The 230,686-nt window shown below is 69.4% G+C and carries 195 protein-coding genes and 1 riboswitch (2 of these 196 running past the window's edge); of the genes, 132 read left to right on the forward strand and 63 right to left on the reverse strand.

The window, feature by feature from the left end; translation table 11 throughout:
• The 6 genes in view from FHR56_RS05270 to FHR56_RS05295 are tightly spaced (at most 5 nt apart) and all read right to left on the reverse strand, a layout consistent with a single transcriptional unit that may run on beyond the window.
• Nucleotides 1-683, reverse strand: partial view of an O-antigen translocase gene (locus tag FHR56_RS05270; RefSeq protein ID WP_160947233.1) — the 5' portion only. It extends 571 nt beyond the left edge of the window; 683 of the gene's 1,254 nt are visible here — the first part of the coding sequence; the start codon lies at nucleotides 681-683; its stop codon lies off the left edge, out of view.
• Nucleotides 680-1,810 carry a DegT/DnrJ/EryC1/StrS family aminotransferase gene (locus tag FHR56_RS05275; protein ID WP_160947232.1) on the reverse strand — a complete coding sequence of 377 codons (1,131 nt, stop codon included), beginning with the start codon at nucleotides 1,808-1,810 and terminating at the stop codon, nucleotides 680-682. Before FHR56_RS05275 ends, FHR56_RS05270 begins: the two co-directional genes overlap by 4 nt.
• Nucleotides 1,807-2,742, reverse strand: a complete 936-nt coding sequence (locus FHR56_RS05280) for a GNAT family N-acetyltransferase (protein ID WP_160947231.1) — start codon at nucleotides 2,740-2,742, stop codon at nucleotides 1,807-1,809. The genes FHR56_RS05275 and FHR56_RS05280 overlap by 4 nt, the downstream gene beginning before the upstream one ends.
• Complete coding sequence (locus FHR56_RS05285) at nucleotides 2,729-3,688, reverse strand: hypothetical protein (protein WP_160947230.1); 960 nt, start codon at nucleotides 3,686-3,688, stop codon at nucleotides 2,729-2,731. Before FHR56_RS05285 ends, FHR56_RS05280 begins: the two co-directional genes overlap by 14 nt.
• A gap of 5 nt (nucleotides 3,689-3,693) precedes the next feature.
• Complete coding sequence (locus tag FHR56_RS05290; RefSeq protein WP_160947229.1) at nucleotides 3,694-4,359, reverse strand: acetyltransferase; 666 nt, start codon at nucleotides 4,357-4,359, stop codon at nucleotides 3,694-3,696.
• A 3-nt stretch (nucleotides 4,360-4,362) separates the two neighbouring features.
• Nucleotides 4,363-4,779: an FdtA/QdtA family cupin domain-containing protein gene (locus FHR56_RS05295; RefSeq protein ID WP_019798041.1), complete on the reverse strand. Its 417-nt coding sequence runs from the start codon at nucleotides 4,777-4,779 to the stop codon at nucleotides 4,363-4,365.
• 278 nt (nucleotides 4,780-5,057) lie between these two features.
• Here FHR56_RS05295 and FHR56_RS05300 point away from each other — a divergent pair, with 278 nt between their 5' ends.
• From FHR56_RS05300 to FHR56_RS05380, 17 genes are all read left to right on the forward strand, one after another.
• Nucleotides 5,058-5,570: a cytochrome b/b6 domain-containing protein gene (locus tag FHR56_RS05300; RefSeq protein ID WP_160947296.1), complete on the forward strand. Its 513-nt coding sequence runs from the start codon at nucleotides 5,058-5,060 to the stop codon at nucleotides 5,568-5,570.
• A gap of 62 nt (nucleotides 5,571-5,632) precedes the next feature.
• Nucleotides 5,633-6,997, forward strand: a complete 1,365-nt coding sequence (locus FHR56_RS05305) for a cytochrome C (protein ID WP_160947228.1) — start codon at nucleotides 5,633-5,635, stop codon at nucleotides 6,995-6,997.
• Nucleotides 6,998-7,020: 23 nt separating this feature from the next.
• On the forward strand, nucleotides 7,021-7,416 hold the full coding sequence (locus FHR56_RS05310) for a c-type cytochrome (protein WP_160947227.1): 396 nt from the start codon (nucleotides 7,021-7,023) through the stop codon (nucleotides 7,414-7,416).
• A gap of 240 nt (nucleotides 7,417-7,656) precedes the next feature.
• Nucleotides 7,657-8,346, forward strand: a complete 690-nt coding sequence (locus tag FHR56_RS05315; RefSeq protein WP_263393000.1) for a hypothetical protein — start codon at nucleotides 7,657-7,659, stop codon at nucleotides 8,344-8,346.
• 63 nt (nucleotides 8,347-8,409) lie between these two features.
• A complete protein-coding gene (locus FHR56_RS05320; protein WP_160947226.1) occupies nucleotides 8,410-8,991 on the forward strand; it encodes a sigma-70 family RNA polymerase sigma factor in 582 nt (193 codons plus the stop codon).
• Nucleotides 8,991-9,632, forward strand: coding sequence for a zf-HC2 domain-containing protein (locus FHR56_RS05325; protein ID WP_160947225.1), 642 nt, complete (start codon nucleotides 8,991-8,993; stop codon nucleotides 9,630-9,632). The genes FHR56_RS05320 and FHR56_RS05325 overlap by 1 nt, the downstream gene beginning before the upstream one ends.
• Complete coding sequence (locus tag FHR56_RS05330; RefSeq protein ID WP_160947224.1) at nucleotides 9,629-10,954, forward strand: S8 family serine peptidase; 1,326 nt, start codon at nucleotides 9,629-9,631, stop codon at nucleotides 10,952-10,954. The genes FHR56_RS05325 and FHR56_RS05330 overlap by 4 nt, the downstream gene beginning before the upstream one ends.
• Before the next feature lie 9 nt (nucleotides 10,955-10,963).
• The gene (locus FHR56_RS05335; RefSeq protein WP_160947223.1) at nucleotides 10,964-11,764 is read left to right on the forward strand and encodes a heme ABC transporter permease; all 801 of its coding nucleotides are present in this window, start codon (nucleotides 10,964-10,966) and stop codon (nucleotides 11,762-11,764) included.
• A complete protein-coding gene (gene ccmD, locus FHR56_RS05340; RefSeq protein ID WP_160947222.1) occupies nucleotides 11,761-11,973 on the forward strand; it encodes a heme exporter protein CcmD in 213 nt (70 codons plus the stop codon). Before FHR56_RS05335 ends, ccmD begins: the two co-directional genes overlap by 4 nt.
• Nucleotides 11,957-12,421, forward strand: coding sequence for a cytochrome c maturation protein CcmE (gene ccmE, locus FHR56_RS05345; protein WP_160947221.1), 465 nt, complete (start codon nucleotides 11,957-11,959; stop codon nucleotides 12,419-12,421). The genes ccmD and ccmE overlap by 17 nt, the downstream gene beginning before the upstream one ends.
• A 37-nt stretch (nucleotides 12,422-12,458) precedes the next feature.
• Nucleotides 12,459-14,429 (forward strand): heme lyase CcmF/NrfE family subunit, encoded by a 1,971-nt coding sequence (locus FHR56_RS05350; RefSeq protein ID WP_160947220.1) that lies wholly within the window; start codon nucleotides 12,459-12,461, stop codon nucleotides 14,427-14,429.
• Nucleotides 14,426-14,968, forward strand: coding sequence for a DsbE family thiol:disulfide interchange protein (locus tag FHR56_RS05355; protein ID WP_160947219.1), 543 nt, complete (start codon nucleotides 14,426-14,428; stop codon nucleotides 14,966-14,968). Before FHR56_RS05350 ends, FHR56_RS05355 begins: the two co-directional genes overlap by 4 nt.
• Nucleotides 14,965-15,441: a cytochrome c-type biogenesis protein gene (locus FHR56_RS05360; protein WP_160947218.1), complete on the forward strand. Its 477-nt coding sequence runs from the start codon at nucleotides 14,965-14,967 to the stop codon at nucleotides 15,439-15,441. Before FHR56_RS05355 ends, FHR56_RS05360 begins: the two co-directional genes overlap by 4 nt.
• Nucleotides 15,438-16,088 carry a tetratricopeptide repeat protein gene (locus tag FHR56_RS05365; RefSeq protein ID WP_160947217.1) on the forward strand — a complete coding sequence of 217 codons (651 nt, stop codon included), beginning with the start codon at nucleotides 15,438-15,440 and terminating at the stop codon, nucleotides 16,086-16,088. The genes FHR56_RS05360 and FHR56_RS05365 overlap by 4 nt, the downstream gene beginning before the upstream one ends.
• A 339-nt stretch (nucleotides 16,089-16,427) precedes the next feature.
• Nucleotides 16,428-16,703 (forward strand): DUF3649 domain-containing protein, encoded by a 276-nt coding sequence (locus tag FHR56_RS05370; RefSeq protein WP_160947216.1) that lies wholly within the window; start codon nucleotides 16,428-16,430, stop codon nucleotides 16,701-16,703.
• Nucleotides 16,700-18,316 (forward strand): PepSY-associated TM helix domain-containing protein, encoded by a 1,617-nt coding sequence (locus tag FHR56_RS05375; RefSeq protein WP_160947215.1) that lies wholly within the window; start codon nucleotides 16,700-16,702, stop codon nucleotides 18,314-18,316. The genes FHR56_RS05370 and FHR56_RS05375 overlap by 4 nt, the downstream gene beginning before the upstream one ends.
• A complete protein-coding gene (locus tag FHR56_RS05380; RefSeq protein WP_160947214.1) occupies nucleotides 18,313-18,645 on the forward strand; it encodes a DUF3325 domain-containing protein in 333 nt (110 codons plus the stop codon). Before FHR56_RS05375 ends, FHR56_RS05380 begins: the two co-directional genes overlap by 4 nt.
• Before the next feature lie 46 nt (nucleotides 18,646-18,691).
• Here the strand turns inward: FHR56_RS05380 and crcB are convergent, their stop codons facing one another.
• Together crcB and FHR56_RS05390 are read right to left on the reverse strand one after the other, a co-directional pair.
• The gene (gene crcB / locus FHR56_RS05385; protein WP_160947213.1) at nucleotides 18,692-19,111 is read right to left on the reverse strand and encodes a fluoride efflux transporter CrcB; all 420 of its coding nucleotides are present in this window, start codon (nucleotides 19,109-19,111) and stop codon (nucleotides 18,692-18,694) included.
• A 110-nt stretch (nucleotides 19,112-19,221) separates the two neighbouring features.
• A riboswitch (Fluoride riboswitch) is annotated at nucleotides 19,222-19,291 on the reverse strand.
• Between the two features lies 1 nt (nucleotide 19,292).
• Nucleotides 19,293-20,666, reverse strand: coding sequence for a replication-associated recombination protein A (locus FHR56_RS05390; protein WP_184502430.1), 1,374 nt, complete (start codon nucleotides 20,664-20,666; stop codon nucleotides 19,293-19,295).
• Between the two features lie 141 nt (nucleotides 20,667-20,807).
• On the opposite strand from FHR56_RS05390, the gene dmeF reads away from it, so the two are divergent.
• The gene (gene dmeF / locus FHR56_RS05395; protein ID WP_160947211.1) at nucleotides 20,808-21,935 is read left to right on the forward strand and encodes a CDF family Co(II)/Ni(II) efflux transporter DmeF; all 1,128 of its coding nucleotides are present in this window, start codon (nucleotides 20,808-20,810) and stop codon (nucleotides 21,933-21,935) included.
• Nucleotides 21,936-21,981: 46 nt separating this feature from the next.
• Here dmeF and lolA read toward each other — a convergent pair whose 3' ends face one another.
• The 3 genes from lolA to FHR56_RS05410 form a co-directional block, all read right to left on the reverse strand.
• Nucleotides 21,982-22,608, reverse strand: a complete 627-nt coding sequence (gene lolA, locus FHR56_RS05400; RefSeq protein ID WP_010341718.1) for an outer membrane lipoprotein chaperone LolA — start codon at nucleotides 22,606-22,608, stop codon at nucleotides 21,982-21,984.
• A gap of 85 nt (nucleotides 22,609-22,693) precedes the next feature.
• Nucleotides 22,694-24,634 (reverse strand): DUF3857 domain-containing protein, encoded by a 1,941-nt coding sequence (locus FHR56_RS05405; RefSeq protein ID WP_184502589.1) that lies wholly within the window; start codon nucleotides 24,632-24,634, stop codon nucleotides 22,694-22,696.
• Between the two features lie 53 nt (nucleotides 24,635-24,687).
• Nucleotides 24,688-27,045 carry a DNA translocase FtsK gene (locus FHR56_RS05410; protein ID WP_017909556.1) on the reverse strand — a complete coding sequence of 786 codons (2,358 nt, stop codon included), beginning with the start codon at nucleotides 27,043-27,045 and terminating at the stop codon, nucleotides 24,688-24,690.
• 287 nt (nucleotides 27,046-27,332) lie between these two features.
• Here FHR56_RS05410 and trxB point away from each other — a divergent pair, with 287 nt between their 5' ends.
• From trxB to infA, 4 genes are all read left to right on the forward strand, one after another.
• Nucleotides 27,333-28,301 (forward strand): thioredoxin-disulfide reductase, encoded by a 969-nt coding sequence (gene trxB / locus FHR56_RS05415; RefSeq protein ID WP_010341722.1) that lies wholly within the window; start codon nucleotides 27,333-27,335, stop codon nucleotides 28,299-28,301.
• A 114-nt stretch (nucleotides 28,302-28,415) separates the two neighbouring features.
• Nucleotides 28,416-29,540, forward strand: coding sequence for a GNAT family N-acetyltransferase (locus FHR56_RS05420; RefSeq protein ID WP_160947210.1), 1,125 nt, complete (start codon nucleotides 28,416-28,418; stop codon nucleotides 29,538-29,540).
• Nucleotides 29,541-29,562: 22 nt separating this feature from the next.
• The gene (gene aat / locus FHR56_RS05425; RefSeq protein ID WP_160947209.1) at nucleotides 29,563-30,300 is read left to right on the forward strand and encodes a leucyl/phenylalanyl-tRNA--protein transferase; all 738 of its coding nucleotides are present in this window, start codon (nucleotides 29,563-29,565) and stop codon (nucleotides 30,298-30,300) included.
• A gap of 92 nt (nucleotides 30,301-30,392) precedes the next feature.
• The gene (gene infA / locus FHR56_RS05430) at nucleotides 30,393-30,611 is read left to right on the forward strand and encodes a translation initiation factor IF-1 (RefSeq protein WP_004425677.1); all 219 of its coding nucleotides are present in this window, start codon (nucleotides 30,393-30,395) and stop codon (nucleotides 30,609-30,611) included.
• Nucleotides 30,612-30,737: 126 nt separating this feature from the next.
• Here the strand turns inward: infA and clpA are convergent, their stop codons facing one another.
• Both clpA and clpS read right to left on the reverse strand, forming a co-directional pair.
• The gene (clpA, locus tag FHR56_RS05435; protein ID WP_160947208.1) at nucleotides 30,738-33,020 is read right to left on the reverse strand and encodes an ATP-dependent Clp protease ATP-binding subunit ClpA; all 2,283 of its coding nucleotides are present in this window, start codon (nucleotides 33,018-33,020) and stop codon (nucleotides 30,738-30,740) included.
• Between the two features lie 124 nt (nucleotides 33,021-33,144).
• Nucleotides 33,145-33,465, reverse strand: a complete 321-nt coding sequence (gene clpS / locus FHR56_RS05440; protein ID WP_019796528.1) for an ATP-dependent Clp protease adapter ClpS — start codon at nucleotides 33,463-33,465, stop codon at nucleotides 33,145-33,147.
• A 77-nt stretch (nucleotides 33,466-33,542) separates the two neighbouring features.
• Between clpS and FHR56_RS05445 the strand changes: the two genes are divergently transcribed.
• From FHR56_RS05445 to FHR56_RS05470, 6 genes are all read left to right on the forward strand, one after another.
• Nucleotides 33,543-34,046 (forward strand): hypothetical protein, encoded by a 504-nt coding sequence (locus tag FHR56_RS05445; RefSeq protein WP_160947207.1) that lies wholly within the window; start codon nucleotides 33,543-33,545, stop codon nucleotides 34,044-34,046.
• Nucleotides 34,046-34,504 (forward strand): NUDIX hydrolase, encoded by a 459-nt coding sequence (locus FHR56_RS05450; RefSeq protein WP_160947206.1) that lies wholly within the window; start codon nucleotides 34,046-34,048, stop codon nucleotides 34,502-34,504. Before FHR56_RS05445 ends, FHR56_RS05450 begins: the two co-directional genes overlap by 1 nt.
• Entirely contained in the window at nucleotides 34,501-35,643 is a 1,143-nt protein-coding gene (mnmA, locus tag FHR56_RS05455; RefSeq protein ID WP_160947205.1) for a tRNA 2-thiouridine(34) synthase MnmA, read from the forward strand. The genes FHR56_RS05450 and mnmA overlap by 4 nt, the downstream gene beginning before the upstream one ends.
• Nucleotides 35,640-36,254 carry a high frequency lysogenization protein HflD gene (gene hflD, locus FHR56_RS05460; protein WP_160947204.1) on the forward strand — a complete coding sequence of 205 codons (615 nt, stop codon included), beginning with the start codon at nucleotides 35,640-35,642 and terminating at the stop codon, nucleotides 36,252-36,254. The genes mnmA and hflD overlap by 4 nt, the downstream gene beginning before the upstream one ends.
• 162 nt (nucleotides 36,255-36,416) lie before the next feature.
• Complete coding sequence (locus FHR56_RS05465; RefSeq protein ID WP_160947203.1) at nucleotides 36,417-37,607, forward strand: methyl-accepting chemotaxis protein; 1,191 nt, start codon at nucleotides 36,417-36,419, stop codon at nucleotides 37,605-37,607.
• Between the two features lie 131 nt (nucleotides 37,608-37,738).
• Nucleotides 37,739-38,038, forward strand: a complete 300-nt coding sequence (locus FHR56_RS05470) for a hypothetical protein (RefSeq protein ID WP_160947202.1) — start codon at nucleotides 37,739-37,741, stop codon at nucleotides 38,036-38,038.
• A gap of 1,005 nt (nucleotides 38,039-39,043) precedes the next feature.
• Here FHR56_RS05470 and FHR56_RS05475 read toward each other — a convergent pair.
• From FHR56_RS05475 to FHR56_RS05485, 3 genes are all read right to left on the reverse strand, one after another.
• Nucleotides 39,044-40,363 carry a nitrate/sulfonate/bicarbonate ABC transporter ATP-binding protein gene (locus tag FHR56_RS05475; RefSeq protein ID WP_160947201.1) on the reverse strand — a complete coding sequence of 440 codons (1,320 nt, stop codon included), beginning with the start codon at nucleotides 40,361-40,363 and terminating at the stop codon, nucleotides 39,044-39,046.
• Between the two features lie 16 nt (nucleotides 40,364-40,379).
• Nucleotides 40,380-42,137, reverse strand: a complete 1,758-nt coding sequence (locus FHR56_RS05480; protein WP_160947200.1) for an ABC transporter permease subunit — start codon at nucleotides 42,135-42,137, stop codon at nucleotides 40,380-40,382.
• Between the two features lie 519 nt (nucleotides 42,138-42,656).
• Nucleotides 42,657-45,446 (reverse strand): bifunctional diguanylate cyclase/phosphodiesterase, encoded by a 2,790-nt coding sequence (locus tag FHR56_RS05485; protein WP_160947199.1) that lies wholly within the window; start codon nucleotides 45,444-45,446, stop codon nucleotides 42,657-42,659.
• Between the two features lie 163 nt (nucleotides 45,447-45,609).
• Here FHR56_RS05485 and FHR56_RS05490 point away from each other — a divergent pair, with 163 nt between their 5' ends.
• Nucleotides 45,610-47,712 carry a PAS domain S-box protein gene (locus tag FHR56_RS05490; protein ID WP_237473153.1) on the forward strand — a complete coding sequence of 701 codons (2,103 nt, stop codon included), beginning with the start codon at nucleotides 45,610-45,612 and terminating at the stop codon, nucleotides 47,710-47,712.
• 4 nt (nucleotides 47,713-47,716) lie between these two features.
• Nucleotides 47,717-49,441, forward strand: a complete 1,725-nt coding sequence (locus FHR56_RS05495) for an EAL domain-containing protein (protein WP_160947198.1) — start codon at nucleotides 47,717-47,719, stop codon at nucleotides 49,439-49,441.
• Nucleotides 49,442-49,583: 142 nt separating this feature from the next.
• Here FHR56_RS05495 and FHR56_RS05500 read toward each other — a convergent pair whose 3' ends face one another.
• From FHR56_RS05500 to flgA, 4 genes are all read right to left on the reverse strand, one after another.
• Complete coding sequence (locus tag FHR56_RS05500) at nucleotides 49,584-50,804, reverse strand: ATP-binding protein (RefSeq protein ID WP_160947197.1); 1,221 nt, start codon at nucleotides 50,802-50,804, stop codon at nucleotides 49,584-49,586.
• 84 nt (nucleotides 50,805-50,888) lie between these two features.
• On the reverse strand, nucleotides 50,889-51,233 hold the full coding sequence (locus FHR56_RS05505) for a flagellar protein FlgN (protein ID WP_160947196.1): 345 nt from the start codon (nucleotides 51,231-51,233) through the stop codon (nucleotides 50,889-50,891).
• Complete coding sequence (gene flgM / locus FHR56_RS05510) at nucleotides 51,230-51,547, reverse strand: flagellar biosynthesis anti-sigma factor FlgM (RefSeq protein WP_048489805.1); 318 nt, start codon at nucleotides 51,545-51,547, stop codon at nucleotides 51,230-51,232. Before flgM ends, FHR56_RS05505 begins: the two co-directional genes overlap by 4 nt.
• A 66-nt stretch (nucleotides 51,548-51,613) precedes the next feature.
• Entirely contained in the window at nucleotides 51,614-52,258 is a 645-nt protein-coding gene (gene flgA, locus FHR56_RS05515) for a flagellar basal body P-ring formation chaperone FlgA (protein ID WP_160947195.1), read from the reverse strand.
• 113 nt (nucleotides 52,259-52,371) lie between these two features.
• Here flgA and FHR56_RS05520 point away from each other — a divergent pair, with 113 nt between their 5' ends.
• The 82 genes from FHR56_RS05520 to FHR56_RS05925 all read left to right on the forward strand — a co-directional run bounded on the left by FHR56_RS05520 (nucleotide 52,372) and on the right by FHR56_RS05925 (nucleotide 156,354).
• Nucleotides 52,372-53,322, forward strand: coding sequence for a chemotaxis protein (locus tag FHR56_RS05520; protein WP_160947292.1), 951 nt, complete (start codon nucleotides 52,372-52,374; stop codon nucleotides 53,320-53,322).
• Nucleotides 53,323-53,481: 159 nt separating this feature from the next.
• Nucleotides 53,482-53,880 carry a flagellar basal body rod protein FlgB gene (flgB, locus tag FHR56_RS05525; protein ID WP_160947194.1) on the forward strand — a complete coding sequence of 133 codons (399 nt, stop codon included), beginning with the start codon at nucleotides 53,482-53,484 and terminating at the stop codon, nucleotides 53,878-53,880.
• 3 nt (nucleotides 53,881-53,883) lie between these two features.
• On the forward strand, nucleotides 53,884-54,291 hold the full coding sequence (gene flgC / locus FHR56_RS05530; RefSeq protein ID WP_160947193.1) for a flagellar basal body rod protein FlgC: 408 nt from the start codon (nucleotides 53,884-53,886) through the stop codon (nucleotides 54,289-54,291).
• A gap of 40 nt (nucleotides 54,292-54,331) precedes the next feature.
• Nucleotides 54,332-55,006 (forward strand): flagellar hook capping FlgD N-terminal domain-containing protein, encoded by a 675-nt coding sequence (locus FHR56_RS05535; RefSeq protein ID WP_160947192.1) that lies wholly within the window; start codon nucleotides 54,332-54,334, stop codon nucleotides 55,004-55,006.
• A 30-nt stretch (nucleotides 55,007-55,036) separates the two neighbouring features.
• Nucleotides 55,037-56,260, forward strand: coding sequence for a flagellar hook protein FlgE (gene flgE / locus FHR56_RS05540; protein WP_160947191.1), 1,224 nt, complete (start codon nucleotides 55,037-55,039; stop codon nucleotides 56,258-56,260).
• Nucleotides 56,261-56,408: 148 nt separating this feature from the next.
• Nucleotides 56,409-57,164: a flagellar basal body rod protein FlgF gene (locus tag FHR56_RS05545; protein WP_160947190.1), complete on the forward strand. Its 756-nt coding sequence runs from the start codon at nucleotides 56,409-56,411 to the stop codon at nucleotides 57,162-57,164.
• A 103-nt stretch (nucleotides 57,165-57,267) separates the two neighbouring features.
• The gene (gene flgG / locus FHR56_RS05550) at nucleotides 57,268-58,053 is read left to right on the forward strand and encodes a flagellar basal-body rod protein FlgG (protein WP_019800423.1); all 786 of its coding nucleotides are present in this window, start codon (nucleotides 57,268-57,270) and stop codon (nucleotides 58,051-58,053) included.
• Between the two features lie 23 nt (nucleotides 58,054-58,076).
• Nucleotides 58,077-58,778, forward strand: a complete 702-nt coding sequence (gene flgH / locus FHR56_RS05555; RefSeq protein ID WP_160947189.1) for a flagellar basal body L-ring protein FlgH — start codon at nucleotides 58,077-58,079, stop codon at nucleotides 58,776-58,778.
• An 8-nt stretch (nucleotides 58,779-58,786) separates the two neighbouring features.
• Entirely contained in the window at nucleotides 58,787-59,905 is a 1,119-nt protein-coding gene (locus FHR56_RS05560; protein WP_019796242.1) for a flagellar basal body P-ring protein FlgI, read from the forward strand.
• 1 nt (nucleotide 59,906) lies between these two features.
• Nucleotides 59,907-61,115, forward strand: a complete 1,209-nt coding sequence (gene flgJ / locus FHR56_RS05565) for a flagellar assembly peptidoglycan hydrolase FlgJ (RefSeq protein ID WP_160947188.1) — start codon at nucleotides 59,907-59,909, stop codon at nucleotides 61,113-61,115.
• 11 nt (nucleotides 61,116-61,126) lie between these two features.
• Entirely contained in the window at nucleotides 61,127-63,001 is a 1,875-nt protein-coding gene (gene flgK / locus FHR56_RS05570) for a flagellar hook-associated protein FlgK (RefSeq protein WP_160947187.1), read from the forward strand.
• Complete coding sequence (gene flgL / locus FHR56_RS05575; protein ID WP_160947186.1) at nucleotides 62,998-64,200, forward strand: flagellar hook-associated protein FlgL; 1,203 nt, start codon at nucleotides 62,998-63,000, stop codon at nucleotides 64,198-64,200. Before flgK ends, flgL begins: the two co-directional genes overlap by 4 nt.
• A 336-nt stretch (nucleotides 64,201-64,536) precedes the next feature.
• Nucleotides 64,537-65,724 carry a flagellin gene (locus FHR56_RS05580; protein WP_160947185.1) on the forward strand — a complete coding sequence of 396 codons (1,188 nt, stop codon included), beginning with the start codon at nucleotides 64,537-64,539 and terminating at the stop codon, nucleotides 65,722-65,724.
• 571 nt (nucleotides 65,725-66,295) lie between these two features.
• Entirely contained in the window at nucleotides 66,296-67,483 is a 1,188-nt protein-coding gene (locus FHR56_RS05585) for a flagellin (RefSeq protein ID WP_160947184.1), read from the forward strand.
• A 199-nt stretch (nucleotides 67,484-67,682) separates the two neighbouring features.
• Nucleotides 67,683-69,005: a flagellar filament capping protein FliD gene (gene fliD, locus FHR56_RS05590; protein ID WP_160947183.1), complete on the forward strand. Its 1,323-nt coding sequence runs from the start codon at nucleotides 67,683-67,685 to the stop codon at nucleotides 69,003-69,005.
• 148 nt (nucleotides 69,006-69,153) lie between these two features.
• Nucleotides 69,154-69,573, forward strand: a complete 420-nt coding sequence (fliS, locus tag FHR56_RS05595) for a flagellar export chaperone FliS (protein ID WP_010341674.1) — start codon at nucleotides 69,154-69,156, stop codon at nucleotides 69,571-69,573.
• Nucleotides 69,570-69,869 (forward strand): hypothetical protein, encoded by a 300-nt coding sequence (locus FHR56_RS05600; RefSeq protein ID WP_160947182.1) that lies wholly within the window; start codon nucleotides 69,570-69,572, stop codon nucleotides 69,867-69,869. Before fliS ends, FHR56_RS05600 begins: the two co-directional genes overlap by 4 nt.
• Nucleotides 69,866-70,444 carry a PilZ domain-containing protein gene (locus FHR56_RS05605; protein WP_160947181.1) on the forward strand — a complete coding sequence of 193 codons (579 nt, stop codon included), beginning with the start codon at nucleotides 69,866-69,868 and terminating at the stop codon, nucleotides 70,442-70,444. The genes FHR56_RS05600 and FHR56_RS05605 overlap by 4 nt, the downstream gene beginning before the upstream one ends.
• A gap of 77 nt (nucleotides 70,445-70,521) precedes the next feature.
• Nucleotides 70,522-71,154 carry a response regulator transcription factor gene (locus tag FHR56_RS05610; RefSeq protein WP_017908534.1) on the forward strand — a complete coding sequence of 211 codons (633 nt, stop codon included), beginning with the start codon at nucleotides 70,522-70,524 and terminating at the stop codon, nucleotides 71,152-71,154.
• A 268-nt stretch (nucleotides 71,155-71,422) separates the two neighbouring features.
• The gene (gene rpoN / locus FHR56_RS05615; RefSeq protein WP_160947180.1) at nucleotides 71,423-72,826 is read left to right on the forward strand and encodes an RNA polymerase factor sigma-54; all 1,404 of its coding nucleotides are present in this window, start codon (nucleotides 71,423-71,425) and stop codon (nucleotides 72,824-72,826) included.
• A 15-nt stretch (nucleotides 72,827-72,841) separates the two neighbouring features.
• On the forward strand, nucleotides 72,842-73,225 hold the full coding sequence (locus FHR56_RS05620) for a response regulator transcription factor (RefSeq protein ID WP_010341669.1): 384 nt from the start codon (nucleotides 72,842-72,844) through the stop codon (nucleotides 73,223-73,225).
• Nucleotides 73,222-74,709 carry a sigma-54 dependent transcriptional regulator gene (locus FHR56_RS05625; protein WP_160947179.1) on the forward strand — a complete coding sequence of 496 codons (1,488 nt, stop codon included), beginning with the start codon at nucleotides 73,222-73,224 and terminating at the stop codon, nucleotides 74,707-74,709. Before FHR56_RS05620 ends, FHR56_RS05625 begins: the two co-directional genes overlap by 4 nt.
• Before the next feature lie 264 nt (nucleotides 74,710-74,973).
• The gene (locus FHR56_RS05630; RefSeq protein ID WP_160947178.1) at nucleotides 74,974-76,152 is read left to right on the forward strand and encodes a DegT/DnrJ/EryC1/StrS family aminotransferase; all 1,179 of its coding nucleotides are present in this window, start codon (nucleotides 74,974-74,976) and stop codon (nucleotides 76,150-76,152) included.
• Nucleotides 76,149-76,373, forward strand: coding sequence for an acyl carrier protein (locus FHR56_RS05635; RefSeq protein WP_160947177.1), 225 nt, complete (start codon nucleotides 76,149-76,151; stop codon nucleotides 76,371-76,373). Before FHR56_RS05630 ends, FHR56_RS05635 begins: the two co-directional genes overlap by 4 nt.
• Before the next feature lies 1 nt (nucleotide 76,374).
• On the forward strand, nucleotides 76,375-77,415 hold the full coding sequence (locus tag FHR56_RS05640) for a ketoacyl-ACP synthase III (RefSeq protein ID WP_160947176.1): 1,041 nt from the start codon (nucleotides 76,375-76,377) through the stop codon (nucleotides 77,413-77,415).
• A gap of 2 nt (nucleotides 77,416-77,417) precedes the next feature.
• Nucleotides 77,418-78,179 (forward strand): SDR family oxidoreductase, encoded by a 762-nt coding sequence (locus tag FHR56_RS05645; protein WP_160947175.1) that lies wholly within the window; start codon nucleotides 77,418-77,420, stop codon nucleotides 78,177-78,179.
• 14 nt (nucleotides 78,180-78,193) lie between these two features.
• Nucleotides 78,194-78,955, forward strand: a complete 762-nt coding sequence (locus FHR56_RS05650) for an SDR family oxidoreductase (RefSeq protein ID WP_160947174.1) — start codon at nucleotides 78,194-78,196, stop codon at nucleotides 78,953-78,955.
• Nucleotides 78,952-79,593 (forward strand): NeuD/PglB/VioB family sugar acetyltransferase, encoded by a 642-nt coding sequence (locus tag FHR56_RS05655; RefSeq protein ID WP_160947173.1) that lies wholly within the window; start codon nucleotides 78,952-78,954, stop codon nucleotides 79,591-79,593. Before FHR56_RS05650 ends, FHR56_RS05655 begins: the two co-directional genes overlap by 4 nt.
• A gap of 25 nt (nucleotides 79,594-79,618) precedes the next feature.
• A complete protein-coding gene (locus FHR56_RS05660; protein WP_160947172.1) occupies nucleotides 79,619-80,758 on the forward strand; it encodes an aromatic ring-hydroxylating dioxygenase subunit alpha in 1,140 nt (379 codons plus the stop codon).
• Nucleotides 80,755-81,372, forward strand: a complete 618-nt coding sequence (locus tag FHR56_RS05665) for an acetyltransferase (RefSeq protein ID WP_160947171.1) — start codon at nucleotides 80,755-80,757, stop codon at nucleotides 81,370-81,372. The genes FHR56_RS05660 and FHR56_RS05665 overlap by 4 nt, the downstream gene beginning before the upstream one ends.
• Nucleotides 81,373-81,556: 184 nt before the next feature.
• Nucleotides 81,557-82,798: an FkbM family methyltransferase gene (locus tag FHR56_RS05670; RefSeq protein WP_237473152.1), complete on the forward strand. Its 1,242-nt coding sequence runs from the start codon at nucleotides 81,557-81,559 to the stop codon at nucleotides 82,796-82,798.
• Between the two features lie 264 nt (nucleotides 82,799-83,062).
• Complete coding sequence (locus FHR56_RS05675) at nucleotides 83,063-86,587, forward strand: glycosyltransferase (protein WP_160947170.1); 3,525 nt, start codon at nucleotides 83,063-83,065, stop codon at nucleotides 86,585-86,587.
• 253 nt (nucleotides 86,588-86,840) lie between these two features.
• Nucleotides 86,841-87,203 (forward strand): flagellar hook-basal body complex protein FliE, encoded by a 363-nt coding sequence (gene fliE, locus FHR56_RS05680; RefSeq protein WP_019797186.1) that lies wholly within the window; start codon nucleotides 86,841-86,843, stop codon nucleotides 87,201-87,203.
• A gap of 12 nt (nucleotides 87,204-87,215) precedes the next feature.
• The gene (gene fliF / locus FHR56_RS05685; protein WP_160947169.1) at nucleotides 87,216-88,937 is read left to right on the forward strand and encodes a flagellar basal-body MS-ring/collar protein FliF; all 1,722 of its coding nucleotides are present in this window, start codon (nucleotides 87,216-87,218) and stop codon (nucleotides 88,935-88,937) included.
• Between the two features lie 10 nt (nucleotides 88,938-88,947).
• Entirely contained in the window at nucleotides 88,948-89,937 is a 990-nt protein-coding gene (gene fliG, locus FHR56_RS05690) for a flagellar motor switch protein FliG (RefSeq protein ID WP_019797080.1), read from the forward strand.
• The gene (locus FHR56_RS05695) at nucleotides 89,934-90,557 is read left to right on the forward strand and encodes a FliH/SctL family protein (protein WP_160947168.1); all 624 of its coding nucleotides are present in this window, start codon (nucleotides 89,934-89,936) and stop codon (nucleotides 90,555-90,557) included. Before fliG ends, FHR56_RS05695 begins: the two co-directional genes overlap by 4 nt.
• The gene (locus tag FHR56_RS05700; RefSeq protein ID WP_184502432.1) at nucleotides 90,554-91,930 is read left to right on the forward strand and encodes a FliI/YscN family ATPase; all 1,377 of its coding nucleotides are present in this window, start codon (nucleotides 90,554-90,556) and stop codon (nucleotides 91,928-91,930) included. Before FHR56_RS05695 ends, FHR56_RS05700 begins: the two co-directional genes overlap by 4 nt.
• A gap of 3 nt (nucleotides 91,931-91,933) precedes the next feature.
• Nucleotides 91,934-92,395: a flagellar export protein FliJ gene (gene fliJ, locus FHR56_RS05705; protein ID WP_160947166.1), complete on the forward strand. Its 462-nt coding sequence runs from the start codon at nucleotides 91,934-91,936 to the stop codon at nucleotides 92,393-92,395.
• Nucleotides 92,392-93,696: a flagellar hook-length control protein FliK gene (locus tag FHR56_RS05710; RefSeq protein WP_160947165.1), complete on the forward strand. Its 1,305-nt coding sequence runs from the start codon at nucleotides 92,392-92,394 to the stop codon at nucleotides 93,694-93,696. The genes fliJ and FHR56_RS05710 overlap by 4 nt, the downstream gene beginning before the upstream one ends.
• A 251-nt stretch (nucleotides 93,697-93,947) precedes the next feature.
• Complete coding sequence (locus FHR56_RS05715; RefSeq protein WP_019796143.1) at nucleotides 93,948-94,466, forward strand: flagellar basal body-associated FliL family protein; 519 nt, start codon at nucleotides 93,948-93,950, stop codon at nucleotides 94,464-94,466.
• A 12-nt stretch (nucleotides 94,467-94,478) separates the two neighbouring features.
• Entirely contained in the window at nucleotides 94,479-95,486 is a 1,008-nt protein-coding gene (fliM, locus tag FHR56_RS05720) for a flagellar motor switch protein FliM (RefSeq protein ID WP_019796142.1), read from the forward strand.
• 59 nt (nucleotides 95,487-95,545) lie between these two features.
• On the forward strand, nucleotides 95,546-95,821 hold the full coding sequence (gene fliN / locus FHR56_RS05725) for a flagellar motor switch protein FliN (protein WP_223875781.1): 276 nt from the start codon (nucleotides 95,546-95,548) through the stop codon (nucleotides 95,819-95,821).
• 8 nt (nucleotides 95,822-95,829) lie between these two features.
• Complete coding sequence (fliO, locus tag FHR56_RS05730) at nucleotides 95,830-96,246, forward strand: flagellar biosynthetic protein FliO (RefSeq protein WP_184502590.1); 417 nt, start codon at nucleotides 95,830-95,832, stop codon at nucleotides 96,244-96,246.
• Nucleotides 96,247-96,248: 2 nt separating this feature from the next.
• Complete coding sequence (gene fliP / locus FHR56_RS05735) at nucleotides 96,249-97,079, forward strand: flagellar type III secretion system pore protein FliP (protein ID WP_160947163.1); 831 nt, start codon at nucleotides 96,249-96,251, stop codon at nucleotides 97,077-97,079.
• Between the two features lie 4 nt (nucleotides 97,080-97,083).
• The gene (locus FHR56_RS05740) at nucleotides 97,084-97,353 is read left to right on the forward strand and encodes a flagellar biosynthetic protein FliQ (RefSeq protein ID WP_010343869.1); all 270 of its coding nucleotides are present in this window, start codon (nucleotides 97,084-97,086) and stop codon (nucleotides 97,351-97,353) included.
• 484 nt (nucleotides 97,354-97,837) lie between these two features.
• Nucleotides 97,838-98,629 (forward strand): flagellar biosynthetic protein FliR, encoded by a 792-nt coding sequence (gene fliR, locus FHR56_RS05745; RefSeq protein ID WP_160947162.1) that lies wholly within the window; start codon nucleotides 97,838-97,840, stop codon nucleotides 98,627-98,629.
• A 271-nt stretch (nucleotides 98,630-98,900) separates the two neighbouring features.
• A complete protein-coding gene (locus FHR56_RS05750; protein WP_160947161.1) occupies nucleotides 98,901-101,801 on the forward strand; it encodes a diguanylate cyclase in 2,901 nt (966 codons plus the stop codon).
• Nucleotides 101,802-101,903: 102 nt separating this feature from the next.
• Complete coding sequence (flhB, locus tag FHR56_RS05755) at nucleotides 101,904-103,034, forward strand: flagellar biosynthesis protein FlhB (protein ID WP_019798439.1); 1,131 nt, start codon at nucleotides 101,904-101,906, stop codon at nucleotides 103,032-103,034.
• 17 nt (nucleotides 103,035-103,051) lie between these two features.
• A complete protein-coding gene (gene flhA / locus FHR56_RS05760; protein ID WP_184502592.1) occupies nucleotides 103,052-105,112 on the forward strand; it encodes a flagellar biosynthesis protein FlhA in 2,061 nt (686 codons plus the stop codon).
• A gap of 170 nt (nucleotides 105,113-105,282) precedes the next feature.
• Entirely contained in the window at nucleotides 105,283-106,890 is a 1,608-nt protein-coding gene (gene flhF, locus FHR56_RS05765; RefSeq protein WP_160947159.1) for a flagellar biosynthesis protein FlhF, read from the forward strand.
• A complete protein-coding gene (locus FHR56_RS05770; RefSeq protein WP_010341540.1) occupies nucleotides 106,877-107,761 on the forward strand; it encodes a P-loop NTPase in 885 nt (294 codons plus the stop codon). Before flhF ends, FHR56_RS05770 begins: the two co-directional genes overlap by 14 nt.
• Entirely contained in the window at nucleotides 107,758-108,507 is a 750-nt protein-coding gene (locus FHR56_RS05775; RefSeq protein ID WP_160947158.1) for an RNA polymerase sigma factor FliA, read from the forward strand. The genes FHR56_RS05770 and FHR56_RS05775 overlap by 4 nt, the downstream gene beginning before the upstream one ends.
• A 19-nt stretch (nucleotides 108,508-108,526) precedes the next feature.
• Complete coding sequence (gene cheY / locus FHR56_RS05780) at nucleotides 108,527-108,919, forward strand: chemotaxis response regulator CheY (protein WP_010341542.1); 393 nt, start codon at nucleotides 108,527-108,529, stop codon at nucleotides 108,917-108,919.
• Nucleotides 108,920-109,528, forward strand: a complete 609-nt coding sequence (locus FHR56_RS05785) for a protein phosphatase CheZ (protein WP_160947157.1) — start codon at nucleotides 108,920-108,922, stop codon at nucleotides 109,526-109,528.
• Nucleotides 109,529-109,532: 4 nt separating this feature from the next.
• Nucleotides 109,533-111,281 carry a chemotaxis protein CheA gene (locus FHR56_RS05790; RefSeq protein WP_160947156.1) on the forward strand — a complete coding sequence of 583 codons (1,749 nt, stop codon included), beginning with the start codon at nucleotides 109,533-109,535 and terminating at the stop codon, nucleotides 111,279-111,281.
• A gap of 325 nt (nucleotides 111,282-111,606) precedes the next feature.
• Nucleotides 111,607-112,347 (forward strand): flagellar motor protein, encoded by a 741-nt coding sequence (locus FHR56_RS05795; protein ID WP_010341770.1) that lies wholly within the window; start codon nucleotides 111,607-111,609, stop codon nucleotides 112,345-112,347.
• Nucleotides 112,348-112,354: 7 nt separating this feature from the next.
• Nucleotides 112,355-113,302, forward strand: coding sequence for a flagellar motor protein MotD (motD, locus tag FHR56_RS05800; protein ID WP_160946685.1), 948 nt, complete (start codon nucleotides 112,355-112,357; stop codon nucleotides 113,300-113,302).
• A complete protein-coding gene (locus tag FHR56_RS05805; protein WP_160946684.1) occupies nucleotides 113,302-114,084 on the forward strand; it encodes a ParA family protein in 783 nt (260 codons plus the stop codon). The genes motD and FHR56_RS05805 overlap by 1 nt, the downstream gene beginning before the upstream one ends.
• Nucleotides 114,081-115,457: a chemotaxis protein CheW gene (locus FHR56_RS05810; protein ID WP_184502433.1), complete on the forward strand. Its 1,377-nt coding sequence runs from the start codon at nucleotides 114,081-114,083 to the stop codon at nucleotides 115,455-115,457. The genes FHR56_RS05805 and FHR56_RS05810 overlap by 4 nt, the downstream gene beginning before the upstream one ends.
• A 110-nt stretch (nucleotides 115,458-115,567) precedes the next feature.
• Nucleotides 115,568-115,876 carry an STAS domain-containing protein gene (locus FHR56_RS05815; protein ID WP_010341777.1) on the forward strand — a complete coding sequence of 103 codons (309 nt, stop codon included), beginning with the start codon at nucleotides 115,568-115,570 and terminating at the stop codon, nucleotides 115,874-115,876.
• Entirely contained in the window at nucleotides 115,873-116,238 is a 366-nt protein-coding gene (locus FHR56_RS05820; protein ID WP_010341778.1) for a response regulator, read from the forward strand. The genes FHR56_RS05815 and FHR56_RS05820 overlap by 4 nt, the downstream gene beginning before the upstream one ends.
• Before the next feature lie 30 nt (nucleotides 116,239-116,268).
• On the forward strand, nucleotides 116,269-118,272 hold the full coding sequence (locus tag FHR56_RS05825) for a chemotaxis protein CheA (RefSeq protein WP_160946682.1): 2,004 nt from the start codon (nucleotides 116,269-116,271) through the stop codon (nucleotides 118,270-118,272).
• Between the two features lie 728 nt (nucleotides 118,273-119,000).
• Nucleotides 119,001-121,265: a methyl-accepting chemotaxis protein gene (locus FHR56_RS05830; protein ID WP_160946681.1), complete on the forward strand. Its 2,265-nt coding sequence runs from the start codon at nucleotides 119,001-119,003 to the stop codon at nucleotides 121,263-121,265.
• A 449-nt stretch (nucleotides 121,266-121,714) separates the two neighbouring features.
• Nucleotides 121,715-123,961 carry a methyl-accepting chemotaxis protein gene (locus FHR56_RS05835; RefSeq protein WP_160946680.1) on the forward strand — a complete coding sequence of 749 codons (2,247 nt, stop codon included), beginning with the start codon at nucleotides 121,715-121,717 and terminating at the stop codon, nucleotides 123,959-123,961.
• A gap of 374 nt (nucleotides 123,962-124,335) precedes the next feature.
• Entirely contained in the window at nucleotides 124,336-126,984 is a 2,649-nt protein-coding gene (locus FHR56_RS05840; protein WP_160946679.1) for a methyl-accepting chemotaxis protein, read from the forward strand.
• A 227-nt stretch (nucleotides 126,985-127,211) separates the two neighbouring features.
• A complete protein-coding gene (locus FHR56_RS05845; protein WP_160946678.1) occupies nucleotides 127,212-127,973 on the forward strand; it encodes a transporter in 762 nt (253 codons plus the stop codon).
• A 13-nt stretch (nucleotides 127,974-127,986) separates the two neighbouring features.
• Nucleotides 127,987-130,353, forward strand: coding sequence for a methyl-accepting chemotaxis protein (locus tag FHR56_RS05850; protein WP_184502434.1), 2,367 nt, complete (start codon nucleotides 127,987-127,989; stop codon nucleotides 130,351-130,353).
• Nucleotides 130,354-130,598: 245 nt separating this feature from the next.
• Complete coding sequence (locus FHR56_RS05855) at nucleotides 130,599-132,842, forward strand: methyl-accepting chemotaxis protein (protein ID WP_160946677.1); 2,244 nt, start codon at nucleotides 130,599-130,601, stop codon at nucleotides 132,840-132,842.
• 331 nt (nucleotides 132,843-133,173) lie between these two features.
• Nucleotides 133,174-135,432, forward strand: coding sequence for a methyl-accepting chemotaxis protein (locus FHR56_RS05860; RefSeq protein ID WP_160946676.1), 2,259 nt, complete (start codon nucleotides 133,174-133,176; stop codon nucleotides 135,430-135,432).
• A gap of 666 nt (nucleotides 135,433-136,098) precedes the next feature.
• A complete protein-coding gene (locus FHR56_RS05865) occupies nucleotides 136,099-138,594 on the forward strand; it encodes a methyl-accepting chemotaxis protein (protein ID WP_160946675.1) in 2,496 nt (831 codons plus the stop codon).
• Between the two features lie 276 nt (nucleotides 138,595-138,870).
• Nucleotides 138,871-139,374 (forward strand): hypothetical protein, encoded by a 504-nt coding sequence (locus tag FHR56_RS05870; RefSeq protein ID WP_237473114.1) that lies wholly within the window; start codon nucleotides 138,871-138,873, stop codon nucleotides 139,372-139,374.
• On the forward strand, nucleotides 139,371-141,578 hold the full coding sequence (locus FHR56_RS05875; protein ID WP_160946674.1) for a methyl-accepting chemotaxis protein: 2,208 nt from the start codon (nucleotides 139,371-139,373) through the stop codon (nucleotides 141,576-141,578). Before FHR56_RS05870 ends, FHR56_RS05875 begins: the two co-directional genes overlap by 4 nt.
• Nucleotides 141,579-141,638: 60 nt before the next feature.
• A complete protein-coding gene (locus FHR56_RS05880) occupies nucleotides 141,639-142,421 on the forward strand; it encodes a flagellar brake protein (protein ID WP_184502435.1) in 783 nt (260 codons plus the stop codon).
• A gap of 122 nt (nucleotides 142,422-142,543) precedes the next feature.
• A complete protein-coding gene (locus FHR56_RS05885) occupies nucleotides 142,544-143,038 on the forward strand; it encodes a chemotaxis protein CheW (RefSeq protein ID WP_019796102.1) in 495 nt (164 codons plus the stop codon).
• 194 nt (nucleotides 143,039-143,232) lie between these two features.
• On the forward strand, nucleotides 143,233-143,595 hold the full coding sequence (locus FHR56_RS05890) for a hypothetical protein (RefSeq protein WP_017910574.1): 363 nt from the start codon (nucleotides 143,233-143,235) through the stop codon (nucleotides 143,593-143,595).
• A gap of 103 nt (nucleotides 143,596-143,698) precedes the next feature.
• A complete protein-coding gene (locus FHR56_RS05895) occupies nucleotides 143,699-146,083 on the forward strand; it encodes a methyl-accepting chemotaxis protein (RefSeq protein WP_160946673.1) in 2,385 nt (794 codons plus the stop codon).
• Nucleotides 146,084-146,248: 165 nt separating this feature from the next.
• Entirely contained in the window at nucleotides 146,249-148,474 is a 2,226-nt protein-coding gene (locus tag FHR56_RS05900; RefSeq protein WP_160946672.1) for a methyl-accepting chemotaxis protein, read from the forward strand.
• 405 nt (nucleotides 148,475-148,879) lie between these two features.
• A complete protein-coding gene (locus FHR56_RS05905) occupies nucleotides 148,880-151,108 on the forward strand; it encodes a methyl-accepting chemotaxis protein (protein ID WP_160946671.1) in 2,229 nt (742 codons plus the stop codon).
• A 97-nt stretch (nucleotides 151,109-151,205) separates the two neighbouring features.
• Nucleotides 151,206-152,072: a CheR family methyltransferase gene (locus FHR56_RS05910; RefSeq protein ID WP_160946670.1), complete on the forward strand. Its 867-nt coding sequence runs from the start codon at nucleotides 151,206-151,208 to the stop codon at nucleotides 152,070-152,072.
• Nucleotides 152,069-152,671, forward strand: coding sequence for a chemoreceptor glutamine deamidase CheD (cheD, locus tag FHR56_RS05915; protein WP_048489105.1), 603 nt, complete (start codon nucleotides 152,069-152,071; stop codon nucleotides 152,669-152,671). Before FHR56_RS05910 ends, cheD begins: the two co-directional genes overlap by 4 nt.
• The gene (locus FHR56_RS05920) at nucleotides 152,668-153,741 is read left to right on the forward strand and encodes a chemotaxis response regulator protein-glutamate methylesterase (RefSeq protein ID WP_160946669.1); all 1,074 of its coding nucleotides are present in this window, start codon (nucleotides 152,668-152,670) and stop codon (nucleotides 153,739-153,741) included. Before cheD ends, FHR56_RS05920 begins: the two co-directional genes overlap by 4 nt.
• Before the next feature lie 3 nt (nucleotides 153,742-153,744).
• Nucleotides 153,745-156,354 carry an EAL domain-containing protein gene (locus FHR56_RS05925; protein WP_160946668.1) on the forward strand — a complete coding sequence of 870 codons (2,610 nt, stop codon included), beginning with the start codon at nucleotides 153,745-153,747 and terminating at the stop codon, nucleotides 156,352-156,354.
• Between the two features lie 134 nt (nucleotides 156,355-156,488).
• Here FHR56_RS05925 and acnB read toward each other — a convergent pair whose 3' ends face one another.
• The 8 genes from acnB to FHR56_RS05965 all read right to left on the reverse strand — a co-directional run bounded on the left by acnB (nucleotide 156,489) and on the right by FHR56_RS05965 (nucleotide 165,437).
• On the reverse strand, nucleotides 156,489-159,080 hold the full coding sequence (acnB, locus tag FHR56_RS05930; protein ID WP_160946667.1) for a bifunctional aconitate hydratase 2/2-methylisocitrate dehydratase: 2,592 nt from the start codon (nucleotides 159,078-159,080) through the stop codon (nucleotides 156,489-156,491).
• Between the two features lie 52 nt (nucleotides 159,081-159,132).
• Complete coding sequence (locus FHR56_RS05935) at nucleotides 159,133-159,540, reverse strand: type II toxin-antitoxin system VapC family toxin (RefSeq protein WP_019798091.1); 408 nt, start codon at nucleotides 159,538-159,540, stop codon at nucleotides 159,133-159,135.
• On the reverse strand, nucleotides 159,537-159,800 hold the full coding sequence (locus FHR56_RS05940) for an AbrB/MazE/SpoVT family DNA-binding domain-containing protein (RefSeq protein ID WP_010343322.1): 264 nt from the start codon (nucleotides 159,798-159,800) through the stop codon (nucleotides 159,537-159,539). The genes FHR56_RS05935 and FHR56_RS05940 overlap by 4 nt, the downstream gene beginning before the upstream one ends.
• Before the next feature lie 220 nt (nucleotides 159,801-160,020).
• Nucleotides 160,021-161,469, reverse strand: a complete 1,449-nt coding sequence (locus FHR56_RS05945; protein WP_160946666.1) for a porin — start codon at nucleotides 161,467-161,469, stop codon at nucleotides 160,021-160,023.
• 120 nt (nucleotides 161,470-161,589) lie between these two features.
• A complete protein-coding gene (locus FHR56_RS05950) occupies nucleotides 161,590-162,366 on the reverse strand; it encodes an ABC transporter permease (protein WP_160946665.1) in 777 nt (258 codons plus the stop codon).
• A complete protein-coding gene (locus tag FHR56_RS05955; RefSeq protein ID WP_160946664.1) occupies nucleotides 162,350-163,183 on the reverse strand; it encodes an ABC transporter ATP-binding protein in 834 nt (277 codons plus the stop codon). Before FHR56_RS05955 ends, FHR56_RS05950 begins: the two co-directional genes overlap by 17 nt.
• A gap of 11 nt (nucleotides 163,184-163,194) precedes the next feature.
• A complete protein-coding gene (locus tag FHR56_RS05960) occupies nucleotides 163,195-164,247 on the reverse strand; it encodes an ABC transporter substrate-binding protein (RefSeq protein WP_160946663.1) in 1,053 nt (350 codons plus the stop codon).
• A gap of 83 nt (nucleotides 164,248-164,330) precedes the next feature.
• Nucleotides 164,331-165,437: a 4-oxalomesaconate tautomerase gene (locus FHR56_RS05965; RefSeq protein WP_160946662.1), complete on the reverse strand. Its 1,107-nt coding sequence runs from the start codon at nucleotides 165,435-165,437 to the stop codon at nucleotides 164,331-164,333.
• A 104-nt stretch (nucleotides 165,438-165,541) separates the two neighbouring features.
• Between FHR56_RS05965 and FHR56_RS05970 the strand changes: the two genes are divergently transcribed.
• The 4 genes from FHR56_RS05970 (at nucleotide 165,542) to FHR56_RS05985 (ending at nucleotide 172,999) form a co-directional block, all read left to right on the forward strand.
• Nucleotides 165,542-166,444 carry a LysR family transcriptional regulator gene (locus tag FHR56_RS05970; RefSeq protein ID WP_010343328.1) on the forward strand — a complete coding sequence of 301 codons (903 nt, stop codon included), beginning with the start codon at nucleotides 165,542-165,544 and terminating at the stop codon, nucleotides 166,442-166,444.
• A gap of 169 nt (nucleotides 166,445-166,613) precedes the next feature.
• Nucleotides 166,614-169,373 (forward strand): aconitate hydratase AcnA, encoded by a 2,760-nt coding sequence (gene acnA / locus FHR56_RS05975; RefSeq protein ID WP_160946661.1) that lies wholly within the window; start codon nucleotides 166,614-166,616, stop codon nucleotides 169,371-169,373.
• 918 nt (nucleotides 169,374-170,291) lie between these two features.
• A complete protein-coding gene (locus FHR56_RS05980) occupies nucleotides 170,292-171,977 on the forward strand; it encodes a long-chain fatty acid--CoA ligase (protein ID WP_160946660.1) in 1,686 nt (561 codons plus the stop codon).
• A gap of 149 nt (nucleotides 171,978-172,126) precedes the next feature.
• Nucleotides 172,127-172,999, forward strand: coding sequence for a crotonase/enoyl-CoA hydratase family protein (locus FHR56_RS05985; protein WP_160946659.1), 873 nt, complete (start codon nucleotides 172,127-172,129; stop codon nucleotides 172,997-172,999).
• A gap of 54 nt (nucleotides 173,000-173,053) precedes the next feature.
• Here the strand turns inward: FHR56_RS05985 and FHR56_RS05990 are convergent, their stop codons facing one another.
• The 17 genes from FHR56_RS05990 to FHR56_RS06070 form a co-directional block, all read right to left on the reverse strand.
• Entirely contained in the window at nucleotides 173,054-175,234 is a 2,181-nt protein-coding gene (locus FHR56_RS05990; protein WP_160946658.1) for an ATP-binding protein, read from the reverse strand.
• Between the two features lies 1 nt (nucleotide 175,235).
• A complete protein-coding gene (locus FHR56_RS05995; protein WP_160946657.1) occupies nucleotides 175,236-176,372 on the reverse strand; it encodes a two-component system response regulator in 1,137 nt (378 codons plus the stop codon).
• A gap of 147 nt (nucleotides 176,373-176,519) precedes the next feature.
• Entirely contained in the window at nucleotides 176,520-178,037 is a 1,518-nt protein-coding gene (gene lysS, locus FHR56_RS06000) for a lysine--tRNA ligase (protein ID WP_160946656.1), read from the reverse strand.
• 95 nt (nucleotides 178,038-178,132) lie between these two features.
• Nucleotides 178,133-179,258, reverse strand: a protein-coding gene (gene prfB, locus FHR56_RS06005; protein WP_100224025.1) for a peptide chain release factor 2 whose coding sequence is annotated in 2 segments (ribosomal slippage) — nucleotides 178,133-179,182 and nucleotides 179,184-179,258 — 1,125 coding nt in all. Because the reading frame shifts where the segments join, the coding sequence is not laid out codon by codon here.
• A gap of 61 nt (nucleotides 179,259-179,319) precedes the next feature.
• Nucleotides 179,320-180,216 carry a LytTR family DNA-binding domain-containing protein gene (locus FHR56_RS06010; protein WP_160946655.1) on the reverse strand — a complete coding sequence of 299 codons (897 nt, stop codon included), beginning with the start codon at nucleotides 180,214-180,216 and terminating at the stop codon, nucleotides 179,320-179,322.
• A 545-nt stretch (nucleotides 180,217-180,761) separates the two neighbouring features.
• Nucleotides 180,762-182,495 carry a single-stranded-DNA-specific exonuclease RecJ gene (recJ, locus tag FHR56_RS06015; RefSeq protein WP_160946654.1) on the reverse strand — a complete coding sequence of 578 codons (1,734 nt, stop codon included), beginning with the start codon at nucleotides 182,493-182,495 and terminating at the stop codon, nucleotides 180,762-180,764.
• Nucleotides 182,492-183,412, reverse strand: a complete 921-nt coding sequence (locus FHR56_RS06020; protein WP_160946653.1) for a phosphoglycerate mutase — start codon at nucleotides 183,410-183,412, stop codon at nucleotides 182,492-182,494. The genes recJ and FHR56_RS06020 overlap by 4 nt, the downstream gene beginning before the upstream one ends.
• Nucleotides 183,413-183,416: 4 nt before the next feature.
• A complete protein-coding gene (gene greA / locus FHR56_RS06025) occupies nucleotides 183,417-183,881 on the reverse strand; it encodes a transcription elongation factor GreA (RefSeq protein WP_184502593.1) in 465 nt (154 codons plus the stop codon).
• Nucleotides 183,882-183,889: 8 nt separating this feature from the next.
• Entirely contained in the window at nucleotides 183,890-187,132 is a 3,243-nt protein-coding gene (carB, locus tag FHR56_RS06030) for a carbamoyl-phosphate synthase large subunit (protein WP_160946651.1), read from the reverse strand.
• Between the two features lie 3 nt (nucleotides 187,133-187,135).
• Complete coding sequence (locus tag FHR56_RS06035) at nucleotides 187,136-187,561, reverse strand: four helix bundle protein (RefSeq protein WP_160946650.1); 426 nt, start codon at nucleotides 187,559-187,561, stop codon at nucleotides 187,136-187,138.
• On the reverse strand, nucleotides 187,561-188,715 hold the full coding sequence (gene carA / locus FHR56_RS06040; protein ID WP_160946649.1) for a glutamine-hydrolyzing carbamoyl-phosphate synthase small subunit: 1,155 nt from the start codon (nucleotides 188,713-188,715) through the stop codon (nucleotides 187,561-187,563). Before carA ends, FHR56_RS06035 begins: the two co-directional genes overlap by 1 nt.
• A 162-nt stretch (nucleotides 188,716-188,877) precedes the next feature.
• Nucleotides 188,878-189,594: a 4-hydroxy-tetrahydrodipicolinate reductase gene (dapB, locus tag FHR56_RS06045; protein ID WP_160946648.1), complete on the reverse strand. Its 717-nt coding sequence runs from the start codon at nucleotides 189,592-189,594 to the stop codon at nucleotides 188,878-188,880.
• 527 nt (nucleotides 189,595-190,121) lie between these two features.
• Nucleotides 190,122-190,823, reverse strand: a complete 702-nt coding sequence (locus tag FHR56_RS06050; RefSeq protein WP_160946647.1) for an MOSC domain-containing protein — start codon at nucleotides 190,821-190,823, stop codon at nucleotides 190,122-190,124.
• A 19-nt stretch (nucleotides 190,824-190,842) separates the two neighbouring features.
• Nucleotides 190,843-192,051 (reverse strand): PLP-dependent aminotransferase family protein, encoded by a 1,209-nt coding sequence (locus FHR56_RS06055; protein ID WP_160946646.1) that lies wholly within the window; start codon nucleotides 192,049-192,051, stop codon nucleotides 190,843-190,845.
• A gap of 73 nt (nucleotides 192,052-192,124) precedes the next feature.
• The gene (locus FHR56_RS06060) at nucleotides 192,125-192,379 is read right to left on the reverse strand and encodes a DUF6587 family protein (RefSeq protein ID WP_152238849.1); all 255 of its coding nucleotides are present in this window, start codon (nucleotides 192,377-192,379) and stop codon (nucleotides 192,125-192,127) included.
• Between the two features lies 1 nt (nucleotide 192,380).
• The gene (locus FHR56_RS06065; protein ID WP_160946645.1) at nucleotides 192,381-194,240 is read right to left on the reverse strand and encodes a ferrous iron transporter B; all 1,860 of its coding nucleotides are present in this window, start codon (nucleotides 194,238-194,240) and stop codon (nucleotides 192,381-192,383) included.
• The gene (locus FHR56_RS06070) at nucleotides 194,237-194,488 is read right to left on the reverse strand and encodes a FeoA family protein (protein ID WP_184502436.1); all 252 of its coding nucleotides are present in this window, start codon (nucleotides 194,486-194,488) and stop codon (nucleotides 194,237-194,239) included. Before FHR56_RS06070 ends, FHR56_RS06065 begins: the two co-directional genes overlap by 4 nt.
• 123 nt (nucleotides 194,489-194,611) lie before the next feature.
• Here FHR56_RS06070 and FHR56_RS06075 point away from each other — a divergent pair, with 123 nt between their 5' ends.
• The 6 genes from FHR56_RS06075 to FHR56_RS06100 all read left to right on the forward strand — a co-directional run bounded on the left by FHR56_RS06075 (nucleotide 194,612) and on the right by FHR56_RS06100 (nucleotide 198,846).
• A complete protein-coding gene (locus FHR56_RS06075) occupies nucleotides 194,612-195,400 on the forward strand; it encodes an enoyl-CoA hydratase-related protein (RefSeq protein WP_160946644.1) in 789 nt (262 codons plus the stop codon).
• The gene (locus FHR56_RS06080) at nucleotides 195,397-195,801 is read left to right on the forward strand and encodes a VOC family protein (protein ID WP_160946643.1); all 405 of its coding nucleotides are present in this window, start codon (nucleotides 195,397-195,399) and stop codon (nucleotides 195,799-195,801) included. Before FHR56_RS06075 ends, FHR56_RS06080 begins: the two co-directional genes overlap by 4 nt.
• 145 nt (nucleotides 195,802-195,946) lie before the next feature.
• A complete protein-coding gene (locus FHR56_RS06085) occupies nucleotides 195,947-196,843 on the forward strand; it encodes a hydroxymethylglutaryl-CoA lyase (protein WP_160946642.1) in 897 nt (298 codons plus the stop codon).
• Between the two features lie 108 nt (nucleotides 196,844-196,951).
• A complete protein-coding gene (locus FHR56_RS06090) occupies nucleotides 196,952-197,722 on the forward strand; it encodes an SDR family oxidoreductase (protein ID WP_160946641.1) in 771 nt (256 codons plus the stop codon).
• Nucleotides 197,723-197,852: 130 nt separating this feature from the next.
• Nucleotides 197,853-198,419: an elongation factor P-like protein YeiP gene (gene yeiP, locus FHR56_RS06095; protein ID WP_010343353.1), complete on the forward strand. Its 567-nt coding sequence runs from the start codon at nucleotides 197,853-197,855 to the stop codon at nucleotides 198,417-198,419.
• A gap of 4 nt (nucleotides 198,420-198,423) precedes the next feature.
• A complete protein-coding gene (locus tag FHR56_RS06100; RefSeq protein WP_160946640.1) occupies nucleotides 198,424-198,846 on the forward strand; it encodes a hypothetical protein in 423 nt (140 codons plus the stop codon).
• A gap of 344 nt (nucleotides 198,847-199,190) precedes the next feature.
• Here the strand turns inward: FHR56_RS06100 and FHR56_RS06105 are convergent, their stop codons facing one another.
• The 3 genes from FHR56_RS06105 to FHR56_RS06115 all read right to left on the reverse strand — a co-directional run bounded on the left by FHR56_RS06105 (nucleotide 199,191) and on the right by FHR56_RS06115 (nucleotide 202,923).
• On the reverse strand, nucleotides 199,191-201,053 hold the full coding sequence (locus tag FHR56_RS06105) for a DUF4105 domain-containing protein (RefSeq protein ID WP_343160749.1): 1,863 nt from the start codon (nucleotides 201,051-201,053) through the stop codon (nucleotides 199,191-199,193).
• Nucleotides 201,054-201,100: 47 nt separating this feature from the next.
• The gene (locus FHR56_RS06110; protein WP_160946638.1) at nucleotides 201,101-201,418 is read right to left on the reverse strand and encodes a DUF2388 domain-containing protein; all 318 of its coding nucleotides are present in this window, start codon (nucleotides 201,416-201,418) and stop codon (nucleotides 201,101-201,103) included.
• Nucleotides 201,419-201,534: 116 nt separating this feature from the next.
• Nucleotides 201,535-202,923 (reverse strand): FAD-binding oxidoreductase, encoded by a 1,389-nt coding sequence (locus FHR56_RS06115; RefSeq protein WP_160946637.1) that lies wholly within the window; start codon nucleotides 202,921-202,923, stop codon nucleotides 201,535-201,537.
• A gap of 260 nt (nucleotides 202,924-203,183) precedes the next feature.
• On the opposite strand from FHR56_RS06115, the gene serA reads away from it, so the two are divergent.
• Nucleotides 203,184-204,425: a phosphoglycerate dehydrogenase gene (serA, locus tag FHR56_RS06120; RefSeq protein ID WP_184502437.1), complete on the forward strand. Its 1,242-nt coding sequence runs from the start codon at nucleotides 203,184-203,186 to the stop codon at nucleotides 204,423-204,425.
• A 188-nt stretch (nucleotides 204,426-204,613) separates the two neighbouring features.
• On the opposite strand, the gene FHR56_RS06125 is transcribed toward serA, so the two are convergent.
• The gene (locus tag FHR56_RS06125; protein ID WP_160946635.1) at nucleotides 204,614-205,189 is read right to left on the reverse strand and encodes an NUDIX hydrolase; all 576 of its coding nucleotides are present in this window, start codon (nucleotides 205,187-205,189) and stop codon (nucleotides 204,614-204,616) included.
• A 169-nt stretch (nucleotides 205,190-205,358) separates the two neighbouring features.
• On the opposite strand from FHR56_RS06125, the gene FHR56_RS06130 reads away from it, so the two are divergent.
• The 6 genes from FHR56_RS06130 (at nucleotide 205,359) to FHR56_RS06155 (ending at nucleotide 211,716) form a co-directional block, all read left to right on the forward strand.
• On the forward strand, nucleotides 205,359-206,831 hold the full coding sequence (locus FHR56_RS06130; RefSeq protein WP_160946634.1) for an amino acid permease: 1,473 nt from the start codon (nucleotides 205,359-205,361) through the stop codon (nucleotides 206,829-206,831).
• Nucleotides 206,832-206,916: 85 nt separating this feature from the next.
• Nucleotides 206,917-208,350 carry an amino acid permease gene (locus FHR56_RS06135; RefSeq protein WP_160946633.1) on the forward strand — a complete coding sequence of 478 codons (1,434 nt, stop codon included), beginning with the start codon at nucleotides 206,917-206,919 and terminating at the stop codon, nucleotides 208,348-208,350.
• Between the two features lie 252 nt (nucleotides 208,351-208,602).
• Nucleotides 208,603-209,244 (forward strand): methylthioribulose 1-phosphate dehydratase, encoded by a 642-nt coding sequence (locus FHR56_RS06140; RefSeq protein ID WP_160946632.1) that lies wholly within the window; start codon nucleotides 208,603-208,605, stop codon nucleotides 209,242-209,244.
• 93 nt (nucleotides 209,245-209,337) lie between these two features.
• The gene (locus FHR56_RS06145; RefSeq protein WP_160946631.1) at nucleotides 209,338-209,904 is read left to right on the forward strand and encodes an acireductone dioxygenase; all 567 of its coding nucleotides are present in this window, start codon (nucleotides 209,338-209,340) and stop codon (nucleotides 209,902-209,904) included.
• 3 nt (nucleotides 209,905-209,907) lie between these two features.
• A complete protein-coding gene (gene mtnC / locus FHR56_RS06150; RefSeq protein ID WP_160946630.1) occupies nucleotides 209,908-210,606 on the forward strand; it encodes an acireductone synthase in 699 nt (232 codons plus the stop codon).
• A gap of 6 nt (nucleotides 210,607-210,612) precedes the next feature.
• The gene (locus FHR56_RS06155) at nucleotides 210,613-211,716 is read left to right on the forward strand and encodes a C13 family peptidase (RefSeq protein WP_237473113.1); all 1,104 of its coding nucleotides are present in this window, start codon (nucleotides 210,613-210,615) and stop codon (nucleotides 211,714-211,716) included.
• A 683-nt stretch (nucleotides 211,717-212,399) separates the two neighbouring features.
• On the opposite strand, the gene FHR56_RS06160 is transcribed toward FHR56_RS06155, so the two are convergent.
• The 10 genes from FHR56_RS06160 to FHR56_RS06205 all read right to left on the reverse strand — a co-directional run bounded on the left by FHR56_RS06160 (nucleotide 212,400) and on the right by FHR56_RS06205 (nucleotide 221,515).
• Nucleotides 212,400-213,983, reverse strand: a complete 1,584-nt coding sequence (locus FHR56_RS06160; protein ID WP_184502438.1) for a calcineurin-like phosphoesterase family protein — start codon at nucleotides 213,981-213,983, stop codon at nucleotides 212,400-212,402.
• A 77-nt stretch (nucleotides 213,984-214,060) separates the two neighbouring features.
• Nucleotides 214,061-214,684 (reverse strand): bifunctional phosphoribosyl-AMP cyclohydrolase/phosphoribosyl-ATP diphosphatase HisIE, encoded by a 624-nt coding sequence (gene hisIE, locus FHR56_RS06165; protein ID WP_160946628.1) that lies wholly within the window; start codon nucleotides 214,682-214,684, stop codon nucleotides 214,061-214,063.
• Complete coding sequence (hisF, locus tag FHR56_RS06170) at nucleotides 214,674-215,450, reverse strand: imidazole glycerol phosphate synthase subunit HisF (protein ID WP_160946627.1); 777 nt, start codon at nucleotides 215,448-215,450, stop codon at nucleotides 214,674-214,676. The genes hisIE and hisF overlap by 11 nt, the downstream gene beginning before the upstream one ends.
• The gene (hisA, locus tag FHR56_RS06175; RefSeq protein WP_160946626.1) at nucleotides 215,444-216,178 is read right to left on the reverse strand and encodes a 1-(5-phosphoribosyl)-5-[(5-phosphoribosylamino)methylideneamino]imidazole-4-carboxamide isomerase; all 735 of its coding nucleotides are present in this window, start codon (nucleotides 216,176-216,178) and stop codon (nucleotides 215,444-215,446) included. The genes hisF and hisA overlap by 7 nt, the downstream gene beginning before the upstream one ends.
• Entirely contained in the window at nucleotides 216,175-216,777 is a 603-nt protein-coding gene (gene hisH / locus FHR56_RS06180) for an imidazole glycerol phosphate synthase subunit HisH (RefSeq protein ID WP_160946625.1), read from the reverse strand. Before hisH ends, hisA begins: the two co-directional genes overlap by 4 nt.
• A 28-nt stretch (nucleotides 216,778-216,805) precedes the next feature.
• Entirely contained in the window at nucleotides 216,806-217,879 is a 1,074-nt protein-coding gene (gene hisB / locus FHR56_RS06185) for a bifunctional histidinol-phosphatase/imidazoleglycerol-phosphate dehydratase HisB (protein WP_160946624.1), read from the reverse strand.
• A complete protein-coding gene (gene hisC / locus FHR56_RS06190; protein ID WP_160946623.1) occupies nucleotides 217,876-218,976 on the reverse strand; it encodes a histidinol-phosphate transaminase in 1,101 nt (366 codons plus the stop codon). Before hisC ends, hisB begins: the two co-directional genes overlap by 4 nt.
• The gene (gene hisD / locus FHR56_RS06195) at nucleotides 218,973-220,268 is read right to left on the reverse strand and encodes a histidinol dehydrogenase (protein ID WP_160946622.1); all 1,296 of its coding nucleotides are present in this window, start codon (nucleotides 220,266-220,268) and stop codon (nucleotides 218,973-218,975) included. Before hisD ends, hisC begins: the two co-directional genes overlap by 4 nt.
• Nucleotides 220,265-221,179, reverse strand: a complete 915-nt coding sequence (gene hisG / locus FHR56_RS06200) for an ATP phosphoribosyltransferase (protein WP_010340765.1) — start codon at nucleotides 221,177-221,179, stop codon at nucleotides 220,265-220,267. The genes hisD and hisG overlap by 4 nt, the downstream gene beginning before the upstream one ends.
• A 9-nt stretch (nucleotides 221,180-221,188) precedes the next feature.
• Nucleotides 221,189-221,515: a YerC/YecD family TrpR-related protein gene (locus FHR56_RS06205; protein WP_048489062.1), complete on the reverse strand. Its 327-nt coding sequence runs from the start codon at nucleotides 221,513-221,515 to the stop codon at nucleotides 221,189-221,191.
• Between the two features lie 283 nt (nucleotides 221,516-221,798).
• On the opposite strand from FHR56_RS06205, the gene FHR56_RS06210 reads away from it, so the two are divergent.
• A complete protein-coding gene (locus FHR56_RS06210; protein ID WP_343160748.1) occupies nucleotides 221,799-222,935 on the forward strand; it encodes a hypothetical protein in 1,137 nt (378 codons plus the stop codon).
• A 116-nt stretch (nucleotides 222,936-223,051) separates the two neighbouring features.
• Here the strand turns inward: FHR56_RS06210 and hisS are convergent, their stop codons facing one another.
• Nucleotides 223,052-224,452, reverse strand: coding sequence for a histidine--tRNA ligase (gene hisS / locus FHR56_RS06215; RefSeq protein WP_160946621.1), 1,401 nt, complete (start codon nucleotides 224,450-224,452; stop codon nucleotides 223,052-223,054).
• A gap of 111 nt (nucleotides 224,453-224,563) precedes the next feature.
• Here hisS and FHR56_RS06220 point away from each other — a divergent pair, with 111 nt between their 5' ends.
• Nucleotides 224,564-225,319 (forward strand): helix-turn-helix domain-containing protein, encoded by a 756-nt coding sequence (locus tag FHR56_RS06220; protein WP_160946620.1) that lies wholly within the window; start codon nucleotides 224,564-224,566, stop codon nucleotides 225,317-225,319.
• A 289-nt stretch (nucleotides 225,320-225,608) separates the two neighbouring features.
• Nucleotides 225,609-225,923 carry a hypothetical protein gene (locus FHR56_RS06225; RefSeq protein WP_160946619.1) on the forward strand — a complete coding sequence of 105 codons (315 nt, stop codon included), beginning with the start codon at nucleotides 225,609-225,611 and terminating at the stop codon, nucleotides 225,921-225,923.
• Nucleotides 225,924-225,960: 37 nt separating this feature from the next.
• Here FHR56_RS06225 and thrC read toward each other — a convergent pair whose 3' ends face one another.
• From thrC to thrA, 3 genes are all read right to left on the reverse strand, one after another.
• Nucleotides 225,961-227,262: a threonine synthase gene (thrC, locus tag FHR56_RS06230; protein WP_160946618.1), complete on the reverse strand. Its 1,302-nt coding sequence runs from the start codon at nucleotides 227,260-227,262 to the stop codon at nucleotides 225,961-225,963.
• Nucleotides 227,263-228,175: 913 nt separating this feature from the next.
• The gene (locus FHR56_RS06235; protein WP_160946695.1) at nucleotides 228,176-229,135 is read right to left on the reverse strand and encodes a homoserine kinase; all 960 of its coding nucleotides are present in this window, start codon (nucleotides 229,133-229,135) and stop codon (nucleotides 228,176-228,178) included.
• Between the two features lie 5 nt (nucleotides 229,136-229,140).
• Nucleotides 229,141-230,686, reverse strand: partial view of a bifunctional aspartate kinase/homoserine dehydrogenase I gene (gene thrA / locus FHR56_RS06240; RefSeq protein ID WP_160946617.1) — the 3' portion only. The gene runs 980 nt beyond the window's last position; 1,546 of the gene's 2,526 nt are visible here — the last part of the coding sequence; the start codon falls outside the window, past its right edge — the gene reads right to left on this strand; its stop codon occupies nucleotides 229,141-229,143.

A 230,686-nucleotide genomic window follows, 5' to 3' on the forward strand; every position in this document is an offset into this window, starting at 1 on the left:
GCCGAGGCCAGGGTCATCGTCGAGAAGGCGGCCAGCCGCCGTACCATTGCGGGATCAAAGCGGATGCGCAGCATCTCGCGGCGGAAGTACGGGCTGCGCCGCAGCGCGGGCAACCCGGTGCACAGCCAGGCCACCTGCCCCAGCACCAGGCCGAGCAGCGCGCCAGACAGGCCCATGCCGTGCGCCAGCGCGGCCACCAGCAGCACGCTCAGCACCGCGCCGGCGACCTGGATGAAGGCCAGCCGGCGTACGTCCATGAAGCCGTTGACCACCGCCAGGATGTAGTTGGCCAGGGCGATGCCGAGTTGCGCCACCGCCAGCACGCAGATCAGTGGCTGGTACTGCGCGTCGCCGAGCAGGCGCTCGGCGATCAGGCGGCTGCACACCAGCGCGGCCACACCCATCGCGCAGGCCGCGATGCAGGCATAGCCCAGTGCGCTGCCGAGCAGCCGGGCCAGCGCCGGCGCATCGTCGCGGTACTCGGCCACGTACTTGACCACGCCGGCGCCGATGCCGCCGCCAGCCACGACCGCCAGCAACGACATCAGGCTGGTGAACTGGCCGAGCCGGGCGACCCCGGCCGGGCCGGCGTACACCGCCACCAGTTTGAGCACCAGCAACGCGGCCAGCAGCTTGGCCGCGGTGGCCACGCCGCTGTACACGCCGCTGCGCAGCACGTTCATGCCGCCACGCCGCCGAAACGCTGGCAGGCGTCGATCACCTGCGCCACCGCCGCATCGTCCAGGGTGGGACCGATCGGCAGGCTGAGCACTTCGGCCGCCAACTGCTCGCACAGCGGCAGCTGCAGCGCGGCCAGTTCCGGATAGGCCGACTGCCGGTGCGGCGGTGTCGGGTAATGCACCAGGCAGTGCACGCCGTGCGCCTGCAGGTGCTGTTGCAGCGCATCGCGCTGCGCACAGCGCACCACGAACAGGTGCCAGGCATGCGCGGCCGGGTCGGCCACCTGCGGCAACGCGATCTGCGGATGCGCGATGCCGTCGAGGTAGCGCTGGGCGATCGCGCGGCGCGCGGCGATGTCGGCATCCAGATGGTGCAGCTTGACCCGCAACAACGCCGCTTGCAGTTCGTCCAGGCGCGAGTTCACGCCCTGCAGCAGATGCCGGTACTTGATGTCCGAGCCATAGTTGCGCAGCACCCGGATCTGTGCCGCGAGCGCGTCGTCGTCGGTGGTCACCGCACCGCCGTCGCCGAGCGCGCCCAGGTTCTTGCCGGGAAAGAAGCTGAAGCCGGCGGCATCGCCGAAACTGCCGGCGTGACGGCCGTCGCGACGCGCGCCGTGCGCCTGCGCCGCGTCCTCGAGCAGCAGCAGGTCATGCCGCTCGGCGATGCTGCGCAGCGCGGCCATGTCGGCCAGCTGCCCGTACAGGTGCACCGCCAGGATTGCCTTCGTGCGCGGGCCGATCGCCCGTTCCACCTGCGCCGGGTCCAGGTTGAAGCTGGCCGCCTCCGGTTCCAGCGGCACCGGCCGCAGCCGGTTCTCGCTGATCGCCAGCAAGCTGGCGATGAAGGTGTTGCCCGGCACCAGCACCTCGTCGCCGTCGCGCAGCCGGCCCAGCGCACGGTAGCCGCGCAGGATCAGGGTCAGCGCGTCCATGCCGTTGCCGACGCCGATGGCATGGGCGGTGCCGCAGTAGGCAGCGAACTCGCGCTCGAAGGCCTCCAGTTCCTCGCCCAGCACGTACCAGCCGGAATCGATCACCCGCGCCGCCGCGGCCTTCAGCTCGTCGGCGTAGCGCGCGTTGCTGGCGCGCAGGTCGAGGAACGGCACGCTGGCCGGCGGCAGGCTCATTGCAACTCCCAGCGGTAGAAATCGTGCACCACGGCGCGCGCCCCGAACCGTTCCTTCTGCTCGACCAGGCCGGCGTTGAGCACCTGGCCCTGCTGCTCGGTGGAGATGCCCAGGCTGAGGACGTCGCGCTGCGCGTAGACCTGCTCGATCAATTCGGCCAGCAGCAGGCTCAGCGCATCGGCGCGGCGGCCCTGTTCCGAACAGGCCAGGTATTGGGTGTGGACGACGTGGCCGAAGTCGTACACCAGCGTGCCGGCCAGCAGCTCCTCGCCGTCGCGGACTTCGTAGGGCACGATCTGCGCCGGGAAGCGTGCGCACAGCAGGCGCAGTTCCTCCAGGCTGTGGGTCGGACGCGCATCGTGGCGTTGCAGCACTTCGCCCAGCAGCGCGTGCAGCGGCGCCGGGTCGTCCACGCGCTGCACGCGCAGCCCGGCGCGGCGCGCCTTGGCCACCGACCGCTTGCGCGCGGCAGCCATGCGCGGCGGTTGGCGTAGCGGCACCGCCGAAGACAGGTCGCGGCGCTGCAGGCGCGCGCCGAGCCGGTGCAGCGCGTACAGGTCCTCTTCCGCGGGGCTACGGTGGAACAGATGCGGCACTGCTTTGTACAGCAGCGTGCGCACGCCGGCGTCGCGATAGTGCGCCGCGATGCGCTCGAGTGCCTCCAGCGTCGCCGTCGCGCGCAGCGCATGGGTCGACAGCAGGCCGGCATAGCTGAGACCGGCATGGCTGGCCACGGCATCGCCCTCGCGGTTGGCCGGGAACACCGCCACCGGCGTGCCGGCGTGCTCGACCAGCAAGGAGGCGTCGACGAAGCGTGTCGCGTGGTAATCCATGTAGCCGCGTCGATGCAGCAGATTGCCATTGCGCGAGGCCGCCACCACGGCATCCCACGTCGGCGCATCGGCCGCGGTGTAGGGCCTAACCGACAGCATCGGCGTCCTCCCAGACCATGCCGGCGGGCAGCACCGCTTCGGCCACGCCGAAGCCATCGCGACCCATGTCGTTGCCGTTGTAGAACAGCAGCAGGCGCCCGTCATGGCGGATCAGTGCCGGGTAGCACAGCGTGCGTGCGTCCCAGCCGTTGGCCGACAGCGGCAGGCCCAACGCGGCGTCGCAGCGCTGCCAGTGGCGGCCGTCGTCGCTGACCGCCATCCCCGGCAGATAGGCACCGTCGCGGCTGCCGTGGGTGAAGAGCATCACGTGGCGGCCATCGTACCGGTACACCCGCGGGCGGCCGATGCGGTACTCGTCGCCCTGCGGCTGCAGGCAAAGCGTATCCTGCCGTGGAATCGCCTGCAGGTCGTCGGTCTCCGCGCAGCGGATGTGGTAGCGCGGGTACGGCGTGCCGCCGATCCATTCCCAGTCGTCGCCGACCGCGTACCACAGCCGCCAGCGGCCATCGCGATAACGCGCCGAGTGTACCGCGGCGATGGTGCTGCGGCCGGGCGCGCGGTCCAGCAGCGGCGTGTCCTGGCGGCGCTGGAAGGTGTCGCCGCCGTCGCTGGACACCGCCAGGCCGGTAAAGGCCAGGAACTTGGCCCGCGCCACCCGCTGGAAGCCGACATAGAACAGGTACAGGCCGTCCGGCCCGTGCACCACATCGCCGAGGATCATGCCGTTGTCGTCGAAGCAGCCGGCGCGGCCGATGTCGAGCACCGGTGCGGCGCTGACGCCGAGCACCCGGGTCGGATCGTCGGCGCACACGTCGACATAGCCGATGCGGCTGATCCCGGCATGGTCGCGGAAGCCGGCATAGATGCGCAGGCGCTCGGCATCCAGGCGCAGCGGCGTCGGCGTCAGCGCCGAGTGTCGCATCCAGCCGCCGACGCCGTCGCGTGCGGTGTCGAACACCAGGCCGCGTTTGTGCCAGGCGAACATGGGCCTCACAGGTCCACGTCGAAGCTGGACTTGCCGGCCACCGCCCGCGCCGGCGCACCGACGTAGATGCGTCCGGGCTCGGTGTCGCGGGTCAGCAGCGCACCGGCGCCGATCACGTTGTCGGCGGCGACCTTGACCCGGTCGCTGAGCGTGGCATTGACCCCGACGAAGCTGCTCGCGCCGATCTCGCAGTAGCCCGAAATCACCGCATGCGAAGCCAGGAACACATGGTCGTGGAGGACCGTGCGGTGGCCGACGTGGTTGCCGCTCCACAGGATGCAGTTGGCGCCGATGCGGGTGAACGGCTGCAGCACGTTGTGCTCGAACACGAAGCAGTGCTCGCCCAGTTCCACGTTGCGCCACACGAACGCCTGCGAGCTGACGTAGCTGGCCATGCGGTAGCCGCGACGCTTGGCGTCCAGGTAGAAGCGCGTGCGCAGCCGGTTGAGGCCGCTGGCCGGAATCGCCACGAACACGTCCACCTGCGACGGCGGATAGCGCTGTTCGAGCGCCTCGTAGGCCACCACCGGCAGACCGGCCAGCGTCGGCGTGGACAGGTAGTCGCGCTCCACGCTGAAGGCCAACACTTCGTAGTCGCTGTCGTGGGTGAAGTATTCGCAGGCGATCTGCGCCAGTTCGCCGGCGCCGACGATGACCAGGGGACGCGCCATGGCCTAGGCCTCCTGCCGGCGCACGCCCGCGGCTTCGCGCAGGAACTCGTCGTAGTCGAAGATGTAGTCGGCCGGGTCGTAGGCCTGGTCGGCGAGCACCATCAGCACGCAGTCCTCGCTGAAGTCGTACAGATCGCGCCAGACCATGCTGCCCAGCAGCAGGCCCTGCCGCGGATCGTCCAGCACCACCTGCACCGGGCCGCTGCCGTCGTCGAGCAGGAACGACACCGACCCGTGCAGCGCCACCGCCAGTTGGTTGAGATGGCGGTGCGCATGCTGGCCGCGGTGTACGCCGTTGCGGGTGGCGAACAGGTAGTACACGCGGCGGATGTCGAAAGGCACGTCGCGCTGTTGTTCCAGCGCCACGAGCTGGCCGCGCGCGTCGCCGTGCGTCCGCAACTGGATTCGTTCGATTGCCATCAGAGTGCCCGACCCGGGCTCCGCATCGGAGCGTCCAGGCTGAGTGCCGCGCGTCCGCGGAAAGGTTGCGCAATGGCGACGCGCACCGGCGACGCAACCTTTCGCCGCAGGGCCGGCACCCATCGACGACCACCGCTGCCGCGATGCCGAGCCGCATCGCGCCGCGGGCCCCCGCGTCGCCTCCAAGGACACCGCGTACCGCCATGACCTCGCCCACGCCGGCCGCGCCGACACCGCCCGTTTCCCCCGCTGCCGCGTCGGCGGCGTTGCCGCGGCCGATGGTCTGGCTGCACTGGCTCACCGTGCTGTGCCTGGTGCTGGCGGCGGGGTTGATCCTGCTGCGCGAGGAAGTCGAAGGCCGCATGTGGCGGCAATGGCTGCTGGAAGGCCACCGCCACTTCGGCCTGTTCGTGCTCGGCCTGTTCTGCGTGCGGGTCGTGTTGCGGATGCGCGTGGGCAAGCGCCACGACGCGGACGCCGGCTCGGCGCTGATGCGCTTGCTGGCCGGCGCCACCCACGTGGTGATGTACGCACTGCTGCTGACCCTGCCGGTGCTGGGCTGGGCACTGAGCCAGTCGATGGGCAAGCCGGTGCATCTGTTCGGCGCGACCCTGCCGGAGCTGGTCGCGCCCGATCCCGATCTCGCCGACACCTTGGGCGCCTGGCACGTGGACGCGGCCTGGTTGCTGCTCGCCCTGATCCTGCTGCACATCGGTGCGGCGCTGTGGCACCACCTCGTGCGCCGCGACGCCGTGCTGCAACGGATGCTGCCGTTCCTGCGCCGCCGCTGAGTCGATTCGCCCTTCCCCCGCTTCCGTCCGTCGCCGCACCCACCCGCCAAAGGACTCTCCGCATGCACCAGGCCCCGTCGTCCCCCTCCACCTCCTCCCGCAGCGACAGGACGCGCGGCGCCGAGCAGGCGCTGCTGTGGTCGGCGCTGGGCTCGCTGCTGCTGGTGCTGAGCCCGCGCGCCGCCGCGGTGCCGGCGTTCGCACGGCAGACCGGCTCGTCATGCGCCGACTGCCACATCGGCGCCTACGGCCCGGCGCTGACCCCGTACGGCATGCGCTTCAAGCTCGGCGGCTATACCGACAGCGACGGCAACGGCACCAAGATCCCGGCATCCGCCCAGCTCACCGCCAACCGCAGCGTGCCGGCGCGCGGCGAGAGCCGCACCCGCTTCAGCGAGGCCGACCTGTACCTGGCCGGGCGCATCACCGACAACCTCGGCGGCTACGTCAAGGTCGCCACCAGCAACAACGGCAAGAACGACTACACCACGCGCCTGGACAACGTGGACCTGCGCGCGGTGTTCAAGCGCTTCCAGCTCGGCGGCAAGGACACCCTGCTCGGCGTCAGCGTCAACAACAATCCCGGCAGCCAGGATCCGATCGGCATGCTGCCCAACGCCTCCGGCCTGGGTCCGGCCTCGGCCTATGCCAGTTCGACCACCCTGCTCAACCAGTCGTCGCTGTCCAACCGGGTGATCGGCACCAGCGTCTACGGCCTGTACGACCGCAACTGGTATGGCGAACTCGGCACCTACACCGCGCTGCCGGTGTCGACCCAGGACGATCTGGGCTACGCCATCGGCGGCGATCCGGGCAAGCTCAGCGACACCGGCTACCTGCGCCTGAGCTACATGAAGGACCTCAAGCGGCAGTTCTTCTCCGCCGGCGTAGTCGCGCTGACCACGCGCCGGCAGCTGCCGCGCAGCACCGGTCCGCGCGACGACTTCACCGATCTCGGCTACGACCTCAACTACCAGTTCCTGGGCACCCGCGAGCACATCCTCAAGCTCGGCTACCTCAACATCTACGAGCGCCGCCGCTACGGCAGCGCGCTGATCGACCCGACCAATCCGGCCGTGGCCGGCCCGCGCCGGGCCAACGTGCGCGACCAGTCGATCAGCCTCAACTACACCTACAAGCAGAGCTACAGCCTGCTGTTGGCGCACTTCATCAACACCGGCTCGGACGATCCGTTCCGCTACCGCCCGTACGGCGCGCCGGACACCACCAGCAACCTGATCAGCGCCTCGTGGGCGCCGTTCGGCAAGGACGACAGCGTTTCGTCGATCTCCAACCTGCGCCTGTCCGCGACCTGGTTCCGTTTCAGCAAGTTCAACGGCAGCACCGGCAACGTGTTCGGCGCCACCCCGGTCACCCGCCCGCGCGACCTCAACCAGTTCGCGCTGAGCCTGAGCCTGGCCTTTTGATTCCCCCGCATGGAGCTTCCCTCATGAAACGCACCAATGCCCTGCCCCTGTGCACCCTGCTCGCCGGCCTGCTGCCGCTGGCCGCCGCGGTGGCGCCGTCCGCGCATGCCGCCGGCGGCGCGCCCGGCGCCGGCGTGTTCGCCAGCGAATGCGCCGAATGCCACAGCGCCGCGCCGGCCAAGAACAAGAAAGGCCCGACCCTGTTCGGCGTGGTCGGGCGCCGCGCCGGCAGCGTGCCCGACTACGCCTATTCCGACGCGATGAAGCAGAGCCAGTGGACCTGGAGCGACGACAAGCTGCGCAGCTACCTGTCGCAGCCGGCGTCCAAGGCCCTGCCCGGCGGCAAGATGAAGTACGACGGTCTGGACGATGCCAAGCAGTTGCAGGACCTGATCGCCTACCTGCACAGCCTGCATTGAACTGGCTGCCCGATCCGGTCATATTCGGCGCCCGACGGGCCGGCCATCGCGCCGCGCCCGTCCCCGATTCCTGACCAGCGAGCCTTAAGCCACCGTGCGTTTGCCCTGCCGCCCTCGGCGCGTCGCCCCTGCCTCCCGCCGCCTCCCTGCGCCGCGGAGCGGAGCGGGCCGCGCATGCTGAGCCCCCGCATCGGCGGGGCTGCCGGCGCGGGCCGGCGGTCACCGCGCGCAGGTGCCGGCGTGGCACTGGCGGTGGGCCTGGCGCTCGCCGCGCTGCACGCCCCGGTCGCCACGGCCGGCGATGTCGGCGGCGCCGCCGGGATCAGCTCGCAACTGGTCGACCGCGGCATCGCCGTGACCCGCAGCACCCCGACCCTGCAGGGCGCGCTGTTCTGGTTGCCGGCGCCGGGCTGGTCGCTGAGCGGCGCGGCCAGCGTGGCGCTGGATGCGCCGGGCAAGGTGCTGATGGGCAGCGTCGGCCTGTCGCGCAGCTGGACCCTGTCCGACAGCTGGCAACTGCAGGCCGAGGCGCTGCTGTACCGCTACCCTGGGTCGCGCGCCAACCGCGTGTTCAACCGCGACGAGGTCAGCCTGGGCTGGAGCTATCGCGACCGCCTGAGCCTGTCGCTGGCCGCCTTCCGCATGCCCGACAGCAGCCTGCAGCAGCGCTGGTACGGCGCGCTCGACCTGACCGCGCACCAGCCGCTGGCCGGCCCGCTGTCGCTGTCGGTGGGGGCCGGCGTCAGCCAGGCGCCACCGGCCCTGTACGGACTGGAGTACACCGCGCACTATCGCTACGGCCACGCCGGGCTGATCTGGAACGCCGGGCGCTGGAGCGTGGAGGTGGACCGCGTGTTCAGCAACGCCCGCACCGGCTATGCCGACCGCGGCCTGTGGCCCTGGGTGGCCAGCCTCTCCCGCAGCTTCTGAGTCGAGCGCAACCTTTCCGTGCCGCCCCGGCACATACCGGTGCCCGTTGCCACACCTGCCCCCATGAACGACACCGACCTGCTCGGCGATGCCACCGACCGCATGCTGCTCCGGCGCATGGCGGCCAGCGACCGCGAAGCCCTGGCCTGCCTGTACCGCGCCTACCACGGCCGCCTGTGCCGGTTCCTGTCGCGGCTGACCCGGCGCCCGGACATCATCGAGGAAGCGATCAACGACTGCTTCTGGATCGTCTGGCAGAAGGCCGGCGACTTCCGCGGCGACTCGCAGGTCTCGACCTGGATCATGGGCATCGCCTACCGCTGCGGGCTCAAGGCGATCCGCCACCACAGCGACGATGCGATCGACGACGGGGCGATGGCCGAGGACCACGCCGCGGCCGCCGACCCGGACGAGGATCGCGAGTTGCGCGACTGGCTGGGCAAGGGCCTGGAACGCCTGTCGGCCGACCAGCGCCTGGTGGTGGAACTGGTCTACGGCCTCGGCCACAAGCTGGAAGAGGTCGCCGCGATCATGCAGTGCCCGGTGGGCACCATCAAGGCCCGGCTGTTCCATGCCCGGGTCAAGCTTCGCAACGTGCTGCCGGGATTGGCCGGCGGCGCGTCCACGCTGACGGAGAGCGCGTGATGAAATCGGGCTTCAACGAGCCAGGCAACGAGTGCGCGCACGCCTGGGAACTGATGCCGTGGGTGCTGCAGGACAGCGCCACGGAACAAGAAAACGCGTGGCTGGTGGCGCACCTGGCCAAGTGCCAGCACTGCAGCGCCGAGTTCGCCCAGCAGAGCCGCCTGCGCATGGCCATGACCCTGCCCAGCGACGTGCCGGTGGACGCCGAGGCCGGGCTGCAGCGCCTGCTGCAGCGCCTGGACGCGCCGGTCCCGCAGGCGCCGCCGCAGCGCCGCCGCGCCAGCTGGACCACGCGGGCGCTGGTCGCCGCCGCCCTGCTGCAGGCGATCGGCCTGGGCGTGCTGGGCCTGCGCCTGTCCGCCGAGCACGAGCGCAGCACTGCCTACCGCACCCTCAGCGACGCCGCGCAGCCGCTGGCGGCCGACGCGATCCGGGTGGTGCCGGATGCGCGCATGACCCTGGCCGACTGGGACGCGCTGCTGCGCAAGCTGCAGCTGCGGGTGATCGGCGGCCCCAATGCGGCCGGCGCCTACACCGTGGTGCCGACCCAGGCTGGCGCGGCGGCGCAGCCGCAGCGCAGCGTGCAGCAGTTGCGCGCCACCGCCGGCATCCGCCTGGCGGAGCCGATCGCCGCGCCATGAAGCTGCATCTCGCCAGCCTGCTCGTCGCCTGCCTGGGCCTGGGCCTGGGCGCCTGCGCCCACGCCGCGCCGACGGCGGTCGCCGATCCTGCGGCCGCGGCCAAGGCGCCCGGCCTGGATCCGTCGCCGGCGCTGGACAGCCAGCGCCAGATCGTCCTCGCCGTGGCCAACCCGATGGCCGCGCCCAGCCGCCACGCCGGTTCCAACCTGCTCGGCTACGCCTCGGCGCGCTACTACGGCGCCGGCACCCAGGCGGTGGCCACCCTGGACGCGCTGAACAAGCGCTACGGCCTGCGCCAGGTGGCCGGCTGGCCGATCAAGGCATTGGGGCTGTACTGCGTGGTGCTGGAGCCGGCGCCGGGCAGCGACCGTGCCGCGCTGCTGGCGCAACTGGCCAGGGACGACCGCGTGGCGCTGTCGCAGCCGCTGCAGGACTTCGGCACGTATTCGGCCGACAGCCAGGCCGCCGCGCCGGCGCAGCCGCTGCGCTACAACGACCCCTACGTGGACATGCAGCGCGGCTTCGCCGCCACCAATGCGGCCACCGCGCAGGCGCTGAGCCAGGGCCAGGGCGTGGACGTGGCGATCGTCGACACCGGCGTGGACACCGCCCATCCGGACCTGCGCGGGCGCCTGCGCAACACCCGCGACCTGGTCGCCGCCGATCCGGGCGCGTTCAACCGCGACCACCACGGCACCGAGGTCGCCGGCATCATCGCCGCGGGCAGCAACAACCACCTGGGCATCGTCGGCATCGCACCGAAGGCGATGCTCGACGTCTACAAGGCCTGCTGGTATCCGCAGCGGCCCGGCGCCGGCGCCGGCTGCAATTCCTTCACCCTGGCCAAGGCGCTGGCGGCGATCGGCGACACCCGCACCCGCATCATCAATCTCAGCCTCGGCGGCCCGGCCGATCCGCTGCTGCGCAAGTTGCTGGAACACCTGCTGCGCGATGGCCGCATCGTGGTCGCGGCGATGCCGCCCAACGGCCACCTGGACGGGTTTCCCGACGGCATTCCCGGGGTGATCGTGGTGCGCAGCAGCGCCACCACGCCGGCGCCGCCTGGCGTGCTCAGCGCGCCGGGCGAGGACATCCTCACCACCCAGCCCAACGGCGGCTACGACTTCACCTCCGGCTCGTCGATGGCCACGGCCCACGTCAGCGGCGTGGTCGCGCTGCTGCTGGCGCTGGCGCCGCAACTGGACGCGCGCAGCGTGCACGACCTGCTGCTGCGCACCAGCCGCCAGCGCGACGGCCTGCTGCAGGTGGACGCCGCCGCTGCGGTGCAGGCGCTGCCGCGCAGCGCTCCCCTCGCCCGCTGAAGGCACTCCATGCGTTCCTGGATCCCGCTCTGGTTGCACCGGCTCGGCGCACCGCCGACGGCCTATCGCGTCGCCGGCGCGGTGCGCCCGTGGAGCCTGGCCGCGGCCGTGCTGCTGGGTGCCGTTGCCGGCTACGGCGGGCTGGTGCTGGCGCCGCCGGATTACCAGCAGCACGACGCCTACCGCATCATGTTCGTGCACGTGCCCTGCGCGTGGATGAGCCTGTTCGTCTACGCGACGATGGGCATGTCCGGCCTGGTCGCGCTGGTGTGGCGGGTGAAACTGGCGGAAATCGCCTGCACGGCGTCGGCGCCGATCGGCGCGGCCTTCACCTTCGTCACCCTGTGTACCGGCTCGCTGTGGGGCCGGCCGATGTGGGGCACCTGGTGGACCTGGGACGCGCGGCTGACCTCGGAACTGGTGCTGCTGTTCCTGTACCTGGGCGTGATCGGCCTGCACCGCGCCATCGACGATCCGCGCCAGGGCGCGCGCGCCGCGGCGCTGCTGGCGCTGGTCGGGCTGATCAACCTGCCGATCGTGCATTACTCGGTGGTCTGGTGGAACACGCTGCACCAGGGCTCCACCGTGCGCGTGCTCGGCCCGTCCAAGATGCCGCTGTCGATGCTGTGGCCGCTGCTGACCGGCGTGGTCGCCAGCAAGTTGTATTACGTCGCCAGCCTGTGCGGGCGCATGCGCACCGACTTGCTGGCGCTGGAGCGCGGCAAGGCCTGGGTGCGCGCGCTCGCGCTGCAGGCAGCGCCGGCGGCGACGCCCGTGGACACCGCGCTGCCCGCGGAGCACGCGGCATGAGCGGGTTCTGGGCGATGGGCGGCTACGCCGTCTACGTATGGAGTGCGTACGCGTTGGCCTTGGTCGTGCTGCTCCTGGACAGCCTGCTGCCACGCCGCCGCCAACGTCGCCTGCTCGCGGGGATCCGCGCGCAAGTGGCCCGCGAACAGGCCCGCCGCGCCCGCGGCAACGCCGTCGCCCCTGGAGTTGGCGATGCATCCCACCCGTAGGCGCCGCCTGCTGCTGGTGCTGCTGTTGCTGGGCGCCGCCGCGCTGGCCACCAGCCTGTTCGTGCTGGCCCTGCAGCACAACATCAGCTACCTGTTCACCCCCAGCCAGGTGCAGGCCGGCGCGGCCAGGGACTACCGGGTGTTCCGGCTCGGCGGCATGGTCAAGGCCGGCTCGATCAGGCGCAGCGCCGATGCGCTGCAGGTGCAGTTCACCGTGATCGACAAGGCCGGCGCCACCGCCGTGGCCTACACCGGCATCCTGCCCGACCTGTTCCGCGACAACCAGGCGGTGATCGCCACCGGCTCGATGCAGGGCGCGCGCTTCGTCGCCACCGAAGTGCTGGCCAAGCACGACGAGACCTACATGCCGCAGGAACTGAAGGACGCGATGGCGCAGGCGCACGCCAATCGCGTCGGTACGGGCGCTGCGGCGGCGGTCAAGCCATGACACACGGTGTGATCCGCAGCGCCGCGAGCGTGTCGCCATGAGCGCCGAACTCGGCCAGTGCGCGCTGATCCTGGCCTTGCTGCTGGCGCTGGTGCAGGGCGTGCTGCCGCTGCTCGGCGCCTGGCGCGGCCAGCGCGCCTGGACGGCGGTGGCGCGGCCGGCCGCCTACGCCCAGGCCGGCTTCGCCTGGTTGGCCTTCGCCCTGCTCGCCTACGTGTTGCTGCAGTTGGATTTCTCGGTGCGCTACGTCGCCGCCAACGCCAACCTGGCGCAGCCCTGGTACTACCGGCTGGCCGCGGTGTGGGGCGCGCACGAAGGCTCGCTGCTGCTATGGATCGCCATCCTCAACCTGTGGACGGTGGCGCTGGCGCGCAGCGGCCGGCATCTGCCCGAGGTCTTCGCCGCACGCGTGCTCGGCGTGCTCGGGCTGATCGCCAGCGGCTTCCTGGCGTTCGTGCTGTTCACCTCCAATCCGTTCGCGCGGCTGTCGCCGATGCCGCGCGACGGCAGCGAGCTCAATCCGGTGCTGCAGGACCCGGGCATGGTGCTGCATCCGCCGGTGCTGTACACCGGCTACGTCGGCTTCTCGGTGGCCTTCGCCTTCGCGATCGCCGCCCTGCTCGGTGGCGAGCAGCAGCAGGCCTGGGTGCGCTGGGCGCGGCCGTGGACCAACGTCGCCTGGGGCTTCCTCAGCGCCGGCATCGTCGCCGGCAGCTGGTGGGCCTACGCCGAACTGGGCTGGGGCGGCTGGTGGTTCTGGGATCCGGTGGAAAACGCCAGCTTCATGCCGTGGCTGGTCGGCGCGGCGCTGATCCACACCCAGGCGGTCACCGAGAAACGCGGCGCACTCGGCGCCTGGACCCTGCTGCTGTCGATCTTGGCGTTCTCGCTGTCGTTGCTGGGCACCTTCCTGGTGCGCTCCGGCGTGCTGACCTCGGTGCACGCCTTCGCCGCCGATCCGCGCCGCGGCCTGTACATCCTCGGCTTCCTGGTGCTGGTCGTGGGCGGCTCGTTGCTGCTGTATGCGCTGCGCGCGCCGCGCCTGGCCGCGGGCAAGCCGTTCGCTACGTTGTCGCGGGAGACCGCGATCCTGGTCGGCAACCTGATGCTCAGCGTGGCCGCGGCGATGGTGCTGCTGGGCACGCTGTTCCCGCTGCTCGGCGATGCGCTGCGGCTGGGCAAGCTCTCGGTCGGTCCGCCCTACTTCGGCCTGCTGTTCCCGCTGCTGATGTTGCCGGTGGTGCTGCTGTTGCCGTTCGGTCCCTACCTGCGCTGGGGCCGCACCGAACCCGGCGCACTGCGCGCGGTGGCAGCGCGCGCCGGGCTGGCCGCAGTGGCCTGCGCGTTGCTGGCGTGGCTGCTGAGCGCTGGCACGCTGCGCGCGGTGGCCGGGGTGGCGGCCGCGGCCTGGGTCGGCGTCGGCACCGCGCTGTATGCGCTCACCCGCTGGCGCAGCGCGCCGCGCGGCCGCCGCTTCCCTGCCGAACTGGCTGGCATGCTGCTGGCGCATGCCGGGGTGGCGGTGTTCGTGGCCGGCGTGCTGCTGTCGGAAAGCCTGTCGGTGGAACGCGACGTCCGCCTGGATCCCGGCCAGAGCGCGCAGATCGGCGCCCATGCGTTCCGCTTCGATGGCGTGCGCCTGGTCGACGGCCCCAACTGGAAGGCCGAGCAAGGCACCGTGACCGTGCTGCGCGACGGCGCCGTCGTGGCGGTGCTGCATCCGCAGAAGCGCCTGTACAGCAGCGAGCGCATCCAGACCGAGGCGGCGATCGATGCCGGCGTGCTGCGCGACCTGTACGTCGCGCTGGGCGAGCCGGTCGACGACCAGCACATCGAATACGGCTGGACCCTGCGCCTGTACGACAAGCCGTTCATCCGCTGGATCTGGGCCGGCGGCCTGCTGATGATGCTCGGCGGTTTCGTCAGCGCCGGCGCGCGCCGCTTGCGTGCACAGCCGACCGCGGACAGCGCCGTCACGCCGGCGGCGCTCGCGGGCGCCGCACCATGAGCCGGCTGCTGCCGCTGGCCGGTTTCCTGTTGCTGGCCGCGTTGTTCGGGTTCGGCCTGTGGTGGAGCCGCAACCACGACCCGCGCGACGTACCCTCGCCGCTGCTGGGCAAGCCGGTGCCGGCGTTCGCGCTGCCGCGCCTGGACCGCCCGGACCTGCGCAGCGGCAGCCAGGCGCTGCGCGGCCGCCCGTATCTGCTCAACGTGTTCGCCAGCTGGTGCATGGCCTGCAGCGAGGAGCATCCGCTGCTGATGGCGCAGGCCCGGCAACTGGGCGTGTCCCTGGTCGGCTACGCCTACCGCGACGATCCGCACGACACCGCCGCCTGGCTGGCGCAGCGCGGCAATCCGTACGCGCTGGTGCTGGTCGACAGCGATGGCCAGCGGGCGATCGACCTGGGCGTGTACGGCGCGCCGGAAACCTTCCTGATCGATGCCGACGGCGTAGTCCGCTACAAGCATGTCGGCGTGCTGACGCCGCAGGTGCTCGCCGACGAGCTACGCCCGGCGATCGCGGCGCTCGACGGAGCACGGCGATGAGCACTCCCATCGCACGGACGCGCCGGCGTACGCCGTGGTGGCGGCTGCTGGTGCTGCTGTGGCTGCTGGGCGGTGCAGTGCCGGGGCTGGCCCAGGCGGTGGACCCGCTGCCGTTCAAGGACCGCGCGCAGGAGCAGCGCTTCCAGCACCTGACCGCGCAACTGCGCTGCCTGGTCTGCCAGAACGAGAACCTGGCCGATTCCGACGCGACCCTGGCGCGCGACCTGCGCCACCAGGTATTCGCGCAACTCCAGGCCGGGCGCAGCGATGCGCAGATCAAGCAGTACATGGTCGATCGCTACTCGGCCTTCGTGCTGTACGACCCGCCGCTGGCGCCGGGTACCTGGCTGCTGTGGTTCGGGCCGGCGCTGTTGCTGCTGGGTGGCGCCGGCATGGTCGTGGCGACGCTGCGCCAGCGCCGTCGCGCCATCGGCACCGCGGCAGTGGAGCCTGACGCGGAGGATGCCTGGTGACGCTGGGCTTCCTCCTCACCGCCGCGGCGATGCTCGGCATCGCCCTGTTCGCCGTGCTGCGCCCCCTGCTCGCCCAGCGTCCCGGCGCGCGTCCGCAACGCGGCATCGCCCTGCTGCTGGCGGTGCTGCTGCCGCTGCTCGGCGCCAGCCTGTACTGGCGCATCGGCACGCCGACGGCCCTGGCCGGCGTCCCCCTGCAACCGCTGCCACCGGCTGCACCGGAGCAGACCGCGCAACGGCTGCAAGGCTGGCTGCAGCAGGCCTGGGACGCGCAACAGGCGCAGCGCCCGCACGACGCGCAGCAAGCCTATGCGCAGGCCCTGCGGATCGCCCCGGACAACGTCGAGGCCCTGCTCGGCTGGGCCGAGACCGACATCGCGCAACGCGCCGATCTCGCCGTGGGCAACCCCGCACGCGCCATGCTCGGCCGAGTGCTGGCGCAGCAACCGGACAACCAGCGGGCGCTGTGGATGCGCGGCATCGCCGCCTTCCAGCGGCAGCGCTATGCCGACGCGGCCGACGACTGGCGCCACCTGCTGACCCTGCTGCCCGCCGCGTCGCCGCTGCGCGAGGCGGTGACGCAGAAGATCACCACGGCTGAGGCGATGGCGGCCAATGGCTCGCCGGGGAACGCAGCGCCGCGCTGACGCGGTCGCAGCCATCGCGGCGGCGACGCGAGTTGTTCAAAGAGCCTGCTCGAGCATGCGTTTCAGCGTGTCCGCAGCGACGGCTTGCATGAAGGGATCGCGGAACATGCCATGACGCAGCCCAGCGTGGCGGCAGCGCCAACTACACCAGCGCCCGGTTCATCTCCCCGCATTTGCGCCAAAGATAGGAATGCGTATCATTAACTGACATCTCACCCACCGCCGCCACGCGCTGTCCTCCGCTGCCCAGCCGGTGCTTCCTCCCTACGGGCCTGCATGTCTGCTTCTTCCTCCTCGCTCCACGCCCCTGACGCCCCGGCGACGCCGCGGCGCCGCTCCTTGCCACCGTGGTTGGGCGTGCTGGCGCGCACCCTGGCCGCGATCGTCGGCGGCTATGCGCTGGCCGCGGCCACCGCGGTGCTGCTGCCGCTGCTGTGGCCCTCGGTGCGCGCGCAGGCGGTATTGAGCGGGATGATGCTGGGCATCCTGGTCTGCGCCTGCACCGCGCTGTGGGCGTTCGCCGCGCACAGCGCCGGGCGTGCCTGGCTGGGCATCGCGGCGCTGCTGGCGCCGATGGCGCTGGCTATCGCCTGGCTGCAGCAGCACGCGCCATGAAGCAGGGATTCCGCCAATCGATGGCCTGGCTGCACACCTGGAGCGGCCTGCTGGTGTCCTGGGTGCTGCTGCTGATCTTCATGGCCGGCACCGCCAGCTATTTCCGCAACGAGATCAGCCGCTGGATGCGTCCGGAGCTGCCGGCCGCACAACCGAGCACCGACGTGGTCGCCGCACGCGCGGTGGCGCTGCTGCAGCGCGAGGCGCCGCAGTCGCCGCAGTGGTTCGTGTCGCTGGCCAATCCGCGCGCGCCGTTCACCGACCTGTTCTGGCGCAATCCGCCGCCGGCCGACGGCGCCCGCCAGAGCCGCAAGGAGATGTTCGGCAACGCCCTGCTCGACCCGGTCAGCGGCGAGGCCAGCCAGACCCGCGACACCCGCGGCGGCGACTTCTTCTACCGCCTGCACTTCGACCTGCACTACATCCCGGCGCTGTGGGCGCGCTACATCGTCGGCTTCTGCGCGATGTTCATGCTGGTGGCGATCATCAGCGGCGTGATCACCCACAAGAAGATCTTCAAGGACTTCTTCACCTTCCGTCCGGCCAAGGGCCAGCGCTCGTGGCTGGACTTCCACAATGCCAGCGCGGTGCTCGCCCTGCCCTACCACGCGATGATCACCTACACCGGGCTGGTCACGCTGATGCTGATGTACCTGCCCTGGGGCATCAAGACCGCCTACCCCGACGCCGAGCAGGCGTTCTACGCCGAGGCATTCCAGGAACCGCAGAACCTGCGCGAGGCCAGCGGCACGCCCGGGCGCATGCTGCCGATCGCGCAACTGCTGGACGTGGCGCGCCGCGAATGGGGCGCGCAGGCGCCGATCGCCGGCTTCACCGTGTACAACGCCGGCGACGCGGCCGCGGCCATCCAGATCCGCCAGGGCGACGGCCAGCGCCTGGGTTACACCACGCCATCATTGCTGCTGGACGCGGGCAGCGGCCAGATCCTCGGCCGCAGCGGTGAGCTGGGCGCCGCCGCGGAAACCCGCAGCACCCTGTACGGCCTGCACCTGGCGCACTTCGCCGGCCCCTGGCTGCGCTGGCTGTTCTTCGGCTGCGGCCTGCTCGGCTGCCTGATGGTGGCCAGCGGCGCGATCCTGTGGGCGGTCAAGGAGCGGCCCAAGCACGCCAAGGTCGGACGCATCGGCCTGGGCCTGCGCCTGGTCGACGCGCTCAACATCGGCACCGTGGCCGGGCTGCCGATCGCCTTCGCCGCCTATTTCTGGGGCAACCGGCTGCTGCCGCTGCACCTGGAGGCACGCCCGGAGCGCGAAGCGGCGGTGTTCTTCCTGGCCTGGGCGGCGGCCCTGCTCGCCGCGCAGGTGTGGCCGAAACGCGCCATGTGGGCCTGGCAACTGTATGCGGGGGCGGCGCTGTTCGGCTTGCTGCCGCTGCTCAACGCCGTCACCACCGAGGCGCACCTGGGCGTGAGCCTGCTGGCCGGCGACTGGGCGCTGGCCGGGTTCGATCTGGTCTGCCTGTTCCTCGGCCTGGCCCTGGCGCTGGCTGCGCGACGCATGCAGCGTTGGCAACCGCCGCTGTCGGCGGCCGAACGCCGCGCCCGCGAGCGCGGCGGATCGGGCAAGCCGGTGCTGGCCACGGAGGGCGCATGACCGCGCTCGGCCTGTGCCTGGCCTTCTCCGGCTTCGTTGCGCTGTGCCTGGGCATGGAGAAGCACCAACTCGAACTGTATGGCGCACATCGCGCGTCGGCGCCGCGGATGCGACAACTGCAGGCCGCCGGCTGGCTGCTGCTGGGCGTGGCATTCGCCTGCTGCGTCGCCGCGCGCGGCTGGGGTATCGGCCCAGTGCTGTGGGTGGGCTCGCTCAGCGCCAGTGCGGCGCTGCTGACCCTGGGCCTGCTGCCGTACCGGCCACGGCTGATCGTGCCGCTGGCGCTGCTGGCGCCGCCGCTGGGCGTGGGCGCCGCCCTGTTGGCCTAGGGCGGGCCTGCCACCACTTCTCCGGCCGGCCCTAGGCCCGCCTTACTCAGCGATCGGCGGCCACCGTCGGCGCCCGCAGTTCCGCGGCGGTGCGCGCGCCGGCGAACACCAGCACCAGCCCCGCCGCCAGGGTGATCGCCAGGTACAGCGGGACCATGCCGAGGCGGCCGTTGCGCACGAACACCATGCTTTCCATCATCAGCGAGGAGAACGTGGTCAGTCCGCCGACCAGGCCGACGATCAGCAGCGCCCGCCAGTACGGCGCGCTGGCGCCGCGGCCTTCGATCCACACCAGCAGGAAGCCGCCGACGAAGGCGCCGGCCAGGTTCACCGCCAACGTGCCCCACGGGAAACCGGCGCCGTAGCGTTGCAGCAGCGCGCTGCCGACCGCGAAGCGCAGACCGGAGCCGACCGCGCCGCCGGCCATCGCCAGCAGCAGTTGCTGCCACCACAGGGTCAGGTTCATGCACGCCTCCGCGAGACGAACGCCGGAGCGGCAGCAGAAAAACGAGAAGAAACGGGCATCGGATTCTCCACAAGGACGATGCCGGGGCGCGAACCTGCCACCCCGGCGGGGGTTGGGCAGGCATCATCAGCGCGCAGTGCTGCGGGCGGTTCGAGGAGGAATGCCATCTCCTGTGCACCGATTATGCGGTCGATCGCCCAGCCTTGTCAGCCCGCGCCTGTTCGCGCGCGGCGCGCAGGCGGTCGAGCTTGTCCTTGAGCTTGATCTCCAGGCCGCGTTCCACCGGCCGGTAGTAGACCCGCTCGCCCATCGCATCGGGAAAGCCGGTCTGGTCCAGCGCGATGCCGCCCTCGGCATCGTGGTCGTACTGGTAGTCGGCGCCATAGCCCAGGGTCTTCATCAGCTTGGTCGGCGCGTTGCGCAAGTGCAGCGGCACCTCCTGGGTGCCGGTCTCGCGCACCTCGGCCTTGGCCTGGTTGAACGCGGCATAGCCGGCGTTGGACTTGGCGGTGCTGGCCAGGTACAGCACCAGTTGCGCGAAGGCCAGTTCGCCTTCCGGGCTGCCCAGGCGCTCGTAGATGTCCCAGGCCTCCAGCGCCATCGACTGCGCGCGTGGATCGGCCAGGCCGATGTCCTCGATCGCCATGCGGGTCAGCCGCCGCGCCAGGTAGGCCGGGTCGCAGCCGCCATCGAGCATGCGCGTGAGCCAGTACAGCGCCGCGTCGGGATTGGAACTGCGTACCGACTTGTGCAGCGCCGAGATCTGGTCGTAGAACTGCTCGCCGCCCTTGTCGAAGCGGCGGGTGCGGTCGGCCAGCACCTGCTGCAGGGTCTGCGCGGTGATCTCGCCGCCCTCGTCCTGGGCCAGTTCGGCGGCGATCTCCAGCAGGGTCAGCGCACGCCGCACGTCGCCATCGGCGGCGCCGGCGATCTCCAGCAGCGCCGCGTCGGACACGCGCAACGGCTCGGCGCCGAGCCCGCGCTCGGGATCGTGCAGCGCCCGCTGCAGCGCCTCGGCGATGTCCTGCGGCGACACCGCCTCCAGCACGTGCACGCGGCAGCGCGACAGCAGCGCCGAATTCAGTTCGAACGAGGGATTCTCGGTGGTGGCGCCGACGAACAGGATGGTGCCGCGCTCGATGTGCGGCAGGAACGCGTCCTGCTGCGCCTTGTTGAAGCGGTGCACCTCGTCGACGAACAGCACCGTGCGGCGCCCGTCGGCGAAACGTTGCGCGGCCTCGGCCAGCACCAGCCGCACCTCCGGCAGGCCGGACAGCACCGCCGAGATCGCCTTGAACTCGGCCTCGGCGTATTGCGCCAGCAGCAATGCCAGGGTGGTCTTGCCGCAGCCGGGCGGCCCCCACAGGATCATCGAATGCACGCGACCGGCGGCGACCGCGCGGCGCAGTGCGCTGGTCGGCGCGAGCAGGCGCTTCTGCCCAACCATCTCGTCCAGCGTGCGCGGGCGCATGCGCTCGGCCAGCGGGCGCATGGCCTCGCGGTCGACGCTCAGCAGATCGGGGGTGTCGGAAGCGAAGGGTCTGCGTTTGGCCATGCGCCCATTCTATCGCCGCGGCCCGTGCACGCCTTGCCTCCAGCATGCAGCCCGGCCGCGGCGTGCCTGGCGCCGCAGGCCCGCGTGGCGCCAACGCGAGCGCTAGAATCGCGACGCCTCCCCTGCCCGGCCGCCCCTGCCATGAGCCACCACGACACCCTGGATGCGTTCACCCATCAGCACGATTTCCTCGGCACGCGCCACGAGCGCAATGCGCGTCGCACCTGGTCGGTGGTGGCGCTGACCGCCGCGATGATGCTCGTGGAGATCGTCGCCGGCTGGTGGACCGGCTCGATGGCGCTGCTGGCCGACGGTCTGCACATGGCCACCCACGCCGGCGCGCTGTCGCTGGCCGGCTTCGCCTACTGGTTCGCGCGGCGGCACCGGCACAATCCGCGCTTCACCTTCGGCACCGGCAAGGTCGGCGACCTGGCGGGCTTTTCCAGCGCGCTGATCCTGGCGCTGATCGCGCTGGGCATCGGCGTGGAGTCGGCGCTGCGCCTGGCGCAGCCGGTCCACATCGCCTACGACGAGGCCCTGTGGATCGCGGCGCTGGGCCTGCTGGTGAACCTGCTCAGCGCCTGGATGCTGGGCGCCGACCACCATCATGATCACGGGCACGGGCACGGGCACGGGCACGGGCACGGGCATAGTCACGGCCATCATCACGAACACGGCCATGCCCATGCCAGGCATCGGCATGACTACCATGCGCACGCGCACCACGATGGGCATGACCACGATCATGCGCACGGTCACGACCATCACCACCCGCACGATCACCACGGGCACGCACACGCCCACGTGGCGCCCGCGCAGGCCGCCAGCCACGACCGCCACGCGCACGCCGACCACAACCTGCGCTCGGCCTACATGCACGTGCTGGCCGACGCGCTGACCTCGGTGATGGCGATCGTCGCCCTGCTGCTGGCCAAGTACCTGGACTGGACCTGGACCGATGCGTTGATGGGCATCGTCGGCGCCATCGTCATCGCACGCTGGTCGCTGGCGCTGCTGCGCGACACCGGCGCGGTGCTGCTCGACGCCTCGGCGCCGGCGGCGCTGCAGGCGCAGATTCGCGACCGCCTGCAGCAGGACGACGAGCGCATCGCCGACCTGCACGTGTGGCGGGTCGGCCCCGGCCAGCACGCGGCGATCGTGTCGCTGGTGACCCACCGGCCGCGGCCGGCGGCGTTCTACCACGCGCGCCTGCAGGGCGTGGCCACCCTGGGCCACGTCAGCATCGAAGTGCAGACCTGCCCGGAATGACCGGGAAGACCGCCGCGCACCGAGACGGCGCGCGGCGGCAGCCGGCTCAGCGGTCGCCGACCACGTCCACGTCCTTGTCCGGGACGTAGCGGAAGGTGCCGGTGGCGAAGGCCGGATTGCGCTTCCAGTCGCTGAAGCTGATCTCGGTGCGCTGGCCGACCGGGTCGACCACTTCCATGCGCGCCAGGCCGTTGCGGTCGAAGCCGAGCTTGGCCATCTGGAAGCTGGCCTCGGTGTCCACCTTCGGCGTCATGGTCAGCCACTGCAGCCCGTCGCGGGCCACCGCTTCCTCGCTGACGTCGTACTGGCGGTCGAGCTTGCCCGGATCGATCAGCGCGGTCAGCGGGCTGTTCTGTTCCTCGCTGCCCTGCGCGCGCACCGTGGCCTGCTTCAGGTCCGGGTCGTACACCCAGACCTTGCTGCCGTCGGCGACGATCAGCTGGGTATAGGGCTTGCGGTACTCCCAGCGGAACAGGCGCGGCGCCGACAGGGCGACGCGGCCGCTGGAGCTTTCCTTCAGCGTGCCCTTGCCGTCGTAGACCTTCTGCGCGAACTGGCCGTCCAGGCCCTTCAGCCCGCGGGTGAAGGCAGTGAGGTCCTCGCGGGCGCCGGCGAAGGCGGAGCCGGCCAGCAGCGCGGTGGCGAGGACGGTGTAGCGGAGTGTGCGAAGCATGCGGATGGATTTCCGGATGGAGTGTGGGAAGTGTGACGCGGCACGCCTGAATAGGCGATCAGAGTGATGTGGCGCCGAGCCAGGGCTACGGCCCGGTCTGCATCCGGCTCAGGTCGCCGTACAGGATCTGTCCGCGGAAGCCGCGCCGCACCTGCTGGTACAGCTCGCGGAAGGCGGCGTAATCCTGCGGCTGGCACAGCGCCGCCGGGCCGTGGATCGCGCGCCGGTGCAGCGTGTGCGTGGCGGTGACGGTCTGCCCGTCGCGCACCCAGGTCGCGGCGTATTCGCCGGCGGCATTGCGGAAATGGGTGTCGGCCGGGATCGCGATGATCGGCACGCTGTCGGGGAAGGTCAGCCGGTAGGTCTCGCTGCGCGCGTTGTCGTTGCAGTAGAACGGGGTCAGATTGCGCTCGGCCGAGGCGGTGCTGTAGACCCCGCGCACCGAGTCGGCGCCGGGCATCAGCGGCAGGCTCATGCCGCCGACCACGCCGAAGTCCACGTAGTCGTGGGCGCGGAAGCGGTAGGCGTAGCCGAACGGCCGGCGCAGGTCCTGCGGCGCGCCCTGCAGCAGCAACTCGCCGCTGCCGTCGAAGCCGGAGGCGGCGAGGATCGATTCCTCGATGCGGGTGCGGTTCTGCGCGTTGAGCTGCACGAACATCGTGCGCAGGCCGACCTCGCCGACATCGCCGCTGTCCAGGCGGGTGATGCCGCTCAGGCTGCCGTCGGCGGCGAAGCGATAGTCGGTCTCGACCAGGTAGCGGTTGCGCTTGGCGTCGTCCGGCGGCGTGCGCGCCAGGGTGCCGTCGGCGGTGTGCAGCACCGGCGCGCCGAGGTCGCCGGCCGGCAACTGGCCGAAGCGCGCGTACGGGCTGGTGGAGTCCACGTACAGCTTGAACTCGGGCAGATAGGTGATGGCGTGGTTGAACCGGCCCAGCACCGGCACCTCGGGCAGGGTCGGCCCGCCCTGCGCGCCGATCAGCACCGGCGTGCTGGCGATGCCCTTGGCCGCCAGCAGCGCTTCCAGCACCACGGTGTGGTCCTTGCAGTCGCCGTAGTGGTTGTCGAGGATGCTGTCGGCGCTGTTCGGCTGCAGCCCGCCGTTGCCCAGGTACACCGCCACGTAGCGGATGTTGCGCGCCACCCATTCGTACAGCGCCGCGGCCTGTGCGCGGCGATCGCTGATGCCGGCGGTGATCTGCTCGGCGCGGGCGCGCACCTTGGGCGTGACCTGCGCGGCGGCGGCGCTGCTGTGCTGGTAGGCCTGGGCCATCTGCGCCCAGCGGCGGAAGCTGCTGGCCATGATGGTCGGGCTGAATTCCCAGGTCGCCGCCGACCAGTTCTGGCTCTTCATCGGCTCGCGGCGGCTGTAGTGCCACTCCCAGCGCGCCTGCTCGCCATCGATCCGCGGCGTGTCGCTGCCCTGCACGCCGCGCGTGTACAGGTGCATCTGCAGGCGCCGCGGCGCCACCAGGGTCACCGTGGCGTCGTCGTACTGGGAGAACACGCTGAAGGTCTCCCAGAGGCTGAAGTAGCCAGGGAAGTACGGCACGTTCTGGGTGCGCCGCACCCGGTACACCAGGCGCGCGCCGGGCATCAGGTTGGGAAACACCACCACCTTGACCTTGCGGTCGGCGTACATCGCCGCCGCCGCGCTGGAATAGCTCTCCTGGGTGTAGATCTTGTCGGCCGGCACGTCGTGGCGCAGCCCGTCCGGGGTCAGCGTGTAGGCGGACAGCACCTCCAGCGTCTCCAGCTTCTCGCTGTAGCTCAGGCGCACCTGGCTGAACTGGTCGACGCCGGCCTTGGTCTTGAGCAGCAGCTCGACCTCGTCGGTCTCCACGCTGGTGGCGTCCTCGCGCACCTCGTGGTCGGCGCGGTAGCGCACGTAGCTGTAGTTGTTGCTGACCACCGGTGCGGCCGCGGCCTGCTGGTCGGTGTCGCGCTCCGCGGTCGGCGCCGGTTGCGCCGTGGCGAGGCCGGCCAGCGCCAGCAGCGCCGAGCCGAACAACCATCCCACCGCGCGCAGTGGCGCCGGTCCACGCAGGCGCCGGCCATGGCCGGCGGAGGGCGCGGTGCGGCTCACTTCGGCGGCGGCGGCGCCAGCACGCTGCGGTCGCCGTTGTGTTCGGGCGGGCTGACCACGCCGGCGGCTTCCATTGCCTCGATCAGCCGCGCGGCACGGTTGTAGCCGATCTTCAGCCGCCGCTGCACGCCGGAAATCGAGGCGCGGCGGGTCTCGGTGACGATGCGCAGGGCCTCGTCGTACAGCGGGTCGGACTCGTCGCCGCCACCGCCGCCGGCTTCGGGCAGGCCGGTGGCGCCGATCACGGTGCCGTCGCCCATGGTCTGCACCTCGTCGAGCACGCCCTCGATGTAGTCGGCCGGGCCGCTGGCCTTGAGGTGCTCCACCACGCGGTGCACTTCTTCGTCGCTGACGAAGGCGCCGTGCACGCGGTCCGGCATCGCCGTGCCCGGCGGCAGGTACAGCATGTCGCCGTGGCCCAGCAGGGTCTCGGCGCCGGACTGGTCGAGGATGGTGCGCGAGTCGATCTTGGAACTGACCTGGAAGGCGATGCGGGTCGGGATGTTGGCCTTGATCAGGCCGGTGATCACGTCCACCGAGGGGCGCTGGGTGGCCAGGATCAGGTGGATGCCGGCGGCACGAGCCTTCTGCGCCAGGCGCGCGATCAGTTCTTCGACCTTCTTGCCGACGATCATCATCATGTCGGCGAATTCGTCGATGAAGATGACGATGAACGGCAGCGTGTCCAGCGGCCGCGGCGCCTCGGCCAGGTCCGGGTTGGGCTTGAACAGCGGGTCCATCAGCGGCTGCCCGGCGTCCTGCGCGTCCTTGACCTTCTTGTTGAAGCCGGCCAGGTTGCGCACGCCGACCGCGCTCATCAGCTTGTAGCGGCGCTCCATCTCCGCCACACACCAGCGCAGGCCGTTGGCGGCCTCCTTCATGTCGGTGACCACCGGCGCCAGCAGATGCGGGATGCCCTGGTAGACGCTCAGTTCGAGCATCTTCGGGTCGATCATCAGCATCCGCAGGTCCTTGGCCGAGGCCTTGTACAGCAGGCTCAGCACCATCGCGTTGACCGCCACCGACTTGCCCGAGCCGGTGGTACCGGCGACCAGCAGGTGCGGCATGCGCGCCAGGTCGGCCACGGTCGGACGCCCGGCGATGTCCTTGCCCAGGGCCAGGGTCAGCGGGCTGGCCGACTTGTCGTATTCCTTGGAGCGCAGCAGCTCGCTGAGATAGATCATCTCGCGGCTGACGTTGGGGATCTCCAGGCCGATCACCGACTTGCCCGGGATCACGTCGACCACGCGCACCGACTTCACCGACAGGCCGCGGGCGATGTCCTTGTCCAGCGAGCTGATCTGGCTGACCTTGATGCCCGGCGCCGGCTCGATCTCGAAGCGGGTGATGACCGGACCGGGATAGGCGCCGACCACCTGCGCCTCGATGCGGAAGTCCTTGAGCTTGAACTCGATCTGCCGCGACAGGGTTTCCAGGGTCTCCTCGGAATAGCCCTTGGCCTGCGGCTTGGGGTCGTCCAGCAGCGCCAGCGGCGGCACCCCGGACGGGTCGCTGCCGGTGCCGTGGAACAGCGGGATCTGCTGCTCGCGCTTGGCGCGCTCGCTCTTCTCCACCACCGGCGCCGGCGGCGGCTCGATCTTGACCGGCTCGCGCTTGGCGCGCTGCACCGCGTCGACCTTGCGCACTTCCTCGCGTTCCTCGCGCATGGCGCGGGTCTGCTGCCATTCGTTGGCCTGCTGGGTGCCGCGTCGGGCCAGCGCCGGCAGGGTCATCACCGCCTTGCCGATGCGCTCCATCACCGCAAACCAGGACAGCCCGGTGGCCAGGGTCACCGACACCAGCAGCAGCACCAGCACGAACAGGTTGGCGCCGAGCGCGCCGAAGCCGGCGCCCAGCGAATTGCCGACCAGCTTGCCGAGGATGCCGCCGGCGCCGGCCACGTCGCCGGCGAACAGGCGCAGGTGCAGCAGCCCGGTGGCGGCGATCAGGAATCCGACGATGCCGACCAGGCGCAGCGCCGGGCCGAGGTCGGCCTCGCCGTCGCCGTCCTGGTCCATGCCGAACAGCGCGATCCAGGAGATCGCGCCGATCACCACCGGCAGCAGGAAGGCCACGTAGCCGAACAGTTGCAGCAGCACGTCGGCGATCCAGGCGCCGAACTTGCCGCCCATGTTGTGCACCGGCGCGACCACGCTGCCGGTGTGCGACCAGCCCGGATCGGTGGCCGAATACGTGGCCAGGCTGGCCAGCAGGTACAGCAACAGCGGCGCGATCGCGATCAGCGCCAGATCGCGCCACAGCTTCTGCCGGCGTGGGTTGGGCGCGGCGCCCTGCTTGCGTGCCGCCGCATTGGCGCCCTGGGATTTGCCGCGTTCCGGAACCTGCTTCGCCACGCTATGACCAGACCTTAGAAATGCATCGTTAGTGATTGATAATAAACGACTCGCCCTTGCATTTCAGCAGGCGCTACCTGAATCGTCCGGTCTCGCGCCGCTGTGCCGCGGCGGTGCCTGCTGGCAGCATGCACTGGCGTGCCGCGGAGGCCGTCGGTCGCGGCGGGCCGCAGCGTTTCCGCCACGCGGCTTGATTCGTTCCAGGCCGGCCGCCACTCTATGCGCCTTCGCCGGACCCCGCGCAATGCCGCGTTTCCGCCGCCATTTCACCCTGTTCGCGAGTATACATGAGCCCCTCTGCCGCCAATTCCGCCAAGCATTCGCGCCTGCTGATCCTGGGTTCCGGCCCGGCCGGCTGGACCGCCGCGGTCTACGCCGCGCGCGCCAACCTCAAGCCCGTGGTGATCACCGGCCTGCAGCAGGGCGGCCAGCTGATGACCACCACCGAGGTCGACAACTGGCCCGGCGACCCGCACGGCCTGATGGGCCCGGACCTGATGGCGCGCATGCAGGCGCATGCCGAGCGCTTCGAGACCGAGGTGATCTTCGACCACATCCACACCGCCGACCTGTCGCAGCGCCCGTTCCGGCTCAGCGGCGACAGCGGCGACTACACCTGCGACGCGCTGATCATCGCCACCGGCGCCACCGCCAAGTACCTGGGCATTCCCTCGGAAGAGGCGTTCAAGGGCCGCGGCGTGTCCGCCTGCGCCACCTGCGACGGCTTCTTCTACAAGGACCAGGACGTGGTCGTGGTCGGCGGCGGCAACACCGCCGTGGAAGAGGCGCTGTACCTGTCCAACATCGCCCGCAAGGTCTACCTGGTGCACCGCCGCGACACCTTGCGCGCGGAGAAGATCATGCAGGACAAGCTGTTCGCCAAGGTCGCCGCCGGCAAGATCGAGACCGTCTGGCATCACCAGGTGGACGAAGTGCTGGGCAACGAGGCCGGCGTCACCGGCGTGCGGGTCAAGTCGGTGCAGGACGGCAGCACCCGCGACCTGGAGGCACACGGCTTCTTCGTCGCCATCGGCCATCACCCGAACACCCAGCTGTTCGATGGCCAGTTGGCCATGCACAACGGCTACCTGGAGATCCGCTCCGGCCTGGGCGGCGCGGCCACCGAGACCTCGGTGCCGGGCGTGTTCGCCGCCGGCGACGTGGCCGACCAGCACTACCGCCAGGCGATCACCTCGGCCGGCTTCGGCTGCATGGCCGCGCTGGACGCCGAGCGCTATCTGGACAAGGGTGCCTGAGTCCGCGCACGTTCTGAGCTGCCGACCCCGCGCCGGCAGTTGCCGCGCGCCGGCAAGCGCGCGCGCCGAGGCAACCGGCGGTCGGGTCGCCGTTCTGCTGCGGCGGCCGGGGCGATGAGCCGGATCCGCTGGCTGCGCCGGCTCGACACCGTCGCCGCCGCCGACTGGGACGCGCTGCACGACGGCCGCAATCCGTTCGTCGCCCACGCCTTCCTGGCCGGCCTGGAGCAGCACGGCTGCCTGCGCCCGGACTGGGGTTGGAGCCCGCTGCATCTCAGCCTCTGGGACGGCGAGACGCTGGTCGCGGCCGCGCCCGGGTACCTGAAAAGCAACTCGCACGGCGAATTCGTGTTCGACCACGCCTGGGCGCATGCCTACGCGCGCTACGGCCAGGACTACTTCCCCAAGTGGCTGTGCGCGGTGCCCTACTCGCCGGTGACCGGGCCGCGGCTGCTGGCGCGCGACCCGGCCGCCCGACAGGAGTTGCTGGCGGCCATGCAGGCGCTCGCCGAAAGCACCGGCCTGTCCTCGACCCACGTCAACTTCCACCGCGCCGAGGAGGACGCCGCGTTCGGCGCCGATTGGCTGGAGCGCAACGACGTGCAGTACCAGTGGCACAACGAGGCCGGCTGGGCTGGCTTCGACGACTACCTGGGCGCGATGGACCACAAGCACCGCAAGAACATCCGCCAGGAGCGGGCCAAGGTGCAGCGCGCCGGCGTCGGCTTCCGCGTACTGCACGGCGACGAGGCCAGCGCTGCCGACCTGGAGGCGATGTACGGGTTCTACCTGCGCACCTTCGACGACTACGGCAATTCGCCGGCGCTGACCCTGGACTTCTTCGCGCATCTTGCGCGAACGATGCCGCGCAACCTGCTGATCTTCCTGGCCATGCATGAAGGTGTGCCGGTCGCCGGCGCGTTCTGCCTGCGCGGCGGCGACACCTTGTACGGCCGCTACTGGGGCGGCGAGCCCCTGCCCGGCCTGCACTTCGAGACCTGCTACTACCAGGGCATCGACTATTGCCTGCGCGAGGGCCTGACCCGCTTCGAGCCGGGTGCGCAGGGCCAGCACAAGATCGCCCGCGGCTTCCTGCCGCGGCTGGTGCGCAGCCGTCACTGGATTGCCGACCCCGGCTTCCGCGTGCCCCTGGCCGAGTGGTGCGCGCAGGAGCGTGCCGAGGTCCGCCAGCACGCGGCGGCGCTGCAGCGCCATTCGCCGTTCCGCCACGACGCCTGAGGCATCGGCTAGGCTTCCGGCGATGCGTCGTCTCCCTGCCCTGCTCGCGGCCGATCCCGCCGCCCCGTTCCCGCCGCCGTCCAGCGCCCTGCGCGAACCGGACGGCCTGCTCGCGGTCGGCGGCGACCTGTCGCCGACCCGGCTGCTCGCGGCCTATGCGCAGGGCATCTTCCCCTGGTATTCCGATGGCGAGCCGATCCTGTGGTGGAGCCCGGACCCGCGCACCGTGTTCCGCAGCGACGGGGTGCGCCTGTCCTCGCGCTTCCGCCGCAGCCTGCGGCGCTCGCCGTGGACGGTGCGCGCCGATACCGCCTTCGCCCAGGTCATCGACGCCTGCGCGCAACTCCCGCGCCGCGGCCAGGACGGCACCTGGATCACCGCACCGATGCGCGCGGCCTACCTGGCCCTGCACCAGGCCGGCCACGCGCATTCGGTGGAGGTGTTCGACGGCAGCGATCTGGTCGGCGGCATCTATGGGGTGGCGCGCGGGCACATGTTCTTCGGCGAGAGCATGTTCAGCGCCCGCAGCGGCGGCTCCAAGGTGGCGCTGGCGGCGCTGGCGCGGCGCCTGCACGGCTGGGGCTGGCCGCTGATCGACGCGCAGGTGGAGAACGCCCACCTGCTCAGCCTCGGCGCCGAGCGCTGGCCGCGTGCCCGCTTCCTGGAGGCCATCGCCCCGTTGGCGGCGGCGCCCGCCGAGACCGGGCCGTGGACGTCGCGATTCGGGTCGCTGGCGGCGCTGGAACTGGCCCAGGGCTGAGCGGGATTAACGCAAACTTTGCATGGCGCGGCCCAGGCGAGTAAAATCCTCGCTCTTCAGGCCTTTGGCCGTTCCGAATCGCACAGGATTACATGTCGAAAGACGACTCCATCGAATTCGAAGGCACCGTCAGCGAGACGTTGCCCAATACCACGTTCCGGGTCAAGCTGGAAAACGGGCACGAAATCATCGCCCACATCTCCGGCCGCATGCGCAAGAACTACATCCGCATCCTGACCGGCGACCGGGTGAAGGTCGAAATGACCCCGTACGACCTGACCAAGGGTCGCATCACCTACCGCATGAAGTAATCCGCCACGGGCGGACATGAAGAAGGCGGCCAATGGCCGCCTTTCGCGTCTGCAACGATGGAACGACGGTGACCTCGCCAGGCGGCTGCAGCCTCTGCAGCCGCCTTTCGTCGTGCCTGCCCGGCCTCAGTCCACCGTCGCCGGCAGCAGGCGCTCCGGCTCGGCCTGGGTCTCCACCACCAGCTCGCCGTCGCGCACGTCGATGGTGACGCGGCCGCCGTTGACCAGCTTGCCGAACAGCAACTCGTCGGCCAGCGGGCGCTTGACCTTGTCCTGGATCACCCGCGCCATCGGCCGCGCGCCCATCAGCGGGTCGAAGCCGTGCTGGGCCAGCCAGTCGCGGGCGGTCGGAGTCGCCGACAGCGACACGTGCTTCTCCTGCAGCAACATCTCCAGCTCGATCACGAACTTGTCGACCACGCGCAGGATGTGGCTGAAGGCCAGCGGCTGGAACTGCACCACCGCGTCCAGGCGGTTGCGGAACTCCGGGGTGAAGCTGCGGCGGATGATCTCCATCGCATCGGTGGAGTGGTCCTGCTGGGTGAAGCCGATCGAGCGCCGCGAGGCCTGGGTGGCGCCGGCATTGGTGGTCATCACCAGGATCACGTTCTTGAAGTTCGCCTCGCGTCCGTTGGTATCGGTGAGCACGCCGCGGTCCATGACCTGCAACAGGATGTTGAAGATGTCCGGATGCGCCTTCTCCACCTCGTCCAGCAGCAGCACGCAGTGCGGGGTCTTGACGATCTTCTCGGTCAGCAGGCCGCCCTGGTCGAAGCCGACGTAGCCCGGAGGCGCGCCGATCAGGCGGCTGATCGAATGCGGCTCCATGTATTCGGACATGTCGAAGCGCACCAGTTCGATGCCCAACTGCAGCGCCAGCTGCTTGGTGACCTCGGTCTTGCCCACGCCGGTGGGGCCGGCGAACAGGAAGTTGCCGATCGGCTTCTCCGGATTGGCCAGGCCCGAGCGCGCCAGCTTGATCGACGAGGACAGCGTCTCGATCGCCGGATCCTGGCCGAAGATCACCATCTTCAGGTTGCGCTCCAGGTGCTGCAGCACGTCCTTGTCGGTGGCGCTGACCTGCTTGGCCGGGATCCGCGCCATCTTGGCGACGATGGTCTCGATCTCCTCGATGTCGATCAGTTCCTTGCGCTGACCTTCCGGCAACAGCCGCTGGCGCGCACCGGCCTCGTCGATCACGTCGATCGCCTTGTCCGGCAGCAGCCGGTCGCCGATGTGCTTGACCGACAGGTCCACCGCCGCCTGCAGCGCGTCGTCGGCATAGGTCACGCCGTGGTGCGCCTCGTACTTGGGCTTGAGACCCTGCAGGATCTCGAAGGTCTCGCCCACGGTCGGCTCGACGATGTCGATCTTCTGGAAGCGCCGCGCCAGGGCGCGGTCCTTCTCGAAGATGCCGCGATATTCCTGGAACGTGGTCGAACCGATGCAGCGCAACTCGCCCGAGGACAGCGCCGGCTTGATCAGGTTGGACGCGTCCATGGTGCCGCCGGAGGCGGAGCCGGCGCCGATGATGGTGTGGATTTCGTCGATGAACAGCACCGCGTTGGGCACCTTCTTCAGCGAGGTCAGCACGCCCTTCAGGCGCTTCTCGAAGTCGCCGCGGTACTTGGTGCCGGCGACCAGTGCGCCCAGGTCGAGCGAGAAGATCACCGCATCGGCCAGCACCTGGGGCACGCTGCCCTCGACGATGCGCTTGGCCAGGCCCTCGGCGATGGCGGTCTTGCCGACGCCGGCCTCGCCCACGTACAGCGGGTTGTTCTTGCGGCGGCGGCACAGCACCTGGATGGTGCGCTCGATCTCGTCGCCGCGGCCCACCAGCGGGTCGATGCGGCCGTTGCGGGCCTGCTCGTTCAGGTTGGTGGCGTATTCGGCCAGGGCGTCGCCCTTCGGCTCGCCCTCGCCCGCCTCGCCCTTGGGCTCGCCGTCGGCCGGGGCCGCGTGTTCGCCGTCCTCGCCCATCTTGGCGATGCCGTGGGACAGGTAGTTGACGATGTCCAGGCGGGTGATGTCCTGCTGGTTCAGGAAATACACCGCGTGCGAGTCCTTCTCGCCGAAGATCGCCACCAGCACGTTCGCGCCGCTGACCTCCTTCTTGCCCGAGGACTGCACGTGGTAGACCGCCCGCTGCAGCACCCGCTGGAAGCCCAGGGTGGGCTGGGTGTCGCGGCCGTCGTCGTCGGCCAGGCGCGCCACCGAGGCTTCGATGGCCTGTTCCAGGTCGCTGCGCAGGCGGTCGACATCGGCGCCGCAGGCCTTGAGCACGGCCTGGGCGGAGGGATTGTCGAGCAGCGCCAACAGCAGGTGTTCCACCGTCATGAACTCATGACGGGCTTCCCGGGCGCGCTTGTAGCACTGGCCGATGGTCTGCTCGAGATCTTTGCTGAACATGGTGCACTCCGACGTCTGTTGCCAACGATATGTGGCTTGAGCTGCGAGATTTCCACAACCCTATCGGATCAGTGTGTTCAGACCGCGTTAGTCCGGGCAGACCGGGAGCCGACGCCTCCCACTATCAGGCTTTTTCCATCGTGCACAACAGGGGGTGCTGGTTCATCCGCGAGAACTCGTTCACCTGAGCCACCTTGGATTCAGCCACCTCGCGGGTATACACCCCGCAGACGCCGCGGCCGCGGGTATGTACGTGCAGCATTACCTGGGTGGCGCGCTCCAGGTCCAGGGAGAAGAACTGCTGCAGGACGGTCACCACGAAGTCCATCGGGGTGTAGTCATCGTTCAGCAGCAGCACCTGATACATCGGCGGTCGGGCGATTTCCGGCTTGCCGGTCTCCACCATGACGCCATGATCGTGCTCGGGGGAATTCTTGCGGGGCATCTGCCCATTATATACGGGGGGCCGCCTGCCCGGATTGGACGATCGCCGGCCCTGCCCGCACAATTCCCCTCCTTTCGATGGCGCTTCGCATGCATTCGACGATGTTCCCCAAGCTTCCGCTGTTCGCCGCGCTGCTCGCCGCCGCCATGCCGGCGGCCGCCACGCCGCCGGATGCGGCGCTGGGCAAGCGCCTGCAGGCGCTGGGCTACGACGCGCAGGCCGACGAGGACGGCGACTACCAGGTGCTGTTCGGCCTGCGCGAGAACGGCGGCGAGCGCAAGCAGCTCACCTACGTGCGCTCGCCGGTGGAGACCTTCGGTAGCTACCGCATCCGCGAGGTGTGGTCGCCGGCCTACCAGGCGCAGGGCGACAGCCTGCCCGCCAAGGTCGCCAACCGGCTGTTGGAGGACGCGCAGTCCGACATCCTCGGCGGCTGGGTGCGCCAGGGCGGCACCGCGGTGTTCGTGGTCAAGATCCCCGCCGATGCCGACGATGCGGCGCTGCGCGAGGCGCTGGAGGCGGCCGCACGCGGCGCCGACGCGATGGACGCCGAACTCAACGGCGGCAAGGACCTGTTCTGATGACGGCGACCGCCGAACCCTGGCAGCCGGATGTGACCGTGGCCACGGTGGTGGTGCGCGACGGGCGCCTGCTGCAGGTCGAGGAAGCGATCGCCGGTGCGCTGGTGCTGAACCAGCCGGCCGGCCACCTTGAGCCGGACGAGAGCCTGATCGACGCCGCGGTGCGCGAGACGCTGGAGGAAACCGGCTGGCAGGTGCAGCCGACCGCCTTCATCGGCGCCTACCAGTGGAAGGCCGACAACGGCCGCCACTACCTGCGCTTCGCCTTTGCCGCCGACCCGGTCGCGCACGATCCGCAGCGGCCGCTGGACACCGGCATCGTGCGGGCGCTGTGGATGACCCCGGCCGAGCTGGAGGCCGCCGCGCCGCGCTGGCGCAGCCCGCTGGTGTGGCAGGTGGTGGCCGACTACCTGGCCGGGCGCCGCTACCCGCTGGACCTGTTGCGGCAGGTGGCATGAGCGGCGCTGCGGTCATGGTCGGGGTCTCCGGCGGCGTGGATTCGTCGGTGGCGGCCTGGCAACTGGTCCAGCAGGGCGCGGCGGTGTCCGGCCTGTTCATGCAGAACTGGGCCGACGACGGCAGCGGCGACTGCCGCGCCGACGACGACCGCCGCGATGCGGTGGCGGTGTGCGGCCGGCTCGGCATCCCGTTCCATTTTCGTGATTTTTCGCAGGAGTACTGGCAAGGGGTGTTCGCGCACTTCCTGGCCGAGTACGCCGTCGGGCGCACGCCCAACCCGGACGTGCTGTGCAACCGCGAGGTCAAGTTCAAGCATTTCCTGGACGCTGCGCGCGAGCTCGGCGCCGAGCGCATCGCCACCGGCCACTATGCGCGGGTGGACAGCGTCGGTGGCCGCTGGCGGCTGCTGCGCGGGCTGGACCGCAACAAGGACCAGAGCTACTTCCTGCACCAGCTTGGCCAGGCGCAACTGGCCGCGACCCTGTTCCCGGTCGGCGAGCTGCCCAAGGAGCAGGTGCGCCGCATCGCCCGCGAGGCCGGCCTGCCGACCCACGCCAAGAAGGACTCCACCGGCATCTGCTTCATCGGCGAACGGGATTTCCGCGAATTCCTGGGCCGGTACCTGCCGGCGCGGCGCGGCGAGATCCGCGACCCGCACGAGCAGGTCGTGGCCGAGCATCCGGGGGTGTTCTACTTCACCCTGGGCCAGCGCGAGGGCCTGAACATCGGCGGGGTGCGCGGCCGCGCCGCGGCGCCGTGGTACGTGGTCGGCAAGGACGTCGCCCGCAACGTGCTGTACGTCGACCAGGACCGCGACAGCCCCTACCTGATGGCCAACCGGCTGCAGTCCGAGACCGCCCACTGGATCGCCGGCGCGCCGCCGGCACGGCGCTTCGACTGCACCGCACAGACCCGCTACCGCCAGGCCGACGAACCGTGCACGGTCGAGGTCGGCGACGACGGCACCCTGTCGGTCCGCTTCGCACGCCCGCAGCGCGCCGTCACCCCCGGCCAATCGCTGGTGCTGTACCAGAGCGAGGAATGCCTGGGCGGCGCCGTGATCGCCACCACCGATGCCCCGCTGGAGCGCCGCCTGGCGCAGCAGGCCCCCGCCGTACACGAGGACACCATTCGATGACCGATTCCATGGACGCGCGCATGCTGGCGCTGGCGGGCGTGGCCCAGGCCCTGCAGCAGGTGCGGCGCATCGCCGAGACCGGCCAGTCGGAGGCGTCGCTGGTGCGCACCCTGCTCGACAGCGTGTTCCGCATCGATGCGCCCAGCCCCGAAGCGGTCTACGGCCGCCGTGCCGACCTGGCGCCGGGCCTGCGCCTGCTGCACAACTACTTCCGCAACCAGGGCCAGGACGAGGTGCTGCCGCGGCTGGCGCTGGCGGTGATCCAGCTGGAGCGGCGCTTCGCCGGCGATGCCGAGACCGACGCCAAGGTCGACGCCGGCCTCGCCCGGATCGCACCGCTGGTGGAGCGCCATGGCGACAGCACCCACCCGGAGGTGATCGCGGCGCTGGGCCAGCTCTATGCCGACACCATCAGCCACCTGCGCCCGCGGGTGATGGTGCAAGGCAACCCGCATTACCTGGGCCAGGCGGGAGTGGTGGCGGAGATCCGTGCGCTGCTGCTGGCGGCGGTGCGCTCGGCGGTGCTGTGGCGGCAGATGGGCGGCAGCCTGTGGGACTTCCTGCTGGCCAAGCGGCGCATGCGCGAGACCGTGGACCGCGCGCTGCGCTGAGCCCGTTGGGGCGCCGTCGCGAAGTCGGCAGTGCACCGCCCGCGGCCGTTCTGCGACGTCGATCGTACGAATGTCGGCAGGTTTCGATGATCCGCTCACTGCGTTGCTAAAGACCCGGGGGGGACGGCCGATACAGCAATCGTGAATCTGCCGAGAACTTCCATGTACTCACGCCTCCTGATCCGTCTGGCCGCCCCGCTCGCCCTGACGCTGCTGTTCCCCATCGCCGCCGGTTTCGATTGGCCGGCCCCGGTCCGTTGGGCCATCCTCACCACGATGACGCTGAGCTGGCTCGGTTTCGCCGGCTGGACCGCGTACAGCCAGACCCGGCGCTCGCCGGAGCAGGCCAAGGTCATGCGCGAGCAGGACCACCTGCTGACCGAGCTGCGCAGCTTCGTCGGCAACGAGATCGAGGGCTCCCGCTCCGAGATCGAACGTGCCCGCGAACTGATCCGCCAGGCGGTCAGCGGCCTGGGCGGCAGCTTCGAGGCGATGAACCGCAAGTCGCGGCAGCAAAGCGTGGCGCTGGCCCGCATCGTCGACCGCGCCGGCGAAGACGGCGGTGCCGGCGTGGACGTGGCCCGCTTCGCCCAGCATGCCAGCCAGCGCATGGAGCAGCTGGTGGAGGCGCTGGAGCAGGTCAGCGGCCAGAGCAGCACCACGGTGCACTACATCGACGACATGTCCCAGCACCTGGACGGCATCTTCGCCCTGCTGGAGGACGTCAAGTCGATCGCCGACCAGACCAACCTGCTGGCGCTGAACGCGGCGATCGAAGCGGCGCGCGCCGGTGAGGCGGGCCGCGGCTTCGCGGTGGTGGCCGACGAGGTGCGCAACCTCTCCGAGCGCTCGACCACCTTCAACGAGCAGATCCGCAAGCTGGCGCACAGCTCCAAGGACGCCATCGCCAAGGTCCGCGAGACGGTCTCGAACATGGCCTCGCGCGACATGGACCGCTCCCGCGAGGCGCGGGCCGAAGCCGCGGCGATGCTGGACAACGTGGCCGCGATCAACCACTCGCTGGGCGACGGCATGCGCGAGATCTCCGAGTGCGGCCGCGCCATCGACAGCAGCGTCGCCGAAGCGGTGCGCGCCCTGCAGTTCGAGGACATCGCGACCCAGGCCCTGGGCGGCGTGCACACCCACCTGGACCGCCTGACCGCGATCAACCGCGAGGCCGTGGCGCTGCAGGAACTGCTGCACCGCAATGGCGGCGTGTTCGATCACGAACTGATCGACGCCCTGCAGCGGGTCGGCAACCGTCTGCGCGACATGCGCACCGAGTGGGAGCGTCCGCCGCACAAGCCGGTGGCGCAGCAGAGCATGGGCGCCGGCACGGTCGAGCTGTTCTAAAGCCCGCCTTGTCGTCCTCCGTGCCATGAACCGACGAGTCCCCGGCCCCTGCCGGGGCTTGTCGTCTCTGCCCTTCCCGTCCGGCCCCGTCGATGTCGATGCCTCTCCAGTCCCTGTCCCGAGTTGCGGCCATGTCCTGCGATGAAAGCAGCAGCGCCCACGCGCCCTCGTCCGAGCCGGTGGCGGACACTGGCCTCCGGCCGGTGGCCGCGCCGCGCCAACCCGGCCACGCACTGCGGCGGCTGGAGACGCTGGCCCAGGCCGAACTGCGGCAGTTGCTGATCGCGCGCGCCCCGGCACCACAGGACGCGCGCATCGCCGACCCGATCTGGGCCGGCCTGGCCTGGGACATGGGCCTGAACGGCAGCGCGGTGGCGGCCGCCGGCACGCCGGCGCCGCCGGTGCACTTTCCGCTCTACGACGGCGACTGAGCGGGATCGCGGCGGCCGCGCCGGTACCGAGCGAAGCTTGCTGTGGCGGTGGGTTCAGGGCACCGCCAGAGAGGGACCCGGTAGAGCGTGACCCGGCCTCATCTCCCTCGATTTCGTTTGGTGCAGGAGGCCGATCAATCAATGCACACTTCGCGGCCGCAGGAGCGGCTTCAGCCGCGACAGGCGGTATCGGGAACGCCACGTCGCGGCTGAAGCCGCTCCTACGCGGGCACGACGGAACTTGCCGACCGTGGCAAAGGCCGCGATGCGCGGCGCTTTTCAAACGCGACAAGCGAGCGGCACGTGCCCCTGCCGGCCGCATGCAGTCGGGACTGAAGTCCCTCCCACACCTTGCGATCAGATCCCGGCATCGGTGATGCGAGAGCGGATTCGGTGGCGAGATGCGATACATCGACCAGCACGCCATTACGCATCGCAAAAACCAGCAAGCACGGCACCCAGCGCGCCTCTGAGCCATTCCGCGATCAGGAGCGTCCGATCGCTGCAAAGCATCACGGTGGGAGCGACTTCAGTCGCGACGCATGACGCCGTCCAGTGACATTGATGTTCCTGCAGTCGGGACTGAAGTCCCTCCCACACCTTTTGGCAGATCTCGGCATCGATGCGAAGATGCATTCGGTGGCGAGATGCGATACATCGACCAGCACGCCACTACGCATCGCAAAAACCAGCAAGCACGGCACCCAGCGCGCCGCTGAGCCATTCCGCGATCAGGAGCGTCCGATCGCTGCAAAGCATCACGGTGGGAGCGACTTCAGTCGCGACGCATGACGCCGTCCGGTGACTTGATGTTCCTGCCGTCGGGACTGAAGTCCCTCGCACAAGCTCCTTTGCGTGTGGCGACAGCACGCTCTAACGCCGCTCCCTCCGTCGCAGCCCCGGCTGCCGCGGGAATGCCCGGTCGCGGCTGCCACAGCTCCTGCTATGTTCGGCCTCGGGTCGCGGCTGACGCCGCTCCTACGCAACGCCTACACCGCCTCCCGGTCAGCTCGGATTTTCCAGCGAGAACAGATCCGCCTGCTTGTCGTAGGCGAAGTACTCGGCGTAGCGCGCCCAACTGGTGACCGCCTGCACCGTCTCCGCCGCATAGCTCTCGGACATGTGGTCTTCCAACTCGTCGCGGAAACGGCGTGCCGGCGCGTGATGCGCCGGACGTTCGTCGAGCACGCGGCGGATGTGCGCCGCCAGCGGCACGTAGGTGGCCAGGTGCTGGGCGAACAGTTGCTTGCGCGCGTCGGTGCCCAGTTCGGCGAAGCGCTGCCCGGCCGGGGTCAGTTGCAGGTCGCCCTGCTCGAACACGGCGAAGCGCAGCAGTTGCAGGGTCTCGGCGATCGGGAACAGTTCGTCCACTTCCAGCTGCAGCCCGGCCGCCAGCGGCGGCAGGTCGGCACGGCCATGGTACGGCTCGGCCGCCACCGCTTCGATCAGGCCGGCCAGCAGGTTGCTCGAGACGCGCGGCAACACCATGGCGATGCCGCTGCCCGGGAACACGCCTTCGCGGGTCTGCGGCCGCTGCGGGCTGGCGGTCATGCGTGCATAGATGTCGTCCACCAACGCACGGAACGCCGGCGCCAGGCGGTTGCGCGGCTGCGGCAGGGTCACCTCGATCTCGCCGATCACCCGCCCCGGATTGGCGCCGAAGATGACGATGCGGTCGCACATCAGCACCGCTTCCTCGATGTTGTGGGTGACCATCAGGATCGATTCGATCGGCATGCGCCCTTCCGACCACAGGTCCAGCAGGTCGGTGCGCAGGGTCTCGGCGGTCAGCACGTCCAGCGCGGAGAACGGCTCGTCCATCAGCAGCAGCTTCGGCCGCACCACCAGCGCCCGCGCCAGGCCCACGCGCTGGCGCATGCCGCCGGACAGTTCCTTCGGGTAGGCGCCTTCGTAACCGTCCAGGCCGATCAGGTCGATCGCCGCCAGGGCGCGCCGGCGGCGCTCGTCGGCAGCCACCCCGCGCGCCTCCAGGCCCACTTCCACGTTCTGCAGCACGGTCAGCCACGGGAACAGGGCGAAGCTCTGGAACACCATGGCGATGTCGTCGGCCACCTGGCCCGGCGCGGCGTCGCGGAAGGCGATGCTGCCCGCGCTGGGCTGCAGCAGCCCGGCGATGGCGCGCAGCAGGGTCGACTTGCCCGAGCCGGAACGGCCGAGCAGGCCCACGATCTGCCCCGAGTGCAGGGTCAGGTCGACATCCTCCAGCACCACCAGCGGCGTCGCCCCGCCCTTGTCGTAGCTCTTGCGCACGCCCTGCACGCGGACCAGCGGGGCGCGTTCGGGCACGCTTGCGGAATAGCTCATGGTCGGTCTCCAGGAATCAGTCGAAACGCAGGCGGCGTTCGGCGAAGACGTACAGGCGTCGCCAGACCGCGCGGTTGAAGAGGGTCACGAACAGCGACATCACCGCCACGCCGAGCAACACCCGCGGGCCATCGCCGGCGGCCGTGGCACGGGCGATGTAGGCGCCGAGGCCGTAGGCCTGCACCTGGGTGTGGCCCCAGCTGGCCAGTTCGGCGACGATGCTGGCGTTCCAGGAACCGCCGGAGGCGGTCAGCGCGCCGGTGATGTAGTACGGGAAGATGCCGGGCAGGATCACCCGCCGCCACCAGGTCCACGAGCGCAGGTGGTAGATGGTGGCGGCCTCGCGCAGGTCGGTGGGGAACGCGCTGGCGCCGGCGATCACGTTGAACAGGATGTACCACTGGGTGCCGAGGATCATCAGCGGCGACAGCCAGATGTTGGGATCGGCGCCGGTGCTGACGATGGCCAGCACCGCGAACGGGAACAGCACGTTGGCCGGGAACGCGGCCAGGAACTGCGCCAGCGGCTGCACCCGCTGCGCCACCTTCGGGCGCAGCCCGATCCACACCCCGATCGGCACCCACACCACGCTGGCCAGGGCGATCAGCACCACCACGCGCAACAGCGTGGCCAGACCGCCGCCGAAGGCCTCGGCGAGGTCGTGCAGGCCCAGGTGGCGACGGCCATAGTCGTAGGCGAACCAGGCCGCGGCCGCGCCGGCCAGCGCCAGCGCCGCGCTCCACAACCGATCGCCCCACATGCCACTGCGGCCGGGTTCGCGCGTCGTCGCCACGGGCTTCGGCCGGTGCCGTGGCGCCCAGCGCACCAGCATGGCGCGCTGCCAGACCCAGGCCAGCGGCGCGACCAGCCGCTTGGCCAGGCGCGTGCGCCGCAACAAGTCGTACAGCCACGACTGCGGCTTGTCCTGCGAGGCGGTGAGTTCGGCGCGGAACTTGTCCGACCAGGCCACGATCGGGCGGAACAGCAGCTGGTCGTACAGCGCGATCAGCACCGCCATCGCCACCACCGCCCAGCCGACCGCGGCGAAGTTGCGCTGGGCGATCGCCAGCGCCAGGTACGAGCCGATGCCGGGCAGTTCCAGGGTGTGGTCGCCGACGCTGATCGCCTCGGAGGCGACCACGAAGAACCAGCCGCCGGACATCGACATCATCATGTTCCAGATCAGCGAGGGCGTCGCGTACGGCGCCTCCAGCCGCCAGAAGCGTTGCCAGGCGCTGAGGCCGAAACCGCGCGACACCTCGTCCAGGTCGCGCGGCACGTTGCGCAGCGACTGGTAGAACGAGAACGCCATGTTCCAGGCCTGGCTGGTGAAGATGGCGAAGATCGAGGCCAGTTCGGCGCCGATCTGGCGGCCGGGGAACAGGCCCAGGAAGAAGGTCACGGTGAAGGTGAGGAAGCCCAGCACCGGCACCGACTGCAGGATGTCCAGTGCCGGCACGATCACCCGCTCGGCGCGCCGGCTCTTGGCGGCCAGGGTCGCCACCACGAAGGTGAACACCAGCGAGGCGGCCATCGCCGCGAACATGCGCAAGGTGGTGCGCAGGCCGTACTCGGGCAACTGCCACAGATCCAGCGACACCGCGGCGGTGCCGGCTGGCGGCAGCGGCGCACGCATGTCCGATGCGCCGTGCAGCAGCAGCGCGCCCAGGCCCAGCAGCAGCGCGAACACCGCAAGATCGTGCAGGTTGGGCAGCACGCCGGGACGTGCGGCGAGCTGTCCGGGCGCGGAGCGGTCGCGGGCGAATGGCAGCATGGGAAGATCCGGCAGGAGCGGCAGGCGGCGCCGCAGATAAAAGGACGCTGGCGCGGGTCGCGACGCGGACCGCCCAGTGTGACCGGGGAAGATGTACGCCGTGCGTCAACCGCTGCCGGCCGCGCGGGCATGCACCGACGGGATGGCGCACCCACGTCGTCGCCGCGCCACGCAAGCGCACAGCGGCGAACGAATCAGGGACGGTGGCGATGGCAGGCGCATGGGCGGCTCCGACGATGGGAACGCCAGGGGCTACGCTCGGAGTCCTCGCGGATCGCGCTTGCGCATTCTCGGAATCAAGGCCAGCGGCGAGAGGCTGGCGAACGATCCCGTCCTGAGCGGACGGGACCCATCTGGGACGACCCAGACCGTGGCGGTCCTGTCAGCTCTGTCGCTGCAGCGTCGGTCTAGGATGACTGTCCAAGGAAGGTGGCCTCTGGCCGGGAAACGATGGGCGCGCGCAGTATAGCCAGCTGCTGCGGCGCCGCAAGTCCGCGCGGCGCACGCGGCGCCGCGCGTTCACTGCGCAGCCAGCACCAGCCGCGGATGGGTCGCCGGCGCCACCTGGTTGCGCGCGCGCAACCAGGCCGCCAGCTCGCGCGGCGGCAACGGCCGCGAGTGCAGATAACCCTGGATCTCGTCGCAGCCCTGCTCGCGCAACAAGGCCTCTTCCTGCACCGTCTCCACACCCTCGGCCACCACCTGCATGCCCAGCGCGTGGCCGAGTTGCACGATCGCCTGGGTGACCTTGGCGGTGCCGCTGTCGTGCAGCATGTCCTGCACGAAGCTGCGGTCGATCTTCAGCCGCTGCACCGGGAAGCGGTTGAGGTAATGCAGGTTGGAGAAGCCGGTACCGAAATCGTCCACCGCCAGCAGCACGCCTTCCTGCTCGAACAGCTCGAAGCAGCGGCGCAGCGACTCGCTGTCGCGGATCAGCGCCGACTCGGTCAGCTCCAGTTCCAGCCGCTTCGGCGACCAGCCATTGCGCTGGCACAGTTCGATCACCCGCTCGGCAAAGCCGCGGTCGCGTAACTGCATTGCCGAGACGTTCACCGAGACGCGGTCGAAGCTCAGCCCCGCCGCATCCCAGGCCGCGGCCTGGCGGCAGGCCTCGCCGATCACCCAATCGCCCAGGCGCACGATCTCGCCGCATTCCTCGGCGATCGGGATGAACTCGGCCGGGTTGCAGTGGCCGTGGCCGGGGCGATGCCAGCGCAGCAGCGCTTCCACCGCCGGCGCCCGCTCGCCCGCCGCATGCACCAGCGGCTGGTACACCAGCGAGAACTCCTCGCGGTCCAGGGCACCGTGCAGGGCGTGCTCGATCTCCAGGCGCCGCTGCGCGCGCAGCAGCACGTCCTGGCTGTAGTAGTGGCAGGTGTTGCGCCCGGATTCCTTGGCCGCGTACATCGCCGCGTCGGCCGCGCGCAGCAGGCCATCGAAGTCCTGGCGGCCGTCCTCCATCAGCGCGATGCCAATGCTGGCGCCGATCTTGATCACGTTCTCGCCGCTGTGCAGCGGCTCGGCCAGCGCCGCGATCAGCTTGCGCGCCACGTGTCCGGCGTCGCCGGGCTCGGCCAGGTCGCGCAGCACCACCACGAACTCGTCGCCGCTGAAGCGGCCGAACAGGTCGCTGGTGCGCAGTTGCTGGTGCATGCGGGTGGCCGCCAGCTTCAGCAAGGCGTCGCCGGTGGCGTGGCCGAAGGAATCGTTGATGCTCTTGAAGCCGTCCAGGTCGACGAACAGCATCGCCAGCGTGGTGCCGCGCTCCACCGCATCGTGCATCGCCTTCTCGGCCTGCTCGCGCAGCAGTTGCCGGTTCGGCAGGCCGGTCAGCAGGTCGTAGTGGGCCAGCAACTCGATGCGCTCGCTGGCCTCGCGCTCGCGGGTGATGTCGCGGAACAGCACCACGAAGCGCGGCGGCAGGCCGTCGCGCTCGTCCAGTTCGATCAACACCTGCACCCAGATGCGCTGCCCGGACGGGCGGTGGAAGCACAGGTCCAACTGCTCCGGCAGGCCGCCCTCGGCGATACGCACCAGCGCCGACTCGAACGCATCGCGCGAGTCCTGTGTGTACAGCGCCAGCGCGTGGTCCAGGTCGATGGCCTCCTTGCGCAGGCCATGGATGCGGTAGCACTCCTCGGTCCATTGCATGCGCCGGGTGCCGACCTCGATCTCGCAGCCGCCGATCTTGCCCAGCGCCGAAACGCGGTTGAGCAGTTCGGTGCGCCAGCGGATCAGCGCGTCGGTCTGGAGCTGCTCGGTGATGTTCTGCACCTGGCCGAGCACGCGCTGGATGCGGCCATCGGCCTCCACCTGCGGCTGCGCCCACACCCGCAGGTGCAGCGGCGACTCGCTGCCACGCACCAGCTCGACCTCGAAATTGGCCGGCTTGGCCTCGCGCGCCATGCGCCGCCAGATCGAGACCAGCTGCGCCCGCGAATCGCGGCTGAGCAGGCGCAGCCAGCCACGGCTGCTCGGCGCCCGTTGTTCGTCCAGGCCGGTGACGCGCAGGAACTCGCGCGAGCACCACACCCGGTCGCCCAGCGGGTCCCAGGACCAGCTGCCCATGCGGGTCATGCGCTGCGCCTCCCGCAGCAGGGTCTGCTGGTCGCGCAGGCGCTGCTCGAGCAGCTTCTGCTCGTGGATGTCGGTGTGCGTGCCGATCATGCGCAGCGGGCTGCCGTCGGCGGTGCGCGCGACGATGCGGCCACGGTCCAGGATCCAGTGCCACTGCCCGTCCTGCCGGCGCAGGCGGAACTCGCACATGTAGGTTTCGGTGCGGCCCTCGAAATGCGTGCGGATCGCCTGGCGCAGGCGCTCCTGGTCGTCGCCGTGGACCAGCGGCAGCAGCGCGTTCAGGCCGTCGGCCGGGGCGTCGCCGGCATAGCCGAGCATGCGTTTCCAGCGCTCGGAGCGGAAAATGGTGTCGCTGGGGATGTCCCAGTCCCACAGGCCGTGCTCGGCGCTGTCCAGGGCGATCTCCCAGCGGGTGGCGCCGTCGCTGCCGACCGGTTCGGGCACGCTGAGGGTGTAGGCCAGCAGGCCGCCGCTGTCGTCGCGGACCGCGCGCAGCCAGCCGTCCAGGCGTCGCCCGGCGGTGCCCGGCAGCGCGCAGGCCAGCATGGTCTCGCCGCCGAGCAGGCGCTCGCGGGCCGCACGCAACAGCTCGGCGTACGCCTCCACGGTGCGCGGCAACTCCAGTGCCTGCGCTGCCCGGTTCGCCGCCAGCGGCCTGCCATCGGCGTCCAGCAGGACGAGCGCCGAGGTGAGCGGGTGCTGCAGCAAGCTTGCGATGACGCCTTGATCCACGCCGAGATACTCCGTTTCGCCGCCCTGAAGGCCAGCGGTCGAAGGTGATAACGGCACCCGGTGGCATTAATTGAGCGCCCGCGCTGCCCGGCGATGGGCCGCGGCGGCCATCAGCGGCTAAGATGTCCGCCGGACACGGACCACCGCAGCAGGCTGCCGGGGCATGCAACCACAACGCGACAGTTCCCTGCCCATCCAGGCGACCTCCGGCATGCGCCTGGCGCAACGCCTGGATCGCGGCATCTGGCGCGCGGTGCTGCTGTACGTCCTGCTGGGACTGGCGCTGTCGATCGGCAGCGACCTGGTTCTGGCGCATTTCGTAGACGATCCCGGCACGTTGATCGCCTTGCAATTGGTCAACGACGCCCTGTTCCTGGCGTTGACCGCGGTCGCCCTGTATTACCTGCTGCGCCCGCTGGTGCGCGCCGCGGTGCAGGCGCACACCCGGCTGGCGCTGTCCGAGGCCGGCTACCGGCAAATGTTCCATGCTAATCCCAGCCCGATGCTGGTCTACGACCTGGAAACCCTGCGCATCCTCGACGTGAACCCCGCCGCGGTCGCCTTCTTCGGCTGGTCGCACGACGAATTCGTCGGACTGGAACTATCCCGGCTGTGGCCGCCCAGCGTCAGCGCCCGCCTGGCCGAGGTGATCGAGACGATCCGGCAGACCCCGTCCAAGACCTGCGTGGTGGCCGAGCCGTTGCGCCTGCGCGACGACAGCCAATGCATGGCCGAGGCGCGCAGCACCAGCCTGGACTACCACGGCCGGCAGGCGCGGCTGGTGGTGATCAGCGACCGCAGCGCCGAGTACGACGCGCAGCGCCGCCGCGACCAGGCCCTGCGGCATCTGCAGGAGGCGCAGTCGATCGCGCGGCTGGGCTCCTGGCAGCTCGACCGGGCCAGCGGCCTGGGCAGCTATTCCGAGCAGGTCTACCGGATGCTCGGCCGGCGCGTCCCGGACCAGCCGCGCCAGCACCGCCTGGAAGAGCTGCTGGTACCGCCCGACGTGCCGTCGCAGGCGCGCATCCAGCGGGTGATCGAGGACCTGTGCGGCAGCGCGCCGCTGCAACTGGACATGCTGCTGCCGGTGCTGGCCGCCGACGGCCAGGCGCGCATGCTGCACCTGCGCGCCGAATCGGTCGCCGACGACGCGGGCGGCGCCAGCGTGCACGGCACCCTGCAGGACGTGACCGAGCACGAGCGCTCGCGGCGCCTGCTGCACGAGCGCGAGGAGCAGTTCCGCGAGTTGGTGCGGGTGCTGCCTGACGGTGTGGCGATCCTGCACCAGGAACACGTGCTGTACGCCAACGCCGCCTGCGCCGGGCAGTTCGGCTTCGAGGGCGAGAACCTGCTCGGCGAGCCGCTGCAGGGCCTGGTCGACAGCGCCGACCTGGCGTTGGTGCGGCAGCGGATGGGCGCGGCCGGCGCCAAGGGCGAGCGCGGCGCCACCGCGCGCATGTGCCGCCGCGACGGTTCGCTGTTCCACGCCGGGCTGTCGTTCGGCAACGTCCGCTACAGCGGGCGCGACTGCAAGCTGCTGATCGTGCGCGACCTCAGCGAACCGGAACGCATGCGCGATGCGCTGGCGCAGAGCAACCGCGAACTGCAGGCGATGGCGCGGCGCTTGTTCTCGCTGCAGGAAGACGAGCGCCGCGCGATCTCGCGCGACCTGCACGACGACATCGGCCAGGCGATCACCGCGATGAAGCTGTCCGCGCATGCGGCGCTGGACGAGACCGACGCCGAGCGCCGCCGCGAGGACCTGAGCGAGATCGTGAATCTGGCCGACAGCAGCATCACCAAGCTGCGCAACCTCTCCACCCTGCTGCGGCCGCCGCAACTGGACGCGCTCGGCCTGGAAGCGGCGCTGCGCTGGCAGGCCGGCATGCTGTTCCGCGCCTCGCCGGTGCGCCTGCAACTGGACATCGCGCCCCTGCCCGAGCGGCCCAGCGGCGAGGTCGAACAGGCCTGTTTCCGCATCGCCCAGGAGAGCCTGACCAACGTGCTGCGCCATGCCAGCGCCGGCGAGGTGCGGATGACCCTGGGCGACGAGGAACGCCAGCGCCTGCGCCTGGAAGTGGTCGACGATGGCGACGGCTTCGATCCGGCCGGGCCGCGCGGCCTGGGCCTGATCGTGATGCGCGAGCGCGCGCAGAGCGCCGGCGGTACCCTGCAGATCGACACCGCGCCCGGCGCCGGCACCCGGGTGACGCTGTGCCTGCCCTACACCACCGCGGCACCGCCGTCGCCCCCGCCTGGAGCCTGAGCCGATGTGGAATCCCGCCAGCGCCGTACCCGTGGACGACGAATTGCCGTCGCGCCTGGGTGCGGGTCACCCCGCCCTGACCGGCATGATCGCCGAGGCCTTGGCCGGCGGGCCGGGGGTGATGCTGCTGCACATCGACATCGACCACTTCGCCTCGATCAACGAGAACATGAGTCCGGAGGTCGGCGACCAGGCGCTGGCGCTGCTCGCGCACCGGCTGCAGGCGCACCTGCGCGGCCGCGGCCTGCTGTGGCGCCACGGCAGCGACGAATTGGTGATGGCGGTGCCGCGCACCGCCGACGTGCCGCCGCCGGAAGCCTTCGCCGAGGAGATCCGGCAACAGATCGAGCTGCCGCTGTCGGTGCTGCCGTACACCCTGTTCATGACCGGCAAGATCGGCGTGAGCCTGTGCCCCGAGCATTCCACGCGGCTGTCGACCCTGCTCGACTTCGCCGAGGACGCGGTCTACCAGGCCGCGCGCGAAGGCGGCAACCTGGTGCGCCTGTACGCCGCCGACGGCCCGCCGAGCGCGCACAGCGAGAGCATCATCTCGCGGCAGATCGTCGACGCCATTCCCAACGGCGAACTGCGCCTGCGCTACCAGCCGATGGTCAGCGCCCGCGACGGCCGCGTGGTCGGCATGGAATCGCTGCTGCGCTGGCAGTCGCCGACCCTGGGCATCCTGGTGCCGGAGCGCTTCATGCGCACCGCCGAGCGCCTGGGCGTGATCGTGCAGATCGGCACCTGGGTGATGGAAGGCGCGCTGCGCCAGGCGCGGCTATGGCGCGACCAGGGCTTCGACGACTTCACCATCGCGGTCAACGTCTCCACCCTGCAGCTGCTGCGCCCGACCTTCTTCAACGAAGTGATGTCGGCGCTGCAGGTGGCCGGGGTGCCGCCGCAGATGGTGGTGCTGGAGATCAACGAGAGCGCGCTGACCAACAACGTCAACTTCGTCCACGAGACCCTGGCCAACCTGTGCCGCGAAGGCATCAGCCTGAGCCTGGACAACTTCGGCACCGGCGATTCCAGCCTCAGCGCGCTGGTGCGCTACCCGGTGGACAAGCTCAAGATCGACCGCAGCTTCATCAAGAGCGCGCCGGCCGGCAACCGCGAGGCGGCGATCGCGCGCGCGATCATCGCCATGGGCCACCAACTGGGCATGGTGGTGATCGCCAACGGCGTCGAATCGCAGGCGCAACTGGGCTTCCTGCGCCGCAACGACTGCGACATCTTCCAGGGCTACCTGTTCGGCGAACCGATGTCGGCCGAAGCCGCCGGCATGGCCCTGCGCCGGCGCTACCTGCGCCCGGAATCGTTCACCGAGACGCGCCCGGACCGCACCCTGCTGCTGCTCGACGACGAGGAGAACGTGCTGCGCTCACTGGTGCGCCTGTTCCGCCGCGACGGCTACCGCATCCTCGCCGCCGGCAACGTCCGCGACGCCTTCGACCTGCTCGCCACCAACGACGTGCAGGTGATCCTGTCCGACCAGCGCATGTCCGACATGAGCGGCACCGAGTTCCTGGGCCGGGTGAAGATGCTCTACCCCGACACCATCCGCCTGGTCCTGTCCGGCTACACCGACCTGGCCACCGTTACCGACGCGATCAACCGCGGCGCGATCTACCGCTTCCTGACCAAGCCCTGGAACGACGACGAACTCCGCGAACACATCCGCCAGGCCTTCCGCACGCACGACGAACAGCGCCGGGATGCGGGGCCCTGAGAAGCCGGGATTGGGCATTGGGGATTAGGGATTAGGGATTGGCAAAAGCGGCTTGGCGTCTTCTGCTCCCATCCGTGCATGAACATGAAACGCCGACACCGCGCCTTTACGAATCCCCAATCCCCAATCCCGAATTCCCGCCCTATTTCGGCTGTCTCACCGGAATCACGATCCGGAACGTGGAGCCTTCGCCGACGGTGCTGCTGACGTCGATGCGGCCGTGGTGCTTGTTGATGATGCCGTAGGAAATCGACAGGCCCAGGCCGGTGCCGCTGCCGACCGGCTTGGTGGTGAAGAACGGGTCGAAGATGCGCTGCAGCAGGTCCGCCGGAATGCCGGCGCCGGAGTCCTTGAACTCGATCCACACCTCCTCGCCGTCCTGGCCGGTGCTGACCACGATGGTGCCGCGCTCGCCGATCGCCTGGCCGGCGTTGAGCAGCAGGTTCATGTACACCTGGTTGAGCTCGGACGGCAGGCACTCCACCAGCGGCAGGTTGCCGTAGTGGCGCTCCAGGGTGACCTTGTACTTGAGCTCGTTCCAGATGATGTTGATCGTGGATTCCAGGCCCGAGTGCAGGTCCACCAGCTTCCACGATTCCTCACGGCCGGAATACGAGAAGTCCTTGAGGTCGCGGACGATGCGGGTGACCCGCTCGATGCCTTCGCGCGACTCGGCCATCAGTTGCGGCAGGTCGCGGCTGATGAAGTCGATGTCGAAGCGGTTGCGGATGTCGTCGATCTCCGGGATCAGCGCCTTCGGGTCGGGCGCGCGCAGGGCGCGCTCGTAGGCCTCGATCAGGGTGAACAGGCTGCGCAGGTATTCCTGCAGGCTGCCCAGGTTGGAGTGGACGTAGCCGATCGGGTTGTTGATCTCGTGGGCGACGCCGGCGGCGAGCTGGCCGATCGAGGCCATCTTCTCCGACTGCAGCAGTTTTTCCTGGGCGCCGTTGAGGCGCAGATAGGCCTGACGCAGTTCGGCGTGGCGCTGCTGCAGTTCCTGTTCGTAGTCCTGCTGGCCTTCGATGCCCTGGATCAGCATCAGGTAATGGCCGCCGCTCGCGTCGGCATGGAAGTACAGATGCGCCAGCACCACGTGCTGCTCGGTCGGCAGGCTGCCGCTCCAGCGGCCGCTGCTGCGCGCCTGCGACAACGCATCGCTGGGCAGCCACTGCGCCAGGTGCGCAGCCAGGCCGCCGGCGTCGGCGCCGGAAAGATGGCGGCGCGCGGCGCTGTTGGCCAGCAGCAGCTGGCCGTCGGCGCGGAACAGCACCACGCCTTCGTACAACAGTTCGCTCAGGGCGAGCAGTTGCTCGCGCGCAGGCAGGACAAGCGGTTCGGTGGGATTGATTTCGGCGAAATTCACGACAAGCCGCGGGCGATCGATGGATGCCCAATATACGCCGTTGCCGCCGGCGGATGCGCGCCCCGCACAGGGACGCGCTGCGGCTTACGCGATCGCCAGGGGACGCTGGGCGAGCGGCGTGCTGGACTGGCCGTTGGCGTCGTAGGACGACGCGCTCTCGCTGCGGCCGAGGTGGCGCAGCGCCCAATTGACCTCGCGCCTGCGCCGCGACAGCAGCGCGCCGTTGGCGCGGTTGGCGTCGGCCAGTTCGCGCAGGCGCAGTCCGGCCTCGGCGCCGGCGGGCACGTCGGCCTCCAGTGCGCGCAGGGCCGCCAGCTTGGCGCTGGTCGCCTGCATGAGGCCTTCCACGTTGTGATCCAACAACGCCTGGCGCTCGCCGGCGAGCGCGTCGCTGAGCTGCTGCAGGGGGTTGGTCACGGACGTGTTCATGCGCCGAGTTGCCGATCCATGTCGATCATGCGGCTGGCGATCGCGTCGGGGTTGATCTTGTAGCTGCCGTTCTGCAGCGCCGAGCGCACCGCGTCGACGCGGCTGCTGTCCACCGCCGGAGCGGCCGACAGTTGGCGTTGCAGGGTCTGCAGGCCGGAGGCTTCGCCGGTCAGGCGCAGGCTGTCGGTTGCAGCGGCCGCACCGACCGCACGGTCCTTGCCTTCCTCGGACGCGCCGGAGGCGGCCTTGGTCGAGACGGACGACGTGCGAAGGGTGGCCGGGCTCGGCAAACTCCCTTCAATTTTCTGGGTCATGACGGACATCCTGTTACGGGTTCGGTGTAAGTAACGGCACAGCGTCGGAGAACTTTAGCCGGGATCTCATCGCGTCACTAAAACGTCGCCGTTTTGTGACACAGTTCCCTGAACGATGCGTTTGGACGACAGGTTTTCGACGGTCACCCGCTCGTTTTCGCCCGCATCGCCCAGTGCGCGCCCGGACATGCGCACTTCCAGGCCGCCGCTGCGGGCCACCAGCGCCACATTGTCGCCGCGCCGGACCAGCCGCGGTGCGACCAGATCGGTGGCGGACAACAAGGTGCCGGCCGGCAGGGTGCGCCGTACCACCTTGCCGATCGCCGCCTCCGGCTCGGTCATCGCGGCGCCGACGATGCGCGCCGCGTCGCGCTTCTCGGGGACGATATCGGCCGCGCCGATGGTTTCTCCAGCGGACAGGCCGCGCGCCAGCACCAGGACGTGCTGCATGCGCCGCACCTTGACCGGCACGAACAGGCGCCAGCCGGTGTCGCGCGGGCAACTCACTTCCACGGTCGTGGTGCCGGTCGGCTGGGCCTGCAGCGGCACCGGGCACAGCGGCACCCGCACCGACGGGTCCAGGGTCGCCTCGGCATCGGCGTCGGCACCGGCCAGGGACAGCGCCGCAGCGCGGATCGAGTCCACCGACTGGAAGTCCGTGGCCCAGGCCGGCGTGGCCGCCAGCAGGACCAGCAATAGGATCGGGCGCATCGCCGTCTCTCTCGGAAAGGTCGCCGACACGATGCAAAGACCGTGCCGGAAACCGCATGGTCGATCTGCGCGCTGCCCTCAAGTTCCGCCGCGACAGCGCCGATATGAACGCCATGAGTCACGACCTTCTCAACCGAATCGACCAGCGCACCCGCTTGGCGGGCCACAACCGGCTTGCCCTGCTGTTGTTCCGGCTGGGTGGTCGCCAGCTTTTTGGCGTGAACGTCTTCAAGGTGCAGGAAGTGCTGCGCCGGCCGGAGCTGTTCCAGGTGCCGGGGCTGCCGCTGCAGTTCTCCGGCGTCGCCGACGTGCGTGGGCGCTCGGTCCCGGTGCTCGACCTGGGCCTGGCCATCGGCCACCCGGAGCGCGAGCCGAACGCGGACACCGCGCCAGGCTATCTGGTGGTGACCGAGTTCAACCGCTCGGTGCAGGGCTTCCTGGTCAGCGGCGTGGAGCGCATCGTCAACATCGCGGTGGAAGACATCCATCCGCCGCCGGAACTGGGCGCCGAATCCAGCTACCTGACCGCTGTTACCCGCTTCCAGGGCGAACTGATCCAGGTGATCGACGTGGAAAGCGTGCTGGCCGACATCGCCCAGACCCGGGTCGAGGCCAACCTGGACCCGTCGCTGGCGCTCACCGGCCCGCAGTTGCAGGTGCTGGTGGTCGACGACTCGCGCGTGGCGCGGCAGCAGATCCGCAGCGTGCTGGACCAGCTCGGGGTCGCGGCGACCCTGCTCTCCGACGGCCGCCAGGCCTTGGACCATCTCTTGCAGATCCACGCCGCGGGCGAGAATCCGGCCGAGCGCTACGCCATGGTGATCTCGGACATCGAGATGCCGGCGATGGACGGCTATACGCTGACGACGGAAATCCGCCGCCATGCCGGCCTGTCCGGCCTGTACGTGCTGTTGCACACCTCGCTGTCGGGCGTGTTCAACAATGCGATGGTCGAGCGCGTGGGCGCCAACGCCTTCGTGGCCAAGTACAGCCCCAACGAGCTGGCCGAGTACGTGCTGGCGCGGCTGCGGGTCGTGGCCGCGGCCGCGCAGGCGGCCGCCTGACCCGGGCGCCGCGCCTGCCGCGCGGCCTGCCTGACCTTCTATATAGCGCGCGCGGGCGCTCCCCGCCTCCCGCGGCAACCCCCTGATCTCACGGGCCTTGCGCCCGACTTTGGCACGCGCCTTGCCTGTGGTTTCGGCAACGAACCGCGGGATCGTGCCATGTCCAATCCGATCACAGCCTACTTCGGCGTCCACGGCGACGCCCTGCCGCTGCGCGAGCAGCGCATGAAGCTGATCGCCAGCAACCTCAGCAACGTCGACACGCCCGGGTACAAGGCCCAGGACCTGGATTTCGACGCGGCGATGCGCGCCGCGCAGGGACAGCGCGAGGGTACCCAACTCGCGGTCCACGACAGCCGCCACATCGCGGTCGGCGGCGATGGCCTGAACCCGTTCCAGGTCACCCGCGTCGCCAGCCAGCCCAGCCTGGACGGCAACACCGTGGACCCGGATGCCGAACGCGCCGCCTACGGCCGCGCCGCGCTGGAGTACCGCGCCTCGCTGAGCTTCCTCGAATCCAAGGTGCGCAGCATGCTCACCGCGATCACAGGCCAATAAGCCATGAGCAACCTGCCGATCTTCGACGTCGCCGGCTCCGCGCTGCAGGCGCAGTCGGTGCGCATGAGCACCATCGCCAGCAACCTGTCCAACGCCGATTCGGTGGCCGGTTCGGCGGAGGCGGCCTACAAGCCGATCGAGCCGATCTTCCAGGCGGTGCGCAATCCGCACGACAGCAGCCTGACCTCGGTCAACGTCAAGCAAATCGCCACGACCAACGCACCGCCGATCAAGCGCTACGAACCCGGCCATCCGCTCGCCGACGCCGACGGCTACATCTATTCGCCCGATGTGGACCCGGTCTCGCAGATGGTCAACCTGATCTCCGCCTCGCGCAATTACCAGGCCGGCGTGGAGGTCCTCAACACCGCCAAGGAACTGGCGCTGGCTACCTTGACCATGGGCCGCTGATCGCCCTCCCTCCGCCGCGTCACGTTCCAGGACCGCTTCCATGACCAGCGTCACCTCCACCGACACTACCTATTCCAGCCTGGGCCTGAGCGCCTCGGGCAACACCAGCACGACCAAGAACAAGGCGCTGCAGCAGGCCGACTTCCTGAAGCTGATGACCGAGCAGCTGCAGCACCAGGATCCGCTCAAGCCGATGGACAACAGCCAGATGGTCGCGCAGATGGCGCAGCTGTCCACCGTGCAAGGCATCGGCGACCTCAACAAGACCGTGACCGCGCTGTCCTCGTCGATGAGCACCGACCAGGTGCTGCGCGGCGCCAACCTGATCGGGCACAAGGTGCTGGTACCGTCGGCGACGCTGCCGCTGGGTGCCGAGGGCAGCACCGGCGGCCTGGTCGCGGCCAAGGCCGCGGGCGTGGTCGACGTCACCGTCAGCGACGCCAACGGCCAGCCGATCAAGAAGATCAGCCTGACCGCCGACAAGGCCGGCCAGCTCGATTTCGCCTGGGACGGCACCGACGCCAGCGGCAAGCGCATGCCGGCCGGCAGCTACAGCATCACCGCTGGGCAGACCGATGCCCAGGGCAACCAGCTGTCCCTGTCCACCTACGTCCAGGCGCCGGTCGAGAGCGCCATCATCGGATCGGACGGCATCTATCTCGACCTGACCGGGCTCGGCACCACGCCGCTGACCAACGTTCTCCGCGTCAGCTAACGCCACGCCGACCATCCACAGGAGTCCACCATGGGTTTCAATACATCGCTGTCCGGCCTCAGGGCGGCCAATACCGACCTCAACGTCACCGCCAACAACATCGCCAACGCCAACACCACCGGCTTCAAGGGCTCGCGTGCCGAGTTCGCCGACCAGTTCACGCTCAACGGCTACGGCCTGGCGCGCAACGCAGTGGGTTCGGGCGTGCGCGTCAGCAACGTCGCCCAGCAGTTCTCGCAGGGCACCATCGATCCGACCGGGCGCAGCCTGGACCTGGCCATTTCCGGTTCCGGCTTCTTCACCCTGTCCAACAACGGCGCCCGCGTGTACTCGCGCGCCGGCAACTTCCAGACCGACGCCAACGGCTATGTGGTCAATCCGCAGGGCGCGCGGCTGCAGGTGTTCCCGCCGGCAAGCAACGGCAACGGCTTCGCGGCCGGCACCCTGACCGACCTGCAGCTGCTGACCACCGACAGCCCGCCCAAGCAGTCCAGCACGGTCAACCTGACCTTCACCCTGCCCGGCAACACCCAGCCGCCGACGGTGGCCACGTTCGATCCGAACGACGCCAACAGCTACAACAACTCCAGCGGCGGCACCACAGTCTACGATTCGCTGGGCGTGGCCCACGTGCAGACCTCGTACTTCGTCAAGACTTCCACGCCCAACCAATGGACCGTCTACAACTACGTGGACGGCGTGGCCGCCGGCGGCGCCAGCACGCTGCAGTTCTCCAGCAGCGGCGCGCTGGTCAGCCCGGCCGACGGCAAGATCGCGCTGGGTTCCTTCACCCCCGCCACCGGTGCCGGCACCCTGTCGCTGACCCTGAACATGTTCGGGTCGACCCAGTACGGCGAGGCCTTCGCCCTGCGCGGCGCGACCCAGGACGGCTACGCCAGCGGCAAGCTCAACTCGATCAGCATCGACGAGAAAGGCATCGTCTACGCGCGCTACTCCAACAACGCGGACAAGGCGCTGGGCCAGATCGCGGTGACCAACTTCGTCAACCCGCAGGGCCTGAGTTCGCTCGGCGACAACGCCTGGGCGGAAAGCTCGGCCTCGGGCATCGCCCGCACCGGCTCGCCGGCGACCTCGGACTTCGGCAGCGTGCAGTCCGGCGCACTGGAATCCTCGACCGTCGACCTGACCGAGCAGCTGGTCAACATGATCGTGGCCCAGCGTAACTTCCAGGCCAACTCCCAGGTGATCTCGACCCAGGATCAGGTCACGCAGACGATCATCAATATGCGTTAAGGCTGGGATTGGTGATTCGGGATTGGTGATTCGTCACCGCTGGCGCCCTGCCGAACGGGCGTCAGCTTGAGCCACCATTTCCGATCGTCTGCGGCACTGCCGCTTCTTCGAATCCCGAATCCCGTCTCTCCAATCACGGTTCACACCCATGGACAAAGCCCTCTACGTCGCCATGACCGGCGCCCGCGCTTCGCTGCAGGCGCAGGCCACCGTGTCGCACAATCTGGCCAACGTCGAGACCTCCGGGTTCAAGGCGGCGCTGGCCAACACCGAGGCGTATCGGATTCTCGGCGCCGGTTATCCGTCGCGCATCGATGCGCTGCACATCGACCAGGGGTTCAACCGCGATGTCGGCGCGCAGCACCAGACCGGCAATCCGCTGGATCTGTCGCTGGACGCCGACCGCTGGCTGGCGGTGCAGTCCGCCGACGGCAAGGAGGCGTACACGCGCGGCGGCGAATTGGCGCTGACCCCGAACGGCCAGCTGGTGACCGCCAGCGGCCATGCGGTGCTCGACGACCAGGGCAATCCAGTGTCGATCCCGCCGCATCAGTCGCTGGAAATCGGCAACGACGGCACGGTGTCGATCGTGCCGCTGGGCGAAGCCCCCACCGCGATGAGCACCGTCGCCACCCTGAAGGTGGTGCAGGCGCCGGCGGACCAGCTCACCCGCCGTCCCGACGGCCTGATGCGCAACGTCAGCGACGATCCGGCCAAGGCCTTCGCGCCGGCGACCGGCAATTCGCTGCGCACCGGCGTGCTCGAGGGCAGCAACGTCGATGCCGCCGGCGCGCTGGTGCAGATGATCCAGTTGCAGCGCCAGTTCGAAATGCAGGTGAAGGTCATCAAGAACGGCGACGAGAACGCGCAGTCGGCCAACACCCTGCTGCGTCTGAACGGCTAAGGCGCGCCGCGGCGCCTGCAGGCGCCGGTTTGGCACGGCACATGCATCAGTCCCTGCGCCCCCGGCGCGTCGTGCCGGAGCCACCATCAGAGGAATTCGGGTCATGAATCAGGCTTTGTGGGTCGCCAAGACCGGACTGGATGCGCAGCAGACGCGCATGTCGGTCGTCTCCAACAACCTGGCCAACACCAATACCACCGGTTTCAAGCGCGACCGCGCCAACTTCGAGGACCTGCTGTACCAACAGCTGCGGCAGCCCGGCGGCGCCAGCTCCTCGCAGACGCAGCTGCCCTCGGGCCTGCAGGTGGGTACCGGCGTGCGCGTGGTCGCCACTGCCAAGGATTTCGAGCAGGGCAGCCAGCAGCAGACCGACCGCGCCCTGGACGTGATGGTCAACGGCCGCGGCTTCTTCGAAGTGCAGATGCCGGACGGCACCTCGGCCTACACCCGCGACGGCAGCTTCCAGATCGATGCGCAGGGCCAATTGGTCACCAACAGCGGCTACCCGATCCAGCCGGGCATCCAGATCCCGGAAGGCGCGCAGTCGGTGACCATCGGCTCCGACGGCACGGTGAGCGTGCAGGTCGCCGGCACCGCCGCCGCGCTGCAGGTCGGCTCGCTGACCCTCACCGACTTCATCAATCCCTCCGGCCTGCAGGCCCAGGGCCAGAACCTGTACGTGGAAACCGCCGCCTCCGGCCCGGCCACCAACGGTACGCCCGGCCTCAACGGCCTGGGCAAGATCGCGCAGGGCGCCCTGGAAGGCAGCAACGTCAATGTGGTGGAAGAGCTGGTGAGCATGATCGAGACCCAGCGCGCCTACGAGATGAACGCCAAGGCCATCTCCACCACCGACTCCATGCTCGGCTATCTGAACAACAACGTCTGATCCCCTCGCCTCCGGAATCCGCCATGTCGCGCCTGTCCTCTCTCTCCTTCTCCGCCGCGCTGCTGCTGCCGGTGCTGCTCGGCGGTTGCGCCGGCCTGGGCGTCGCCGCCGGCGACGTGCGCCCGTACGCGCCGATGGCGCCGATCACGCCGGTGATGGCGCCGCAGGCGCAACCCACCGCCGGTGCGATCTACGCCGCCGGCCCCGGCCTGCAGCTGTATTCGGACCGCCGTGCCCGCGACGTCGGCGACCTGCTGACCATCACCCTGGTCGAAAGCACCAATGCCAGCAGCACCGCCAACACTAGCATCAGCAAGAAGGATGCGGTGACCATGGCCACGCCGACCCTGCTCGGCGCGCCGCTGACCGTCAACGGCACCAACATCCTCAACAATTCCACCAGCGGCGATCGCAGCTTCGCCGGCAAGGGCAACACCGCGCAGAGCAACACCATGCAGGGCAGCATCACCGTGACCGTGATGCAGCGCCTGCCCAACGGCAACCTGGTGATCCAGGGCCAGAAGAACCTGCGGCTGAACCAAGGCGACGAACTGGTGCAGGTGCAGGGCGTGGTCCGCGCCGCCGACATCGCCCCGGACAACACCATCCCCTCCAGCAAGGTGGCCGAAGCGCGCATCGCCTACGGCGGCCGCGGCGCGGTCGCGCAGTCCAACGCGATGGGCTGGCTGAGCCGCTTCTTCAACTCGCGCATCTCGCCGTACTGAGGCCCGCCATGAATCTCCTGTCCCTGCCCTGCCGCCTGCTCGCCGCCGTCGCCCTGTGCGCGGGCCTGGCCGCGCCGGCCGCGGCCGAACGCATCAAGGACCTGGCCCAGGTCGGCGGCGTGCGCAACAACGCGCTGGTCGGCTATGGCCTGGTGGTCGGCCTGGACGGCAGCGGCGACCGCACCAGCCAGGCGCCCTTCACCGTGCAGAGCCTGAAGAACATGCTCGGCGAGCTGGGCGTCAACGTGCCGGCCAACGTCAACCCGCAGTTGAAGAACGTCGCCGCGGTGGCGATCAGCGCGCAGCTGCCGGCGTTCGCCAAGCCGGGCCAGACCATCGACATCACCGTCTCCTCGATCGGCAACGCCATCTCGCTGCGCGGCGGCACGCTGCTGATGGCGCCGCTGAAGGGCGCCGACGGCCAGGTCTATGCGGTCGCCCAAGGCAACCTGGTGGTCGGCGGCTTCGGCGCGCAGGGCAAGGACGGTTCGCGGATCTCGGTGAACGTGCCCAGCGTCGGCCTGATCCCCAACGGCGCGACGGTGGAACGTGCGCTGCCGGACGTGTTCGGCAACACCGGCGAGATCACCCTGAACCTGCATCAGCCCGATTTCACCACCGTCTCGCGCATGGTCTCGGCGCTGGAAAGCACCTTCGGCCCCGGCAGCGCGCACGCGGTGGACGGTTCCACCGTGGCGGTGCGTTCGCCCACCGACCAGAGCGCGCGCATCGGCCTGCTGGCACGCATCGAGAACGTCGAGCTGTCGCCGGGCGCGGCACCGGCCAAGGTCGTGGTCAATGCCCGCACCGGCACGGTGGTGATCGGCTCGCAGGTCCGGGTCAGCCCGGCGGCGATCTCGCACGGCTCGCTGACGGTGACCATCAGCGAAGGCACCCAGGTCAGCCAGCCGAATGCCCTGAGCGGCGGCCAGACCGTGGCCACGCCCAAGTCCACCATCACCGCCACCAACGAAGGCAGCCGCATGTTCAAGTTCGAGGGCGGCACCTCGCTGGATCAGATCGTACGGGCGGTCAACGAGGTCGGCGCCGCACCTGGCGACCTGATCGCGATTCTGGAAGCGCTCAAGCAGGCCGGTGCCCTGAGCGCGGAGCTGGAGGTGATCTGATATGCGTATCTCGGCCGCTCCCTTCGACCTGCACGCCTCTACCCAGAACGATCCGGCCAAGATCGACAAGGTCTCGCGCCAGCTCGAAGGGCAGTTCGCCAACATGCTGGTCAAGAGCATGCGCCAGGCCAGCTTCGGCAATTCGCTGTTCCCGGGCGAGAACCAGACCTTCCGCGACATGTACGACCAGCAGTTGGCCAAGGGCCTGACCGACGGCAAGGGGCTGGGACTGGCGGCGATGATCGCCAAGCAGCTCGGCGGCGGGCAGCCGGCGGCGACCGGCACCCCGAACACCGCGCTGGATGCGGCCAAGGCGGCCAAGGCCTATTCGCTGGTGTCCGGCCAGTCCGGCAATGGCCCGATGCCGCTGCAGGGCGAGGCCGCGCTCGCCGCCGGTGCCGCAGCCGGCGCCGGCGTCGGCCCGTGGAGCGGCGCCGATGCGGCTGCCTCGCCGCAGCAGCAAGTGCTGGACATGATCGCCGGCCGCGAGAGCAGCGCCATGCATCAGGCCATCGGCAGCAGCCCGGCCGACGGCAGCGCCGGCCTGTCCTGGGCCGGCGCCGACGACCGCTGGTCGAACGTGCAGGCGGCCGCCGACAGCGGCAACGCCATCGATCCCAGCGCCGCCGCGGCCGCCAATGCCGCCGCGGCCAGCCTCGGCGAGCGCACCCCGGAAGGCTTCGTCGCCAAGATCTGGAACCATGCGCAGAAGGCCGCGCAGGAACTGGGCGTGGACGCCCGCGCCCTGGTCGCGCAGGCCGCGCTGGAAACCGGCTGGGGCCGCCGCGGCATCTCCCGCGGCGACGGCGCCAGTTCCAACAACCTGTTCGGGATCAAGGCCACCGGCTGGGACGGCGATCGCGTGACCACCGGCACCCACGAGTACGTGGACGGGGTCAAGCAGTCGCAGACCGCCGATTTCCGGGCCTATTCCTCGCCGGCGGAAAGCTTCGCCGACTACGTGCGCCTGCTGAAGACCAATCCGCGCTACCAGCAGGCGCTGAAGGCCGGTACCGACATCCGCGGCTTCGCCCAGGGCCTGCAGCGCGCCGGCTACGCCACCGACCCGGCCTACGCGGCCAAGATCGCCGCCATCGCCGGCGGCCCGACCATCGGCCGCGCGGTCGCCGCGATCGGCAGCGCCGCCGCCGGCGGCATCGAGCGCGTGCTGGCCAGCACCGTCGATTCGTCCGGCCTCGTGCGCCGCTGAGGTAGCCGCCCATGTCCATCCTCTCTACCGGTACCGGTGCCCTGCTCGCCTTCCAGCGGGCCCTGTCGACGGTCAGCCACAACGTTGCCAACATCAACACAGACGGCTACAGCCGGCAGCGGACGACGTTCGCGACCACGGTCCCCAGCCAGTACGGTAGCGAGTTCATCGGCAACGGCACCCAGATCACCGACGTTTCCCGCGTCGCCGACCAGTTGGCGATCTCGCGCCTGTTCGACAGCACTGGCGAAGTCGCGCGGCTGAAGCAGCTGTCCAGCCTGTCCAGCCGCGTCGACGGGCTGTTCTCAGACAAGGCCACCAGCATCGCCGGGCAGTGGTCGAACTTCTTCGATGCCACCAGCGGCCTGTCCTCCAACGCTTCGGCCAGCGCCAACCGGCAGAACCTGCTGGACGCCGGCAATTCGCTGGTGACCCGCTTCAAGCAGCTCAACGGCCAGCTCGATTCGCTCGGCAGCGAGGTCAACAACGGCCTGCTGGCCGGCACCGCCGAAGCCAACCGCCTGGCCACCGAGATCGCCAAGCTCAACGGCCAGATCGGCTCCAACGCCAATGCCGCCGCGCCGGACCTGCTCGATCGCCGCGACCAGATGATCAGCCAGCTCATCGGCTACACCGGCGGCAGCGTCATCCAGCAGGATGGCGGGATGATGAACGTCTACACCTCCGGCGGCCAGGCGATGGTGGTCGGGACCAACGCCTCGACGCTGGTCGCCAGTCCCGATCCCTACCAGCCGGAGCGGCTGCAGATCGCGGTGAAGACCCAGGGCGGCACGACTCCGCTGAGCGAAAAGGCGCTGGGCGGGCAGATCGGCGGCTTCCTGGAGTTCCGCAGCACCGTCCTGGACCCGACCAAGGCCGAGCTCGGCCGTATCGCCACCGGGCTGGCCAGCAGCTACAACCAGCAGCACCACGCCGGCATGGACCTGTACGGGCAGATGGGCGGCGATTTCTTCAACCTGCCGCCGCCGAGCGTGGACGGCAACAGCGCCAACACCGGCACGGCCGCGTTCACCGCCAGCGTCAGCGACCTGAGCAAGCTCGACGGGCAGAACCTGCTGCTGACCTACAACGGCACGAGCTGGAACGCCAGCCGCGCCGACACCGGCGCCAGCATCCCGATGACCGGGTCCGGCACCAGCGCCGATCCGTTCGTGGTCAACGGCGTGACCCTGCAGGTATCCGGCACCGCCGCCAGCGGCGACAAGTTCCTGCTGCAGCCCACCGCCAACGCCATCAGCAAGCTGTCCGTGGCCATCACCGACCCCTCGCGCATCGCCGCGGCCACGCCGATCCAGGCCAGCGCCACGCTGAGCAACCTGGGGACCGGCAAGGTCAGCAACGTCTCCGCGACCGACGCCAGCAACGCCAATCTGCTGACGCCGGCGAACATCGCCTTCATCGATTCCACCCATTACTCGATCAACGGCGGCGCACCGCAGACCTACACCGCCGGCCAGACCATCAGCGCCAACGGCTGGAGCCTGACCATGGACGGCGTCCCGTCCGCCGGCGACAGCTTCGCGGTGGGCCCGACCGGGGTCGGCTCGAGCAACAACGGCAACGCGCTGCTGCTGTCCAACCTGGACGATTCCAAGGCCTTCAACGGCGGCACCATCACCCTCAACGGCGCGGTGGCCGGCCTGACCACCACGATCGGCTCGTCGGCGCGCCAGGCCAAGTACGCGGCCGATGCGCAGGACGTGATCCAGAGCAGCGCCCAGGACGCGCGCGACTCGCTGTCCGGCGTCAACCTCGACGAGGAAGCGGCGGACATGCTGCGGCTGCAGCAGGCTTACCAGGCGGCCTCGCGCCTGATCTCCACCGCCGACACCCTGTTCCAGTCCATCCTGAGCGCGGTCCGATGAGCAATCGCATCTCCAGCGGCATGATCTTCAATCAGTCGCTCAACACCATGCTCGGCAAGCAGGCGACGATCTCGCACCTGCAGCAGCAGCTCTCCACCGGCCAGCGCATTGTCAGCGCCGCCGACGACCCGGTCGCCGCCGGCACCGCGGTCAGCCTGGATCGCACGGTAGCGGCGCTGGCGCGCTTCGGCGACAACGCCACGAATGTGCAGAACCGCCTCAACCTGCAGGAAAACGCGTTGTCGCAGGCTGGCGACCTGATGGCCCGGGTCAAGGATCTGACGGTCGAAGCCAATAGTTCGGCGCTGGCCACCCCCGACCGCAAGGCCATCGCCGCGGAACTGAAGACCCTGCACGACAGCCTGCTGAGCCTGTCCAACAGCACCGACGGCTCCGGCCGCTACCTGTTCGGCGGCACCGCCGACGACGCCGCGCCGTTCGCCGTGGTCTCCGGCAACGTGGTCTACAGCGGCAACCAGACCCAGCGCAGCGTGGAGATCGCGCCGGATACCAAGGTCTCCGACGCCCTGCCCGGCAGCGAGATCTTCATGCGCGTGCCCACCGGCGACGGCACCGTGGACGCGCACGCGGCCGCCGGCAACACCGGCACCGGCCTGTTGCTGGATTTCAGCCGCGACGGCTCCGGCAGCGCCTGGAACGGCGGCAGCTACAACGTCGTGTTCACCGCCGCCACCACCTACGAGGTACGCGACAGCAGCGGCACCGTGGTCAACACCGGCACGTATACCGCCGGCGAGAGCATTGGCCTGCCCGGGCTGAAGATGCGCGTGGACGGCGCCCCCGCCGCCGGCGACAGCTTCCAGATCGGCCCATCGACCACCAAGGACGTGTTCTCCACGATCAGCAACCTGGTCAACCTGCTCAACACCGATCCCATCACCCCCACCGCCAAGGCCGCGCTGCAGAACGGCCTGCAATCGTCGATGCGCGACATCACCCAGGCCTCATCGAAGATGATCGACGCGCGCGCCGCCGGCGGCGCCCAACTGGCGGCGATCGACAACGCCACCGACCTGCGCGAGGCCAACAACGTCACCCTGAAGACCACCCTGTCCTCGCTGCGCGACCTCGACTACGCCCAGGCGATTTCCCAGTACCAGCTGGAACAGTCGGCGCTGAAAGCGGCACAAACCATCTTTACCCAGATGCAGAAGATGTCGCTGTTCGACCGGCTCTGATCATCATGCGATAAACCCGATATACCAAAAGGCCCGGAGCGCGGCGACGCCTCCGGGCCTTTCGCGTTATACAAAAGATCGCCATCGCTGCTGGATAAGTAGACAACGCGCATGCAGCCCTAAAGTTTGCCGGAATGCGGCCGAGAAAGGCTCTCCGCGGTGTTCCAGATGTTTGGCGCATCGCCGGAACGGCAAATTTTCTGCAGTGAATCGCTAAAGGTTGCGAGCCTGTCGCCGTTACTTATATCACCAGCCGCACTGGCCAATTGATGGCCCCCTGCGGAGACTCCAGGCACCAACCGGTCGCCGGACAAATCGCTAAGAGGAGATATCAAAATGGCACAGGTCATCAATACCAACGTAATGTCGCTGAACGCTCAGCGCAACCTCAACACCACCAGCACCAGCCTGGCGACGACGATCCAGCGTCTGTCCTCCGGCCTGCGCATCAACAGCGCCAAGGACGACGCCGCCGGTCTGGCGATCTCCGAGCGCTTCACCACCCAGATCCGTGGTCTGGACGTGGCCTCGCGCAACGCCAACGACGGCATCTCGCTGGCGCAGACCGCCGAAGGCGCGATGGTCGAAATCGGCAACAACCTGCAGCGTATCCGCGAGCTGTCGGTGCAGTCGGCCAACGCCACCAACTCCACCACCGACCGTGGTGCGCTGAACTCGGAAGTCAAGCAGCTGACCGCGGAAATCGACCGCGTCTCCAAGCAGACCAACTTCAACGGCACCAAGCTGCTGGACGGCTCGTTCTCCGGCGCGCTGTTCCAGGTCGGCGCCGACGCCGGCCAGACCATCGGCATCAACAGCATCGTCAACGCCAGCGCCTCGGCCCTGGGCAAGGCCGGCTTCGCCGCCACCCAGACCGGCTCGGCTGCCCTGGCCTCCGGCACCGCGACCGCCAGCGGCAGCTTCTCCGGCATGGTCATCAACGGCGTCAGCATCGCCTCGGTCGCCGTGGCCAACGGCGACGCCGGTGCCGACGTGGCCAAGAAGATCGCCTCGGCGATCAACGACCAGCTGGCCCAGACCGGCGTGTACGCCTCGATCGACCCGACCAGCAGCGCGCTGAAGCTGGAATCGGTGAAGGGCGGCCAGGACTTCTCGTTCACCGCAGGCTCGGCCACCGGTGCCACCGGCATCACCTTCAGCAACGCCGGCATCGCCGCCAGCGCCACCGCCAACGCCGGTACCACCAATTACCTGCAGGACCTGGACATCTCCACCTTCCAGGGCGCGCAGAAGGCGCTGAGCATCGTCGACAACGCGCTGACCGCGGTGAACTCCTCGCGCGCCGACATGGGTGCGATCCAGAACCGCTTCACCTCCACCATCGCCAACCTGAGCTCCACCTCGGAGAACCTGTCGGCCTCGCGCAGCCGCATCCGCGACACCGACTACGCCAAGGAAACCGCCGAGCTGACCCGTACGCAGATCCTGCAGCAGGCCGGCACCGCGATGCTGGCCCAGGCCAAGCAGGCGCCGCAGAGCGTGCTGAGCCTGCTCCAGGGCTAAGCGCCGCAAGCCGCAGCGTGACACCGGCCCCTCCGCAAGGAGGGGCCTTTTTTATTGCTTCTTCCAGCACCGGGCGCGCATGTTGAAGGCGGCGGCGTCTCCGCCCTCCACCGCTATTCAACGTGTCGGTGCAGCCACACTCGCCGCCGCTCTCCAGGTCGCGTGTTCGGCCTTCGGTCCGGTTGCAGCGGCAGGACTGGCTCGACCTGCGTGGCCCGGTAGTACGCCGCTTGGCACAGCGCGGATGATCTGCGACCTGTTCCGGTCGTGGGCAAGAAGCATTGCCGGGAGACCGTCGAGCCAGCCTTTCTTCAAGCTCCTCCCCCACCTTGCAGCGGATGTGAACGATCGACCTAAAGTTTGTCCGAGCGCGGCCGAAACAAGCTTTTCGCCGCATTCCGGACCCGTTGCAAATCAGCGAATTGCTGTGTTTTTTCGCAGCGAATCGCTAAAGGTTGCGCACCGAGTGCCGTTACTTATACCAGCAGCGGCACTGGCCAATTGATGGCCCCCTGCGGAGGCTCCAGGCACCAACGGGTTGCCGGACAAATCGCTTAGAGGAGATGTCAAAATGGCACAGGTAATCAATACCAACGTAATGTCGCTGAACGCTCAGCGCAACCTCAACACCACCAGCGCCAGCCTGGCGACGACGATCCAGCGTCTGTCCTCCGGCCTGCGCATCAACAGCGCCAAGGACGACGCCGCCGGCCTGGCGATCTCCGAGCGCTTCACCACCCAGATCCGTGGTCTGGACGTGGCCTCGCGCAACGCCAACGACGGCATCTCGCTGGCGCAGACCGCCGAAGGCGCGATGGTCGAAATCGGCAACAACCTGCAGCGTATCCGCGAGCTGTCGGTGCAGTCGGCCAACGCCACCAACTCCACCACCGACCGTGGTGCGCTGAACTCGGAAGTCAAGCAGCTGACCGCGGAAATCGACCGCGTCTCCAAGCAGACCAACTTCAACGGCACCAAGCTGCTGGACGGCTCGTTCTCCGGCGCGCTGTTCCAGGTCGGCGCCGACGCCGGCCAGACCATCGGCATCAACAGCATCGTCAACGCCAGCGCCTCGGCCCTGGGCAAGGCCGGCTTCGCCGCCACCCAGACCGGCTCGGCTGCCCTGGCCTCCGGCACCGCGACCGCCAGCGGCAGCTTCTCCGGCATGGTCATCAACGGCGTCAGCATCGCCTCGGTCGCCGTGGCCAACGGCGACGCCGGTGCCGACGTGGCCAAGAAGATCGCCTCGGCGATCAACGACCAGCTGGCCCAGACCGGCGTGTACGCCTCGATCGATCCGACCAGCAGCGCGCTGAAGCTGGAATCGGTGAAGGGCGGCCAGGACTTCTCGTTCACCGCAGGCTCGGCCACCGGCGCCACCGGCATCACCTTCAGCAACGCCGGCATCGCCGCCAGCGCCACCGCCAACGCCGGTACCACCAACTACCTGCAGGACCTGGACATCTCCACCTTCCAGGGCGCGCAGAAGGCGCTGAGCATCGTCGACAACGCGCTGACCGCGGTGAACTCCTCGCGTGCCGACATGGGTGCGATCCAGAACCGCTTCACCTCCACCATCGCCAACCTGAGCTCCACCTCGGAAAACCTGTCGGCCTCGCGCAGCCGCATCCGCGACACCGACTACGCCAAGGAAACCGCCGAGCTGACCCGCACGCAGATCCTGCAGCAGGCCGGCACCGCGATGCTGGCCCAGGCCAAGCAGGCGCCGCAGAGCGTGCTGAGCCTGCTCCAGGGCTAAGCGTCGCAAGCCGCAGCGTGACACCGGGCCCCTCCGCAAGGAGGGGCCTTTTTTTTGACGCCAGGGACTCGGCACAGGATTTGCATTGCAACGGGAAGCCGTCACGACGCGCAGGCGGCGCTCAAGAAGCTCCTCCGCGCGCCGATACTCCCCTCAGCCGCTGGCGCATCGCGCGCCGGCCACCTCAAGGAACGCGATCATGTCCACCACTGGAATCGGCTCAGGCCTGGACATCCCGACCTTCGTCGCCAAACTGGTGTCGAAGGAACGCCAGCCGCAGGAAGACCGGATCAACCGCGACGGCACCGCCTCCACCGCGCAGCTGTCGTCCTTGAGTACGATCAAGAGCGCGCTGTCCAACCTGCAGACGGCGATGAACACCCTCTCCGACAGCGCCGACAAGGGCGCCTACAAGGCGAACATCGACGACGGCGCGGGCTATACCGCCACGGTCACCTCCAGCGCCAATGCCGGCAAGTACGGCATCGAGGTGGTGAAACTGGCGCAGTCGCAGAAGCTGACCTCGTCGGCCTACGCCAGCGGCGCCGTGGTCGGCGGCGGCACCCTGACGATCGCCTACGGCAGCACTACGCTCAATGTCAACGTCGATGCTGGCAGCAAACTCAGCGACGTGGCCGCCTTCATCAACAAGGCCGCCAACGGCGCCGGCGTGACCGCCAGCGTGGTCACTGCCGACGATGGCGACCACCTGGTGCTCAACGCGGTCAACTCCGGCACCAAGGGCGCGCTGACCATCACCACCTCCGGCGGCGACGGCGGCCTGGCCAATCTCACCTACCCGCCCGGCAACAACGGCGGCCTGACCCAGACCATCGCCGCCGACGACGCGGTGGTGAAGGTGGACGGCTTCCAGCGTACGTCCAGCAGCAACACCATCGCCGACATCGTCCCCGGGGTCGCGATCAATCTGACCAAGGCGGTTGCCGGCACCACCTACAATCTCAATATCACCAGCGACAACAGCCCGCTGAAAGCGAACCTGACCGCGCTGGTCAGCGCCTACAACTCGGCCAACAGCGTCCTGAAGTCCTCCAGCGCCTACGACGCCACCAACAAGAAGGCCTCGCCGATGACCGGCGATGCGATGGTGCGCGGCCTGCAGCAGTCGCTGCGGCGGCTGGTCAGCGACAACGTCAGCGGGCTGATGGCGCTGGGCGTCACCATCGACAAAGACGGTGTGATGAGCCTGGACAGCAGCAAGTTCGATACCGCCGTGGCCGCCGATCCCTCGGCGGCCAAGACCATGCTCGGCAGCGCCGGCACCTTCGGCACCGGGATGAGCACGCTGCTGAAGAGCAACCTGGACACCACCAATGGCACGCTGACCCAGCGGACCGACGCGCTCAACAAGCACATTTCCGATCTGACCGACCAGCTCAACGATCTGGACGCGCGCATGCAGACGCTGAGCGACCAGTACACCGCGCGCTTCACGGCGATGGAAACCCTGGTCACACAGATGCAGGGCGTGAGCGACAGTCTGACCAAGCAATTCAGCTGACGCACGCACGGCCGCGGCTCAAGTCGAAGCGCGTCGCGGCCGATATGAAGAGTATCGACAGTCATTGTGGATCTGCGGCAACAACCGCCCGGCGCCGCCGCCAACCGGCATAGCGCCAGGCCCCGCCAGTCCACCCGAGGAGTTTTCCATGTACGGTTCCAGCCGCCAGTACGCTGAGCAATATCGCAAGATGGGCATTTCCACCAGCGTCACGGATGCCGATCCGCACAAGCTGGTCGCCATGCTGTTCGCCGGTGCCTGCCAGCGCATCCGCCAGGCCCAGGCCTGCCTCGCGCAGGGCGACCAGGCGCGCAAGGGCAAGGCGATCGGCGAGGCCTGCGCCATCGTCGGCCATCTCAACGGCTCGCTCGACCACGAGGCCGGCGGCGAGATCGCCGGCAACCTGTCGGCGCTCTACGACTACGTGATGCACCGGCTCACCGAAGCCAACCTGCACAACGACGACGCCGCGCTGACCGAAGCGCTGGAACTGCTCAGCGAAATCGACGCGGCCTGGGCCGCCATTCCCGCGCAGCAGCGCGAACTGGCCACGGCGAACGCATCGTGAGCATCCAGCTCGCCGACCTGCACAACGACCTGCACGAACTGCGCGAGATCCTGCGCGGCGACGACTATGCCCTGGCCCAGGCGATGGTCACCGACCATGCGCGGCGCCTGCAGGCGTATCTGCAGCAGGACGACGCGGACCGCTCGCGCGAGGCGCTCAAGCCGCTGCTCGCCCTGCAGCAGGCGGTGACCGCGCAGATGCGTATGGAGCGTGACCATGCGGCGGCCTGGCTGCGCAGCAGCCGCCAGTCCAGCCACGCCGCGCGGCTCTATTCGCAGGCCGGACTGCTGGGATGAACGTGGGCCAGGACAGCGCGGCGCAGCATCCGGCCGACGCCGAGCTGTTCCACGACACGCTCAGTTGCGAACTGGCGCTGCCGGCGGATTTCCGCCTGGGCAATGGCGCCGGCCGCCTCGCCGCCGGCGAAGCGCTGCTGCGCAGCCTGGCGCAGATCGAGGATCTGCGCGGCGAGGACGGCAGCGACGAGCGCAGCGACGCCAATGCGCAGACGCAGCGGATGGAGGCCAAGCTCGACCTGATGCTGGTCCTGCTGGGTCGGCTGGCCCGCCAGCACGAGGATGCCCTGCCGTTGCGGCCGCTGTGCTGGTCGCGGCGCGGCGTGCGGCTGGAACTGGGCGCGCGCTCCGGCGCCGGCGCCGGCGCCGCCGGCCTGCTGCGCCTGCAGCCCTCGGACTGGCTGCCGGACCATCTGGAACTGCCGGTGCGGGTGCTGGCCGAGGCCACCACCGCCGGGGTCGTGCAACTTTGGCTACGGTTCGAGACACAGCCGCCCGGCCTGGAAGAGGCTCTGGAACGCCACCTGTTCCGGCTGCACCGCCGGCAGATCGCCGACAGCCGGCGGGCGCGCTGAGCCGGCTCCCGCCGCGCCGAGGTTGGCGGCGGCGAGCGGCTCGGCTAAGGTGCGGATCTGAATAGAAGGACCTCACCGTGCGAGTCATCATCGTCGACGATCACACCCTGGTACGCGCCGGCCTGAGCCGGCTGCTGCAGACGTTTGCGGACGTCGACGTGGTCGCCGAGGCCAGCAACGCGCAGCAAGCGGTGGATTTGGCCACCCTGCACCGCCCCGACCTGGTCCTGATGGACCTGTCCCTGCCGGGACGCAGCGGCCTGGACGCGCTCACCGACGTGCTGCACAGCTCGCCCAAGACCCGGGTGGTGATGATGTCGATGCACGACGATCCGGTGCACGTGCGCGATGCGCTGGACCGCGGCGCCACCGGCTTCGTGGTCAAGGACGCCGCTCCGCTGGAGCTGGAACTGGCGCTGCGTGCGGCCAGCGCCAACCAGGTGTTCCTGAGCCCGCAGATCTCCTCCAAGATGATCGCGCCGATGCTCGGCCGCGAGCGCCCGGTGGGCATTGCCGCCCTGTCGCCGCGACAGCGCGAGATCCTGCGCCAGATCGGCCGCGGCCAGAGCAACAAGGAAATCGCCTCGGACCTGGGCATCAGCGTCAAGACAGTGGAGACGCACCGCGCGCGGATGATGGAATCGCTGGGCTGCCGCCGCGCCAACGATCTGGTCCTGCTGGCCGCACGCCACCAGGGCGAGTTGAGCTGAATTGGGGACGGCATCCCGACACGGAACATTGGCATGGCGCTTGCCTTAATCGGTCAGCAGGCGGCGCCGATCCATCCGATGCCCGCCGGATAAGGCATTGCGCCGTCGACTGTCCGGCGTCCACGACCCGTACGTCGGGAAATTCCTGACAGCCTGTCAGGAATTTGACTACCCTACTCAGGAACCCCCCGATTCTGTTACCGTCGGGCGACAAGCAGTATGCGTTCCACGGGCGCCAGCGTATTGGCGCCGAACCGAGGGAGTCCGCATGAAGCCGACCGTTTCCGCCCAACTGGGCCAGCAACTGCATCTGACCCCGCAACTGCTGCAGTCGATCCGGCTGCTGCAACTCGACGGCATGCAACTGGAACTGGAAATCCGCCGCGCGCTGGAAACCAATCCGCTGCTCGAACTGGAAGAGCCCGAGGGCGTGATCGAGCCGGTGGTCAAGCACGAGGACGCGGCGCTGGAAACCGCGGCGTTCGACGAACTGCCCGAATCCTCGATGTGGGACATCCCGGCCGCGGGCTGGAACGACGGCGAAGACGATCGCATGCAACGCATCGCCGCCGGCGAGTCCACCGACCCGCACCTGCGCGTGCTGCAGCGGCTGGCCCTGGAACTGCCGGCACTGGAACTGGAAGCGGCCGCGTTCTGGCTGGAACACTGCGACGATGCCGGCTACCTGGACGGCCCGCTCGACACCTTGCAGCAGTTGGCCAGCGCACGCCTGGGCCTGCCGCTGGCGCAGGCCGAAGCGGTGCGCCAGCGCCTGCTGCACGGCGACCCGGCCGGCCTGGCCGCCTGCGACCTGCGCGAATGCCTACAGGCGCAGTTGAGCGACCTGCCCGGCCGCGTGCCGGGCCGCCACCTGGCCGCGCGCATCCTCGAGGGCGATCTCAATCTGCTCGCCAGCCACGATTACGCGCTGCTCGGGCGCCAGCTCGATGCCGAGACCGACGACGTGCGCGAGGCGGTGCGGCTGATCCTGTCGCTGCAGCCGCGGCCCGGCGACAGCCTGCAGCCGCAGGACGCCGGCCATGTACTGCCGGACGTGGTCGCCTGGCATGCCGACGGCACCTGGCGGGTGGCGCTCAACCCGGCCACCACCCACCGCGTCACCGTCAACCCGATGCACGAGCGCGCCCTGGCCGAGGCCGGCGACGCCGCGCAGCCGCTGCGCGAGATGCTGCAGGAAGCGCGCTGGCTGACCCGCGGCCTGTCGATGCGTTACGAGACCCTGCTGCGCACCACCCGCGCCATCGTCGAGCGCCAGTCGGCGTTCCTAGTCAAGGGCGAGGAAGCGATGGCGCCGCTGACCCTGAAAGAGGTGGCCGAGGCCATCGGCATGCACGAGTCGACCATCTCGCGGATCACCACCGGCAAGTACCTGCAGACCCCGCGCGGCACGTTCGAACTGAAGCACTTCTTCGCCGTGCGCCTGGAAGGCGCCGCGGTGTCCGGGCAGGCGGTGCGCGCCATGGTCCGGCGCCTGATCGAATCCGAGCCGGCCGGGCGGCCGCTGGCCGACGAGGCCATCGCCGGACTGCTGTCGCGACAGGGCGTGAACGTGGCAAGGCGCACAGTCGCCAAGTATCGTGAACAATTGGACATCGCTCCCGCACGCGAACGCCGCCGCGGCAGCAAACCGCTGCTGGCCCGTGTGGGCTAAGGAAAAACGACGCATATGAACAAATTGTCCGTGCTTCTGGTCGACGACCACGAAGGTTTCATCAACGCCGCCATGCGCCACTTCCGCAAGCTCGACTGGATGGAAGTGATCGGCAGCGCCGCCAATGGCCTGGAAGCCATCGAGCGGTCCGAGTCGTTGCGCCCGCAGGTGGTGCTGATGGACCTGGCCATGCCCGAGATGGGCGGCCTGCAGGCCACGCGCCTGATCAAGACCCAGGACCAGGCGCCGTACATCGTGATCGCCAGCCATTTCGACGACGCCGAGCACCGCGAGCACGCCATGCGCGCCGGCGCCGACAACTTCGTCAGCAAGCTGTCCTATATCCAGGAAGTGATGCCGATCCTGGAGGGGCTTCGGACCGAAGGAGTACCGGCATGAGTGAATCGCGGATCCTGGTGATCGACGACGACGCGGTGCGCGCCGAGCGGACCGTGAGCCTGCTCGAATTCATGGACCTCAACCCGCGCTGGGTCACCGACGTCGCCGACGTGCAGCCCGGCCGGCACCGGCAGACCGAATGGATGGCGATCCTGGTCGGCGGGCTCGACGACCAGGAGCAGGCCGATGCCTTCTTCGGCTGGGTGGCGCGCAGTTCGCTGCCGCCGCCGGTGCTGCTGCTCAATGACGACGCGCAGGCGTTCGCCCAGCGCCACGGCCTGCACGAAGCCAACGTGTGGCAGCTGGAAGCGCCGCTGCGCCACGCGCAACTGGAAACCCTGCTGCGCCGCGCAAGCCTCAAGCGGCTGGACGCCGAGCACCAGGCCGGTGCCGCGCAGGACAACGGCCCGACCGGTACCAGCGCGGCGGTGACCCGCCTGCGCCGCCTGATCGACCAGGTCGCCGCGTTCGATACCACCGTGCTGGTGCTGGGCGAGTCCGGCACCGGCAAGGAAGTGGTGGCGCGGGCGATCCACCAGCAGTCGCCGCGCCGCGACGGCCCGTTCGTGGCGATCAACTGCGGCGCGATCCCGCCGGATCTGCTGGAAAGCGAGCTGTTCGGCCACGAGAAGGGCTCGTTCACCGGCGCGATGAGCGCGCGCAAGGGCCGTTTCGAGATGGCCGAGGGCGGCACCCTGCTGCTCGACGAGATCGGCGACATGAGCCTGCCGATGCAGGTCAAGCTGTTGCGCGTGCTGCAGGAGCGCAGCTTCGAGCGGGTCGGCGGCAACGTCACCATCCGCTGCAACGTGCGGGTGATCGCCGCCACCCACCGCAACCTGGAAGAGCGCATCGCCGGCAACCAGTTCCGCGAGGACCTGTTCTACCGGCTCAACGTGTTCCCGATCGAGATGCCGGCGCTGCGCGAACGCAGCGACGACCTGCCGGCGCTGGTGCACACCATAGCCGCGCAGCTGGCGCGGACCGGGCGCGGCGAAGTGCGCTTCTCCGAAGAGGCCTTGCAGGCGCTGCGCAGCTACGAGTGGCCGGGCAACGTGCGCGAGCTGACCAACCTGGTCGAACGCCTGGCCGTGCTGCATCCCGGCGGCCTGGTGCGGGTGCAGGACCTGCCGGCGCGCTACCGCGGCGACTTCGCCTCGTCCATCGACGTATCGGCGCCGCCGGCGCCGATCGCGGCCGATCCGCGGCGGGTGCCCAACGTGGTCGACCTGCACGCCGGTGGCAAGCCGGCCAGCGCGGATGCCGATGCGCCGACGGCGGCTGCGGCGACGCTGCCGGAAAGCGGCCTGGACCTGCGTGGGCACATGGCCAACATCGAGCTGGCGCTGATCAACGAGGCGCTGGAGCGCACCCAGGGCGTGGTCGCGCATGCAGCGCAATTGCTGGGCCTGCGGCGCACCACCCTGGTCGAGAAGCTGCGCAAGTACGGTATCGACCGCGACCAGACCGAACTGGCCAGCTGAGTCGGCGCACGGCGCCGGGTGCGGCCGCACCCGGCGCGCCCGCCTGGCCGCGGGCTCTTTTCCCTTCCTTCCCGGCTCTCCCCATCCACGCGCGCGAGCGCGCGCAGGCGGCGTGCGTGCGCGATGGCCACGCGGCGTTCGCCGGTCCCGGTCGGCCACGCCGACAGTGGACAGCGGGTTTGGCATGTGGCTTGCTTCACGTTTCCACAGCACCGGGCGGCGTGTTCCGCACCGGGGACTTCCACCCGTCGCCAGGCAGGTCCCATGTCCATCCCCGTCACCAGTCCGCTGCTGCCGCCCCTGGAGGCGTTCGTCCCGTACCTGGAGCAGATCTGGCGCAGCCGCATCCTGACCAACGGCGGCGACATGCACCGGGCGCTGGAGAAGGCCCTGGCCGAGTACCTGGGGGTGAACCACCTGGCGCTGCTGACCAACGGCACCCTGGCACTGCTGACTGCGCTGCAGGCGCTGCGCATCACCGGCGAGGTCATCACTACGCCGTATTCGTTCGTCGCCACCGCGCATTCGCTGTTGTGGCGCGGCATCAAGCCGGTGTTCGTGGACATCGATCCGCAGACCATGAACCTGGATCCGCTGAAGATCGAAGCAGCGATCACCCCGCACACCACCGCGATCATGCCGGTGCACTGCTATGGCACGCCCTGCGACACCACCGCGATCGAACGCATCGCCGACACCTACAACCTCAAGGTGATCTACGACGCCGCGCATGCTTTCGGGGTCAAGGACGAGGGCGGCTCGATCCTGCGCCACGGCGACCTCAGCGTGCTCAGCTTCCACGCCACCAAGGTGTTCAACACCTTCGAGGGCGGCGCCATCGTCTGCCCGGACGCCAAGACCTACCAGCGCATCAGCCGGCTGAAGAACTTCGGTTTCGTCGACGAGACTACCGTGGTGGCGACCGGCATCAACGGCAAGATGAGCGAGATCAACGCCGCCTTCGGGCTGCTGCAACTGCAGCACATCGACGACGCGCTGACGCAGCGCGGCGCGATCGACGCACAATACCGGCAGCGTCTGGCGCAGGTGCCGGGGATCCGCTGCCTGGCGCCGCGGGAACCGGCGCTGTCCAACTACGCCTCGTTCCCGATCCTGGTCGAGGATGACTTCCCGCTGGCGCGCGACGACCTGCACCGGCTGCTGCGCAGCCACGACATCCTGGTGCGCCGCTATTTCTACCCGCTGATCAGCGATTTTCCGATGTACCGCGGCCTGCCCTCCTCGGCGCCGGCCGGCCTGCCGGTGGCGCGGCAGATGGCCGAACGCGTGCTGTGCCTGCCGATCTTTCCCGGACTGGCGGCCGAGCAGGTGGATGCCATCGTCGACCTGATCGCCGCGGCGGGCGGCGTCATGCCCGCGTCCGATTCCCGTTGCACCCTCGTCCCTCCCTCCTTCGCCCAACCCGTGGAACCCGCAGCATGAGCCAAGAGACGTTTATCGAGAATTTCCTGTCCGCGACCGACTTCCAGAATCCGGTCGAGGTGAACATGGACACGGTGTTGCGCGACCTGCCCGAGTGGGATTCGCTGGCCGCGCTGGGCGTGATCGTGATGTTCGACTCGGAGTACGGCAAGACCATCACCGGCGAGCATCTGGCCGCCGTGGTCACCCTGGGCGACCTCTACAAGCTGACCGAGGCGTAGCATGCCGACCTCCACGCTGCACAACGTACGCTTCGCCGGCATGGCGACCTGCGTACCCAAGCGCGTTGTCTCCAATCTGACCGATTGCCGGCCGCAGATCCGCTCCGAGCGCGAGCGGCTGGTGCGCAACATCGGCATCGAGACCCGACGCATGGCCGCGGAATGGCAGTGCTTTTCCGACCTGGCCTTCGACGCGGCGCAGGTGCTGCTGGAGCGCCTGCAATGGCAGCGCGAGGAGGTCGATGCGCTGATCGTGGTCACCCAGTCGCCGGATTATCCGATCCCGGCCACCGCCATCATCCTGCAGGACCGCCTGGGCCTGTCGCATGCCACCGTGGCCTTCGACGTCAACCTGGGCTGCTCGGCCTATCCGTTCGGCATCAATCTGCTTGGTTCCATGATCGCCGCCGGCGGGGTCAAGAAGGGTTTGCTGCTGGTCGGTGACCGCAGTGCCAACCTGGAGGACCCGATCTTTTCCGACTCCGGCACCGCTACCGCGCTGGAATTCAGTGCCGATGCGGCGCCGATGCATTTTGACCTCAACAGCGACGGCAGCGGCTACCGCGCGATCATCCTGCCGGTGGGCGGCCATCGCGAACCGGTCGGGGTGCAGCACCTGATCCCGTACCGGGCCGACGAGCACGACCGTTGGCACCGCGGCGTGGACCTGCAACTGGACGGCGTGGCAGTGCTGAGCTTCTCCACCCAGCGGGTACCGCCGGCGGTGCAGAAGCTGCTCGACTACAGCGGCGTGTCCAAGGACGAGATCGATTACTTCGTGTTCCACCAGGCCAACCGGATGATCAACGAGACCATCCGCAAGAAGCTCGGCCTGCCCCCGGAAAAGGTGCCCTCCACCCTGCACGATTTCGGCAACACCAGCGGCGCCTCGCTGCCGGTGACCATGACCGCGCGGATCAACAAGGAGCTGGAAGAAGGTCGCAAGCGCGTGCTGCTGTGCGGCTTCGGCATCGGCCTGTCCTGGGGCACCTGCCTGGTCGATATCGACGGCGCGGTGTTCCCCGACCTGATCGAGTCCTGACGATGGCGCCTGCCGCACCCACCGACGCCTTCGGGCTGCAGGGCAAGACCATCCTGGTGACCGGTGCTTCCTCGGGCATCGGCGCCGCTGTCGCGACGCTGTGCGCGCGCCTTGGCGCCACCCTGGTGCTCAACGGACGCGATCGCGCGCGGCTGCAGGCGGTCGCCGACGCGCTGCACGGCGCCGGGCATCGGACCATCGATGGCGACCTGACCGAACCGGCCACCCGCACGCGCCTGCTGGAAGCCGCGGAGCACTACCACGGGCTGGCGTCGTGCGCCGGGATCGCGACCCTGGTGCCGTTCCACATGGCCGCCGAACAGCACCTGCAACAGATGCTGGCGGTGAACTATCTGGCGCCGGTCGCACTTACTCAACAGTTGCTGGCCAAACGTCGCCTGGCCTCGGGTGCCTCGCTGGTCTACGTGTCCGCCCTGACCGCACGGGCAGCGCCGCAGGCCAGCGCCGGCTATGCCGGATCCAAGGCCGCGCTGGAGGCCGCGGTACGCACGCTGGCGCTGGAACAGGCCAAACGTGGCATCCGCGCCAACTGCATCGCGCCTGGCTATGTGCATACGCCAATGCTCGACGCCCTCGGCGCCACGGCGAAAATGGAAAACAAGATCAGCCTGACGCCGCTCGGGCGCATCGATGCCGACGATATCGCCAAGGGCACGGTCTATCTGTTGTCCGCCGCCAGCCGCTGGATCACCCGCAGCACCCTGACCATCGATGGCGGCCTCTCACTGCCTATGCGCCTATGAACATGGAAACCCCGATGTCCCTGTTGGACGAACCCTCCGCGCTGCTGCGTGGGTTGTATGGACTGGACGGCAAGGCCGTGCTGGTGACCGGCGCCTCGAAGGGGATCGGCGAGGCGGTCGCGAAGACCTGCGCCGGCGCGGGTGCGCAACTGATCGTGGCTGGACGCGATCAGGCACGTCTGCAGGCCGTGCTGGACGCCTTGCCTGGCAACGGCCATCGCCTGTTCGCCGGCGACCTGAGCGAGGCAGCCACCGTGCAACGGCTCGCCGCCGAGTGCGGCCCGCTCGATGGCGTCGTGCACAGCGCCGGCATCCGTGGCCTGTCGCCGATGAAGCTGGTCAGCGAACCGTTTCTCAACGAAGTGATGGCGATCAACTACATCGCGCCGACGATGCTCACCCGGCATCTGCTGGCGCGGCAGTCGCTGCGCCCCGGCAGTTCGATCGTGTTCCTGTCTTCCATCGCCGCGCTCACCGGCACCGTCGGCGTGGGCCCCTATGCCGGCTCCAAGGCTGCCTTGATCGGCACCTTGCGCCCGCTGGCACTGGAATTGGTGCGGCGTAACATCCGCGCCAACGCCCTGTGCCCGAGTCTGGTCGAAACGCCGCTGACCAGCGAGGACAAGGCCTGGCTCGAGGAGAACCGCGCGCGTTATCCGCTGGGCATCGGCACGCCCCAGGACGTCGCCCTGGCATGCCTGTATTTCCTGTCGCAGGCGAGCAGCAAGGTGACCGGCCAGGCCTTCAGCATGGATGGCGGCGTGGAGTACGTATGACCGTGCCGCAACATGTCCTGATCGTCGGCGCCGGCGGCTTCGGCCGCGGCGTGGCGGCGATGGCATGCGCCGACGATCCGGACTATGGCCAGGCCTGGGACATCAAGGGCTTCCTGGACAGCCGCAGCGCATTGGCGCCCGGCTTGCGCTGGCCGCTGCTCGGCGACCCGGACACCTACCAGCCGGCGCCCGGCGACCTGTTCGTCTGTGCGCTGGGCGATCCGGCCGCGCGCCGCCGCTACAGCCAGCCGCTGCTGGAACGCGGGGCCGACTTCATGGTGCTGCGCCCTCGCCTGCGCGAAGCCTCGGAGACGCCGATCGGGCGCGGCAGCCTGTTCGAGGTCGGTGTGTCGATCGGCGCAGACAGCCGCATCGGCGAGTTCGTCACCATCCTCGCCACCACCATCATCGGCCACGATGTGGTGATCGGCGATTACGTGCAGATCGGCAACTTCGTGTTCGTCGGCGGCGGCGCGCGCATCGGCCACGACGTGGTCATCCACCCCCACGCCACCGTGCTGCCCGGCATCGCGATCGGCGACGGCGCGGTGATCGGTGCCGGCAGCGTGGTGGTCAAGGACGTCCCGCCCAACGTCACCGTCGCCGGGAATCCGGCGCGGACCATCTTCAGCCGTTGACTCCACACTCAGGACGCCGTTCCGCATGACCCGCCACGCCCTCGATGCCGAGCACTACGTCAGCCCGCACAGCCTGCGCCTGGAACAGCAGCGGCTGTTCGGCACGCTGTGGATCTTCGTCGGCTTCGCCTCCATGGTGCGCGAGCGCAACCAGTTCTTCGCGCGCCAGGTGGCCGGGGTGCCGGTGCTGGTGCAGCGCACCGAGGCCGGCATCCGCGCCTTCCTCAACCAGTGCCCGCACCGGCAGTCGGCGATCCAGATCGAATCGCACGGCAAGCGCCCGCTGGTGTGCCCGTACCACGCCTGGTCCTTCGGCGCCGAGGGCGAACTGCGCGGGCTGCCCAATTCCGGCCTGTACCAGTTCACCGCCGAAGAGAAGGCCGGCATCTGCCTGACCAAACTGCATGTGCAGCAGGTCGGCGAACTGTTGTTCGTGAACATGGCCGCGCAGCCGCTGCCGCTGGAGGAACAGTTCGCGCCGGCGTTCCTAGAGACGTTGCGCATGGCGGCATCGCACGTGGATTCGCAGCTGATCTACAGCTGCCACCGGGTGCGCTACAACTGGAAGCTCAACATGGAGAACGTGAAGGATTACAACCATGTCCCGTTCATCCATCCCAAGACCTTCAATCCGCTGATGACCGCGGCGCCCAAGCCGTCGGCGCATATCGAGCGGCCGGCGGACGTACCCTCGGTAGTGGAGCAACTGCTGCAGGAGGCCGAGTGCCCTCCGCTGCATGCGCTGAGCTTTCCGGCCAAGGCCGAGATCGCGGCACAGGACCAGTGGTACCGGCCGCTGTGCGAGCGCTACGGCGAGGACTCGGCGTTCTACAACTGGTTCCTGTATCCGAACGTGAACTTCTACAGCGTGCGTGGCGACTCCTTCGTGCTGCAACAGTACGATCCGGTCTCGCCGCACGAGACCGACTACCACCTGTGGGTGGCGACTGCGCGGCGCAGGAACGAACGCACCGATTTCACCGCCCTGCTGAGCACGCTGATGCGCATCGAGCACCAGGTGATCGCCGAGGATACGGCGGTGCTGGAACGCCTGCAGGCGGGGCTGGGCGCGCATTCGCGTCCCTTCATGCACGGCGACTACGAGACCGAACTGGTGCGCCAGCACCTGTGGTACCGCGCCAACGTGCTGGAGCAACCGGCATGAACACGCTGGTGTTGATCGGCCAGGGCCACGCGCTGGAGCAGGCGCAGCGCACCGCGCAGGCCTGCGGCCTGGCGCACGTCGGCATCGTCCTGGACGCGCAGGACCGCTACAACTTCGACCTGGGCGCCCTGCGTGCCAGCCATGTGCCTGCCACGACCGACGTGTTCGTCGCCATGGACGAACGCGCGGTCAACCAGTCGCGGCACAAGCTGCTCGCCGACGTGCGCCTGGCCGGCTACGGCAGCATCGACCTGGTCTGGCCGCAGGCGCATGTCGACGCCGGCGTGCGCCTGCTCGGCAACGTGCATGTCGGCCCGGGCTGCAACCTGGCGGCCGGCAGCAGCATCGGCGCCGGCAGCTGGCTGGAACGCCAGGTGATCGTCGAACAGGACGTACGCGTCGGCGCCTGCGTCACCCTCCACGCCGGCGTGCACCTGGGCCGCGGCACCCAGATCGGCCAGGGCAGCACACTGGGGGGCGGCAGCATGACCCGCAGCGGCGCCAGAATCGGCAGACACTGCGAATGGCTGCTGCCCGGCACGCTGCCGGACGTATTGCAGGACCGTTGTTTCTACGATGCCCTGATGCCTGGCGGCGCCCGCATCCTGCGTTGATGCCACTGCCGCGCAACGCGCGCGGCAGCCGCAAGGATCGGATCTCGTGCTGCACCGCACCAGCGGCGTGGCAGCGTTCTGTCTTCCGATTCAGCGTAGAGGAGCTCTCTGCACCCGAAGGCGCAAGCCTGGGATGCATGCACGGTGCACGCATCGCGCGCTCCGCTAGGATCAGGCACCTGCATTGATCGCCGCGCGGCCTGACCGCGCTACCGAGCGGCGCGCAGACCACCCCTGTTTTTCCAGTACCCGCGCGCCTGCGAGGCGTGCCCTTTCGAGTGGACCCATGACCGACCCTCTGGCCGCGCTTCAGCGCGAAGCGGACCTGATCGATGCTTGCATGCGCGCCGGTGGCGCGATGTTCCTCGCCCCCAGTTCCTACCTGGGGAACGTCTTCGCCGCCGCTGCGGCCGCTGCACTACGCGCCAGGGCTCCCGGCATCCAGATCGTCGCAGTGGACGACGTGCTGGATGCGCAAGGCACGCCGGTCGCCGGTTTCGATACCGTACTGCCGACGGCGGCCCTGCGGCGCGATTCGCAACTGACGAAGCTCCCGGCAATCAATTGCGGCTATTCGATCCCGACCTGGCTGCACTTTGCGCAGTTGGTGCAACAGGTCGGCGGCCGCCATGTCGATCTGCCGGAGTTGATGTACGCGCTGGACATGACCCTGATCTACCAGACCGGACCGACGACCCGCGCGCAGACACTGGCACATGCCCAGCGGTTCGACGCCGTGCGCGCTCGCCTCGCCGATGCCCTGAGCGTAGGCACGCTCGATGCGGTGTTGCAGATGGCGCTGAATGGCGATCGACAGCCCTTGCTGGAGGTGCTGTGTCCGGGCGAACAGGAATACTTCTCCGTGTTCTCCGGCAACCCGCATCCGATCCGGATCGGCGCGGACGAGCACTATGTGGACATCGGCGCCTACGACGGCGATACCGTGCGCAAGTTCCGCATCGCCGCCCGCAACCGCTATGCGGCCATCCATGCATTCGAACCGGACCCGGCCAACTATGCCGCCCTGCAGCAGGGATTGGCGGAGGATGGCGGCCGCACCACGCTGTACAACGCGGCGGTCGCCGACAGCGCCGGCACCCTGGCATTCGATGCACAGGGCACCATGGGCAGCCGTCTCGACGGCAGCGGCGCGGCGCGTGTGGACTGCCTGCGCCTGGACGACGCTGTCGAGCGTGCCACCTTGCTGAAGATGGACGTGGAAGGGGCCGAGCCGCTGGTACTTCGCGGCGCCACCGAGCTGATCCGGCGCTGCCGCCCGCGCTTGGCCGTCACCTGCTATCACCACGCGCTCGACCTGCTGGACATCGTCGCCGAACTGGACCGGATCCTGCCTGGCGCCAGGCTGCGCCTGCGCAAGTACTCGCTGTACTTCTACGACACCGTGCTCTACGTGGAATGGGATTGATCGCGGAACGTTCCGCCGTGTCGCGCTTCTTGGGGCCAGCACCCATGCCGCGATAGGCATGCCAGGCCGGCCGTCCCGCCGCACATGGGCATGGTGACCGGTCCGGTGCATCTCTCGCCGCCGCACTGCGATCTGCCGGCCGATCTGCTGCCGAGCCCACGGCATCGCCGCGGCAGTTTCCGCGACGCCCGGCATGGTTGTTGCATCAGCGATGGATCGGGCGCAGTGTGCGCCCCGCTCCTCTTCCGACACGGTCCATCGTTCATGCCCCACCCGCCCCTGGTCAGCGTGGTCATGCCGGCCTACAAGCTACGCTACTTCGAGCAGGCGCTCGACAGCGTACTGGCCCAGACCTATCCGGCGCTGGAACTGGTCATCTGCGACGACAACCCCACCGAGGCGATCGCCGAGGTGGTGGAACGCCGCGCCGCCACGGCCCCGTTCCCGATCCGCTACCACCGCAATCCGGAGCGCTACGGCGAACTCGGCAGCACCGCGCGCGGCATCGCCCTCGCCCAGGGCGAGTACGTCAAGTTCCTGCACGACGACGATGTGCTGGCGCCGGACTGCGTGGCCGCGCTGGTCGCGGCGATGCAGAGCGCGCCGGACGTGCTGCTGGCCTCCTCGCGGCGGCAGCGCATCGACAGCCATGGCGCGCCGCTGGAGGACATCCCCGCGACCGCCTTCCCGTTCGCCGGCGACGTGCTGCTGGACGGGCCGGAACTGCTGTCGTTCCTGGCCGACCACACCATCAACTTCGTCGGCGAGCCCAGTTGCGTGCTGTGCCGGCGCAGCGACCTGCTGGAGATCGGCGACGAACTGATGACGCTGGCCGGCAAGGTGATCAACTGGGTCGGCGACCTGGCGCTGTACGCCAAGCTGCTGCACCGCGGCCACCTGGCGCTGCTGGCGAAGCCGCTGACCCGGTTCCGGGTGTCGGAAGAGCAATACAGCCAGGCCGGCCGCGACCAGCCCGGCATCGGCGACCAGGGCCATGCCAATTTCCGCCAGGGCGTGCGTGCGATGGGTTGGTACCGCGGCGATGGCGATGTCCGCCAGGTCACGGTGACGCCGTTGGGCGGCGGGCCGGGCGTGCCGGTGGACCTGCTGCAGGCGATCCAGGACGCCTACGCGCGCGTCTGCGTGCAAGCTACCCTGCGCGACTGGCAGGCGCGGCGGACGGTGACGCCGGCGCAACGCGACCTGCTCGATGCGCGTCTTGCCGCGCTGGGCGGCGCCCCGCGGCTGGCCGTGCTGGTCGACGCGCGCGGCGCCGACCGCGCCGCGCTGGCGGCGACCCTGGACAGCCTGCTGCTGGACGGCGCGCCGTTCGCGCAGGTGCAGGCGCTGGTGCTGGGCGATGCGCCCCTCGCCGCGTGGCCGGACCCGCGAGTCCGGGGCCTGCCGCCGCTGACGCCCGAGGCCGATGCGGCGGCCTTGCATGCCGCCCTGGACGCCGCGCCGTCTAGCGACTGGTGCCTGCGCGTGGCCGCCGGCAGCCGTTTCTGCAAAGGCGGCCTGCTGCGGCTGCTGCTGGAACTGGCGCAGCAGCCGCAATGCAACGCGCTGTACGCGGACGAGTGGCTGGCCGTGGACGCAGACACCCTGGCGCCACTGCTGCGGCCCGATCCGGACCTGGACCTGCTGCTGGGCAATCCGCTGGCCACCGCCGGCCACTGGGTATTCCGCCGCACCGCGGTGCAGGCGTTGGGCGGCTTCGATCCGGCCTACGACGGCGCCAGCGAGCTCGATCTGATCCTGCGCCTGTTCCTGCGTGACGGTGGCGACGGCATCGCCCACCTGCCCGAGCCGCTGCTGGTCGCCGCGCCGGCCAGCGCCGAGGGCGGCAGCCAGGCGCGCCAGCGTGCGATCGCGGCGCACCTGCAGGCCCGCGGCTATCCGCAGGCCACGGTCGAGCCGCTGCACGGCGGCCTGTTCCGCATCGACTACGGCCACCCCGGGCAGCCGCCGGTCTCGATCGTGCTGCTGGCACAGAACAACCTGCCGGCGCTGCAGCGCGCGGTGGTCAGCCTGCTCGAGCAGACCGCCTACCCGGCCTACGAACTGCTGCTGGTGGACAACGCCAGCCAGGCGCCGGAGATCACCGCGTGGATGCAGGCGGTGGCCGAACTGGGCAACGGCCGCATCCGCGTGTTCGCACTGGAACAGCGGGTCTCCCCGGCCGAGGCGCACAACCTTGCCGCCACCCAGGCGCAGGGCGAATACCTGTTGTTCCTGGACGCCGACAGCGCCGCGGTGCAGGACGGCTGGCTGCACGCGCTGATGAACCACGCGCAGCGGCCGGAGGTCGGCATCGTCGGCGCCAAGGGTGTGTCCGCCGATGGCCGCATCACCCATGCCGGCCTGCTGCCAGGCCTGCTGGCCGGCGCCGGCCACGCCTTCGCCGGCGAAGCGATGGCGCAGCCGGGCTACATGGGCCGGCTGCAGGTGGCGCACCGCTACAGCGCGGTGTCGGCACAGTGCCTGCTGGTGCGGCGGGCGCTGTTCGAGCATCTGTCCGGATTCGACGCGGCCGGCTTCGCCGACGGCGGCGCCGACGTGGACCTGTGCCTGCGTGCCGCGGCGGCCGGCGCCTGGACCGTGTGGACGCCGCAGGCGCTGCTGCTGCAGCCGGCCGCGGCCACGCGCAGCGAGGCGGCCGAAGACGCCCTGCTGCAGCGCTGGCTGCCGGCGCTGGCGCAGGATCCGGCGTATTCGCCCAGCCTGGGCCTGGACCAGCCCGGCGGCTTCCAGCTGACCGAGTCCGAGTTCTCCTGGCAGCCGCTGTCGTGGAAGCCGCTGCCCAGGGTCCTGGCGCATCCTGGCGACACCTTCGGCAGCGGCCAGTACCGGGTGATCCAGCCGTTCCAGGCGCTGGCCGCGACCGCGCAGATCGACGGCCTGTACTACGCGCGCCTGCTCGACCCGGTGGAGCTGCAGCGCATCGGCGCCGACGTGGTGGTGCTGCAACGCCGGGTCGGCGATGCGGAACTGGCGCGGATGGAGCGCATGCGCCGTTTCGGCAATGCCTTCATGGTCTACGAACTGGACGATTACCTGCCCAATCTGCCGCTCAAGAGCGCGCACCGCGAGCAGATGCCCAAGGACGTGCTGCGTTCGCTGCGGCGCGCCGCCACGCTGGTGGACCGGATCACCGTCTCCACCCCGGACCTGGCCGAGGCGCTGGCCGGCCTGCACGGCGACATCCGCGTGGTGCGCAACCGGCTGGAACCGCAGCTGTGGGGTGCGCTGCCGGCACCGGCGGCGTCCGCCGCGACCAAGCCGCGGGTGGGCTGGGCCGGCGGGCTCAGCCACACCGGCGACCTGGAGCTGATCGCCGACGTGGTGCAGGCGCTGGCCGGCGAGGTGCACTGGGTGTTCATGGGCCTGTGCCCGGCGCGGCTGCGCCGGTATGTGCATGAGGTGCACGACGGCGTGGACTTCGCCCGCTATCCGCAGGCGCTGGCCGCGCTGGGGCTGGACCTGGCGCTGGCACCGCTGGAAGACAACCTGTTCAACCGCTGCAAGAGCAACCTGCGCCTGCTCGAGTACGGCGCCTGCGGCTATCCGGTGGTGGCCAGCGACCTGCCGCCCTACCGCGACGGCGCGCTGCCGGTCACCCTGGTCAAGAACCGCTTCCGCGACTGGGTGAACGCGATCCGCGCGCACCTGGCCGACGCCGACGCACGGGCCGCGGCCGGCACCGCCCTGCGCACAGCGGTGCAGCGCGACTGGCTGCTGCAGGGCGACAACCTGGAGGAGTGGCGCGCGGCCTGGCTGCCGGACTGACCCAGCCGCTCCGCAACCCAAGAGCGCCGCGCGGCTTTGACGTCAACCGTGACGCCGCGCACAGCGTCAACCCGCCGACACCTCGCCGCACCGCAGCCCGTGCCGGCCACGCTGCCGGCGCCGGGAACCCGTCGCCGCCGCCTGGCCTTCCCGCCCGCACCGTGTTGGTGAGCCGCGCAGCAGGTGAATGCGGTTTCGGCACACCGCTTGCATTGCATACGGGCAAGCCGTCTCCCGGCAGGGATTTCACCGTATGAGCGACTCCATCAGCTCCATTCTTTCGCAGATCCGCAGCTACCAGGGCCAGGTCGGCCAGGCGGCGCAGACGCGGGTGGGCGATGTCGGCCGCAGCAATGCGATCGAAGGCCTGACCGGCAACCAGGGCGTGCAGGGTCCGAGCTTCACCGAGACCCTGCGCAACGCGATCGGCGGCGTGAACGAAGCCCAGCAGAAGTCCGGCGACCTCGCCAAGGCCTTCGAACTGGGCGACCCCAGCGCGGATCTGGCCAAGGTGATGCTGGCCGCGCAACAGTCCCAGGTGGCGTTTCGCGCTACCGTGGAAGTCCGCAACCGACTCGTCCAGGCGTACCAGGACGTGATGAACATGCCGCTGTAAGGGTAGAAGACGATGGCGCTTGCGATCAGCAAAGAGACGTTCAGCAGCGAAAAGGCAGGTGCCTGGTTCGACCGCCTGCAGAGCCTGCAGATCACCCGTCGCATCGGCCTGATGGCGATGATCGCGGTGGCCGTGGCGGCCGGCCTGTTCGTGTTCTTCTGGTCGCAGAAGCCGGCCTACACCCCGCTGTACACCGGCCTGGACGAGAAAGGCACGGCCGAGGCCACCGACCTGCTGCGCACCGCACAGATCCCGTTCAAGCTCGACCCGGCCACCGGCGCAATCACCGTGCCGGAGGACAAGCTGTACGACGCGCGGCTGAAGCTGGCCGGCTCCGGCCTGACCGACAACGGCAACATGGGCTTCGAGGTGATGGAGAAGGATCCCGGCTTCGGGGTCAGCCAGTTCGTGGAGAACGCGCGCTACCAGCACGCCCTGGAAACCGAACTGGCGCGCACCATCTCCAGCCTGCGCCCGGTGCGCGAGGCGCGGGTGCACCTGGCCATCCCCAAGCCGAGCGCGTTCACCCGTCAGCGCGAGGCCGCCAGCGCCTCGGTGGTGCTGGAACTGCGCGGCGGCACCACCCTGGAACGCAACCAGGTCGATGCGATCGTCAACATGGTCGCCTCCAGCATCCCCGACCTGTCGCCGGACCGCGTCACCGTGGTCGACCAGAGCGGGCGCATGCTGACCATCGCCGACCCCAACAGCGACGCCGCGCTCAATGCCGCCCAGTTCGACCAGGTGCGGCGCCAGGAAAGCGCCTACAACCAGCGCATCCGCGAACTGCTGGAGCCGATGACCGGCCCGGGCCGGGTCAATCCGGAAGTGAACGTGGACATGGACTTCTCGGTGGTCGAGGAAGCGCGCGAGCTGTACAACGGCGACCCGCCGAAGCTGCGCAGCGAGCAGGTCAGCGACAGCAGCACCAGCACCGGCGGCCCGCAGGGCGCGCCCGGCGCGACCAGCAACTCGCCGGGCAGCGCGCCGGGCCAGCCGGGCGCGACCGGCGCCCCGCCCGCCCCGGGCACGGCCGGCACCCAGCAGACCGCCGCCGCGACGCCGACCGAGAGCTCCAAGAGCGCCACCCGCAACTACGAGCTGGACCGCACCCTGCAGCACACCCGGCAGCCGGCCGGCCGCATCAAGCGCGTGTCGGTGGCGGTGCTGGTGGACCACGTGATGCGTCCGGGCGCCAAGGGCAAGATGACCGAGCAGGCGCTCAGCGCCGCCGAGCTGACCCGCATCGAAGGCCTGGTCAAGCAGGCGGTGGGCTTCAACGCCGAACGCGGCGACACCGTCTCGGTGATGAACGCCCCGTTCGTCCGCCAGGCCCCGGAAGCGGACGACAAGCCAGGTTGGTGGGAAGATCCGCGGGTGATGAACGGCGCGCGCCTGTTGCTGGGTGCGGCGGTGGTGCTGGCGCTGCTGTTCGGCGTGCTGCGCCCGGCGCTGCGCCAGATCGCCGGCCCGGCGCCGGCCGCGGCCGTGGGCCACGACCGCGACGGCGACGAGCCGCGCGACGCCAAGCTGTCGATGCTCGACGACGACAACCCGCTGCTGCCGTCGCTGGGCGAGGACACCGCCAGCCTCAGCGGCGGCACCGGCGGCAACCCCGCCATCGCCCTGCCCGACGCGTACGAAGAACGGTTGCGCCAGGCCCGCGAAGCGGTCAAACAGGATTCCAAGCGCGTGGCGCAGGTCGTGAAGGGATGGGTCGCCAGTGAAGCCTGATGCGAACGCAATGAATGGCACCCAGCGTGCCGCCGTGCTGCTGCTGTCGCTCGGCGAGGCCGACGCGGCCGAGGTGCTCAAGCACATGGATCCCAAGGAGGTGCAGAAGATCGGCATCGCCATGGCGACGCTGAGCGGCATCTCGCGCGACCAGGTCGAGAAGGTCATGGAGGAGTTCAACGCCGAGCTGGGCAGCAAGACCTCGCTGGGCGTGGGCGCCGACGACTACATCCGCAACGTGCTGGTGCAGGCGCTGGGCGCCGACAAGGCCGGCAGCCTGATCGACCGCATCCTGCTCGGCCGCAACACCACCGGCCTGGACACCCTGAAGTGGATGGATCCGCGCTCCATCGCCGACCTGGTGCGCAACGAGCATCCGCAGATCATCGCCATCGTGATGGCGCACCTGGACAGCGACCAGGCCGCCGAGGCGCTGAAGCTGCTGCCCGAGCGCACCCGCGCCGACGTGCTGATGCGCATCGCCACCCTCGACGGCATCCCGCCGCACGCGCTCAACGAGCTCAACGAGATCATGGAGCGGCAGTTCTCCGGCAACCAGAACCTGAAGTCGTCCAACGTCGGCGGGGTCAAGGTCGCGGCCAATATCCTCAACTTCCTGGACGGCGGTGCCGACCAGGGCGTGCTCTCGGCGATCAGCAAGATCGACGCCGACCTGGGCAGCCGCATCCAGGACCTGATGTTCGTGTTCGACAACCTGGTGGAGCTGGACGACCGCGCCCTGCAGACCATGCTGCGCGAAGTCAGCGGCGACCGCCTCGGCCTGGCCCTGCGCGGCGCCGACATCAAGGTGCGCGACAAGATCACCAAGAACATGTCCCAGCGCGCCGCCGAGATCCTGCTCGAAGACATGGAAGCGCGCGGTCCGGTGCGCCTGTCCGACGTGGAAGCGGCGCAGAAGGAAATCCTGGCGATCGTGCGGCGCCTGGCCGATGAAGGCGTGATCGCCCTGGGCGGCAGCGGTGCGGAGGCCATGGTATGAACGGCAACGTGGTGCGCTGGCTGGCGCCGGAACTCGATGCCCCGCCCCCGCCGGCGGCGCAGCCGTACGAGGAGGCCCTGCCGGACGAGCCGGTGCTGCGTCCGCCGAGCCTGGAGGAGATCCAGGCGATCGAGGCCGCGGCCCAGCACGAAGGCTTCGAGCGCGGCCACGCCGAGGGCCTGGCCCAGGGCCAGGCCGAGATCCGCCGCCTGACCGCGCAGATCGAAGGCATCCTGGACAATTTCTCGCGGCCGCTGGCGCGGCTGGAGAACGAAGTGGTCGGCGCGCTCGGCGAACTGGCCGTGCGCATCGCCGGCAGCCTGGTCGGCCGCGCCTACCAGGCCGACCCGGTGCTGCTGTCGGAGCTGGTCGCCGAGGCGCTGGACGCGGTCGGCGGCGCGCGCCGCGACGTCGAGGTGCGCCTGCACCCGGACGACATCGCCGCGCTGACCCCGCTGCTGACGATGATGGACCAGGGCATCCGGCTGGTGCCGGACCTGAGCCTGAGCCGCGGCGACCTGCGCGTGCACGCCGAATCGGTGCGCATCGACGGCACCCTCGAAGCGCGCCTGCGCGCGGCCCTGGAAACGGTGATGCGCAAGTCCGGAGCCGGCCTGTGAGCGCCCTGTCCGGCACCCATCCCGGCGACTGGCTGGATGCGCGCAACCTGCGCCTGGCCGGCCGCCTGGGCCGGCTCGACCTGGACGCGGCCGCCGGCCGCGGGCTGATCCGCGAAGGCATCCTGCGCCGCGCGGTCGGCCTGACCCTGGAAGCGGTCGGCTGCGAGGCGCCGATGGGCGCCACCTGCAAGGTCGAGGTCGATGGCGGCTGGGTCGATGCCGAAGTGGTCGGCTTCTCCGGCGACCGCACCTCGCTGATGCCAAGCGCCGAAACCCACGGCCTGCTGCCCAACGCACGGGTGGTGCCGCTGCACCGCCGCGGCGGCGTGGAAGTGGGCGAAGGCCTGCTCGGCCGGGTCATCGATTCGGACGGCGTGCCGCTGGACGGCAAGGGCCCGATCCGTGCCGAAGGCTCGGTGGGCATGGCCGGCGTGTCGATCAACCCGCTGGCGCGCGAACCGATCACCACCCCGCTGGACGTGGGCGTGCGCGCGATCAACGCGCTGCTGCCGATCGGCCGCGGCCAGCGCGTGGGCCTGTTCGCCGGCTCCGGCGTCGGCAAGTCGACCCTGCTGGGCATGATGACCCGCTACACGGCCGCCGATGTGATCGTGGTCGGGCTGATCGGCGAACGCGGCCGCGAAGTGCGCGATTTCGTCGAGACCACCCTGGGCGAGGAAGGCCTGCGCCGCGCGGTGGTCGTCGCCGCCCCGGCCGACCGCCCGCCGCTGGCGCGCCTGCACGGCGCCTACCGTGCCACCGCCATCGCCGAGTGGTTCCGCGACCAGGGCCTGAACGTGCTGCTGCTGATGGACTCGCTGACCCGCTTCGCGCAGGCCCAGCGCGAGATCGGCCTGTCGGTGGGCGAGCCGCCGACCACCCGCGGCTATCCGCCGTCGGTGTTCGCCAAGCTGCCGGCGCTGGTCGAACGCGCCGGCAACGGCGCCAAGGGCCGCGGCTCGATCACCGCCTTCTACACCGTGCTCACCGAAGGCGACGACCCGCAGGACCCGATCGCCGATGCCGCCCGCGCCATCCTCGACGGCCACATCCTGCTGTCGCGGCGCGTCGCCGACAGCGGCCTGTACCCGGCGATCGACGTCGAATCCTCGGTCAGCCGCGTGGTCCAGGACATCGCCGACGAGCCGTGGCGCCTGCGCATCCGTTCGCTGAAGCGGCTGGTGGCCGCGTACTCGGCCAACCGCGACCTGATCACCATCGGCGCCTACCAGCGCGGCAACGATCCGGCCGTGGACGAAGCGCTGGAGCGCTGGCCGGAGATCATGGAATTCCTCGGACAGGACGTCGCCAAAGCCGCAGATCTGCCCCACAGCCAGGCCGCCCTGAAGCGGCTGGTCGACCGCGAGAACTAAGCCATGATGCAATCGCAACGTCTCGATCCCCTGCTCCGCCGCGCCCAGCAGCACGAAGACGAGGTCGCCCGCGATCTCGCCGAGCGCCAGCGCGCCCTGGCCACCCACGAGTCGCGGCTGGAGGAATTGCGCCGTTACGCCGAGGAGTACGCCAACAGCCAGATGGCCGCGACCAGCCTGGCACAGCTGGCCAACCGCCGCGCCTTCCTGGACCGGCTGGAGAGCGCGGTGCAGCAGCAATGCCAGACCGTGGACCGCAACCGCGAGAAGGTGGAGATGGAGCGCAGCCGGCTGCTGCTGGCCAGCCGCGACAAGCAGGTGCTGGAACAGCTGGCGGCCAGCTACCGCGCGCAGGAACGCAAGGTCGACGACCGCCGCAGCCAGCGCGAGATGGACGACCTCGGCGCGCGCCGCGCGCGCCTGGCCGCCACCGCCGACGAACACGAGAACGGAGACGGACGATGAACAACGCGCTTTCCGCGCTGGGCGGCAGCGGCCGCGCCAGCCAGATCGGCGGCGGCAACGACAGCCAGGGTGCGGACCGCACCGGCGGCAGGGACAAGGACTTCGCCAAGCTGCTCGGCGGCGGCGGCTCGGCGCGCACCACCGCGCCCAAGCCGGCGGCCCGCGAGACGGCCAAGCCGGCGCAGGGCGCGGACAAGGACCAGGCGGACAAGCGTCCGGCTGCCGCCGACGACGCCGCCAGCGACCCCGCGCGCACCGCGCAGGCCGGCGACAAGGTCGCCCAGGACACCGAGAAGAGCAGCACCGAGACCAAGGCCTCGGGCAAGGACAAGGGCAAGGCCGAGGACAAGCGCGACGACGCCAAGCCCGACGAGAGCGCCTGGCCGCCGGCCGGGCTGGCCGGGATCGGCCTGGGCCTGTTGCCCGCGATCGGCGCGGCGGTGCTGCCGGCGGCCACGGCGACCCCGCTGGGCGCGGCGGCCGGGCTGGCCGTCGGCGTTGCCGGTGCCGTGGCCAGCGGCGCGGCCGCCCTGCTCGGCGGCAGCGATGCCCTGCCGCAGGCCGCCGCCGGCGCCACCGATCCGAACGCGGCCACGGCCGGCACCGCCGGGACCGCCCCGGCGTCCGCCGCCGGCGGCTTCGGCGCGATGCTGCTGGCGCAGGCCGGCGCGGGCGACAAGGCCGGCGGCGCCGAGACCGCGGCTCCGCTGGCCGCACTGGCCGCCATCGCCGCGGCGGCCGGCGGCAAGAGCGGCGACGGCGGTGATGCCGCACCCGCCGCCGATCCCAGCGCGATCGCGCCGACCGCGGCGGCGACCCCGCTGCACGCCGCGACGCGGCTGGCCGATCCGCAGCCGTTCAGCGGCTCGCCGACGCCGACGCCGAACCTGCACGGCAACCAGTTCGACGAGGAACTGGGCGCGCGCATCAGCTGGCTGGCCGACCAGAAGATCGGCCACGCCCACATCAAGCTCAATCCGGCCGAGCTGGGCCCGGTCGAGGTGCGCCTGCACATGACCGGCGACCAGGTCAACGCCAGCTTCAGCAGCAACCAGGCCGATGTGCGCCAGGCCCTGGAGAACAGCTTGCCGCGCCTGCGCGACATGCTCGGCCAGCACGGCTTCCAGCTCGGCCAGGCCGACGTCGGCCAGCAGCAGCCGCAGCAGCAGCAGGCCAATGCGCAGGGCACGCCGCAGGGCGGCAGCCGCAGCGGCGGCGAGCTCGCCGACGACCTCTCCGGCAGCGTCGGGATTCCGGCGATGGTGCTGCGCCAGCGCGGCCTGCTCGACGCCTACGCCTGATCCTGACGGCGCTGCCGCCACCCCGGACGGCATGATGTCCGCCCTTGGGAACCGCTTCCAGCCCCGACGCGCCGCTTGCGAAACGCGTCGGGGCTGACACCGTCCCTGCCCCGATCCCTTCTCCCGCAACGGTCTCGGCCATCGCCCGCGGCACGCGCGGCGGCACCGTCAAACACCCGGCGCGCCAAGCGCCCGGTTTCGGCACGGCGATTGCATCCTCAGGGGCAGACCCCCCCTCAGGAGCCCGTACTGTGTCAGCCGCCGACAAATCCAAGAAAGACGCCAAGGACGCCCCGGAAGGCGGCAAGTCGAAGAAGATGCTGATCATCGTCGTCGCGGCCGTGCTGGTCCTGGGCGGCGGCGGCGCCGGCGCGTTCTTCTTCCTGAAGAAGCCCGAAGGTGGCGGCCACGCCAAGGCCGAGGAGAAGACCGCCGAGATCCCCAAGCCGGCGCAGTACTTCGCGATGGACCCGGCGTTCGTGGTCAACCTCAATGGCGGCGCCGAAGACGGCCCGCACTACCTGCAGCTGGAAGTGCAGCTGATGACCCGCGACCCGGAAGAGTTGAAGCTGATCACCGAGAACGCCCCGGCGATCCGCGCCAACCTGCTGATGCTGTTCTCGCAGGTGCAGGCGACCGACATCGCCAACATCGACGGGCGCAAGAAGCTGCAGGCCGAGGCGCTGGCCACCGCGCAGAAGCTGATGACCGCCGAGACCGGCAAGAAGTGCGTGGAAGAACTGCTGTTCACCAGCTTCGTCACCCAGTAAGGCGCTGCCGCGATGACCGACCTGCTCTCCCAAGACGAGATCGATGCGCTATTGCATGGCGTCGACGCCGGCGTGGTGGACACCGAGCCGGCGCCGGCCGAGCCGGGCGAAGCGCGCAACTACGACTTCTCCAGCCAGGACCGGATCATCCGTGGGCGCATGCCGACCCTGGAGATGGTCAACGAGCGCTTCGCGCGCCTGTGGCGGATCGGCCTGTTCAACCTGATCCGGCGCTCGGCCGACCTGTCGGTGCGCGGCATCGACCTGATCAAGTTCAACGATTACATGCACTCGCTGTACGTGCCGAGCAACCTGAACCTGATCAAGTTCAAGCCGCTGCGCGGCACCGGCCTGATCGTGTTCGAGCCGACCCTGGTGTTCACCGTGGTCGACAACTTCTTCGGCGGCGACGGCCGCTATCCCACCCGCATCGAGGGCCGCGAGTTCACCCCGACCGAGATGCGGGTCATCCAGCTGATGCTCAAGCAGACCTTCGCCGACTTGGCCGAAGCCTGGGCGCCGGTGATGGAAGTGGAGTTCGAGTACCTCAATTCCGAGGTCAACCCGCACTTCGCCAACATCGTCACCCCGCGCGAGTACGTGGTGGTCAGCCGCTTCCACGTGGAGCTGGAAGGCGGCGGCGGCGAGATCCACGTGACCCTGCCGTATTCGATGCTGGAGCCGATCCGCGAACTGCTCGACGCCGGCATCCAGAGCGACCGCGTGGACCGCGACGAGAGCTGGAACATCATGCTGCGCGAGCAGCTGTTCGGCTCGGAGGTCACCATTTCCAGCGTGCTGGCGCAGAAGCAGATGAGCCTGCGCGAGCTGACCCGGCTGAAGATCGGCGACGTGCTGCCGATCGACCTGCCCAAGCAGGTGCCGCTGTGCGTGGAGAACATCCCGGTGTTCACCGGCGAGTTCGGCATTTCGCACGGCCAGAACGCGGTGAAGATCACCGCCACCCATCCCCCCGGCGCGCTGCGCCGCCGCCCCGCTCTTCAGGAAGACCTGCCATGACCCAGACCGATCCCACCCAGCCGGCGCCGGCCCAGTTCGACAGCCTGCAGCCGGACGCCATGGCCGAGTCCAACGACCTGAACCTGGACGTGATCCTGGACGTGCCGGTGACGCTGTCGCTGGAGGTGGGCCGCAGCCGCATCCCGATCCGCAACCTGCTGCAGCTGAACCAGGGCTCGGTGGTGGAACTGGAGCGCGGTGCCGGCGAGCCGCTGGACGTGTACGTCAACGGCACCCTGATCGCGCATGGCGAGGTGGTGACCATCAACGACCGCTTCGGCGTGCGCCTGACCGACGTGGTCAGCCCCAGCGAGCGCATCCGGAGACTGCGGTGAACCTGCTGCTGGCCGTCGCCGCGCAGACCGCAACGCAGACCGCCAAGCACGGCGCGAGCGTCGGCAACGCGGCGCCGTCGGCGCCCAGCCTGCTCGGCGCGGTGTTCGCGCTGCTGCTGGTGCTGGGGCTGATCCTGGCCATGGCCTGGGTGCTCAAGCGCTTGCCCGGCAGCGGCTTCCGCCCGGCCCAGGGCCTGCGCGTGGTCGCCAGCCTGGCGGTCGGCGCCAAGGAGCGGGTGGTGGTGGTCGAGGTCAACGGCGAACAGCTGCTGCTGGGGGTCTCGCCCGGCGGGGTACGCACCTTGCATCAGTTGCCCGAGCCGCTGCCGCAGGCGCCCGCGCCGACCCTGCCCTCGATCAAGCAGTTCAAGCAGCTTCCCGATTTCGCCCAGCTTCTGGCGCAGAAGCTGCGCAAGGACAAATGACCATGCCGTTTTTCTGGAACCGCAACGCCCGCCGCCTGCGCCTGCTGCTGATCCTGCTGACGCTGAGCCTGCTGCCCGCCTTCGCCTGGGCGCAGGCCAACACGGCGCCGGCCGCGACCCCGACCGCGCAGAACCCGCAGAACGCCGCGCCCACCCTGCCCTCGCTGCCCGAGGTCAACGTCGGCAAGATCGGCGCGCAGCCGGTGAGCCTGCCGCTGCAGACCCTGCTGCTGATGACGGCGATCACCCTGCTGCCGTCGATGCTGCTGGTGCTGACCGCCTTCACCCGCATCACCATCGTGCTGGGCCTGCTGCGGCAGGCACTGGGGACCGGCCAGACCCCGTCCAACCAGGTGCTGATGGGCCTGGCGCTGTTCCTGACCGCGCTGGTGATGATGCCGGTGTGGGAAAAGGCCTGGGGCCAGGGCATGAGCCCTTATCTCAACGGCCAGATCGATTTCCAGACGGCGTGGACGCTGACCACGCAGCCGCTGCGCGCCTTCATGCTGGCGCAGGTGCGCGAGACCGACCTGATGACCTTCGCCGGCATGGCCGGCAACGGCACCTACAGCAGTCCGGACGCGGTGCCGTTCCAGGTGCTGGTGGCCTCGTTCGTCACCAGCGAGCTGAAGACGGCGTTCGAGATCGGCTTTCTGATCTTCATTCCGTTCGTGATCATCGATCTGGTGGTGGCCAGCGTGCTGATGTCGATGGGCATGATGATGATGTCGCCGATGCTGATCTCGGCGCCGTTCAAGATCCTGTTGTTCGTGCTGGTCGATGGCTGGGTGCTGACGGTCGGCACGTTGGCCGCCAGTTTCAACGGGGTCTGAGGCGATGAGTCCGGAACTGGCGTTGACGGAGTTGCGCGGTGGGCTGATCACGGTGTTGTGGGTGGCCGGGCCGTTGTTGCTGGCGATGTTGGCGGTGGGTGTGGTGATCGGTGTGTTCCAGGCGGCCACGCAGCTGAATGAGCCGACGATTGCGTTCATCGCGAAGGTGGTGGCGTTGACGGCGATGTTGTTTGCGACGGGGAGTATGTTGCTGGCGCATCTGGTGGAGTACACGACGATGCTGTTTCAGCGTATTCCGCATTTGATTGGGTAGCGGGGATGGCTGCTCTTCGCGTCCTGCTTGTTGCTGGGAAACCTTTCCCTGTTGAAGAGCAAAGGCTTTCGCCTGGCGGCGAGTCACTTTTCTTTGCTTGTGCAAAGAAAAGTAACCAAAAGAAAGCACACCCCGCCGCAGCGCCCGCTACGCGGGTCCGCTCCGCTGACGGGATTTTCGGACGGGGCATCCTGCCCCGGCCGAAAACGGCGCACGTCCTTGTGCGCCGCCCCCCTGCGGGGGGTTTTGCCCGCCAGCTCCGCCGCTGCGGAGGGGACCCGGTGGATCAAGAGCGAAACAACAGCAACCGCAACCGCAAAAGCGGCAGCTGCGGCTATCGCGGCTTTGGCTTTGGCGTCGTTGCCGGTCGTGCGGTGTCCGTGGTTGGTCGGAGGTTGGCCGGAGTGCCGTTGGTAACCGGGTGTTGGCTTCGAGCTGGCGCTGCGGGTCGTTCTTTTGTTGCGGTTTCCGGGGTCTTAGGCTGATGGATGCCGCCACGCAAATGGTCGTCGATGGGTCGCGGGCGTTCGCGATGATCGGGGCGGTGCTGTGGACGATGCTGCGGATCGGCGCGATGTTCACGGTGATGCCGTTGGTGGGAACCAAGGCGGTGCCGGGACGGGTGCGGGTGATCCTGTCGGGGACGCTGGCCATCGCGCTGGCGCCAATGCTGCCGCCGGTGCCGGACTGGGATGGGTTCAATGCGGCGGTGGTGCTGAGCGTGGCGCGGGAGCTGGCGGTGGGGGCCAGCATGGGCTTCATGCTGCGGTTGATCTTCGAGGCCGGGGCGATGGCCGGGGAACTGGTCTCGCAGAGTACCGGCCTGGGCTTCGCGCAGATGGCCGATCCGCTGCGCGGGGTCAATTCCGGGGTGCTCGGCCAGTGGTTCTACCTGGCCTTCGGGCTGATGTTCTTCACCGCCAACGGGCATCTGGCGGTGGTCTCGCTGCTGGTGGACAGCTACAAGGCGCTGCCGATCGGCACCGCGCTGCCCGATGCGCAGGCGATGGCCTCGGTGGCGCCGAACTTCTTCATGAGCATGATGCGCGGTGCGGTCACGCTGGCGCTGCCGGTGATGGTGGCGATGATGGCGGTGAACCTGGCCTTCGGTGCGCTGGCCAAGGCGGCGCCGTCGCTGAATCCGATCCAGCTCGGCCTGCCGGTGGCGGTGGTGCTGGGCCTGGCGCTGCTGGCGCTGCTGGTCGGCGAGATGGGGCCGCCGGTGCAGCGCCTGTTCGACAGCGCCTTCGACGCGGCGCGCGCGCTCACCGCCTAGGGCGTGTCGTCCATCCCCGAGCATGTCGCGCCGGGGAATGGATGACACGCCCTGGCACTCAAGCTGCGCCGGGACCCGGCCGATACCGGCAGAAGGCGAGCAGTGTGACGTCAGGATGAGCGGCGGCAAGGCCGGCTGTCCTTACACTGCCGATCGCCGCCGTCCGCCCTTCCTCCTCCGCCCGCGCACGCCATGCTCCACCACCCGCCAGCGCTCGCTCGTGCCTGCCATCGCCGTGTCCCGCGGCGGCACAGCGGCGGCTGAGCGTCGCATGGGGACGTTCCTGGGCCGATGCCGGCGCTGGCCGCTGTGGCTGCTGCTGGCGGCGCTGACCTGCAGCGGGGCCACGCAGGCGCAGGTGATCCCGTTGCGGCACTACGCGCAGGACCAAGGCCTGCTCGGCCTGGCCGGTACCTGCCTGTTGCAGCGTCGCGACGGCAGCCTGCTCGTGTGCAGCGAAAGCGGCCTGTACGCCTTCAACGGCGATCAGTTCCAGCAGCTGCCGCTGCAGGGCCGCGGCGGCCACTACATCTCCGATGCGGCCGAGGATGCCGCGCAACGCCTGTGGCTGGCCACCTTCGATGCGATCTACGTCGGCGACGGCACCCCGTCGCGCTGGATCCCGCTGCAGCACGACAGCCCGCCGTCGCATCGCCAGCTGAATCGCCCGCGCCTGGCCACGCCCGCCTGGGGCACGGTGGTGCTCGACGACCACCGGATCCTGCGCGCGGTACGCAAGGCCGACGGAACGGGATGGGAGCTGCGGCCCCTGTTCGATGCGGCGACGCTGGCACGGCAACCGGAACTGGCCGATATCCACGATCTGTTCGTGGCCGGCGACACGTTGTGGCTGGGCTGCGCCAAGGCCTTGTGCCGGGTCGAGGCCGATGGCCGCGCGACCCGCTACGACCAGGCCCAGGGCCTGCCGCCCGAGTTATGGCGCAACGCGGTCCGCGACCGCGACGGCACCCTGTGGGTCGTCGGCGGCAGCAAGGTGATGCGGCTGCCGGCCGGCGCGGCGCGCTTCCAGGAACAGACGCCTCCCGGAATGGACGGCCCTGCCCTGGTGACGTGGCGCACGCCGATCCTGCTCGACCCGCAGGGCCGCGTGCTGATGCGCACCAACCAGGGCCTGGCGCGCTGGGAGCAGGACCACTGGCGCAGCTTCGACCGCCGCCACGGCCTGCCCGAGGGCAACATCGTGGCCATGCGCTTCGACCAGGCCGGCGACCTGTGGCTGAGCATGGACGGCGAAGGTGTGTTGCGCTGGAACGGCTATGGCTGGATCGAGAACTGGGACGTGTCGCAGGGCATCGGCCGGGCGCCGACCTGGAGCATCCAGCGCACCGGACAAGGCGAGTTGCTGGCCGGCAACGAGGGCGGCGTCGACCGGCTGCGCGCGGACGGCCGCTTCCAGCGCTGGCCCAGCGACGACGGCACGCAGATGATCGGGCTGCAACGCGGCGCGGAAGGGACGCTGTGGAGCATCGGCTCGGTCGGCGTGCTGCGCCACTACGACGCGCAGGGCCGGCTGCTGCGCGCCTACCCGCCGCTGGACGGCATCGCCAAACAGCTGTTCGTGGACGCACGCGGTCGGGCGTGGATCCTCACCAATCGCGGCATCTACCTGCTGGCGCAGGCCGACGCCGATGCGTTGCCGCAAAAGGTACAGGCGCTGCCGGACGGCGAGTACTCGGACATCCAGCAGCGCCGCGACGGCAGCGTGCTGGTGGTAGGCATGGCCGGCGTCTTCCGCCTGCGCGGCGAGACCTGGACCCCGCTGCGCCTGGTGCTGGAAGGGGCGCCGGCGCACGCGGTGCTCAGCAAGCTGCTGGTACTGGACGATGGCCAGGCCTGGGCCAGCCTGTACGGTCCGGGTGCCTGGCAGGGCCGGCTCGACGGCGACACCCTGCACCTGCAGCCGGCCGACGCGCAATTGCGCGACCTGCAGATCTACAGCCTGCGCCATACCCGCAACGGCTGGATCTGGATCTGCCACAACCAGGGCGTGGACGTGTACGACGGACGCGCCTGGTCGCGGCTGACCCAGGCGCAGGGCCTGCTCTGGAACGACATGTCCGAATCGGCCTTCCTGGAGGACCACGACGGCTCGGTGTGGCTCGGCAGCAGCCGCGGCGTCACCCACCTGCAGGATCCGTCGCGGCTGTTCCCGGCGCGGGCGCCGCGGCTGGCGCTGCAGGATTTCAGCCGCGGCGGCGTCGCCATCGGCGCGGGCGCGCGCCTGCCCTGGAGCGAAGATCCCTTGCACATCGCGGTCGGTTCGCCGGATCTGTACGACGAACGCAGCCGCATCAGCTTCCGCTATCGCTTCGAGGGCGCCCACACCCGCTGGCTGCACACGCCCAACTTCGAGTTCGAGCAACCGCCGTTGGCGCCGGGCCACTACGTGCTGGAGATCCAGTTGCTCGACGCCTACCGGCGCAGCGCCTCGGCACCGCTGCGGGTGGCGTTCTCGGTGGCGCCGGTGTGGTGGCGCAGCCAGCCGATGCTGGCGCTTTACCTGCTGCTCGGCGGCGGCCTGGTGGTGGCGCTGCTGCATTGGCGCGAACGCCGCCTGCACCAGCGCCAGCGCGAGCTGGCCGATCTGGTGGCGCGGCGCACCGAGGAACTGGAGCACGACAAGCGCGAACTGGAGATGGCCCGCGCCGCGCTGGCGGTGAAGGCCTCGCACGACGCCCTCACCGGCCTGCTCAACCGCGCCGGCATCCTCGACGCGCTGGCCGCGCAGATGCGCCGCAGCGAGGCCGAACACACCCCGCTGGCCGTGGCGATGATCGACCTGGACCATTTCAAGCGGATCAACGACGAGCATGGCCACCTGGTCGGCGATGCGGTGCTGATCGAGGTGGCGCGGCGCCTGGGCGCCAACCTGCGCGACGCCGACCTGGTCGGCCGCTACGGCGGCGAGGAATTGCTGGCGGTGCTCCCCGGCTTGCCGCCGAGTTGCGGCGAACGGCTGCAGGCCCTGCGGGCCACCATCGCCGGGCAGCCGCTGCGCATCGGCGAGCGGCAACTGGCCATCACCGCCTCGATCGGCGTGGCCTGGTACCGGCCGGGCGAATCCCTGCAGCAGTTGCTGGCGCGCGCCGATGCGGCGCTGTACCAGGCCAAGCGCCTGGGCCGCGACCGGGTGGAACTGCAGCCGGCCTAGCCGGGGCCTGAAGGCGCGCCGCGGCAGCATCAACGAGCTCGGCCATGGACCGGCACGGTCCTTGCAGTGCGCAGGGTCGATCCTGGCCGAGCGCATCCCCCGATGTCCGAGAGCGAAGAAGGCGCAGAGCGCACAGAACAACCAACAGACAAACGCCTGCGCGAAGCCCGCGAACAGGGCAACATCCCGCATTCGCGGGAACTGGCGACGGCGGCGGTGTTCAGCGCCGGCGTCTTCGCCCTGATGGGCCTGTCCACCTCCATGACCGCCGGTGCGGTGGCCTGGCTGAAGCAGGCGCTGCGCCCGGACCTGTCGATGCGCGCACATCCGGAGGCCATGTTCGGCCATTTCGGCGAGCTGCTGCTGAGCCTGCTCTGGGTGGTGCTGCCGCTGGTCGGCATCTGCTTCGCCGCCAGCTTCGCCGCGCCGGTGCTGATGGGCACCCTGCGCTTCTCCGGCCAGGCGCTGATCCCCAAGTTCGACCGGCTCAACCCGATGGCCGGGCTGAGTCGCATGTACGGCGCCGAGACCATCGCCGAGCTGCTGAAATCGATCCTGCGCATGGGCTTCGTCGGCGGCGCGGCGTTGCTGTGCCTGTGGGGCAGCGTCGACTTCCTGCGCGGGCTGCTGCTGCAGCCGCTGGAGCAGGCCATCGGCCACGGCCTGGGGTTCACCCTGCGGCTGCTGCTGTACACCGCCGGCGCGCTGGCGCTGCTGGCCGCGATCGACGCGCCCTATCAGAAGTGGAATTACATCCGCAAATTGAAGATGACCCGGGAGGAAGTGCGCCGGGAAATGAAGGAAAGCGACGGCAGCCCCGAGGTCAAGGGCCGCATCCGCCAGATGCAGATGCAGATGTCGCAGCGGCGAATGATGGAAGCGGTGCCCAAGGCCGATGTGGTGGTGGTCAACCCCACCCACTACGCGGTGGCGCTGAAGTACGAGAGCGGGCGCATGCGCGCGCCGACCGTGGTCGCCAAGGGCGTGGACGAGATCGCCTTCCGCATCCGCGAGGTCGGCGAGCAGCACCGCGTGGCCGTGATCTCGGCCCCGCCTTTGGCACGCGCCTTGTATAGGGAAGGCGAACTCGGCAAGGAAATTCCCGTGAGACTGTATTCCGCGGTGGCGCAGGTCCTCTCGTACGTCTACCAGCTGCGCGCCTGGCGCAGCGGTCCGATGCCGCCATTGCCGCCGCTGGAAGTCGATGAATTCGCCCCGGGGAGCCAGCCATGAGTCAGCCCGCCGCGCAGATGAACACGCGCAAAGTCATGGACATGATCAAGCACGGGCTCGGCGCCCCGGTGATCGTGTTGCTGATGCTGGCGATGGTGGTGGTGCCGCTGGCCGCCCCGGTGCTGGACGCCCTGTTCACCTTCAACATCGCCATCTCGCTGATGGTGCTGCTGGCGGTGGTGTACGTGAAGCGGCCGCTGGAGTTCAGCATCTTCCCGATCGTGCTGCTGATGACCACGATGCTGCGCCTGGCGCTGAACGTGGCCTCCACCCGCGTGATCCTGATCAATGGCCAGGACGGCCATGGCGCCGCCGGCAAGGTGATCGAGGCCTTCGGCGAATTCGTGATCGGCGGCAACTATGCGGTCGGCATCGTGGTGTTCGCGATCCTGACCATCATCAACTTCGTGGTCATCACCAAGGGCGCCGGGCGCGTGTCGGAAGTGACCGCGCGCTTCATCCTCGACGCCATGCCCGGCAAGCAGATGGCGATCGACGCCGACCTCAACGCCGGCCTGCTGACCCGCGAGGAAGCCAAGGCCCGCCGCGAGGAGGTGCGCGAGGAAGCGGACTTCTACGGCTCGATGGACGGCGCCAGCAAGTTCATCCGCGGCGACGCCATCGCCGGCATCCTGATCCTGTTCATCAACCTGATCGGCGGCATGGCGGTCGGCGTGCTGCAGCATGGCATGCCGGTGGGACAGGCGGCCTCCACCTATACCCTGCTGTCGATCGGCGATGGCCTGGTCGCGCAGCTGCCGGCGCTGCTGGTGTCCTCGGCGGTGGCGATGCTGGTCACCCGCGCCTCGCGTTCGCAGGACATGGGCGCCTCGATGATGGGCCAGGTGTTCGGCCAGCATAAGGCGCTGGCGGTGGCCGCGGCGATCCTGGGCCTGGTCGGCCTGATCCCCGGCATGCCCAATGTCGCTTTCTTGACGCTGGCGCTGATCCTGGGCCTGCTGGCCTGGAAGATGTGGAAGCGCAGCCTGCTGCCGCCGCCGGCCGCCGCCGAGGCGGCGCCGCAGGCCGCCGCTGCGGCCCAGGCCAATGCCGAACTGGGCTGGGACGAACTGCGCCCGATCGACCCGCTGGGCCTGGAGGTCGGCTACCGGCTGATCCCGCTGGTGGACAAGGCCCAGGGCGGCGAACTGATGGCACGCATCAAGGGCGTGCGCCGCAAGCTGACCCAGGACATCGGCTTCCTGGTGCCGCCGGTGCACATCCGCGACAACCTGGAACTGCCGGCCAACGCCTACCGCCTGCTGGTGCACGGGGTGCCGGTGGCCACCGCCGACATCCACCCGGACCGCGAACTGGCGCTGGACCCGGGCGGCGCGCTCGGCAAGATCGACGGCATTCCCGGCAAGGACCCGGCGTTCGGCCTGGATGCGATCTGGATCCAGCCGCACCTGCGCGCCCAGGCCGAGACCATGGGCTACACCGTGGTCGACCCGGCCACGGTGATCGCCACCCACCTCTCGCACCTGATCCGCGAGCACGCCCCGGAACTGCTCGGCCATGAGGAAGTGCAGCAGTTGCTGGCGACCCTGGCCAAGAGCGCGCCCAAGCTGGTCGAGGACCTCACCCCCAAGGCGCTGCCGCTGTCGGTGGTGGTGCGGGTGCTGCAGAACCTGCTGATCGAGAAGATCCCGGTGCGGCAGCTGCGCAAGATCGTCGAGGCCTTGGTCGAGCACGCCCCGCAGAGTCAGGAACCCGGCGCGCTCACCGCCGCCGTGCGCAACGCCCTGGGCCGTTTCATCGTCCAGGAGATCGCCGGCATGGCCCCGGAACTGCCTGTGTTCACCCTGGCCCCGCAATTGGAACGTGTCTTGCAGGACTCTACCCAGGGCAACGGCGCGGCGCTGGAACCCGGACTGGCCGAACGCTTGCACCAAAGTCTGGCGGACTGCGTGAGCAAGCAGGAGGCGCGCAACGAACCGGCGGTGGTGCTGGTGCCGGCGCAGGTCCGCGCCGCCCTCGCCCGCCTGGTCCGCCACAGCGTCCCCGCGCTGTCGGTCCTGTCCTACAGCGAAGTGCCGGAGGACAAGCGGCTGAAGCTGGTGGGCACGATCAGTTGAGATGACGGGAATCGGGAATAGGGAATGGGGAATCGCACCCTTGCCCCGGCAGCGGAGAGAGCAATGAACACGATCACGAAAAACCAGACACGACACCGCGGCCCGCCACGTACCGGCACCGATCACGCATCCATTCCCAATTCCCCATTCACCATTCCCGGCTCCCACCCATGAAGATCAAACGCTTTGTCGCCCCCGACATGCGCACCGCCTTCCGGATGGTGCGCGACGAGCACGGCCCGGATGCGGTGATCCTGTCCAACCGGCGTACCGACGAGGGCATCGAGATCGTCGCCGCCAGCAATTACGACGAGGCCCTGGTGCAGCGGGCGCTGGATGCGGTGCGCCCGGACGAGGCGCCGCGCGCTGCCGCCGCGGCGCAGACACCGGCCGCTCCCGCCCCGCGCGCCGCGCGTGGCGAGAGCGCCGCGGCCAACCCGGCGATGGCGATGATGGCCGCGATCAGCGAACGCCGCGGCGGTGCCGCGCCGGCCGCCCCGGCTGCGCCCGCGGCCCGGCCGCTGACCCAGCCGGCGGCGCTGGCCGCCTCGGCCATGCCCGCCGCGGCGGCCCCGGCCGCCGCAGCGGCCAAGGCCGCGGCCCCGGCACGCGCCGACTTCAGCATCCCCGAGGACGTGTTCCGCAACGCCCCGATCAGCGTGCCGATGCCCAGCCCGTTCGCCGCCACCCCGGCGCCGGCCGTCGACGCCGCGCCGGCCTGGCGCGACGACGTCGCCGCGGTGGCACTGACGCCGGTGGCGAGCCCGGCCCCGGCCGCGTCCAGCGTGGCCAAGCCGGACGCGCCAGCCACTGCCGGAATCCCGGCGGCCGCGACGCTGGCGGCAGTGCCGACCTTCCCCGCCCCGCAGAACGACGAACAATTGACGCAGCTGCGCGACGAACTGGCGCTGATGCGGCAGATGATCGAGCGCGAGATGAACCGCCTCACCGACGAGCGCCTGCGTGGCTCGCCGGTCCGTGCCCAGGCGCTGGAGCTGATGGACGACTACGGCTTCGACAGCGGCATCACCCGCGACGTGGTCATGCAGATCCCCGCCGACCTGGAGCTGCACCGCGGCCGCGGGCTGATGCTGGGCCTGCTCTCCAAGCGCCTGCCGATCGCCCCGCTGGACCCGCTCGAGGAAGGCGGCGTGATCGCCCTGATCGGCCCGACCGGCGCCGGCAAGACCACCACCATCGCCAAGCTGGCCTCGCGCTTCCTGGAGCGCCACGCCGCCCGCGACGTGGCCCTGGTCACCACCGACACCGTCCGCGTCGGCGGCCGCGAACAGCTGCACAGCTACGGCCGCCAGCTCGGCATCGCCGTGCACGAGGCCGACAGCGACGCCGCGCTGCAGCAGCTGCTGGAGCGCCTGGCCGACTACAAGCTGGTGCTGATCGACACCGCCGGCATGGGCCAGCGCGACCGCGCCCTGGCCGCCCAGTTGCACTGGCTGCGCGCCTCGCGCGTGGTCCGATCCTTGCTGGTCCTCCCTGCCAACGCCCATTTCTCCGACCTGGACGAGGTGGTGCGCCGGTTTGCCGGCGCCGACCCACAGGGGGTCATCATGACCAAGTTGGACGAGACCGGGCGGTTCGGCAGTGCCTTGTCGGTGGTCGTGGACCACCGCCTCCCCATCACCTGGGTGACCGATGGACAGCGTGTGCCGGACGACCTGCACCGCGCCAACGCCGCCAGCCTGGTATTGCGCCTTGAAGATTTGCGGCGCGCTGCCGATAAGCCCTGTACTCCGGAGCAGACCCATGCCGTCGCGTGACTACGTCAATCTGACCAATGCCTTCCCCCTGTCGGCGACGCGCAGCGAACCGCTGGGTCCGGTGCGCACCATCGCCGTGACCGGCGGCAAGGGCGGCGTGGGCAAGACCAACATCTCCGTCAACCTGTCCATGGCGCTGGCCGACATGGGCAAGCGCACCCTGCTGCTGGACGCCGACCTCGGCCTGGCCAACGTCGACGTGCTGCTGGGGCTGACCCCCAAGTTCACCGTGGCCGACCTGGTCGCCGGGCGCTGCACCCTGGAAGAGGTGCTGATCGACATGCCCAATGGGCTGATGGTGGTGCCCGCCGCCTCCGGCCGCCGCTACATGGCCGAGCTGCCGCCGGCCCAGCACGTGGGCCTGGTCAACGTGTTCTCCGAGCTGCAGCGCGAGCTGGACGTGATGATCGTCGACACCGCCGCCGGCATCACCGACAGCGTGCTGACCTTCTGCCAGGCCGCGCAGGACGCGGTGGTGGTGGTCTGCGACGAGCCGGCCTCGATCACCGACGCCTACGCCCTGATCAAGGTCCTCTCGCGCGAGCGCGGCGTGGACCGGGTGCAGATCGTCGCCAACATGGTCCGCGACCTCAACGAGGGCCGCCTGCTGTACGACAAGCTCAGCCGGGTCTGCGAGAAGTTCCTCGGCGACGTGTCGCTGAACTACCTGGGCTGCGTGCCGCAGGACGACTGGCTGCGCCTGTCGGTGCAGCGCCAGCAGCCGGTGGTCAAGGCCTACCCGTCCAGCCCGTCGGCGCAGGCGATCTCCGAGATCGCCCGGCGCACCGCGCGCTGGCAGGCGCCGACCGCCCCACGCGGCAACGTCGAGTTCTTCGTCGAACGCATCATCCAGCGCGGGGTGGCCGCATGAACGCCGCCGCCCACTACCGCGCCGTCCAGCGCAACAGCGCCAACGACTACATCGCCCAGCACTCGGACCTGGTCCGGCGCATCGCCCACCACCTGGCGGCGCGGCTGCCGGCCAGCGTGGAGATCGACGACCTGATCCAGGCCGGCATGATCGGCCTGATCGAGGCCTCGCGCAGCTACGACGCCGACCAGGGCGCCTCGTTCGAGACCTACGCCTCGATCCGCATCCGCGGCGCGATGATCGATGAGATCCGCCGCGGCGACTGGGTACCGCGCTCGGTGCACCGCCGCGCCCGCGATGCCGCCTCGGCGATCCGCAAGATCGAGCAGAGCACCGGCCGCGCCGCCGCCGCCAACGAAGTGGCCGCGGCGATGGACATGCCGCTTCCCGAATACCTGCGTTTGATGGAAGATGCCGCCCGCGGCCAGGTGCTGAGCCTGGAGTCGCGCATCGAGGACCATGGCGAGCTGGATACCATCGCCAAGGGCGGACCCAATCCGCAGCAGATGCTCGAGCGCAGCGAATTCGGCCGCGAGCTGGGCAAGGCCATCGCGCAATTGCCCGAACGCGAGCAGTTGGTGCTGTCGCTGTACTACGAGCAGGAATTGAACCTCAAGGAAATCGGCGCGGTGCTCGGGGTCAGCGAGTCGCGCGTGTGTCAGATCCATGGCCAGGCCACGGTACGGTTGCGCGGACGCCTGAAGGCGTTCGAGGTCGCCGATGCCGGCCTGGAAGACGAAGAATAGGAACCCTTAGGAGTCAGTGGTGAACAAGAACATGCGGATTTTGATCGTGGACGATTTCTCGACGATGCGACGCATCGTCAAGAATCTGCTCGGCGATCTGGGCTTCACCAACACCGCCGAGGCCGAAGACGGCAACAGCGCCCTGGCCGCGCTGCGCTCGGCACCGTTCGAGTTCGTGGTCACCGACTGGAACATGCCGGGCATGACCGGCATCGATCTGCTGCGCAACATCCGCGCCGACGACAAGCTCAAGCACCTGCCGGTGCTGATGGTCACCGCCGAGGCCAAGCGCGAGCAGATCATCGAGGCCGCGCAGTGCGGCGTGAACGGCTACATCATCAAGCCGTTCACCGCGCAGACGCTGCAGGAGAAGCTGGGCAAGATCTTCGAACGCCTGGGAGCGACCGCCTAAATGGAAGCCACCGCCGAACGTACCGCCCTGATCGAACGCCTGCAAGGCGCGCTGGACGCGCTGGAGAACGGCGACGAGGCCGGCTGGCGCAGGGAGATCGACACCCTCGCCGCCTGGCGCACGCGGCCGATGATGCAGGGCCTGAGCCGGCTCGCGCGCGATCTGGGCCAGGCGCTCGGCGAACTGCCGGTGGTGCCCAGCGAGGCCGGCGAGCTGGATGACGCCTGCTCGCGCCTGGACCACGTGGTGGAGATGACCGAACAGGCCAGCCACCGTACCCTGGACCTGGCCGAGGAATGCCGCGCGCTGGCCAACCAGCTGGCCGCCGGCGGCCTCAACGGCGACCAGAGCGAGATCCTCGACAAGATCCGCCACAACCTCACCGAAATGGCCCTGGCGCAGAGCTTCCAGGACCTGACCGGACAGATCATCCGCCGCGTCGCCGGCATCGTGCGCCGCGTGCACGAAGGCTTCGGCGCGCTGGGTCTGCCGCCGAAGGAAGAACGCAAGGCCGACGGCAGCCTGGCCGGCCCGGCCCTGCCCGGCCTGGACCGCCACGGCGTGTCGCAGAACGACGCCGACGACCTGCTCTCGGGCCTGGGACTGTAACGCTATGAGCGCCGTACCCGACGACATCGCTGCCGACTTCATCATCGAGGCCCAGGAGATCCTGGACCGGCTCGGCGAGCAGTTGGTGTCGCTGGAGCAGGCGCCCGAGGACAGCGGCCAGCTCAACGCCGTGTTCCGCGGTTTCCACACGCTCAAGGGCGGCGCCGGCTTCCTGGCGATCAACGCCATGGTCGAGCTGTGCCACGCCGCGGAGGAAACCCTGGGCATGGCCCGCGCCGGCCAGGCCACCCTGCAGGCGCGGCACTTCGACGCCGCGCAGCAGTCGCTGGACTACCTGCAGTCGATGCTCGATGCCTTCGGCAGCGGCCAGGAACCGCCACGCGCGCCGGCGGAACTGATCGCGCAGTTCGATGCGCATGGCGACGCCGCCCCGGCCGCAGAGCCAGCGAAGAGCGCCACGCCGGCGCCCGCGCCCCAGGCGGCCGCCGCCGGCGATGCGGACCTGATCAGCGACGACGAATTCGAGGCGCTGCTGGACCAGTTGCACGGCGATGCGCCACCGGCGGCCACGCCGCAGGCGCTGCAGCCGGCGCCGCGCGCGCCCAACCCCGCGCCCAAGGCCGCGGCCGCCCCGGCCAAGGCCGCCGAGCCCGAACATACCGTGCGCGTGGACACCAAGCGCCTGGACGCGATCGTCAACCTGATCGGCGAGCTGGTGCTCTCGCGCAACCGGCTCAAGACCCTGCGCGTGCGCCTGCGCGACGAGGAACTGGACCGCGCGGTCAGCAGCCTGGACATCGCCACCGCGCGCCTGCAGTCGGCGGTGATGCGCACGCGCATGCAGCCGGTCGGCAAGGTGTTCTCGCGCTTCCCCAAGGTGGCGCGCGACGTCGCCCGCTCCCTCAACAAGGAAGTGGAACTGGAACTGATCGGCGCCGACACCGAACTGGACCGCAACCTGGTCGAAGCGCTGGCCGATCCGCTGGTGCACCTGGTGCGCAATGCCATCGACCACGGCATCGAGGCGCCGGCGCTGCGCGAGGCCACCGGCAAGCCGCGCGGCGGCCACGTGCGCCTGTCGGCGCAGCAGGAAGGCGACTACGTCAGCATTGAGGTGCAGGACGACGGCGCCGGCATCGACCCGGAACGGCTGCGCGCCAAGGCACGCGAGAAGGGCCTGATCGACCCCGAGGCCGCCGCCCGCCTGAGCACCGAGGAATGCCTGCACCTGGTGTTCCTGCCCGGCTTCTCGACCAAGTCCGAAGTCACCGACATCTCCGGCCGCGGCGTCGGCATGGACGTGGTGCAGTCGCGCATCCGCGAACTCAGCGGGCAGATCCAGATCCAGTCGGAACTGGGCCGCGGCAGCCGCTTCCTGATCCGCGTGCCGCTGACCCTGGCGATCCTGCCGACCCTGCTGGTGCAGGCCGGCGACACCGTCTACGCGCTGCCGCTGGCGCGCGTGGTCGAAGTGCTGCACGCGCCACGCCGCTCGCTGGGCTGGTTCGACGGCCGCGCCGTGCTCGACCGGCAGTCGCACACCCTGCCGCTGGTGGACCTGCGCCAGTGGCTCAACATCGACGCCCCGCAACTGCCGCTGCTCACCGTGGTGGTGCTGCAGGCCGGCGAATCGCGCATGGGCCTGGTGGTGGACCAGGTCCGCGGCCGCGAGGAAGTGGTGATCAAGCCGCTGCCGCGCTCCCTGCGCGGCCTGCCCGGCTACGCCGGCGCCACCTTGATCGGCGACGGCCGCCTGGCGTTGATCCTGGATGTCGATGGCTTGAAGGCCTGAGGGGCTGGGATTGGGGATTCGGGAGTGGGGATTCGCAACGGCGACTTCCCTGGCGCCTCGTTTTCTCTGATTCCGCCGTAGGAGCGGCTTCAGCCGCGACGCGGTGAGGCTGGGATTGGCGATAGCACGCGCAGCGCAGTGCCAATTGCCGAGACGATCCGAACGATTGTGTTTAGGCAACGCGCCAAGGTCCGCGCGTCGCGGCTGAAGCCGCTCCTACGCCACACCGACCAACCCTCCGCCCTCGCGCTCTTGCCAATCCCAAATCCCGATTCCCGAATCCCGCCCCCATCAAGTCCCCTGGCCCCTGGCCGATACCCCCTGCATGGACAAGCTCAGTCTCATCGGCCTGCTGTTGGCGATTCTGTCGCTCATCGGCGGCAGCATCCTCAAGGGCGCCGGCATTTCGGCGCTGTGGTCGCCGGCTGCGTTCGTGATCGTGATCGTCGGCACCGTCGCCGCGATCCTGGTGCACACCCCGCCCTCCGTGTTCCGCCGTGCGTTCCAGATCGCCAAGTGGATCCTGTGGCCGCCGCCGAGCGATCGCCAGGCGCTGCTCAAGCAGATCGTGGAATGGAGCAACATCGCGCGTCGCCAGGGCCTGCTCGGCCTGGAGAACCAGGTGCCGCAGCAGCAGGATCCGTTCGTGCGTAAGGGCCTGCAGATGCTGGTGGACGGCGTGGAGCCGGAAGCCATCCGGCACATGCTGGAGATCGACCTGGAAGGCCAGGAACATTGCGACCTGGCCGCGGCCAAGGTGTTCGAGGGCATGGGCATCTATGCGCCGACCCTGGGCATCATCGGCGCGGTGCTGGGCCTGATCGCGGTGATGAAGAACCTGGCCGACCCGAGCAAGCTCGGCCACGGCATCGCCGCCGCCTTCACCGCCACCATCTACGGCATCGCCTCGGCCAACCTGCTGTTCCTGCCGATGGCCGCCAAGCTCAAGAGCGTGATCAAGCACAGCTGCGGCGAGCGCGAAATGATCATCGAAGGGTTGATCGCCATCGCCCAGGGCGAGAACCCGCGCAACATCGAATCGAAACTGGCCGGATTCTTGCATTGAGTTCCGAATGGCCCGCAAGCATTCCCACGACGAGCACGCCAACCACGAGGCATGGGCGATCCCCTATGCCGACCTGATGACGTTGCTGCTCGCCTTCTTCGTGGTGATGTACGCGCTGTCCACGATCAACGAAGCCAAGTACCGGGTGATGGCCGACGCGATGAGCGCGGCGTTCGGCGGCACCCCGAAGACGTTGCGCCCGGTGCAGGTCGGCGACCAGGCGCTGCAGGGCCAGGGCGGCGAACGGCCGACCCCGATCAAGTCCAGCCCGGCACTGACCCTGCCCGATCCCAACCGCCTGCCCTCCGGCAACGCGCAGCGCGGCGACGACCTGCGCGACGCGCAACAGCTGCGCCGCGCGCAGCGCCAGCTCGACAGCATCGCCGACCGCCTCGGCGCCGCGCTGGCGCCGCTGATCCAGAAGAAGCTGATCACCGTGCGCCGCGCCGGGCTGTGGATCGAAGTGGAGATCAACAGCGACATCCTGTTCGGCTCCGGCTCGGCCGCTCTCGACCAGAGCGCACGCGCCACCCTGTCGGAACTGGCGCAGGTGCTGGCCGGCGTGCCCAACGGCGTGCGCGTGGAGGGCTACACCGACAACACCCCGATCGCCACCGCGCAGTTCCCGTCCAACTGGGAACTGTCGGCGGCACGCGCGGCCAGCGTGGTCCACCTGTTCGCCGACCAGGGCCTGCAGCCCTCGCGGCTGTCGATGATCGGCTACGGCCAGTTCCGCCCGCGTGCCAGCAACGACACGCCGGCCGGCCGCAACGCCAACCGCCGCGTGGTGCTGGTGATCCTGGCCGATTCCGGCGACAGCACCGATGCGACGCCGTCGGCCTCCGACCGCTTGAGCGCCGGCGCTGCGCCGGCCACCCCGACACCCCCCGCCGCGGCGGCCGCCGGCAGCGCCGGCGGTCCCCGCGCTGTACCTGCCATTGAAGGAGTCAACTGATGCGCATCTGGGCGATCGCCAACCAGAAAGGTGGCGTGGGCAAGACCACCACCACGCTGGCCATGGGCCGTGGGCTGGCCATGCTCGGGCACCGCGTGCTGATGCTCGATCTCGATCCGCACGCCTCGCTGACCCGGGCCTTCGACGTGCCGCAGGAACCGCAGCCGCCAGGCGTGCTCGACCTGTTCGCGTCCCCGCCGGGCGAGCTCGCTGCACTGGCCCGCGACACCGCGGTCGAGCGCCTGAGCTTCGTCTGCGGGCAGACCGCGCTGGCCACGCTGGAACGGCGCAGCGCCAACCAGCCCGGCCTGGGCCTGGCCCTGCAGCAGGCCATGGCCCGCCACGCCGGCCAGCACGACTACATCCTGCTCGACTGCCCGCCGACCCTGGGCCTGCTGATGATCAACGCGCTGGCCGCAGCCGACCGCGTGATCATCCCGACCCAGGCCGAACCGCTGGCCCTGCACGGCCTGGCCAGCATGGTCCGCACCGTGGACATGGTCGAGCGCTCGCGGCGCCGGCCCCTGCCCGCCTCGATCCTGCCGACCCTGTTCGACAAGCGCACCCGTGCCGGCAACGAGACCCTGCGGCAGATGCAGGACAGCTACGGCGAGCGGGTGTGGGAAGACGCCATCCCGGTCGACACCAAGATCTGCAACGTCAAGGCGCTGACCGTGGCCGGCGTGCCCGGCGACTACCCCGGCCGCGGCCTGGCCGCCTACCGCCGCGCGCTGGAATGGCTGCTGGCCAGCGATGCGACACCGATGGAGCAAGCCGCATGAGCACCCCCGGCATCATCGACGATTATCTGGAAGGCCTGCTCCACGACGTGATCGCCGAAGAGCAGAAGACGCCGCCGAGCCCCGCGCCGGTCGCGGTCGCCGACGTGGAAGCGGAAGCCGAGGAGACGGTGCCGGCTCCGGCTGCTGCAGCCGCGGCCGGTCCCACGCCCGAGCAGATCGCTGCCGCGGTCCTGGCCGAGGCCGACTCCGATCCGGCCCTGGCCGGCATCATGTCGCAAGAGGCACTCGCCCCCGCTCCGGCAGGCCCGACACCCGAACAGATCGCCGCCGCGGTCCTGGCCGAAGCCGACTCCGATCCGGCCCTGGCCGGCATCATGTCGCAGCAGGCGCTGGCGCCTGCCCCGGCCGGCCCGACGCCCGAACAGATCGCTGCCGCGGTCCTGGCCGAAGCCGATGCCGATCCGGCCCTGGCCGGCATCATGTCGCAGCAAGCGCTGGCGCCCGCCCCGGCCGGCCCGACGCCCGAACAGATCGCCGCCGCGGTCCTGGCCGAAGCCGATTCCGATCCGGCCCTGGCCGGCATCATGTCGCAGCAAGCGCTGGCGCCTGCTCCGACTGGTCCGACGCCCGAACAGATCGCCGCCGCGGTCCTGGCCGAAGCCGACTCGGATCCGGCCCTGGCCGGCATCATGTCGCAGCAGGCCCCCACCGCCACGCTCACGCCGGCCGAACAGGCCGAGCGCCAGGCCGACCTGGACGTGGTCGCGGCGATGGAGCAGCAGCGTGCCGCCGTGCCACGCGATCTGGCTGCCGAAGACGATGCCGCCGCCGCGCGTGCAGTCCAGCGCCCGCCGATGGCGGTACCGCCGGAACGCCGCGCCGAAGCCAGCCGCGCACAGGCGAGCGGCGCCAAGTTGCCGCCGAATCTGCAGGCCTTCATGGCCCCGAGCGTGCCGCATGGCTCGGCGATCGCGCCCGAGCGCCTGGCCGAGCGCCGCACCCGCTGGCTGCGCCTGCGCTGCGGCGAGCAGGCCTACGCGCTGGAACTGCTGAAGGTACAGGAGGTGGTGCTGCCGGTGCCGCTGCTGGCGCTACGCGGCACGCCGCCGGCCATGCTCGGCATCATGAACCTGCGTGGCCAGGTGGTGCCGGTGCTCGACCTGGGCGTGCACCTGGGCGCGGCGCCGATCGAGATGGACATGCTGACCCGGGTGGTGGTGCTGGAAGAGAACGGCGAGACCCTGGGCCTGCGCGTGTCGGCGGTGGAAGACGTGGCCAGCCTCAGCGACCAGCAGATCGAGCCGCCGGACAACGCCCGCATCTGCCGCATTTCCAACCATCTGTTCCGTGGCGTGGCGCGGCTGGCGCAGCAGCCGATGATCCTGCTCGACGCAGAGCAGCTGCTGCACTGACCCGTGCGGCGGGCGGGCAACTGGGAACGGTGCCGCACTTTCCAACCCGCCGCTAAAGCTTTTCAGGCCACGGCCGTTATCTGCCATAGAACCATTGGTGCGGAGTAATGATGAGCACAGTCCCTCTTGGCGAGGATCTCGGCATCGAGACCAGCGCCGACCTGAAACAACGCCTGACCGCGTTTCTTGCGTCGGACGACGTGCTGCGGCTGGACGCCGGCGAAGTGCGCCGCATCCATACCGCATCCGTACAGGTGCTGTGCGCATTCGTCGATGCCCGTCGCAAGGACGGCAAGCGCACCGAATTCGAGGCCTGCAACGCCACCTTTCGCGACGCGGCACGCCTGCTAGGGGTCAGCGAATCGCTGGGCCTTCCTGCAACCCCTGACAATCTGAAATCTGTGGAGAACGCGGCATGAGCGCACGTATCTTGGTTGTGGACGATTCGGCGTCGATGCGCCAGATGGTCTCCTTCGCCCTCACCTCGGCCGGCTTTGCCGTCGAAGAAGCAGAAGACGGCGCGGTCGCGCTGGGCCGCGCCAAGGGCCAGCGCTTCAACGCGGTGGTCACCGACGTCAACATGCCGAACATGGACGGCATCACCCTGATCCGCGAGCTGCGGCAGCTGCCGGACTACAAGTTCACCCCGATGCTGATGCTGACCACCGAGTCGGCGGCGGAGAAGAAGTCCGAGGGCAAGGCGGCCGGTGCCACCGGCTGGCTGGTCAAGCCGTTCAATCCAGAACAGCTGATCGCCACCGTCCAGAAAGTCCTGGGCTGATCCTCCCCTCCTTTTCCGGACTCCCGCCCCATGAGCATGGACCTGCAGCGTTTCCACGCCACCTTCTTCGAGGAAAGCCGCGAAGGACTGGATGCGATGGAAGCCGGATTGCTGTCGCTGGAAGAAGGCAATCGCGATCCCGAGACCATCAACTCGGTGTTCCGCGCCGCGCACTCGATCAAGGGCGGCGCCGCCACCTTCGGCTTCGAAGCGATGGCCGGCCTCACCCACGTGCTGGAGACGCTGCTCGACGAGCTGCGCGCCGGCAAGCGCGAAGTCGAAGCGCACGCCATCGACGCCATCCTCGGCTCGGTGGACGTGCTGCGTGCCCTGCTGCGCGAAGCCGAACACGGCGTCCCGGCCGATCCGGCCGCGGTCAAGGCTGTGCACGAACGCCTGCAGCACGCGTTGAACGGCGGCCCCGCCGCGCCGGCCGCCGCCACCCCGGCGGCGAACCAGCCGGCCGAGCCGGAAGCCTGGCAGATCGGCTTCACCCCGGCGCCATCGCTGTTCATGAGCGGCAACGACCCGCTGCGCATCATCCGCGAACTCGAACACCTCGGCCCGCTGCAGGTCGCCTGCCGCAGCACGCGCCTGCCCGGCTTCGCCGACCTCGATCCGCTCGAGGCCTACCTGGCCTGGGATCTGGGCCTGGTCGGCAAGATCCCGCGCAGCGCGATCGAAGACACCTTTGCCTGGGTCATCGACGATTGCGAACTGGACATCCGTCCGGTGCCGCCGCCGAGCCTGGCCACCGCGCCGGCACCGGTGCTGACCGCGCCGCCAACCGCCGCCACCGCCGCGCCGGCCGCCGCCGTGGCCGCGAATGCGCCGGCCGGCAATGCCGCCGCCGCGCACGAAGCGGAAAGCTCGATCCGCGTCAGCGTCGACAAGGTCGACGCGCTGATCAATCTGGTCGGCGAACTGGTCATCACCCAGGCCATGCTCAAGCAGGTCTCCACCGGCCTGGACCAGGCCGTGGCCGAGCGCCTGTTCGCCGGTCTGGACCTGCTGGAACGCAACACCCGCGACCTGCAGGAAGCGGTGATCGGCGTGCGCATGCTGCCGGTGGACGCGGTGTTCCGCCGCTTCCCGCGCCTGGTCCGCGACCTGTCCACCCGCCTCGGCAAGCAGGTGCGCCTGCGCACGATTGGTGAGGGCACCGAGCTGGACAAGGGCCTGATCGAAAAGATCGCCGATCCGCTGGTGCACTTGGTGCGCAACTCGATCGACCACGGCCTGGAACTGCCGGAGGCGCGCCGCGCCGCCGGCAAGGACGAGACCGGCACCATCACCCTGGCCGCTTCGCACCAGGGCGGCCACATCGTCATCGAAGTCAGCGACGACGGCGCCGGCCTCAACCGCAACCGCATCCTGGCCAAGGCCGCCGAGCGCGGCATCGCGGTGCCGGACAACCCGAGCGATGCGCAGGTCTGGGACCTGATCTTCGCCCCGGGCTTCTCCACTGCCGATGCGGTCACCGACCTGTCCGGCCGTGGCGTCGGCATGGACGTGGTCCGCCGCAACATCCAGGGCCTGGGTGGCGAAGTGCAGCTGGAAAGCGAATCCGGCCGCGGCACCCGCGTGCTGATCCGCCTGCCGCTGACTCTGGCGATCCTCGACGGCATGACCGTGGCGGTCGCCGGCGAGACCCTGATCCTGCCGCTGGCCTACGTCATCGAGGCGCTGCAGCCCAAGGCCGACGACATCCGCACCATGGCCGGCGAAGGCCGCGTGCTGCGGGTCCGCGGCGAATACCTGCCGATCCTCTCGCTCAGCGACTCCTACGGTTTCGGCCGCATCGAGCAGAGCGAGGAACCGCTGGTGGTGGTGGTCGAAGCCGACGGGCAGAAGCTGGCACTGGAAGTGGATGAGCTGATCGGCCAGCAGCAGGTGGTGGTCAAGAACATCGAGAACAACTACCGGCGCATCAGCGGCATCTCCGGTGCCACCATCCTCGGCGACGGCCGCGTCGCCCTGATCGTGGACATCGGCGGTCTGGTCCGCTCGCTGCGGGTACAGCAGGCCGCCTGACCGCCCGCCCTCCCGCGTCACGCAACACAGAGCCCCGGCAGCGATGCCGGGGCTTTTGCGTTGGGCGCGCATCGCCGGCCGACGCGCCCAGGCATGCCTGTCCTGTCCGTGGCATGCGCGCAATGCCTACATGGGCACCATCGCAATCCGACCCTAAAGAATTCAGCCGCGCTGTCGATACCAGGATGAGCGCACAGTTTTTGTCTACATAGGTGCGTGCCGGCATGGCCTGGGAAGGTTCGCCGGCGCTTCAGAGGGATCGACCTGCATCCACTGCAGATCGCTGAAGTGGAAATGCAACGGGGAAGAATGCAGCCCTGACGACTGTTTTTTGCGCATGCCTTTGGCCATGCGCGTGTTCGACTTGCAGTTTCTTGTCACAACGTTCGTCGGTGTCCACCACTCCCCGGGTCCCCGCGCATGCACTGCGCGTCGTTCCTTCATTCGTTCACGGGGGCCACCATGCATGCGATCTCGCGACATCAAGGACGCATTCACCGAGACGACCTATGGATGCCATCGGCGATTCCAGGTGCAGCTCGGGCATGGCAACGCCATGGCCACCGTCGCGATCTCGGCGCTTTCGTACGTCCTGCCTGCCACGTCGCCAGTCATCACGCCATGTGACTGCCGCCGCAGCCGGCGCAAGCCGTCCGCGCCTTCCCGAGTAAGCCGTCGACGCCGCGTCCCTATGCGCCGGCCTGCCTTTTTGTCTCCTGGAGAGTGAAATGATCCGTTTTCTGCAACGCTACAACGTCGGTGTCCGCCTGTCGGCGGCCTTCGGCCTGCTGATTCTTCTTTCGGTAGTCCTGGTGATCATCGGGCTGTCCGGCATGGCCGAGGCGCGCAAGCACCTGGACATGATCGTGCTGGACCGCATGGCGAAGATCGAATTCAGCAACCAGATGCTCGACGCCAATGCCTCCGTCCTGGTCGCGCTGAGCACCTACACCACCTCCACCGATCCGGCGATCCGCGAGCAGGCGCTGGAGACGTTCACCAAGCAGCGCGAGCGCTACGCCGCCGCGCGCAGCAAGATGGAGACGCTGTCCAGCACTCCCGCCGGTCGCGCCATTCGCGCCGAGATGGATGCCAAGCGCGCCGCCGCCAAGACCGTCAACGATGCCATCGTCGCGCTGGGCGAGAAGGGCGATACCGTCCAGGCGGTGGAGATGCTGAATCGCGAGGCGCTGCCGGCGACCCTGGCGTGGCAGAGCAAGATCCGCGATTTCGCCGACCGGCAGAAATCGCAGGCCGCCGCGGGCTACCAGGCCGCGCTGGATGCGATGCAGCGCGGCCGCATGCTGTTGATCGGCGGCACCGTGCTGGCGCTGGCGCTCAGCGTGCTGCTGGCCCTGACCATCACCCAGAGCCTGACCGCACCGCTGCGCCAGGCCACACGTACCGCCGAAGCCATCGCCAACGGCGACATGGACAATGCCGTGCGCACCGAGGCTCGCGACGAAACCGGCCGCCTGTTGAATGCCATGGGCCGCATGCAGCAGCAATTGCAGGCGGTGCTCGCCGCACAGGCGGAGATGGCCAAGCGCCACGACGCCGGCCAGATCAGCTACCGCATGGACGAGAGCGCCTTCCCCGGCGACTACGGACGCATGGTCCACGACAGCAATGCCCTGGCCGCCGCGCACATCGCCGTGACCGAGCGCCTGGCGCAGATCATGGGCCGTTACGCCATCGGCGACCTGTCCGAGGACATGGATCGGCTGCCCGGCGAGAAAGCCCGGCTCACCGAAACGATGGACACGGTCAAGCACAACCTGACCGCGATGAACACCGAGATCAAGCACCTGGCCGGCGCCGCCGCAGCCGGTGACTTCAGCGTGCGTGGCGACGCCGTGCGCTTCCAGTACGACTTCCGCCTGATGGTCGACAGCCTGAATCAACTGATGGCCACCGCCGACGGCAACCTGCAGGCGCTGTCGTCCTTGCTGCGCGCCATCGCCGCCGGCGACCTGACCGCGCGCATGCATGGCGACTTCCAGGGCGTGTTCGCGACCATGCGCGACGACGCCAACGCCACCACCGAGCAGTTGGCCGCCATCGTCGCGCGCATCCAGACCGCGGCGGTCAGCATCAATGCCGCGGCCAGCGAGATCGCCACCGGCAACGACGACCTGTCGCGCCGCACCGAGCAGCAGGCGGCCAGCCTGGAAGAGACCGCCGCCTCGATGGAGGAGCTGACCTCCACCGTGAAGCAGAACGCTGAACATGCGCGCCAGGCCAACCAGCTCTCCGCCGGCGCGGCGTCCGTGGCCTCGCAAGGCGGCGCAGTGGTCGGCCAGGTCGTCGAGACCATGAGCGGCATCGAAGCGTCCTCGCGCAAGATCGCCGACATCATCTCGGTGATCGATGGCATCGCGTTCCAGACCAACATCCTGGCGCTCAACGCCGCGGTGGAAGCGGCGCGTGCCGGCGAACAAGGCCGTGGTTTCGCCGTGGTCGCCAGCGAAGTACGCGTCCTCGCGCAGCGTTCGGCCAGCGCCGCCAAGGAGATCAAGGACCTGATCGACGACTCGGTCGGCCGCGTCGCCGAAGGTTCGGTGCTTGTCGACCAGGCCGGCAAGACCATGCAGGAGATCGTGACCTCGGTGCAGCGCGTCACCGACATCATGGGCGAGATCGCCGCGGCCTCGCAGGAGCAGTCGGCCGGCATCGAGCAGGTCAACCAGACCGTCACCCAGATGGACGAGACCACCCAGCAGAACGCCGCGCTGGTCGAGGAAGCCACCGCCGCGGCGCGTGCGATGGAGGATCAGGCCGGCCAGCTGAGCCAGGCCGTGGCCCTGTTCAAGATCGACCAGCAGGCGCCAGCAATGACCCGCCACGTGTCCCCCCAGAAGCCGGTGGTCGTTGCCAGTGCCGGCGCACAGCGGCCGGTCAGGGCGCCTGCCCCGCGCACGGCCGCTCCCCGGCCAGCGGCCACGGACAACGCCGCCGTTGCGGCCGGCGCTGCCGATTGGCAGGAGTTCTGATCGCACACGACCGACGCGTCCAGACACCTGCGTGACAGCGAGCCCGGGAGCACCAGTTCCCGGGCTTTTTTTGCCGTGCGCGCTCTGCCGAGGGGGAATTGGCGCCGCCTGCGAACCTTGAAACGAGACCCGTATCCCTGCTTGCGTTAAGCAATCGTGAAAACGAGCTAAATACGTGCCGGGGACGCTTAAAGAACCCAGGCGCCGTGCCGATACGGGAGTTGCGCACACAAATTGTCTACAAATTTGAACAAAATTTGCAGCAATGCCACTAAAGCAAGGTAGCACCAATCGGGGGAGCTTATTTCAATCAGTAAAATCTATTGATTTTAATAAACCTATCAATTTGATGATTTTGATTCACAGCCGAAATAGATAAGGCAGCGCCCAACGCCTCCGGCAAGGGGTACGCCATCCCCAATGCTTCACCCATCAGGACGACTACAACGATGACGCTCAAGAATCTCAGTCTTTCCGCCAGGCTCGCGCTCAGTTTTGCCGTCATCGTGTTGATCACGGTGATCATCGGCTCGATCAGCCTGAGCAGCCTGTCCTCGCTCAACATGGCTGCCGATATGAACGACCACACCTACAAGGTGCTGGCCACCGGCGACAAGATGGGGATCGACGCCTTGAACGTCGAAACCGGCGCACGCGGCTATATGCTCTCGGGCGAGAAGCAACACTTGCAGCCCTTCATCAATGGCCAGGCGAATTTCGACAAGGACTTCGCCGAGGCCAAGCAGCTGACCGCAGACAATCCACGGCAGCAGGCTCGCCTGGAGAAGCTGCACGCCGCATTCGACGATCTGGTCGGCGTGGAGAAGCAGGTGACCGCGCTGCGCGAGCAGTCCAACGATCCGGCGGCACTTGCCTCTGTATTCCGTGAAGCGCGCGACCGCAAGGCGATGCAATCGATCCGCAGCCTGCTCACTGAGTTCCACAACGAGGAAGCCGGACTGCTGGCCAAGCGCAACGAAACCCTGACAACTGTGCGTGCGCAGAACAAGTGGGCCGTGCTGCTGGGCAATCTGCTGGTGATTCTCGCCGCGATCGGCATGGCGATCCTGATCCGCCGACAGTTGCTCAAGCGCCTCGGCACCGCGATCGGCGTGGCCGACGCCATCGCCCGCGGCAAGCTCGACAACGCGATCGACCTGCGCAGCAAGGACGAGGCCGGTGTGCTGTTGCTGAGCATGGACAAGATGCAGAGCCAGTTGCAGGCGGTGCTCGCCGCGCAGGCCGACATGGCCAAGCGCCACGACGGTGGCCAGATGAGCTTCCGCATGGACGAAACCGCGTTCCCCGGCGACTACGGGCGCATGGTCCGCGACAGCAACGCCCTGTCCGCCGCGCACATCGCCGTGACCGAGCGCCTGGCGCAGATCATGGGCCGCTACGCCATCGGCGACCTGTCCGACGACATGGACCGCCTGCCCGGCGAAAAGGCCGTGCTGACCGAGACCATGGACACGGTCAAGCGCAACCTGACCGCCATGAACAGCGAGATCAAGCACCTAGCCGGCGCCGCGGCGGCCGGCGACTTCAGCGTGCGCGGCGACACCGAACGCTTCCAGTACGACTTCCGCTTGATGGTCGACAGCCTCAACCAACTGATGGCCACCGCCGACGGCAACCTGCAGGCCCTGTCCGCCCTGCTGCAGTCCATCTCCGCCGGCGACCTGACCGCGCGCATGCACGGCCAGTTCCAAGGCGTGTTCGCCACCATGCGCGACGACGCCAATGCCACCGCCGAGCAACTGGCGGCGATCGTCGCGCGTATCCAGACCGCCGCGGTCAGCATCAACGGCGCCGCCAGCGAGATTGCCGCCGGCAACGACGACCTGTCGCGTCGCACCGAGCAGCAGGCCGCCAGCCTGGAAGAAACCGCCGCGTCGATGGAGGAACTGACCTCCACCGTGAAGCAGAACGCCGAGCACGCGCGCCAGGCCAACCAGCTCGCCACCGGTGCGGCGGCGGTCGCCTCGCAGGGCGGTGTGGTGGTCGGCCAGGTAGTCGAGACCATGAGCGGGATCGAGGCGTCGTCGAAGAAGATCGCCGACATCATCAGCGTCATCGACGGGATCGCCTTCCAGACCAACATCCTGGCGCTCAACGCCGCGGTCGAAGCGGCCCGTGCGGGTGAACAGGGCCGCGGCTTCGCCGTGGTCGCCAGCGAGGTGCGCACGCTGGCGCAGCGTTCGGCCAATGCCGCCAAGGAGATCAAGGGCCTGATCGACGACTCGGTCGGCCGCGTCGCGCAGGGCTCGGCGCTGGTCGACCAGGCCGGCAAGACCATGCAGGAGATCGTCGCTTCGGTGCAGCGTGTCACCGACATCATGGGCGAGATCTCGTCCGCCTCGCAGGAGCAGTCCGCCGGCATCGAGCAGGTCAACCAGACCGTCACCCAGATGGACGAGACCACCCAGCAGAACGCCGCCTTGGTGGAAGAAGCCACCGCCGCGGCGCGCTCGATGGAAGAACAGGCCGGTCAGCTGAGCCAGGCCGTGGCCGTGTTCAAGATCGATGCGAGCAGCAGCCACGCCGGTCAGTCGGCGGCCGCGCGCGCGCCGAGCGCACCAGTCCGCGCGGTCGCCCGGCCGGCCGCCAAGCCGGTGGTCAAGCCCGCCGCGCGCCCGGCGCGGCCGGCGGCCCGGCCGGTCGCGGCCGGCGACGACAGCTGGCAGGAGTTCTAAGCGCGCCTTAGTGTCACGCGTTGGCACCAATGGCCCCGGGAGCGATCCGCTCCCGGGGCTTTTTTGTTGGGGCCACACATCTTTATTGCGGCCATGCGTCGCCGCCGCGCCGGCGACACAGTGCGTCGTTCGCGCGCCCCCTCGCCGATCGCGGGATGCATAAGGGTCCACCGCGCGGCCGGAGCCCGCAGCGCCATCTACATGGAGGCGGCCCGCACGGCGCGACGGTCCACAAGCACCGACTACATTTCTGGGACGCTGTGCCGATAACCGGCCTATCGCGCATGCTCCCTGCCTGGCTTGTCTGAACGCAAGACGCTTTCCGAGGCGATGACGCGCGCGATCTCTCCATTCCTCTCATCGAGACGACCGCGATGCCCACGACGTCCGCCACACGCCCGAGCAGTGTCGCCACCCGCCTGATGCTGGGCGTGGCCGCGATCGCCCTGCTGTGCTTCGGCATTACCGCCGCCATCATCTACGCGCGCAGCAGTTCCGCCCTGCTCGCCTCCGCCAAGGTCGGCATGACCGACACCGCCCGCCTGGAATCGGAGCGCATCGGCAACACCATCGGCGCATCCGCCGTCTCCAATCAGGCGCTGGCCAATGCCCTGCTCGCCCAGCGCGGCCAGGACAAGGCGCGCGACCTGTTCAGCGACAGCCTGCGCCGCGAGCTGCAGCAGCACCCCGACTGGACCGGCATGGGCACGCTGTGGGAACCGCAGGCGCTGGACGGCAAGGATGCGGACTACGCCAACAGCGCAGGCCACGACGCCAGCGGCCGTTACATGGTGTACTGGTCCTGGCAGAACGGAAAACTTGTGCGCGATCCGCTACGCGACTACGAGGTGGCCGGCGCTGGCGACTGGTATCTGAATCCGCGCAAGCTGCTGCGGCCGACCGTGGCCGAACCCTACGATTACGAGATTGCCGGACAGAAGGTGCTGATGACCACGGTCAGCACGCCGATCCTGGAAGACGGCAAGTTCCTGGGCGTGGTCACCACCGATTTCGGCCTGGCCGCGCTGCAGCAGCGCGTCGCCAAGCTGCGTCCGCTCGGTGCCGGCCGCGTGCGCCTGTTGTCGCCCGGCGGTGCCATCATCGCCGACCGCGATCCCGCACTGGTCGGCAAGAAGCTGCAGGATCCGGCCACCCGCGCCTTGCTGGCCGAGATCGCCCAGGGCAAGACCGTCAGCCGCGACACGGTCGATCCGCAGACCGGCGCCACTGACGTGGAAGTGTATGTGCCACTGCAGATCGGCCAGGCCCAGGAGCGTTTCGCGCTGGGCGTGGCGGTGCCGAAGGCGGTGCTGATGGCGCAGGCGCGCAACCTGTTGTGGACCATCGCGGCGGTCGGCCTGTGCGCCGCGCTGCTGCTCAGCGGCGGCCTCTATCTGCTGCTGCGGCGGCTGGTGGTCAAGCCCTTGGCCAGCGCGGTGGAGGTGTCCAGCGCGGTCGCCGCCGGCCGCCTGGACAGCCGCATCCAGTATGCGCGCAACGACGAACTCGGCCAGTTGCTGGGATCGCTGCAGCGCATGCAGCAGCAGTTGCGCGCGGTGCTCGACGCGCAGAAGGCGATGGCCGAGCGCCACGATGCCGGCCAGATCAGCTATCGCATGGACGAGAGCGCCTTCCCCGGCGACTACGGGCGCATGGTCCGCGACAGCAATGCCCTGGCGGCGGCGCATATCGCGGTGACCGAACGCCTGGCGCAGATCATGGGGCGCTATGCCATCGGCGACCTGTTCGAGGACATGGACCGCCTGCCCGGCGAAAAGGCGGTGCTCACCGAGACGATGGACACGGTCAAGCGCAACCTGACCGCGATGAACAGCGAGATCAAGCATCTGGCCGGCGCCGCCGCGGCTGGCGATTTCAGCGTGCGCGGTGACGCAGAACGCTTCCAACACGACTTCCGCTTGATGGTCGAGAGTCTCAACCAGCTGATGGCCACCGCCGACGGCAACCTGCAGGCGCTGTCCACGCTGCTGAAGGCCATCGCCGCCGGCGACCTGACCGCGCGCATGCATGGCGACTTCCAGGGCGTGTTCGCGACCATGCGCGACGACGCCAATACCACCGCCGAACAGCTGGCGGCCATCGTCGCGCGCATCCAGACCGCCGCGATCAGCATCAACGGCGCCGCGGCCGAGATCGCCGCCGGCAACGACGACCTGTCGCGCCGCACCGAACAACAGGCCGCCAGCCTGGAAGAAACAGCGGCCTCGATGGAAGAGCTGACCTCCACCGTGAAGCAAAACGCCGAGCACGCGCGCCAGGCCAACCAGTTGGCCGCCGGCGCGGCCTCGGTGGCCTCGCAAGGCGGCGCACTGGCCAGCCAGGTCTCGGACAAGATGAACGGTATCGAGGCCTCGTCGCGCAAGATCGCCGACATCATCTCGGTGATCGACGGCATCGCCTTCCAGACCAACATCCTGGCGCTCAATGCCGCAGTGGAAGCCGCACGTGCCGGCGAACAGGGCCGCGGTTTCGCCGTGGTCGCAAGCGAGGTACGCACCCTCGCCCAGCGTTCGTCGAACGCGGCCAAGGAGATCAAGACCTTGATCGACGATTCGGTCGAGCGCGTCGCCGAGGGCGCGACGCTGGTCGAGCAGGCCGGCACCACCATGCAGGAGATCGTCGCTTCGGTGCAGCGCGTCACCGACATCATGGGCGAGATCTCCGCCGCCTCGCAGGAGCAGTCGGCCGGCATCGAGCAGGTCAACCAGACCATCACTCAGATGGACGAGGCCACCCAGCAGAACGCGGCACTGGTCGAGGAAGCCACCGCCGCCGCGCGGTCGATGGAGGACCAGGCCGGCCAGCTCAACCAGGCGGTGGCGCTGTTCAAGCTCGAGACCGCCGCCGCCGTGGCGATCGCCGCCCCGGCGCCGGCGCGCCGTCCCGTGCCGCCCGCTCCCGCGGCAAAGGCGACACCGCCTCGGCGACCGGCTGCGGCCCCGTTGAAGACGGCCCCGCGCGCGACCACGGCGCCGGACGACGGGCAGTGGCAGGAGTTCTGACCCGCGCCTGATCCCCACCACCGCGAGCGCCCTGCGCGCTGCGCGGTCGGCCGCCTGGCGCCGTGGCGGACGCGGAGCGCCTAGCACGTCACGTTCGTAAAGAAACCGCATTCAGGGTCGATATAGAAAGCGGAACTGCCGTGCCAGGGGCCGCACTACGTGCCCCGGCGCCGGCCGCACTGCGCGCGGCCCCACGGTTCCGACCGAACTGCCAATGGGAGCCGCACATGAAGCTACGCGTTATCGCCAGTTGTCTGACCTTGTGCGGCCTCGCCGGCCTGGCGCACGCCGAGGCCGAGCCGATCGCCACCGATCGCCCCGACTTCGTCGAATCCAGCCTCACCGTCGGCGACCGCCGCCTGCAGGTGGAAACCAGCGTGGCCTGGGAACGCGACGGCGATGTCGATGGCTACGCCACGCCGACCCTGTTCCGCTACGGCATCGGACCGGCCTGGGAACTGCGCGTGGAGACCGATGGCTGGCAGACCGTCGACGTCCCGGTTGGCGACGACGTCTCCGGCTTCTCCGACATTTCGCTCGGGCTCAAGCATCACCTGGCCAGCGAGATCGGCGGCGCCTCGCTGGCCTGGCTGTTGCACGTGGACCTGCCCAGCGGCGCACGCAACGTGCGCGGCAGCGGCGCCCGTCCCTCGTTCCGCCTGGTCGCCGAATGGGAGCTCAGCGACAGCGTTTCGCTGGGGATGATGCCCGGCGTGATCCGCGACGAAGGCGACGGCGGGCATCGCTACACCGCCGGCATCTTCGGCGTGGTGCTGGGCAAGGCCTGGACCGAACGCAGCCGCTCGTTCGTGGAGCTGGCCCTGCCGCAGATCGCGCATGCCGACGACGGCGGCACCATCGCCCTGCTCGACGTCGGCTCGGCCTGGCTGCTCAGCCAGGACGTGCAACTGGACGTGGTGTACAGCCGCGGCCTCAACGACCGTTCGCCGGACCACGCGCTCGGCGCGGGCCTGTCCTTCCGTTTCTGATCGGGCCACACCGATGAAAATCATGCATATGCTCGGCGTCCTGGTGCTGGTGGCGGTGCTCGCCCTGCTCGCGCTCGGCGGGGTCGGCTACACCGCGCAGCAAGGCCTGCTGCGCTCGGTCGCGGCCCAGGTCACGTCCTCGGACGCGCTGCGCAACCACATGCAGGCCGACATGATGCACGATGCCTTGCGCGGCGACGTCACCGCCGCGTTGCTGGCAGCGGCGCGGCAGGATGCGGACGGGGTTAAGGCCGCGCGCGCCTCCCTGGGCGAACACGCCGGCGAGTTCCGCAAGGCGCTGGACGACAACCAGAAGCTGCCGCTGGACGGCGCCTTGCGCGCGCAACTGGATGCCGCCGGGCCCGCACTGCAGCGCTACATCGCCGCCGCCGACAAGGTGGTGACGCTGGCCGAAACCCACGGCGACAGCAGCGCCGCCTATGCGGATTTCACCGCGCAGTTCGCGCGGCTGGAGACCGAGATGGATACGATCAGCGACCGCATCCTGGCGCTGAACGAGCAGAGCCGCAAAGCCGCCGAACAGCAGAGCCAGCGCGCCACCTGGCAGCAGGCCGGCGCGGTGCTGGTCGCCGTACTGTGCCTGGCCGCCGCCGCGGCCTGGATCCTGCGTTCAGTCGCGCAATTGCTCGGCGGCGAGCCGCGGGTGGCGATGGACGCAGCCCAGCATATCGCCGAAGGCCGCCTGGACCAGCCCATCCCGGTGGCGGCCAGGCACGGTCGCAGCCTGATGGCCGCGCTGGCGCGCATGCAGCGCGAACTGCGCGAGCGCATCGAACGCGAGCGCAGCGTCGCCGCCGAGAACTTGCGCATCCGCACCGCCCTGGACAACGCGTCCACCGGTATGTACATCGCCGATCCCGACCTGACCATCATCTACGCCAATACCGCATTGCAGACCCTGCTGCAGACCCACGCCGAGGACATCCGCGCCTGCGCGCCCGCATTCGACCGTTCCGCGCCGTTGCTGGGCCAGTCGGTGACGCTGCTGGAAGTCGGCAATGCGCAGGACGCGGAGATCTACCAGCGGCTGGACCGGCAGGGTGCGGCGCAGCGCGAGGTGCGCTATCGCGAGGTCTGCATCGCGCAGGAGATTTCCGCCATCCGCAACGCCGAGGGCGCGCACCTGGGCTTCGTCTGCGAATGGCGCGACCGCACCGCCGAGACGCGGGTGGAGGCGGAAGTGGCCGCAGTGGTGCGCAGCGCCGCCGCCGGCGATCTGTCGCAGCGCATCGACCGCACCGGCAAGCAGGGCTTCTTCCTGATGCTGGCGCAGCAACTCAACGGCCTGCTCGACGCCAACGCGATCAGCATCGCCGAAGTCTCGCGGCTGCTCAGCGCGCTGGCCGACGGCGACCTCGGTGCGCGCATGCACGGCGACTTCCACGGCATCTTCGCCACCATGCGCGACGACGCCAACGGCACCGCCCAGCGCCTGGCCGACATCGTCGGCCGCATCCAGCGCGCCGCCGGCGACATCCACAGCGCCGCCACCGAAATCGCCCAGGGCAACAGCGATCTGTCGCAACGCACCGAGCAGCAGGCCGCCAGCCTGGAAGAGACCGCCGCCTCGATGGAGGAGTTGACCGCCACGGTCAAGCAGAACGCCGAGCATGCGCGCCAGGCCAACCAGCTTGCCGCCGGCGCCGCCGCGGTGGCCTCGCAGGGCGGCGCCGTGGTCGGCCAGGTGGTCGACACCATGAGCGGCATCGAGACCGCATCGAAGAAGATCGCCGACATCATCAGCGTCATCGACGGCATCGCCTTCCAGACCAATATCCTGGCCTTGAACGCCGCGGTGGAAGCGGCGCGCGCCGGCGAACAGGGCCGCGGCTTCGCGGTGGTCGCCAACGAGGTGCGCGTGCTGGCGCAACGCTCGGCCAACGCCGCCAAGGAGATCAAGGGCTTGATCGACGACTCGGTCGAGCGGGTCGCCACCGGCGCGGAGCTGGTGCAGCGTGCCGGCCAGACCATGCAGGAGATCGTCGCCTCGGTGGGCCGGGTCACCGACATCATGGGCGAGATTTCCGCGGCCTCGCAGGAGCAGTCCGCCGGCATCGAGCAGGTCAACCGCACCGTCACCCAGATGGACGAGAGCACCCAGCAGAACGCCGCGCTGGTCGAGGAAGCCACCGCCGCGGCACGGTCGATGGAGGACCAGGCCGCGCAGTTGAGCGATGCAGTGGCGGTGTTCCGGGTGGAACAGCAGGCCGTGCGCAGCGCCGCCCCTGCACCCAGCGCCGTTGCCGCGACCGCGCCCAACCATGCCCCCGCAACGATCGCCGCCGCGCACGCGCCGCAGGCCAATGCCCAGGCCATCGCCGACGCGATCGGCACGCAGTGGCAGCCGCTCACCGCGTAGGGAAATGAATTAGACAGCGTCGGGAATTGTCTTACGACCAACGACCCATCGAGTAATCCGCCGTCACGCCGATATCACATTCGAGCGACGGCGTTGCAGAGTCGAACAGCAAAGGCACTTGGTTTTCTTGCTTCTTTTCTGACCGCCACGCCCCGCCGCTCCACGCGCACACGCGCTGCTGGAGCCCGTCTGGACGCAGTAGGCCCTGGATGCTCCAGGAACATCGTCAACGAAGAGGTCGACCAATGAACTCCTTCCTGCAACGCTACAACGTCGGCCGCCGTCTCGGCGGCGCCTTCGGCCTGCTGATCCTGCTGTCCTGCGCCCTGGTCGCCATCGGCCTGCTGTCCATGGCACGCACGCGCACCGAGCTGGACAACATCGTCAAGGTGAACGTCGAAAAGAGCCGGATCAGCAACGGCATGCTCGACGCCAACTCCAGCATCCTGATCGCGCTCGGCACGCTGGCGATGGAGACGCGCGAAGAACTCAACGATCAGGCGTTGGCGGAAATCAAGGCCAAGCGCCAGCGCTATACCGACCTGCGCAACGAACTGGAGGCATTCCCGCCCGCCAACGCCTATGCGGTGAAGCTGCGTGCCGACATCGATGCCGCCCGCACCGCCGCGCGCGCCATGAACGATGAAGTGATTGCGCTCGCCACCGCACACCGCAACGCCGAGGCGCAGACGGTTCTGAGCGAGCGCTCGCGCCCAGCCACCCTGGCTTGGCAGGCCAAGATCCGCGAGAACGTCACCCTGCAGGAAGCGCAGATGAAGCTCGCCCACGTCAAGGCGACGCAAGCGATGGTCACCGGCCGCAACCTGCTGATCGCCGGTGGGGTGGCGGTCCTGCTGCTCAGCGCCCTGCTGTCGTGGACGATCACCCGCAGCCTGACCGTCCCGCTGAGCCGTGCCACCCGCGCCGCGGAGGCCATCGCCGGCGGGCGCCTGGACAACGACGTCGCCACCGACGCACACGACGAACCCGGCCGCCTGCTGCTGGCCATGGATGCCATGCAACGCCAGTTGCAGCGCTTCTCCGGCGAAACTGCGTTGATGATCGAACTGCATGCCGACAAGGACATCAGTCACCGCATGCCGCAGGATTTCCCGGGCGTGTACGGCGAGCTCAGCAAGGGCATCAACACCATGATGTTCGAGCACCTGGACGCCATCGTCGACGCCATCGGCGTCCTCAACGAATACGCCAACGGCGACCTGCGCCGCGACGCGCGCCGCCTGCCCGGCAGCCGTGCGGTGCTGCACGAATCGATGGACGCGGCCAAGGCCAGCCTGCTGGCGATCAACACCGAGATCAAGCGCCTGGCCGCGGCCGCCGCGGCCGGCGACTTCAGCGCCCGCGGCGACGCCGCGCACTTCCAGCACGACTTCCGCCTGATGGTGCAGGACCTCAACGCGATGATGGAAGTGAGCGACCACAACCTCGGCAAGCTGTCGGCGCTGTTGCAGTCGATCGCCGCCGGCGACCTGACCGCACGCATGGAAGGCGAGTTCCAAGGTGTGTTCGCCACCATGCGCGACGATGCCAACGCCACCGCCGATCAATTGACCGGCATTGTCGGCCGCATCCAGACCGCGGCGGTCAGCATCAGTGCCGCCGCCACCGAGATCGCCGCCGGCAACGACGACCTGTCGCGCCGCACCGAACAGCAGGCCGCGAGCCTGGAAGAGACCGCCGCATCGATGGAAGAACTGACCTCCACCGTCAAGCAGAACGCCGAGCACGCGCGCCAGGCCAACCAGTTGGCGGTGGGCGCGGCCTCGGTCGCCTCGCAAGGCGGCAGCGTGGTCGGCCAGGTGGTCGCGACCATGAGCGGCATCGAGGCGGCATCGAAGAAGATCGCCGACATCATCAGCGTCATCGACGGCATCGCCTTCCAGACCAACATCCTGGCCTTGAACGCCGCGGTGGAAGCGGCCCGCGCCGGCGACCAGGGCCGCGGCTTCGCCGTCGTCGCCAGCGAAGTGCGTACGCTGGCCCAGCGTTCGGCCGGTGCCGCCAAGGAGATCAAGGGCCTGATCGACGATTCGGTCACGCGCGTGGCCGAAGGCTCGGTCCTGGTCGACCAGGCCGGCCGCACCATGAGCGAGATCGTGGCTTCGGTACAGCGCGTCACCGACATCATGGGCGAGATCTCGGCGGCCTCGCAGGAGCAATCCGCCGGCATCGAGCAGGTCAACCAGACCGTGGTGCAGATGGACGAGACCACCCAGCAGAACGCGGCGCTGGTGGAAGAAGCCACCGCAGCGGCACGTTCGATGGAGGAGCAGGCCGGTCAGCTCACCAGCACGGTGGCCTTGTTCAAGATCGACAGCATCGGCGGCACAGCCGCTGGCGTACATCCAGCGCCGGTGCCGTCCGTTGCGGCCAGCGCGCCGCGGGTCGCCAAGGTGGCGGCGCGTCCACAGCGGCAGACCGTCAAGCGCGCCGCGGTTGCGGTCGGCGGCGACTGGCAGGAGTTCTGAGTCGCACGGTCGCCATGCCGCGGGCATGGCGACCGGATTCCGTGCAGGCAGTGCACCATGCGCACATGCACATGCCGGCGATACGCAAGGTATACGCCGGTGCATTACCCGCCAGCGCATGTCGGAACAACGTCGGATTCTGCCCTCTCCGAACGACGCGAGTCGGAAGGCAGACAGCTTCCTAACCGGCTGCCAACAACTCGGTGAGAAATGCTCAACTTCTCACCGACACGTCGATATTGAGGGTGCGACAAGGCATCACCAGGTCGCGTCGCAACCGCTGATTGCCAGCGTTACGACCCGGCTCCCTCTGTCCCCCAAAAGGTCGGCTATGAACGCACTTCTGCAACGCTACAACGTCGGTCGGCGCCTGGGCATGGCGTTCGGCATCCTCATCCTGCTGTCCGGCCTGCTGGTCGCCATGGGTTTGCTGACCATGGCCAGGGCGCATCGCGAGCTGGACAGCATCGTCAACAGGAACATGGAAAAGGTGCGGCTCTCCAACGAGATGCTCGACGCCAATACCAACGTGCAGATCGGGTTGCTGGCCATCACCATCGTCGATGGGGATGCGGCCAACCAGAAGATGATCAACATCGTGCAGAGCAACCGTGCGCGCTACAAGGCCGCGCACGATGCATTGTCGGCGATGCCCACCAGCCCGGTCGAGCGCCAGGCCATGGACACCATCGAGGCCTCGCGCGCGCGCTCGATGCAACTGAACGATCAGGTGCTCGCGCTGGGCGAAAAGGACCAGAATACGCAGGCGCAGGCGCTGTTGCTCGGCGATGCGGCGGTGGCGATGGACAAGCAGCAGGCCGCGATCCGCGCCAATGCCGATCTGCAGCGGCGCCTGAGCAAGGAGGCCTATGCGGTCTCCTCGGCGGCGATGGCGCGTGGCCGCATCGTCCTGATCTCCGGCGGTCTCGCCGTCCTGTTGGTCAGCGGCCTGCTGGGCTGGACCATCACCCGCAGCCTGACCGGGCCGCTGGGCCGCGCCACCCGCGCCGCCGAAGCCATCGCCGACGGGCGCCTGGACAACGACGTGAGTACCACCGCGCGCGACGAACCCGGCCGCCTGCTGATCGCGATGGGCCGCATGCAGACCCAGTTGCAGCGGTTCTCCAGCGAAACCGCCTTGATGATCGAACTGCATGCGGACAAGGACATGAGCCACCGCATGCCGCAGGACTTCCCCGGCGTGTACGGCGACTTGAGCAAGGGCATCAACACCATGATGTTCGAGCACCTGGACGCCATCGTCGACGCCATCGGCGTCCTCAACGAATATGCCAATGGCGACCTGCGCCGCGACGCCCGCCGCCTGCCCGGCAGCCGCGCGGTGCTGCACGAATCGATGGACGCGGCCAAGGCCAGCCTGCTGGCGATCAATACCGAGATCAAGCGCCTGGCGGCGGCGGCCGCGGCCGGCGACTTCAGCGCCCGCGGCGATGCGGCGCACTTCCAGCACGACTTCCGGCTGATGGTGCAGGACCTCAACGCGATGATGGAGGTCAGCGATCGCAATCTCGGCAAGCTGTCGGCGCTGTTGCAGTCGATCGCCGCCGGCGACCTGACCGCCCGCATGGACGGCGAGTTCCACGGCGTGTTCGCCACCATGCGCGACGACGCCAATGCCACCGCCGACCAGTTGACCGACATCGTCGGCCGCATCCAGACCGCTGCGGTGAGCATCAATGCCGCCGCCAGCGAGATCGCCACCGGCAACGACGACCTGTCGCGCCGCACCGAGCAACAGGCCGCCAGCCTGGAAGAAACGGCGGCGTCGATGGAAGAGCTGACTTCCACCGTCAAGCAGAACGCCGAGCATGCGCGCCAGGCCAATCAACTGGCGGTGGGTGCGGCCTCGGTGGCGTCGCAGGGTGGCAGCGTGGTCGGCCAGGTGGTCGAGACGATGAGCGGCATCGAAGCCTCGTCGAAGAGGATCGCCGACATCATCTCGGTCATCGACGGCATCGCCTTCCAGACCAATATCCTGGCGCTCAACGCCGCGGTCGAAGCCGCGCGCGCCGGCGAGCAAGGCCGTGGTTTCGCCGTGGTCGCCAGCGAAGTGCGCACGCTGGCGCAGCGTTCGGCCAACGCTGCCAAGGAGATCAAGGGCCTGATCGACGACTCGGTCGGCCGTGTCGCCACCGGCTCGGCCCTGGTCGACCAGGCCGGCAGGACCATGGCCGAGATCGTGGCCTCGGTGCAGCGCGTCACCGACATCATGGGCGAGATCTCGTCCGCCTCGCAGGAGCAATCCGCCGGCATCGAGCAGGTCAACCAGACCGTCACCCAGATGGACGAGACCACCCAGCAAAACGCGGCCCTGGTGGAAGAAGCCACGGCCGCCGCACGGTCGATGGAAGAACAGGCCGTGCAACTGAGCGATGCGGTCGCGCTGTTCAAGATCGACAATGTCGCCACGATCGCGCGGCCGGCGCCGGCCCGCAGCGCGCCGCCCGCACGGATGGCCAAGCCGGCCATCACAACCGTGGCGAAGGCCAGCGCCGGCCCGCAAGCGCCAACCGCGCGGCGTGCGGCCGCGGCCGCGGCAAGTAATGGCGACACGTGGCAGGAGTTCTAAGCCCACGGTGGCCGGCCGCCCGGCAACCGACGCCGCGAGGATGCATCTGGCAGCCGGTCGACACTGCGATCGGCTGCCGTCCCGCCATGTCCCGAGGCTCGCGCAAATGCCGCCCCGAGCCGGACCGGCTGTGACCACAGCCGCATCCGTCTGACATTCATTTCAATCGCGTCTCTGACATCACCGCGATCCCACGCTGACACACATGCAGCCCCCGCGACCCACGGTCGTAGTCATCGGCGGCGCGATGCCTCGCTCGCATCCGCCCGATCACACAGCAGCCAACGCTGCACTCCGATGTCCGCCAGGCCACACTGACAACGCCCCTGCCCGGCATACATGACGCCTGCGGGCCAAGGCGCGCGAAAAAGCGCACGCATGCTGCATCCGAGCCACGCCTTGCGGCGTATCTCCCGCCTGATGCGTCCCTCTGCCTCGGCCAACCATCAGGGGCGGCGACTTAACCCGGTCATCATGACAGGTTCAACATTTGTCTACGGCGGCCGCTAAAGATCTGCCCGACCCGGTCGAGCGCTGCCGATTCCACCGCATGCGCGCGCCTGGACAGGCGACGCTCGGCGGCCATCCGGTTGCACCCTGCATTCCCATGGCGCGGATCCCAGTGGATCGCCCGCCTTCTTTCGCTCTTCCTCTGAGACCCGCGCAATGACGTCGCATCCCGCGAACCACGCCGCTCCGCCCGCCTCCGAACGCCGCTCCCGTTTACGGGTCTGGCACGACCTTCCCATCGCGCGCAAGCTCAGCCTGATCGGGGTCCTGGCCTTGATCGGGCTGGCCATCCCGCTGCTGCTGTACACGCGCACGCTCAGCGACGGCGTGGAGGTCAGCCGCGCCGAACTGCGCAGCTACGCGCCGCTGCGCGACATGCTGGTCCTGCTCGGGGCGCTGCAGGAAGAACAAGTGGGCAACGCCGCAGACGCGGCGAAGGCGCGCGACACCGCGGACCGGGCGCTGCACGAACTGCAGCGGACCGTCCCGGCCCTGCCCGGCTTCGAGCGCAGCACGGCGGCCCTGGCGCAGTTGCAGCAGACCTTGCAGACCAAGCGCAGCGACGTCGTCGCGGTCGCAGACCAGGCCGACGACGCGCTGGACGCGCTGCGCGACGACAGCCAACTGGTCTATACACCCTACGTGGAAAGCTACCACCTGGTGGTCAGCAGCCTGATCTACGCCCCGGTCACCAGCGAGACGCTGACCCGCCTGGATGCGATGCGCGATCCGTCCCAGGCCGGCGCCGACACGCCGGCGCTACGTGCGCAGATCGCCGAACTCACGCGCGATCAGGCCCGCCTGCAGCATGAACTGAAGAAGGCCCTGGGCCTGCTGGAGCAGCCGGATCCGGCCCTGTCGCGCGCCGTCGCCACCGAAACGGACGTCGCCGCGCGCGCCCTGCCGCAGTTGGCGCAAGCCCTGGACAGCGGCAGCGCCGATGCCGGCCAGCACTGGAACGCGGCCCTGCATGGTTGGGACGAGGCGTTGCACGGCCTCAGCGCCACCGCATTGCAGGCGCTGCAGCGCCAGTCGCAACGGCACCTGGACGCATCGCTGCAGGCGATGTGGACCGCCGTTGCCGGGCTCGGCCTGCTGACCCTGCTGATCGCGGCGGTGTGCGTGCATACCCTGATCATCCTGACCCGCAACGTGCGCCGTGCCGCGGGCGTCGCCGCCGACATCGCCGAGGGCCGCCTGGATGCACGCATCGTGGTCCCCAGCCGCGACGAAAGCGGACGGCTGCTGGCCGACATGCACCGCATGCAGCAACAACTGCGCGAGGTGCTGGCCGCACAGACCGAGATGGCACGCCGCCACGACCTAGGTCAGACCAGCTACCGCATGGACGAAAGCGCCTTCCCCGGCGACTACGGCCGCATGGTCCGCGACAGCAACGCGCTGGCCGCCGCACACATCGCGGTGACCGAGCGTTTGGCGCAGATCATGGGCCGCTATGCGATCGGCGACCTGTCCGAGGATATGGAGCGCCTGCCCGGCGAGAAGGCCCGCCTGACCGCGACGATGGACACGGTCAAGCACAACCTGACCGCGATGAACACCGAGATCAAGCACCTGGCCGGGGCCGCCGCGGCCGGCGACTTCAGCGTGCGTGGCGACGCCGAACGCTTCCAATACGACTTCCGCCTGATGGTCGACAGCCTCAACCAGCTGATGGCCACGTCCGACGGCAATCTGCAGGCGCTGTCGTCGTTGTTGCGCGCCATCGCCGCCGGCGATCTGACCGCGCGCATGCATGGCCAGTTCCAGGGCGTGTTCGCGACCATGCGCGACGACGCCAACGCCACCACCGGGCAACTGGCCGCCATCGTGTCGCGGATCCAGACCGCCGCCGGCAGCATCAATGGTGCCGCGGCCGAGATCGCCACCGGCAACGACGACCTGTCGCGGCGCACCGAGCAACAAGCGGCCAGCCTGGAAGAGACGGCGGCCTCGATGGAGGAACTGACCTCCACCGTGAAACAGAACGCCGAACGCGCGCGCCAGGCCAACCAGTTGGCCGCGGGCGCCGCCTCGGTGGCTGCGCAGGGCGGCGTGCTGGCCAGCCAGGTCTCGGACAAGATGAGCGGCATCGAGGCCGCGTCACGCAAGATCGCCGACATCATCTCGGTGATCGACGGCATCGCCTTCCAGACCAATATCCTGGCCTTGAACGCCGCGGTGGAAGCCGCGCGCGCCGGCGAACAGGGCCGCGGCTTCGCCGTGGTCGCCACCGAAGTGCGGACGCTGGCGCAGCGCTCGGCCAACGCGGCCAAGGAGATCAAGACCCTGATCGACGATTCGGTCGAGCAGGTCGCCGAGGGCGCGGCCCTAGTCGAACAGGCTGGCAGCACCATGCGAGAGATCGTGACCTCGGTGCAGCACGTCACCGACATCATGGGCGAAATCGCCGTCGCCTCGCAGGAACAATCGTCCGGCATCGAGCAGGTCAACCGCACCGTCACCCAGATGGACGAGAGCACCCAGCAGAACGCCGCGCTGGTGGAGGAAGCCACCGCCGCCGCACGCGCGATGGAGGAACAGGCCGGACAGTTGCGCCAGGCCGTGGCGGTGTTCAGGGTGGAGGCCGCGGCATCGACGCGCGCGCCGGCGGTGCTGTCCGCGCACAGGTCGGCGCACGCGTTCGCCTGAGCCGGCACGCGCAGTCGCGCGGGCGCCGTCCTGCCAGCCATCCAACCGGCTCGACGGCGCCACGCCTCGTGCGACGGCAACCCGGAAGACCGATCGGCCGCGGCGCCCTCCGCGGCCGATGGCGTTTCCGGGCCGGCGGGACAGCGCTTGCCGCAAATCGGGAAGTGACATCGTTACCATAGTGTGAAATGTGATGAACACCACCTTAAGGAACCATAGGCGCTGTCGATAACGTGAACAGCCGGTAAGTGCCGGCGCCGTCCTGGCCGGTCCTCCATGCAGATGCGCACCCTCGATGCCGACCGCCCGCGGCGTTTTTTGCGATTGCCGCTGGGCCTGGTGCTGCTGGCGATGTGGAGCGTCTGGGCCGTCGTGCACCTGGTCGCGTCCGCCACCCCGCCATCGGCGGCCAGCGCCGAGGGCATCCGGGCGCGCCTGCTGGCCTTCGCGCCGGCCGCCGCCAACGCCGGCCAGCCCGTCGCGTTCCGCCTGCGCGTGGCCGGCTGCGCGTGCGTCGCACCGGCAACGGCGCCCCTGCCAGGCATTCTCAGCGTCGACCTGCGCGACCGCGCGGCACCGCCGACCCTGCCCTATGCGCTCATCGTCTTCGATGCGCAGGCCCGTCTGGTCTATGCCGGCCCGGCACAACTGGCCGGATGCGGCACGTCCATCGCCGCGGCTGCACTGATCCCACGCTTGCTCGTCACCGGCGGTGCATCGCCGCTGATCTCACCCGCCACGTGCGGATGCCCCAACGACTCCAAGGAATCCCTCGCATGAGCGCGTCGCCTCACCCAGGCAGTCTTCTCATCGGCCACGAGCGCTATGTCTATCTGCAGAGGCTGGCGGCACAGGCCGACCGGTTGTTCGTGGCGGTCGCGGTCCTGGCCACCCTGGCCAGCCTCGCCGCCGCCTGGCATCAGGGCGCGTGGACGTTGTGGTTGACGGTCAGCCTGCCGACGCTGGCGGTCATCGCCCTGCAGGTGAAACTGTACCCGGGCAGCCTGCTGAGCCGCTGCACCGTGGCACTGGGCCTGATGGTGCTGGCGGCCGCGCTGATCCAGCAGGCCGGCGGCATGATCGAGGTGCACTTCGGGGTCATCCTGCTGATCGCCCTGCTGCTGTACTACCGCGACTGGCGTCCGATCGTGGCCGCCGCCGCGGCGATCGCCGTGCACCACGTGCTGTTCTTCTGGCTGCAGCATCGCGGCCTGCCGGTGCGCGTGTTCACCGCCGATGCCGGGCTCGGCATCCTGGCGATCCACGCGCTGTACGTGGCGGTGGAAGCGGCGATCCTGGTGCCAATGGCGGTGCAGATGCGCCGACAACTGCTGGACGTGGGCCACGATCCGCACGACCTGGCGCAGGCCGCACGCGCCATCGCCCAGCAGCAACCGCTGCCGGAGGCGATCCGTGCGCTGACCCTGCCGGAAGGCTCCATCGCCCACACCCTGGTCGCGGCCAATGCGCAACTGCTGCACGGCCGCGAGCAGGACAGCGAGGCCCAGCGCGAAAACCAGCGCATCCGCAGCGCGCTGGACGACGTCACCACCAACGTGATGATCGCCGACGCCGAGCGCCGCATCGTCTACGTCAACCGGCCGCTGCTGCAGATGCTCAGCGACGTGCAGGACGACCTGCGCCGCGACCTGCCGCAGTTCGACGCCAGCGCGCTGCTGGGCAAGACCATCGACGTGTTCCATCGCCATCCCGAACACCAGGCGCGCATGCTCGCCGAGTTGAAGGGCACCCACCGTGCGCAGATCCGCGTCGGCGGCCATACCATGCGCCTGATCGTCAATCCGGTCACCGACGCCGCTGGCCACCGCCTGGGCTTCGTGGTGGAGTGGGCCGACCGGACCGACGAAGTGGCGGTGGAAGAAGAGATCGCCGGCATCGTGCGCGGCGCGGTGGCCGGCGACCTCGGCGGGCGCATCCGCCTGGACGGCAAGCACGGCTTCCTGCTGCAACTGGGCGAACAGATCAACGCCATGCTCGCCGCCAGCGCCTCCGGCCTGGGCCACATCCAGCAGATGCTGCGCGCGCTCGCCGAGGGCGACCTGTCGCGGCGCATCGATGCCGACCTGCAGGGCGTGTACGCCAACATGAAGGACGACGCCAACGCCACCGCCGAGCAGTTGTCGGCGATCGTGCGGCAGATCCAGGGCGCCTCCGATGCGATCAACACCGCGGCCGGCGAGATCGCCGCCGGCAACGACGACCTGTCGCGGCGCACCGAGCAGCAGGCCGCCAGCCTGGAGGAAACCGCCGCTTCGATGGAAGAGCTGACCTCCACGGTCAAGCAGAATGCCGAGCATGCGCACCAGGCCAACCAGTTGGCGGTCGGCGCCGCGGCGGTCGCCTCGCAGGGCGGCAGCGTGGTCGGCCAGGTGGTCACCACCATGAGCGGCATCGAGGCCTCCTCGAAGAAGATCGCCGACATCATCTCGGTGATCGACGGCATCGCCTTCCAGACCAACATCCTGGCGCTCAACGCCGCGGTGGAAGCGGCGCGTGCCGGCGACCAGGGCCGCGGTTTCGCCGTGGTCGCCAGCGAGGTACGCACCCTCGCCCAGCGTTCGTCGAACGCGGCCAAGGAGATCAAGACCCTGATCGACGATTCGGTCGGCCGCGTCGCCCAAGGCTCGGCCCTGGTCGATCAGGCCGGCGGCACCATGCGCGAGATCGTGGCCTCGGTGCAGCGCGTGACCGACATCATGCGCGACATCGCCGCCGCCTCGCAGGAGCAATCGGCCGGCATCGAGCAGGTCAACCAGACCATCGCGCAGATGGACGAGGCCACCCAGCAGAATGCCGCCCTGGTCGAGGAAGCCAGCGCCAGTGCCCGCTCGATGGAACAGGAGGCAGGCGCACTGGCACGCGCCGTGGCATCCTTCACCCTGGAGCAGCGCCCGCGGCTGAGCGCCGTCGCCACTGACGGCAACGCGCAGCCGGGCTACAAAAACGCGGCGCTCAGCCGATAGCATGCGTGGGGCGATCCGACGCGGTGCCGCCCCACCCACCTCCCGTACCCACTGTCCACCATGGCCGAAGGCACTCCCAGCGACTCTCCCGTCCCGTCTTCGCCGCAAGAAGAGGTGGAGGACGACCGCTTCCTGCTGACCAAGCCGCGACAGATCCGCCAGTTGCTGCAGTCGCTGATCCAGCAGCGCTCGCAGGTCAGTGCGCACGTGGGCGGCCGCGATCAGGCCTTCTCCACCGCGCTGCTGGAGCTGGATGAGGACAGCGTGCTGCTGGACCTGAGCGTCAACGAAGCCTCCAATCGCGCCGCCGAGCAGGCCGAGTACCTGCTGTGCTTCGCGCAACTGGACAAGGTGCGGGTGCGTTTCCGCATCGAGCGCCCCCAGCGCACCGATCGCAACGGCCAGTCCGGCTTCCTCGCCGCGTTGCCGGAATCGCTGTACTACCTGCAGCGGCGCGAGCATTTCCGCCTGGAGACCCCGGTCACCGAATCGCCGCTGTGCGTGCTGCGTTTCGAGGACGACGCCGGCCAGGTCGAACTGAAGCTGCGCGTGGTGGACATCAGCGGCGGCGGCCTGGCGGTGGCGCTGGTGCAGGGCCAACCCATGCCGCAGCTGCAGCAGAGCTGCCCGAACTGCATCCTGCAGCTGCCCGATGCCGATGCCATCCGGCTGACCCTGCAGGTCTGCAACATGTATGTCTCCAAGCTCGCCAACGGCCAGGACACCCTGCGGGTAGGCATGCGCTTCCTGGACCTGCCGCGCGGCGCCGACGCGGCGATCCAGCGCTACGTGTTCCGCATCGAGCGCCGGCGCAGCGCCCGCAAGAGCGGCGTGCTTTCCTGAACGCCGGCAACCGTCGGCCGCCCGGGGTCTAAAGTTCGGCGGCGCCGCGCCGATCTAGCATCAGAGTCGCGCTTCCCCACCCACGCCATCATCCGCAATCCCGTGCGCACCAGGAGCACACGATGAACGACAAGACCACCTCCACCTCCGGCGCCACCGGCGGCGAATTCCTCAGCTTCACCCTCGGCGAAGAACACTACGGCGTGGATATCCTCAAGGTGCAGGAAATCCGCGGCTACGACTCGGTCACCCGAGTCCCGGACGCCCCCGAGTACATCAAGGGCGTGATCAACCTTCGCGGCACCATCGTGCCGGTGATCGACCTGCGCCTGAAGCTGCGCCTGAAGGAGGCGCGCTACGACGCCTTCACCGTGATGATCGTGCTCAACGTCGAGAACCGCGTGGTCGGCATCGTCGTGGACAGCGTCTCCGACGTGATCCCGCTGAACGAAGAGCAGATCCGCCCGACCCCCGAGTTCGGCGCCGCGGTCGACACCCGCTTCATCTCCGGGATCGGCACCCAGGACGACAAGATGTTGATTCTGCTGGACATCGAGACCCTGCTGGACAGCGCCGAGTTCGGCCAGCAGCACGCCCACGTCGACGAAGCCGCCTGACGGACGACGGCTCGCCCGGCTGTAGACGAACCCGCCTCACGGCGGGTTTTTTTATTTGAAATGCGAACTGTTTATCAGTTGTGAGAATCAAGTTAACCGTTTTCATGCCGATAGCTGAAGGGTGGCTGGCCATCACACAGCCCTCACTTCATCCCCCGTCCTCAAGGAGTCTTGTCATGAAACCGAGCTTTCCCATGCTGTTGGTCCTGTTGCTCGCCGCCAGCCCCAGCACCTTCGCCCAGTCCCAGCAGATGATCCCGCCGGAGATGGCCACCCGTTTCGTCGGCAAGGACGGCATGGTCTGCGGCAAGGTCGAGAAAGCCAAGTACGCGCAGAATTCCGAAGGCGAGCCGACCTTCCTGTACATGGGCGGCATGTTCCCGCGCCACACCTTCTCCGCCCGCATCGCCGGCGCCGACCGCAGCAAGTTCGGCTTCGCGCCGGAGACCCTGGAAGGCAAGGACGTGTGCGTGATCGGCAAGATCGAGCGCGACAGCTCGCGCGCCGAGATCCAGGTCAGCGCGCCGTCCAGCCTGAAGCTGGCCACCATCAAGTAAGCCTCCGCGCCGCCGCGCTGGACCCGTGCACCCACGGTCCGGCGTGGCGGCGTTTGCCGTTCTTGCCCCTTGTCGCCCCCTCCGAATTACGGGAAACGCGCTCATGCAGTGGATAAAAGATCTCAAGGTGATGCCCAAACTGATGCTGGCGTTCGGCGTCGTGCTGGCGTTGATGCTCATCCAGGGCGTGGCCGCCTATCGCGGTCTGAACTCGCTCAATGGCGTGACCAGTAATGTGTCGTCGCAGGTGGTGCCGAGCGTGCGCACCGGCGGCGAGATGCGCGGCATCCTGGGCGAGTACCGCAACGCGGCCTACCAGAGCCTGATCCGCAGCAGCGATGCGCTGAAGAAGGAATCGGCGGCGCGCGCGATCGCGCTGAAGAAGCAGATGGACAAGATCCTGGCCGACTATCCGCCCAAGATCGGCAGCGCGCAGGAAAAGACGATCTACCAGCGACTGGTCGCCGACTGGAAGAAGGCCAGCGCCTCCTATCAGTCCGTCAACGAAATGCTGCAGCTGGACCTGCACGACGACGCCATCGACACCTTCACCGGCGAGACCCGCACCCTGCACAACAAGGTGGTGGACGACGTCGTCGCCCTGATCGCCGAGAACGACCGCCAGGCCAAGGTCGCGGCCGACGCCGCCAGCGGCACCTACGGCAAGGCCTCGGCGACCCTGCTGGTCTGCCTGTTGATCGGCCTGGGCGCGGCGATCGGCATGGCCTTCCTGTTCGGGCGGATGCTGGCCAACAGCGTGCGCGACGCGGTCAAGGTGGCCAGCGACGTCGCCGGCGGCAAGCTCGACGGGCATATCGACGCCAACGGCAAGGACGAATTCGGCGAGCTGATGCAGGCGCTCAAGCGCATGCAGCAGGACCTGCGCGGGCGCATCGAGCGCGACGCCGCGGTCGCGTCCGAGAACCTGCGCATCCGTACCGCGCTGGACAACTCCTCGATCGGCATGTTCATCGTCGACCTGGACTACAACATCGTCTACGCCAACCCCTCGATGCAGGGCCTCACCGACAAGTACGCCGAGCAGATCCATTCGGTCGCGCCGGCCTTCGATTCCAGCCTGCCGCTGGTCGGCTCGCCGGTGACGGTGCTGGAGTACGGCAACCAGCACGATCCCAAGACCCTGGCGGAGCTGGAGAAGAAGGGCGTGATGGACCGCGAGATGGCCTATGCCGACGCGCGCATCGCCCAGACCATCACCGCCATCCGCGACCAGCACGGCGCCCATATCGGCTTCGTGTGCGAATCGCGCGACCGCACCCTGGAAGCCCAGGTCGAGCAGGAAGTGGCCAAGATCGTGCGCGCGGCCGCCGCCGGCGACCTCAGCGGGCGCGTCGGCCTCGACGGCAAGCACGGCTTCTTCCTGCAGCTGGCACAGCAGCTCAACGGCCTGCTGCAGGCCAACGGCGACAGCATCGGCGAAGTGTCCAAGTTGCTGACCGCGCTGTCGCAGGGCGACCTCACCGCGCGCATGCACGGCGAGTTCCAGGGCGTGTTCGCGACCATGCGCGACGACGCCAACGCCACCGCCGAGCAACTGGCGGCCATCGTCGGCCGTATCCAGCAGGCGGCGAACGCGATCAACGCCGCGGCCGGCGAGATCGCCGCCGGCAACGACGACCTGTCGCGCCGCACCGAACAGCAGGCCGCCAACCTGGAAGAAACCGCAGCCTCGATGGAGGAACTGACCTCCACCGTGAAGCAGAACGCCGAACATGCGCGCCAGGCCAACCAGCTCGCCGCCGGCGCCGCTTCGGTCGCCTCGCAGGGCGGCGATGTGGTCGGCCGCGTGGTCGAGACCATGACCGGCATCGAGGCCTCCTCGAAGAAGATCGGCGACATCATCAGCGTCATCGACGGCATTGCGTTCCAGACCAACATCCTGGCGCTCAACGCCGCCGTCGAAGCGGCGCGCGCCGGCGAACAGGGCCGCGGCTTCGCGGTCGTGGCCAGCGAAGTGCGCACCCTGGCGCAGCGCTCGGCCAACGCCGCCAAGGAGATCAAGGGCCTGATCGACGCCTCGGTGGGCCAGGTGGCCAACGGCTCGACCCTGGTCCGCCAGGCCGGCCAGACCATGACCGAGATCGTGGCCTCGGTGCAGCGCGTCACCGACATCATGGGCGAGATCGCCGCCGCCTCGCAGGAGCAGTCGGCCGGCATCGAGCAGGTCAACCAGACCGTCACCCAGATGGACGAGACCACCCAGCAGAACGCCGCACTGGTGGAAGAAGCCACCGCCGCCGCCCGCTCGATGGAAGAGCAGGCCGGCCAGCTGATCGAGTCCGTGTCGATCTTCCGCGTCGAGCAGTCGGCCCAGTCCGCGGTGGTGCATGCACCGCAGGCCGTGGCCGCGCCGAAGCCGGCACCGGTGGCGAAGAAGCCGACGGCCGTCGCCTCCGCCAAGCCGGCGGCGGTGCGCGCCCGCAAGGTCGAACCCGCGCTGGCCGATTCCGACTGGCAGGAGTTCTGAGCCCGGCCCGGCCTGTCGCTACACCCTCTCCCCGGCCTTCGCGCCGGGGATTTTTTTGATGGCGACGCCGGCGCGCGGATTGTCTACGAATCGGTCGCGCCGCGCGCTCAATTTCATCGTTGCCGGGGCCGTTAAATCCCTGGGAACCTTCCAAGGAACTGGTCGATGTCGTCTCGCTCGTTGCTCACCCGCCTCTCGGATCTGCCGCTGCGCCGCAAGTTCCTGTGGCAGACCGTCTTGCTGGGCGCCGGTATCGTCCTGCTGGCGGTGATCGCCGCGCGGATGCAGTACCTGGACATCCGCAACACGCGCGAGCAGGCGCTGAAGAGCCAGATCGAGCTGGCGCTGGGCGTGGTCCGTGCCTATGCGGCGGAAGTGGACAAGGGCAGCATGCCGCTGGACGAGGCGCAGCGCACCGCCCTGCGCACCCTGGAGTCGATGCGCGCCCGCGACGGCGTGGATTACTTCTACGTGCACGACATGCATCCGACCATGCTGATGCACCCCACCCGCAAGGACCTGATCGGCAAGGACATCGGCCAGGTGCTCAGCGCCGACGGCAAGCCGATCTTCCGCGATTTCGTGAAGGCGGCCGAGGCCGGCGGCGGCTATGTCGACTACCTGTGGCCCAAGCCCGGCAACACCACGCCGGTGGAGAAGGTCTCCTACAACGCCCCTTTCGCGCCCTGGCATTGGGTCATCGGCACCGGCGTCTACATGGACGATGTGCAGGCGCAGGCGCTGATCTTCACCGGGGTCATGACCCTGGCGGGCGGCATCCTGGTGCTGCTCACCTTCGGCATCAACTGGCTGATCGGCAGTTCCGTGCTGCGTCCGGTGTCGCGCAGCCTGGACGCGATCCGCGCCGTGTCGCGCGGGGATCTCAACGTGCGCATCGACAACCCCGGCCGCGACGAGGCCGGCGAGATGCTGCGCGCCACCGGCGAGATGATCCGGATGCTGGAGCGCTTCTCCAGCGAGACCGCGCAGATGGCGGTGCTGCACGCCGACAAGGACATGTCCCACCGCATGCCGGAGGATTTCCCCGGCGTGTACGGCGAACTGGCCACCAGCATCAACCGCATGATGTTCGAGCACCTGGATGCCATCGTCGATGCCATCGCCGTGCTCAACGAATACGCCAACGGCGACCTGCATCGCGACGCGCGCCGCCTGCCCGGCAGCCGCGCGGTGCTGCACGAATCGATGGACGCGGCCAAGGCCAGCCTGCTGGCGATCAATACCGAGATCAAGCGCCTGGCCGCCGCCGCCGCCGCCGGCGACTTCAGCGTGCGCGGCGACGCCGAGCGCTTCCAGCACGACTTCCGGCTGATGGTGCAGGACCTCAATGCGATGATGGAGGTCAGCGACCGCAACCTGGGCAAGCTGTCGACGCTGCTGCAGGCCATCGCCGCCGGCGACCTGAGCGCGCGCATGCACGGCGACTTCCACGGCGTGTTCGCGCGGATGCGCGAGGACGCCAATACCACCGCCGACCAGCTCGCCGACATCGTCGGCCGCATCCAGACCGCGGCACGCAGCATCCACGGTGCCACCACCGAACTGGCCGCCGGCAACGAGGACCTGTCGCGCCGCACCGAACAGCAGGCGGCCAACCTGGAAGAGACCGCCGCCTCGATGGAGGAACTGACCTCCACCGTGAAGCAGAACGCCGAGCACGCGCGCCAGGCCAACCAGTTGGCCGCCGGCGCCGCCTCGGTGGCCTCGCAGGGCGGCGACGTGGTCGGCCGGGTGGTCGAGACCATGAGCGGCATCGAGGCCTCCTCGAAGAAGATCGCCGACATCATCAGCGTCATCGATGGCATCGCCTTCCAGACCAACATCCTGGCCTTGAACGCGGCGGTGGAAGCCGCCCGCGCCGGCGAACAGGGCCGTGGCTTCGCGGTGGTCGCCACCGAAGTGCGGACCCTGGCGCAGCGCTCGGCCAACGCCGCCAAGGAGATCAAGACGCTGATCGACGACTCGGTCGGCCGCGTCAGCGAAGGCTCGGTCCTGGTCGACCAGGCCGGCCGCACCATGCAGGAGATCGTGGCCTCGGTGCAGCGGGTGACCGGCATCATCGGCGAGATCGCCGCGGCCTCGCAGGAGCAGTCGATGGGCATCGAGCAGGTCAGCCGCACCGTGGCGCAGATGGACCAGGCGATCCAGCAGAACGTCGCCGTGGTCGAGGAGGCCAGCGCCTCGGCGCGGGCACTGGAAGACCAGGGCCGCCGGCTCGGCGAGGCCGCGGCGGTGTTCCGGCTGGACGCGGTGTCGGCCCAAGCGGACAGCGCTGCGGCGCGCACGCCTGCCGCAGCGGCGCGGAGCGCGGCGCGGCCGGCGCCGCTGCGGCTGGTACGCGCGCCGGCCCCCGCCATCGAGACCGATTGAGCGGCCGTACCGGTGCGATAGGAACAATCAGGCATCGCGCCGCAACTTGCGCCACGTCACGGTTCAAGCAATCGCCGCGCGAGTCGATATCAGGATCACGCTTCGTGATCCGCGCATGACACCGCCGGGTCACGACGCGACCGTTCAGGGAGCACGTGATGCCTTGCCGTCCACATCCACCATCGTCCAGTCTCCTGCCGCCGCGCCGCGTCGACGCGTGCACGCAGGTCCTGTCCATGGTTTGGCGCCAGCCATCCAGGCACTGGATCCGCGCGCGCATGGCACGCGACGGCCTCGACCGGCGCCGCGCCTGCGCGCCGCCCTCGCCTCGCCCCACCTCCGCCAGCTGACGCCGCGGCCGCCCTCTCCCCCGCTTTCCACCCCGTTACCGCACATGGAATGCCCATGAACGTGCTCCCGCACCTGAAAATCCGCGACAAGCTGATCTGCGCCTTCGCCCTGACCACCCTGCTGACGCTGGTGCTGGGCGCGTTCACCTATTCCCGCACCAACCTGTCGATCTCCGAACTCCAGCACATCGAGCGGGACTGGGTGCCGGCGACCCGGGCCCTGTCCGAGGTGCGCGCGCAACTGGGCGAGTTCCGCACCTACGAACTGGCGCAACTGGCGCGCGCCAACGATCCGAAAGCCCAGGCCGACTATTTCAAGCGCATGCAGAAGGTGCGCAACGAGGTGGCCAAGCACCAGCAGGTCATCGCGGCGATGATGCGCGACCCCAAGCAGGTGCAGATGTACGCCGGTGTCCAGGAAACGCTGACGGCCTATCTGCAGGCCAATACCGAGATGGGCGCCGCCTTGCGCGCCGGCGACGTGGCGGCGGCGCAGAGCATCTCCGATAACCGCTCGCGGGCGCTGCGCCGCACCTTGTTCGAGCGCATCGTGGCGTTGACCGAGTACAACGTCGGCGAACTGAACCGGGAGATGGAGCTCGCCCATCGCCAGATGGCCAATACCAAGACGCTGATCCTGGCACTGCTCGCGCTGGCCGTGCTGTTCGCCGGCGTCACAGCCTGGCTGATCGCGCGCGGCATGGCCCGCCAGCTGCACGCGGCCAAGCGCCTGTCGCAGGCGGTGGCCCGCGGCGAACTGGAGGGCGCCACCTATCCGCACGGCAAGGACGAAATCGGCGAACTGATGGACGACATGCTGGTCATGCGCTCGCGCATCCATGCGGTGATCCGCGCGCAGGACGAGATGGCGCAGCAGCACGCGCGCGGCACCATCAGCTATCGCATGGACGAGACCGCCTTCCCCGGCGAGTACGGGCAGATGGTCAAGGGCACCAACGAGCTGGTCGCCTCGCACATCGCGGTGAAGATGCGCCTGCTGCAGATCATCCACCGCTATGCCATCGGCGACCTGTCCGAGGACATGGACCGCCTGCCCGGCGAAAAGGCCGTGCTCACCGAAACCATGGACATGGCCAAGCAGAACCTGACCGCGATGAGCGACCAGATCAAGCAGCTGGCGGAGGCGGCCGCGGCCGGCGCGTTCGGCACGCGCGGCGATCCGGACCGCTTCCAGTTCGGCTTCCGTGCGATGGTGCAGGACCTCAACGCGATGATGGCGGTCAGCGACCGCAACCTGGGCGAGCTGTCGACGCTGCTGCAGTCCATCGCCGCCGGCGACCTCACCGCGCGCATGCACGGCGAGTACCACGGCGTGTTCGGGCGCATGCGCGACGACGCCAATGCCACCGCCGCGCAACTGGCGGCCATCGTCGGCCGCATCCAGGCCGCCGCCGCCAACATCAATGTCGCCTCGACCGAGATCGCCGCCGGCAACCACGACCTGTCGCGCCGCACCGAGCAGCAAGCGGCCAGCCTGGAGCGCACCGCCGCGTCGATGGAGGAACTGACCTCCACCGTGAAGCAGAACGCCGAGCATGCGCGCCAGGCCAACCAGCTCGCCGCCGGCGCGGCCGCGGTCGCCTCGCAGGGCGGCGAGGTGGTCGGCCAGGTGGTGACCACCATGAACGGCATCGAGGCCTCGTCGAAGAAGATCGCCGACATCATCGGCGTGATCGACGGCATTGCCTTCCAGACCAACATCCTGGCGCTGAACGCGGCGGTGGAAGCCGCGCGCGCTGGCGACCAGGGCCGCGGCTTCGCCGTGGTCGCCAGCGAAGTGCGCACTCTCGCCCAGCGCTCGGCCAGTGCCGCCAAGGAGATCAAGACGCTGATCGACGAGTCGGTCGGCCGCGTCGCCGAAGGCTCGGCGCTGGTGGACCAGGCCGGCCGCACCATGAGCGAGATCGTGACCTCGGTGCGCCGCGTCACCGACATCATGGGCGAGATCGCCGCGGCCTCGCAGGAGCAGTCCGCCGGCATCGAACAGGTCAACCAGACCGTGGTGCAGATGGACGAGAGCACCCAGCAGAACGCCGCGCTGGTCGAGGAAGCCACCGCCGCGGCGCGCTCGATGGAGGACCAGGCCGGGCAGCTCGGCGCGGCCATCGCCGCGTTCAAGCTGGACACCTACCAGGGCGCAGCCGCCAACGCGCCGCTCGCGCACGCAGGTCCTGCCCCGGCCCGGACCAGGACCCGGCCGGCGCCACGCCCGCGCCCCGTCGCCGCAGTCGCCGCCAGCGAGGCGCAGTGGCAGGAGTTCTGAGCAGCGACGCCACCGCCGGCGGCCATTCCTGACCGCCGGCTGTCAATTTCGTCCATTCCCGGCCGATAACCCGGTTGACCGACCATCGCTGTGCACCATGGCCATCCAGACTCCCGCTTCGCCCTCCTCCGGTTCCGACAATCGCGACTTCGACTTCAGCGACCGCGATTTCAAGCGGGTCTGCGACCTCATCTACCAGAAGGCCGGCATCGCCCTGGCCCCGGCCAAGCGCGACATGGTCTATGGCCGCCTGTCGCGGCGCCTGCGCGTGCTCGGCCTGCGCTCGTTCCGCGACTACCTGGACTGGCTGGAGCGCGACGGCGGCGACGAATGGGAGGCGTTCACCAACGCGCTGACCACCAACCTGACCTCGTTCTTCCGCGAACCTCACCATTTCGAGCGGCTGCGCGAGGAACTGCAGAAGCATTCCGGGGCGGCGCCGCTGAAGATCTGGTCCTGCGCCTCGTCCACCGGCGAGGAACCCTACTCGCTGGCGATCACCGCCTGCGAGGCGTTCGGCACGATGACCCCGCCGGTGCGGATCCTGGCCACCGACGTCGACACCCAGGTGCTGGCCACCGCCTCGCGCGGCGTGTACGCGCTGGAGCGCGTCGCCAGCCTGGACCCGGCGCTGAAGCGTAAGTACTTCCAGCGCGGCAGCGGCGCCAACGAGGGCCAGTGCCGGGTGCTGCCGGCACTGCGCGACCTGCTCGAGTTCCGCCAGCTCAACCTGCTGGAGCCGCGCTACGACGTCGCCGGGCCCTACCTGGCGCTGTTCTGCCGCAACGTGATGATCTATTTCGACAAGCCCACCCAGCGCGGCATCCTGTCGCGGCTGATCCCGCACCTGGACGACGACGGCATGCTCTACACCGGCCATTCGGAAAACTATCTGCATGCCGCCGACCTGATCCAGCCCTGCGGCCGCACGCTGTACCGCCGGGCGCAAAAGGATCGCGCATGAGCCCCGCCGCCATGGCTGTAGACCAGGTGATGCGCTATCACGATACGCGCTTCCAGACGACGGCCGCCAAGCTGCTGCCCACCCAATACCTGGTGGTGGACGACGACACCGCGCTGACCACCATCCTGGGTTCGTGCGTGGCCGCCTGCATCCGCGACCCGCTGCTGAAGATCGGCGGCATGAACCACTTCATGCTGCCAGATGGCCAGAGCGGCGACGGCGCGCCGGCGCGCTACGGCAGCTATGCGATGGAAGTGCTGATCAACGACCTGCTCAAGCGCGGCGCCGCCCGCAACCGCCTGGAAGCCAAGGTGTTCGGCGGCGGCAATGTGCTCAAGGGCTTCACCAACAACCCGGTGGGCACGCGCAACGCCGACTTCGTCCTGAACTATCTCAAGGCCGAGCAGATCCCGGTGGTGGCCGAGGATCTGCGCGGCATCCATCCGCGCAAGATCTGGTTCTTCCCCGGCACCGGCCGCGTGGTCGTGCAGCGCCTGCCGCACGCGCACGAGGAGGCCGAGATCGCCGCGGCCGAGTCGGCGGTGCGCGCCCGTCTGGCCAAAGCCCCTGTCACCGGCGCCGTGGAGTTGTTCGAATGAGCCTGGAAGCCCCTTGCCGTGTCCTGATCGTCGACGACTCCGCGGTCGTGCGGCAGATCCTCACCGAGATCCTGTCCGGCGCGCCCGGCGTGGAGGTGGTCGGCTCGGCCGCCGACCCGCTGCTGGCGCGCGAGAAGATCAAGCGCCTGAATCCGGACGTCATCACCCTGGACGTGGAAATGCCGCGCATGGACGGCCTGGCGTTCCTGGAAAACCTGATGCGACTGCGGCCCACGCCGGTGGTGATGATCTCCTCGCTCACCGAGCGCGGCGCCGACACCACCCTGCAGGCGCTGTCGCTGGGCGCGGTCGACTTCGTCTCCAAGCCCAAGCTCGACGTGGCCCGCGGGCTGGAGGAATACGCCGAAGAGATCATCGCCAAGGTCAAGAACGCGGCCAAGGCCAAGGTCCGCGCCCTGGACCGGCCGGCCACGCCGAAGCCGGCCGGCGCCACCGCCACGCCCGCCGCGGTGTCGTCGCTGAAGTTCCGCACCACCGACCGGCTGATCGCGATCGGCGCCTCCGCCGGCGGCACCGAGGCGCTGCGCGTGGTCCTGGAAGGCATGCCGGCCGACGCCCCGGCGGTGGTGATGACCCAGCACCTGCCGGCCGGCTTCAGCACCGCCTTCGCCGAGCGCCTCAACCGGCACTCGGCGATGGCCGTGCGCGAGGCCACCGAAGGCGAAGCGATCCTGCCCGGCCATGCCTACCTGCCGCCCGGCGGCAAGCACCTGCAGGTGATCCGCGACGGCGCCCGCTGGCGCTGCAAGATCGACGACGGCCCGCCGGTCAACCGGCACAAGCCAGCGGTCGACGTGCTGTTCCAGTCGGTGGCGCGCAACGCCGGTGCCAACGCCATCGGCGCGATCCTCACCGGCATGGGCGACGACGGCGCACGCGGCCTGCTGGAAATGTTGCAGGCCGGCGCCAGCACCCTGGTCCAGGACGAGGCCACCAGCGTGGTCTGGGGCATGCCCGGCACCGCCTTCCGCCTGGGCGCGGCGCAGGAAGTGCTGCCGCTGGACAAGATCGCCGAGCGCCTGATCGCGCTGTCCGCGCAGGCCCGCTGACGCATGCCGGGCCGCCGCGTCACCACGTCGAGCGTGCCCAGCGATCCCAGCGTGGAGACGGCACGGGCGGCCGCGGCCTGTTCCGAACTCGATCTGCTGCACTGCCTGCACTACGCCCCGCAAGGGGTGCTGGTGATCGATGCGAAGGCGCGCGTGGTCGCCTTCAACCACACCGCCGAAGCGTTGTGGAACCGCCCGCGCGCGCAGGTGCTGGGCTATCCGCTCGGCGAGCTGGTCGACGCCGAGGTGCGCGACGACTTCCTCGCCAGTTGCCTGCACGAGGACGGCAGCGGCAGCTACGAACTGCTGTTGCGCGACGCCGATGGCGCCGCGCGCTGGCTGGCGGTGAGCGCGGCCCGGGTGCCGCAGAACACCAGCCAGCTGCAGGTGCTGTTCGTGCGCGACGTCAGCGCCGAGCGCGCCCGCGATGCCAGGATGCGGCTGCTGTCGCTCGCGCTGGACTCCAGCGACAACGCGATCGTCGTCTGCGATCCGGAATTGAACATTCTCTACGTCAACGCCGGCTTCAGCCAGGTGTTCGGCTACGCCGAGCGCGACGTGCTGGGACACCTGCCCAGCAACGTGCTGACCGGCCCCGGCACCGACCTGCAGACGGTGCAGCACACCCGCGAACGTGTGCGCGCCGGCTTCGGCCACCAGACCGACATCCTGGCGTACCGCAAGGACGGCACCCCGCTGTGGGCCACCCTGGTGGCCACCCCCATCGCCGGCGAGGACGGCAGCCAACAGCACTACATCCTCTCGTTCACCGACATCACCCAGAGCAAGATGCACGAGGTGCTGCACAAGAACGTGCTGGATGCGCTGGTCCGCGAACAGCCGCTGGTCGAGGTCGCCACGCTGATCTGCAAGGAGGTCGAGCGCATCGCGCCGGAACTGATGGCCGCGATCGTCAGCGTCGACGGCAGCGGCTGCCTGCAGCCCCTGGCGGCACCGAGCATGCCGGCGCGGTTCGGCGAGACCATGACCAGCATGCGCGCGGGACCGCGCTCCGGCGCCCTCGCCACCTCGATCTGGCGCAGCAAGCAGGTGCTGGTGCTCGACCCGCGCACCGACCCGCTGTTCGCCGACTACTTGGGGCTGGTGCAGCATGTGCAGTTGGGCACCTGCGTGGCCACCCCGATCAAGTCCAGCAGCGGCCGCGTCCTCGGCAGCTTCGCGCTGTGCTACCGGCAGGTGCGCGAGCCGCTGCCCTGGCACCTGGGCCTGATCGAACTCTGCGTGCATCTGTGCGCGCTGGCGCTGGAACGCGAGCAGACCAGGGCACGCGTCCACCAACTCGCCTTCTACGATTCGCTCACCGGCTTGCCCAACCGGGTGATGTTCAGCGCCCGCGCCGAGCAGGCCCTGGCCGCGGCCGAGCACCAGGCTGCGCCGGTGGCGATCCTGTTCGTGGACATCGATCGCTTCAAGCGTGTCAACGAAACCCAGGGCCATGCCGCCGGCGACGGCCTGCTGCGCGACATCGCCCGGCGCATCGGCGACACGCTGGGCATGACCGACCTGGTCGGTCGCCAGGCCGGCGACGAATTCGTGTTGATGCTGCCGAACTGCAGCGTCGCGCAGGCCGCCGGCGTCGCCGAGCGCCTGATGCTGGCGCTGGCCGAGCCGCTGGTGGTCGGCCAGGTGACCCTGCACCCCAGCGCCAGCATCGGCGTGGCGATGTTCCCCGACGACGGCCGCGACATCGAGACCCTGCTGCGCCATGCCGACCTGGCCATGTTCCGGGCCAAGCGCGAGGGCGGCGACAGCGTGCGCTACTTCAGTTCCGACATGAACCGCATGGCGCAGGAACGCGTGGCGATGGAGACCGCGCTGCGCGACGCCCTGCATCGCGACAAGCTGCAACTGCACTACCAGCCGCAACTGGACAGCCAGGCGCCGCATGCGCTGTACGGCGTGGAAGCGCTGCTGCGCTGGGAGCATCCCAACCTCGGCGCGATCTCGCCGGCGCGGTTCGTGCCGATGGCCGAGGAATGCGGCCTGATCGACGAGCTCGGACATTGGGTCCTGCGCGAGGCCTGCCGGCAGATGGCCGACTGGCGCCTGCGCGGCATCCCGGTGCCGCGCGTGGCGGTGAACCTGTCGGCCAACAATTTCGCCGATCCGCAGCTGCCGGCGCGGGTCGAGGGCCTGCTCGCCGCCGCCGGCCTGCAGCCGGCCGACCTGGCCCTGGAGATGACCGAGAGCGTCATGCTCTCCAACACCAGCGCGGTGCTGGCCAACCTGCGCCAGCTGCAGGCCGGCGGCGTGCTGCTGTCGCTGGACGATTTCGGCACCGGCTATTCCAGCCTCAGCCATCTGCACCAGTTGCCGGTCAACGAACTGAAGCTGGACATGAGCTTCGTCAGCGACCTGGAGCACTGCCAGACCTCGCGCGCCCTGACCACCTCGGTGCTGCGCATCGGCGAAACCCTGGGCCTGCACACCGTCGCCGAGGGCGTGGAGACCGAAGCGCAACGCGCGTTCCTGGCACGGCTGGGCTGCCGCGTGCTGCAGGGCTTCCTGTTCGCACCGGCGCTCACACCGGCGGCGCTGGAGCACTGGCTGCAGGGGCGTGCGTCCGCACAGCCGACGTCAGCGCAGACGTAAGCGCACGCGAACGCGGCACGTCCGCCGCGCCGCGAAACGCCAGCCACACCCACAAAAAAGCCCAGCAACGCCGGGCTTTTCGTTGCGACTGTGCCGCACAGGCGGCACGTCGCGTCAGCACATCGCCGGGGCGATCAGGCGGCGACCGTGGCGGCCACGTCCTGGTAGTCCTGGATCTGATCGAAGTTCATGTAGCGATAGATCTGCTCGCCACTGGTCTTGATCACGCCCACGTCGGCCATGTACTCGTCCTTGGTCGGGATCCGGCCCAGGCGCGAGCAGATCGCCGCCAGTTCCGCCGAGCCCAGGTACACGTTGGTGTTGCGGCCCAGGCGGTTGGGGAAGTTGCGGGTGGAGGTCGAGAACACCGTGGCGCCCTCGCGCGCCTGCGCCTGGTTGCCCATGCACAGCGAGCAGCCCGGCATTTCCATGCGCGCACCGGCGGCGCCGAAGGTGCCGTAGTGGCCTTCCTTGGTCAGCTCCGAGGCGTCCATCTTGGTCGGCGGCGCGACCCACAGGCGGGTCGGGATGTCGCGCTTGCCTTCCAGCAGCTTGGCCGCGGCACGGAAGTGGCCGATGTTGGTCATGCACGAGCCGATGAACACTTCGTCGATCGCCGCGCCGGCCACGTCGGACAGGGTCTTCACGTCGTCCGGGTCGTTCGGGCAGGCCACGATCGGCTCGTGGATGTCGGCCAGGTCGATCTCGATCACCGCCGCGTATTCGGCATCGGCATCGGGCTCGAGCAGCTGCGGGTCGGCCAGCCACTCCTCCATCTTCTTGATCCGCCGCGCCAGCGAACGCGCGTCGGCATAGCCTTCGGCGATCATCCACTTCAGCAGGGTGATGTTGCTGGTCAGGTACTCGACGATCGGCTCCTTGTTCAGGCGCACCGTGCAACCGGCGGCCGACCGCTCGGCGGAGGCGTCGGACAGTTCGAACGCCTGCTCCACCTTCAGCTCCGGCAGGCCTTCGATTTCCAGGATGCGGCCGGAGAAGATGTTCTTCTTGCCCTGCTTGGCCACGGTCAACAGGCCCTGCTTGATCGCGTACAGCGGAATCGCGTTGACCAGATCGCGCAGGGTCACGCCCGGCTGCATCTGCCCCTTGAAGCGCACCAGCACGCTCTCGGGCATGTCCAGCGGCATGACGCCGGTGGCGGCGGCGAAGGCCACCAGGCCGGAGCCGGCCGGGAACGAGATGCCGATCGGGAAGCGGGTGTGCGAGTCGCCGCCGGTGCCGACGGTGTCGGGCAGCAGCATGCGGTTGAGCCAGCTGTGGATCACGCCGTCGCCCGGACGCAGCGACACGCCGCCGCGGGTGGAGATGAACTCCGGCAGGGTGTGGTGGGTCTTGACGTCGACCGGCTTGGGATACGCCGCGGTGTGGCAGAACGACTGCATCACCAGGTCGGCGGAGAAGCCCAGGCAGGCCAGGTCCTTCAGCTCGTCGCGGGTCATCGGGCCGGTGGTGTCCTGCGAGCCGACCGAGGTCATCTTCGGTTCGCAGTAGGTGCCCGGGCGCATGCCCTGGCCTTCCGGCAGCCCGCAGGCGCGGCCGACCATCTTCTGCGCCAGCGAGAAGCCCTTGCCGGTGTCCGGCGGGTTCATCGGCAGGCGGAACAGGTCCGAGGCCGGCAGGCCCAGGAACTCGCGCGCCTTGGCGGTGAGGCCGCGGCCGACGATCAGCGGGATGCGGCCGCCGGCGCGCACTTCGTCGAACAGCACGTCGGACTTCATCGCGAACTCGGCGATCACCTGCCCGTTCTTCAGCGCCTTGCCCTCGTACGGACGCAGCTCGACCACATCGCCGTGCTCCATCTGCGACACGTCCAGCTCGATCGGCAGCGCGCCGGCGTCTTCCATGGTGTTGTAGAAGATCGGCGCGATCTTCGAACCCAGGCACACGCCGCCGAAGCGCTTGTTGGGAATGTAGGGGATGTCCTCGCCGGTCCACCACAGCACCGAGTTGGTCGCCGACTTGCGCGAGGAACCGGTGCCGACCACGTCGCCGACGTAGGCGACCAGGTGGCCCTTGGCCTTGAGGTCGGCGATGGCCTGGATCGGGCCGCGCTTGCCGTCCTCTTCCGGTTCGAACGGCGCGCCGTCGCGCTTGTTCTTGAGCATCGCCAGCGCGTGCAGCGGGATGTCCGGGCGGGTGGTGGCATCCGGGGCCGGCGACAGGTCGTCGGTGTTGGTCTCGCCCGGCACCTTGAACACGGTGATGGTCAGGCTCTGCGGCACTTCCGGCTTGCTGGTGAACCACTCGGCCTCGGCCCAGCTCTGCAGCACGGCCTTGGCGTGCGCGTTGCCGGCCTCGGCCTTTTCCTGCACGTCGTGGAAGGCGTCGAAGATCAGCAGCGTGTGCTTGAGGCCTTCGGCGGCGACCGCGCCCAGCTCCGGGTTGTCCAGCAGTTCGACCAGCGGATGGATGTTGTAGCCGCCGAGCATGGTGCCCAGCAGTTCGGTGGCGCGGGTGGGCGAGATCAGCGGGGTCTTCTCGCTGCCGAAGGCGACCGCGGCCAGGTACGACGCCTTGACCTTGGCGGCGTCGTCGACGCCGGCCGGCACGCGGTGGCTCAGCAGTTCGACCAGGAACTGCTCTTCGCCGGCCGGCGGATTCTTCAGCAGTTCGATGACCTGCGCGGTCTGCTGCGCGCTCAGCGGTAGCGGCGGGATTCCGAGCGCGGCGCGCTCTGCAACGTGGTGGCGGTAGGCTTCCAACATGCGGGTTCTCCGGGAAAAAACGGTGGGAATGAGCGGTAGCGGTTGCGCGGCGTCAGCCGGCAGGCTTGGGGACGATGATCTTCAAGCCCTTGAAGTAATCGCGGAAAAAACGGTCGTCGCGGGTGATCAGGCCATCGCATTGCAGCAGCGCATGCGCACCGATCAGGAAATCGGCCACCACCCGCTCGCGCTTGCCGCCGCGGGCGCGGAAGCGGCGCTGCATCTCGCCGGCGCGCAGGGCCGACTTGGCCTCCAGCGCGCTGAAGCGGATGCTCATGTCCTCCAGCACCGACAACGCCTCGGCGCCGTCGCGCAACGCGCTGCACACTTCGGCCAGGACGATGTCGCAGACCACCACCGGACCGGTGCTCAGGCACTGGCGCAGGCAGGCTTCGGCGGCGTCGGCCTGCGGGCCGTCGGCCAGCAGATCCACCAGCACGGACGAGTCGATGGCGATCATGCGCCGGCGTCGGGTTCGGGTTCGAACGGATCGCCCGGGGCGCGGCCGCGGATCGCACGCATCGCTTCGTCGGTGCTGGCGAAGCCGTCGAGCTTGAAGCGGCCGCGGGCGCGCGAGATGGCATCGTCCACGCTCTTGCGCAGGATGATCCGGCCGCCGTCCAGTTCCACTTTCAGGATGGTGCCCTTGCTCAGGCCGAGCGCATCGCGGACGGCCTTGGGAAGAGTGATCTGACCGCGTTCGGCGACAGTGGCTTCCATCGGTGTAGGCCCGGTTCGGTATGCACGGATTATACATACTTCGGCCGTCATACCGCCAGCGACGGACACACCGCGGCACAGCGCCCGGTCAGGTAGTGGGGCGCTATGCCGCCACAGGCAACGACCTCGCGGCATCCCCGGCAGCCGCCGCACGCCCGCGCGCGAATGCCGTGCCGGTGACCGCCGCGAACGCAGCGCCGCCCCGCCCTCTTTCAGCGGCTCAGAACGCCACCTGCAGCCGGGTGTTGAAAGTCGTGCCCTGGTCCCTGCCCTGCACCGTGCCGCTGCGGTTGTCGGTCTGCCAGCGGATCACGTCGAGCATCAGCCGGCTGACGTCGTTGAGGTACCAATTGGTCCCGAGCGTCCAGGCCTGGCCACGGCCGCCGCTCGGCAGTTCGGCGTAGTCCACGTCCTCGTAGCGCAGCTTCAGTTCCCAGGCGCCGGCGCCGCCGGCGGTGACCGGGGCGGCGACCTTGACCCGGCCCCAGGTGCCGGTCTTGCCGGCATACGCTGGCAGCGCGCCGGACAGGAACCAGCCGGCCGACACCGCCCAGGCCTGGTGATCCAGATCGTAGCCGCCGGCCGCGTCGCGCCCGCGCAGATTGCGCGTGCCCCACTCGCCGCTGGCCCAGGCCGGGCCGAAGACGCCGGCCAGTTCCGCGCCGTAGCCGTCGCTGCGCTGCGCACCCAGCAGTGTTCCCGGCGCGATCCGGACCTGGTCGTTGAAATGCCCGGCGATCGCCGAACTGCGCAGCACGCCGCTGGCGCCGGCGGCGATCTCCTCGTGGAAGGCCCAGGCGCCCAGGTGCACGGTCGCGGCCTTGCCGGCCAGCGGATTCCAGTGCGCGCGCGCCGCCCAGGTCAGGCTGTCGTTGTCGTCGCCGGCGTTGTTGAGGTCGTTGCCCGCCACCGACAGGCTGGCGTGCCAGCCGCGCCCGTAGACGCGCTCGGTCAGGCCGACGCCGAACAGGCCGCGCTGCGGCAGGATCAGCGTGCCGACCACGTTGCGGTCCTGGAACGGGGTGTTGGACGTGCTGCTGGCGCCATCGATGCCGCGATCGTTCAGGCGATTGCCCACGCTCAACTCCGCCGGCAGGCCGAACAGGCGATGGTCGACGCTGGCGTACACCGATTTCCAGGCCACCGCGTTGTCGGCAAAGTCGCCCTCCACCACCCAGCCGAGCTGGCCGTAGCGGCCTTCGGCGCCGAGTCGGACCGAGCGGATCTCGGTGCCGGACAGGTTGCGCTGGCTGGCAGCGGAACCGTCGGTGCTGGAGGCATCGACGAACAGGCGGCCGCGCGGACGGAACACCACGTTGCCGTCGGCGCTGGCGAACTCCGGGGCGCCCTTCGACCAAGACACCTTCGGCGCCTTGGCCTGGGCCGATTCGAGCGCGGCGACGCGGCCTTCCAGCGCCGGCGCGGTGGCGACGGACGCCGTGGTGGCGGGCGCCGGACTCGGCGCGGCGGGGGCCTGCAGCGCGTCGAGCCGCGCCTGCAGTTGCTGGATCTGCAGCGCCTGCTGCCGCACCAGCGCGGTCAGTTCGACCTGGCTCAATGTGGCCGGCGCGGCCGGCACGGTTTGCGCAGCGGCCTCGTTGGCGCCGCCGAGCAGCAGGCCGAGCGCGAGCGTCAGCGCTGCGCGGGGCAGCACGGGATGGGGATGCATGGATGGGTCTCTCCGGCCAGCCGGGCGCCTGGCCTGGCGCTGGCCCGTTGCGATGGTGCGGGGGGATGCGATGCGCGCGACAGGCGCGCCACCGGCTTGGCCGGCGGCGCGCGGCCGCGGTCAGCTGGTGGCCTGGTTCTGCGCGTTGGGACGCCAGGTGATCAGGCGGTTCTCGATCACGTCCAGCAGCGCATCGATGAGGAGCACGAAGGCGGCCAGGATGATGATGCCGGCGAACACGCCCACGGCATTGAAGTTGCCCTCGGCCTGCGCGATCAGGTAGCCCAGGCCGGCGGAGGCGCCGAGATATTCGCCGATGATCGCGCCGACCACGGCAAAGCCCACCGAGGTGCGCAACGACGACAGGATCCAGCTCGCCGCCGCCGGGAAGTACACGTGGCGCAGCAGGTCGCGGCGGTTGGCGCCGAGGATGCGCGCATTGGCCAGCACCACCGGATTGACCTCGCGCACGCCCTGCATGGCGTTGAAGAACGTGGTGAAGAACACCAGGGTCACCGCCAGCGCCACCTTCGACCACAGGCCCAGGCCCAGCCACAGCACGAAGATCGGCGCCAGCACCACGCGCGGGATTGCGTTGAAGCCCTTGATGAAGGGGTCCAGGATCCGCGCCGAGCGCCGGCTCAGGCCCAGCCAGACGCCGCCGGCCACGCCCAGCGCGGTGCCGATGACGTAGCCGAGCGCGGTTTCGGTCAGGGTGATGTAGACGTGCTGGTAGAAGCCGGTATCGGACAGCCAGGTCCAGGCCTGCTGCACGATCGCGGTCGGCGCCGGGAAGAAGAACGGGTCGATCAGGCCGAGGGCGATGCCGCCCTCCCAGCCGCCGAACACGGCCACGACCAGCGCGAGCTGGATGAGTTTGTCAGTCTTGGCGTGCATAGCTCTTCTCCACTTCGCCGCGCAGGCAGGCCCAGATGTCGCGGTACAGGTCGGTGAAACGCGCGTCGAGCTTGATCTCGGCGACGTTGCGCGGACGCGGCAGGTCCACGTCGAAACTGCGCACCACGCGGCTGGCGGGGCCGGAGGACAGCACCACCACGCGGTCGCCCAGCGCGATCGCCTCCTCCAGGTCGTGGGTGATCAGGATCACCGAGCGGCGCTGCTCCTGCCACAGCCGCAGCAGTTCGTTCTGCATGAGGTGGCGGGTGTGGATGTCCAGCGCCGAGAACGGCTCGTCCATCAGGATCACCTTCGGCTCGACGATCAGCGCCTGCGCCATCTGCACGCGCTTGCGCTGGCCGCCGGAGAGCTGGTGCGGGTAGCGGTGTTCGAACCCGGCCAGGCCGACCTTGGCCAGCCAGGCATTGGCGCGCTGCCTGCGCTCGGCCTCGGCCACGCCGCGGAAGCGCAGGCCCAGCTCCACGTTCTGGAAGGCGGTCTTCCACGGCAGCAGCGCATCCTGCTGGAACAGGTAGCCCACCGCTTCCTGTACGCCGGCGACCGGGCGGCCATCGATGACGACCTGGCCGGCGGACGGCGACAGCAGCCCCGCCACCGAGTTGAGGATGGTGCTCTTGCCGCAACCGGTGGGACCGACGATGGCCAGGAACTCGCCATCGGCGACCTGGATGTCCACGTCGCGCACGGCGGTGAAATCGCCGAAGGACATGGTGACGTTGTTGATCGCGACCATCGTCTGCGCGGGATCGAGGTGCGGCGCGCCGTTGAGGCGCTGCACGGTAGCGTTGCGTGCCATGGTTCCTCCGCTCACGGTTGGGCCGCCTTCCCCGCACCGCTGGCGCGGTCGACGAAGGCGTTGGTGTAGGTCTTGGACAGATCGATGTCCGCGCGCGCCACGTCCTTGTTGAACTCGCGCAGCACGGTCAACGGCGTTTCCAGGTCGGCGGCGACGAAGCGCCCGTCGCGGGTGAAGATGGCGCGGGCGTTCTCCACCGCCCGCGCATAGGTAGCGCGGTCGCCGGAGACATAGGCATCGGGCAAGGCCGCGACGATCTCCTCGGCGGAGTGGTCGGCGATGAAGCGCAGCGCCATCTGCTCGGCACGCACGATCTTCTCCGCATCCTGCGGCCGCTGCTCCAGGAAGCTGCGGTTGGCGTACATCACCGAGGTCGGGTACAGCCCGCCGTAGACCTGGCGCGCACCGGCATCGCTGCGCGCATCGATCAGGATCCTGCCGATCTTGCGCTCGCTGATCAGGGTCGCCGCCGGATCGTAGTTGACCAGCAGGTCGATCTTGCCCTGCTCCAGCGCCGCCACTGCGGTCGCGCCGGAGCCGACGCCGATCAAGGACACCGCACGCTCGGCGATGCCGTTGCGCGAGAGGTAATGGCGCACGAAGAAATCGGACGATGAGCCCGGCGCGGTGATGCCGACCTTCAGTCCCTTGATGGTCTGCGGCCTGGCCGGATCGAAGGCGGTGTCGTTGCGCCCGGCCAGCACCAGCCCGGAATTGCGCGAGAGCAGCACGAAGGCGACCACGTCCTTGCGCTTGGACTGCATCTGGATGGTGTGGTCGTAGAAACCCACCGCCACGTCGGTGGAGTTGGCCACCAAGGCCTGCAGCACCTTGGAGCCGCCCTGGGCGAAGTTCTCGGTCTTGACCTTGACCCCGACCTGGTCGAAATAGCCATTGGCGTCGGCGATGAAGAACGGCAGGTTGTTGAGATTGTAGGACCCGACGCTGATGCGCACGGGCGTGGCGTCGGCGCTCGCCGCATCGCCGCCGCCCTTGCCGCAGGCGGTGAGGAGCAGCAGGCCGGCCGCGGCGAGCGCCGCGGTGAAGAACGTTCTGGACAACATCGATCCCTCCCAGGATTGAAGCGTGTGCGTTGTCGGTCGCGACGCCGTGCGTGCATGCAGGCGCCGGGCCGGTTCAGGTCATGTCAGGCCGCGGAGATCCATTGGCGGGCCTCGGTGGACATGGGCGAGGTCGCGAAGACCCGCCCTTCGAACAGCCGGCGGGCGGTGCGCACCACGCTGGCGACGATCGGCGCATCGGCCGCGGTGCGGCTCAATCCCACCTCCAGGGCGCCGCTCGGATGTTCAAGGACGACGTGGCGCGGCAGCGCCGCATCGCCGACGAAGACGTTGGCCAGGGTGCCCGGCGTGGCCGCCGCGGTGGCGATGCCGACCGCGCCGGTGATGGCCAGCGCGGTGTGGCACTGCTGCGGCATGAAATAGCGCACCTGCAGGTCCCCGCCATGCTGCGGTGCCGACAGCAGCACCGGCTTGGGAATCACCTTGCTGCCGGGATCGGCGATGCCCATGCGTGCGCCGGCCTGGACCCGCAGCCCCTCCAGCCGCGCCAGCAGCGCGGCATCGGCATTCAGCTCGGCAGGCGAGGCATCGCCGCGCACGCCGAGATCGGTGGCGCGCAGCAACATCATCGGCATGGCGCAATCCACCAGACTGGTCACGACACCGTCGATGGTGTCCTGCGCCTGCCCGCTCGGCAACAGCTTGCCGGTGCGTGCGCCGGCCGCGTCCAGGAACGACAGCCAGATCGGCGCCGCCGCGCCGGGCGCCCCGGCGATGCGCGTCTCGCCGCGGTACACCACCCGGCCGTGCGGGGTTTCCATCGTGGCCACGATCAGCTTGCCGGTATTGACGTTGTGGATGCGCACCTGGGTGCGCGGATGCTGCGCCTGCACCAGCCCGCGCTCGATCGCGTACGGCGCCACCGCCGCCAGCATGTTGCCGCAGTTGGGCGAGGTGTCCACCACCTGCTGGTCGACCCGCACCTGCGCGAACAGATAGTCCACGTCGGCGTCGGCGCGGCTGGAACGGTCGACGATGGCGACCTTGCTGGTCAGCGCGTTGCCGCCGCCGATGCCGTCGATCTGCAGCGGATGACCGGCGCCCATCACCTCCAGCAACAGGCGGTCGCGGCGGGCGGGATCGGCCGGCAGGTCCGGCGCGAAGAAGAACGGCCCCTTGGAGGTGCCGCCGCGCATGAGCACGCAGGGAATGCCGAGCAGATCGTTGGACATGGTGTAGATTGATGCGCCATTAAGATGAATGTCTTCGTCTGATTCGATACTGGCATGACCCCAATTGATCTGTGAATTGCTAACTTTTGGATGATTGATTACCCATGAGCATCAATTGCGAAATCCTCGACCTGCGCGCGTTCCTGCTCGTGGCCGAGACGCGCAGCTTCCATCGCGCCGCCGAGGCGCTGCACATGTCGCAGCCGGCGCTGAGCCGGCGCATCCAGAAGCTGGAACAGGCGGTCGGGTCGCCGCTGCTGGAACGCACCACCCGCAGCGTGGCCACCACCGCCATCGGCGAGAACCTGCTGCCGCTGGTGCGGCGCATGATCGAGGAGTTCGACGGCTCGCTGTTCTCGGTGCGCGGCCACGACGATGCGCGCGGCGCCACCGTCACCATCGCCTGCCTGCCGACCGCCGCGTTCTACTTCCTGCCCAGCGTGATGGCACGCTTCCGCGAGGCGCATCCGCATGTGCGCTTCCGCATCCTCGACATTCCCGCCACCGAGGGCCTGCAGGCGGTGGAACGCGGCGAGGTCGAGTTCGGCATCAACTTCATGGGCGCCAACGATCCCAACCTGGATTTCGACGTGCTCGCCGAAGATCCCTTCGTGCTGGCCTGCCGCCGCGACCATCCATTGGCGAAGAAACGCCGGATCGAATGGGCCGACCTCGCCCAGCACCAGTTGATCACCGTGCACCGCACCAGCGGCAACCGCACCCTGCTCGACGGCGCGCTGGCGCGCGAGAACCTGAAGCTGAGCTGGCACTACGAAGTGACCCACCTGTCCACCTCGCTGGGCATGGTCGAAGCCGGCATCGGCGTGTCGGTGCTGCCGAAAATGGCCACGCCCGACGGCGAGCATCCGATCCTGGTGACCCGGCCGATCGGCAACCCCGTGGTCTCGCGCACCATCGGCATCGTGCGCCGGCGCAGCGCGCTGCTCTCGCCCAGCGCCGAGCGTTTCCTGCAGATGCTGATGAGCCGCTGGCGCGGCAAGCCGTGACACGAGCGCTACATCTGAACGTGTAAGCTTCCGCCCGACGCCTTGGGCCGCCGCGCCTTCCGGCCGCGCCGCAACGCGGCGCAACGCCGGCAACGCAACGTCCCGGCACTCGCAAGCAGGCTCGCGAAAGCGCGCCAATGCAAGCCATCCGCAATCAGGAGTTCCCCGCATGAACGACTCGTTCTCCACCCGCAGCCAGCTGCACGTCGGCGGCAAGACCTACGGTTACTTCAGCCTGCCCAAGCTCGGCGAGCGCTTCGACATCTCGCGCCTGCCCTACTCGCTGAAGATCCTGCTGGAGAATCTGCTGCGCCACGAGGACGGCGGCGCGACCGTCGGCAAGGAGCACATCGAAGCGGTGGCGCAATGGCAGCCGACCGCCGAGCCGGACACCGAGATCGCGTTCATGCCGGCGCGCGTGGTGCTGCAGGACTTCACCGGCGTTCCGTGCGTGGTCGACCTGGCGGCGATGCGCGACGCGGTGGTCAAGCTCGGCGGACGCCCGGAGCAGATCAATCCGCTGATCCCCTCGGAACTGGTGATCGACCACTCGGTGCAGGTGGACGTGTTCGGCAAGCCCGACGCGCTGGATCTCAACGGCAAGATCGAATTCCAGCGCAACAAGGAACGCTACGGTTTCCTGCGCTGGGGCCAGAAGGCCTTCGACAACTTCAAGGTGGTGCCGCCGAACACCGGCATCGTGCACCAGGTCAACCTGGAGCACCTGGCGCGGGTGGTGATGACCGGCGAACGCGACGGCGAGGCGCTGGCCTACCCCGACACCGTGTTCGGCACCGACAGCCACACCACCATGATCAACGGCATCGGCGTGCTCGGCTGGGGCGTGGGCGGCATCGAGGCCGAAGCGGCGATGCTCGGCCAGCCCTCGTCGATGCTGATCCCGCAGGTGGTGGGCTTCAAGCTCACCGGCAAGCTGCCCGAAGGGGCCACCGCCACCGACCTGGTGCTGACGGTGACGCAGATGCTGCGCAAGCACGGGGTGGTCGGCAAGTTCGTCGAGTTCTTCGGCGACGGCCTGCAGCACCTGCCGCTGGCCGACCGCGCCACCATCGGCAACATGGCGCCGGAGTACGGCGCCACCTGCGGCATCTTCCCGATCGACGCCGAATCGCTGACCTACCTGCGCCTGTCCGGCCGCAGCGAAGAGCAGATCGCGCTGGTCGAGGCCTACGCCAAGGCGCAGGGCCTGTGGCACGACGCCGACAGCGCGCATGCCAGCTACAGCGCGACGCTGGAACTGGACATGGGCGACGTCAAGCCGTCGCTGGCAGGCCCCAAGCGCCCGCAGGACCGGGTGCTGCTGGAAGACATGCAGCGCAACTTCCGCGACAGCCTGGTGCCGTTCGCCGACGCGCGCGCCAAGCGCCGCAGCGACGCCACGCAGGAAGACCGGCTCAAGAACGAAGGCGGCGGCGGCACCGCGGTCGGCGCCCAGGCGGCGCACGCGCAGGACGCCGAGGCCAGCGGCGCCGGCTGGCGCCTGCGCGACGGCGCGGTGGTGATCGCGGCGATCACCTCCTGCACCAACACCTCCAACCCGGCGGTCATGCTCGGCGCCGGCCTGCTCGCGCGCAACGCCGTGGCCAAGGGCCTGAAGGCGCAACCCTGGGTCAAGACCTCGCTCGGGCCGGGCTCGCTGGTGGTCACCGACTACCTGAAGAAGGCCGGGGTGATGGGCGACCTGGAACAACTCGGTTTCTACGTGGTCGGCTACGGCTGCACCACCTGCATCGGCAACTCCGGCCCGCTGCCGGAGGACGTGTCCGCGGCGATCGCGCAGGACGACCTGGTGGTGGCCTCGGTGCTGTCGGGCAACCGCAACTTCGAAGGCCGCGTGCATCCGGAAGTGAAGATGAACTACCTGGCGTCGCCGCCGCTGGTGGTCGCCTACGCCATCGCCGGCACCACCGACATCGACCTGACCCGCGACCCTCTGGGCACCGGCAGCGACGGCCAACCCGTGTACCTGCGCGACATCTGGCCGAGCAACAAGGAGATCGGCGACACCATCGCCGCCACGGTCGGCCCGGAAATGTTCAAGCAGAACTACGCCGACGTGTTCAAGGGCGACAGCCGCTGGAACACCATCGCCTCGCCCGACGGCGAGCTGTACGCCTGGGACGGCGCCTCCACCTACATCAAGAACCCGCCCTACTTCGAGGGCATGACCATGCAGGTCGGCCGCATCGAGGACGTGCATGGCGCGCGCGTGCTGGGCCTGTTCGGCGATTCGATCACCACCGACCACATCTCCCCGGCCGGCAACATCAAGAAGGACTCGCCGGCGGGCCGCTTCCTGCAGGAACGCGGCGTGCAACCGGCCGACTTCAACAGCTACGGCAGCCGCCGCGGCAATGACGACGTCATGGTCCGCGGCACCTTCGCCAACATCCGCATCAAGAACCTGATGTTCGGCGGCGAGGAAGGCGGCAACACCCTGTACTACCCGCCCGGCGGCGGCCAGCCGGAAAAGCTCGCGATCTACGACGCGGCGATGAAGTACAAGGCCGATGGCGTGCCGCTGGTGGTGATCGGCGGCAAGGAATACGGCACCGGCTCCTCGCGCGACTGGGCGGCCAAGGGCACCAACCTGCTCGGGGTCAAGGCGGTGATCGCCGAGAGCTTCGAGCGCATCCACCGCTCCAACCTGGTCGGCATGGGCGTGCTGCCGCTGCAGTTTCTCGACGGCCAGAACGCGCAGAGCCTGGGCCTGGACGGCTCGGAGGTGTTCGAGATCACCGGCCTGCAGGACGGCGCCAGCAAGCGTGCCAAGGTCGTCGCGACCAAGGCCGACGGCGGTACGCAGTCCTTCGAGGTGGCGGTGATGCTGCTGACGCCGAAGGAAGTGGAGTACTTCCGCCATGGCGGCCTGCTGCAGTACGTGCTGCGGCAGTTGGCTGCGCGCTGACCGACCCTGCGGTTTCCGGCAGCGGAAGCCCGGCCCCCGCGCCAGCGCGGGGGCGCTGCGCCGGCACGCGAACCCATGGTTCGCAAGCGTGCCGGCTCGCCCACCACGGCGGCCTGCTGCAGTACGTGCTCCGGCAGTTGGCTGCGCGCTGACCGACCCCGCGGTTTCCGGCAGCGGAAGCCCGGCCCCGCGCCAGCGTGGGGGCGCTGCGCCGGCGCGCGAACCCATGGTTCGCAAGCGTGCCGGCTCGCCCACCACGGCGGCCTGCTGCGGTAAGTGCTCCGGACGTTTGGCAGCACAGCCCAGCTCGCTTGTCGGTTTCCGGCGGCGAAAGCGCGACCCTAGTGGCGGCTATTGCACTGCGCAGCACAGCGGGCAGCGAAATGGCCATGTCCAGTTACTCATCCGTAGCCACGACCTCCGTTGCTGTTGCTGTTGCGTTTGCTCCTGCTCTTCCGGGTTCCCTTCCGAAGCGGCGGCCAGCCCGGGGAAAAACCCCGAAGGGGCGGCGCACATGGACGTGCGCCGTCCGCGGCAGGGGCAGGATGCCCCTTCCGCGGATCCCCGGGCTGGACGCGGGCCCGGAGGGCGCAGCGCGTAGGGCGCGTAGGCAGGGTGTGCTTGACCAGCCTTCGGCTGTGGTAAAGCGCTTCTTTTGGTTACTTTTCTTTGCACAAGCAAAGAAAAGTGACTCGCCGCCAGGCGAAAGCTTTGCGTTGCAATTCCACGGTGCCAGCACTTATCGGAGCGTTCCAAACGCTCAGCCTGCAGCCTGCCACCACCAGAAACCAACGACTCCCCGCCACCACCACCCCGCCCCTGTTCGCCTTTACCCTACGGAACGGTATGCTCCCATTACGGGATTCCGGCGGATACTGTCCGCTGCGCGCCCATCAATACATTTCCTGGAGGGGGAATATGAGTCTGGATCGTCCGTGGTTGCAGAGTTATCCGGCCGGCGTTGGCGCCGACATCAACGTCGACGAGTACCGCTCCGTCGCCGCGGTTTTCGAAAGCTCCGTGGCCAAGTTCGGAGACCGCCCCGCCTACTGCAACTTCGGCAAGACCCTGACCTACCGCGAGGCCGGCGAACTGGCCCGGCAATTCGCCGGCTACCTGCTCGGCGAACTGCAACTCAAGAAGGGCGACCGCGTCGCCCTGATGATGCCCAACTGCCTGCAATACCCCATCGCCACCTTCGGCGTGCTGCTGGCCGGCATGACCGTGGTCAACGTCAATCCGCTCTACACCCCGCGCGAACTGCGCCACCAACTGATCGACTCCGGCGCCAGCGCGCTGGTGGTGATCGACAACTTCGGCACCACCGTGCAGGAAGTGCTGGCCGACACGCCCGTCAAGCAGGTCATCACCACCGGCCTGGGTGACATGCTCGGCTTCCCCAAGGGCCCCTTGGTCAACTTCGTCCTGAAGTACGTCAAGAAGCTGGTGCCGGACTACGACATTCCCAATGCGATCCGCTTCCGTGACGCGCTGACCCTCGGCCGCCTGCACACGCTGCCGCCGATCGACATCGCACCGGACGACATCGCCTTCCTGCAATACACCGGCGGCACCACCGGCGTGGCCAAGGGCGCCATGCTGACCCACCGCAACCTGGTCGCCAACATGCTGCAGGCCGGCGCCTGGATCGCGGCAACCGGCAAGCTGGAGGAAGGCAAGGAAGTCATCATCACCGCGCTGCCGCTGTACCACATCTTCGCACTGACCGCGAACGGGCTGGTCTTCATGAAGCTCGGCGGACTCAACCACCTGATCAGCAATCCGCGCGACATGCCGGGCTTCGTCAAGGAACTGCAGAAGACCCGCTTCACCGCCTTCACCGGCGTCAATACCTTGTTCAACGGCCTGCTCAACACGCCGGGCTTCGACAAGGTGGACTTCTCCTCGCTGAAGTTCACCCTCGGCGGCGGCATGGCGGTGCAACGTGCGGTGGCCGAGCGCTGGAAGCAGGTCACCGGCGTCACCCTGGTCGAGGCCTACGGCCTCACCGAAACCTCGCCGGCGGCCTGCATCAACCCGCTGACCCTGACCGAATACAACGGCGCGATCGGCCTGCCGATCCCCTCCACCGACGCCTGCGTGAAGGATGACCAGGGGCAGATCCTGGCGCATGGCGAGGTCGGCGAGCTGTGCATCCGCGGGCCGCAGGTGATGAAGGGCTACTGGCGCCGGCCGGAAGAAACCGCCAGCGCCATCGATGCCGACGGCTGGCTGCACACCGGCGACATGGCGCGGATGGATCCGCAGGGCTTCTTCTATATCGTCGACCGCAAGAAGGACATGATCCTGGTGTCCGGCTTCAACGTGTATCCGAACGAAGTCGAGGACGTCATCGCGATGATGCCGGGCGTGCTCGAAGTGGCCGCGGTCGGCGTGCCCGACGAGAAATCCGGCGAAGTGGTCAAGGTGGTCATCGTCAAGAAGGACCCCAACCTCACCGCCGAGGACGTCAAGGCCCACGCCCGCGCCAACCTCACCGGCTACAAGCATCCGCGCATCGTCGAGTTCCGCAAGGAGCTGCCCAAGACCAACGTCGGCAAGATCCTGCGGCGCGAGCTGCGCGACGCGCCGCCGCCGCAATAAGCAGGTCCGACGGGCGCCCACGCGGCGCCCGCGCAAGCGCTGGCGGGCCGAATTCCGGCCGCGGCACCCGGGTGTAGCATCCGCCGGGTGGAAACGCATTCGCCCGCTGCGCCACGCCATCTCCGCGGGCGTCTTTCCGAGAGCCCGCCATGAGCATGACCGACACGCTGCCCTGTACCCGCGCCTATTCCAGCATCCGTATCGATGCGGACGACGACGACGATAGCCACTGGTTGTACATGCATGCAGGCAACGCCGCGACACAACGGCCCTGCTTCCATCCCACGTTGATGCGCGAGATGCACAGCTATCTCGCGTCCCTCAGCCAGCCCCGCACCCTGGCGTCGGCGCGGCTGGGCAGCCTGGTGCTGGCGTCCGATGGCAGTGCGTTCAACCTCGGCGGTGATCTGGAACTGTTCGGCCACTACATCCGCCGCCGCGATCGCGCCGGGCTGATGGCCTACGCGACAAGCTGCATCGATGGCGTACACCGTTTCCACGAGGGACTTGGCGGCAGTTTCCGCACCATCGCCCTGCTGCAAGGCGATGCGCTCGGCGGCGGCCTGGAAATGGCGCTGTCGTGCCACCTGATCGTGGCCGAAGAGGATGTCGGCATGGGCCTGCCGGAAATCATGTTCGGCCTGTTCCCCGGCATGGGCGCGTATTCGTTCCTCAGCCGCCGCATCGCACCGCATGCCGCGGAAAAGCTCATCCTGGGAGGTCACGTTTTCAGCAGCCAGGAGATGCATGCCATGGGCATCGTCGACGTGCTGGTGCCCAAGGGCCAGGGCAAGGACGCGGTGCGCGACCTGATCCAGCAGCAGCGGCGCGCGCCGCTGGCGCATCTGGCGATGAATGCGATGCGCAAGGTGGTGCAGCCTGTGCGCCGCGAAGAATTGCTCGCGGTGACGGAAATCTGGGTGGACGCCGCGCTGGCTCTGGGCGAAAAGTCGCTGCGGACGATGGATCGGCTGGTGCGTGCACAGCTCCGACGCGCCCAGGCGGGCGTCTTTGCCGCCTGAGCCCTGGCGTTGCTCTCGGCAATGGGGGATGACCCGGCTCAGCGCCGGGCATCCTCAGCGCAGTTCGCCGTCCTGCACGGCGCTCTGCCGTGCACGCAGATCCAGGGCCTCGCGGCCTTCGGTCAGGCTGGCGTTGAGCGCCATCAGCCGTGCCCGCCACTCGCTGCGCACCTGCCATTCCGGCATCTGCATCAATTCGCCGCCAAGGCTGGCGAGCCGTACCAGGCCGAGATTGCTGGCGACGCCCTTGATCGCATGCGCGTGTTCGCGCAGGCGTTCCCAGTGCTCGGCTTCACCGGCGATCTGCATGCCACCGAGGCAGCCTTCGGCATCGTTGAGGCACTGCGAGATGAATTCGCGTTCGAACCCGTCGCCCATGCCGAGCCCGGCGAGTTCGTCCAGGACCGACGCATCCAGCACCCCTTCGCTCGACACCGCAATCTGCCGCACGCCGGTCTCGCTGCCCGCACGCAGGCGCCCCTCCATGGCGATATCGGAAAGCGTGTCCAGCAACCGGTTGGCCACCACCGGCTTGGCCAGGAAGGTGCGGGCGCCGGCCTGCTCGCAGCGCTGGATCGACTCGGGGGTCACATCGGCGCTGAGCACCACGACGGGCGTGCGTGGCCCGCCGGCCTGCATCACCCGCAACTGCCGCAGCATGTCCAGGCCGCTCATGCCGGGCATGTGCAGGTCGACGATCACCGCATCGAACTCGCTCTCGGCCAGCGCATCCAGCACCGCCTCCGCGCCGTCGACGCAGATGGCGCGATGGCCGGCCTTCTGCAGCATACGCTGCAGCACCATGCGGTTGGCGGCGTGGTCGTCGGCGACCAGGATGCGCATGCCACGCACCCGCGCACGGTGGCGCAGGAACGGGTCGGAGAACGCGATGACGTTGCCGTTGGTGTCGAACTCCTCGGCCGCCGTCGGCACGCTCGCCGCCGGCGCGCCGATCTCCGCCGATGCCGGTACCGCCGCTGCGACGAATGGCAGTTCGAACCAGAAGTGGCTGCCGCGCGGGGCATTCTCCTGATAACCGATGCTGCCCCCCATTGCCTCGACCAGGCCCTTGGCGATCGTGGTGCCCAGGCCGCTGCCTTCGTAGCGGCGCGCCAGGCCGACGTCGGCCTGTTCGAACGCCTCGAACAGGCGCGGCCGCATGTCCGGCGTCACCCCGATCCCGGTATCGACGATGTCGAAACTCAGGCGCTTCGGCTGCCCCTGCTCGTTCTTGTGCAGGCGCACCCGGATATCGACCCGGCCGGTCTCGGTGAACTTGATGGCGTTACCGGCCAGGTTCAGCAGCACCTGGCGCAGATGACCCGGATCGCCGGACAGATAGTCCGGCACGTCGGGAGCGACATCCACCTGGTAGTCCAGGCGCTTGGCCCGCGCCTGCGGCTGCAGGATCAGGCTGATTCCTTCCAGGGTTTCGCGCAGCGAGAAATCGCGCTTGTCGAGCCGCAGCTTGCCGGCCTCGATCGCGGAAATGTCCAGCACTTCCTCCACCAGCGACAGCAGGCTGCGCGCGGAGGCCTGGATGGTGTTGACGCACTCGCGCTGCTCGGCGTCCAGCCGCGTCGTCGCCAGCACCTCGGTCATGCCCGACAGGCCGTTCAACGGGGTACGGAACTCATGGCTCATGTTGGCCAGGAAGCGGCTCTTGGCCTCGCTGGCGCGGCGCGCCTCGGCGGTCGTCGAGGTCAATTGCCGCAGCAGCCCGGACAGATACAGCGGGATGGCGGCCAGGCCGACCAGCAGGCCGATGCCCAGCCCACGATTGGCGATCCAGTAGTCGCTGGTCATCAGCGTGATGCTGAAACTGGCCACCGCCATGGCCACGGCCAGGTACAGGTAGCGGTTGCCGTAGCGCAGGCCGTTGCCGATGGTGACCCACATGATGACGACGTAGATGCAGGCCATCGGTTCGCCGATCGCGCTCATCGCCATCGACATGAGCCCGTAGTCGGCCACCATGCCGATGATCCGGCGCATGTCCGAGCGCTGCGGCCGGCCCAAGATCCAGGTCATCAAGGCCAGGGCCACCGCCTGCGAGATCAGGGTCAGGCCGATGACGTAGGCGCGCTGCCGCGGGGCGATGTCCCAGGTGTGCGAGAACGACAGTTCGTACGCCAGGATCAGCGCGACCATGCAGATGCGGACGAAGGCCTGGCCGTGCTCGGTATCCTTGCGCTCCGCGAACCGTTGCCGCACCCAGCTGATCGCCGAGATCATGTCAGACTCCTGGTCGCGCCGAGGCGGTGGAGAATTTCTCGCAGATCACCTGCAGTTGCTCGCGGCCGCGGAACAGCGCGTCCACGCAACGCGGGTCGAACAGGCGGCCGCGCTGGGCGTAAAGGTAGGCCAGCGTCGCGTCCATGGTCCAGGCCTCCTTGTAGGGACGCGGCGAGATCAGCGCGTCGAACACGTCGGCGACCGCCACGATGCGCGCCTCCAGCGGAATCGCCTCGCCGATCAGGCCGTCCGGGTAGCCACTGCCGTCGTAGCGCTCATGGTGGCGCAGGGCGATCAGCGCACCGACCTGGATGAAACGGTTCTGGCTGCCGCTGAGCAGTTCGTAGCCGATGCGCGGGTGCATGCGCATCACCGCCATCTCGTCCTCGTTGAGCTTGCCCGGCTTGAGCAGCACCGCGTCGGGGATGGCGATCTTGCCCATGTCGTGCAGGCTCGCGGCCATCTCGATGACCCGCACCTCGTCCTCGGACAGGCCCAGTTGCTCGGCGATCAGGCCGGCCACGTGCGCCATCCGTTCCAGGTAGGCGCTGGTGCCGACGTCGCGGTACTCGATGGCCCGGGCCAGCCGCGACAGGGTCTCGCGCTCGCGTTCCTCGACCTCGCGCATGCTGGCCAGCAGGCGCTGCTCCAGCGACATCGCGCGCTGCTTGATGTTCTCGCTCTGCAGCCGCAGCTGCAGCAGGTTGTGGCAGCGCGCGCGCAGTTCGCGCGGGCGGATCGGCTTGACCAGGAAGTCGATCACCCCCGCCTCCAGGGCGGCCTGGCGGATCGGCTCGTCGCCGACCACGGTGATCAGGATGATCGGGATGTCGCGGTGCTTGGGCAGACGGCGCAGGCGCCGCGCGAACTCCAGCCCGTCCATGCCCGGCATGCGGTAGTCGAGCAGCAGCAGATCGACCTTGCCGGCTTCGCACCAGGCCAGCGCGGCCTGCGAATCGCCGAAATCGCGCACGGTCAGTTCCGGGGCGATGTCCTCGATGACATGCCGCAGCATCGTGCGCGCGGAGGTCTGATCGTCGACGATGACGATGTTCAAACGATTGTCGTTTCCGTCCGCCCATTGGAGACGGTCCCCGTTCGAGGACGCGCCGGAGAGGCTCATGCTGGCATCATGCATCTGCAATCCTCCGCCCGTCGCATCTGCGCGGGCTGCTGAGACGACAACGGGAACGCGCCGGTGCCCAATCACGCCGACCCGTCCACCTCACTTCCTTTTGCGTGCAACGCCTGCTGCAAGAACCGCGCCACCTGGTCCGGGGCTAGGTTAAGCCTCCGGACGCATGTACGGAAACAGCAGCACGTCACGGATCGAACTGCTGCCGGTAAGCAACATTACCAGCCGGTCGATGCCGATGCCCAGGCCGCCGGTCGGCGGCAGCCCCACCTCCAGCGCCCGGATGTAGTCGGCGTCGAAGTGCATGGCCTCGTCGTCGCCCCCGTCCTTGGCCGCCACCTGGGCCTGGAACCGCGCCGCTTGGTCTTCCGGGTCGTTGAGCTCGGAGAAGCCGTTGGCGATTTCCTTGCCGTTGATGAACAGTTCGAAGCGGTCGGTGTAGCCCGGCTCGGTGTCGCTGGAGCGGGCCAGCGGCGATACCTCGACCGGGTGGTCGGTGATGAAGGTGGGCTGGATCAGGGTGTGCTCGACCGTGGCCTCGAAGATCTCCAGCAGCAGCTTGCCCCAGCCGTAGGACGGTTTGGTGCGGATCTTCAGCCGCTCGCAGTGGCGCAGCAGCGCCTCGCGGTCGGTGCAGTCGGCAGCGCTGATCTCCGGGTTGTGGTGGCGCACCGCCTCGTCCATCCGCCAGCGGCGGAACGCCGGCGCCAGGTCGATGTCGGCGCCGTCCCAGTGCACCTGGGTGGTGCCCAGCACCTCGCGGGCGACATCGCGGATGATGTTTTCGGTCAGGTCCATCACCTCGTGGTACGTGGCATACGCCTCGTACAGCTCCATCATGGTGAATTCCGGATTGTGCCGGGTGCTGACGCCTTCGTTGCGGAAATTGCGGTTGATTTCGTAGACCCGTTCCAGGCCGCCGACCACCAGGCGCTTCAGGTACAGCTCCGGGGCCACCCGCAGGTACAGGTCCAGGTCCAGGGCGTTGTGGTGGGTGGTGAACGGCTTGGCCGTGGCGCCGCCGGGGATGTAGTGCATCATCGGCGTCTCCACTTCCAGGAAGCGGCGCGCGTCCAGCCAGGCGCGCATGGCGCGGATGATCTTGGAGCGCTTGACGAACACCTCGCGCGCCTCCGGCGACACGATCAGGTCCACGTAGCGCTGGCGGTAGCGCTGCTCCACGTCCGACAGGCCGTGCCACTTGTCCGGCAGCGGCCGCAGCGCCTTGGTCAGCAGCCGCAGGCCGGTGGCCTTGACCGACAGCTCGCCGGTCTTGGTGCGGGTCAGCCCGCCCTCCACGCCGATGATGTCGCCGATGTCCCAGCCCTTGAAGGCGTCGTAGGCCTCGCCCAGCGCGTTGGCCTGCAGGAACAGCTGGATGCGCCCGGACTCGTCCTGCAGCTGCACGAAGCTGGCCTTGCCCATCACCCGCTTGGCCAGCAGGCGCCCAGCCAGGCGCAGGCTGCGGCCCTGCGCCTCCAGCGCCTCGGCGGTCCAGCGCTCGGTGTCGGCGAACTCGGCCTGCAGATCGCCGGCGAAGTCGCTGCGGCGGAAATCGTTCGGATAGGCCACGCCCTGCGCGCGCAGCGCGGCGAGTTTGGCGCGCCGTTCGGCGATGAGGCTGTTCTCGTCGACGGGAAGGGACGGCGCGGGGGTCTGCTCGGTCATGGGATGGGGGATGCGTGAGGAAGGGAAAGAATGCACCAGCCGACGGGGCCGTGTGCCGTCGCACGGCCTCCGTCGCCAGGACGGAGGCCGCCGGTTCAGGCGTCGCTGCGTTTCGCGCCGGCTTCCAGGCCGGACTTGAGGCTGGCCTCGACGAACTCGTCCAGGTCGCCGTCGAGCACCTTCTGGGTGTCCGAGCGCTCCACGCCGGTGCGCAGGTCCTTGATCCGGCTCTGGTCGAGCACATAGTTGCGGATCTGGCTGCCCCAGCCGATGTCGGACTTGGTCGCCTCGACCGCGTCGCGTTCGGCATTGCGCTTCTGGATCTCCAGCTCATAGAGCTTGGCGGCCAGCATCTTCATCGCGTTGTCGCGGTTCTGGTGCTGGCTGCGCCCGGTCTGGCAGGCCACCACGATGCCGGTGGGCACGTGGGTGATGCGCACCGCCGACTCGGTCTTGTTGACGTGCTGGCCGCCGGCGCCGGAGGAGCGGTACACGTCGGTCTTCAGGTCGGCCGGATTGATGTCGATGTCGATGTTGTCGTCCACTTCCGGCGACACGAACACCGAGGTGAAGCTGGTGTGGCGGCGGTTGTCCGAGTCGAACGGCGACTTGCGCACCAGCCGGTGCACGCCGGTTTCGGTCTTCAGCCAGCCATAGGCGAAATCGCCTTCCACGCGCAGCGTGGCGGACTTGATCCCGGCCACTTCGCCGCCGGAGACTTCCATCAGCTCGGTCTTCCAGCCGCGCGACTCGCACCAGCGCAGGTACATGCGCAGCAGGATCTCGGCCCAGTCCTGGGCCTCGGTGCCGCCGGCGCCGGCCTGGATGTCGACGAAGGCGTTGCTGGCGTCCATCTGCCCGGAGAACATGCGCTGGAATTCCAGCTTCTCCACCTGCGCCTGGAAGCGGTCGACGTCGGCCAGTACCGCCTGCGCGGTGGCTTCGTCGTTCTCGCTCTCGGCCAGTTCCAGGAATTCCAGCGATTCGTTCAGGCCATCGAGCACGCTGGCGATGCCGCCGACGGTCTTCTCCAGGCTGGCGCGTTCGCGGCCCAGGCCCTGGGCGCGCTCGGGGTCGTTCCAGACGTCGGGGCTTTCCAGCTCCCGGGTGACTTCCTCTAGACGCTCTTTCTTGGCGTCGTAGTCAAAGAAACCCCCGTAGCGACAGCACCCGATCGGACAGATCGGCGATGCGGTGGCGAATCGGATTGAGTTCGATCATTGCGGCTTTTTCCGGCAGACAAGAGCGCGATTCTAGCAATTCCGGCCGCTGCGCCACAGCGCTACTCGACCGGGGCGACCTCGCCCTCCCCGGCCGCCACCCGCAGCGCGGCGCGATAGCGGCGGCTGCACGGCACCTGGCTGCCGTCGCGCAGGTGCACGCGCGCCTCGCCCGCCTCCAGCGGCTCGATCGAGACCACGCTGGCCAGGTTGACGATGTAGCTGCGGTGGATGCGCACGAACCGCGCCGGGTCCAGCCGCGCCTCGATCGCGGCCATGGTGCTGCGCAGCGGGTAATCGTGGCCGCGCACGCGCAGGTTGACGTAGTTGCCGGCGGCCTGCAGCCATTCGATGTCGGCGGCGGCGACCAGGAAGTCGCGGCCCAGCTTGCGCACCAGGAAGCGCTCCGGCCGCTCCAGCGAGCCCACCGGCGGGCCGGCGTCGGGCGCGCCCAGCAGTGCCGCCTCGCCTTGCCAGCGCCGCAGCAGGAACCGGTACATCTCCACGCACAGCGCGATCGAGGCCAGGCTGCGCACGTCCTTGAGGTATTCGTAGGCCAGCCCCTGCGGCCACGGGCCGAAGTCGTAGTGCTGGCCCTGCAGGTGGTAGACCAGGCTGCGCAGGACGACCATTCCCACCACGTGCAGCACCGACAGCGCCACGCTGCCCAGCAGGTAGCCCGGCAGCCGGCGCCGCCAGGTCTCCCAGTGCAGCGGGTAGCGCCGGGTCAGCAGTACCACCAGCGGCACGATCAGCAGGAACATCAGTTGGCTGGACCATTCCCAGACCACCGGCTCCCACGCGGCGAAGTGCAGCCCGGTGTTGCGGATGTCGATCAGCACCGTGACGCTGTTGGCGATGGCGTTGATCAGGGTGAGCACGACCCAGAAGCCGATCTCGAAGCTGCGGCGCCAGGGCTGGAAACGGGAATAGGCGCTGGCGCCGGAGGGGTCGGACATCGCGGCAGTGTAGCGCGCCGCCATTCGTCGCCGGCGCGGCATGGCGGATCGGTGCACGACCAGCAGCCCCTCTCCCGCCGGGAGAGAGGTTGGGGTGAGGGTACGGCGCGAAGCACTGATGGTTTGGCTATGCGAGGCTGCGCCCGTACCCTCATCCGCCCCTTCGGGGCACCTTCTCCCGATGGGAGAAGGGACAGCGTTAGCCCCTCTCCCGACGGGAGAGGGGTTGGGGTGGGGTACGGCGCGAAGCGCTGATGGTTTGGCTATGCGAGGCTGCGCCCGTACCCTCATCAGCCCCTTCGGGGCCCCTTCTCCCGATGGGAGAAGGGACAGCGCTAGCCCCTCTCCCACCGGGAGAGGGGTTGGGGTGAGGGTACGGCGCGAAGCGCTGGTAGATTGGCTATGCGAGGCTGCGCCCGTACCCTCATCCGCCCCTTCGGAGCACCTTCTCCCGATGGGAGAAGGAACAGCCTGGCCCCTCTCCCATCGGGAGAGGGGTTGGGGTGAGGGTGCGGCGCCACGTGCGCCGGCAGACACCCAGCGACTCAGCCACCCAGCGACTGGCAGTGCTCCACCACCAACTGCACCGCACTGCCCCCGCGGTAGTCATCCGCAACAAGGCGATAGGCGATATGCACGCGACGACCGGGTTCGCGGCCGTGCCAGCCGTTGAAGTGGATCGCGTTCAAGGGCTCGGCGCGGCCGGGGCAGCGCAGGCTGAGCTTGAGGTGGCGTTCCTTCAGCACGCGCCACTGCACTACCTCGAATTCGCCGTCGAACAGCGGCTCCGGAAAGCCCTGCCCCCACGGCCCGCCCTGGCGCAACGCCTCGGCATGGCGATGGTCGAGTTCGTGCGGATCCAGCGCACCGTCGCTGAGCAACTCGGCCTGCAGCAGTTCCGCGTCCAGGCTGGCCAGCGCGTGCGCACGGAACACCTGCTCGAACTCGGCCAGCGCGTCCTGGGGCAAGCTCAGGCCCGCGGCCATGGCATGGCCGCCGAACTTCTCCATCAGCCCCGGCCGCTGCGCCTCCACCGCCGCCATCGCATCGCGGATGTGGAACCCGGGAATCGAACGCGCCGAGCCGCGCAACTGGGTGCTGCCCGGCTCGGCCGGGGCGAAGGCGATCACCGGCCGGTGCAGGCGATCCTTCATCTTCGAGGCGACCAGGCCGATCACGCCGGGATGCCATTGCGCATCGAACAGGCACACCGCCACCGGCGGCTGCTCGGGCGCGGCCAGCAGCGCCTGCGCCACCACCGCTTCGGCCTCGTCGGTCATCTGCTGCTGCACGGCGCGGCGCTCGGCGTTGATCTCTTCCAGGGTCGCGGCGATCGCACGCGCCTGCTGTGGGTCTTCGCACAGCAACAACTCGATGCCCAGGGCCATGTCCTCGAGGCGGCCGGCGGCGTTGAGCCGCGGCGCCAGCGCGAAGCCGATGTCGCTGGCGCTGAGCCGTGCCGGATCGCGACCGCTGGCTTCGATCAAGGCGCGCAGGCCGAGGCAGCCCTCGCCACGCTGTAGCCGGCGCAGACCGGCCGACACCAGCGCACGGTTGTTTGGGTCCAGCGGCACCAGGTCGGCGACGGTGCCGACCGCGACCAGGTCCAGCAACACGCCCAGGTCCGGCGGCGCCGCCGCGAACGCGCCGTGCGCGCGCAGGTGCCGGCGCAACGCCAGCAGCACGTAGAAGATCACGCCGACGCCGGCCAGCATCTTGCTCGGGAACGCGTCGCCGGCCAGGTTCGGATCGACGATGGCATCGGCCGGCGGCAAGGCCGGACCCGGCAGGTGGTGGTCGGTGACCAGTACCTGCCAGCCCAGCGCCTTGGCCGCGGCGACGCCAGCATGGCAGGCGATGCCGTGGTCCACCGTGACCAGCAGGTCCGGCTGCAACGGCGCCAGTTCCGCCACCAGCGCCGGCGACAGGCCATAGCCATGGACCATGCGGTTGGGCACCGCGTGCAGCACCCGCGCAGCGCCGAGCAGGCGCAGCCCGCGCACCGCCACCGCGCAGGCCGTGGCGCCGTCGCAATCGAAATCGCCGACCACCAGGATGCGCTTGCGCGCCGCGATCGCCTCGACCAGCAGCGCCACCGCGGCGTCGATGCCGCTCAGCGCATCGGGCGGCAGCAGTTGCGCCAGTCTAGGCTGCGCCAGACCGCTGTCGTGGGCGCCGCGCGCGGCATAGATGCGCCGCAACAGCGGCAAGGTGGCCTCGTGCCACGGGCCGGCCGCGGCCGCCGCGGGCCGCCGCACGATGCGCGCGATGGCGCTCATGCGTCCAGGCGCGACAACGGCCGCCGCCACAGGCGCCAGCGTTGCGACGGGGCGATGCGGAAACAGGTGCCGTCCTCGAAATCCAGCTGCAGTTGCTGCAGTTCGCCATCGCGCAGCGCCTGCAGCAGGGGCTGCACCACCTCGCCGACGAACTGCTCGGGCGCGCGCAGCTGGCGCAGATCGACTAGCGCATCAACCCGCGGCGCCTGCGCGTCGGCGACACCGGCGGCCTGGGCCAGCGCACGCAACAGCGGATCGCGGCTGCGCACCTGCGCATGCGCGGTGGCGACCGACGCCGGCAGCCGGCCACCGCCCCAGAACCACAGCGAATTGATCGCCGGCTGGCCGCGGGCGACGCGCTCGCGGTTCCACGGATGCTGGTGCAGCACGATCTGCGCCTCGGTCAGCAACGCACGCCAGCGGCGCGCGTCCTCGCCCTGCGGCAGGTGATCGAACAGGTCCGCACCGAGCACCTGCGCCGGCGCCGTGAACACCGGCAGCACGCTGTCGGCCGGCAGGCGCAGGTACCAACGGGTCGGATCGGGCGCATCCAGGGTCAGCCCGCTCTCGGCGAACAAGGCCTGCACCGCCGGCAGCAGCGCGTCCAGGTCCACCGCGTCGAGCGGCAGCATGTCGCCATGCGCCATCAGCCGCGCGCCCTGCATGTCCGGCACCACGTAGGCTGGATCGGCGCGCAGCCACAGGCCGTCGCCGGCATCGCCGGCGTCCAGTTGCCGGGTCAGCGCCGCGGCCGGCAGCGGTTGCTCCGCCAGCGCGAAATGGCGGCGCAACTGCGCCTCGCCACCCGGCGCGGCCTGCGTGCGGTCGGCGCGGCCGAACGCGCGCGCCACCTCGCCGGCCAGCACGGCGCCGGCCAGGCGGACCCGCTCCGGCAACAGCAAGGTGGCGACCGCCATCGGATCAGCCGACGTAGGCGACGCTGACGATCTCGTACTCGCGGCGTCCGGCCGGGGCGTCGATGCTGACGCTGTCGCCTTCCATCTTGCCGATCAGCGCACGCGCCAACGGCGAGGAAATCGCGATCAGGCCCTGCTTGATGTCCGCCTCCAGGTCGCCGACCAACTGGTAACGCTTCTCCTCGTCGGTCTCCACGTCGGCCAGGGTCACGGTGGCGCCGAACACCACCTTGCTGCCGACCGCCAGCTTGCTGACGTCGATGACCTCGGCGTGCGACAGCTCGCTCTCCAGCTGCTTGATGCGGCCTTCGATGAAGCCCTGCTGCTCGCGCGCGGCGTGGTACTCGGCGTTTTCCTTGAGATCGCCGTGCGCACGCGCCTCGGCGATCGCGGTGATGACCTCGGGACGCTTGACCGACTTCAGGTGATCCAGTTCCTCGCGCAACCGCTGCGCGCCTTGCATGGTGATCGGGGCTCTCACGCTTCCAGCTCCTTGTGCAGTTCCTGCAGCGCCCAGACCGGACCGGTGCCGCGGAATTCCAGTGAATGCACCAGCGCACGCGCGCCGGCGACCGTGGTCGAATAGGTGACGCGATGCTGCAGGGCTTCGCGACGGATCGAGAACGAGTCGGAGATCGCCGCCCGGCCCTCGGTGGTGTTGACGATATACACGATTTCGCCGTTCTTGATCAGATCGACGATGTGCGGGCGGCCCTCGGCGACCTTGTTGACCTGCTCGCACTGCAGGCCGTGCTGCTGCAACCAGGCGCAGGTGCCGCGGGTGGCGACGAGGGTGTAGCCGCGCTCGACCAGCGCCTGCGCCACCGGCAGCACGCGCTGCTTGTCCGGATCGCGCACCGACACGAAGGCCTTGCCCAGCGGCGGCGCCTTGATGCCGCCGGCTTCCTGCGCACGCGCGAACGCCGCGCCGAAGCTGCGGCCCACGCCCATCACCTCACCGGTGGAACGCATCTCCGGGCCGAGGATCGGATCGACGCCCTGGAACTTGGCGAACGGGAAGATCGCCTCCTTCACCGAGTAGTAGTCGGGCACGATTTCCTTCAGCGCGCCCTGCTCGGCCAGGGTCTTGCCGGCCATGCAGCGCGCAGCGATCTTGGCCAGCGGCACGCCGATCGCCTTGGACACGAACGGCACGGTGCGCGAGGCGCGCGGGTTCACTTCCAGCAGGTAGACGATGTCGTCGCCGGCATCGTTGACCTGCACCGCGAACTGGGTGTTCATCAGCCCGACCACGTTCAGCGCCTTGGCCAGTTCGACCACCTGGCGGCGCAGCTCGGTCTGGGTGGCCGGCGACAGCGAGTACGGCGGCAGCGAACAGGACGAATCGCCCGAGTGCACGCCGGCTTCCTCGATGTGCTCCATGACGCCGCCGATCAGCACCTGGCCGCTGTGGTCGGCGATGATGTCCACGTCCACTTCCACCGCGTTGTCGAGGAAGCGGTCCAGCAGCACCGGCGAATCGTTGGAGACCTTGACCGCGTCGCGCACGTAGCGCGCCAGGTCGGATTCGCCGTAGACGATCTCCATGGCGCGGCCGCCGAGCACGTAGCTCGGACGCACCACCAGCGGGTAGCCGATCTCGCGCGCCAGCACCAGCGCCTCATCGGCGTTGCGGGCGATGCGGTTCGGCGGCTGCTTCAGGCCGAGCGTGTCGACCAGCTGCTGGAAGCGCTCGCGGTCCTCGGCCAGGTCGATCGAGTCCGGCGAGGTGCCGATCACCGGCACGCCGTTGGCTTCCAGCGCGCGCGCCAGCTTCAGCGGGGTCTGCCCGCCGTACTGCACGATCACGCCCTTGGGCTGCTCCAGCTCGACGATCTCCAGCACGTCTTCCAGGGTCAGCGGTTCGAAGTACAGGCGATCGGAGGTGTCGTAGTCGGTGGACACGGTCTCCGGATTGCAGTTGACCATGATGGTCTCGTAGCCGTCCTCGCGCAGCGCCAGCGCCGCGTGCACGCAGCAGTAGTCGAACTCGATGCCCTGGCCGATGCGGTTGGGACCGCCGCCGAGGATCATGATCTTGTCGCGGTCGCTCGGCGCGGCCTCGCACTCGTCCTCGTAGGTCGAGTACAGGTAGGCGGTGCTGGTGGCGAATTCGGCCGCGCACGAGTCCACCCGCTTGTACACCGGGCGCACCTTGTGCGCGCGGCGCAGCGCGCGCACCGCCGCTTCGTTGGTGCCGCACAGCTCGGCCAGGCGCGCATCGGAGAACCCGGCGCGCTTGAGCGTACGCAGGCGCGCGGCGTCGAGCGCGCCGAGGCCGTCGGCGGCCACCTGCGCTTCCTGCGCGATCAGGTCTTCCATCTGGTCGAGGAACCAGGGATCGATGAACGACAGCGCGTGGACCTGCTCCACGCTCATGCCGGCGCGGAACGCATCGGCGACGTAGAACAGCCGCTCCGGGCCGGGCGCCTTCAGCTCGCGCTTGAGCGTGGCCAGGTCGTCTTCGCTGCTCAGGTCCAGGCCGGTCGGGTCCAGGCCGATCTTGCCGGTCTCCAGGCCGCGCAGCGCCTTCTGCAGCGACTCGGAGAAGGTGCGGCCCATCGCCATCACCTCGCCCACCGACTTCATCTGCGTGGTCAGGCGCGCGTCGGCCTGCGGGAACTTCTCGAAGGCGAAGCGCGGGATCTTGGTGACCACATAGTCGATCGACGGCTCGAACGAGGCCGGAGTCAGCCCGCCGGTGATCTCGTTCTTCAGCTCGTCCAGGGTGTAGCCGACCGCCAGCTTGGCCGCGACCTTGGCGATCGGGAAGCCGGTGGCCTTGGAGGCCAGCGCCGAGGAGCGCGACACGCGCGGGTTCATCTCGATCACCACCACGCGCCCGGTCTGCGCATTGATGCCGAACTGCACGTTGGAGCCGCCGGTATCCACGCCGATCTTGCGCAGCACCGCGATCGAGGCATCGCGCAGGCGCTGGTATTCCTTGTCGGTGAGAGTCTGCGCCGGGGCCACGGTGATCGAGTCGCCTGTGTGCACGCCCATCGGGTCCAGGTTCTCGATCGAGCAGACGATGATGCAGTTGTCCGCGGTGTCGCGGACCACTTCCATCTCGAACTCCTTCCAGCCCAGCACCGACTCCTCGACCAGCACTTCGCTGGTCGGCGACAGTTCCAGGCCGCGGCCGACGATCTCGATCAGCTCTTCGCGGTTGTAGGCGATGCCGCCGCCGCTGCCGCCGAGGGTGAAGCTGGGGCGGATGATGGTCGGATAACCGACCGTGGCCTGGATCTCCAGCGCCTCCTCCAGCGTGTGCGCCACCGCCGCCTTCGGGCACTCCAGGCCGATCTCGCCCATCGCCACGCGGAACAGCTCGCGGTCCTCGGCCATGCGGATGGCCTCGCGCTTGGCGCCGATCAGCTCGACGCCGTACTTCTCCAGCACGCCGTGGTCGGCCAGGTCCAGCGCGCAGTTCAGCGCGGTCTGCCCGCCCATGGTCGGCAGCAGCGCGTCGGGCTTTTCCTTGGCGATGATCTTCTCGACCGTCTGCCAGTTGATCGGCTCGATGTAAACGGCGTCGGCCATGTTCGGGTCGGTCATGATCGTGGCCGGGTTGCTGTTGACCAGCACCACGCGGTAGCCCTCGTCGCGCAGCGCCTTGCACGCCTGCGCGCCGGAGTAGTCGAACTCGCAGGCCTGGCCGATGACGATCGGGCCGGCGCCGATGATGAGGATGGTTTGGAGGTCGGTGCGACGTGGCATGGTTCAGTAATCCTCGACGTTCTCGGAAATGCGGGACCCGGGACCCGGGGCCCGGGACCCGGATTCAAGCCGACGCTGCAATGATTGTTGCAATCTGGAAAGCATTTGGCTGACGCGCTCGCAAAGCTGCAGCACAACGCTAAGTTCTTGGTGTTCACCCATTCCAAGCCGCTCGACCAGCAACAACTGCGTCTGTAGTTCCGCGCACGATCCCGTCGCGATCGCCACAAAACGCGCGTAGTCTCGTGTAGCGCCGCGTGCATTGCCTTCAGCGATGTTTGAAGGAATCGATACGGCAGAACGCTGCAGCTGCGAAGTCAATCCGTAACGCTCGACGTGCGGCAATGACGCCGTGAACGAATAGACTGCTTCGGCGAGCTGCATGGACAGTTGCCAAACTTCGAGATCCCGGAAATGGGAGACCGCCATTACGCGGCCTTTTCCGATCCCCGGGTCCCGGGTCCCGGGTCCCGCATCAGCGACACGAACTGATCGAACAGCGGCGCCACGTCGCGCGGACCCGGCGAGGCTTCAGGATGGCCCTGGAAGCTGAAGGCCGGCGCGTCGGTGAGCGCGATGCCCTGGTTGCTGCCGTCGAACAGCGAGCGATGGGTGACGCGCACGTTGGCGGGCAAGGTCGCCTCGTCCACCGCGAAGCCGTGGTTTTGCGAGGTGATCATCACCCGGCCGCTGTCCAGGTCCTGCACCGGGTGGTTGGCGCCGTGGTGGCCGTGGCCCATCTTCAGGGTCTGCGCGCCGGCGGCCAGCGCCAGCAACTGGTGGCCCAGGCAGATGCCGAAGGTCGGGACCTTGCGCGCCAGCAGTTCCTTGATCGCGGCGATCGCGTAGTCGCAGGGCGCCGGGTCGCCGGGACCGTTGGACAGGAACACCCCGTGCGGGTTCATCGCCAGCACTTCGGCAACCGGCGTCTGCGCCGGCACCACGGTCACCTCGCAGCCGCGCTCGGCGAGCATGCGCAGGATGTTGAGCTTGACCCCGTAGTCGTAGGCGACGACCTTGAACCTGGGTTCGGCCTGCACGAACGCGTTGCTGTCCAGGTCGAGCTGGCCGTCGCGCCAGGGATAGGCCTTGTCGGTGGACACCACCTTGGCCAGGTCCATGCCCTTCAGCCCCGGGAACGTGCGCGCCGCTTCCAGCGCGGTGTCCACGTTGACCTCGCCGGCCATCAGCGCGCCGTTCTGCGAGCCCTTCTCGCGCAGGATGCGGGTCAGCTTGCGGGTGTCGATGCCGGCGATCGCGACCACGCCGCGCTGGATCAGCCAGTCCGGCAGCGCCACCTGGTTGCGCCAGTTGCTGGGGCGGCGCGGCACGTCGCGCACGATCAGGCCGGCCGACCAGACCTGGGCGGCCTCGTCGTCCTGGTCGGTGCAGCCGGTGTTGCCGATATGCGGGTAGGTCAGCGTGACCAGTTGGCGGGCGTAGGAGGGATCGGTGAGGATCTCCTGGTAGCCGGTCATGGCGGTGTTGAACACCACTTCGCCGACGGACAGGCCGGCAGCGCCTACGGATTCGCCCTCGAACACGGTGCCGTCTTCAAGGACAAGGATTGCGGGTTGAGTCACGGGGTTCGCCTTGGGGAGAGAGGAACCCTGCCCCACCAACTTGCAGGCTGCAAGAAACCGCGAACTCGGCGCTTCTCCGGGTCCGTGGCGATGGGTAACAGGCGAGCGAGAATTGTACCGGCGCGGGGCGGTCCGCGCCAGCCGTTTGGGTGAAGCGCCTGTTCAGCCGAGCAGGTCGCGCAGCCGGTAGGCCCCGGGCGCACGCCCCGGCAGGCGCGCGGCGGCATGCAGCGCGCCGCGGGCGAAGATGTCGCGGTTGCTGGCGCGGTGCACCAGCTCGACCCGCTCGCCGAGTCCGGCGAACTGCACCAGATGCTCGCCAACGATGTCGCCGGCGCGCAGGCTGGCGTAGCGCGGGGTGGCGCCGCCCTGGGCAGCCGCGTCGCCAAGCGTCAGCGCGGTGCCGGAGGGTGCGTCCTGCTTGTGCACGTGGTGGGATTCGACGATGTCGCAGTCCCAGCCCGGCAGCGCCGCGGCGGCGCGCTCGACCAGGTCGTGCAGCACCGCCACGCCCAGGCTGAAGTTCGATGCCCAGATCAACGGAATGCGCTCGGCCGCGGCGGCCAGCGCCTGCCGCTGCGCGTCTTCCAGCCCGGTGGTGCCGGACACCAGCGCCGCACCGCGCGCCGAGCACAATGCCAGCACCGGATCGAAGCCCTGCGGCAGGCTGAAATCGATCGCCACGTCGAAGGCCGGCACCCCGCCCAACTCGGCCGCGGCGAAGTACGGCACGCCGTCGATCACCCGCTGCGCCGGCGCGCGGCGGACCACCGCGGCCACCACCTGCAGCGCCGGGTCCTGCGCGGCCAGCCGCAACAACGCCTGGCCCATCCGGCCGGACGCACCATGGATCAACACACGCAACGGAGAAGTCGTCATCGGCACAAGGCTAGCGGTTTGCGGGCGGGCGCGACAGAGGGCACGTGCACCAGAGACGCAAGCACCCGACGCGCCGCCTCGGACGTGGCGATGCTTCACTCGTCGGCCTGAAGCCCCTCCCACAAGGGCATGGCGGCACCGGAAGCGACGAAAAAGCCGCCAGGCGAGGCACTTTGCACCTGGCCCCTGGCACCTGCCGAGAGACATCGCAGCCGATTGGACACCCCTGTGGGAGGGGCTTCAGCCCCGACGCTGGACCGCCCGATCTCGCGCGGTGCCAGCTGCCATTACGCGACCGACGCTACATCTGCATCGCCTTGCTCGGAGCATGTCCGGTACGAACGATCCCTGCTTCGGATACAACGCGGCCGCGTTCGTCGCGGCTGACGCCGCTCCTACAGACCATCAACGGCGTCGCTTGCCGGGAAGTGTGTGGGAGGGGCTTCAGCCCCGACGCGGTGCCACCCAATCACGCCACACGACGACAGACACAGGAACGGTGGCGCCTTGCTGCCCTACTCCGGCGCCTACCCCAGCAAGCGCTTGTCCCAATCCTCCACCGCGCGCTGCGCCAGGCGCCGCTCGAACAAGGTGCGCCAGTTCGGCACCAGCGGCAGCGCCAGCACGTCCTGCAGTTGCGCCGGGTCGATCTCGCGGCGGTACAGCAGCCCGACCAGGCGTGCCAGCGACCACTGCGGATGCGGCCGCTCCAGCAGCGCCAGCCTGTCGCCGGCGGCGACTTCGCCGGGCTGCAGCACGCGGTAATACCAGCCGGTGCGGCCGCTGTCCTGCACGCGCCGCGCCAGCGCGGCCACGCCGAAGCGGTCGGACAACTTCCAGCACGGCTGTCGCGACTGCGACACCTCGACCACGGCCGTGCCCAGGCGCAGCCGGTCGCCCAGGCACAGGTCGGCTTCGGTCACGCCGCAACTGCTGAGGTTTTCGCCGAACGCGCCCGGCGCGTCCAGCAAGGCATGCGCGCCCAGTTCCTCGCGCCAGGCCGGGTAATGGTCGCGCGGATAATGGTGCAAGGCCTTGTCGGGGCCGCCATGCACGCGGCGGTCGCCCTGCTCGTCCAGTTCCAGCCCCTCCAGCCCGATACGCAGGCGCCCGGCCTGCGGCCGCTTGTCGATCGCGCTGCGGCTGCCCGGGCGGGTGAACGCCTGGGCGCGGCCGACCAGGACCGCATCGATGGTCCACGCTGCCACGGCGGAACCGGAGGGTGTCATGGACGGCACGACACCGAACTCAGGCCGTCGCGCGCAGGTGCGCGGCGACCTCGTCCTGCAACAGCGCGCCGAGGATGCGCACACCCATTTCGATGCGTTCGGCCGGCACGGTCACGAACGAGAGCCGCATGGTATTGCGCTGCGGCGCGACCGCGAAGAACGGCGCACCCGGCACGAACGCCACATTGCGCTCGATCGCCTTGCTCAGCAGCGCGCCGCCGTCCATGCCCGCCGGCAACTCGACCCAGATGAACATGCCGCCGGCCGGGCGATTCCAGCGCACCTGCGCGGGGAAATACTTGGCCAGGGCGGCGAGCATCTGCTCGCAGCGGCTGGCGTACAGCGCACGGATGCCGGGGATGTGCGCATCCAGGAAGCCGTCCTGCACCGCCTCGTACACGATGCGCTGGCTGAACGACGGCGTGTGCAGGTCGGCCGCCTGCTTGGCCTGCACCAGCTTGGCGTGCACCGCTTCCGGCGCGACCAGGTAGCCCAGGCGCAGGCCCGGGGCGAACACCTTGGAGAACGAGCCCATGTAGATGGCGCCGTCCGGGTTCATCGACAGCAGGCTCGGCAGCGTGTCGCCGCTGTAGCACAGCTCGCCGTAGGGATCGTCCTCGACGATCGGCACGCCGGCTTCGGCCGCACGCGCCACCAGCGCCTGGCGCCGGTGCAGCGGCAGGCGCCGCCCGGTCGGGTTCTGGAAGTTCGGCAGCACGTACATGAAGCGCGCGCCGGCCAGTTGCGCATCGTCCAGCGCATCCACCACCACGCCGTCGTCGTCCGACTGCATTGCCGCGAACGCCGGCTGGAACAGCGAGAACGCCTGCAGCGCGCCGAGATAGCTGGGCGTTTCCACCAGCACCTTGCTGCCTTCGTCGATGAACACCTTGCCGAGCAGGTCCAGGCCCTGCTGCGATCCGGTGGTGATCAGCACCTGGCTGGGGCGGATGCTGGCGCCGTCGCGGCTCAACCGCGCCGCCACCCATTCGCGCAGCAACAGATAGCCCTCGGTCGGGCCGTACTGCAGCGCGGCCTGCGGCGCATCGCGCAACACCTTGTCGCAGGCCTCGCGCATGCGCGCGACCGGGAAGGTATCCGGCGACGGCAGACCGCCTGCGAAGGAGATCACTTCAGGGCGTTCGGTGACCTTGAGGATTTCGCGGATCGCCGAACTGGTCAGCGCCTGCGCACGGCGGGAGAACGGGAATGGATTGGTCATCGGCATAGGATAGACGCCGCCCTCGCCGCGCGCATGTGCGGCGCACAAGCAGGCGCGGGCCGGCAACGCGTGGCGCGGCTCAGTGCCGCCGCGGCGGCGTCGGCCCGCAGCTGTCGCAGCCGCCGCAGGCGCCAGCGCCGGCGCTGGCCGGCGGTGCGATGCGCCGCCCCAGCGCCTGCAGCCAGGCCGCCCGGCCCGGCTTGAGCAGGCGTAGTGCGAGTGCGCCGCGCAGCTTGCGCGCGGTGCCCGGGAATTGCTTCTTCAGTACCACCCAGGCGCTGACCAGTACCGCCAGCGCGATCACCAGGTACTGCAGCAGCAGCGAGGCGTTCATCTCAGCCGGCTCCCAGCGCCACCGCGACTTGGTAGGTGACCAGCGAGGCCAGATACGCCAGCGCGAACAGGTAGAACGCGGCGAAGCTCATCTGCTTCCACGAATTGGTCTCGCGCTTGATCGTGGCCAGGGTGGAAATGCACATCGGCGCGTAGATGTACCAGACCAGCAGCGACAGCGCGGTGGCCAGCGACCAGCCATCGTGGATCAGCGGCGACAACGCCTGCGCGGCGGCATCGTCGTCGGCCGCCGACAGCGCGTACACCGTCGCCAGCGACGACACCGCCACCTCGCGTGCGGCCAGGCCGGGGATCAGCGCGATGCAGATCTGCCAGTTGAAGCCCAGCGGCGAGAACACCGTGGTCATGGCGTGGCCGATACGGCCGGCGAAGCTGTAGTCGATGGCCGGCAGGGTGGCATCGGCCGGCGGCGCCGGGAACGACAGCAGGAACCACAGCAGGATGGTCAACGCCAGGATGATGCCGCCGACGCGCTTGAGGAAGATCGCCGCGCGCTCCCACAGGCCCAGCGCCAGATCGCGCAGGTGCGGCACGCGGTAGGACGGCAGCTCCAGCAGCAGCGGATGCTCGCCCTTGTCGCGGCGCCATTTCTTCATCGTCCACGACACCAGCAGCGCACTGGCGATGGCGGCGAAGTACAGGCCGAACAGCACCAGTCCCTGTTGGTTGAACACGCCCCACACCTGCCGCTGCGGGATGAACGCGCCGATCAGCAGCGCGTACACCGGCAGGCGCGCCGAACAGGTCATCAGCGGCGCCACCAGGATGGTCGCCAGGCGGTCGCGCGGGTCCTGGATGCTGCGGGTGGACATGATCCCGGGCACGGCGCAGGCAAAGCTGGACAACAGCGGGATGAACGAGCGCCCGGACAGGCCGGCCGCGGCCATCATGCGGTCGAGCAGGAACGCCGCGCGCGGCAGGTACCCGGATTCCTCCAGCGCCAGGATGAAGGCGAACAGGATCAGGATCTGCGGCAGGAACACCACTACCCCGCCGAGGCCGGCGATGATGCCGTCCACCAGCAGGCTGTTCAGCGGCCCCTCCGGCAGCGTTCCGCCAACCCAGGCACCCAGCGCCTTGGTGCCGCCATCGATCAGGTCCATCAGCGGCGCGGCCCAGGCGTAGACCGCCTGGAAGATCAGGAACATCACCACGGCCAGGGTCAGCAGGCCGGCCACCGGGTGCAGCAACCAGCGGTCCAGCGCGTCGTCGATGCGCGAGGTACGGGTCGGCATCGACACCGCCGCGGCGAGAATCGCGCGCACCTGCTGGTGGTAGTCGCCCTGCCCCTCGGCCGGCGCCACCGCCGGCGGCAGTGCCGGCGCCAGCGTGTCCAGCCGCTCGACCAGGGCGCGCGCGCCGTTGCGGCGCACCGCCACGGTCTCGATCACCGGCACGCCCAGCGCCTGCTCCAGCGCCTGGCGGTCGATCTGGATGCCGCGGCGCTGCGCCGCATCCACCATGTTCAGGGCCACCAGCATCGGCTTGCCCAGTTCGCGCAACTCCAGCGCGAAGCGTAGGTGCAGGCGCAGGTTGGTGGCGTCGACCACGCACACCAGCACGTCCGGCGCCGGCTCGCCCGGGTAAAAGCCACGGCACAGGTCGCGGGTGATCGCCTCGTCCAGGCTGGCCGGCTGCAAGCTGTAGGCGCCCGGCAGATCCAGCACCGCGAACTCGCGCCCGGACGGCGCGCGGAAGCGGCCCTCCTTGCGCTCCACGGTGACGCCGGCGTAGTTGGCGACCTTCTGCTTGCTGCCGGTCAACTGGTTGAACAGCGCGGTCTTGCCGCAGTTCGGGTTGCCGACCAGGGCCAGCCGCAGCGGCACGGCGACCGCGCTCACGTGCGCACCTCGTCCAGCGTACTGACCTGCACCCGCGCCGCCTCGCTGCGGCGCAGCGCGAAGCGCGTATAGCCCACCTGCACCAGCAGCGGTTCGCCGCCGATCGGCCCGCTGGCCAGCATCTGCACCTGCTCGCCGGCGACGAAGCCCAGCTCGCGCAGACGCCGCGCGATGGCGTCGTTGGGCTGGCGGTCGTGCACGGATTCCACCAGGGCGCTGCTGCGCAACGGCATATCGGACAACGTCACAGCACGTTCCGTCGATAAGAATGGTTATCAATTGTAGCATCGCCGCGGCGCGTCATGGCGGCGCCGGCACGGCCGGCTATCATTCCGTATGGCTGCCGTTTTCCCTGCGTACGAGCGTGTTCGATGAGCGATGTCCTGTTGTTGCAACGATCCGGCAAGGTCCTGACGCTGCAGTTGAACCGACCCGAGGTGCGCAACGCCTTCGACGCCGCGCTGATCGCGCAGCTCAGCGACGCCCTGCTGCAGATCGGCACCGATCCGCAGGTGCAGGTGCTGGTCCTGGCCGGCGCCGGCGCGGCGTTCTCGGCCGGGGCCGACCTGCAGTGGATGCGCTCGATGGCCGGCGCCAGCGAGCAGGAAAACCTGGACGACGCGCTGGCCCTGGCGCGGCTGATGCGCCTGCTCGACGAACTGCCCAAGCCCACCGTGGCACGGGTGCAGGGCGCCGCGTTCGGCGGCGCGGTCGGCCTGGTCGCCTGCTGCGACATCGCCGTGGCTGCCACCGATGCGCGCTTCGCGCTCAGCGAAAGCCGGCTGGGCCTGCTGCCGGCGGTGATCTCGCCGTACGTGATCGCGGCGATCGGCGCGCGCCAGGCGCGGCGCTGGTTCGCCAGCGCGGAAACCTTCGACGCCGCCACCGCGGCGCAGATCGGCCTGGTCCACCAGGCGGTGGCGCCGGAGGCGCTGGACGCGGCGGTGCAGCGCCAGGTCGCCCTGCTCGGCCAGGCCGGGCCGCTGGCCGCTGCCGGCGCCAAGGCGCTGGTGCGGCGGGTTGCCGCCGGCGGCGAGCGCGATGTGCTGGACCAGGCCAACGCCGCGCTGATCGCGCAGCTGCGGGTCTCGGCCGAGGGCCAGGAAGGACTGAATGCGTTCCTGGAAAAACGCGAACCGGCCTGGAGGGCCAGCCCATGAACCCGATCGATCATCTCGGCCTGCGCTGCAGCGACCTCGACCGCAGCCTGGCCTTCTACCGCGCCGCCCTGGCCGCGCTGGACCTGGACGTGGTGATGCAGGTGAGCGCCGAAGAGAGCGGCGGCCAGCGCCACGTCGGCTTCGGCCGCGATGGCAAGCCCAGCTTCTGGATCGCCGACGGCGGCCGCGACGCTGGCGACCACGGCGTGCACGTGGCCTTCGTCGTCGCCAGCCGCGCGCAGGTGGATGCCTTCCATCAGGCCGGCCTGGCCGCCGGCGGCCGCGACCACGGCGCACCGAGCCTGCGTCCGCACTACCACCCCGACTATTACGGCGCGTTCCTGCTGGATCCGGACGGCCACAACATCGAAGCGGTCTGTCACCACCCCGCAACGGCCTGATCCGCGCGGCCATGTCGCGCCGGTGTAGATGACGACGGCCGTGCGTGCCGCTGCTTCACGATCTCTTCCTATCAGGAATTCCCATGACCCTCGTCGCTTCCCGTTTCGTGTGCAGTGCCCGGCCAACGGCACAGGAATCTCGGCGATGAGCGACCGCGTGCGCATCGTCGAGGTCGGCCCGCGCGACGGCCTGCAGAACGAGAAGGCCTGGGTCGCCACCGCCGACAAGATCGAGCTGATCGCGCGGCTGGGGCGCACCGGCCTGCGCAGCATCGAGGCGACCAGCTTCGTCAGCCCGAAATGGGTGCCGCAGCTGGCCGATGCGGCCGAGGTCTACGCCGGCATCGCGCAGGTGCCGGGCGTGGACTACCCGGTGCTGGTGCCGAACCTGCAGGGCTACGAACGCGCCGCCGCGGTCGGCGTACGCGAGGTAGCGGTGTTCACCGCCGCCTCGGAGGCCTTCAACCGCACCAATACCAATGCCGGCATCGACGAATCGCTGGCGCGCTTCGCCCCGGTGCTGGAGCGCGCGGCCGCGGACGGGGTCAAGGTGCGCGGCTACGTCTCCACCGTGCTCGGCTGCCCCTACCAAGGCGAGGTTCCCCTGGCCGACGTGGTGCGGGTGGCGCAGCGGCTGCACGCGATGGGCTGCTACGAGATTTCGCTGGGCGACACCATCGGTGTGGGCACGCCCGGCAAGGCGCGGGCGATGCTGCGCGCGGTCGCCACGGCGGTGCCGATGGCGGCGCTGGCGGTGCATTTCCACGATACCTACGGCCAGGCCCTGGCCAACATCGCCGCCTGCCTGGAAGAAGGCGTGCGCGTGGTCGATGCCGCGGTGTCCGGCGCCGGCGGCTGCCCGTACGCCAAGGGCGCCAGCGGCAACGTAGCCAGCGAGGACGTGGTCTACCTGCTGCACGGCAATGGCGTGGAAACCGGCATCGACCTGCCGGCGCTGGCCGCGACCGGGCGCTGGCTGGCGCAGAAACTCGGCCGCCCGACCGGCAGCAAGGTCGGCCAGGCGCTGGGCGCCGAGGGCTGAGCCGCAACAGGTCCGCGGCGGCAGGCACGCACGCCGTGGCCCGTCGCCGATCTCGCCGCGATGGGGCGGCACCCTCTAAACTGGGCGTTTTCCTGGGAGGGAACATCCATGCAGCTTGCCGATCTGAAAGCGGTGGTCACCGGCGGCGTGTCCGGCCTCGGCCTGGCGGTGGCGCAACGCATCGTCGCCGAAGGCGGCAAGGTGGCGCTGTTCGATCTGAACGACGACAAGGGCGCGGCTGCGGTCGCCGACCTGGGCGCGGACCGGGCCCACTACCTGCGCACCGACGTGAGCGACGAGGGCCAGGTGGCCGCCCAGCTCGGCGCGGCGCGTGATTTTCTCGGCGGCCTCAACGCCGCGGTCAACTGCGCGGGCATCCTTGGCGCCGGCCGCGTGCTCGGCAAGGAAGCGCCGATGCCGCTGGCCACCTTCCAGGGCACGGTGATGGTCAACCTGGTCGGCAGCTTCAACGTCGCCAAGGCCGCTGCCGACCTGATGCAGCACAACGCCCCGGGCGAGGACGGCGAGCGCGGCGCCATCGTCAACACCGCCAGCGTGGCCGCCTACGAAGGCCAGATCGGCCAGGCCGCCTACGCCGCGTCCAAGGGTGGCGTTGTGGCGATGACCCTGCCGATGGCGCGCGAACTGGCGCGCTTCGGCATCCGCGTCAACACCATCGCCCCGGGCATCTTCTGGACCCCGATGGTCGACGGCATGCCCGAGGCCGTGCAGCAGTCGCTGGCCGCGGCGATCCCGTATCCTTCGCGTCTCGGCCGCCCGGACGAATTCGCCGACACGGTGATGTTCCTGCTGCGCAACCGCTACCTCAACGGCGAGACCATTCGCCTGGACGGCGCGGTGCGGTTGGCGCCGAAGTAGCCGGGATTGGGGATTCGGCATTGGGGATTCGCAAACGCTCCCCGTTCCTCGTCCCTGCCCGGCGCTTTCCAATCCCTAATCCCTAATCCCCAATCCCCAATCCCCAATCCCCAATCTCGGCCCCACACCCATGAAAGCCAACGAAATCAAGAAAGGCAACGTCGTCGAGTACAACAACGGCGTGTACCAGATCCGCGACATCGAGCGCAGTTCGCCGCAGGGCCGCGGCGGCAATGTGCGTTTCCGCTTCGTGATGTACAGCGTGCCGGGCGGCAACAAGCTCGATGCCAGCTTCGACGGCGACGACGACCTGCGCGAGGTCGAGCTGATGCGCCGCCAGGCCACCTTCTCCTACAAGGACGGCGAGGCCTTCGTGTTCCTCGACGACGAGGACTACACCCCCTACACCCTGGACGCCGACGCGATCGGCACCGACGCCGGCTACATCACCGACGGCCTCAGCGGCATCTACGTGCAGGTCATCGACGACCAGCCGGTGGCGATCCAGTTGCCGCAGAGCGTGACCCTGGAAGTGATCGAGACCCCGCCGGAACTCAAGGGCGGCACCGCCACCAAGCGGCCGAAGCCGGCCAAGCTCAACACCGGCATCGAGATCATGGTGCCGGAGTACATCGGCAACGGCGAGCGCGTGCTGGTCAACACCACCACCGGCGAATTCGCCGGCCGCGCCGACTGAACCTATGCGCGGGCGCCGTGGCGATCACGCCTCCCGCGCCGGGCACGCGCCACGGCGCACCTGTCTCGCCCTGCTGCTGGCGGTACCGGCGCTGGCGCTCGCCGCACCGGTGACGCCGGCCGCGGCGAGCGTGGCCAAGCCCGCCTGCACCATTCCGGACGCGGTCGATCCCGAGCACCACGCCGGCTTCTGCGCGATGCCCGCGCCGATCCGTGACTTCGTCGCGCGCCAGGATACCTGCAACCATTTCGCCGGCGAAGAACCGTACGACGCGGCGCGGCGGCGCGAGCTGGAAAAGGCGATGGCCACGTACTGCGACGGCAATGAGCAGACCTGGGCGAAGCTGCGCGCGCAGTACCGCCAGGATCCAGCACGCGATGCCTGGCTGCGCCACTACGGCGAGGATGCCGGTCTCGAACTGCCGTGATGGTGGCTTGCGGACAGGCAAGGTGGCGCCCTTGCTGGCATTGACGTCAGCCTGAAGGTGGTCGCCATCGGCCGCCCCCCCCCGCTTCGCTCGTCGCGGCTGAAGCCGCTCCTACAAAGACGAGCGGAGGGGACGCCGCTTTTTTGTGGGAGGGACTTCAGTCCCGACGACTGGAACTATCGACCTCCTTTCATGACGAAAAGGCTGCGCCTGCAACCAGCCGATGCAGCGGAGGCAACGCCGGCGACGTCGTAGGAGCGGCTTCAGCCGCGACCGCGACGCCGTCAACCGCACGCGCGATACCCTCTGCCTTACAGTCTTACGTACGAAGCCCGCCTGCCGCACTACGGCTGCCCGCCACCCTCCCGCAACACCGAGGGCGACCGCAACTGCAGCCCGCCCCCCTCGCGATTGAGCGTGCGCAGGCGTTCGCCCAACGTCGCCAGGTTGGCATCGATCTGCACCAGGTCCGCCTGCAGCGGCGCCGGCAGCAACCCACGCAGGCGCGTCTGCAGCGCGGCACCGTCGTCATGCAGCGCCGCGATCCGCGCCTGTCCCTGGACCTGCAGCCAAGCGCGCTCCTGCGCCTGCGGCAGGCCGTACCCCGGTTGCCCCTGCAGCAGGCTCGCCGGCTGGCTCAGCAGCCCTTGCTCGGCCAGGACGGCGCGCACGGCGCTGGCCGCATCGCGGGTGTCGGCGCCCGTATCACCCCCACCCGCAGCGGCCGCCGCGGACGGCAGCGGCTTGCCCAGATAACGCCGCTTCAGCGCATCGCGACCGCGCTGTTCGGCACGGCGGCGGGCGGCATTTTCCAACACAAGCAAGGCGGCACTGGCGCGCAGGTCGCCACGCTGCAGCCACGGCGCGCGTTGCGCGGCGGGCAGGTCCAGCCATGCGCCGGCATTGCGGGCCGGCAGCGCCAAGGAACCGCGCGCCACCGCGAACATCTCTGCAAAATGCGCGCTCGCCGCCGGGAAGAAGTAGCCATTGCGCACCGCCGCATCGGCATCCTCGAACACCGAGGCATCGGCGATGCCGGCCCGCAGCAGGCGCCGACGCAGCCCGGTCGGGCTGATCCCGGACAGGCGAGCGGCCGCCAGCCGCGGCACGCCGTCGTGCAGCAAGGCGTAGGTCTCCACCGCGCAGTTGTTGCTGAGGAAGTAGTAGCGGCCGTCGTAGCTCCAGTGCAGTTGCGCGGCACGCTCGAGCAGCGCGACGATCTCCTCGCGCGAGAGCCGCAGCGGCAGCGACTGCAAGCCGCGCAGTTGCACCTGGGTGTAATCGTCCACCACCTGGCGCAGCGGCAGCACGAACAGCCGCGACGGGTAGGAGCCGGTAAGCCCACGCAGGCTGGAGATCTGCACGTCGTCGACGAAGGCGCGGAACGACAGCACCCGGTGCTCGGCCAGGTCCAGCCGGCACTGCGGCCCCAGCGGATGGCCTGGCGCACAGATCACCAGGCGCAGCATGCTGTGGCCCCAGTGGCTCATCGGCTGCGCGTTGCCTTCGGCCAGCAGGTAGTCCACCGCGTAGACCCGTGCCGGGTCCACCTGCAACAACGCGGCCGCGTCGGCCAGCGGATCCTGCACGAAGACCTGGCCCGGTGCGCACGCAGGCGCCGGGGGCGTCCACGCCAGGCGTGCGGCGAAGTAGCGGGCCAGCGCCGGCCGCCGGCAGGCGTAGTCCGGGTCGAGCAGGAAGTGCTCGAGATTCACCGCCACGAACTCGGCCGGCGACTGCAATTCGTAGCGGTCCGGGCTGCGCTCGGTGAAGCGGTTCTGGCCGCGGCGCAGGCCCAGGCGCATCGGACTGACCTGCCAGCCGGCCAGATCCAGCAGGCGCGGATCGGACGACAACCGCCCCGCCGCGGCGCGGTCGTAGAAATGCGCCAGTTCGTGCAGCACCGCCGCCAGCGCCGGCCGCCGCGCCGGATCGGTGTCGCCCGCCGCCGCCATCCAGTCGCGCAGCAGGCGCTTGTTCAACAGCAGGCGCCGCGCCTGCGCGCGACCGTGCACCTGTGCGGGGAGATCGTCGCTCCATTGCAGCGGCAGCCCTGCCGGCAGCGCCGCGGCCCAGGCCGACGGCAGCCGCGCCTGGGCCGCGGCCAGCACGGCCTGGCTGGCGGTGCGTTCGGCTGGGCTCAGCCCGCGCTCGTCGACGACCAGCGGCGCGGCCGCGGCGTGCACCGCACCGGCTAGCACCAGCACCAGCACCGCCAGCCACCGCGCGCAGAGGCGCCGTGGCCGGCGCGCGCTCACAGCGCCAGGATCGCCTGCGCCAGTTCCAGGTCGCTGGCCTGCTGCGCCTGCGGGTTGCGCTCGCGCAGCACGCGCAGCGCCGCTTCCAGTTGCGCGCCGCGGATGCGCCCGGCGCTGGCGACGAAGCCGGCCGCGTCGTCGCGCGCCTGCAGCACCACCTTGTCGTTGTTGGAACTGCTGTCCGAGGACGCCGAGCTGCCGGCCGAACCGGCCGAGGCCGAACCGGCGGAGGTGCCGGCGAAGCTGGACGCCTGCGCAAACGCGGGCAGGATCAGGGCGAACAGCAGGGCGCAGCGCGCAGTCACTCGGGTCATCGCAATCGTTCCAGACAGGCTCATGAAAAGGGGGACGGCCGGCGCCGCGCCGCATAGCCTAGCGGTCCGCCGCGCGCAGCGCCTGAACGGGTCGCGCGGCAGCGGCGCAGCTGGGCTCAGGGATCGAACAGCTTGCCCGGATTGAGCAACCCGGAAGGATCGAACACGCGCTTGACCGCGCGCATCAGCGCGATCTCCTCGGCGCTGCGGGTGCTCTCCAGGTAGGGCTTCTTGACCAGGCCGATGCCGTGCTCGGCGGAGATGCTGCCGCCGTGCTCGGCCAGCACCTGCGCCAGCAGCTTGGTGACCTGCTCGCAGGCGGCGATGAACTCGGCCGGCGCGGTGGCGTCGGGCTTGAGCACGTTGATGTGCAGGTTGCCGTCGCCGATATGGCCGAACCACACCACCTCGAACTGCGGATAGGCCTCGCCGAGCAGCGCCTGGGTGCGCGCCAGGAACGCCGGCATCGCCGAGATCCGCACCGACACGTCGTTCTTGTACGGCGTGTAGCGCGCCACCGCCTCGGTGATGCCTTCGCGCAGGCGCCACAACTGCGCGGCCTGCGCCTCGCTCTGGCTGATCACCCCGTCCAGCACCCAGCCCTGCTCCATGCAGGCCTCGAACGCGGCCAGCGCCGCCGCCTCCTGCACCTCGTTGCCGCTGGCGTATTCGGTGACCACGTAGTACGGATAGACGGTGTCGAACGGCGCCTGCGCGCCATGCGCGAGCACGTGCTGCAGTGCGCGGTCGGTGAAGAACTCGAACGCCTCCAGCTGCAGGCGGCTGCGGAACGCGGCGAACACCTGCATCAGCACCTCGAACGAGGGCAGCGCCAGCAGCATCACGTTGCTCGGTGGCGGCGGGTCGGTGAGCCGCAGGGTGGCCTCGACCACGATGCCCAGGGTGCCTTCGGAGCCGATCAGCAACTGGCGGAAGTCGTAGCCGCTGGAGTTCTTGATCAGGCCGCGGTTGAGCTCGAGCAGCTCGCCGCTGCCGGTGACCACCTTCAGCCCGGCGATCCACTCGCGGGTGTTGCCGTAGCGGATCACGCGGATGCCACCGGCGTTGGTGGCGATGTTGCCGCCGATCGAGCACGACCCACGCGCGGCGAAGTCCACCGGGTACAGCAGGCCGTGCTCGCGCGCGGCGTTGTGCACCGCTTCCAGCGGCATGCCGGCCTGCACGGTCAGCGTGCGGTCGACCGGATCGAAGGCCAGCGCCTTGTTCATCCGCTCCAGGCTCAGCACCAGCTCGCCGTGCGCGGCCACGGCGCCGCCGGACAGGCCGGTGCGACCGCCGGAGGGCACCACCGCCACCGCGTGGGCGTTGGCCCAGCGCAGCACCGCCTGCACCTCCTCCACCGTCGCCGGCAGCGCGATCGCCAGCGGCGCCGGGGTCCAGCGCCGGGTCCAGTCGCGGCCGTAGTGCTCCAGGTCGGCAGGATCGGTCTTCAGGCGCAGGCCGGGAACGGCGAGGGCCAGGGCATCCAGGCGCGGATCGGTCATGGGCGGAGAGGCATCGGCGAAGGCAAGCATTCAAGCGTGCCAGCGTTGCGCAACGGCGTCCAGTTCGTTACCAGCAGGTCGCCGCTTTGAGAATCCCCAATCCCCATTCCCGAATCCCACGCCGGCCGCCCTCAATCGATGCACCTGAAACCGTCCACCGGCGTTGCATCCACGGTCTCCCGGCATCCTATTGCGGCGCACCAAAGCGCGGAGCCATCTGGCATAGTGACCGGCCCGTTGGCCATCGCTCCCTCGCCGCAATGTCGCCCAAGAAGACCTCGTTTCCGAAGCAGGATATCCGCGTGCTGCTGCTCGAAGGCATCAGCCAGACCGCCGTCGACGTGTTCCGCGCGGCCGGCTACTCGCAGATCGAGCTGCACGCCAAGTCGTTGCCGGAAGACGAGCTCAAGCAGCGCATCGCCGAGGCGCACATCGTCGGCATCCGCTCGCGCACCCAACTCAGCGCCGAGGTGCTGGCCCATGCCAAGCGCCTGATCGCGGTCGGCTGCTTCTGCATCGGCACCAATCAGGTCGACCTGGACGCGGCCGAACTGGCCGGCATCCCGGTGTTCAATGCGCCCTACTCCAATACCCGCAGCGTCGCCGAGCTGGTGATCGCCGAGGCCATCCTGCTGTTGCGTGGCATTCCGCAGAAGAATGCCGAGTGCCACCGCGGCGGCTGGTCCAAGTCGGCCGCCGGCAGCCACGAGACCCGCGGCAAGGTGCTGGGCATCGTCGGCTACGGCCACATCGGCACCCAGGTCGGCGTGCTGGCCGAGTCGCTGGGCATGCAGGTGATCTTCCACGACATCGAGACCAAGCTGTCGCTGGGCAACGCCCGCACCGCCACCGACCTGGACGACCTGCTGGCGCGCTCGGATGTGGTCACCCTGCACGTGCCGGAAACCGCGGCCACCCGCGACATGATCGGCGCGGCGCAACTGGCGCAGATGAAGCCGGGCGCACACCTGATCAACGCCTCGCGCGGCACCGTGATCGACATCGACGCGCTGGACGCGGCGCTGCGCAGCGGCCACATCGGCGGCGCCGCGGTGGACGTGTTCCCGATCGAGCCCAAGGGCAACGGCGACCTGTTTGAATCGCCGCTGGCCGCGCACGACAACGTGATCCTGACCCCGCACGTCGGCGGCAGCACGCTGGAGGCGCAGGACAACATCGGCGTGGAAGTGGCGGCCAAGCTGGTGCGCTACAGCGACAACGGCAGCACCCTGTCGGCGGTGAACTTCCCCGAGGTGACCCTGCCCGAGCACGCCGAGAGCCTGCGCCTGCTGCATATCCACCGCAACGTGCCGGGCGTACTGTCGCAGATCAACGAACTGTTCTCGCGCCACAACGTCAACATCGACGGCCAGTTCCTGCGCACCGACCCCAAGGTCGGCTACGTGGTGATCGACGTCGACGCCAGCGAGGAACTGGCGGCGGTGCTGAAGGACGAACTGGCGCAGGTGGCCGGGACGTTGCGGACGCGCATTCTTTACTAGCGGGGATTGGGGATTGGGGATTCGTGGGTGCGCTGCGCGCCCGTATCCTCACCCCAACCCCTCTCCCAGGGGGAGAGGGGCTCTGCTTCTCCCTTCTCCCGCCGGGAGAAGGTGCCCCGAAGGGGCGGATGAGGGTACGGGCGCAGCCTCGTGCAGCCAAAACACCGCCCGCGCTGCGCGCCCAACCCTCACCCCAACCCCTCTCCCGGGGGGAGAGGGGCTTGTCGTTGCAGCCACTTGCGCGCCATGCGCTGTAGCGACGGATCCAGGCCTGCTTCGTTCAGCAGTTCGGCGATCGGGCGCCAGGCCAGGGCCAGCGACTCGGCGCTGACCGCGAAGGTCTCGTCGGCGCCGGCACGGACCACGTAGCGTGCGTCGTAATGCCAGTGCCCAGGCACGTCGCCCCGCTCCGGAATCCAGTGCCGGTCCAGATCGAAAATCGCGCCATCCTCCAGCACCAGGCCAGGCAGGCCCGACTCCTCCTCGGCCTCTTTCAACGCCACCCGCGCCAGATCGCGGTCGCCGTCGGCGTGCCCGCCCAGTTGCAGCCAGCGCTGCAGCTTGCGGTGATGGGTCAGCAAGGTGCGCAGACCGTCGGCGCTGACCAGCCAGGCCGAGCCGGTGAAATGGCCCTCCAGGCGTGCGCGCACGAACGGATCGGCGGCATCGTCCAGCAAGGCCAGGAACTGCGCGGCGACCTCGGCCTGATCCGGGCAGTGCCGGGCATGGGCCTGCAACTGCTGGCGTAGGGACGGCTCCGGCATCGGCGTTCTCGCGTTCGGGGGCGGCCATTATCGCCGTCCACGGTGCGGCGCGGCTTGTGGCGGCCGGCCGGCTTTGGCATGGTACGACGCTTGCGTCGCCCGCTGTGGGCCCGGCGCTTCGCCATTGCCGGGGCCGCTTGCCCCGTACCGCCACCTGGGGATGCACCGAATGCTCAAGTCTCTGCTGAGGGTCAAGCCGATCGAACCCGCCGGTCACGTCGACGCCGGCGAACCGTTCGAAGGCAGTCTGGAGGGCGAAGCCACCCTCAAACGCACCCTCACCGCCAGACACCTGATCCTGCTCGGCATCGGTGCGGTGATCGGCGCCGGCATCTTCGTGCTCACCGGCCAGGCCGCGGCCAATCATGCCGGCCCCGCGGTGATGCTGTCGTTCGTGTTCGCCGGCCTGGCCTGCGCCTTCGCCGGGCTGTGCTACGCCGAGTTCGCGGCGATGCTGCCGGTCTCCGGCAGCGCCTACTCGTATTCCTACGCCACGCTCGGCGAAGGCGTGGCCTGGTTCATCGGCTGGTGCCTGGTGCTGGAGTACCTGTTCGCCGGCTCCAGCGTCGCGGTCGGCTGGTCGGCCTACCTGATCAGCTTCGTCACCGGCACCCTCGGCCTGCCTTTCCCCGCGGAACTGGCCAGTGCGCCGCTGACCTGGACCGGTCACGCGTTCGTGGCCTCGGGCAACATCGTCAACCTGCCGGCGGTGCTGATCGTGGCCGCGGTCAGCACGCTGTGCTACATCGGCGTCACCCAGTCGGCCTTCGTCAACGCCATCGTGGTGGCGATCAAGGTGCTGGTGATCTGCCTGTTCGTCGGCGTCGGCATCTTCTACATCAACCCGGACAACTGGCATCCGTTCATCCCGGAAAACACCGGCCCGGGCGAGTTCGGCTGGAGCGGCATCTTCCGCGCCGCCTCCATCGTGTTCTTCTCCTACATCGGCTTCGATGCGGTCTCCACCTCGGCCGGCGAGACCAAGGACCCGCAGAAGAACATGCCGATCGGCATCCTGGTGTCGCTGGCCATCTGCACCATCATCTACATCATCGTCTGCGCGGTGCTGACCGGCCTGCTGCCCTACACCCAACTCGGTACCGCCAAGCCGGTGGCCACCGCGTTGGAGCACTACCCGCACCTGGCCTGGCTGAAGACCTTCGTCGAGATCGGCGCCATCGCCGGCCTGTCCTCGGTGGTGCTGGTGATGCTGATGGCGCAGCCGCGCATCTTCTACACCATGTCGCGCGACGGCCTGCTGCCGAAGCTGTTCGGCAAGGTGCACCGCCGCTTCCACACCCCCTACGTCGGCACCGTGGTGGTCGGCGTGCTGGCGGCGCTGCTGGCCGGGCTGATCCCGCTGGACGTGCTCGGCGAACTGGTGTCGATGGGCACCCTGCTCGCCTTCGCCACGGTCTGCGTCGGCGTGATGGTGCTGCGCTTCACCCGTCCCGATCTGCCGCGTCCGTTCCGGGTGCCGCTGTTCTGGGCGGTGTGCCCGCTGGGCGCGCTGTTCTGCGTGGGCCTGTTCTTCCAGGCGTTCCAGGAGCATTGGAAGGTGTTCGTCGGCTGGACCCTGATCGGCCTGTGCATCTACTTCTTCTACGGCATCCGCAACAGCCGCCTGGCCGCCAAGGCCTGATCCGCTCCCCCGAAGACCGGCGCCCGCGCCGGTCTTCGCGTTCATCCCCTCTTCCTCGCGCGCCGCGCCCGGCTGGAACCGCTCCATGCTCAAACAACTCTTGGCCACCAAACACCCCCACGCCAGCCACGAGGACGCCGGCGGGCTGGGCCTGCAACGCGCGCTCGGCCCCTGGGGCCTGACCGCGCTGGGCATCGGCGCGGTGATCGGCGGCGGCATCTTCGTCATCACCGGCCAGGCCGCGGCCAACCACGCCGGGCCGGCGATCATGCTCTCGTTCGTGCTGGCCGCGGTGTGCTGCGCGTTCTGCGCGTTGGCCTACGCCGAGTTCGCGGCGATGGTGCCGGTCTCCGGCAGCGCCTACACCTACACCTACGCCACCTTCGGCGAGCTGGCGGCCTGGTTCATCGGCTGGATGCTGGTGCTCGAGTACGGCGTATCGGCCTCGGCGGTGGCGGTCAGCTGGACCGGCTATTTCCTCAGCCTGCTCGACCACTTCGACATCCACCTGCCCGCGGCCCTGGTCAACGCGCCGCTGGACGGCAAGCTGCAGCCCACCGGCGCGATCGCCAACCTGCCCGCGGCCGGCATCGTGCTGCTGCTCACCTGGCTGTGCTACGTCGGCATCCGCAAGTCCTCGGCGATGAACATGGCGATGGTGGTGCTGAAGAGCGGCCTGATCGTGCTGGTCATCGCCGCCGGCTGGAAGTACGTCGACCCGGCCAACTGGCATCCGTTCATCCCCGCCAACGAGGGCCCGGGCAAGTACGGCCTGGACGGCGTGCTGCGCGGCGCGGCGATGGTGTTCTTCGCCTACATCGGCTTCGAGGCGGTGTCGGTGGCGGCGCAGGAATCGCACCGGCCGCAGCGCGACCTGCCGATCGGCATGATCCTGTCGCTGGTGATCTGCACCGTGCTGTACGTGGCCATGGCCGCGGTGATGACCGGGCTGCTGCCGTACACGCAACTGGGCACCGACGAGCCGGTGGTGACCGCGGTGGCGGCGCATCCGCAACTGGCCTGGCTGCGCGTGGTGGTGGAGATCGGCGCGCTGATCGGCCTGTCCTCGGTGGTGCTGGTGATGATCATCGGCCAGCCGCGCATCTTCATGATCATCGCCCGCGACGGCCTGCTGCCGCCGGTGTTCACCAAGATCCACCCGACCTACCGCACCCCGCACGTCAACACGGTGATCACCGGCATCGGCATCGCCCTGCTGGCGGCGCTGTTCCCGCTGGACGTGCTCGGCGAACTGACCTCGATGGGCACCCTGATCGCCTTCGCCGCGGTCTGCGCCGGCGTGCTGATCCTGCGCCGCACCCAGCCGGACCTGCCGCGCCCGTTCCGCATCCCGTTCGCCTGGCCGATCTGCATCGCCGGCGTGCTCAGCTGCCTGGCGCTGCTGTCGAAAATGACCGCACACAACTGGATGCTGATGGTCGGCTGGACGGTGATCGGCCTGGCGATCTACTTCGGCTACGGCTACCGCCACAGCCGCCTGCGCGGCAGCCAAGGCTGAGCCTTAGAGCCCCTCTCCCTCCGGGAGAGGGGTTGGGGTGAGGGTACGGAGCGCACAGCGCTGCGCAGATTTGGCAATGCGAGGCTTCGCCCGTACCCTCATCCGCCCCTGCGGGACACCTTCTCCCGACGGGAGAAGGAAAAGCGCTAGCCCCGCTCCCTCCGGGAGAGGGGTTGGGGTGAGGGTACGGCGCGAGGAGATGCGGGTGCGTGCTGTCATCCCAATCCAGCCAGCAAGCCCTACACTACGCGCATGAACGCACTGCCCTACGATTCCGAGCGCCTGCGCACGCTGGCGCACCTGCTGATCGACAACATCCGTGAGCTGTCGCAGGCCGGCTGGACGCCCGCCACCAGCAGCAACTTCTCGCACCGTCTGGACGATCGCCACGCCGCGATCACCGTCTCGGGCCGCGACAAGGGCCGGCTGGTGGAGGACGACATCATGGTGGTGGACTTCGACGGCCAGGCCGTCGGCCGGCCGCTGCGCCCGTCCGCCGAGACCCTGCTGCACACCCAGCTGTACCGGCGCTTCCCGGAGATCGGCTGCATTCTGCACACGCATTCGCCGGTGCAGACCATCGCCTCGCGGCTGTACGCGGCGCAGGGCCATATCCGCCTGGAAGGCTACGAGCTGCTGAAGGCGCTGCACGGCAACCAGACCCACGAGACCGCGGTGGACCTGCCGGTGTTCGCCAACACCCAGGACATGACCGTGCTGGCGGCGCAGGTCGACGCCCTGCTCGACCGCACGCCGCTGTGGGGCTACCTGATCGACGGCCACGGCCTGTACGCCTGGGGCCGCGACATGGCCGAGGCGCGCCGCCATCTGGAGGCCTTCGAGTTCCTGCTGCACTGCGAGCTGGAGCTGCGCAAGCTGCGCGCCGCCGGCTGATCCGCCGCGGCGCGACAGCGTTCCAGCGCCGCAACGGCCGCCGGCCACGCACCTGCTACCCTTTTCGTCCCCCTGCCGCTTTCGCCCACCGCCATGAGCCGACTCCGCATCTTCGCCGACACCACTCCCGACGCGCCGCTGTTCGACAGCCGCGATGGCGACGCGATCGCCGCCGAACTGCGCAAGATCGGCGTCACCTTCGAGCGCTGGCAGGCCAACCAGCCGATCGAGGCCGGCGCGTCGCCGGAGGCGGTCATGGCCGCCTACAAGACCGACATCGACCGCCTGGTCGCCGCCAACGGCTTCAAGACCGTGGACGTGGTCAGCATCGCGCCGGACAACCCGCAGCGCGAGGAAATGCGCAAGAAGTTCCTCGACGAGCACTTCCACAAGGAAGACGAGGTGCGCTTCTTCGTTGCCGGCTCCGGCCTGTTCACCCTGCACGTGGACGGCAAGGTCTACGAGATCGAGTGCGTGCAGAACGACCTGATCGCCGTGCCCGACGGCACCCACCACTGGTTCGACATGGGGCCGGAGCCACGCTTCGTGGCGATCCGCTTTTTCACCGAGCCGGATGGCTGGGTCGGCCACTTCACCGGCACCGACATCGCCCAGCGCTTCCCGCGCTACGAGGCGAAGCTGCGCGGCGAGGCGCACTGAGCGATGGCCGATCCGCGCGTCGTGCTCACCGACATCGAAGGCACCACCAGCAGCATCTCCTTCGTCAAGGACGTGCTGTTCCCCTACGCGCGCCGCGCCCTGCCCGGCTTCGTGCGCGAGCACGGCCAGCAGCCGCAGGTACGGCAGTGGCTGGACGCGGTCGCCAGCGAATGCGGCGGCATCTGCACCGATGCGGTGATCGTGGAGACCCTGCAGGGCTGGATCGACCAGGACCGCAAGCACACTGCGCTGAAGGCGCTGCAGGGCATGATCTGGGAAGCCGGCTACCGCGATGCCGACTTCACCGCGCACATCTATCCCGATGCCGCGCCGGCGCTGCGCCGCTGGCACGCCGACGGCCGTGCGCTGTACGTGTACTCGTCCGGCTCGGTGCCGGCGCAGAAGCTGTTCTTCGGCCACAGCGACGCCGGCGACCTGCGCGGGCTGTTCTCGGGCTGGTTCGATACCGAGATCGGCGGCAAGCGCGAGCAACCCAGCTACGCACGCATCGCCGAGGCGATCGGGGTGGCGCCGGCGCAGATCGTGTTCCTGTCCGACGTGGTCGCCGAACTGGACGCGGCGCGCAACGCCGGCCTGGACACGGCGCTGATCGACCGCCGCGAGGATTACCCGCAACCGCGCCAGGGCGAGGCCTGCAACGGCCACCGCCGCGCGGAGAGCTTCGCCGACCTGGGCTTCTGAGCCCGCATGCGCAGGCCCGTCGCTGCCTCGATCGCCGCGCTGGCGGCGTTGCGGTGCCCGCTCGCCGTGTTGCGCGGCCGGCTGCTGCCGGCCGCGCTGCTGGCGCTGGCGCTGCCGGCCTGCCATTCCGATGCCGGCGCGATGCCGGCCGGCGCGGCCGACACCGCGCAGGACGAGGCGGCGCAGGATCCGGTCGACCAGGCGCAGCTGCGCCAGGCACTGGGCGCGCTGCGGCCGCAGCGTCCGGGCGTCGCCGACCTGTACGTGGTCGGCTTCGCCGGCGACGCCAGCGAGGACGTGTTCCGCAACGAAGTGCTGTACCTGCGGCAGTTGTTCGCGCAGCGCTTCGGCGCCGCCGGGCGTATCGCCACCCTGATCAACCACGGCGACAATCTCGGCACGCACGCCTACGCGCCACAGGCCTCCTACGACAACCTGGCCGATACCCTGGACCGCATCGGCAAACTGATGGACAAGCGCGAGGACGCGCTGCTGCTGTTCCTGACCAGCCACGGCACCGAGCAGCACGAGCTGTATCTGCAGTTCGGCCCCGGCGAGGATGCCGAGTACGACACCATCACCCCGCAGGAGCTGCGCCGCCTGCTCGACGACGCCGGCATCCGCAACCGCATCATCGTGATTTCGGCCTGCTACTCCGGTGGCTTCGTGCCGGCACTGAAGACCGCCGACACGCTGGTCATCACCGCCGCGCGCCGCGATCGCCCTTCGTTCGGCTGCGGCAACACCGCCAGCGCCACCTATTTCGGCCGCGCCTGGCTGATCGACGCACTGGCGCGCACCACCGACATGGTCGAAAGCTATCGCCTGGCCAGCGCCGAGATCAGCGCACGCGAACAGGCCGAGGGCGAAGCGCCGTCGTATCCGCAACTGTACGTCGGTGCACGCATCGGCACATGGCTGCAGCACTGGCGCGCGCAGTTGCCGAATGCCGTCGCGCCGCCCTATCCGTATCCCGAACCCGATGCGGACGACGCGACGGACGCGGCCGATGGCGAGCAGACCGACGAACACGGTGCAACAGCCGCCCCCGCCGCGCCGACGCCAGCGCACGCCTCGGCACCGCCCGCGGCGACCACGCCCGCACGCTGACGCCACCGCGCGGGACGCAGGGGCGCCTGCAGGCGACGGTCCGTGCGGATACCTCGCGTTTGCCGGCCGGCGCGGGTCTCGGCGCGCCAGCCCTCACTGGTCCAGCGCGCCGAAAAGATGAGAGTGATTCGCGTTCGATCGCGACGCGCACGGGATCGCTAGAATCCCTCCCGCAGCAAGCCAGCCCGTGTTCGCCAGCCAGCTGCGCTCCGATCCAACCGCCCGCCAGCCTCCGCTCGCCAGCCAGGATCGCTTCGCTTCGTCGGCCTCCTTCGTGGAGGTTTTTTTGTTTCTGGGGTTGGCCGTGGCACGAGCGCGCTGGCCGTGGCTTGGCCGTGCGCGCCCCACATCACGCTCGTCGCGGCTGAAGCCGCTCCTACAGGGGCGTCGCGATGGCGGCAGGTGGGCTGCGACACCCCCAGAACGCACCGCCGGCGAGAGATTTCCGTTGTGCCCAACGCGGGCGACACCGGCTGGCATCGTCGCTTCGCTCGTCGCGGCTGAAGCCGCTCCTACAGCAGGCAAAGCTTCCGAAATGTTGATCGGCGCACTGTGGGAGGGACTTTAGTCCCGACGCCTGGAACACATGGCCGCCTAAAACCCTGTCGCGGCAGTCACGATGATCGAGCACGCAGCATCGCTGCGCGCTTGTCTGCCGATCACGGCCTACAGCCGCCATCCCATCACGGGCTGGCGTCCTGCAAGCGGTAGCTGCCGCTGGCACGCTGCTCGCCGCGCCAGCGGTCGAACGCGCGGACGTCGATGCGGTGCGCGCCCACGCTCAGGTCGGTCGGCAAGGCGCCGCGCCACAGGTGTTGCGAAGGAATCGCTTCGGGCGAGCGGTCGTAGCCGCGCAGCGCATCGGCGGCATCGTCGCGCACATTCTCGGCGAGCAGCGCAGGATCGGGCTGTTCGACGCGTTGCATCGGCTTCCAGGCGCCGTCGTCCACGCGGTACTCGACGCGGCTGTCGTTCTCGCCCATGTACACGTTCGCGTACACGCCCCAGGCCGGATAGGCACCGCGGCGCAACACCTTCGGCGCATGCAGGCCGATCTGGGTGTCGTCGGCGGCACGCGCGGCGTGGTAGGCCAACGCATAGCCGCCATCGCGGCGCACGGTCAGCAGCGCATAGCCGTTCGGGGTGCCATCGGCCATGGTCGCGGCGGGGATGCCGTCGGCATCCTTGACCCCGGACCAGAACGCGCCGCAGGCCGCGCCGACGTTGTACTCGTGCAGCGGCTGCGCACCGTGCCAGCCCTCGTCCGCACCGTGGTAGTAGTGACGCTGGGTATGACTGTGGCCGCTGAGCACCAGCACGTGCGGGAAGTCCTTCAGCAGCGCGAACAGCCGCGCGCGATCGGCATGCCGGAAGGTCTCCTTGCCGGGTGCGGCATCGAACAGCGGGATGTGCATCCCCAGCACCACCAGTCGGTCCTTGGGCACGCTGGCCAGGTAGGCCTGCAGGAAGGCGAACTGGTCCGCGCGCAGGCCGCCGATGTACTTGGGCTGTTGCGTCGGCTGGTAGACCACGTCGTCCAGGAACACGAAGCTGGCGCCGCCCTCTTCCACCGCGTAGGTGTCGGGGCCGTAGACCGCGCGCCAGCTCGACAGCGAATCGACATCGTCGCTCGCGTCGAAGTTGAGGTCGTGGTTGCCGGGCACGTGGAACCACGGCACCCCGAGCTTGGCGGTTTCCGCATTCAGCGCCGGATACAGCGACAGGTCGTCGCTGACCACGTCGCCCAGGGTGGTGCCGATGCGCGCATGGGTCTTGCCGCGCAAGGGTGCGACGATGTCGCGGGCGTAGTAGCCGACGTCGGTCATCGACGCAGTCTGGGTATCGGCGAACACCAGCACCTCGGTGCTGTCGGCCTTGGGCTGCGCGCGCAACGCGAAATCCCAGTGATCGGTGGCGCCGCTGGTCGGGGCAATGCCCGGGTACTTGAGCGTGGGCGAGCCGGCGGGCGCGTAGTGCCGCCAGTAGTCAGGCAGGCCGTTGCCGGCACTGACGAAGCTGTAACCGTCCGGCTTGATTACGAACACGGTGCGGCCGGGCTCCACTTCCAAGCGGTAGCGGCCCTGCGCGTCGGTGCGGACGATGTGCACCCCGTCGGACACCTGCACGCCGGCGATGCCGGTATCGCCCGGGCCGCGGCCCGGGGCGTTGTCGCGTTCCTGGTAGACGCTGCCGCTGATCGTGGCGGTCTGCGCCACGGCGGGGGCGGCGGCAGCCAACAGGCAGGCGAGGACGACGGGACGCAGCATGCGGAACATCCGGGGAAGCCGAGGGCCCCCGATTGTAGCCAGCTAGGCCGACGCGGCGATGACTGCGCCGGACCGGCTCAGCGGTGCCGCGCTTCCAGCACCGCCACCGCGTCGGCCAGGCCCAGGCCGCGCGCGCGCAGCAGCACGGTCAGGTGATAGAGCAGATCGGCGGATTCGCCGAGCAGCTCGTCGTCGCCCTGGGCGACGCCGGCCAGCGCGGTCTCCACGCCCTCCTCGCCCACCTTCTGCGCGATGCGCCGCGTGCCTTTCTCGAACAGCTGCGTGGTGTAGCTGCTCGCCGGCCGCTCGCGTTCGCGCTGCGCGACCAGGCGATCCAGCGCGCCCAGGAACTGGCCCGGCGCCTGCGGGAAGCAGCTGTCGCGGCCGAGGTGGCAGGTCGGCCCGCGCGGATGCGCCAGCACCAGCAAAGTGTCGCGATCGCAATCGGTGTCGATCGCGACCACGTCCAGGACATGGCCGGAACTCTCGCCCTTGGTCCACAGCCGCTGCTTGCTGCGGCTGTAGAAGGTGACCTGGCCGCTGCGGCGCGTGGCCGCCAGCGCCTCCTGGTTCATGTAGCCCAGCATCAGCACGCGCAGCGTGGCGGCGTCCTGTACCACCACCGGCAACAGGCCGTCGCCCTTGCCCCAGTCCAGCGCCGCGTCGGCGACGTCCGCCTCGTGGGAGTGTTCATGCGCCATCGCGCACCTCGATCTGTCGTTGGCGCAGGAAGCGCTTGAGTTCGGGAATGGGAATGGCGCCGCTGTGGAAGACGCTGGCGGCCAGCGCGCCGTCCACGTCGGCACGCTCGAACACATCGGCGAAGTGCTGCATCTCGCCGGCGCCGCCGGAGGCCACCAGCGGCACCTTGCACAGGGCGCGCACGGCGTGCAGTTGGGCGATGTCGTAGCCGCGGCGCACGCCGTCGCTGTCCATGCAGTTGAGCACGATCTCGCCGGCGCCCAGGCGCTGCGCCTCCACCACCCAGTCCAGGGTGCGCACGCGCAGCGCCTGGGTCTTGCTGGGATCGCCGGTGAAGCGGCGCACGCGCCACTGGCCGTCGTCCTCGCGGATCGAATCGATGCCGACCACCACACACTGCACGCCGAAGGCCTCGGCCAGCTCGGCGATCAGCGCCGGCCGCTCCAGCGCCGGCGAGTTGATCGAGATCTTGTCGGCGCCGGCGTGCAGCACCGCGCGCGCGGTGGCGACGTCGCGGATGCCGCCGGCCACGCAGAACGGGATGTCCAGCAACCGCGCCACTTTCTCGACCCAGGCGTAGTCCACCGAGCGCCCTTCCGGGCTGGCGCCGATGTCGTAGAACACCAGTTCGTCGGCGCCCTGGTCGCGGTAGCGCAGCGCCAGCTCGGCGATGTCGCCCATGTCCACGTGGTCGCGGAACTTGACGCCCTTGACCACGCGCCCCTCGCGCACGTCCAGGCACGGGATGATGCGTCGGCTCAGCATGCCAGCGCCTCGTCCAGCCGCAGCCGCCCTTCCAGCAGCGCCTTGCCGAGCACCGCGCCGGCACAGCCGGCCTCGCGCGCACCGCGCACGTCGGCGGCGTCGCGGATGCCGCCGGAGGCCTGCACCGCCAGCGTCGGCGCGAGCTGGCGCAGGTGCGCATACAGCGCCAGGTTCGGCCCGGACAGCATGCCGTCGCGGGCGATGTCGGTGCACAGCAGATGGACCAGCCCGGCCGCGGCGTATTCGCTGGCCAGCGCATCCAGGCTCAGCGACGAGGTCTCGGTCCAGCCGTGCACCGGCAGACGCCAGACGCCGTGCGTATCCTGGCGGCTGTCCAGCGCCACGGTGATGCGCTCGGGGCCGAACTCGCGCAGCCACTCCAGTACCGACTCGCGGTCGCGCACCGCCAGCGAGCCGATCACCACGCGGCTGGCGCCGGCATCGAGCAGGCGCTGCACGTCCGCGCGCGAGCGCACGCCGCCGCCGGTCTGCACCTGCAGCCCGGTCTCGCTGCGGATCCGCTGCAGCAGCGGCGCCAGGGTGTAGCCGCCGGCGCGGGCCGCATCCAGGTCGACCAGGTGCATCCACTGCGCACCGGCCTCGGCGAAGGCCTGGGCCCGGCGCAGCGGATCGTCGCCGTAGTGGGTCTCGCGGGCGTAGTCGCCCTGCGCCAGCCGCACCACGCGGCCTTCGCGGATGTCCAGCGCGGGATAGACGACGAAGCTCATGGGAAATCGGTCTCGAGGAAGTTGCGCAGGATGCGCGCGCCGGTGTCGGCCGAGCGCTCGGGATGGAATTGCGCGCCGCAGCGGCGGCCGTGCTGCACCACCGCGGTGAACAGGCCGCCATGGTCGCAGGCGGCGACGGTGTCGGCGGTGACCGGCGCGGCATAACCATGCACGAAGTAGGCGCTGGCGCCGTCGGGGACGCCTGCCAGCAGCGACGACGGCCGCAGCGGCAGCAGCCGGTTCCAGCCCATGTGCGGCACGCGGATGCCCAGCGCCGGCGGCATGCGCCGGACCACCCCGGTCAGCAGGCCCAGGCAGCCGACATCGCCCTCCTCCGAGCGCTCGAACAGCAACTGCATGCCCAGGCAGATGCCGATCAGCGGCACCTGTAGCGCGCGCAATGGCTCGATCAGACCTTGCTCGCGTAGCCGCGCCATCGCGTGCGGCGCGGCGCCGACACCTGGCAAGATCACCCGGTCCGCGCCTTGCAGTCCGGCGGCGTCGCGCACCAGCCGGGCTTCCACGCCGAGGCGTTCGAGCGCGTAGCGCACCGAACCGAGGTTGGCGCCGCCGGCATCGATCAGGGCGACATCGCTCATCGCACGCTCCCTGCGACACCCGCACGCATCACAGCACCCCCTTGGTCGAGGGCAGCGCCGCACCCTCGCGGCGCAGCGCTTGGCGCAGGGCGCGGGCCAGCGCCTTGAAGCAGGCCTCGACCTTGTGGTGGTCGTTGTCGCCGCGCACGCTCAGGTGCAGGTTCAGCCCGGCGGCATCGCACAGCGAGCGGAAGAAGTGCGGCACCAGCTCGGTGGGCATGTCGCCGACCCGCTCGCGCTTGAACTCGCCTTCGAACACGAAGTACGGGCGCCCGCTGAAGTCCAGCGCGGCACTGGCCAGGGTCTCGTCCATCGGAAGGGTGAAGCCGTAGCGGCCGATGCCGCGCTTGTCGCCCAGTGCCTGGCGCAGCGCCTGGCCCAGCGCCAGGCCGGTGTCCTCGATGGTGTGGTGTTCGTCGATGTGCAGGTCGCCCTCGGCACGCACGTCCAGCGCGAAGCCGCCGTGCTTGCCGATCTGCTCGAGCATGTGGTCGAAGAACGGCAGGCCGGTGGCGCAGTGCGGGTCGCGCGCCAGGTCCAGGTCGAGTTCCACCGCGATGCGGGTTTCCTTGGTGTCGCGCTGCACCCGCGCACGCCGCGGTGCATCGGCCAGCTCGTGAGCGATGCCGGCCCAGTCCCATTCGCCGCCGAATTGCGCGGTGCGCAACTGGAAGCCGCGGATGCGCAGGTTCTCGGCGAACTGGATGTCGGTGACACGGTCGCCGACCATCGCCGAGCGCGCCCAGTCGATGCTGCGGTCCTGCAGGTACGGCAGCATCAGGCCGATGCCGGGCTTGCGCGTGGGCGCATTGTCGGCCGGCCAGCTGCGGTCGACCAGCACCTCGCGGAACACGATGCCCTGGCTGGCGAAGATCTGCAGCATCAGGTCGTTGGGGCCGTCGAAGGCGGCCTGCGGATAGGCCTCGCTGCCGAGGCCGTCCTGATTGGTGACGATGACGAACTGGTAGCCGGCGTCGCGCAGTTTGAGCATGGCCGGGATCACGCCCTGCACGAAGCGCAGCTTCTCGTAGGCGTCGATCTGGAAATCGGCCGGCTCCTCGATCAGGGTGCCGTCGCGGTCCACGAACAGGATCGGGGTCATGCCGCCGCCCTCCACGCCTGCAGCGCGCCGAGCACGCGCTGGTTCTGCGCCGGCGTCCCCAGGGTGATGCGCAGCGCATCGCCCAGCCCCGGCGCGGCGCGCTGGTCGCGCACCACCACCCCGGCTGCCAGCAGCGCCTGGAACGCGCCCTCGGCGTCGTCGAAGCGCAGCAGCAGGAAATTGCCCTGCGACGGATACACCTGGCGCACGCCCGGCAGCGCGGCCAGCGCCGCCTGCATGCGCGTGCGCTCCGCGCGCACCTCCTGCACCCGCGCCGCGGTCTGCCGCAACGGTTCGGGCTGCAGCGCGGCCAGCGCCAGTTGCGTGCACGGCGCCGGGATCGGATACGGCGCCTGGCAGCGCCGCAGCACCGCGATCAGCGCCGGGTCGGCAATCACGCAACCGATCCGTGCCGCCGCCAGCGCGTGCGCCTTGGACAGCGTGCGCAGCACCGCCAGATTGGCGTGCCGCGCCAGCAAGGTCGTGGCCGAGGCTTCGTCGGAAAACTCGCCATAGGCTTCGTCGACCACCAGCACCGCACGGCCCTGCAGGCGCTCGGCGGCGCGCTCGATGTCGGCCAGCGCGATCGCCGCGCCGCCGGGGTTGCCCGGCGAACACAGGAACACCAGCTTGGCCATCTGGCTCAGCGCGGCGTCCACCACCGCGTCCACGTCGGTGAGCAGGCCGTCGGTCGTATCGCGCAGCGGCACCTCGACCACGCGCGCATTCTGCAGCCGCGCGCACACCGCGTACATGCCGAACACCGGCGGGGTGATGACGATGGCGTCGCGGCCCGGCTCGCACAGGGCACGCAGCAGCAGATCGATCGCCTCGTCGCTGCCGCGGCCGAGCAGCAGTTGCTCCGGAGTGCAGGCGTACAGCGCGGCCAGGGCGGCGCGCAGCCCCGGCGGTTGCGGATCCGGATAGCGGCGATTGCCGGCCTCGCCGTCGGCGGCGTTGGCCCAGGCCGATTCGTTGGCGTTGAGCCAGACCTCGCCCTGCAGCGCGCTGCTGCGCGCGGACGAATACCCGGCGAAGTCGCGCAGGTCCGGGCGGACCAGCGCCAGCACCGCGCGTGCGTCGGAGGCCGCGCTCATGCCGCCTTCTCCATGCGCAGCGCCACCGCGTTGGCGTGCGCATCCAGGCCCTCGGCGCGCGCCATCAGCACCGCACAGCCGCCGATCGCAGCGATGCCGTCGGCGCTGGCGCTCTGCACGCTGACGAAATTCTGGAAGCTGGCCACGCTCACGCCGCTGTAGGCACGCGCGGCGCCGCTGGTCGGCAGCACATGGTTGGTGCCGCTGCAGTAGTCGCCCAGCGCTTCGGGGGTGTAGTCGCCGAGGAACACCGAGCCGGCGGCCTCGACGCGGGGCAGCCAATCGCGCGGGGCACGCAATGCCAGGATCAGGTGTTCCGGCGCATAGCGGTTGCTGATCGCAAAGGCATCGTCCAGCGTGTCGACGCGGATCAGCCGCGACGCGGCCAACGCCTGCCGGGCGATCGCCGCGCGCGGCAGCGTCGCCAGCTGCCGCTCCAGTTCGTTCTCCACCGCCTCGATCAATGCGGCGCTGTCGGACAGCAGCAACACCTGCGAATCCGGGCCGTGCTCGGCCTGCGACAGCAGATCGGCAGCGACGAAGGCGGCATCGGCGCCGGCATCGGCGATCACCAGCACCTCGGACGGACCGGCCGGCATGTCGATCGCCGCCGCGCCGGCCTGCGCCACCTGTTGCTTGGCCTCGGTGACGTAGCTGTTGCCGGGGCCGAACAGCTTGTCGCAGGACGGCACGCTGTCGGTGCCATAGCCCATCGCCGCGATCGCCTGGGCGCCGCCGAGCTTGAACACCCGGTCCACCCCGCACAGGGCCGCCGCGACCAGCACCGCCGGATCGGCCGAGCCGTCGGCACGCGGCGGCGTGCACAGCACCACCTCGCGGCAGCCGGCCAGCGCCGCCGGCACGCACAGCATCAGCGCGGTGGACGGCAGCGGTGCGCTGCCGGCCGGCACGTACAGGCCGACCCGGCCGATCGGTCGCACCACGCGCTCGCAGACCACGCCCGGCGCGGTCTCGACCGCGTACGGCTGCGCCATGCCGGCGCGGTGGAACGTGTCGATCCGCGCCGCCGCGTCGGCCATCGCCGCGCGCAGCGGCGCCGGCACCGCGGCCTCGGCGGCGGCGAACTCCTCGGCGCTCACTTCGAAGGTGTCCAGCACCACGCCGTCGAAGCGTGCGGTGAGTTCGCGCAGCGCGCTGTCGCCGCGGCTGCGCACCGCATCCAGCACCTGCGCCACGGCGCTGCGGGTCTGGTCGGCGACGCGCTGCACCGGCCGGGTCAGCGCCTGGGTGCGCTCCTGCGCGTCGAGCGCGCTCCACTCCAATCGATTCATGCCAGCGACCGCTCCACCGTCAAGACCATCAACCCCTGCGCGCCTGCGCGCTCCAGTTCCTCCATGCGCTGCCAGGTGATCGCCCCATGGCACATGGTCTGCAATTGCAGCGGGCCGTCGGCGTCGCCGGGCAGTTGCACCAGCGGTTCGGCATCGGGCAGCAGCCGCGCCAGGTCGGCGACCCGCTCGCGCGCGGCGCGGAACATCAGCAGCTTGCTGTCGCGCAGCTTGAGCACGCCGTCGAGCCGGCGCAGCAGCATCGCCGCCAGGCCGGCGCGGGCGTCGGCCGGTTCGCGGACCGGGCCGGCCAGCACCGCCTCGCTCTCCAGCAGCGTCTCCACCGGCTTGAGCTGGTTGGCGGCCAGGGTGGCGCCGCTGGAGACCAGATCGCAGATCAGGTCGGCGGTGCCCAGGCGCGGCGCGATCTCCACCGAACCGGACAGCTCCACCACCTGCGCAGCGATGCCGCGCGCGTCCAGCCAGTCGGCCAGCACCGCCGGGTAGCTGGTGGCGATCCGCAGCCCCTGCACTTGTTGCGGGCCACTCCACTCCCAGCTCTCCGGCACCGCCAGCATCAGCCGGCACTGGCCGAAGTTCAGCCCGCGCAGGGCGCGATACGCCTCCGGCAGGCCATTGCGGCGGCGCTCGCCGGCCTGCTCGTCGAGTTCGTTGCGGCCGACGATGCCGAAGTCGCACACGCCATCGGCAATCAGGCCGGGGATATCGTCGTCGCGCACCAGCAGCAGGTCCACCGGCAACGATTCGCCGTAGCAGAACAGCTTGTCGCGGCTCTCGCGCCAGCTCAGCCCGCAGGCGGCCAGCACCGCACGGGCCGGCTCGGCCAGGCGGCCACTCTTCTGGATCGCGATACGCAGCCGGTCGCGGGCCGGTGCTGCCAGGGAAGCACTCATCAGGACATCTCAGTGGGAATCGGAGGGGCGCGCCGTCTGCCGGCGCAGCGCCGCGGCATAGCCGCCGGCGCCGTATTCCAGGGTCCGTGCGACACGGCCGATGGTGGTGACGCTGACCTGGGTCAGGTCGTGGATCTCGCGATACGGCACGCCCTTGAGCAGCAGCGGCACCACCCGCCAGCGGTCCGCCATCGCCTCCAGTTCGGCCGGCGTGCACAGGTCCTGCAGGAACGCCGCCACTTCCTGCGGCTTGCCGAGCTGGGCCAGGGTGCGCGCCAACGCCTTGAACGAGGCGTCGCTGGCACGGTCTTCTGCAGGGGCGGGGCGTTGTTTCATTGCGCTAATGTAATAGCACGCTATTACAAGGTCAAGTTTGCGCGAGTGGCGCGGTTCAGCCGTTCGGCGCTGCTGCCTGCCGCCCTGCCCCAGGCGCCCCTCTCTCGCACGCGCTGCGGAAGATGGCGCCTTCGGTCTGTGGAAGGCCGGCGCGGCGACCATTAGGATCGGCACGACCACCCCGCTGGAGCACCGCATGCGCCACACCTGGCTTGTCGGTCTTGCCCTATGCCTGGCGACGCATGCACTGGCGCAGCCGCCGCCTCCGACAGCACCCGCCCACGTGATTGCCAGCGATACCGAGGTCGCCGCGCAAGGGCTGCCGATCCGCTCCAGCGCCCAGCTCGAGACCTACCTGCGCGCCCACGCCGGCCAGCGCACGCCGCTGGACGCACTCACCCCCGGCGCCCGCGAACGCTTCCTCGATGGCCTGGTCTTCGGGCGCAACGGCCTGGGTGGATTCGACACGCAGGATCTGCCGCAACTCACCCGCGCGCAGGGCCGCGCCCTGCTGGCCCTGTTCGGAGTGGAACGCTACGCCGAGACCTTGCCGCACTGGGCGACGCAGCCGCGCGCCAGCGCTCCAGCCGCCCGGATCGGCGACCTGGAGCGCCGCTACAACCGCTACAACCGGGCGCTGCACGGCCTGGGCCGCACTGGGCGCGATCCATGGCCCGCATTGCGCAGCGCGCTGCCCGAAGCCTTCGACCGCAGCGCCACCGCGCCGTTGGACGATGCCGCACTGGAACTGCTGTACCGGGCGCTGGTCGCCACCTACGCGCTGCGCCCCAACCCCGCGGGACTCGACGCCCAGTTGCAGGTGCTGGCGCAGTTGCGGCGCCGCGGCCAGGCCAGTGCGGCGCAGGTGGACGCCGCCGGTCATGCGCTGCTGCTGGCGCATCGCGTGGAGGACGCACGGCGCGTGCTGGCCGATGGCGGCAGCGCCGAGTGGCCACACTGGCTGCGCGTCGACGACCGCCTGGGCTCCGGCACGCACGGACCAACGCTGTGGTCGCTGGACGCCGACGGCCGCACCCTGCACCGGCAGCGGATCGATCTGCGGCCAACCCAGATCCTGGTCACCGCCGGCTGCCATTTCGCCGCCGACGCCGCACGCGCCATCACCGCCGATCCCGAACTGGGGCCGGCGTTCCGCCGCCATGCGCGGTGGCTGGCGCTGCCGCCCGGCAGCGAGGACATGGATGCGCTGCGCGCCTGGAACCGCGCGCAACCGCAGACACCGCTGCACCCGCTCTACGACGTGGCGGAATGGCCGCTGCTGCCACGCGAATGGCGCATGCCGACGTTCTTCCTGGTGCGCGACGGCAAGGTCGTCGCGCAGTTGCAGGGCTGGCCGGCGGACGCTGCCGCGCAGCGGCGTGCGCTGAAGGCGATGCTGCAGGGTGCGGGCCTGCTGTAGCCCGCGCCCGGGGATCAGCCACGGCCGGGTTTACCGGCCATGCTGGTCGCGGCTGAAGCCGCTCCTACGAGAATCTTGCAGAGCGCGGCGGCCGTCGCCGGCCGTCGCCACCAGACTCAGGCCATCACCTTGGCCTGCTCCAGTTCCACCTGCAGCGTGCTGGCCAGCTCGTCGCGGGCGACCTCGAACTGCTGCTCGCGCAGCAGGTCCTTGACCGCGACCACGCCACGCGCCAGTTCGTCGTCGCCGGCCAGCACCACGAAGCGGATGCCGGCGCGGGCCGCGTACTGGAACTGCTTGCCGATCTTCTTCGGCTCCATCTGCACTTCGGTGTTGATGCCGCCGGCGCGCAGCCGCCGCGCGATGTCCAGCGCGTCGTCGAGCTTGGCCTCGTCCATCAGCGCCACCATCGCCTGCACGCTGCTGGTGGCGATGCCGTCGATCAGCCCGGCCTCGCGCAATTGCCAGAACAGCCGGGTCAGGCCGATGGAGATGCCCACGCCGGGCAGCTTGGACTTGCTGTAGTGGCTGGCCAGGTCTTCGTAGCGGCCGCCCGAGCAGATCGAGCCGATCTGCGGGTAGTCGGTCAGCAGGGTCTCGTAGACGGTGCCGGTGTAGTAGTCCAGGCCGCGGGCGATGGAGAAATTCAGGCAGTACGCGCTCTCCGGCACGCCCAGCGCCTTGACCAGGGCCAGCACCTCGCGCAGTTCGGCCACGCCCTCGCGCAGGATCGCGCTGGACGCGGCATCGGCCTCCAGCGCCTGCAGCCGCGCCAGCGCATCGGCATGGCCGCTGGAGCGCACCGCGACGAAGTCGAGGATGCGCTGCACCTGCTCGGCGGGAATGCCGAAGCCCTCGCCGGCCAGCGTCTCGCGCACGTAGTCGGCGCCGCGCTTGTCCAGCTTGTCGACCTCGCGCAGCACCGCGAGCTGGCGCTCGCCTTCGGCCACGCCCAGGCTCTCGAAGAAGCCGCGCATCAGCTTGCGGTTGTTCAACTGCACGGCGAAATCGCCGATGCCCAGCTCGGCGAACACCGCGTGGATCACCGCCAGCACCTCGGCATCGTAGCGGATGCTCAGCGCGTCCTTGCCGATCACGTCGATGTCGCACTGGTAGAACTCGCGGAAGCGGCCACGCTGGGCACGCTCGCCGCGGTACACGCGCTGCATCTGGTAGCGGCGGAACGGGAAGCTCAGCTCGTGCTCGTGCTCGGCCACGTAGCGGGCCAGCGGCACGGTCAGGTCGAAGCGCAGGGCCAGTTCCGGCAGCCCGCCCTCGCCGCCCTCGGCCGCGGCATTGGCCAGCGCGCCGGTGGACTGCACGAAATACACCTGGCGCTCGGTCTCGCCGCCGGACTTGGTCAACAGCACGTCGGACAACTCGAACACCGGCGTCTCCACCGGCAGGAACCCGAACCGCTCGTAATTGCGGCGGATGACGTCCAGCATGCGCTGGAACGCGATCTGCTCGCGCGGCAGCAATTCCATGATGCCGGGCGGCGTACGGGGCTTGATCACGTGCGGAACTCCTGCGATTCGGGGGCGAGCGGGACGCCAATTCTAGCCGCACCGGCCACGCCCGGCCGCATCGGCGTATCATTCGCGGGTGCCGAAGCCGCTGCCATGCCCATGAACAGGCCTCCTTCCGGATTCGCCCTGCCCTACGCCGAACCGGCCGCCCCGCGCGCGCCGCGCGGCAACGAATGCCTGCACTGCGCGGTCCGCCACCTGGCGATCTGCTCGGCGCTGGCCTGCGACGAGGTGCAGGCGCTGGAACGGGTCACCACCTCGCTGACCTATCCCGCCGGCGCCACCCTGGCGCGCACCGGCGAGGCGCGGCAGGCGGTCTATACCGTCACCGCCGGCGCGCTGCGCCTGGTCCGCACCCTCGCCGACGGGCGCCGCCAGGTGGCCGGTTTCGTCCTGCCCGGCGACTACGTCGGCCTGAGCGAATCGGCCAGGCATCGCCACGACATCGAAGCCATCGCCGACAGCCGGGTGTGCCGGGTGTCGGTGGCACAGATGCAGCAGTTGCGCGCCCAGTTCCCGCAGTTGGAGCGCAAGCTGCTGCAGCGCGCCTGCCTGGAACTGGACGCGGCGCAGGACGCGGCGCTGGCGCTGGCGCGGCTGCAACCGGCCGAGAAGCTGGCCGACTTCCTGCTCAAGCTGGCCGCCCGTGCGGCGCGCCAGGGCGATGCCGGCAACAAGGTGGTGCTGCCGATGGGCCGCGGCGACATCGCCGACCATCTCGGCCTGACCATGGAGACGGTCAGCCGCACCTTCACCAAGCTGCGCCAGCAGGGCCTGATCGCGCTGCCGCAACTGCACGTGGTCGAGATCCGCGACTTTGCCGCGCTGCACCGGCTGGCGTCGGACGAAGACTGAGCGGGTCGCGGCGGCGATTTTTTCGCCATGCTGCCGCACGCGCCGACGCCGCGCGGCGCCCAGCCACTTATCCACAGGATTCCAGAACAACGCTCCACACCGGATGTGGACAACCTCGCCGCGCCGGCCGAGGCGGCGGACGCCAGGTGCCGGCGCGGCAACCGCCTTGCCAGCTCTGAACGCTTCAGCCAGTCATCGCGGCGGCGATGCCCAGGGAGCATAGACTGCGTGCGCAACACACCTGCGGCGCCGCCGCGGTGCCGGTGGGGGGACCACTCGGAGGGCCAACATGGCCGTCGCCATCGAGATGCAACACGCCTCGCGCGCCTGCGTGATGCTGGACCGCGAACGCGAACTGGAGTTCTGGAAGGCGCAGTTCGCGCACAGCAGCTTCCATCAGCCCGGGTACGTCTTCCACGACTACGAGCCGGCGCTGAAGCTGGCCTACGACGCCTACCTCAAGTACCACGGCCAGCGCGTGGAGGACGTGGTCGCGCAGCTGCGCGACGTGTTCCTGCGCGACCACCCGCGCTCGCGCCTGGACTGGCTGCAGGTGCGCGGCATCGTCCTGGCCGCCTGGCAGCGGCTGCAGCCGTCCGACTGAGCCACCCCGTGCGCAGGCGCGGCCCCCTGCGCACCGCTCAGCCGGCGAGCAGCCGCGCGCGCAAGGCCGCGTCGTCCGGCGCGATCGGCTCGGCCTGTGCCGGCCGCTGCAGCAACGCCGCCAAGGCCGGCGGCACCGGCACCGGCTGCCCGATCAGCGGCTCCACCACCCCTTCGAACTTGGCCGGATGCGCGGTGGCCGCCACCGCCCAGTCGCCGGCGTCGGCCTCGGCGCCTTCGGCGCGCAGTTGCTGCAGTACGTGCAGCGCGGTGGCGGTATGCGGGCAGTGCACCTCGCCGTAGCGACGGAAACGCTCGCCGATGGTCTGGCGGATCTGCGCATCGTCCACCGAGTAGGCCTGGAACTGGGTGCGCAGCGTGGCATCGTCGCCCTGGTACAGCCAGCGCAGACGCTCGACGTTGCTCGGCGCGCCGACGTCCATCGCATTGGCCAGGGTCGCCACGCTGGGCTGCGGCGCATAGTCGGCGCCGGCGAAGAAGTCGGGCAGCACGCGGTTGGCATTGGTCGCCAGCACGATCCGGCCCAACGGCACGCCCAAGGCGCGCGCCAGGATCGCGGCCAGCGCATTGCCCAGATTGCCGGTGGGCACCACCAGGTTCAGCGGCTGCGCATGCGCGGCATGGTGCTGCAGCGCTGCGTGCGCGTAGTAGCTCATCTGCGGCAGCAAGCGCCCCAGGCTGATGCTGTTGGCCGAACTCAACGGCGCCTGCGCCTGCAGATCGGCATCGTTCAGCGCGTGCTTGACCAGCGCCTGGCAATCGTCGAAGGAGCCGGCCACACGCAAGGCGTGGATGTTGTCGCCGAAGCAGCCGAGTTGGTGCGCCTGCCGCGGCGACACGCGCCCGTCCGGATACAGCACCACCACGCGCAGCCCGGGCTGGCGATGGAACGCGGCCGCGACCGCGGCGCCGGTGTCGCCGGAGGTGGCGACGAGGATGGTCAGCGGCGTCGCCGCGCCACGCCGCAGCCGGGTCAGGCAGGCGGCCAGGAAGCGCGCGCCGAAGTCCTTGAACGCGGCGGTCGGCCCATGGAACAGCTCCAGCGCATGGTCGCCGGGGGTAGCCAGCGGCTGCAGCGGCGCGGCGAAGTCGAAGGCCTCGGCGCAGATGGCCGGCAGTTCCGGGGCCAGGGCGTCGCCTTCGAAGAACGGCGCCAGCAGCTCCGCGGCAGTCTCGGCGAGGCTGGCACCGGCGCGCAGGTCGCGCGCGGCGGGCATGCGCTCGGGCACGTACAGGCCGCCATCGGGGGCGAGCCCGGCGGCGATGGCCTGGCTGAGCGAGACGGGGGGTGCGGCGTTACGGGTGGAAATGAAGTTCATGGGGGTTCCGGTGGCAGGGAAATTCGGTCGCACTGGCATTCTTGGATTTGGCTCTAGCTGTTGCTGTTGCTGTTGCTGTTGCTCTAGCTGTTGCTGTCGCTTTGGCTGTTGCGCTTCTGCTTCACCCGGGGGCCCCTCGGCGCGGCAGCCACGGCGGGCGAATACCCGAAGGGCGACGCGCAGGATGCGCGTCGTTTTTCGCCGGCACATGGATGTGCCGTCGAAAAATGCCCGTCGTGGCTGCGGACCCGGAGCGCGCAGCGCGGAGGGCGCGCTGCGGGGTGTGCTTGACCAGCCTTCGGCTGTGGTAAAGCGCTTCTTTTGGTTACTTTTCTTTGCACAAGCAAAGAAAAGTGACCCGCGTTAGCGGAAGCTGTTGCTTTGATGCTCTGCGTAACAGCGGCTTCAGGCGCGACATAGACCGACAGGCGGAGCATCTGTCGCGGCTGAAGCCGCTCCTACAAGTTCCGCTCGTCCGACACGCAAAAATCAAGCAACAGCAACAGCTTTCGCCTTGCGGCGAGTTACTTTTCTTTGCTCGCGCAAAGAAAAGTAACCAAAAGAAACGCTTTACCACAGCCGAAGGCTGGTCAAGCGCGCCCTGCCTCGCGCCCTCCGCGCTGCGCGCTCCGGGTCCGCGTCCAGCACGGGGATCCGCGGAAGGGGCATCCTGCCCCTGCCGCGGACGGCGTACATCCATGTACGCCGCCCTTCGGGTGTTTCCCCGCACTGGCCGCCGCTTCGGAAGGGACCCTGTACGGCAACAGCAACAACAAAAGCAAGAACCAGAGCAACAACAACAGCTACTGCGACAGCAAAAGCAAATTCGAAATCGGCAACAGCAACAACAACGGCAGTGGCAGTAGCGGAAGCGGAAGCAACAAAGGCATCGACGTGGCGGGCCAACACGCCGCTACAACAACGTCGCTCCCGGACACTGCAACGGCGAGACCCAGTGCTGGCTGCCGAAGCCGGCATCGGCAAAGGCCGCCTGCACCGCCGGTGCCGCGGCCTCGGCCTCGGCGCGGGTGGCGAACCAGGCGAAGACGCTCGGGCCGGCGCCGGAAATGCCCGCGCCCATCGCCCCCGCCGCCAGCGCCGCCGCCTTGGCCGCGTCGAAACCGACGATCAGCGGCGCGCGGCGCGGCTCGATCAACACGTCGTGCAAGCCGGCGCGCACCAGCGCCTCGTCGCCGGCATGGCAACCCGCCAGCACCAACGCCAGATTCGCGCTCTGCGCCACGAACTCGCCGAGCCGGTAATCCCCGGCCAGCGCTGCGCGCGCGTGGCGCGTCTCCAGCGTCGCGTCCGGGTGCACCAGCAGGCTGTGCCAGCCGCTCGGCACCGGCACCGGCACCAGCCGCTCCAGCGTCGACAGCACCAGCCCGCCCAGCAGCATCGGGCCGAGGTTGTCGCCATGGCGGCTGCCACTGGCCACTGCCTCGCCATCCAACGCATAGCGATACAGCTGATCGCGCGACAGCGGCGCGGCGAGCAAGGCGTTGGCCGCCACCAGCGCGGCCACGCACGAGGCGGCCGAGCCGCCCATGCCGGAGCTGAGCGGGATGCCCTTGTCGATCTCCAGTTCGAAGCCGAACGGCAGCGCCAAGGCCTCGCGCAGCGACATCAGGGCGGCGCCGGCGGTGTTGCGCGCCGCCTCCACCGGCAACGTCACCGTGGTGCCGCGGATCGCGGCGATGCGCACCTCGGGGGCGTGGATGCGGCGCACCGTCACTGTGTCGCCCACGCCTTCCACCGCATAGCCCAGCAGGTCGAAGCCCACCGCCACGTTGGCCACCGAGGCCGGCGCGAACGCGCGGGCCTGCGTCGGCAGCGCAGTGGTGCCGACGGCACCGGGCGCCAGCGTCTGCATCCGGCTCACAGGCGCGCGCCCTCGCCCGCCGCCACCCGCAGCAGGTCCGCGAACACGCCGGCGGCGGTCACTTCCGGGCCGGCGCCCGGCCCCTGCACCACCAGCGGATTGTTGCAGTAGCGGCGGGTGGTGAACTGCACCACGTTGTCGGTCAGGCGCAGGTTGGCGAAGGCATGGTCGGCCGGCAGTTCCACCAGGCCGACGCTGGGCGCATGGCCCGGCGCCAGCCGCGCCACGTAGCGCAGCACGCAGCCGCGCCCCTTGGCCGCCTGCAGGCGCTGCGCGAACGCGGCATCGACTTCGTGCAGGCGCGCCATGAAATCGTCCACGCTGGCCTGGCGCAGGGCTTCCGGCACCAGACTCTCCACCGCCACGTCTTCCAGGCTCAGCTCGTGCCCGGCCTCGCGCGCCAGGATCACCAGCTTGCGCGCCACGTCGGTGCCGGACAGGTCGTCGCGCGGGTCCGGTTCGGTGTAGCCCATGCCGCGCGCCTCGGCCACCAGGTGCGAGAACGGCACGCTGCCGTCGTACTTGTTGAACAGCCAGGCCAGGGTGCCGGAGAAGATGCCTTCGATCGCGGTGACAGCGTCGCCGGTATCGACCAGGTCGCGCAAGGTGGTGATCACCGGCAGGCCGGCGCCGACCGTGGCCTCGTAGCGGAAACGCGCGCCGCTGGCGGCGGCCGCGGCGCGGATGGCATGGAAGCGCGGCAGCGGCCCGGCGCCGGCCTGTTTGTTCGGGGTCACCACGTGGATGCCGGCGGCCAGCCAGCCGGCATAGCGGTCGGCAACGTCGGCGCTGCCGCTGCAGTCGATGATCACCGCATGCGGCAGATGTGCCGACAGCAGGTGCGCGGTGAACGCGTCCAGATCGGTCGGCTGCGGGCCGGCGGCCAGCGCCTGCCGCCAGTCGCCGGCGAAGGCGCGCGGCTCCAGCCGCATCGTGCTGCGCGAGGCGACCGCGCGCAGGCGCAGGTCGAGGTTGGCCTTGGCCAGCAGGTGCGGCTGCGCTGCGCGCAACTGGTCCAGCAGCGCGGCACCGACGTTGCCTGGGCCGATCACGCCGACCGAGAAGGTCTGCGGCGACAGCCAGAAACCGGCATGCGCGGCGCGCAGCGCCTTGGTCGCATGGGCGCTGTCGATGGCCACGGAGATGTTGCGCTCGGACGAGCCCTGCGCGATCGCCAGGATGTTGACCTGGGCGCGGCCCAGCGACTCGAACAGGCGCGCGGCCACGCCAGGCTGCCCGGTCATGCCATCGCCGACCGCGGCCAGCACGCTGATGCCGGTGGTCAGTTGCACGCGCTGCACCTGACCGACGACCAATTCGTGCGCGAACGCGGAAAGCACCGCGTCACGCGCGCGCTCGGCCTCGTTCTGCCGCACCACGCAGCAGATGGAATGTTCGGACGAGCCCTGCGAGATCATCACCACCGACACCCGCGCGTTGCGCAATGCGGCGAACACCCGCTCGGCAGTACCGGGCACGCCGATCAGACCGGTGCCTTCGAGGTTGAGCACAGCCAGGTCCGGGCTCAGGGTCAGCCCCTTG

The sequence above is a fragment of the Xanthomonas sp. F10 genome (genome assembly GCF_014206815.1).
GTDB lineage: Bacteria > Pseudomonadota > Gammaproteobacteria > Xanthomonadales > Xanthomonadaceae > Xanthomonas_A > Xanthomonas_A indica.

Coding starts and splice junctions, on each gene's coding strand:
- cheD (WP_048489105.1), top strand. CDS start 152,069: ATGAGCCCCGCCGCCATGGCTGTAGACCAGGTGATGCGCTATCACGAT.
- FHR56_RS06130 (WP_160946634.1), top strand. CDS start 205,359: ATGCTCAAGTCTCTGCTGAGGGTCAAGCCGATCGAACCCGCCGGTCAC.
- lolA (WP_010341718.1), bottom strand. CDS start 22,608: ATGCTTCGCACACTCCGCTACACCGTCCTCGCCACCGCGCTGCTGGCC.
- FHR56_RS05895 (WP_160946673.1), top strand. CDS start 143,699: ATGCAGTGGATAAAAGATCTCAAGGTGATGCCCAAACTGATGCTGGCG.
- FHR56_RS05955 (WP_160946664.1), bottom strand. CDS start 163,183: ATGGCACGCAACGCTACCGTGCAGCGCCTCAACGGCGCGCCGCACCTC.
- FHR56_RS05605 (WP_160947181.1), top strand. CDS start 69,866: ATGAACGTGGGCCAGGACAGCGCGGCGCAGCATCCGGCCGACGCCGAG.
- hflD (WP_160947204.1), top strand. CDS start 35,640: ATGACCGATTCCATGGACGCGCGCATGCTGGCGCTGGCGGGCGTGGCC.
- FHR56_RS05295 (WP_019798041.1), bottom strand. CDS start 4,779: ATGGCAATCGAACGAATCCAGTTGCGGACGCACGGCGACGCGCGCGGC.
- FHR56_RS05980 (WP_160946660.1), top strand. CDS start 170,292: ATGAGTCTGGATCGTCCGTGGTTGCAGAGTTATCCGGCCGGCGTTGGC.
- fliP (WP_160947163.1), top strand. CDS start 96,249: ATGCCGTTTTTCTGGAACCGCAACGCCCGCCGCCTGCGCCTGCTGCTG.
- FHR56_RS05750 (WP_160947161.1), top strand. CDS start 98,901: ATGGGGACGTTCCTGGGCCGATGCCGGCGCTGGCCGCTGTGGCTGCTG.
- hisC (WP_160946623.1), bottom strand. CDS start 218,976: ATGAGCGCGGCCTCCGACGCACGCGCGGTGCTGGCGCTGGTCCGCCCG.
- FHR56_RS05850 (WP_184502434.1), top strand. CDS start 127,987: ATGAAAATCATGCATATGCTCGGCGTCCTGGTGCTGGTGGCGGTGCTC.
- FHR56_RS05655 (WP_160947173.1), top strand. CDS start 78,952: ATGACCGTGCCGCAACATGTCCTGATCGTCGGCGCCGGCGGCTTCGGC.
- flgG (WP_019800423.1), top strand. CDS start 57,268: ATGAATCAGGCTTTGTGGGTCGCCAAGACCGGACTGGATGCGCAGCAG.
- fliJ (WP_160947166.1), top strand. CDS start 91,934: ATGATGCAATCGCAACGTCTCGATCCCCTGCTCCGCCGCGCCCAGCAG.
- FHR56_RS05875 (WP_160946674.1), top strand. CDS start 139,371: ATGAGCGCGTCGCCTCACCCAGGCAGTCTTCTCATCGGCCACGAGCGC.
- FHR56_RS05520 (WP_160947292.1), top strand. CDS start 52,372: ATGAGTCACGACCTTCTCAACCGAATCGACCAGCGCACCCGCTTGGCG.
- FHR56_RS05665 (WP_160947171.1), top strand. CDS start 80,755: ATGAACACGCTGGTGTTGATCGGCCAGGGCCACGCGCTGGAGCAGGCG.
- fliR (WP_160947162.1), top strand. CDS start 97,838: ATGGATGCCGCCACGCAAATGGTCGTCGATGGGTCGCGGGCGTTCGCG.
- FHR56_RS05870 (WP_237473114.1), top strand. CDS start 138,871: ATGCAGATGCGCACCCTCGATGCCGACCGCCCGCGGCGTTTTTTGCGA.
- FHR56_RS06075 (WP_160946644.1), top strand. CDS start 194,612: ATGAGCGATGTCCTGTTGTTGCAACGATCCGGCAAGGTCCTGACGCTG.
- motD (WP_160946685.1), top strand. CDS start 112,355: ATGGCCCGCAAGCATTCCCACGACGAGCACGCCAACCACGAGGCATGG.
- FHR56_RS05910 (WP_160946670.1), top strand. CDS start 151,206: ATGGCCATCCAGACTCCCGCTTCGCCCTCCTCCGGTTCCGACAATCGC.
- FHR56_RS06115 (WP_160946637.1), bottom strand. CDS start 202,923: ATGACCGATCCGCGCCTGGATGCCCTGGCCCTCGCCGTTCCCGGCCTG.
- FHR56_RS06135 (WP_160946633.1), top strand. CDS start 206,917: ATGCTCAAACAACTCTTGGCCACCAAACACCCCCACGCCAGCCACGAG.
- FHR56_RS06155 (WP_237473113.1), top strand. CDS start 210,613: ATGCGCAGGCCCGTCGCTGCCTCGATCGCCGCGCTGGCGGCGTTGCGG.
- FHR56_RS05470 (WP_160947202.1), top strand. CDS start 37,739: ATGTCCTGCGATGAAAGCAGCAGCGCCCACGCGCCCTCGTCCGAGCCG.
- lysS (WP_160946656.1), bottom strand. CDS start 178,037: ATGACCGAGCAGACCCCCGCGCCGTCCCTTCCCGTCGACGAGAACAGC.
- FHR56_RS05620 (WP_010341669.1), top strand. CDS start 72,842: ATGAACAAATTGTCCGTGCTTCTGGTCGACGACCACGAAGGTTTCATC.
- FHR56_RS05280 (WP_160947231.1), bottom strand. CDS start 2,742: ATGCTGTCGGTTAGGCCCTACACCGCGGCCGATGCGCCGACGTGGGAT.
- yeiP (WP_010343353.1), top strand. CDS start 197,853: ATGAAAGCCAACGAAATCAAGAAAGGCAACGTCGTCGAGTACAACAAC.
- flgJ (WP_160947188.1), top strand. CDS start 59,907: ATGCGTATCTCGGCCGCTCCCTTCGACCTGCACGCCTCTACCCAGAAC.
- FHR56_RS05320 (WP_160947226.1), top strand. CDS start 8,410: ATGAACGACACCGACCTGCTCGGCGATGCCACCGACCGCATGCTGCTC.
- mtnC (WP_160946630.1), top strand. CDS start 209,908: ATGGCCGATCCGCGCGTCGTGCTCACCGACATCGAAGGCACCACCAGC.
- FHR56_RS05275 (WP_160947232.1), bottom strand. CDS start 1,810: ATGAGCCTGCCGCCGGCCAGCGTGCCGTTCCTCGACCTGCGCGCCAGC.
- fliM (WP_019796142.1), top strand. CDS start 94,479: ATGACCGACCTGCTCTCCCAAGACGAGATCGATGCGCTATTGCATGGC.
- FHR56_RS05475 (WP_160947201.1), bottom strand. CDS start 40,363: ATGAGCTATTCCGCAAGCGTGCCCGAACGCGCCCCGCTGGTCCGCGTG.
- FHR56_RS06055 (WP_160946646.1), bottom strand. CDS start 192,051: ATGCCGATGACCAATCCATTCCCGTTCTCCCGCCGTGCGCAGGCGCTG.
- recJ (WP_160946654.1), bottom strand. CDS start 182,495: ATGAGCGCCATCGCGCGCATCGTGCGGCGGCCCGCGGCGGCCGCGGCC.
- FHR56_RS05390 (WP_184502430.1), bottom strand. CDS start 20,666: ATGGCCAAACGCAGACCCTTCGCTTCCGACACCCCCGATCTGCTGAGC.
- FHR56_RS05960 (WP_160946663.1), bottom strand. CDS start 164,247: ATGTTGTCCAGAACGTTCTTCACCGCGGCGCTCGCCGCGGCCGGCCTG.
- hisIE (WP_160946628.1), bottom strand. CDS start 214,684: ATGGCGCATGAACACTCCCACGAGGCGGACGTCGCCGACGCGGCGCTG.
- infA (WP_004425677.1), top strand. CDS start 30,393: ATGTCGAAAGACGACTCCATCGAATTCGAAGGCACCGTCAGCGAGACG.
- clpA (WP_160947208.1), bottom strand. CDS start 33,020: ATGTTCAGCAAAGATCTCGAGCAGACCATCGGCCAGTGCTACAAGCGC.
- flgL (WP_160947186.1), top strand. CDS start 62,998: ATGAGCAATCGCATCTCCAGCGGCATGATCTTCAATCAGTCGCTCAAC.
- FHR56_RS06090 (WP_160946641.1), top strand. CDS start 196,952: ATGCAGCTTGCCGATCTGAAAGCGGTGGTCACCGGCGGCGTGTCCGGC.
- FHR56_RS06145 (WP_160946631.1), top strand. CDS start 209,338: ATGAGCCGACTCCGCATCTTCGCCGACACCACTCCCGACGCGCCGCTG.
- FHR56_RS05625 (WP_160947179.1), top strand. CDS start 73,222: ATGAGTGAATCGCGGATCCTGGTGATCGACGACGACGCGGTGCGCGCC.
- FHR56_RS05865 (WP_160946675.1), top strand. CDS start 136,099: ATGACGTCGCATCCCGCGAACCACGCCGCTCCGCCCGCCTCCGAACGC.
- FHR56_RS05805 (WP_160946684.1), top strand. CDS start 113,302: ATGCGCATCTGGGCGATCGCCAACCAGAAAGGTGGCGTGGGCAAGACC.
- dmeF (WP_160947211.1), top strand. CDS start 20,808: ATGAGCCACCACGACACCCTGGATGCGTTCACCCATCAGCACGATTTC.
- FHR56_RS06225 (WP_160946619.1), top strand. CDS start 225,609: ATGGCCGTCGCCATCGAGATGCAACACGCCTCGCGCGCCTGCGTGATG.
- FHR56_RS06205 (WP_048489062.1), bottom strand. CDS start 221,515: ATGAAACAACGCCCCGCCCCTGCAGAAGACCGTGCCAGCGACGCCTCG.
- FHR56_RS05845 (WP_160946678.1), top strand. CDS start 127,212: ATGAAGCTACGCGTTATCGCCAGTTGTCTGACCTTGTGCGGCCTCGCC.
- FHR56_RS05860 (WP_160946676.1), top strand. CDS start 133,174: ATGAACGCACTTCTGCAACGCTACAACGTCGGTCGGCGCCTGGGCATG.
- FHR56_RS05290 (WP_160947229.1), bottom strand. CDS start 4,359: ATGGCGCGTCCCCTGGTCATCGTCGGCGCCGGCGAACTGGCGCAGATC.
- FHR56_RS06100 (WP_160946640.1), top strand. CDS start 198,424: ATGCGCGGGCGCCGTGGCGATCACGCCTCCCGCGCCGGGCACGCGCCA.
- FHR56_RS05420 (WP_160947210.1), top strand. CDS start 28,416: ATGAGCCGGATCCGCTGGCTGCGCCGGCTCGACACCGTCGCCGCCGCC.
- flgC (WP_160947193.1), top strand. CDS start 53,884: ATGAGCAACCTGCCGATCTTCGACGTCGCCGGCTCCGCGCTGCAGGCG.
- FHR56_RS05795 (WP_010341770.1), top strand. CDS start 111,607: ATGGACAAGCTCAGTCTCATCGGCCTGCTGTTGGCGATTCTGTCGCTC.
- hisD (WP_160946622.1), bottom strand. CDS start 220,268: ATGAATCGATTGGAGTGGAGCGCGCTCGACGCGCAGGAGCGCACCCAG.
- crcB (WP_160947213.1), bottom strand. CDS start 19,111: ATGAACCTGACCCTGTGGTGGCAGCAACTGCTGCTGGCGATGGCCGGC.
- flhA (WP_184502592.1), top strand. CDS start 103,052: ATGAACACGCGCAAAGTCATGGACATGATCAAGCACGGGCTCGGCGCC.
- FHR56_RS05645 (WP_160947175.1), top strand. CDS start 77,418: ATGGCGCCTGCCGCACCCACCGACGCCTTCGGGCTGCAGGGCAAGACC.
- FHR56_RS06085 (WP_160946642.1), top strand. CDS start 195,947: ATGAGCGACCGCGTGCGCATCGTCGAGGTCGGCCCGCGCGACGGCCTG.
- FHR56_RS05495 (WP_160947198.1), top strand. CDS start 47,717: ATGTGGAATCCCGCCAGCGCCGTACCCGTGGACGACGAATTGCCGTCG.
- acnB (WP_160946667.1), bottom strand. CDS start 159,080: ATGTTGGAAGCCTACCGCCACCACGTTGCAGAGCGCGCCGCGCTCGGA.
- FHR56_RS05635 (WP_160947177.1), top strand. CDS start 76,149: ATGAGCCAAGAGACGTTTATCGAGAATTTCCTGTCCGCGACCGACTTC.
- FHR56_RS06050 (WP_160946647.1), bottom strand. CDS start 190,823: ATGACACCCTCCGGTTCCGCCGTGGCAGCGTGGACCATCGATGCGGTC.
- acnA (WP_160946661.1), top strand. CDS start 166,614: ATGAACGACTCGTTCTCCACCCGCAGCCAGCTGCACGTCGGCGGCAAG.
- trxB (WP_010341722.1), top strand. CDS start 27,333: ATGAGCCCCTCTGCCGCCAATTCCGCCAAGCATTCGCGCCTGCTGATC.
- FHR56_RS05785 (WP_160947157.1), top strand. CDS start 108,920: ATGGAAGCCACCGCCGAACGTACCGCCCTGATCGAACGCCTGCAAGGC.
- FHR56_RS05940 (WP_010343322.1), bottom strand. CDS start 159,800: ATGGAAGCCACTGTCGCCGAACGCGGTCAGATCACTCTTCCCAAGGCC.
- FHR56_RS05330 (WP_160947224.1), top strand. CDS start 9,629: ATGAAGCTGCATCTCGCCAGCCTGCTCGTCGCCTGCCTGGGCCTGGGC.
- ccmE (WP_160947221.1), top strand. CDS start 11,957: ATGCATCCCACCCGTAGGCGCCGCCTGCTGCTGGTGCTGCTGTTGCTG.
- FHR56_RS05285 (WP_160947230.1), bottom strand. CDS start 3,688: ATGTTCGCCTGGCACAAACGCGGCCTGGTGTTCGACACCGCACGCGAC.
- fliN (WP_223875781.1), top strand. CDS start 95,546: ATGGCCGAGTCCAACGACCTGAACCTGGACGTGATCCTGGACGTGCCG.
- FHR56_RS05585 (WP_160947184.1), top strand. CDS start 66,296: ATGGCACAGGTAATCAATACCAACGTAATGTCGCTGAACGCTCAGCGC.
- FHR56_RS05835 (WP_160946680.1), top strand. CDS start 121,715: ATGACGCTCAAGAATCTCAGTCTTTCCGCCAGGCTCGCGCTCAGTTTT.
- flgE (WP_160947191.1), top strand. CDS start 55,037: ATGGGTTTCAATACATCGCTGTCCGGCCTCAGGGCGGCCAATACCGAC.
- FHR56_RS05990 (WP_160946658.1), bottom strand. CDS start 175,234: ATGATCTCGGCGATCAGCTGGGTGCGGCAACGGTTCGCGGAGCGCAAG.
- hisF (WP_160946627.1), bottom strand. CDS start 215,450: ATGCTGAGCCGACGCATCATCCCGTGCCTGGACGTGCGCGAGGGGCGC.
- dapB (WP_160946648.1), bottom strand. CDS start 189,594: ATGACGACTTCTCCGTTGCGTGTGTTGATCCATGGTGCGTCCGGCCGG.
- FHR56_RS05985 (WP_160946659.1), top strand. CDS start 172,127: ATGAGCATGACCGACACGCTGCCCTGTACCCGCGCCTATTCCAGCATC.
- FHR56_RS05740 (WP_010343869.1), top strand. CDS start 97,084: ATGAGTCCGGAACTGGCGTTGACGGAGTTGCGCGGTGGGCTGATCACG.
- fliG (WP_019797080.1), top strand. CDS start 88,948: ATGAATGGCACCCAGCGTGCCGCCGTGCTGCTGCTGTCGCTCGGCGAG.
- FHR56_RS06220 (WP_160946620.1), top strand. CDS start 224,564: ATGAACAGGCCTCCTTCCGGATTCGCCCTGCCCTACGCCGAACCGGCC.
- FHR56_RS05995 (WP_160946657.1), bottom strand. CDS start 176,372: ATGCATGATGCCAGCATGAGCCTCTCCGGCGCGTCCTCGAACGGGGAC.
- FHR56_RS05965 (WP_160946662.1), bottom strand. CDS start 165,437: ATGTCCAACGATCTGCTCGGCATTCCCTGCGTGCTCATGCGCGGCGGC.
- serA (WP_184502437.1), top strand. CDS start 203,184: ATGTCGCCCAAGAAGACCTCGTTTCCGAAGCAGGATATCCGCGTGCTG.
- FHR56_RS06140 (WP_160946632.1), top strand. CDS start 208,603: ATGAACGCACTGCCCTACGATTCCGAGCGCCTGCGCACGCTGGCGCAC.
- FHR56_RS06035 (WP_160946650.1), bottom strand. CDS start 187,561: ATGGCGGTCTCCCATTTCCGGGATCTCGAAGTTTGGCAACTGTCCATG.
- ccmD (WP_160947222.1), top strand. CDS start 11,761: ATGAGCGGGTTCTGGGCGATGGGCGGCTACGCCGTCTACGTATGGAGT.
- FHR56_RS05920 (WP_160946669.1), top strand. CDS start 152,668: ATGAGCCTGGAAGCCCCTTGCCGTGTCCTGATCGTCGACGACTCCGCG.
- FHR56_RS05820 (WP_010341778.1), top strand. CDS start 115,873: ATGAGCGCACGTATCTTGGTTGTGGACGATTCGGCGTCGATGCGCCAG.
- FHR56_RS05885 (WP_019796102.1), top strand. CDS start 142,544: ATGAACGACAAGACCACCTCCACCTCCGGCGCCACCGGCGGCGAATTC.
- FHR56_RS05970 (WP_010343328.1), top strand. CDS start 165,542: ATGAGCATCAATTGCGAAATCCTCGACCTGCGCGCGTTCCTGCTCGTG.
- fliE (WP_019797186.1), top strand. CDS start 86,841: ATGAGCGACTCCATCAGCTCCATTCTTTCGCAGATCCGCAGCTACCAG.
- FHR56_RS05335 (WP_160947223.1), top strand. CDS start 10,964: ATGCGTTCCTGGATCCCGCTCTGGTTGCACCGGCTCGGCGCACCGCCG.
- FHR56_RS05490 (WP_237473153.1), top strand. CDS start 45,610: ATGCAACCACAACGCGACAGTTCCCTGCCCATCCAGGCGACCTCCGGC.
- hisH (WP_160946625.1), bottom strand. CDS start 216,777: ATGAGCGATGTCGCCCTGATCGATGCCGGCGGCGCCAACCTCGGTTCG.
- FHR56_RS05945 (WP_160946666.1), bottom strand. CDS start 161,469: ATGCATCCCCATCCCGTGCTGCCCCGCGCAGCGCTGACGCTCGCGCTC.
- FHR56_RS05790 (WP_160947156.1), top strand. CDS start 109,533: ATGAGCGCCGTACCCGACGACATCGCTGCCGACTTCATCATCGAGGCC.
- FHR56_RS05450 (WP_160947206.1), top strand. CDS start 34,046: ATGACGGCGACCGCCGAACCCTGGCAGCCGGATGTGACCGTGGCCACG.
- FHR56_RS05360 (WP_160947218.1), top strand. CDS start 14,965: ATGAGCACTCCCATCGCACGGACGCGCCGGCGTACGCCGTGGTGGCGG.
- FHR56_RS05535 (WP_160947192.1), top strand. CDS start 54,332: ATGACCAGCGTCACCTCCACCGACACTACCTATTCCAGCCTGGGCCTG.
- FHR56_RS06020 (WP_160946653.1), bottom strand. CDS start 183,412: ATGGCGGTCGCCACCTTGCTGTTGCCGGAGCGGGTCCGCCTGGCCGGC.
- FHR56_RS05950 (WP_160946665.1), bottom strand. CDS start 162,366: ATGCACGCCAAGACTGACAAACTCATCCAGCTCGCGCTGGTCGTGGCC.
- FHR56_RS05840 (WP_160946679.1), top strand. CDS start 124,336: ATGCCCACGACGTCCGCCACACGCCCGAGCAGTGTCGCCACCCGCCTG.
- FHR56_RS05660 (WP_160947172.1), top strand. CDS start 79,619: ATGACCCGCCACGCCCTCGATGCCGAGCACTACGTCAGCCCGCACAGC.
- FHR56_RS05650 (WP_160947174.1), top strand. CDS start 78,194: ATGTCCCTGTTGGACGAACCCTCCGCGCTGCTGCGTGGGTTGTATGGA.
- flgH (WP_160947189.1), top strand. CDS start 58,077: ATGTCGCGCCTGTCCTCTCTCTCCTTCTCCGCCGCGCTGCTGCTGCCG.
- thrC (WP_160946618.1), bottom strand. CDS start 227,262: ATGAACTTCATTTCCACCCGTAACGCCGCACCCCCCGTCTCGCTCAGC.
- clpS (WP_019796528.1), bottom strand. CDS start 33,465: ATGCCCCGCAAGAATTCCCCCGAGCACGATCATGGCGTCATGGTGGAG.
- FHR56_RS05890 (WP_017910574.1), top strand. CDS start 143,233: ATGCTGTTGGTCCTGTTGCTCGCCGCCAGCCCCAGCACCTTCGCCCAG.
- flgK (WP_160947187.1), top strand. CDS start 61,127: ATGTCCATCCTCTCTACCGGTACCGGTGCCCTGCTCGCCTTCCAGCGG.
- FHR56_RS05305 (WP_160947228.1), top strand. CDS start 5,633: ATGCACCAGGCCCCGTCGTCCCCCTCCACCTCCTCCCGCAGCGACAGG.
- rpoN (WP_160947180.1), top strand. CDS start 71,423: ATGAAGCCGACCGTTTCCGCCCAACTGGGCCAGCAACTGCATCTGACC.
- FHR56_RS05640 (WP_160947176.1), top strand. CDS start 76,375: ATGCCGACCTCCACGCTGCACAACGTACGCTTCGCCGGCATGGCGACC.
- FHR56_RS05350 (WP_160947220.1), top strand. CDS start 12,459: ATGAGCGCCGAACTCGGCCAGTGCGCGCTGATCCTGGCCTTGCTGCTG.
- FHR56_RS05825 (WP_160946682.1), top strand. CDS start 116,269: ATGAGCATGGACCTGCAGCGTTTCCACGCCACCTTCTTCGAGGAAAGC.
- FHR56_RS05630 (WP_160947178.1), top strand. CDS start 74,974: ATGTCCATCCCCGTCACCAGTCCGCTGCTGCCGCCCCTGGAGGCGTTC.
- FHR56_RS05830 (WP_160946681.1), top strand. CDS start 119,001: ATGATCCGTTTTCTGCAACGCTACAACGTCGGTGTCCGCCTGTCGGCG.
- FHR56_RS05445 (WP_160947207.1), top strand. CDS start 33,543: ATGGCGCTTCGCATGCATTCGACGATGTTCCCCAAGCTTCCGCTGTTC.
- fliS (WP_010341674.1), top strand. CDS start 69,154: ATGTACGGTTCCAGCCGCCAGTACGCTGAGCAATATCGCAAGATGGGC.
- FHR56_RS05300 (WP_160947296.1), top strand. CDS start 5,058: ATGGTCTGGCTGCACTGGCTCACCGTGCTGTGCCTGGTGCTGGCGGCG.
- FHR56_RS05465 (WP_160947203.1), top strand. CDS start 36,417: ATGTACTCACGCCTCCTGATCCGTCTGGCCGCCCCGCTCGCCCTGACG.
- FHR56_RS05935 (WP_019798091.1), bottom strand. CDS start 159,540: ATGATCGCCATCGACTCGTCCGTGCTGGTGGATCTGCTGGCCGACGGC.
- FHR56_RS05325 (WP_160947225.1), top strand. CDS start 8,991: ATGAAATCGGGCTTCAACGAGCCAGGCAACGAGTGCGCGCACGCCTGG.
- FHR56_RS05770 (WP_010341540.1), top strand. CDS start 106,877: ATGCCGTCGCGTGACTACGTCAATCTGACCAATGCCTTCCCCCTGTCG.
- FHR56_RS05310 (WP_160947227.1), top strand. CDS start 7,021: ATGAAACGCACCAATGCCCTGCCCCTGTGCACCCTGCTCGCCGGCCTG.
- hisA (WP_160946626.1), bottom strand. CDS start 216,178: ATGAGCTTCGTCGTCTATCCCGCGCTGGACATCCGCGAAGGCCGCGTG.
- FHR56_RS06160 (WP_184502438.1), bottom strand. CDS start 213,983: ATGCTGCGTCCCGTCGTCCTCGCCTGCCTGTTGGCTGCCGCCGCCCCC.
- flhB (WP_019798439.1), top strand. CDS start 101,904: ATGTCCGAGAGCGAAGAAGGCGCAGAGCGCACAGAACAACCAACAGAC.
- FHR56_RS05355 (WP_160947219.1), top strand. CDS start 14,426: ATGAGCCGGCTGCTGCCGCTGGCCGGTTTCCTGTTGCTGGCCGCGTTG.
- carB (WP_160946651.1), bottom strand. CDS start 187,132: ATGCCACGTCGCACCGACCTCCAAACCATCCTCATCATCGGCGCCGGC.
- FHR56_RS06110 (WP_160946638.1), bottom strand. CDS start 201,418: ATGACCCGAGTGACTGCGCGCTGCGCCCTGCTGTTCGCCCTGATCCTG.
- aat (WP_160947209.1), top strand. CDS start 29,563: ATGCGTCGTCTCCCTGCCCTGCTCGCGGCCGATCCCGCCGCCCCGTTC.
- flgA (WP_160947195.1), bottom strand. CDS start 52,258: ATGCGCCCGATCCTATTGCTGGTCCTGCTGGCGGCCACGCCGGCCTGG.
- FHR56_RS05775 (WP_160947158.1), top strand. CDS start 107,758: ATGAACGCCGCCGCCCACTACCGCGCCGTCCAGCGCAACAGCGCCAAC.
- FHR56_RS05695 (WP_160947168.1), top strand. CDS start 89,934: ATGAACGGCAACGTGGTGCGCTGGCTGGCGCCGGAACTCGATGCCCCG.
- FHR56_RS05880 (WP_184502435.1), top strand. CDS start 141,639: ATGGCCGAAGGCACTCCCAGCGACTCTCCCGTCCCGTCTTCGCCGCAA.
- FHR56_RS06080 (WP_160946643.1), top strand. CDS start 195,397: ATGAACCCGATCGATCATCTCGGCCTGCGCTGCAGCGACCTCGACCGC.
- FHR56_RS06060 (WP_152238849.1), bottom strand. CDS start 192,379: ATGAACGCCTCGCTGCTGCTGCAGTACCTGGTGATCGCGCTGGCGGTA.
- flgM (WP_048489805.1), bottom strand. CDS start 51,547: ATGACCCAGAAAATTGAAGGGAGTTTGCCGAGCCCGGCCACCCTTCGC.
- FHR56_RS06010 (WP_160946655.1), bottom strand. CDS start 180,216: ATGTCCGACCCCTCCGGCGCCAGCGCCTATTCCCGTTTCCAGCCCTGG.
- fliF (WP_160947169.1), top strand. CDS start 87,216: ATGGCGCTTGCGATCAGCAAAGAGACGTTCAGCAGCGAAAAGGCAGGT.
- FHR56_RS06125 (WP_160946635.1), bottom strand. CDS start 205,189: ATGCCGGAGCCGTCCCTACGCCAGCAGTTGCAGGCCCATGCCCGGCAC.
- FHR56_RS05375 (WP_160947215.1), top strand. CDS start 16,700: ATGAAGCAGGGATTCCGCCAATCGATGGCCTGGCTGCACACCTGGAGC.
- hisB (WP_160946624.1), bottom strand. CDS start 217,879: ATGACCCCGATCCTGTTCGTGGACCGCGACGGCACCCTGATCGAGGAG.
- FHR56_RS05560 (WP_019796242.1), top strand. CDS start 58,787: ATGAATCTCCTGTCCCTGCCCTGCCGCCTGCTCGCCGCCGTCGCCCTG.
- flgB (WP_160947194.1), top strand. CDS start 53,482: ATGTCCAATCCGATCACAGCCTACTTCGGCGTCCACGGCGACGCCCTG.
- FHR56_RS05810 (WP_184502433.1), top strand. CDS start 114,081: ATGAGCACCCCCGGCATCATCGACGATTATCTGGAAGGCCTGCTCCAC.
- FHR56_RS05380 (WP_160947214.1), top strand. CDS start 18,313: ATGACCGCGCTCGGCCTGTGCCTGGCCTTCTCCGGCTTCGTTGCGCTG.
- FHR56_RS06235 (WP_160946695.1), bottom strand. CDS start 229,135: ATGCAGACGCTGGCGCCCGGTGCCGTCGGCACCACTGCGCTGCCGACG.
- FHR56_RS05480 (WP_160947200.1), bottom strand. CDS start 42,137: ATGCTGCCATTCGCCCGCGACCGCTCCGCGCCCGGACAGCTCGCCGCA.
- mnmA (WP_160947205.1), top strand. CDS start 34,501: ATGAGCGGCGCTGCGGTCATGGTCGGGGTCTCCGGCGGCGTGGATTCG.
- FHR56_RS05545 (WP_160947190.1), top strand. CDS start 56,409: ATGGACAAAGCCCTCTACGTCGCCATGACCGGCGCCCGCGCTTCGCTG.
- hisG (WP_010340765.1), bottom strand. CDS start 221,179: ATGAGTGCTTCCCTGGCAGCACCGGCCCGCGACCGGCTGCGTATCGCG.
- FHR56_RS05855 (WP_160946677.1), top strand. CDS start 130,599: ATGAACTCCTTCCTGCAACGCTACAACGTCGGCCGCCGTCTCGGCGGC.
- FHR56_RS05925 (WP_160946668.1), top strand. CDS start 153,745: ATGCCGGGCCGCCGCGTCACCACGTCGAGCGTGCCCAGCGATCCCAGC.
- FHR56_RS05905 (WP_160946671.1), top strand. CDS start 148,880: ATGAACGTGCTCCCGCACCTGAAAATCCGCGACAAGCTGATCTGCGCC.
- FHR56_RS05505 (WP_160947196.1), bottom strand. CDS start 51,233: ATGAACACGTCCGTGACCAACCCCCTGCAGCAGCTCAGCGACGCGCTC.
- FHR56_RS05710 (WP_160947165.1), top strand. CDS start 92,392: ATGAACAACGCGCTTTCCGCGCTGGGCGGCAGCGGCCGCGCCAGCCAG.
- FHR56_RS05900 (WP_160946672.1), top strand. CDS start 146,249: ATGTCGTCTCGCTCGTTGCTCACCCGCCTCTCGGATCTGCCGCTGCGC.
- FHR56_RS05580 (WP_160947185.1), top strand. CDS start 64,537: ATGGCACAGGTCATCAATACCAACGTAATGTCGCTGAACGCTCAGCGC.
- flhF (WP_160947159.1), top strand. CDS start 105,283: ATGAAGATCAAACGCTTTGTCGCCCCCGACATGCGCACCGCCTTCCGG.
- FHR56_RS05815 (WP_010341777.1), top strand. CDS start 115,568: ATGAGCACAGTCCCTCTTGGCGAGGATCTCGGCATCGAGACCAGCGCC.
- fliD (WP_160947183.1), top strand. CDS start 67,683: ATGTCCACCACTGGAATCGGCTCAGGCCTGGACATCCCGACCTTCGTC.
- FHR56_RS05675 (WP_160947170.1), top strand. CDS start 83,063: ATGCCCCACCCGCCCCTGGTCAGCGTGGTCATGCCGGCCTACAAGCTA.